Below are 225,060 nucleotides of genomic sequence, written 5' to 3' on the forward strand. Positions count from 1 at the left end.
AGCCTACGAAAGTTGTTCCGGCCTTGATGTACCGGCCTGTCGGGGTTCGAGCGCCACCCGTTATCCGATTTTGACATCCGTGGCCGTCGGTTTGAGGCAGTCCGAATGGCAAGATGCCGTAATCACACGAGGTCGCGACACTCGAAGACGCGTACGCGACCATTGGCAACGCCTATGGCAACTCCCTCATACGCCGGAGGATCCCGACCATGACCGCACGCTCCACGCGCTGTACGACCGCTGCCAAGACCCGCACGTCCCGTCTTGCCGCGGTCGCCGCCATCGCGGTCGCCGGCTCCATGCTGCTGACCGCCTGCGGCGACCAGACGGACAGCGCCACCAAGGAGGGCGGCACCGCCGCCAACTCCGCCCCGCTCTTCTCGAAGCTGCCCGCCGACATCCAGAAGTCCGGCGTCATCAAGGTCGGCACGGACGCCTCGTACGCCCCGATGGAGTTCACCGAGGGCGGCAAGATCGTCGGCGTCGACCCCGACATCGCCGCGGCCCTCGGCAAGCAGCTCGGCGTGAAGTTCGAGTTCGTCTCCGGCACCTTCGACGGCCTGATCACCTCCCTGGAGACCGGCCGCCAGGACATCGTCATGTCCTCCATGACGGACAACAAGAAGCGCCAGGAGGGCCTGGACGACAACGGGAAGAAGATCGGCAAGGGCGTCGACTTCGTCGACTACTTCTCCTCCGGCGTCTCCCTGCTGGTCAAGAAGGGCAACCCGCAGGGCGTCGACTCCCTCGACGACCTGTGCGGCAAGACCGTCGCCGTCCAGCGCGGCACGATCTACGAGGACACCTTCAAGGCCCAGGCCACGAAGTGCGGCTCGAACAAGCTCACGATCCAGGCGTTCGACACCGACGCCGAGGCCCAGACCCGCGTGAAGGCCGGCGGTGCGGTCGCCGACCTGAACGACTACCCGGTCGCCGCCTACATCGCGAAGACCTCCGGCGGCGGCAACGACTTCGAGGTCGTCGGCAACCAGACGGACGTCGGCCTCATGGGCATCGCCGTCTCCAAGGACAAGACCCAGCTGCGCGACGCCGTCAAGGAGGCGCTCGACGCGATCATCAAGGACGGCACCTACGCCGAGGCCCTGAAGAAGTGGGACGTCGAGGGCAGCGCGGTCAAGTCGGCCACCATCAACGCCGGCAAGTGATCTGCCCCCTCCCCCCACGCACCACTGAAGGGCAGTCGTCATGACTGACAAGATCAGCAAGGACCCGGCCGCCGCCCCGGCCGGGCCCGGCCCCTCGGGCACCCCCTACGAGGCGATCAAGGCCATCCCCGTCCGCCACTACGGCCGCTGGGTCAGCGGCGTCCTCGTGGTCGCCCTCCTCGGCTGGCTCGTCTACGCCTTCTCCCAGGGCAACATCATGTGGGCGACGGTCTGGGACAAGCTGTTCGACCCGTCGATCCTCTCCGGCCTCTGGAAGACGGTCCTCATCAGCGTCTCGGCGATGGCCCTGGGCCTCGTCCTCGGCATCGTCTTCGCCGTGATGCGGCTGTCGAAGAACCCGGTCACCGGAGCCGTCTCCTGGCTCTACATCTGGTTCTTCCGCGGGACCCCGGTCTACGTCCAGCTCCTGGTCTGGTTCAACCTGGCCCTGATCTTCGAGTACATCGACCTCGGACCGATCTACAAGGACGAGACCTCCCAGGTCCTCACCCCGTTCATGGTCGCCCTGCTGGGCCTCGGCCTGAACGAGGGCGCCTACATGGCGGAGATCGTCCGCGCCGGCATCCAGTCGGTCGACGAGGGCCAGACCGAGGCGGCGCACGCCCTCGGCATGTCCCAGACGAAGACGATGCGGCGGATCGTGCTGCCCCAGGCGATGCGCGTGATCGTGCCGCCGACGGGCAACGAGTTCATCAACATGCTGAAGACCTCGTCGCTGGTCTCGGCCGTGCAGTACACCGAGCTGCTCCGCGCCTCCTCGAACATCGGCTCCACGGCCGGTGCCGTGATGGAGATGCTGTTCGTGGCCTCCATCTGGTACCTGGCGCTGACCAGCGTCTTCAGCGTCGGCCAGTACTACCTGGAGCGCCGCTTCGCCCGCGGTTCGACCCGCAACCTGCCGCCCACCCCGTGGCAGCGGGTCAAGACGAACATGACGACGTTCAAGCGTTCCCCGGAGGCAACGGCATGACCGGCGAGCTCATGGTCAAGGCGGAGGGCGTCCACAAGTCCTACGGTGCCGCCCACATCCTCCGGGGCATCGACCTGGAGGTCCGCAGCGGAGAGGTGTTCTGCCTGGTCGGCCCGTCCGGCTCCGGCAAGTCCACCTTTCTGCGCTGCATCAACCACCTGGAGCGGATCGACGGCGGCCGGCTCTCGGTCGACGGCCAGCTGGTGGGCTACCGCCAGAAGGGCGACAAGCTCTACGAGCTGAAGGACAGCGAGGTCGCGGCCCAGCGCCGGGACATCGGCATGGTCTTCCAGCGGTTCAACCTGTTCCCCCACATGACGGCCCTGGCCAACGTGATGGAGGCACCCGTCCAGGTGAAGGGCGAGTCCAAGGCCGTCGCCCGCGAGCGGGCCGAGCGCCTGCTCGACCGGGTCGGCCTCGGCGACAAGATGGGCAACTACCCGTCCCAGCTCTCCGGCGGCCAGCAGCAGCGCGTCGCCATCGCCCGCGCGCTGGCGATGGAGCCCAAGCTGATGCTCTTCGACGAGCCCACCTCGGCGCTCGACCCGGAGCTCGTCGGCGACGTCCTCGACGTCATGCGGGACCTGGCCGAGTCGGGCATGACGATGATCGTCGTCACCCACGAGATGGGCTTCGCCCGGGAGGTCGGCGACTCGCTGGTCTTCATGGACGGCGGCGTGGTGGTCGAGTCCGGCCACCCGCGGGACGTCCTGACGAACCCGCAGCACGACCGGACGAAGGCGTTCCTGTCCAAGGTGCTGTGACGGTGCCGTGAGGCGTGCGGAAGGGGCGGTACGGGCGTGAGCCCGTACCGCCCCTTCCGTGTGTCCGGCGGCCTACTTCACGGCGAGCAGCAGGGTGTCCGAGGGCGAGCACCAGACCGGGCGGGCCTCGCCGAAGCCGGCCGCGCGGAGGGTGTCGGCGTGCCAGCCGACCGGGGGCATGTCGCCGTCGGCGTGCTCGCCGTAGATCTCGAAGCGGCGGGCGGTGGGCTCGGCGAGGACCGGGTCCTGCGCGGCGAGCGCCCACCATTCGGCCCAGTCGAGGACCCCGGCGGCCTTCTCCTCGTCCATCCGGGCGTGCCGCTGGGCCCGCTCGGCGGCGTTGATCCGCGGGGTGGCCGGGTCGATCATGTGGTCGGCGTTCATGAAGACGCCGCCGTCCCTGACGAGCCCGGCGACCTGCCCGTAGAGGGCGGCCAGGGGCTCGCTGTGGAGCCAGTGGAGGGCGGTGGCGGTCAGGACGGCGTCGTACGTGTCGTACGGCAGCTCCTTCGTCCACTCCGGGTCCTTGAGGTCGGCCGTCACGAAGGTGACCCGCCCGTCGCCGCCGAAGGTGCCGCGGGCGATGGCGAGCAGCGCGGGGTCGAGGTCGACGCCGGTGGAGACCGCGTCCGGGAACCTCCTGAGGAGCCTGTCCGTGATACTTCCGGTACCGCAGGCGAGGTCGAGGACGCGGGGCTCCGGCCCCACCAGCGCCCCGACCATGTCGAGCATCACGCGGAACCGCTCCTCGCGGTCCGGCATGTACCACTCCTGCTGACGGTCCCAGCTCCGCTGCCAGTCCGCCCAGTCGGTGCCGCCCATGTCCGTATCCTCCGTCGTCGAAGCCACAGAAATCCCGCGAACGTAATACCCTCGAAGGGGAAACACCGGTTACCCCCTCGACGCCGACCCTAGCCCGCCACCGTAAGGACTACAAGTGGAACTGGCCTCTTACTCGGATTACGCCGTGCGTCTCGTCAACACCGAGGAACCGGCCCGCGGCAGGGACGGTCTCACCTCCGTCGAGGTGGTCAAGGAACTCTTCGGCGCGGCCTCCCAGATGGCCCGCCGGGTCACCGAGGCCGACCTCACCCGCTTCCGCACGATCCGGGCCCGGCTGAGGGCGGTCTTCACGGCGGCGGACGAGGGCGACCACACCGGTGCGGTGGACCTGCTGAACTCGCTCCTCCTGGAGTTCCCCGTCAGCCCGCAGATCTCCGGCCACGACACCCTCGACGAGGAGGGCCGGCCCCGCTGGCACATGCACCTCGCCGACCACTCGTCCAACGCCACCGCGGGCTACGCCGCCATCTCCGCGATGGGCCTCGCCTTCCACCTCACCGAGTTCGGCGCCGACCGGCTGGGCCTCTGCCAGGCCCCGCCCTGCCGCAACGCCTACCTGGACACCTCCACCAACCGCTCCCGCCGCTACTGCTCCGACCGCTGCGCCACCCGCGCCAACGTGGCCGCCTACCGCGCCCGCAAGCGCCTGGAGGCCGAGCGCCCCGACCGGACCGGCCGCACCGCGGAGAACAGCCAGGAGAGCACCACGGCCGCCGACCGCTGACGCCCCGGCGTCACCGGCCGGTACCGCAGCCGTACCCGTCCGAGCACCAGTTCGGGCGGTACGGCTCCGAAGACCCGGCTGTCCCCCTCGGCCGCCGGATTGTCCCCGAGCACCCACCAGCCGGCGTCCCGTCGCTCGACCAGCCGCTTCACGACGAGCAGATCCTGCTGGAGCGGATGGCGCAGCACAACCACGTCACCGACCCTCACGCGCGCCCCGTACCGCACGAACAGCCGGTCCCCGTGCAGCAGCGTGGGCACCATCGACACCCCCGTCACCTCGGCGATCCCGAACGGCGCCGCGGCCGCCGCGGTAGCCTCCCGCTCCACTCCTGCTCCCCTCGTCGACTCGTACACGAGTCTCGGTCGAACCCCGGACTTTTGACCTAAGCCCCAGGGGGCGCTCGCGAAAACGCCCTTCTCACCGAGTAATCTCCCACCTGAGAAGACGATCACGAGGAAGGACGGCTCAATGCTCTCCCGCCTGTTTGCCCCCAAGGTCAAGGTCAGCGCTCACTGCGACCTCCCCTGCGGCGTGTACGACCCGGCCCAGGCCCGCATCGAGGCCGAGTCCGTCAAGGCTGTCCAGGAGAAGTACCAGGCGAACGAGGACCCGCACTTCCGGGCCCGCGCCACGGTCATCAAGGAGCAGCGCGCGGAGCTCGCCAAGCACCACGTCTCGGTCCTGTGGAGCGACTACTTCAAGGCTCCGCACTTCGAGAAGTACCCCGAGCTCAACCAGCTGGTCAACGACACCCTGAAGGCCCTCTCGGCCGCCAAGGCGTCCACCGACCCGAAGACCGGCGAGAAGGCCCTGGAGCTCATCGCCGAGATCGACCGCATCTTCTGGGAGACGAAGAAGGCCTGACCTTCCGCGTTCCCTGCCGAAGGGCCCCCGTCGCCGTGCGCGGCGGGGGCCCTTCGGCGTGCCCGGGGGCTCAGGGCGGGGTCAGGCAGGGGGCCGCCGTGCCGCCGGCGTGGAGCCAGGCGCGGTAGGGGGGCGAGCGGTGGGCGGCTTCGCGGTAGGCGTCGCAGAGGGCGGCGTGGAGGGGGTCCAGGGGGGTGTCGGGGCGGGCGTAGAGGAGGAGGCGGACGGCGAGGGGGTCACCGCGCAGGGGGCGGACGGCGAGGTCCTCGCGGGGGACCGAGGTCGGCTGGCAGGGGGCGACGGCCTCGCCGAGGGCGATCAGCGAGGCGGCGGTGTGGTAGTCGCCGTGGAGGAGCGGGGGGTCGATGCCGGCGGCCGCGAGGACGCGGCGCAGGCCGTCCCATTCCCCGTCCACGTTCGGATCCACCATCCAGTGGTCGCCGGCCAGGTCCGCGAGGTCCACCACGGGGTGCGCGGCGGCCGGGTGGGCGGGGGCGAGGGAGACGAACTGGGGCTCGCGGGCGACGAGGACGCGGCGGTCGAGGCCGTCGGGCACCTGGAGGGGGCTGCCCTCGACCTCGTGGACGAAGGCCACGTCGAGACGGCCCGCCGCCACCTCCCGCAGCAGGGCGTGGGCGGAGACGTCGACGCGCAGGCCCACGTGCGCGTCCGGGAAGCGGGCGCGGAGCCGCCGCAGCCAGCCCGGCAGCGCCCGGCTGGCGGTGGAGCCGACGCGGAGCTCGGGGCCCTCGGCGCGGGCCGCCTCCGCGCGGGTCTCGGTGACGAGCGCGGCCATGGCGTCGACGAGGGGGCGGGCGCGGCTGAGGACGGAGCGGCCGAAGGGGGTGGGGCGGCAGCCGGTGCGGCCCCGGGAGAAGAGTTCGGCGCCGAGCGCGTTCTCGATGCGGCGCAGCTGGGTGGTCAGGGAGGGCTGGCTCATGCCCAGTTGCCGCGCGGCCTTGTGCAGGCTGCCGGTGTCCGCGATGGCGCAGAGCGCGCGCAGGTGTCTCACCTCCAGCTCCATGCCTCCGAGCGTAGGGCGGGGTTCCGCTCCCGCACCAGACGACCGGATCGCCTCAACTCCCCTGAAAACGCTGCCGTTTGAGATGCCGGTCGCGAGGTGATGCGTTCGCGCTATCGGGGGTTGGCATCCTTCCCCCGGCTCCCTCCGGCCCCGAGACTCACTCCCGACCCCGATCAGGAGGAGCCCCCCACCATGCGACACCCCAAGGTCCTCACCCGCACCCTGACCGCCGCCCTCGGCCTCGGTCTCGCCGTCTCGCTCGGTGCCGCCGTCCCGGCCGCCGCCGCGCCCGACGCCGCCCCCGCCACCAAGGCGTGGGCCGGATACGCCGGTTCCGCCGAGGAGGCGAAGGCGAACCAGGCGTTCTTCGACGCCGTCATGCGGTCGGTGGCCCAGAAGCGCGCCGCGAACCCGAGCGCCGCGGCGGCCGTGACCGTCGTCTACAGCGCGGCCAACGCGCCCAGTTTCCGCACCCAGATCGCCCGTTCCACGCAGATATGGAACAGCTCGGTGGTCAACGTGCGGCTCGTCGAGGGCAGCAACCCGGACTTCCGCTACTACGAGGGGAACGACTCCCGGGGCTCGTACGCGAGCACCGACGGGCACGGCAGCGGCTACATCTTCCTCGACTACCGGCAGAACCAGCAGTACAACTCCACCCGCGTGACGGCCCACGAGACCGGGCACGTGCTCGGGCTCCCGGACCACTACAGCGGTCCGTGCAGCGAGCTGATGTCGGGCGGCGGCCCCGGCACGTCCTGCCAGAACGCGACTCCGAACAGCCAGGAGCGTGCCCGCGTCGACCAGTTGTGGCGCTACGGGCTCGCTTCCGCCTTCAAGAACTGACCGGCCCGCCGGGCCGGGACGACGGACGGCGGCGGCGCCCCTCCCCCCGGGGCGCCGCCGTCACGCGGCCGGCAGGAGCCTGCGGCCGAAGTCGGCACCCTCGGGGAGCTGGCCGCGCAGCCGGGCCAGTGCCCCCTCGAAGTCTCCGCCGGCGACGATCGCCTCGAAGGCGGTGCCGCCGTAATGCAGGGTCAGGCTGAGGTCGGCGCGCTCGCCGAGGGTGAGCAGGCAGCTGAGCGTCGCCTGTTGGGAGGTTCCGTCGGTGACGACGGGGAGCGGCAGGTCCCACTCCAGGACGCAGCCGGTGAGGGGTTCCCCGCCCTCGGCGGCGGTGAGCGCGGCGAAGCTCGCGCCCGTGTACTCGATTCCCCTGACGCGGGCGGTGACGTGCCGCCCGTCGGCCGTGATGACGAGGGCTTCCGCACCACGGCGGTCCCGGTACCAACCGGTCCAGACTTCTGTCGACTCCGATGACATGCGCGGACTGTAGCGGTATGACCGGCTCCGGCGCGCGGCCGGTCACCCTGTGGCCGGACTTCTCCCGTTCTCGCCGTTCTTGCCGGTGACCTGCGTGGTAGTGGTTCCGCCACGTTCGGTGTCCGGCACTCCCCGGCCCGGCGGTTCCCGGTCCGGCGCTTCGCGGTCCGACGCCTCCCGGTCCGGCGGTTCGTACAGCGGACAGGCGGGGTTGCGGCAGGGCTGGACCTCCCACTCGGGAACCCAGGCCCCGAGGACCTTGTGCCGGGCGGCGATCGTGGCGCGGGGGCGTCCGCAGGCCGGGCACGGCGGCGCGGCCAGCGGGTCCCTCAGCGTGCGGGGCTCCTCGTCACCCATGCCTCCAGGGTAGGCCGCCCCGCGGCGGGCCGCCCGCTACCGCTTCCTGGTGTACGTGCGTACCAGCACGCCGTTGCCGAAGGCGCGGACGGCCCCCAGTTCGAAGTCCCGGGGCGCGAAGCCGGCGCCGAACATCGGCATGCCGGAGCCGTACACCTGCGGATAGGTCTTGATGATCAGCTCGTCGATCTCGTCGATGAGTTCGCCCGCGACGGTGGAGCCGCCGCAGAGCCAGACGTCGAGGCCGTCCTCCTCCGCCTTGAGCTTCCGGATCCGGCCGACGAGGTCGTCGGCGATCAGCTCGACGTTGGGGTCGGGCGACTCGGTGAGCGAGCGGGTGGCGACGTACTCGCGGAGGTGGGCGTACGGGCTGGTGACGCCGACGTCCAGGCCGATGCGGTACGAACCGAGGCCCTGGACCACCGTGTCGAAACGGCGGTTCGGGGTGTCGGGTGCGATGCCGACGACCGGCCGCGCGGGGGCGGCGACGGTCTCGGGGTACTCGGTCGTGAGGAACTCCAGGAACTCGCCCGTGACGTAGGAGTACGTGGAGGTGGCGTCGCCCTCGGGGTCGCCGATGAAGCCGTCGATGGTGCAGGCGACGAAGTAGGTGAGCTTGCGCAAACCGGGTCCTGTCTTCTCTCGGGGCACGGCCGCGAGCGCGACCACGACAGACATAGTGCTTCATCTGTAGTGGTCACGCAAGCCCCGAGACCGGCGTCCTCCCGTCAGCTGTCAGCTGTCAGCGGGTCCTCCGGGTCACGAACTCCGCGAGGGCCAGCAGGTCCCCGGCCGCCGAGAGGTCCGGGACCGCCCGCGCCAGGTGCTCGACGGCGCGGCCCATCCGGTCGGCCGCCTGGACCTGCGCCCAGTCCCGGCCGCCCGCCCGCTCCACGGCGTCGGCCGCGGCCCGCACCCCCCGCTCGTCCAGGACCGGACGGGAGTACAGCTCGGCCAGCTCCTCCCCGGCGGCGGTGCCGGAGGCGAGGGCCGCGACGACGGGCAGCGACTTCTTGCGCGCGACCAGGTCGGCGCCGGCCGGCTTGCCGGTGTGCTCCGGGTCGCCCCAGATGCCGATGAGGTCGTCGATCAGCTGGAAGGCGAGTCCGGCCTCGCGGCCGAAGGAGTCGAGCGCCGCGACCTCCTCCTCCCCCGCGCCCGCGTAGAGCGCACCGAGGGCGCAGGAACAGCCCAGCAGGGCACCGGTCTTGCCGATGGCCATGGCGACGCACTCGTCGAGGGAGACCTCGCGGGGGCCGCGGGTCTCGAAGGCGCAGTCCGCCTGCTGGCCCGCGCAGAGCTCGATGACGCAGGCGGCGAGGCGCGCGGTGGCCGCGGCGGAGGCCGGGTGCGGGTCCTCGGCGAGCACTCGGAGCGCCAGCGCGTTCATGGCGTCGCCGGCCATGAGGGCGTCGGGAATGCCGAAGACGGTCCAGGCGGTGGGCCGGTGACGGCGGGTCGGGTCCTGGTCGACGATGTCGTCGTGGAGCAGGGTGAAGTTGTGGGCCAGCTCCACGGCCGCGGCCGCCTTCACCGCCTGCGCCTCCGCGGCGCCCAGGGCCCGGGCGGCGGCCAGCACCAGGGCCGGCCGGATCGCCTTGCCGGCCGGGCCGGTGGCGGGGGTCCCGTCGGCGTCCTCCCAGCCGAAGTGGTACATCGCCACGCGCCGTATCGAGCCCGGGAGGGTCTCGACGGTGGAGCGGATCTGGGGGTCGACGGCGGTCCTCGTGCGGTCGAGGAGCGCCACGGCCCCCGGCCCGTCGGTGACCGGGTCCGCGCTCGTCAGGGTCACGTCTTCTTCATCCTTCTTCACGGCTGGTCGCGTCCACGGCTGGTCGCGCTTCACGGGCGGTCGTGCTTTCCCCGCCGGTCCGGCGCGCGCCGGTCCCGCTCTCACGGGCGGTCGCGCCGCACGGCCGGTCCGGCGCGCGGCGGCCGGGCGGGCCGGGGGTGGGGCCCCGGCCCGCCCGGGGCTCAGCGCCGGCGGCTGATCTCGACGCTCTCCAGGACGCCGAGCGCGTCGGGCACGAGGACCGCCGCGGAGTAGCAGGTCGTGACCAGGTAGGAGACGATCGCCTGCTCGCCGATCCCCGTGAAGCGGACGGAGAGGCCGGGCTCCACCTCGTCGGGCAGGCCCGTCCGGTGCAGGCCGATGACGCCCTGGTCGGACCCGCCGGTGCGCATGCAGACGATCGAGCTGGTGCCCGCGGCAGTCACCTGACGCTGGACGCGGCGGGCGGGCGGCTCGGCGGAGACCTCCTCGTCCTCGCACCCGCGCAGGGCCGGGAGTTCGCCGAGCTCGGCGGGGATGACGGCGACCCGTTCGCCGGTCTGGACGAAGGTGACGCGGCCGTCGCCCACGGCGTGGCCGAGCCGCCGGTCGACCCGGTAGGCACCGCCCTTCGCCTCGACCCGGGGCAGCGTCCGCAGCAGCCGGCGGGAGGAGATCTCCTGCACCTGCGGGGCCGACCTGGTGGTCGAGGCGAGGTTCCGCGCGGCAGCGGTGCCGAGACTCCGCCGCGGAGCCCGCTCCGCGAGGACCTCGTCGCCGACCGAACCAACGGACATGGAACTCCCTCTCGTACGTCTGGCGTGCGGAAGGAAGCCTTTCAGCACGGAACGTGCCCGCGCCATTACACAATCGGGTGGGACTGTTCGGTGATCTCCGGGGCATGTCGGCCGTTTTCCCTCCGGACGGTGGAGCGCGGGACCCGGCCGGATTGTCCGGATCGGCTCGCACACCGTCCGAACGGATGGCAGCGGAAGAGCGGAGTCCGGTACTCCGGAAGTTCGGTACGCCGGAGGTCCGGCACTCCGGGGCCCGGTGCTCCGGGGCCGGGCCTCCCTCTGGAAGGAGCACGCCATGGCGGTTCCGCTGTCCGCGAGCAGGATCCTCTCCGCACTGCGCGGCGAGGGACTGACGGTCGTCGAGGTCGGCGACTGGACCACTCACAACAGGAATCACAAGGGTCCCTGGGGCCCGGTGCACGGGGTGATGATCCATCACACCGTCACCCGGGGCACCGCACACACCGTCCGCATCTGCCGGGACGGCTACGAGGGGCTGCCGGGCCCGCTCTGTCACGGCGTCATCGCCAAGGACGGGACGGTCCACCTGGTCGGCCACGGCCGCGCCAACCACGCCGGGCTCGGCGACGACGAGGTGCTGCGCGCCGTGATCGCCGAGCACAGCCTGCCGCCGGACGACGAGGCCACCACCGACGGCAACCGGCACTTCTACGGCTTCGAGTGCGAGAACCTCGGCGACGGGAAGGACCCCTGGCCCAAGGTCCAGCTGGAGGCCATCGCGAAGGCGTCCGCGGCGCTCTGCCGGGCGCACGGCTGGACCCACCGCTCGGTGATCGGGCACCGGGAGTGGCAGCCGGGGAAGGTCGACCCGCGCGGCTTCACCATGGCCTCGATGCGCGAGCGGATCGCCGACCTGCTCCGCTGAGAGCCGGGGCACGCGCGCGTGCACGAGGAGAACGGGCCGGGCACGCGCGCGTACCCACGGGACGGCGGGGGCCGGTTCGAGGCCGTACGCGGGAGCCGGGCGGCACGCCCGGGACGGCGGCCCCGCCGCCCCGTGCACGCGCGCGTGCGGGGAACGGACCGGCCCCCCGGGCACGCGCGCGTGCCGTCCCCGGCGGCCGGGAGAATGGGCGGGTGGACACGTACGACCCCTCCGCCCTGCGGCCCCGGCTCCCCTCGCCCCTGGAGGCGGTGGCGGACGAGCGCTTCGCCCGGCGCGGGCTGACGCTGCTGCTCAAGCGGGACGACCTCATCCACCCCGACCTGCCGGGCAACAAGTGGCGCAAGCTCGCCCTCAACCTGCGCGCCGCCGCCGGGCGGCCGGTGCTGACCTTCGGGGGCGCGTACTCCAACCACCTGCGGGCCACCGCCGCCGCGGGCCGGCTGCTCGGCTTCCCCACGATCGGGATCGTGCGCGGCGACGAGCTGGCCGGCCGGCCCCTGAACCCCTCGCTGGCGCGGTGCGCCGCGGACGGGATGCGGCTGGAGTTCGCGACCCGCTCCGCGTACCGGGCGAAGCACGAGCCGGAGGTGCTCGCGGGCTTCCTGGAGCGGGCCCCGGAGGGGACGTACGTGGTGCCCGAGGGCGGCAGCAACGCGCTCGCGGCCCAGGGGTGCGCGGCGCTCGGCGGCGAGCTGTCCGGCCGGGCCGACGTGGCCGCGGTGGCCTGCGGCACGGGCGGCACCCTGGCGGGCCTCGCGGCCGGTTTCGACGGCCGGACCCTGGGGGTGCCGGTCCTGCGGGGCGGTTTCCTCGGCGGCGAGGTGCGGGCCCTCCAGGAGGCCGCCTTCGGCGGTCCGCGCGGCGACTGGCGGCTGGACGAGCGCTTCCACTGCGGCGGTTACGGCCGGACGACCCCGGAGCTCGACGCGTTCGCACAGGACTTCGAGGCGCGGCATGGACTCGCCATCGAGCGGTTGTATGTCGCCAAAATGCTCCTCGCACTGGTGTCCCTCGCCGAGGAGGGCGCCTTCCCGTCCGGGACCCGGATCGCGGCGGTGGTCACCGGGGCCCGCGATCAGTCGGTCTCCTCGCGGTAGGCGGCGGCCTCCTCCAGGTCGAGGCGGCGCAGGAGGGTGCGCATCATCTCGTCGTCGATCCGGCGCTCGTCGCGGAGCCGGACGAAGACCTCCCGCTCGGCCTCGATCATCTCCCGGGAGAGCCGCCGGTAGGTGTCGTCCGCGGTCTCCCCGGTGAGCTCGTTGACCGCGCCGAGCCGCTCCCAGACGCTGTTGCGGCGGCGCTCCAGGACCGTGCGGAGGCGGTCGGCGAGGGGGCCGGGCAGGGCGTTGCGCTCGTCGGCGAGGAGCGCGTCGAGGCGGGCCTCCGCGGCCCTGGACGCCTCGTTCTGGGCCTGCGCCTCGGCCAGGGTCTCCTGGTGGCGGTCGCGGCCGGGGAGCTTCAGGGCGCGGATCAGCGGGGGCAGGGTGAGGCCCTGGACGACGAGGGTGGCGATGACGGTGGTGAAGGTGAGGAAGAGGACCAGGTTGCGGGCGGGGAACTCGACGCCGTCGGTGACGACGGGGATGGAGAAGGCGATGGCGAGGGAGACCACGCCGCGCATGCCGGCCCAGCCGACGACCACGGGCGCCTTCCAGTCGACGCCCGGCTCGCGCTCCCGGACCCCGGCGGAGAGCCAGCGGGGCAGGAAGGTCGCCGGGAAGACCCAGACGAAGCGGACCACGACGACGAAGACGAAGACCCCGAAGGCGTACCAGAGCGCCTCCCCGACGCCGTAGGGGCCGAGCCCCTGGACGACGTAGGGCAGCTGGAGGCCGATGAGGGCGAAGACGGCGGACTCCAGGACGAAGGCGACCATCTTCCACACCGCCTCCTCCTGGAGGCGGGTGGCGAAGTCGACCTTCCACGCCTTGTGCCCGAGGAAGAGGCCGACCACGACGACGGCGAGCACCCCGGAGGCGTGGACCTCCTCGGCCGCCGCGTAGGCGACGAAGGGGATCAGCAGGGAGAGGGTGTTCTGGAGCAGGGGTTCGGTGAGGCGGGTCCGCAGCCAGTGGATGGGGACCATGAGGACCAGGCCGACGCCGATGCCGCCGACCGCGGCGAGCGCGAACTCGCCGAGGCCGCCGGCCCAGCTGACGGCCTCGCCGACGGCGGCGGCGAGGGCCACCTTGTAGGCGGTGATCGCGGTGGCGTCGTTCACCAGGGACTCGCCCTGGAGGATCGTGGTGATCCGGTGCGGCAGGCCGAGGCGGCGGGCGATGGCGGTGGCGGCCACCGCGTCCGGCGGGGCGACCACCGCGCCGAGGACGAGGGCGGCGGTCAGCGGCAGGTCGGGCACGAGGACGTAGGCGAGCCAGCCGACGGCCACGGTGGCGAAGAGGACGTACCCGACGGAGAGCAGCGCCACCGGCCGGATGTTGGCCCGCAGGTCCAGGTAGGAGGACTCGACGGCGGCCGTGTAGAGGAGCGGCGGCAGCACGATGTGCGGGTCGAGGGTGTAGTCGGGGACGCCGGGGACGTACGAGGCGACCAGGCCGACCGCGACGAGGAGGAGCGGGGCCGGTACGGGGGTCCGGCGGGCGAATCCCGCCACCGCCGCGCTCGCCGCCACCAGTGCCACCAGCCGGAGTGCGTCCATGCCGTCCCTCGCCGTCCCGTCTCTCCGTCGTGCGTCTCGTCCGTCCGGTCCGGGCGGTCCGCCCCGTACCCTGGCCATCATGATCGAGTGCCCGCACGTAGCAGAAATGCCGCGCCCCGAGCCGGCCCCGCTCCACGAGACCTGTCCCGAGTGCCTGGCGGACGGGACGAACCCGGTGCAGCTGCGGCTCTGCCTGACCTGCGGGCACGTGGGCTGCTGCGACTCCTCGCAGGGGCGGCACGCGACCGGGCACTTCGGGGCGACCGGGCATCCGGTGATGCGGACCTTCGAGCCGGGCGAGGCGTGGCGCTGGTGCTTCGTGGACGAGGCCCTGGTCTGAGACCGCTCCCCCGGTCCGGAGCGGTCGGAGCGGTCGGACGGGGCCGGAGCGGTTCGACGCGGTCCGGAGCGGTCGGACGGGTCCCGTGCGGTTCGACCGGTCCGGCTCGGGCCGGTGCGGTTCGACGGGTGGCCCGTTGGGTACGTCACCCCTCCTGCCGGTCGCCGTTTTCGGTCACCGCGCACCCCTGGCCACCGTCCGCACCCCTGGGCCTACCATGAGTGACGGGGGGCGGCAGGGGGCCGGTCGCCCGCGGCGACACGGCAGGATGGATCGCGATAGCGTCACGGCGGACCGCGCAGCCCCTGCGCGACCGCCAGGTCCGGGGGCCTTCCCCCCGGGCCCCGAACGAGCTTGTGCCACCTTGGAGGTGAGGGTGTCCCAGATCGCAGGCGAGCCCGGGACCCAGGACTTCGTGGAAGTCCGGCTGCCCGCTGCGGGTGCCTATCTGTCCGTGCTGCGTACGGCCACGGCCGGTCTCGCGGCGCGCTTGGACTTCACCCTCGACGAGATCGAGGACTTGCGGATCGCGGTGGACGAGGCCTGCGCGATCCTGCTCCAGCAGGCGGTGCCCGGCTCGGTCCTGAGCTGCGTCTTCCGGCTGGTGGACGACTCCCTCGACGTGACCGTGTCCGCGCCGACCACGGACGGCCGGGCGCCCGAGCGGGACACCTTCGCCTGGACGGTGCTGTCGGCGCTGGCCGGGAAGGTGGAGTCCACGGTCGCGGAGGACAACACGGTGTCGATCAGCCTGTACAAACAGCGCGGCGCGGGGCCAGGCCCGGCGTGAGGAGCGGGGACGCGACGGCCGGCATCCCTGGGCAGCAGGCACGGCCGCATGAGGTCGCTACGGAGCAGCAGGCGGACCAGATGAGCGAGCACGAGCAGCAGCACGACGAGGCTCCCCCCGGGCCGGCTCCGGCCGCCGGGGCCGAGGCCGCGCCCCTCGCCGACGGGGCTGCGGACGAGGCCGGGCCGGCGGCCGGCGAAGCCCCCGGCGACGGGGAAGCGGACGGCGGGGACGAGGACGGCGGGGACGACGGCGCCGTCGAAGGCGTCGCCCACGGACGTCACCCGCAGGACCGCAGCGGCGCCCGCGCGCTCTTCGTGGAACTGCGGTCGCTGCCGGAGGGCTCCCCGGAGAAGGCCGAGCTGCGCAACCGGCTGGTGCGGATGCACCTGCCGCTGGTCGAGCACCTGGCGCGGCGCTTCCGCAACCGCGGCGAGCCGCTGGACGACCTGACACAGGTGGCGACGATCGGCCTGATCAAGTCGGTGGACCGGTTCGACCCGGAGCGGGGCGTGGAGTTCTCCACGTACGCGACGCCGACGGTGGTCGGCGAGATCAAGCGGCACTTCCGCGACAAGGGCTGGGCGGTGCGGGTGCCGCGCCGGCTCCAGGAGCTGCGGCTGTCGCTGACCACGGCGACGGCGGAGCTGTCGCAGCAGCACGGCCGGTCGCCGACCGTGCACGAGCTGGCCGAGCGCCTGGGGATCTCCGAGGAGGAGGTCCTGGAGGGGCTGGAGTCGGCGAACGCCTACTCGACGCTCTCCCTGGACGTGCCGGACACGGACGACGAGTCGCCGGCCGTGGCGGACACGCTGGGCGCGGAGGACGAGGCCCTGGAGGGGGTCGAGTACCGGGAGTCGCTCAAGCCGCTCCTGGAGGGCCTGCCGCCCCGGGAGAAGCGGATCCTGCTGCTGCGCTTCTTCGGGAACATGACCCAGTCGCAGATCGCGCAGGAGGTCGGCATCTCGCAGATGCACGTCTCCCGGCTGCTGGCCAGGACCCTGGCGTCGCTCCGGGAGAAGCTCCTGGTGGAGGAGTAGGGGCGGGGGCTACGGGGCGTCCTGGCCGGGACGCCGGATGCCGAGCGCCTCGGTCGTGGCCGGGTTCACCAGGAGGACGAGCCCGGTCACGGCCAGGACGGCGAGGACGATCCCGGCGGGGATCACCCCGTCGGTCTGGAGCATCTGCCAGGCCACCGGCAGGGCGAGGATCTGGGTGATGACGGCGGGGCCGCGGCTCCAGGACCGCATCCGCCACAGGCCGCGGGCGGCGGCCAGCGGAATCAGCCCGAGCGCGATCACGGTCACCGCGCCCGTCGCCCCGCTCGTGAGGTCCCCGCCGTCGCCGGTGAGCGCGCGCACCAGCATGTAGACGCCGCCGGCGAGGAGCCCGAGGGCCTCGACGAGGGCCACGCCCGCGGCGGCGGCCAGGCGGGCGGGGCGGGGGGTCTGCTCCGTACTGCTCATGCAGGGCAGCGTAACGGGACCGCCCGGCGGGCCGGGTCCGGACCCCGCGCCGTCCCGGCCGCCCCGGCCGCCCCGGACCCCGCGCCGTCGCGGCCGGGGCGGGACCGGAGTCGTCCCGCCGCCCCGGACCCGCGCCGTCCCGGCCACCCCGGGACCCGGGTCGCCGCCCGCTCCCCCGGGGCCCGGCCCCCGGCGCTCCGTCCGGTCCCCGGGACCGGGCCGCGGGAGGTGTCCGGGTATCGGGCGGGAGTGGGATCGGTACCGCCGGGTAGGTACGCTGGCGGTCATGCGCGCACTTCTCGTGGTCAACCCGGCAGCCACCACCACCAGTGCCCGCACCCGGGACGTGCTGATCCACGCGCTGGCGAGCGAGATGAAGCTGGAGGCCGTCAGCACCGAGTACCGCGGGCACGCCCGGGACCTCGGCAGGCGGGCCGCGGAGTCCGGGGAGATCGACCTGGTCGTGGCCCTCGGCGGCGACGGCACGGTGAACGAGGTCGTGAACGGGCTGCTGCACGACGGGCCCGACCCGGACCGGCTGCCGGGCCTCGCGGTGGTGCCCGGCGGTTCGACCAACGTCTTCGCCCGCGCGCTGGGACTGCCGAACGACGCCGTGGAGGCGACCGGCGCCCTGCTGGACGCGCTGCGCGAGCAGCGGACCCGGACGGTGAGCCTCGGGCTCGCCTCGGGGACGCCGGGCACCCCGGACGAGGAGGTGCCGGCCCGCTGGTTCACCTTCTGCGCCGGTCTCGGCTTCGACGCCGGCGTGGTCGGCCGGGTCGAACAGCAGCGCGAGCGCGGCAAGCGGTCCACGCACGCCCTCTATCTGCGCCAGGTGCTCCGCCAGTTCCTGGAGGAGCCGCACCGCCGGCACGGGACGATCACCCTGGAGCGGCCCGGCGCCGAGCCGGTGGAGGACCTGGTCCTCTCCATAATCTGCAACACCTCCCCCTGGACCTACCTGGGCAATCGCCCGGTGTACGCGTCCCCGGAGGCGTCCTTCGAGACCGCTCTCGACGTGCTCGGACTGAGCCGGCTCTCCACTCCGGCGGTGGCCCGGTACGCCACCCAGCTGCTCACTTCGAGCCCCGAGAAGGGGCCTCGCGGCAAGCACGCGGTGACCCTGCACGATCTCACCGACTTCACCTTGCATTCGAAGGTTCCCCTCCCCCTCCAGATGGACGGAGACCACCTCGGGCTGCGTACGAGCGTGACGTTCACAGGCGTACGCCGTGCACTGCGTGTGATTGTGTGAGTGGAAGGGCCCAAAGTCCTTGCACTCGAACGTTTAGGCGCGCATCCACCCCTTAGAAGTACGGCTGTGACCTAGCCGACACCGAGGAATCAAAAAAAACTTTCCAGAAGGGGTTGTATCCGCTGCCGAGGTTTGCGAGTCTCTTCTTGGCGATCGGGACGGCCCGCAAGACCGGCCTCCACTGAGAGCCAGAACCCCTCCTCAAACCAAGGACCACACCGGTTCATCCGGCAGTCGGCCCTTCACTTGTTGAGGGATTCGTGAAAGCGTTCACATTCACAAGCAACTTGCACGTAATAACCAAGAGAGGTAGCAGCCATGGACTGGCGTCACAACGCCGTTTGTCGTGAGGAAGACCCCGAGCTGTTCTTCCCCATCGGCAACACCGGTCCTGCGCTGCTGCAGATCGAGGAAGCCAAGGCCGTCTGCCGCCGCTGCCCCGTCATGGAGCAGTGCCTGCAGTGGGCGCTCGAGTCCGGCCAGGACTCCGGCGTCTGGGGTGGCCTCAGCGAGGACGAGCGCCGCGCAATGAAGCGCCGCGCCGCCCGCAACCGGGCGCGCAACGCCAGCGCCTGAGCCACCTGCACAGCCTGAGGCACGCGGCGCGTACACCGTGTACGCATTCACCGCCCCCCCCGAGCCGCAGCGCGCAGCAGTAAAAAGCAGTACCCCACAGCATTCGAGCCCCGGACCGGATTTACCTCGGTCCGGGGCTCGCTGCTGTGCGTGACGGCCGCGTCGCGCCGCGCGCGACGGCCGACGCCCGTGCCGTACGGGCTACTTCTGCGGGCGCACCGGGATGTCCAGGACCACCTTCGTACCGCCCTCGCCGGCCGGCCGCATGTCGAAGGTGCCGCCCAACTCCCCCTCCACCAGGGTCCGTACGATCTGGAGGCCGAGGTTGCCCGCCTTCTGCGGGTCGAAGTCCTCGGGCAGGCCCCGGCCGTCGTCCCGCACGGTGATGAGCAGCCGGGCGTCGGGGCGGGGTTCGCCGCGGACCGCGCTCACCTCCACCGTGCCGTGCTCGCCGGGGGCGAAGGCGTGCTCCAGGGCGTTCTGCAGGATCTCGGTGAGGACCATGGAGAGCGGGGTGGCGACCTCCGCGTCCAGGATGCCGAAGCGGCCGTTGCGCCGGCAGGTGACCTTGCCCGGGGAGATCTCGGCCACCATCGCGATGACCCGGTCCGCGATCTCGTCGAACTCCACCCGCTCGTCCAGGTTCTGGGACAGCGTCTCGTGGACGATGGCGATCGAACCGACGCGCCGGACCGCCTCGTTGAGCGCCTCCCGGCCCCGCACCGAGTCCATCCGGCGGGACTGGAGGCGCAACAGGGCAGCCACCGTCTGGAGGTTGTTCTTCACCCGGTGGTGGATCTCCCGGATGGTGGCGTCCTTGGTGATCAACTCGCGCTCGCGGCGGCGCAGTTCGGTGACGTCCCGGAGGAGGACCAGGGAACCGATGCGGGTGCCCTTGGGCTTGAGCGGGATGGAGCGCAGCTGGATCACGCCGCCGCTGCCCTCCACCTCGAAGTTCCGGGGGGCGTAGCCGGAGGCCAGCTTGACCAGGGCCTCGTCGACGGGACCCCGGGAGGGGGCCAGGTCGGCGGTGATCTGCCCGAGGTGCTGGCCGACCAGGTCGGCGGCGAGACCGAGCCGGTGGTAGGCGGAGAGGGCGTTGGGCGAGGCGTACTGGACGACCCCGTCGGCGTCCAGGCGGACCAGCCCGTCGCCCGCGCGCGGCAGGGAGTCCATGTCGGACTGCTCGCCGGGGTAGGGGAAGGTGCCGGCCGCGATCATCTGGGCCAGGTCCGAGGCCGACTGGAGGTAGGTGAGCTCCAGCCGGGAGGGGGTGCGGACGGTCAGCAGGTTGGTGTTCCTGGCGATCACGCCCAGGACCCGGCCCTCGCGGCGGACCGGGATGGACTCGACCCGGACCGGGACCTCCTCGCGCCACTCCGGGTCGCCCTCGCGGACGATCCGGCCCTCGTCGAGGGCGGCGTCCAGGAGCGGGCGGCGGCCGCGCGGGACCAGGTGGCCGACCATGTCGTCCTGATAGGAGGTGGGGCCGGTGTTGGGCCGCATCTGGGCCACGGAGACGTACCGCGTGCCGTCGAGGGTGGGGACCCACAGCACGAGGTCGGCGAAGGAGAGGTCGGAGAGCAACTGCCACTCCGACACCAGCAGGTGCAGCCACTCCAGGTCGGAGTCGCTCAGGGCGGTGTGCTGGCGGACGAGGTCGTTCATGGAGGGCACGGTGCGAGCGTACCCGTGGAATTAACGGCCGGTGAACCTGGATCTCCGGGGCCGCGTGTTGGAGGATGGGCCCGGAAACACCGCGTTCAGGTGGATGGACAGACAAGAATGGTCTAGCCCACAATGAATCCAGAACTCCACACAGCCTCCATCCTCCCCGCACAGGAGGATGGACGAGGTACCCGGCGCTCTCTGCCCTGACTGCGCCGAGACCTCCCTTCACGGCCGAGGGACCGCACACCCCCGGCCGGGCACACCCGGGCTGCGGTGCCGGGCGGGTTGAGGGTCCCGCCGGGCGCCGCGGCCCGCGGTCTTCTCCGGGGCGCGCCACCCGCCCCCCTCCTTCGCACGGACTCTCAGGCGGGCGGCCAGGCCAGCATCGCCGACTCCGCCACCGCCGCGAGCTCCTCCTCCGTCGCCCCGTCGCGGGCCTGCTGGGACATGCCCTGGAGCACGGCCCCGCTCAGGCGCGCGAGGGTGCGCGGGTCGGCGTCCCCGGGGAGCGCGCCGGCGTCGACGTCCCGGCGGATGCGGTCCTCGATGGCGGCCAGATTGGCGTTGCGCCGGGCCCGCAGGGCCTCCTCGACCTCGGGGGTGGAGCAGTTGGTCGCCGCGGAGATCACCAGACAGCCGCGGGGGTGACCGGGCGCGGTGTAGTGGACGGCCGCCTCGCGGAGCATCCGCGCGACACCGGCGCGGGCCGTCGGCTCCTCCTCGAAGGCGCGGGTCCCGAAGGCCCCGTGCGAGAGCACGTACTCCGCCACGACCTCCTCGAAGAGCGTCCGCTTGTCGCCGAAGGCGGCATAGAGGCTCGGCGCGCTGATGCCCATCGCCCGGGTCAGGTCGGAGACCGAGGTCGTCTCGTACCCGTGCTCCCAGAAGGCCATCGTGGCCCGCTCCAGCGCCGTCGGCCGGTCGAAGGAACGCGGTCGGCCGCGCTGTCCTGTCGTCATGACGCCAATTCTATAGCGGCCGCTAAAGAAGGTGGTACGGTTCTTTCTGTAACGACCACTAGGGAATGGGGGGCGTCGCCATGGGCGTGCTCACGGGCAGGACGGCACTGGTCACGGGCGGGAGCCGGGGCATCGGACGGGGGATCGCCGAGCGGCTGGGCCGGGACGGGGCGCGGGTCGCCGTGCACTACGGGACGAACGAGGCGGCGGCGAAGGAGACGGTCGCCGCGATCGAGGCCGCCGGCGGGGAGGCCTTCGCGCTGGGGCAGGAGCTGGGCGTGCCGGGCGACGCCGAGGCCCTGTGGGCCGCCTTCGACGCCCACGCGGACGGCCTGGACATCCTGGTGAACAACGCGGGGATCGGCGCGTCGAGCCCCTTCGCGACGATCACCGAGGAGGAGTTCGGGCGGGTCTTCGCGGTGAACACGAAGGCGCCCTTCTTCCTCGCCCGGCTGGGGGCGGAGCGGCTGCGGGACGGGGGCCGGATCGTCAACGTGTCGACGGGGCTGAGCAGGAGCGCGCTGATGCCGGACCTGCTCGCCTACTCGATGTCGAAGGCGGCCCTGGACGTCCTGACCCGCGACCTGGCGAAGCTGCTGGGCCCGCGCGCGATCACGGTCAACTCGGTGGCGCCCGGGGTCGTGGCCACGGACAACACGGCCTGGCTGGACGGCGACGAGGAGGCCCGCGCGCGGGCGGCGGCGTACTCGGCGCTGGGCGGGATCGGGAGCACGGCCGAGATAGCCGACGTGGTGGCCTTCCTGGCCTCCGACGACGCGCGCTGGGTGACGGGGGCCTGGATCGACGCCACGGGGGGTTCGATGACCTGAGGGGCCGAGAGGGCGAGGAGGTCGGGGGGCTGAGGAGGTTGGGGGGGACGAGGAGGTTGGGGGACCTCAGGAGACCGGGCCCGAGGAGATCACGGGGGCACCGAGAGGGGCGGGCCCGGACCCGGCGGGTGAGCCCGACGGGTGGGCCCGGACCCGGCGGGTGGGCGGGACCCGATCGGCGGTCGCCGGGTGGGGTCCGAGTGGCTGGGGGGTGGCGTGCGGCCGACGATGGAGGGGCCGGAAAGTGCGGGCCGTCCGGGGTGCGGAACAGCATGAGGGGACGGGCTTCCCTCTGCTAGATTTGGACTTTGATTGGTCTATACCACATGGCCCCTCCCCAGCCCCTCACCAGATCGGCAGGCACAGCGTGGAAGTTGTCATCGTCAAGGACGCCAAGGCCGGCGGCGAGCTCATCGCGGACGGCATCGCCGACCTCCTGCGCCGCAAGCCCGACGCGCTGCTCGGCGTGGCCACGGGCTCGACCCCGATCCCGATCTACGACGCCCTGACCGCCCGGGTCCGGGCCGGCTCCGTCGACGCCTCGCGGGCCCGCATCGCCCAGCTGGACGAGTACGTCGGCCTGCCCGCCGGGCACCCGGAGTCGTACCGCTCGACCGTCCTGCGCCAGGTCGTGGAGCCGCTGGGCCTCACCGAGGACCACTTCATGGGCCCCGACGGCTCCGCCGAGGACGTCCAGGCGGCCTGCGAGGCGTACGACAAGGCGCTCGCCGAGGCCGGCGGCGTGGACCTCCAGATCCTCGGCATCGGCACCGACGGGCACATCGGCTTCAACGAGCCGTGCTCCTCGCTCGCCTCCCGCACCCGGATCAAGACGCTCACCGAGCAGACCCGGGTGGACAACGCGCGCTTCTTCGACGACGACATCGAGCAGGTGCCGCACCACGTCATCACCCAGGGCATCGGCACCATCCTGGAGGCCCGCCACCTGGTGCTGCTCGCCACCGGGGAGGGCAAGGCCGAGGCCGTCGCGCAGACCGTCGAGGGCCCCGTCGCGGCACTCGTGCCGGCCTCCGCGCTCCAGCTCCACCCGCACGCCACCGTGGTCGTGGACGAGGCCGCCGCCTCCAAGCTGAAGCTCGCGGACTACTTCCGCCACACCTACGCCGCCAAGCCGGCCTGGCAGGGCATCTGATCCCGGGGTCCTCCCCGGATCTCCCGGACCCGGGGAGGCCCCGGATCGCCCTCCGGCGCACGGAAGGGGCCCGGCACCTGTTCAGGTGCCGGGCCCCTTCGCGTACGGGTGTCCGTCAGGCGCCGGTGCCGACCACGGCCTCGGCCGCGGCACGGCCGCAGACCCGGGCCGCGCCGTGCGTGGCGATGTGCAGGGCGCCGCGCGGCTCCGCCTCGTTGAGGCCCATCTCGACGACGACGGTGTCCGGGCGGGCGGCCACCAGGCCGTCCAGCGCGGCCGTCATCCACGGGTGGCGGTGGAGGTCGCGGACGACCGCGACGATCCGCCGCTCCCCCGCCGCCGCGAGCACCGAGTCGACGGTGCCCTCCGCGTCGAAGGAGCCCGACTCCGTGCCCGGAAGCAGCCGGTCCAGCTCGGCGGCGACGCCCCACGGGGTCTCGTCGCCGACGGCGAAGTTGGCCACCGGGGTGAAGGAGGCGACGAACGGCGCGCTCGACACGGGGACGTAGAGCCCGTCCCCCTTGGTGATCCGCAGGGCCCGGCGGGCCGCCACGAGTCCGATGTCGGCACCGGGCGCGGTCCCCTCCTGCACTGCCGCGCCCGGCACCGACCCAGCCCCCCTCGCCCGGTGCGCCTGGGTCCAGGCCGCCAGGGCGCGCACGCGCGCCGCGGCGTCGGCCAGCCGCTCCTCGGGCAGTTCACCGGTCCGTACCGCGTCGACCAGCGCGTCGCGCAGGCGCAGTACGGTGCCCTCGTCGCACAGCCCGCCGCCGACGCAGATGGCGTCGGCGCCCGCCGCGATCGCGAGGACGGATCCGCGCTCGATGCCGTAGGTCGCCGCGACGGCCTGCATCTCCATGCCGTCGGTGACGATCAGCCCGTCGAAGCCCAGCTCCTGGCGCAGCAGACCGGTGAGGATCTGCGGGCTCAGGGTGGCCGGACGGTGGGCGTCGAGCGCGGAGAGCAGGATATGCGCGCTCATGACCGCTTTGGTACCCGCGGCGATGGCCGCGCGGAAAGGCACCAGCTCACGGGCGTGCAGTGTGGCGAGGTCCACATCGATCCGGGGCAGCGCGTCGTGCGAGTCGACGTTGGTGTCGCCGTGCCCGGGGAAGTGCTTGGTGCAGGCCGCGACCCCGACGGCCTGGAGGCCGTCGACGTACGCCACGGTGTGCCGGGCGACCAGGTCCGGGTCCGGTCCGAAGGAGCGGACGCCGATGACGGGGTTCTCGGCGTTGGAGTTCACGTCGGCCGAGGGGGCCCAGTTGAGGTCGATGCCGCAGGCGACGAGCCGGCGGCCGAGCTCGCGGGCGACGGCCCGGGTCAGCTCGACGTCGTCGACCCGGCCCAGGGCGTAGTTGCCCGGGAAGGACGAGCCCTCGTTGACCTCCAGGCGGGTCACGTCGCCGCCCTCCTCGTCGATGGCGACGAGGACGTCGTCGCGCTCGGCGCGGAGCTGGGCGGTGAGGCGGGCGAGCTGCTCGGGTCCGGCGACGTTGCGGCCGAAGAGGCCGACGGACGACAGGCCCTCGCCGATCCGGCGGAGCAGCCAGTCGGGGGCGGTGGTGCCCTCGAAGCCGGGCTGGAGCACCGTGAGCGCGTCGCGGGTCAGGGTGTCCGAGCCGTGTACGAGTGTGGTCATGGCGCCGTTATCCCTTCACCGCGCCGGCGGTCATGCCGCCGACGGCCTTGCGCTGGAGGAAGAGGAAGACGATGAGCACCGGGAGGGCGAAGAGCGTGGAGGCGGCCATGGTGGCGCCCCAGTCGTCGCCGAACGCGGTCTGGAACTGGGTGAGCCAGAGCGTGAGGGTCTGGTTCGTCTTGTCCTTGTTGAGCACGAGGACCATCGCGAACTCGTTCCAGGCCGTGATGAAGCCGAAGAGCGAGGTGGACATCAGGCCCGGGGCGAGCAGCGGGAAGATGACCTTGCGGAAGGCCTGGCCGCGGGTGCAGCCGTCGATCTGGGCGGCCTCCTCCAGCTCGACCGGGACGGCGGCGATGAAGCCGCGCAGGGTCCAGATGGTGAAGGGCAGGACCATCACGAAGTAGATCGCGGTGAGCAGCGGGATGCTGTTCAGCATGTCGTTGTCACGGGCGATCATGTACATCGCGATGACCATGACCTCCCAGGGGGCCATCTGCGCCATCATCACGATGAGGACGATGCCCTTGCGGCCCTTGAACTTCATGCGGGCGATCGCGAAGCTCGCGGCGAGCGCGACGAGCAGGGCCAGCAGGACGGCACCGACGGTGACGACGAGGCTGTTGGTGACGTACGTCCAGAACAGGTCGACCCCGGTGGCCGTCGAGTAGTTCTCGAAGGTCGGCGTGAAGAGGAAGACCGGGTCCTTGGAGAGGATCTCGCTCTGCGGCTTCAGCGAGGACGAGAACATCCAGTAGACCGGGAAGACGAAGATCACGGCCAGGACGAGCGCGGTGGCGTTCTTCGCCACGGCGCCGACGGTCAGCGGCTTGCGGGTGCGCAGCTTCTGCGGGGCCAGGGCCGGGGCGGCCGGCGCCTTGGGGCTGGGGGTGGTGGTGCTCACTGCTCGTCCTCCTGCTTCAGGATCAGGCGGAAGTAGAAGGACATGGCCACGAGGAGCATCACGATCGTGAGGATCGAGATGGCCGCCGCGACGCCGTAGTGCTGCTGGCTCATGCCTTCGATGTACGCGAAGACGGGAAGGGTCTCGGTGGTCCGGTCGGGGCCGCCGGCGTTCATGGCGTAGACCTGGGTGAACGCCTTGAAGACCCAGATCACCTCCAGGAAGGTGGTGATCATGAAGAAGGGCTTCAGGTTCGGGAAGACGACCGCCCAGAAGGTCCGCCAGCCGCTCGCGCCGTCCATGCGGGCCGCCTCGTACAGCTCGGTGCCCACGGTGGTGAGGCCGGCGTACATGTTGAGGGCGACGAAGGGGACGGAGCCCCACACGACCAGGACCGTGATGATCACGAAGGTGGAGAAGCCGGTCTCGAACCAGTTGTGCTGTTCGTAGCCGGAGAAGCCGAGCGTGCGCATCAGCCAGTTGACGACGCCGAACTGCTCGTCGAAGAGCCACTGGAAGACGGTGACGGAGGCGACGATCGGCATGGCCCAGGCGAAGGCGAGGGCCAGGGAGAGCACCAGCCGCATCTTCTTGCCGAGGCGGTTGAGGAGGAGGCCGATGCCGGTGCCGATCGCCATGATCAGCGCCACGTTGGCGGCGGTGAAGGCGACCGAGCGGACGACGACGGTCCAGAACTCGGAGTTCCCCAGCAGCTCCGTGTAGTTGTCGAAGCCGACCCAGGGGGTCTCGCGGCGGATCAGTTCACGCCGGTTGACCGACTGGAAGGAGAGGATCAGATTGCTGATCAGCGGGTAGAGCAGCAGCACCGCCATGGACAGCAGGGCGGGCGTGACGAGCAGGTACGGCAGCAGCCCGCCGGGCAGCGAACGTCTGCCGCGCGAGGGCTGAAGGGCTTCCTTCGCGCCGGAAGGGGGTGGCGGAGTCTGCGACTTCCCTGCCGCCCTCCCGGGCGCGTCCTGGGAACCGGCGGTCGCCGTCCCCTGGGAGTCCACGGTCATGGTCTTCTTCCTCGCGGTTCTGGGGCTCCCGCGCCCACCGGGGCGCGGCCCGGGGGAGCGGGCCGCAATCACTGCAACGCCCAGGTGGCGCGGCCGGGGGAAGCCGGCCACGCCACCGGGGTGGGATTACTGCTGGTTGATGCGCTCGGCGATGACCTTGTCGGCCTCTTCGCCGGCCTTCTGCGGGTCCTCGCCCTTCAGGACCTTGGTCATGTAGCCCTTGATCGGGTTGGGCTCGGTCTCGACGTTGGCCCAGCCGCCCGTGATGGGGGTGATGCGACCGACCTCGGCGACCTTGACCATGGCCTCCGCGAAGGAGCCGGCCTCCGGCTGGACCTGCGCGGACGGGTCGACGGGGATGATGCCGCCCTTGTTCGCGGTGCCGTACGACTCCAGCTGCTTCTTGTTGGTGACGAAGGCCAGCCACTCCTTCGCGAGCTCCTGGTTCTTGGAGCGCTCGGAGACGGCGAGGTTCGAGCCGCCGAAGAAGACGGAGCCCGGCTTGTCGGCCGTCTTGCCCGGGATCGGGAAGTAGCCGAGGTCGGCCTTCTTGCCGGCCTTCTCGATGGCGGCGATCGCGCCGCCGGCCTCCCAGCCGAGACCGATCCAGGACGAGACGCCGCCCTTGGGCACGACGTCGACGGACTGCTGCGGGGTGGCCTCGTCCTTGTCCTTCGGAGCGGTCGAGAAGGACTGCAGCTCCTTGTAGAAGTTCATGGCGGCGGCGGCCTGCGGGGTGGCCAGGCCACCCTTCCACTTGTCGCCGTCCTTGACGGCGAGCTCGCCGCCCTCGTCCCACAGGAAGCCGGCGAGGACGTACCAGCTCTGGCCCGGGAGGTAGATGGGCTGCGACTTGGCGTCGGAGGCCTTGAGCTTCTTCAGGCCGTCGATCCACTCGTCGCGGGTCTTCGGCGGGGTGACGCCGGCCTTCTTGAAGGCGGCCTTGTCGTAGATCACGACGCGGCTGGCGGCCCACCACGGGGCGGCGTAGAGCTTGCCGTCCAGCTCGGCGGAGGGCAGCATGCCCTTGCTCCAGTTGGCGTAGCCCAGCTTGTCCTTGTCGGCGGTGAGGTCCGCGAGGCCGCCGGTGACGGCGTAGCCCGTGGTCTGGGTGTTGCCGAGCTCCAGGACGTCCGGCGGGGTGTCCTCGGAGAGGGCGGTGGTGACCTTGGTCTGGATGTCGGTCCACTGCTGGACCTCGACCTTGACCTTGGTGCCGGGGTGGGCGGCCTCGAACTCCTTGTTGACGCCGTCGATCCACTCCTTGGGAGCGGAGCCGTCCATCACCCAGACGGTCAGCGACTTGTCGCCGCCCCCCTTGGTCTCGTCCTTCTTGTCACCGCTGTCGGAACCGCCACACGCAGCGATAGAGACCATCATGCCCGCGACGCCGATCGCCGCGATGAGCTTGCGCTTCACGCCACCCTCCTCAGGGATGCCTGCAACCCCTGCCCACCGCGCGAAGACATACGTCAGGTAGTGCTCGTGGGGCTGGGACCTGGCCTTAAGTGGTTTAGACCAGTAACCGGAGCTTGGCCTAGACCTTTGGGGGTGTCAAGGGTGTATAAGAAGGGCAGTCGGGTCCGTTATCGGACCGACACCTGAGGGAGGCCGACGACCCGTGACCGGTCCGTGCCACCATGTGAGCCGCGACAGACGGAGGAGCCGGTGACGGCAGCAGCACAGTCGGGAAGGCAGGCCATGGCGACGGAGGCGGGCAGCACGGAGACAGAGGGCGGAGTGGCGACCCGTACCGCGCGCGTCCCGAAGTACTACCGGCTGAAAAGGCACCTCCTCGACATGACGGAGACCCTTCCCCCCGGTACCCCGGTGCCGCCGGAGCGGACGCTCGCGGCCGAGTTCGACACCTCGCGCACCACCGTGCGCCAGGCGCTCCAGGAGCTGGTCGTCGAGGGCCGGCTGGAGCGCATCCAGGGCAAGGGCACCTTCGTGGCGAAGCCCAAGGTCTCGCAGTCCCTGCAGCTCACCTCGTACACCGAGGACATGCGCGCCCAGGGCCTCGAACCCACCTCGCAGCTCCTGGACATCGGCTACGTGACCGCCGACGACACCCTCGCCGGACTGCTCGACATCTCCGCCGGCGGACGGGTGCTGCGCATCGAGCGCCTCCGGCTGGCGAACGGCGAGCCGATGGCGATCGAGACCACCCACCTTTCGGCCAAGCGCTTCCCCGCGCTGCGCCGTTCGCTGGTCAAGTACACCTCGCTCTACACCGCCCTGGCGGAGGTCTACGACGTGCACCTCGCCGAGGCCGAGGAGACCATCGAGACCTCGCTGGCGACCCCCCGCGAGGCCGGACTGCTCGGCACCGACGTCGGCCTGCCGATGCTGATGCTCTCCCGTCACTCGCTGGACGCCCAGGGCGAACCGGTGGAGTGGGTGCGCTCGGTCTACCGCGGCGACCGCTACAAGTTCGTCGCCCGACTCCAGCGTCCCAACGGCTGAAAATCGCTCTGAACCACCGCCCCGGCACATCCGTGTGATGTGTCGGGGCACTTCATTTCCCGGGGCTCCGGCAGACGCCGAGACCCTCCCGATACACGTCCGTTATTCGGACCGGGGTTACAACAGGCGGTGCTGTCCCCTAAATTTCCTCGGCATTAACAGGTGAACAGCGAGGGGACTTTCTCACCATGTCAGAAGCCACAACCGGGAAACAACCGGTCATCACACCGGTCAGGATCGTCATCGCGCTCTGTCTGGTCGCACCTTTCGTCGCGATGCTCTGGGTCGGCTCCTATGCGAAGACCGAGCCCCTTCTCGCCGGAATTCCCTTCTTCTACTGGTACCAGATGCTCTGGGTGCTGGTCTCCACCGCGCTCACCGTCGTCGCCTACAAGCTCTGGCAGCGCGACCAGCGCGCCCGCCACACCCGGAACGGCGGTGAGGGACGATGAAGGACGTCAACGTCGTCGCGCTCTGCGTCTTCGTCTTCTTCTTCCTCGCCGTCACGGTCATGGGATTCCTCGCCGCGAAATGGCGGCGGGCGGAGAATGAGAACAGCCTCGACGAATGGGGCCTGGGCGGCCGCTCGTTCGGCACCTGGGTCACCTGGTTCCTGCTCGGCGGCGACCTCTACACGGCGTACACCTTCGTCGCCGTCCCCGCCGCCATCTACGCGGCGGGCGCGGCCGGTTTCTTCGCCGTGCCGTACACGATCCTGGTCTACCCGCTGATCTTCACCTTCCTGCCGCGCCTGTGGTCCGTCTCGCACAAGCACGGGTACGTGACCACCTCCGACTTCGTCCGCGGCCGCTTCGGCTCCAAGGGCCTCTCCCTCGCGGTCGCGGTCACCGGCATCCTCGCCACGATGCCGTACATCGCGCTCCAACTCGTCGGCATCCAGGCCGTCCTGGACGTGATGGGCGTCGGCGGCGGCGAGAACACCCACTGGTTCGTCAAGGACCTGCCGCTGCTCATCGCCTTCGGCGTCCTCGCGGCGTACACGTACTCCTCCGGCCTGCGCGCGCCCGCGCTCATCGCCTTCGTCAAGGACACCCTGATCTACCTCGTCATCGCGGTGGCGATCATCTACATCCCGATCAAGCTGGGCGGCTTCGACGCGATCTTCGACGCGGCGAACGACAAGTTCACCGCCAACAAGACGGGCGGGCTCGTGCCGGTCGAGGCCGGCCAGTGGACCTACGCCACGCTCGCGCTCGGCTCGGCCCTCGCGCTCTTCATGTACCCGCACTCGATCACGGCGACCCTGTCGTCCAAGAGCCGCGAGGTCATCCGCCGCAACACCACGATCCTGCCGCTCTACTCGCTGATGCTGGGCCTGCTCGCGCTGCTCGGCTTCATGGCGATCGCCGCCGGGATCAAGGTCGAGAACGGCCAGCTCGCCATCCCGCAGCTCTTCGAGGACATGTTCCCCGACTGGTTCGCGGGCGTCGCCTTCGCCGCCATCGGCATCGGCGCCCTCGTCCCGGCCGCGATCATGTCGATCGCCGCGGCCAACCTCTTCACCCGCAACATCTACAAGGACTTCATCAAGCCCGACGCCACCCCCGCCCAGGAGACCAAGGTCTCCAAGCTGGTGTCCCTCCTGGTGAAGGTCGGCGCCCTCGTCTTCGTCCTCACCATGGACAAGACGGTCGCCATCAACTTCCAGCTCCTCGGCGGCATCTGGATCCTCCAGACCTTCCCGGCGCTGGTCGGCGGCCTCTTCACCCGCTGGTTCCACCGCTGGGCGCTGCTCGCCGGCTGGGCCGTCGGCATGGCGTACGGCACGATCGCCGCGTACAACGTGTCGACGCCGAAGCAGAAGCACTTCGGCGGCTCCTCCGCCGAGATCCCCGGCATCGGCGAGATCGGCTACATCGGCCTCACCGCCTTCCTGCTCAACGTCCTGGTCACCGTGGTCCTCACCTTCGTCCTCAAGGCCGTCAAGGCCCCCGAGGGCGTCGACGAGACCTCGCCCTCGGACTACACGGCCGACGCCGGCGACCCCGGGGTCAGCACCGAACTGCCCAAGGTCGGCGCCGGCACCCACTGAGCCGTCCCGCACCCTCCCGCAGGCCGCCCGCCTCCCAGGCCGGGCGGCCTGCCGCGTTCCCGCCCCACCGAAAGGACCCCATGCGACCGCGGAACACTCCCCCGCGCCTGCTCCTGTTCGCCGCCGGCCTGGCGGCGCTCGCCGGCTGCGGCACCGTGACGGCCGCCGACCCGCCGCCCGCCGCTCCCCCGGCCTCCGTCTCCTCGGCCTCCGCCGCTCCGGCCGTCGACCGCGCGGACCTGGAGGCCCGCGCCCGGTACGCCCAGACCCGCCTCGAGCACGTCTACGTCACCGGGGCCGAGGGCTACACGCCGGCGCCCCGGTCCGCCGGGGTCGTCGGCGACGACGGCTTCCAGGTCACGTACGTGGACGGGAAGGGCGGCGAGGTCACGCTCAGCACCGAGCGCCGGCCGTTCCCCGCAGAGGAGTGCGTGGCCGGGCCCCCGGACGGCGACGGCTGCGAGGCCGAGGGCGGCGGCTGGTACCGCAGGTCCGGCGACCGGCACGCCTACCTGCGCAACGAGAACGGGCTGCGCGTGGAGGTCGCCGCCCCGCTCACCGTCCCCCGCGACCTGCTGAGACGGGCCGCCGCCGGGGCCCACCGGGCCGACGACGCCGAGCTCGACGCCGTCCTGCCCCGGGCCACCGCCCCGGCCGGACCGGTGGAGCGCGGCGACCTGCCGCCCGTCGGCGACGGGGCGCCCGACAACTCGGTGGGCACCGGCGGCTGAGCGCGGCAGACTGCCGGGCATGGACTTCACGATCAGGGCCGTACGGCCCGAGGAGCACGAGGAGGTGGGCGAACTCACCGCCCGTGCCTACCTCGACGACGGACACCTCACCTTCGGGGAGGACGACCCCTACCTGCCGGTGATGAAGGACGTCGCCCGGCGGGCCGTCGAGGCGGAGGTGCTGGTCGCCGCGGACGCCGAGGGGGCGCTGCTCGGCGCGGTCACCTTCACGCCCGGCGGCGGGGAGTGGGCGGACATCGCCGGCGCCGGCGAGGCCGAGTTCCGGCTCCTCGCCGTGGCGCGCGCGGCGCGCGGCAGGGGCGTCGGGGAGGCGCTGGTCCGGGCCTGCGTCGACCGGGCGCGTACCCTCGACGGCTGCGTCCGGGTGGTGCTGTCCACCCAGGACCGGATGACGTCCGCGCACCGGATCTACCGGCGCCTGGGCTTCGTCCGGGTCCCCGAGCGGGACTGGAGCCCGGTGCCCGGCCTGTCGCCCCTGTGGGCGTTCTCCCTGGACGTCTGAGGCCCGGGACGCCCGAGCCCCGGACCTCTCTGCCTGGCGTCCGGACCTGGACGCCCGGCCCGGACATCCGAACGACAGGACACAACATGTGGGGGGTGCCGCGAGCGGCGCCCCCCACATGTATGCTCGTCCTCGCTGTCGTCACAGGGGAATCCGGTGCGAATCCGGAACTGTCCCGCAACGGTGTACTTCGTGCGCTTTCGCACGGGGTGAGTCCGAGGACCTGCCGACGGTGCGCCCGGTCCGTCCGTTCCGGGTGCCGACGACGTCCGGGCCTCGCGGAATGGGCCGGTGGACGCGGGCGCTCCCGTGCGTGCGGAGCCCGCTCGCCCCTCCCCCCGCCGTGGCCCCGGGCCGAGCGAGGGAGAGCCCCCACGTGACCATCGCGCCTGCGGGTCCGTCAGTTGCCGAGGCCGCCGCGATCGAGAGCGACGGCCCCGGGACCGTACTGCTGCGGACCCTGACCGACCTCACCGCCGACCTCACCGACACCGACCCCGGCCGGGTCGCCGCCGCCGCGCTGCGCGGCCGGCACGCCGGTTCGGACGAGGCGGAGCTGCGCGAACTGGCCACCGAGGCCGCCGCCGGACTCATCTCCGAGGACCCCGCCTACTCCCGGCTCGCCGCCCGGCTCCTCACCCTCACGATCGCCGAGGAGGCGGCCTCGCAGGGCGCCGTCTCCTTCTCCTCCTCGGTCGCCACCGGCCACCGCGAGGGCCTGATCGCCGACCGCACCGCCGCCTTCGCCGCCCTCCACGCGGAGCGCCTGGACGTGCTGGTCGACCCGGCCGCCGACGACCGCTTCGGCTACTTCGGCCTGCGGACCCTGTACTCGCGCTACCTGCTGCGCCACCCGATCACCCGCAAGGTGATCGAGACCCCGCAGCACTTCATGCTCCGGGTCGCCTCCGGCCTCGCCGAGGACGACTCCGCCCGCGCACTCGACGAGGTCGCGGCGCTGTACGGCCTGATGAGCCGCCTGGACTACCTGCCGTCCTCGCCCACGCTCTTCAACTCCGGCACCCGCCACCCGCAGATGTCCTCCTGCTACCTCCTGGACTCCCCGCAGGACGAGCTGGACTCGATCTACGACCGCTACCACCAGGTCGCGCGCCTGTCGAAGCACGCGGGCGGCATCGGCCTGTCGTACTCCCGGATCCGCTCGCGCGGTTCGCTGATCCGCGGCACCAACGGCCACTCCAATGGCATCGTGCCCTTCCTGAAGACGCTGGACGCCTCGGTCGCCGCCGTGAACCAGGGCGGCCGCCGCAAGGGCGCCGCCGCCGTCTACCTGGAGACCTGGCACGCGGACGTCGAGGAGTTCCTGGAGCTCCGCGACAACACCGGCGAGGACGCCCGCCGCACCCACAACCTGAACCTCGCCCACTGGATCCCGGACGAGTTCATGCGCCGGGTGAACGCGGACGCCGAGTGGTCGCTCTTCTCCCCCGCCGACGTGCCCGAGCTGGTCGACCTGTGGGGCGAGGAGTTCGACGCCGCCTACCGCGCCGCCGAGGCGAAGGGCCTGGCCCGCCGCACGATGCCGGCCCGCGACCTGTACGGCCGCATGATGCGGACCCTGGCGCAGACCGGCAACGGCTGGATGACCTTCAAGGACGCCTCCAACCGCACGGCCAACCAGACCGCCGAGCCCGGCACGGTCGTCCACTCCTCCAACCTGTGCACCGAGATCATCGAGGTCACCGACGACGGCGAGACGGCCGTCTGCAACCTCGGCTCGGTCAACCTCGGCGCGTTCGTCGCCGACGGCGACATCGACTGGGAGCGCCTCGACGCGACCGTCCGGACCGCCGTCACCTTCCTCGACCGGGTCGTCGACATCAACTTCTACCCGACCGAGCAGGCCGGGAACTCCAACGCGAAGTGGCGCCCGGTGGGCCTGGGCGCGATGGGCCTCCAGGACGTCTTCTTCAAGCTGCGGCTGCCCTTCGACTCCGCGGAGGCCCGCGCGCTGTCCACCCGGATCGCCGAGCGGATCATGCTCGCCGCGTACGAGGCGTCCGCCGACCTCGCCGAGCGCAGCGGACCGCTGCCGGCGTGGGAGAAGACCCGTACCGCCCGGGGCGTGCTGCACCCCGACCACTACGACGTGGAGCTGAACTGGCCGGAGCGCTGGGCGGCGCTGCGCGAGCGGATCGCCGCGGTCGGCATGCGCAACTCCCTGCTGCTCGCCATCGCGCCGACGGCGACGATCGCCTCGATCGCCGGCGTGTACGAGTGCATCGAGCCGCAGGTCTCCAACCTCTTCAAGCGCGAGACGCTGTCCGGCGAGTTCCTCCAGGTCAACTCGTACCTGGTGGCGGAGCTCAAGGAGCTCGGCGTGTGGGACGCGCAGACCCGCGAGGCGCTGCGCGAGGCCAACGGCTCGGTGCAGGGCTTCTCCTGGGTGCCGGACGAGGTCCGGGCGCTGTACCGGACGGCGTGGGAGATCCCGCAGCGCGGCCTCATCGACATGGCCGCCGCCCGCACCCCCTTCCTGGACCAGGCGCAGTCGCTGAACCTGTTCCTGGAGACGCCGACCATCGGCAAGCTGTCGTCGATGTACGCGTACGCCTGGAAGCAGGGCCTGAAGACGACGTACTACCTGCGCTCCCGCCCGGCGACGAGGATCGCCCGCGCGGCGTCCGCGTCCGCCGCCGCCCCCCTCCCCGTCCAGCAGGCCGCCGACCCCGACGCGGTCGCCTGCTCCCTGGAAAACCCCGAGTCCTGCGAGGCCTGCCAGTGATGAGCACCACCGAGAACAAGAACCTCCTGGACCCGGGCTTCGAGCTCACCCTCCGGCCGATGCGCTACCCGGACTTCTACGAGCGCTACCGGGACGCCATCAAGAACACCTGGACCGTGGAGGAGGTCGACCTCCACTCGGACGTCGCCGACCTCGCCAAGCTCACCCCGGGCGAGCAGCACATGATCGGCCGGCTGGTCGCGTTCTTCGCCACGGGCGACTCGATCGTGGCGAACAACCTGGTCCTGACGCTGTACAAGCACATCAACTCCCCGGAGGCGCGCCTGTACCTGTCGCGCCAGCTCTTCGAGGAGGCCGTGCACGTCCAGTTCTACCTGACGCTCCTGGACACCTACCTGCCCGACCCGGACGACCGGGCGGCGGCCTTCGCGGCGGTCGAGAACATCCCGTCCATCCGCGAGAAGGCGCAGTTCTGCTTCCGCTGGATGGACTCGGTCGAGAAGATCGACCGCCTGGAGACGCAGGCGGACCGCCGCCGCTTCCTGCTCAACCTGATCTGCTTCGCCGCCTGCATCGAGGGCCTGTTCTTCTACGGCGCCTTCGCCTACGTGTACTGGTTCCGCTCCCGCGGCCTGCTGCACGGCCTGGCGACCGGCACCAACTGGGTCTTCCGCGACGAGACCATGCACATGAACTTCGCCTTCGAGGTCGTGGACACGGTCCGCAAGGAGGAGCCGGAGCTCTTCGACGACGAGCTGCGCGAGCAGGTCACGGCCATGCTGAAGGAGGCCGTCGAGGCCGAGCTCCAGTTCGGCCGCGACCTGTGCGGCGACGGCCTGCCCGGCATGAACACCGAGTCCATGCGCGAGTACCTCCAGTGCGTCGCCGACCAGCGCCTCGTCCGCCTCGGCTTCGCCCCGGTCTACGGCTCCGAGAACCCCTTCGCCTTCATGGAGCTCCAGGGCGTCCAGGAACTCACCAACTTCTTCGAGCGCCGCCCCTCCGCCTACCAGGTGGCGGTCGAGGGCACGGTCGACCTGGACGAGGACTTCTAGCCCGTACGGACACGGCGAAGGGCCCCGCGCTCGTGGAGTGCGGGGCCCTTCGGCGTGCGTGCGGGGCGCGTCAGTCGTTCGCGACGACGGGGTAGCGCGGGGTGCCCTCCTCCATCTGGCGCAGGGCGTCCTTGCGGTCGCGCTTGGAGAGCTTGTCGATGTAGAGGAAGCCGTAGAGGTGGTCCGTCTCGTGCTGGAGGCAGCGGGCGAAGTAGCCGGTGCCGCGGACCTTGATGGGGTTGCCGAGGAGGTCCTGGCCGTGGACCTCGGCGAAGTCCGGGCGGGCCAGCTCCGCGTAGGCGGTGGGGACCGAGAGGCAGCCCTCGTTGGAGTCGTCGAGGTGACGGCGGTCGGCCGGGAGCTCCTGGAGGACCGGGTTGACCACGTGGCCGGTGTGGCGGACGCCCTCGTCGTCGGGGCAGTCGTAGACGAAGACCTTCAGGCCGACGCCGATCTGGTTGGCGGCGAGGCCGACGCCCTCGGCGGTCTTCTGGCTGGCGAACATGTCGTCGACCAGGGCGGCCAGCTCGGGGCCGAACTCGGTGACGTCCGCGCACTCGTGGTGCAGCACCGGGTTGCCGACGACCGTGATGGGGCGGGAGGTGCCCCGCTCGCGGTGGGCGAGCTCGCGCGCCTCGCACTCCTCGGTGTCCACGATGTAGCCGTCGTCGTCCACGGCGTATCCCGTGAAGATCTGCTCGCCCGTCTCCTGCTGCGCCATGTGCCGCCGCGCCTTCCTGAAAACCCGATTCCGTCGGGAGACAGCCTACGGGGCGCGGGCGGAACGCTCAGCAGACCTCTTCGAGATCCCGCCACTCCCGGCTGTCCGGACTGTCGGCGACCCAGCCGTCGAGCAGGCCGCGCACCAGGTTCGCCGGGGCGGCGATCCCGCACTCGCGCTCGGGGACCCACAGCTCGCCGGGCGAGCGGTGGCCGAGCGGGCCGGGGTGTCCGGGCTCGCTGTGGTCGTGCGGGTCGACGTGGTCGCCCTCGCCCTCGGCACTGGGCATGGTCGACTCCGAGCAGGCCCGGCACAGGAGCCGTACCGACGAGGACCAGTCCTCGGCGGCGAAGCCCGCCTCCGCGGCGAGCTGCTCCAGCGCGTCCCGGTCGGCCTCGGTGGCGGCCTCCAGGAGGACGACCCAGGTGGGGACGGGCGAGGGGGCCCACAGCTCGATCTCGTCGAAGACCGGGTAGGAGGGTCCGGCGGAGGTGGTGCGCTCGCCGTTCGGGACGCCGTCGTGGAGGACGACCTCGCCCCAGCGGCGCCCGGAGGAGGGCAGCGGGACGGAGAGGACCTCGATGCGTGCCGGGTCGAGCCGGCGGCCCCACACGACCTCGGCCTCTCCCTCCGGGGAGAGCCGGACGGCGGCGCTGCCCAGCTCCATGCCGGCGGGCTCTCCGGTGGCCGAGGAGGCTCCGGGCACCTTCAGGCCGTACGCCTGCCAGGCGCGGCGGGCCAGCGGCCAGTCCTGGAGGGCGGTGGCGGCGATGCCGACGTTCCACCAGTCGGGGGCGCCGGTCTCCTTGTCGAGCAGGGCCACGGCCCGCAGTCCGGCGGCCCGCGCCTGCTCCCAGTCGTGCCGGAACTTGTGCAGCAGCGCCAGGTTGAACCAGGACTCGGAGAGCCAGGGCTCCAGATCCGCCGCTCTGGTGAGCAGCGCGCCCGCGTCCTCGTACCGGCCGTCGCCGATCAGCGTGAACGCGCGGTCGGTGGCCTGCCGCCACGAGGCGGAGGGCCGATGCCGTACCTTCCCGAAGATCCTCACGATTCCCGCCTGCCGGTCGCTTCACCCTCTTGTTCGCATCCAACCATGCCGGGTCGGACGCGCGCTCATTACCCATCGGTTACCCCGTGGGGACGGAGGTCATCCCCGGCCGTCCGCCGCGGGCCAGGACCCTGGCCAGACAGGCGACGACCTCCGGATGGTAGTCGCGGGCGGTGCCGAGCCGGAGCCGTTCCAGGGCCTCCAGGGCGGTGGCCGCGCCCTCCCCCGCGAGGTCGTCGTAGGCGTTCACGGCGCGGACGATGCGGGCCGGCACCGGCTGCTCGCGGTACGGGTCGGCCTGCCGCTCGACCACCAGGGCGACGGCCGCGGGGACGCCGGTCATCCGCACCACCTCGCCGCCGAGGAGGGCGATCCGGCGCTGCTCCTCGGCGGGGAGGAGGGCGGTGGCCCCGCCGGCGACGGGGTCGACGAGGGAGAGCTGGCCGATGTCGTGCATGAGGGCGGCGTACTCCAGGACGGTCAGGTCGGCGCCGCCGAGGCCGAGCTCGCGGCCGACGGCGGCGGAGAGGTCCGCGACCCGGCGGGCGTGGCCGGGCGGGGTGCAGCCGGCGATCTCGGTCGCCCGCGCGAGGGAGGCGATGGTCTGCCGGTTGACGGTGCGGACGGCGGTGTAGCGGCGGAAGGAGACCTGGGTGAGCAGCAGCGGCACGGCGAGGACGGGCAGCGCCCACAGTCCGGCGGCGGCGACGCCGAGGGCCATGACGACGCCGGTGGCGCAGACGGCGGAGCCGATGCCGAGGAGGGCCCGCAGTTCGTCGCGCAGGAGGGGGCCGTACGGGTAGGCGGTGCGGGCGTGGAGCAGCAGGGCGGCGAGGACGGCGTCGCACAGGCCGGTCAGGACGAGGACGAGCAGCAGGAAGAGGGCATAGGGCAGGCCGGGGTCGAGGTGTCCGGCGACGGCGCCGGAGTTGTAGAGCGGCTGGAAGCAGAGGGCTGCGAAGGCGACGGTGAGGATCCGGCGGGCGAGGTGGTCGCGGTCGGGGCCCCGGCCGCGGGCGATGTGGGGCACGATCCCGGCGAGCCCGCCGGCGACGGTGACGGCGAGGATCTGGAGGACGCCGTGGGTGGTGGCGGTTCCGGCGGCGTTGCCGAGGAGGGCGTAGGCGAGGGCTCCGGCGGCGGCGAGCGGGGCGGGTTCGCGCTCGCCGGGGTGGGCGCCCCAGCGGGCGAGCTCGCCGAGGGCGACGAGGGTGCCGAAGGCGAGGGCGTTGCCGGGCTCGGCGACCCCCTGCCAGAGGGTGCCGGCGAGGCCGGCGAGGCCGAGGAGGAGGGCGGTGGCGTGGACGGCGCCGACGGTGGCCACCCCCGGTCTCATGCGGGCTCCTGGAGGTTCATGCGGGTTCCCCGGTCTTGGCGGGCTCGGCGGTCTCGGCGGGTCCGGTGGTCCCGGCGGCGCCCGGGCCGGGTGCGCGGGGGGCGGGGACCTGGGTGCCGGGTTCGTCGGCGGTGACGGCGGTCTGCCAGCCGTACCGGTCGAGGGCGCGGGCGAGCGCGCCGACCATCCGCGGGTCGAACTGGCTGCCCGCGCACCGCTCCAGTTCGGCCAGGGCGGTGGCGACGGGCCGGGCGCGGCTGTAGGAGCGGGTGGAGGTCATGGCGTCGAAGGCGTCGGCGACGGCGACGACCCGGGCGCACTCGGGGATCTGCTCGCCGCGCAGCCCGTAGGGGTAGCCGCTGCCGTCGATCCGCTCGTGGTGGTGGAGGACGGCGTCGCGGGCCTCGCCGAGGAAGCCGATGCCCCGGACCATCTCGTGGCCGTACTCGGGGTGGAGCTCGATGATCCGGCGCTCCTCGGGGGTGAGCGGTCCGTCCTTGCGCAGGACGCGGGTGGGGACGCCGAGCTTGCCGACGTCGTGGAGGATGCCGGCGAAGCGGACGACGTCGAGGCGGTCGTCGGCCATGCCGAGTTCACGGGCGATCAGGACGGAGGCGCGGCCGACGCGTTCGCTGTGGCCGCGGGTGTAGCTGTCCTTGATGTCGACGGCCTGGACGAGGGCGCGGATGGTGGCCTGGTGGGCGGCGCGCTCGCGGTGGTACTGGGCGAAGACCCAGCAGGAGACGTACATGGGCAGCAGGACGAGGAGGGCGGCCGCGGGGCCGTACGGGCTGCGCCAGAGGACGCCCATCATGAGGCCGGCGAGGCCGTGGACGAGGTGCGGGGCGAGGGCGCGGCCGAGGAGACCGCGCCAGGCGGTGCGGAGCGGGAGCCCCTCGGCGGTGGCGCGGATGCCGCCGTCGAGGGCGGTGAGGATCAGGCAGAAGACGAGGGCGGCGGCGAGGGCGGGCAGCAGCGCGCGGGGGAAGTCGGGGCCGTCGAGGGCGGCGGGGGCGTGCAGGGCGCCGGCGGTGTGGGCGGCGGTCCAGGCGGCGAGCGCGGTGGCGGCGGCGCGCCAGGCGCGGCGCCAGTGGACGGGGGGTTCCCCGACGCGGGCGAGGAGGCCGCCGGGGAGGGCGGTGAGGGCGGCGGCGGCCGGGGGCAGCAGCAGGGCGGCGGCGAGGAGCACGGGGAAGAAGGAGCCGGTGCCCAGGGGGACGGAGCCGCCGAGGGCGCGGCCGAGGAGGCGGCAGCGGGCGGGCAGCTCGCAGAGCGCGTACAGGGCGGCGAGGAGGCCGGCGGTCGCCCAGGGGGTGGGCGACGGGGGGAGGAGCGCGGGCAGGGCGCACGCTCCGGCGCCGAGGGCGGCGCAGACGATGTACGCGCGGGCCGTTCGCGGAAGGGGCTTCACGACCGTCACGCGGTCACGCTAGCGAGGACGGCGGCCGCGGGAGGCGGTCCGCCGTCGGTTCCCACCATCGGGTGATACAAGCTGACGGGCGCGCGGGGGACGCCTCGCACACCCGTCCGGGCTACTCCTGGGCGGCGGGGGCCTGGGTCTCCGGGGAGACCGCGGGCTCCTGCTCGGGCACCAGGTGCCCGGCGCGGATCAGGTCGATCCGGCCCATGACCTTGGCGCGCAGGTCGGTGGGGACGTCGTCACTGCCGCAGCAGCGCTTGACGAGCTTCTTCACCGCCTGCTCCAGGCCGTACTTCTCCAGGCACGGGGAGCACTCCTCGAAGTGCACCTCGAACTTGGTGCACTCGCCGTCGGGCATCTCTCTGTCGAGGAACTCGTAGAGATGGTCCAGGACTTCCGAGCAATCCGTCTCGTGCGGGTCTCCGCAGCTCATGAGTCCGCGCCTTTCAGATCCTTGGACGACTCTCCCGCGCCGGCGGGGACGAGGCCGCGCTCGCGGGCGTAGTCCTCGAGCATGCCGCGGAGCTGGCGGCGGCCCCGGTGCAGCCGGGACATCACCGTACCGATGGGGGTCCCCATGATGTCGGCGATCTCCTTGTAGGCAAAGCCCTCGACGTCGGCGAGGTAGACCGCGATGCGGAACTCCTCGGGGATCGCCTGGAGCGCGGCCTTCACGTCCGAGTCGGGGAGGTGGTCGAGCGCCTGCGACTCGGCGGAGCGCAGACCGGTCGACATGTGCGACTCGGCGCGGGCGAGCTGCCAGTCCTCGATCTCCTCGGCGGCGCTGCGCTGGGGCTCGCGCTGCTTCTTGCGGTACGAGTTGATGAAGGTGTTGGTGAGGATGCGGTACAGCCACGCCTTGAGGTTGGTGCCCTCGCGGAACTGGTGGAAGGAGCCGTACGCCTTCGCGTAGGTCTCCTGCACCAGGTCCTCGGCGTCCGCGGGGTTGCGCGTCATCCGCAGCGCGGCCGAGTACATCTGGTCGAGGAAGCCGAGGGCGTCCCGCTCGAAGCGCGCGTTGCGCTCCTCGGTCGTCTCCTCGGGGCCGTCATCGGTCCCTGTGTCGGTCCCAGTGACCGGACCCACCTCCTCCAGCGCGGTGACGGATCCGGGGCCGGACCCGCTCGTCTCGGAGGATAGACGAGGAACGGCTCCACCCGCCGCCCGAATCGGAGCGGCCTTGGGGGCGGGCAGCACGGTCCAGTCCAGCTCCGCGGACCTGACCCGCTCCGGGCAGATGGTCGAACCCATGGGGCGGACTCCCTCTCTCGCTTCACTCACCGACGCTCTCCACAACAGCGGCCCCCGCCTCCGCATTCCCGGCTCCCCGGTGGGGTTCAGCGCAGGGCGGCGAGCCATCCGGCGACGGCCCCGACGATCCGGCCGACCGCCTCGTCCCGGCCGACCGGGGCGCGCTTGGGCAGGGCGAAGCCGTGGTCGCCGTACGGGATCGCGGCGAGCTCGTACGGCCCCTCCGGAAACTCCCCGGGCTTCCCGAAGGGGTCGTTGTCGCCCTGGACGACGAGCGTGGGCAGGCCGGTGGCGAGGAGTTCGTCCGCACGGGAGCGCTCCGGCCTCCCCGGCGGGTGGAGGGGGAAGGCCAGCGCGAGGACGGCGGCGGCGCCGAGCTCCGCGCCGGTCCGGCAGGCGACCCGGGCGCCGGCGCTGCGGCCGCCCGCGACCACCGGGAGGCCCTGGGCGGCGAGGGCGGGCCAGAGGCCGCGCCAGCCGGTGTCGAGGGTCTTCGGCGCGGGGGCGAGCTTCTTCCCCGCGACCCGCCAGGGCTGCTCCACCAGGGCGACGGTCGTGCCGAGGGCGGGCAGGGCGGCGGCGAGCGCGGCCAGGTCGCGGGCCTCGATCCCGCCGCCGGCGCCGTGGCCGAGGGCGAGGACGCGGCGGGGCTCCGGGGCGGGGTGCCAGGTGATGCGCGCCTCACCGGCGTCGGTGGGCACGGTCTCGGTCTTCGTCACGTCCCCATCCTGCCGTCCGGGCCCGCCCCCGCCCGGCACCGGATCAGAACAGCGTGCCGACCTCGGGGCCGGACAACTCGGCCAGCAGCTCGGGGCCGTTGTTGCGGACGTTGCTGACGGCGGTGGCGACCGGGTAGGCCCGCATCAGGCCCTCCGGCGGCGGCGCGAGCAGGGCGCGCAGCTCGTCGACGCCGGTGGTCTCCGGGTCGAGCCAGGCGTCCCAGCGGTCCTCGGTGAGCATCAGCGGCATCCGGGGGTGGATCTCGGCGAGCGTGCCGGGCCCCTCGGCGGGCGCCACCCCGAGCGGTCCGGTCTCCGCCTCGGTGGTGATCACCGAGCAGGTCGTCCACCAGGCGTTCGGGTGCTCGGGCGGCAGGGTGGGGTCGCGCCAGAACTCGTAGAGGCCGGCCATGGCGAAGACCGAGCCGTCCGCCGGGGTCACGAAGTACGGCTGCTTGCGGGGCCGCTTCTTCTTCCCCTCGACCTCCAGGTCGCGCTCGGCCGCGCCGGTCACCCACTCGTAATAGCCGTCGGCGGGCAGGATGCAGCGGCGGGACCGGAAGGCGCGCTTGAAGGAGGGCTTCTCGTGCAGGGTCTCGGACCGGGCGTTGATCATCCGGGCCGCGCCCTCCGGCGTCTTCGACCAGGAGGGCACCAGGCCCCACCGCAGGGTCCGCAGCTGGCGAACCGGCCGGGGCGTCTCCGCGTCCTTCACAGGGCGTTCGAGGACCGCGTGGACCTGTTTGGTGGGGGCCACGTTCCAGTCCTGGTCCAGGGTCTCCTCCGGCTCCCACTTCTCGACTCCGAAGATCTCCACGAGCTCCTCGGCGGGCCGGCTCGCCGCAAAACGTCCGCACATACGTGCCACACTGCCACGATTCCCGGCCCCGAGAGGAGCGAACCGGAGGATGGACCTCTTCAGCCCGCAGGACGCGCCCGCCACCTGGCTGGTCGTCGCCACCGGCGTGGCGGCCCTCGCGGTCACCGTGCCCCGCCGCGTCTGGCTGCTCGCCCGCAACGCGATCACCATCGCCCACGAGGGCGGCCACGGCCTGGTCGCGCTCGCCGCCGGCCGCCGCCTGGAGGCGATCCGGCTGCACTCCGACACCAGCGGCCTCACCGTCACCCGGGGCCGCCCGACCGGCCTCGGCGTCGTCCTCACCCTGGCCGCCGGCTACACGGCGGCCCCGCTGCTCGGCCTCGGCGGGGCGGCGCTGCTCGGCGCGGGCCGGGTCACCCTCCTGCTGTGGTCGGCGACCGCGCTGCTCCTCGCGATGCTGGTGATGGTCCGCAACGCGTACGGGATCCTCACCGTCGTCCTCACCGGCGCGCTCTTCGTCCTGGTCTCCTGGCTGACCGGCCCGGAGGTCCAGGCGGTCTTCGCGTACGCGGTGGTGTGGTTCCTGCTCCTCGGCGGGGTCCGGCCGCCCTTCGAGCTCCAGTCGAAGCGGCGCCGCGGGGGCGCCCCCGACTCGGACGCGGACCAGCTCTCCCGGCTCACCCACGTGCCCGCCGGGGTGTGGCTGGCCTTCTTCCACACGGTGTCCCTCTCCTGCCTGATCGGCGGCGCCACCTGGCTCCTCGCCCTGTGACGCCCCCGTACAGTGAGGGCATGACCGCAGCTTCCCCCGCGCACCCCGATCCGTCGCACCCCGCCGCCCCCGCCGGCCCGGACCTCTGGCCCGCCCCGTACGCGGGCGGTCCCGTCGACGCGACCGTGACCGTGCCGGGCTCGAAGTCGGTCACCAACCGCGCCCTCGTGCTCGCCGCGCTCGCCGCCGAGCCGGGCTGGGTGCGCCGCCCGCTCCGCTCCCGCGACACCCTCCTGATGGCCGAGGGCCTGCGCACCCTGGGGGTGCGGATCGAGGAGGGCGTGGGCCCCGACGGCACCGGCGAGGCATGGCGGATCCTCCCCGCCCCGCTGCGCGGCCCGGCCGCGGTCGACGTGGGCAACGCCGGCACGGTCATGCGCTTCCTGCCGCCCGTCGCGGCCCTCGCCGACGGCCCGGTCCGCTTCGACGGCGACCCCCGCTCCCACGAGCGCCCGCTGCACGGCGTGATCGACGCGCTGCGCGCGCTCGGCGCCCGGATCGACGACGAGGGCCGCGGCGCCCTCCCGATGACCGTGCACGGCGCGGGCGGCCTGGACGGCGGGGTCGTCGAGATCGACGCCTCCTCGTCCTCCCAGTTCGTCAGCGCCCTGCTGCTCTCCGGCGCCCGCTTCAACCAGGGCGTCGAGGTCCGGCACGTCGGCGGCCGGCTGCCCTCGATGCCGCACATCCGGATGACCGTGGACATGCTCCGCGCGGTGGGCGCGAAGGTGGACGAGCCGGAGCACGGCGGCGAGCCGGACGTCTGGCGGGTGGCCCCCTCGGCGCTGCGCGGCCGGGACCTGGTGATCGAGCCGGACCTGTCGAACGCCCAGCCGTTCCTGGCGGCGGCGCTGGTCACCGGCGGCCGGGTGACGGTCCCCGACTGGCCGGCCCGCACCACCCAGCCGGGTGACGAGCTGCGCCGGATCTTCACCGAGATGGGCGGCGTCTGCGAGCTCACGGACGCGGGGCTCACCTTCACCGGCACCGGCCGGATCCACGGCATCGACGTGGACCTGGGCGAGGTCGGCGAGCTGACCCCCGGCATCGCGGCGGTCGCCGCCCTCGCCGACTCCCCCTCCACCCTGCGCGGGGTGGCGCACCTGCGGCTCCACGAGACCGACCGGCTGGCCGCGCTCACCCGGGAGATCAACGGCCTGGGCGGCGATGTCACCGAGACCGGGGACGGCCTCCACATCCGCCCGCGCCCGCTGACCGGCGGCGTCTTCCGCACGTACCACGACCACCGGATGGCGACCGCGGGCGCGATCATCGGCCTCGCCGTGAAGGGCGTGGAGATCGAGGACGTGGCGACGACGGCCAAGACCTTGCCGGACTTCCCGGGGATGTGGACCGAAATGCTCGGAGCCTGAACCATGCGGCACTACGGCAAGCGCACCGACGAGGACGACATCCGCCAGCGGCCCAACCGCAAGGGCACCCGGCCGCGGACCTCCATCCGCCCCAAGCACGAGGACGCCGTCGAGGGCATGGTCCTCACCGTGGACCGGGGCCGGCTCACCTGTCTGGTCGAGGACCGGCCCGTGCTCGCGATGAAGGCCCGCGAGCTGGGCCGCAAGGCGGCCGTGGTCGGCGACCGGGTCTCCCTGGTGGGCGACCTGTCCGGCGAGAAGGACACCCTGGCCCGGATCGTGCGGATCGGGGAGCGGAGCTCGGTGCTGCGCCGCACGGCCGACGACGACGACCCGTACGAGCGGGTGGTCGTGGCCAACGCCGACCAGCTCGCCATCGTCACCGCGCTCGCCGATCCCGAGCCGCGCCCCCGGCTGATCGACCGCTGTCTGGTGGCGGCGTACGACGGCGGCCTGGAGCCCTTCCTGGTGCTGACCAAGTCGGACCTGGCGCCGCCGGACAAGCTGCTGGAGCTCTACGGCGACCTGGACATCCCGTACGTGGTGGTGAACCGCGAGGAGCTGTACGACGGCGGGGCGGCGGCGCGGGTGCGGGAGCACCTGGGCGGCCGGGTGACGGCCTTCGTCGGCCATTCCGGCGTCGGCAAGACGACGCTGGTGAACGCGCTGGTGCCGCAGGACAAGCGCCGGATCACCGGGCACGTGAACGCGGTGACGGGACGCGGCCGGCACACCACCACCTCGGCGCTCGCGCTGCCGCTGGACGAGGTGGACGGCTGGGTCATCGACACGCCCGGCGTGCGCTCCTTCGGGCTGCACCACGTCGATCCGTCCCGGGTCATCCACGCCTTCCCCGACCTGGAGCCGGGCACGGAGAACTGCCCGCGCGGGTGCAGCCACGACGAGCCGGACTGCGCCCTGGACGCCTGGGTGGCGGAGGGCCACGCCGATCCCGCGCGGCTGTTCTCGCTGCGGCGCCTGCTCTCCACCCGGGAGCGCCGCGAGGGCGACTGACGCCGGGCCGGGCGTCCGCGCGGGGCCGGGGTGGCCGCGCCGGACCGGGGTGTCCACGCCGGGCCCGGGTGTTTACGCACGTCCCCATGCCGGTAAGGACATAACCGCACAAGTGCGGATGATCCGACCGGGTGGGAGGCGGGAACGATGGCGTGGCTGCTGGTGGTGGTCGCCGGATTCCTGGAGACGGGTTTCGCGGTCTGCCTGAAGCTCTCGCACGGGTTCACCCGGCTGTGGCCGACGATCGCCTTCGCCTGCTTCGCCCTGGGCAGCTTCGGCCTGCTCACGCTGGCCCTGAAGAAGCTCGACGTCGGGCCGGCGTACGCGGTGTGGACGGGGATCGGGGCGGCCGGCACCGCGATCTACGGCATGGTGTTCCTCGGCGACCTGGTCTCCACGCTCAAGATCGTCTCGATCAGCCTGGTCATCGTGGGGGTCATCGGCCTCCAGCTGTCCGGCTCCGCGCACTGACCCTCCGGGGGCAGGGCCGGGGCGACCACGTGGCTGAGGGCGAGCCGCAGGGCCAGCTCGCAGCCGGCCGCCCACCGCTCCCCCGCGCAGCGCGCGGTCGTCGCGAGCAGTTCCCCCGGGGCCGGCGGCCCGCCGTCGGCCCGCCGCTGCGCCGGTACGGGCGCGAGCGGGGCGCCAGGCCGGACCGGGCGGGGCCGGGGCAGGCCCTCGGTCCAGGCGCCGGTGAGCAGCGAGCGGAGTATCGGCCGGTCGCCGGCCCGGGCCACGGTCCACTCGGCGACGGCGGCCAGGGTGCGGGCGTTCGGTCCGGGCCCTGCGAGCAGCCGGCGGACCCCTTCGAGGTAGGCGTCGGCCTCGTGGCGGACGAGGGCGCGGGCCAGGCCCTCCTTGCTGCCGAACTCGTTGTAGAGGGTCTGCCGGGAGACCCGGGCGGCGGCGGCGAGGTCGGCCATCCGGACGGCGGACCAGGGGTGGCGGGACAGGGCGGCGAGCGCGGCGTCGAGGAGGGCCTCGCGGGCGGTCGGCATGGGCGCCTCCGGGCCGGACGGTGGCCCCCCAGCGTCGGCAGCGCGCGGGGAGGCTGTCAAGGGGCGGGCGCGGGTCGCGGGCGCCGCCGGTGGACGGCCCGCCGGTTGTCCCCGCGTGCGGCGCTAGAGTGCCGGACATGGCCGATTACCACGATGACCTGCGTCTCGCCCATGCCCTCGCGGACACCGCCGACGCGGCCACGATGGCCCGCTTCCGGGCACTGGACCTGAAGGTCGAGACGAAGCCCGACATGACCCCGGTGAGCGAGGCGGACCGGGCCGCCGAGGAGCTGATCCGCGCGGGGCTCCAGAAGGAGCGGCCCGGGGACGCGATCCTGGGCGAGGAGTACGGCGTGGAGGGCTCGGGCCCGCGCCGCTGGGTGGTCGACCCGATCGACGGCACCAAGAACTACGTGCGCGGGGTCCCCGTGTGGGCGACCCTGATCGCGCTGATGGAGGAGGGCGAGGACGGCTTCCGGCCGGTGGTCGGCGTGGTGTCCGCACCGGCGCTCGGCCGCCGCTGGTGGGCGGCGGAGGGCCTGGGCGCCTTCACCGGCACCGGCCCGGAGTCCGGGACCCGGATCGGCGTCTCCCGGGTGTCCTCGCTGGCCGACGCCTCCTTCGCGTACTCCTCGCTGAGCGGCTGGGAGGAGCGGGGGAAGCTGGACGCGTTCCTGGACCTCACGCGCGCGTGCTGGCGGACCCGGGCGTACGGCGACTTCTGGCCGTACATGATGGTCGCCGAGGGGACGGTGGACCTGTGCGCCGAGCCGGAGCTGTCGCTGTGGGACATGGCGGCGGTGGCGGTCGTGGTGCAGGAGGCCGGCGGCTCGTACACCGGTCTCGACGGGCGGCCCGGCCCGCACGGCGGGAACGCGGCGGCCTCCAACGGGCTGCTGCACGAGGAGATGCTGGGGTACCTGGGGCACGCGGGGACGCCCGGCGCCTGAGCGCGCCCCCGTCCGCCCCTCAAGGCGCCTCGCGCGCCCCCTTGTCGGCCTTCTCCCCCGGTGCAACTCTGAGAGCCCCCCACTTGTGAATTTGTGAACCGTCCTGCGGGGCGGTTCGCCGAGGAGGTGGCTCCTTCCATGCTCGTCCGCGACGCCATGAGCACGGTGGTCCTCACCGTCGGCCCCGCCCACACCCTCCGCCAGGCCGCCCGGCTGATGTCCGTCCGCCGGGTCGGCGCTGCCGTCGTCCTCGACGGCGACTCCGGAATCGGCATCATCACCGAGCGTGACATCCTCAACTCCCTGGGCCGGGGCGAGGACCCGGACCACGAGCCGGCCGGCGCCCACACCACCCACGAGGTCGTCTTCGCCGCGCCCGGCTGGACCCTGGCGGAGGCGGCGGAGGCGATGACCAGGGGCGGTTTCCGCCACCTCGTCGTCCTCGACGACCTCGGCCCGGTCGGCATGGTCTCGGTCCGCGACATCATCCGCTGCTGGCTCCCGGTCCACGGCGCGGGCGCCGCCGCGGCCTCCCGCACGGCCGCCGACGCGGCGGACTGACCGGAAAGTGGCCGGTATCCCACTGGCCGGAAGACCGGTCCGCCCGGTTTCCGCCCGCTGTTACCCTGGCCTTCATGAGCGACCTGTTGGAACGTCTGCGCGGCCGCGGCTGGCGGATGACCGCCCAGCGCCGTGTCGTCGCCGAGGTCCTCGACGGCGACCACGTGCACCTCACCGCCGACGAGGTCCACGCCCGTGCCGTCGAGCGCCTGCCCGAGATCTCCCGCGCGACCGTCTACAACACGCTGGGCGAGATGGTCACGCTCGGCGAGGTCATCGAGGTCGCCACGGACGGCCGCGCCAAGCGGTACGACCCCAATGCCCACCGGCCGCACCAGCACCTGGTCTGCGCCGGCTGCGGCGCGATCCGGGACGTCCACCCGGCGGGCGACCCGCTGAAGGACCTGCCGGCCGCGGAGCGCTTCGGCTTCACGATCTCGAACGTCGAGGTCACGTACCGGGGCCTCTGCCCGAACTGCGCGACGGCCTAGCCGGAAAAACGAAGGGCGCTCCCTCGGGGGCGCCCTTTTCCGCGCATCCGTGGCGTCTCGCCCGGGAACGCCGAAGGCCCGGACCGTCTGGGACGGTCCGGGCCTTCGGGCTACTGAGTAGCGGGGACAGGATTTGAACCTGCGACCTCTGGGTTATGAGCCCAGCGAGCTACCGAGCTGCTCCACCCCGCGTCGTTGAACCCAACCTTACGGGACTGGTGCGACAGGAGCAAATCGACTTTACGCTCCCGCTCCGCGAGCCCCCCGGCCTCCGGCCATGGGCCCGGTGGCCTACGCCGTGAGCTCTTCGCGGAGCGCCTCGCTGAGCCGGGCCGCCCGCTCGGCGACCTCGGCCGGTCCGAGCTCCACCGCGCGGGCGCACCAGCTCCGGCCCTCGGCGAGCTCGCCCCGGCGGGCGGCGAGCAGCGCGAGGCGGAGCGCGGCACGGCCGTGGCCGGCCCTGGCGGCCCGGGTCCACCAGAGGGCGGCCTCGCGCTCGCTGCCCTCGCGGGCGAGCAGCAGCCCCAGGTTGAAGGCGCCGTTGCGGCTGCCGGCCTCGGCGGCCTCCCGGTACCAGCGGGCGGCCTCGGCGAGGTCGCCGCGCCCGGCGGCGAGCATGCCGACGCGGACCTGGGCACGCCGGTGGCCCTGCTCCGCGGCCCGCTCGTACCACTCCTCGCACTCGGTCTTCTGGTCCACGGGCGCGCCGAGGACCACCGGGCCGGGCTCGGGGCGGCGGGCGTCGAGGACGGTGGCGAGCCGGAAGGCGGCCTCGGCGCTGCCGCCGCCCGCCGCGCAGCGCAGGTGCCGCTCGGCGGTCTGCTCGTCGCCGTCGCGCAGGGCGGCGATGCCGACCTGGAGGGCGGCCTCGGTGTGTCCGGCGGCGGCGGCCCGCTCGTACCAGGCGAGCGCGGCGCGGTCGTCGTCGCGGCCCGCGTGGATGATGCCCAGGTTGAAGGCGGCGTCGACGGAGCCCGCCTCGGCGGCCTTGGAGAACCACGGCTCGGCGCCGCCCGCGTCCCCGGCCTGGAGGAGCAGCACGGCGAGCGCGTTGGCGGCCTCGCGGTGGCCCGCGTAGGCGGCGCGCCGGTACCACTGCTCGGCCTGCGGGAGGCGGTCCTGGGCGGCGCAGAGCAGGCCCAGGTTGTACGCGCCGTTGACGTCGCCCGCGTCCATGGCGGCGCGGTACCAGCGCTCGGCGGTCTGCTGCTCGCCGCGGGCGGCGTGCAGGGCGCCCAGCGCGTTGGCGGCGTTGCCGTCGCCGTCCTGGGCGGCGCGGAGCCACCAGACGGCGGCGCTCTCCTCGTCCCCGGCGTCGCGCAGCAGGAAGCCGAGCGCGCAGGCGGCCTTCGCCTCGCCCTCCTTGGCGGAGCTGAGGTACCAGCGGCCGGCCTCCTTCAGCTCGCCGCGCTGCTCCAGGATCGCCCCGAGGTGCAGCGCGGCCCGGCGGTGCCCCCGGGCGGCGGCCTGCCGGAACCACTGCTCGGCCTCCCCGAGCAGCCGGGCGGCGGCGCCCTCCGCCGCCCGGGGCGGCCCGGTCTCGGGGCGCGGGGCGACGGCGGGCGCGCGCTCGCCGCCGCGGAGGGTGTCGGCGGCGCGGAGGCGGCCCGCCGTGTCGTACGCGTGGCCGGCGCGGCCCGCGGCGGCGGCGGGGCCGTAGGCGTGCGGGCCCCGCAGGGGCTCGGTGGCGCGCCGCTCCAGGGCCAGGGCGAGGCGGTAGGCGGCCTCGCGGTGGCCCTGCTCGGCGGCGGCCCGCAGCCAGCGCTCGGCACCGACGTCGCTGCGGTGTTCGAGGAGTTCGGCGAGGGCGTAGGCGCCCAGCGCGTGGCCCTGCTCGGCGGCCTGGCGGAGCCAGTACTCGGCGGCGGGCTCGTCGCCGCGCTCGCGGTGGTGGCGGCCCAGCGCGTGCGCGGCCGGCGCGGAGCCCGCGACGGCGGCGACCCGCCACCAGCCGGCGGCCTCGTCGGGGTAGCCGCGCTGGTGGAGCAGGACGCCCAGGTTGTTGGCGGCGGCGCGGTCGCCCTCGGCGGTGGCGGCGCGCAGGAAGGGCTCGGCCCCCTCGAGGTCGCCGCGGCGCAGCAGCAGGGCGCCGAGGGCGCTCATGGCGTCGGTGTCACCGCGCTCGGCGGCCCTCCGGTGGCGGCCTTCGGTCTCGGCCTCGGTCTCGGCCTCGGTCTCCGGTCCGGCGTCCGGTTCGGTCCTGGCGGTGGTGTCGGCGAAGGCATCGACGGCCGTCACTGCCTCGATGATCTCGTCCGCGGCATTTCTGGCGTGCCGCTGCACAAACCGCCCTGTCTCCAACAGAGTTGCCCTGTCCCCCATAAATACCATCGTCGCACCACCCGCAACCCGCGCACACCCGGTATACCGCAGCCGGTGAGGTCACCTCAGCGTTTTGTCGACATGCCCACAGAGAGACAAGTCAAACACGTTCCGCCTCAACTCGCCCCTTCCGTACCGCTCTTCGGTGCCCCTCGTCACCCCGACACGCGACGAGGGCCCGGATCCTTATGGATCCGAGCCCTCGTTTCAGTAGCGGGGACAGGATTTGAACCTGCGACCTCTGGGTTATGAGCCCAGCGAGCTACCGAGCTGCTCCACCCCGCGTCGGTGAAGTCACACTATCACGACGCGGGGTGAAGCTCGCAGGTCAGCTGCCCTCGGCCGGCTTCTCCGCACCGCCCGTGCCGGACGGCTGGATCTTGGCGCCCGCCTCGGCGGCCCGTTCCAGGGCGGCCTGGAGGTCCTCCTGGGCCTTGCCGTAGGCCGTCCAGTCGCCCTTCGCCAGAGCGGCCTCGCCCGCGTCGTACGCCTTCTGGGCGTCGGCGATGGCCTGCTTCAGCGCCGCGTCCGCCGAGGCCGGCGGCTGCGGGGTGGTCGGCGGCTGCTCGGTGCCCGGGGGCGTGGTCGGCGGCGTGGTGGCCTCCACCCCGAAGACCGCGTTGAGGGCCTCCGTGAGGGTGTTCTCGAACACCGTGGTGTCCTTGGTGGTGTCGCCGTCCGGCTGGTCGGCGTCCACGTACGACACCGCGACCTTCTTCAGGAGCGGGTAGAGCGCGTTCCGTCCCTGGGCGTAGACCGGCTCCACATAGAGGAACCCGCCGTCGAGCGGCACGGTGAGCAGGTTGCCGTACTGGATGTCCGAGTCGGCGCCCTTCATGTCGCGGACGAAGGTGGCCACGTCGGGCAGGCCGTTCAGCTTGCTCTGCACCTGCGCCGGTCCCGGCACGTCCTCGGTGACCCGCAGCAGTCTCAGCCGGCCGTAGTCCTTGCTGGTGGCGTCGGCGTCGACCGCCATGAAGCCGCCCAGGTTGGGCCGCCCGTTCGGGGTGAACGTCGTGGTCAGCGAGAAGCGCTGGTCCGCGTCCCCGGGCATCTTCATGCTCAGGTAGTACGGCGGCACCGCCACGTTCTCCTTGGTGGTCGGGTCGTCCGGCACCTGCCAGGCGTCCGAGCCGCTGTAGAACTGGGCCGGGTCGGTGACGTGGTAGCGGGTCAGCAGCTCGCGCTGGACCTTGAACATGTCCTGCGGGTAGCGCAGGTGCTCCAGGAGGTCGCCCTTGATGTCGGCCTTGGGCTTCACCGTGTCAGGGAAGGCCTTCATCCAGGTCTTCAGGACCGGGTCCTCGGTGTCCCACTGGTAGAGGGTGACCGTGCCGTCGTAGGCGTCGACGGTGGCCTTCACCGAGTTGCGGATGTAGTTGACCTGGTTCTGCTGGGCGACGACCGCCCGCTGCTGGTTGCCGACGGTCAGCGAGTCGGCCGTGGTGTCGCCGAGCGTGGTCCGCGAGGCGTACGGGTAGCCGTTGCTGGTCGTGTAGGCGTCGACGATCCACTTGATCTTGCCCTCGACGACCGCCGGGTAGGCGTCGCCGTCGATGGTCAGCCAGGGGGCGACGGCCTCGACGCGCTGCTTGGGCGTGCGGTTGTACAGGATCCGCGAGCCGTCGCCGATGGCTCCGGAGTAGAGGATCTGCGGCTCGCTGAAGGCCACCGCGTAGGCCGCGCGGTTGAAGGCGTTCTCCAGGCTGACGCCGCTGTTGCCGCCGTAGCTGGTGGTCTTCTCGCCGTTCTCCTCGTAGTCCAGCTCCTTCTGGGGGCCGCCCACGATCGAGTACTGGTCGGTCTTCTCGCCGTAGTAGATCCGCTGCTGGTACTCGCCGAGGTCACCGGTGGTCGGCAGGCCCGACTCGGTGAAGACCGGGGAGCCGTTGGCGTCGGTCTGGGTGCCGCGGGCCATGATGGCGCCGTAGCCGTGGGTGTAGGTGAAGTGGTCGTTGATCCAGTTCCGCTTCGGGATGCCGCGGATGTTCAGCTCGCGCAGGCCGATGACGACGTCCTGGCCCTCGTAGCGGTCCACGTCGAGCGTCGTCGGGAACTGGTAGTACTTCCGCTTCTGCTCCAGCTGCTGGAAGGTCGGCGAGACGATGTTCGGGTCGAGGACGCGGTAGCTGGCCGCCGAGTCGGCGTCCGTGCGCAGCTTGTCCTTGGCCTTGACCGTCGACTTGCCCGAGTAGTTCTCCAGCTTGGTCTCGTCGATCGCGTACGCCCTGCGGGTCGCGTCGATGTTCTTCTGGATGTACGGGGCTTCCTTGGCCTGCTCGTTCGGCTGGACCTGGAACTTCTGCACGATCGCCGGGTACAGGCCGCCGATCAGCACGGCGGAGAGCACCATCAGGCCGAAGCCGATGACGGGCAGCTGCCAGGTGCGGCGCCACAGCGTGGCGAAGAAGAGCACGGCGCAGATGACGGCGATGCAGAAGAGGATCGTCTTCGCCGGCAGGTAGGCGTTGGCGTCGACGTACCTCAGGCCCGTCCAGTTGCCGGTGGCCTTGAAGTCGCTGGACTTCACCGCGAGGCCGTACCGGTCGAGCCAGTACGCCACGGCCTTGAGGGTGACGAAGACGCCGAGGAGCACCGAGAGGTGGCCGGTGGCGGCGGCCGTGGCGCGGGCACCGGGGCTGGTGACCCGCAGTCCGCCGTACAGGTAGTGCGTGATCGCCGCGGCGATCAGGGAGAGCACCACGGCGGCGAAGCCGAAGGCCAGCAGGAAGCGGTACCAGGGCAGGTCGAAGGCGTAGAACGAGACGTCCTTGCCGAACTGGGAGTCCTTCTCGCCGAAGGACACCCCGTTGACCCACATGAGCCAGGTGCGCCACTGGCCGGAGGCGGAGGCGCCGGCGATCAGGCCCACCAGGGCGGTGACCGCGAGCAGCACCCACTTCTTGAAGGGGGCGACGCCCATCCGGTAGCGGTCGAGGCTCTGCTGCTCCATCGACATCGCGCTCAGCGGCGGCCGCAGCCGGTACGCCAGCCAGATGTTGAGGCCGACGGTGAGCGCCATCAGCAGGCCGAAGACGGCGAAGAGGCCGATCTTGGTCCACAGGGTGGTGGTGAACACGGACGAGTAGTGGACCGAGCGGTACCAGAGCCAGTCCGTCCAGAACCCCGCGAACATCACGAACGCCATGGCCAGGACGGCCAGCACGCCCAGTGTCATGAGCAGGGTGCGGGCCCGCCGGGACGGCCGGCCGACTCTGATCCTTGGCCCGGACGGGCCTCCGCCACGGTCCGGCATCTGGAAAGCCAACGTGCGCCCCTCGGTGTTGATGCGTCGGAATGCGGGCCCCGTGATCGTAGGACCCACAGATGCAACTTACCGACGCTTTACCTAGTTCCCGTCTCGGGGGGAAGAGGAGGCAGGATATTGCCCATGTCCAACCTTTCCCCCTCGGGCCCGCCGATGGCCTCCAGTCCCCTCACCCGCGCGGTGCTCGAGATCGACGAGTACGCCTCGGGTCTCGGCTGGGACCGGCCCGCCCGTCTCTTCGCCCTGGTCGACACCGCGCGGCTGCGCGCCCAGGCGCCCTCGCTGAAGCTCGGCCAGGACGCCACCGCCTACACCCCCATCGAGCAGGAGGAGATCCCCAAGGGCAAGCCGCTCGACGAGTTCCTCGGCACCATCGCCTGGCCGGAGGGGGTGGCGGGCTGCGCCCTGACGGTGGAGCGGCTGATGCTGCCGCCGTCGGCGGAGGCCCAGGTCCCCAAGGACCTGAGCGGCGCCAAGCTGAACAAGTGGGTGGCCGCGCACCCGGACCGCCAGGAGGTCCGGATGACGGTGGCCGTGCTGCGGAACGGCACCCGGGAGGCGGCGATCCGGCTGCGCGAGAAGGACTCGCCGACCGAGGTCCTGACCGGCCCGGACCTGGTGCCGGGCCTCGCCGAGGCGCTCGCGGCCACCTTCGAGGGCTGAGCGGTACGGGTACGGGACCCCCGCGCGGGGTCCCGTACCGGGGCTCGGCGCAGGGGTCCGTACCCGGGGCCCGGCGCGGGAGACCGCACGGGGGCCCAACCCTTCGCCCCGCTCCTCGTTCGGCCCTTCGTTCAGTCCTTCGAGCAGCTCGGCAGGTTCGCGGTGTCGCCCTTGCGGAGCTTCTCCAGCGACTTCTTCGCATCGTCGATGGTGTCGACCTTGATCAGGGTGAGGCCGTCGGGCGTGTCGCCGGCCGCGGCGGCGCAGTTCTCGGCGGGGGTGAGGAAGTACTCGGCGCCCGCGCTCCGCGCGCCGACCAGCTTCATCCGGATGCCGCCGATCGGGCCGACCTTGCCCTCGTCGTCGATGGTGCCGGTGCCCGCGACGAACTTCCCGCCGGTCAGGCTCTCCGGGGTCAGCTTGTCGACGATCCCGAGCGCGAACATCAGACCGGCGCTGGGGCCGCCGACGTCGGCCAGCTTGATGTCGATGGTGAACGGGAAGACGTGGTCGGTGCCGGCCTGGATGCCGACGATCGCCCGGTCGCCCTCCTCGGACTTCACGGTGGTGAGGGAGACCTTCCGGGTGGCGGTGGGCTCCTTGTGCGCCTTCTCGGCGGCCACGGCCTCCGCGGCCGGGACGATGGTGAACTCCACCTTGTCGCCCGGCTTCCGCTTGGTCACCTGCGCGGCGACGTCGGCCGGCTTGGTGACCGGCTTCCCGTCGACGGCCTTGATCACGTCACCGGCGTGGAGGGTGCCCTCCGCCGGGGAGTCCTTCACCACGGAGGCGACGACGACCCGGGTGGTGAAGGGGATGCCGAGCTCGTCGAGGGCGGCGACCTTGGCGCTCTCCTGCGACTGGCTGAACTCCTCCGCGTTCTCCTGGCTCGACTCCTCCTCCGTCTTCCCGTCGGGGTAGAGGGTGTCGTGCGGGACCACCACGTTGTCGTGCGCCAGCCAGCCGTAGACCGCCTCGACGGCGTTCATCTTGTAGTCCGCGCTGGTGACCCTGACCGTGGTCATGTTGAGGTGGCCGTCGGTCGGGTAGGTCTTGCGGCCGGAGATCTGGAGGACCGGCTCGCCGCGGGCCTCGCCGAGCGTGTTGACCGTGGGCCCGGGGCTCATCTCCGCGTACGGCACCGGGATCAGGACGCCCGCGATCAGCAGGCAGATCAGGACCAGGGTGGAGGCGAGCATCGTCGCGGTGCGGCGTGGCATGGAACGACAGTACGGGACTCGCCTGTGCGCGCACTCCCGGGGCGGTCCGTCCGGGACGGCGCCGGAGGACCGTCAGGACTCGGCGGGGGCGGCCTCGTGCACGGGGCGGAACGGAGCGGAATCGGGGGCGGCGGGGTGGGCGCGCTCCATGGCGTCCCGGAAGCGGGCGTAGCCGGCGAGTTCGGCCACGTCACCTATGGTCTTGTTCCTCTGGACCCAGCTTCCCCATATCGCCGCTCCGACGACTGCGAAAAGCGGAATCAGCAACCAGGCCAGCGCTGCCATCCCGACCTCCCATCCCCAGTGAGTTGACCAGCAGATTATTCATCTGTGTCAACAACGCTCGGCCCTGGGGGCCGGTTACGCAAATCGGGCGTTCGGCTACGCCGTGTCGGCGCGCCCCCTTGCCACTCCCCCGAGGGGGCTCAGCAGGCCCCGACCCACTCCTCGGTGCCGTCCGAGAAGGTCTGGTGCTTCCAGATGGGGACCTCGTGCTTGAGGTCGTCGATCAGCATGCGGCACGCCTCGAATGCCTCGCCGCGGTGGGGGCAGGAGACGGCGACGACGACCGCGATGTCGCCGACGGAGAGGTCGCCCACGCGGTGGACCGCCGCCAGGGCGCGGACCGGATGGTTCGCCACGACCTTCTCGGCGACCCGGCGCAGCTCGGCCTCGGCGCTCGGGTGGCAGGAGTAGCCCAGCGCGTCGACGTCGGCGCCGCCGTCGTGGTTGCGCACGGTGCCGACGAACAGGGTCGTGCCGCCCGCGGCGTCGTCGCCGACGGCCCGGAAGACCTCGTCCACCGAGAGCGGGGTGTCGCGGATCGCGAGCAGCTTGATCGGGTCGTCCGCGGCCTGCTCACCGGGGTGGTCGTGCGTGGTGGTCATGCGGTCCATGGTGCCGCACGCCTCCGACATCCCGGAATAGCGTTTTCGACCGGCGGACCGGGACCCCCCGTAGGAGGGTCCTACAGTCCGCGCCGCTTCCGCATCTGGCGCACCAGGGCCGCAGTGCCCAGGAGGGCCACCGTGGCGCCCGCCGCGCCCGCCGCCGTGGCGTCCTTGCGGCCCAGCCGGCGGCCCGCGACCGTGTGCCGGCCCTGGACCTCCTCCAGGAGCGCCGCCAGGACCTCCTCGTTGGTCCACTTCGGCCGCCAGCCCGCGTCGTGGAGACGGCCGACGCTGACCACCCACGGGTGCATGGTGTAGGCGAGGTCGCCGGCCGGGGACGGGGTGAGGCCGATCCGGTGCAGCCGCGCGGCGGCGCCGAGCGCCACCGCCGAGGGCAGCTCCATGCGGCGGATCCCCGACAGCTCCTCGACCTCGTCCTGCTCCAGCCAGCCCTCGCAGCCGACCGCGAACTCGCCGTCGACCTTCTCCAGGGCCGCGTACTCCAGGGCGCTGACCAGGTCCTCCACGTGGCAGAACTGCCAGGTGGGGCGGGATCCGGCGACGACGAGCAGCCGGGGCGACTCGAAGTAGCGGGTGAGCGCGGTGTCCGTGCCGCCGACGAGGACGGCGGGGCGGACCACGGTCACGTTGAGGCCGGGGTGGGCGCGGGAGCCGCGGCGGCCGAGCCGCTCGACCTCCAGGAGGTCGCCGACGCCGGTGGCCTCGGCGGTGGCGCGCAGCTCGGCGTCCTCGGAGAGCGGGATGTCGTTGTCGGGCAGGGCGCCGTAGACCATGGTCGAGGTGCACAGGACGACCCGGCGGACGCCGGCCGCCGCTGCGGCGGTGAGGACCGTCTGCGTGCCGCGGACGTTGTAGGCCGTCCGGGCGGCGGGGTCGGTCTCCAGGTCGAGGTCGACGGCGAGGTGCACGACGACGTCGGCACCGCGCAGCTTCTCCGCGATGGCCGGATCGCGCACGTCGAGGACGTGCCAGGTCGCCTCGGCCACCTCGCCCCGCCGCTCGTCGATGGCGATGACCTGCCGGACCTCCTCCGAATCGGCGAGATGCCTGGTCAGCAGGGCTCCGATGCCCGTGGCGGCGCCGGTGACCGCGACGACGGGACCGCGCGCGGCGGACCGGGTTGAGTGGTTTCGCGCTCCGCGAACCTGCGGATCTGGGGAACTCACCGACCGACTCCAGTGGTTGTCTTCAGTGCGTACGGGGATGACGCGTACGTACCAGGTGGCGTCCATCCTGCCGCAGGGCACGGCCCGGCGGAGACATGAGCCCATATCCGACCAGGATGTCTACGCTGGTGTTGTGCAGCGGGCAGTCGCCGCCGGCAGAGGCCGGCGGCCCTAGGAGCCGAGGAAACCTGTGAGTGACACCCCATTCGGATTCGGCCTTCCGCCGGAGGAGCCGGAGGACGGCGACGAAGGCAAGAAGAAGGACCCCGCCGGAGGTGGCCAGGGGTCCGGCGGCCAGGGCGGCGGCAACCCGTTCGGGGCGAACCCGTTCGGCTTCGGCATCCCGGGCATGGGCGGCCAGGGCGGCGCGGACAACCCGTTCGCCGCGATGTTCGGGTCGATGAACCCGACGGACCTGGGTGCGGCCTTCCAGCAGCTCGGGCAGATGCTCAGCTACGAGGGCGGTCCCGTGAACTGGGACATGGCCAAGCAGATCGCCCGCCAGGTGGTCGCCCAGGGCACCGCCGACGGCGTCAAGGACGCCAGCGTGGGCCCGGCCGAGAAGTCCGCGGTCGAGGAGGCCGTCCGCCTCGCCGACCTGTGGCTGGACCAGGCCACCTCGCTGCCCTCCGGGGCGAACGCGGCGGTGGCGTGGAGCCGCGCCGAGTGGGTCGAGGCGACCCTCCCCGCGTGGAAGGAGCTCGTGGACCCGGTCGCCGAGCGGGTCGGCACGGCCATGGGCGACGTGCTGCCGCAGGAGATGCAGGCCATGGCGGGCCCGCTGATCGGCATGATGCGGTCGATGGGCGGCGCCATGTTCGGCCAGCAGATCGGGCAGGCCATCGGCGCGCTCGCGGGCGAGGTCGTCGGCTCGACCGACGTCGGCCTGCCGCTCGGCCCGGCCTCCCGGGCCGCGCTGCTCCCGCTGAACGTGGAGTCCTTCGGCAAGGACCTGAGCGTGCCCTCCGACGAGGTGCGGCTCTACCTGGCCCTGCGCGAGGCCGCCCACCAGCGCCTCTTCGCGCACGTGCCGTGGCTGCGGGCGCACCTCTTCGGCGCGGTCGAGTCCTACGCGCGCGGGATCAAGGTCGACACCTCGAAGCTGGAGGAGGCCGTCTCCCAGCTCGACCCGACCCACCCGGAGCAGCTCCAGGAGGCGCTCCAGTCCGGCATGTTCCAGCCGCAGGACACGCCCGCGCAGAAGGCGGCCCTGGCCCGGCTGGAGACGGCGCTCGCGCTGGTCGAGGGCTGGGTCGACGCGGTGGTCCACGAGGCCGCCAAGTCCCGGCTGACCTCGGCGGACGCGCTCCGCGAGACGCTGCGGCGGCGCCGGGCCACCGGCGGTCCCGCCGAGCAGACCTTCGCCACCCTGATCGGCCTGGAGCTCCGGCCGCGCCGGCTGCGGGACGCCTCCCGGCTGTGGGCCTCGCTCACCGACGCCCGGGGCGTCGACGGCCGCGACGCGCTGTGGGAGCACCCCGACATGCTGCCGACGGCGACCGACCTGGACGACCCGGACGGCTTCGTCCACCGCGAGCAGATGGACTTCTCCGAGCTGGACAAGATGCTCGGCGAGGCGGCGGAGGGCCGGAAGGACCAGGACGAGGACGGTTCCCAGGAGTGAGCCTGCACGACGACGCGGTCCTCGTCCTGAAGGGGTACGAGGGCCAGCCGGAGCTGCGCGAGCTCTATCTGGACCACCTGGCGACGCATCCGGACGGCATGTACAAGCCCTGCGGGGCGGGCCACCTCACCAGCAGCGCGCTGGTGGTCGACCCCTCGCGCGGGCGGGTGCTGCTCACCCTGCACAAGAAGCTCGGCATGTGGCTCCAGATGGGTGGCCACTGCGAGGAGGGCGATCCGACGGTCGAGGCGGCGGCGCTGCGCGAGGCCGCGGAGGAGTCGGGCATCGCGGGGCTGACGCTGCTGCCCGGTGGTCCGGTGCGGCTGGACCGGCACCCGATCCCGGCGCCCTGCCACTGGCACCTCGACGTGCAGTACGCGGCGCTGGCCCCGGCGGACGGGGTGGCACGGATCAGCGAGGAGTCGCTGGACCTGCGGTGGTTCGCGTACGACGAGGTGGCCGCGGTCGCGGACGCCTCGGTGGTGCGGCTGGTGGAGGGCACGCTGGCCCGCCTGTGAGCGGACGTGGAGAGGGCCCCGGTCTCCCGGGGCCCTCTCCACGTGTCCGTGCCGGTCGGTTCCGGGCGTCGTCCCGGGCCGGTCAGTTCCAGGCGTTGTTCTGGTTCTGGCCGTGGGCGCCGTGCTGGCCGACGCCGTACTGGGCGGCGACGCCCTGGCCGATCGCCGCGTGCTGCGGCGGCAGGACCTCGCTGGGCTGGACGAGGGCGAAGCCCTGGCCGAGGAAGCTGAGCTCCCAGCCCTCGCCGGTGTTGCCCCGGCGGCTGCGGACGCTGGTGTTGTGCGTCTGGGCCTGCATCTGGACCCGCAGCGAGGTGGACCAGGCGACGATCGCGTCCGCGTCGGCGCTCACGTACTTGTCCGGGGTGACCTGGAGCATCAGCGGCTGGCCGGAGGTCATGAGGGCGACCTTGCCGCGGCCGGTGATGTTGAGCTGGTACTTGCCGGTGCCGGAGACGCCGTACTGGCTGTCGACGGCGATGACCTCGGTGTGGAGGCTGGTGTCCAGCGCGAGCACGTAGGAGCTGTCCACGGTGAGGCCCTCCTGCTCGACCTCCACGACGTGGACGTACTGGGCGAGGTTGGCGAAGTAGACCGTGCCCTGACCGGAGCAGCGCATCAGGTCGAGGCCCTCGCCGGTGCGGGCGCGGGCGCGGCGCTGGTTGGCGCTCTGGTACTCGCCGTCGAAGTCGACGAGGCCCTGGTAGGCGACCATGGCGCCCTTGCGGGCCAGGACGTCGTCGTGGCCGGTGAGGCTGACTCGCAGGAGCTGCGGGTTCTGGACGACGTACCGCTCCTGGCTCTGCTGTTCCGCGTGGTTGAAAAGCGGGCTCTGCATGCTGTTCTCGCTCCCCTTCAGCCCCGGACCCGCAGGCGGTCGCTGCTGTCCTCGCTGGGCTGTACGACGACGATGCCCTGGCCCGAGAAGGCCATCTGGTATGCCTCGCCGCTGCCCCGCCCAATGAGGGAGGACGCCTTGAAGCTGCGCTTGCCCTTGACCTTGAGCGCCGGCGACCAGGCGACGAGCGCGTCGGGGTCGACGTACGTCTCGTCCTCGCCGCGGCCGCAGTCGACGACGACCGGGGTGCCGCGCGAGGTGAGCGCGACCCAGCCGGTACCGGCGATCTGCACGTTGAACAGGCCCTGTCCGGCGAACTTGGCGAGGCCCTTGACCCGCTCGACGCCCCACTGGAGGTGGGCGTCGAAGGCGAGGAGGTTGGTGCCGTTGACGGAGATGGCGTCGTTCTGGAGGTTGATCACGACGACGTCGGCGCCGTAGTCGGCGAGGTAGAGCAGTCCGTCGCCGGCGCACTTCATGATCGGCGCGCCTTCGCCGGTGGCCCACTCCTTGGCGACCTGGCGGACGGCCGGCGGGTTGGGCTCGTAGCTGACGAAGCCCTCGTAGGCGACCATCGAGCCGGCCCGGGCGTAGAGGTCCTGGCCGGTGGCCATGGCGACCTTGAGCATGGTGCGGCCGTGGTTCTCCATGCGGGCCGCGATGGGGGTCGGGGCATAGCCCGCGAGCTGCTGGTTCATGGTGTCGGGCTCCCTCAGACCTCGTACGGCTGGACGACGATGAAGTTGCCGGGGGCGCCCCGGAACTGGAGGTTCACGGTCTCCCCGCTGTGGCCGGGGTAGGCGTTGCGCCGGAGCCGGACCTGGCTGGAGAGGATGACCTGCGAGGCCGCGGACCAGGCGACGACCGCGTTGCAGTCGGCGAAGGTCGTGGGGGTGACGGGCAGGACCACGGGGACGCCGTTGGTCTTGACGATCACGGTGCCGCTGCCCTGGAACTGCATGGTGAACAGGGCGCCGCCGGGGATGCCGTGGCCCTCGATGCGGCGGACCTCGTACTGGAGGGTCTCGTCGAAGGCGAGCACGTTCTCCGCGGAGACGCAGATGGCGTCGCCCTGGAGCTCGATCGGGTGCAGATGGGCGCCGTTCTCCGCGAGGAAGACCTGGCCTCGGCCGGTGCAGCGCATCAGCTGCATCTCCTGGCCGGTGGCGTTGCCGACGATCCGGCCGGCGAAGCCCGCGCCCTTGTAGGAGAAGTCGACCTTGCCCTGGTACATGACCATGGAGCCCTGGCGGGCGAGGACGGGGGTGCCGCCCATGGCCAGGTCGACCCGCATGAGCTGCTGGTTCTGCGGGGTCCAGCGGGCGCCGGTGGCGGTCTCCTTGAAGGGGGCGAGCGCGGCGGCGAGTCCGGCGCCGGCCGCGGGCGCGCCCTGGGGGACGCCCTGCGGGGGCATGCCCTGGGGCGGCATGCCGGGCTGCTGGCCGTAGGGCGCCGGCTGGCCGTAGCCGGGCTGCTGGCCGTACGGGGCCTGCGGCGGCTGGCCGTACGGGGCTCCGTGGGGTGGGGTCTGGCCGGGGATCTGACCGCCGTAGGAGGGCTGCGGGGGCTGGCCGTACGGACCGGGGGCGCCCGGGACGGGGGGCGGGGGCGGCACCGGGGCGGGGGCGAGCGGAGCGACCATGGTGGGCTGGCTGTGCACCGGCTGCGGGGCGGGCGGCGGGGTGGGCGGCTGGGCGCCGTAGCCGGGCTGCGGGGTGCCGTAGCCGGGGGGCGGGGCGGGCGCCGGGACGGCGGGCGCGCCGAAGGCCGGGGGCGCGGCGGCCTGGGCGGGGGCGCCGAAGCCGGGGGCGGCCTGCTGGGGGGCGGCGGGCGGCTGGGCGGCCGGCTCCTCCTCCAGGACCTCTCCGCCGAAGTTCCGCAGCAGCGCTTCCAGGCCGCCGTCGAAGCCCTGGCCGACGGCGGCGAAGCGCCACACGTCCTTGAGGTAGAAGTCGCCGAGCATGACCGCGCGCTCGGTGGAGAACTCCGAGCCGGTGAAGGCGTAGCGGGCGACCTCCTCGCCGCCCGCGACGATCCGGATCCAGCCGGGGCCGACCTGCGACATCTGGCCGTCGCCGTCGATGGTGGCGGTGAAGGACAGCTTGTGGATCTGCGGGGGGATCCGGTCGAGGGTGACCCGGAAGGACTCGGTGTCCCCGGCCTGGGCCCCCAGCAGCTGGATGGACTCCTCGGGCGACTTCGGCTGGTTGAAGAAGACGAAGTACCGGTCGTCGGAGAGCCGCTCGTCGGCGTCGAGGCCGAAGCAGCTGATGTCGAAGGTGAGCCCGGGAGCCGCGATCTGCACGCCCACGTACAGATCGGTGCCCGCGGTCAGATCACTGATCTTGGCCTTGTGGCCTCGTTGGAATTCCCTGGCCATGCGTAACGACCGTCCCCCATCCCGATGGCGAATGACTCGCGTCAGGCTAACCGCTGGGAACGACATTGAGACAGGGCGGGACGGTTCCGGTACGGAATCGGGAAAACCCGTCTCAGGCGGCGGGACCGCCGTCCGGCGGGTGCGGGAGACGGGCCGCGGCGACCACTCCTTCGAGGTATCCGCGGGCCCGCTCGGTGCGCGGGTACGCCTCCAAGAGGCGCCAGAACGCGGGTCCGTGGCCGGGGACGAGGAGGTGGGCGAGCTCGTGCAGGAGGACGTAGTCGACCACGTATTCGGGCATGCCCTGGAGTCGGTGGGAGAGCCGGATGGAGCCCTCGGCGGGGGTGCAGGAGCCCCATCGGCTGTTCTGGTTCGTGACCCATCGCACGGAATCGGGCCGGGCGCGGCCGTCGAGGTACTGGGCGGAGAGGCGGCCGGCCCGTTCGGCCAGCTCGGCGTCGCCGCGGGTGGCGCGGCGCTCCTTGTCCTTCTCCTTGGCGGCGAGCTTCTCCAGCATCACGCCGACCCAGCGGCGCTCCTCGGCCTCGGACATCCGGGCCGGGATGAGCACGATCGTGCGGTCCCCCTCGCGGTACGCGGAGACGGATCGGGTGCGGCGGGCGCTCCTGCGGATCTCGACTGGCACGGCTCGACGGTACCGGGCGCGTCCGACGAAAACCGCTTCGTATGACCTATATGACTTTCGAGCGGCCCTGTGGACAACTTTCCGCACGGTTCCGCGCCGGCGGGCAGCCTGTTCCCGAGAGCACGGAGAGATCGCGGAGAGCACGGGAATCGCGGGGATCGCGGGAAGGCGGGCGGGATGCATCCGATGGTGAAGCCGGCGCTGCGGCGGGCGTGGCGGAGTCTGACGTGCGTGCAGTACGGGGTGACGCCGGCGCACGCGGTGGTGCTGGATCCGGTGGACGCGGCGACGGGACGGCTGCTCGGGCTGCTGGACGGGACGCGCGGCACCGCGCTGCTGCGCGAGGAGGCGGCGGCGCTGGGGCTTCCGGAGGGACGGCTCGACGCGCTCCTCGACCGGCTCGCGGCGGCGGGACTGCTCGTGGCGGCCGGGGCCGGAAGGCCGGGGCGGGCGGGCCCCGCGGCGGGGGCGGTGGACACGGCACTGGATCCGCTGCGGGCGGACCTGGCCGCGCTGTCGGTGGTGTGCCCGGAGCCGGACCGGGCGCTGCGGACGCTGGCGGCCCGCCGGGAGCGGCGGGTGCGGGTGCGGGGCGCCGGGCGGGTGGGCACGACGGTGGCGGCGCTGCTCGCGGCGGCGGGCGTGGGCGGGGTGGAGGTGGTGGACGGGGGCCGGGTCGAGCCGTGGGAGACGGCGCCGGGCGGGCTGCCCGCCGAGTCGGTCGGCGAGCGGCGGGTGACGGCGGCGCGGCGGCTCGTGGGGCGCTGGGCGCGCGGGCCGGTGGCGGCGCGGCGGGCGGGCCGCCGGACGGGCCCGGGTGACGGGGACGGCGGTGCGGCGGCGTCGCTCGTGGTGGTGGCGCCCCGGGACGGCCTGGGGGTGCTGGTGCCGGACCCGGTGGCGGCGGAGCCGTGGATGGCGGCGGGGACGCCCCACCTGTACGCGGGGGTGCTGGAGGCGACGGGGTGGGTGGGGCCCCTGGTGCTGCCGGGCGGGACGGCGTGCGCCCGCTGTCTCCAGGAGGAGGCGACGGACCGGGACCCGGCGTGGCCGCGGCTGCTCGCGCAGTGGCGTTCGGGGGCGCCGCACCCGCTGCCGGCCTGTGACGTGACGCTGGCGGCGGCGGTGGCGGGGCTCGCCGCCGCGCACGCGCTGGCCTTCCTGGACGGGGAGCTTCCGGCCTCCACGGGGACCCGCTGGGAGGTGACGGCCCCGTCGCTGGGGTGGCGGTCCGAGCGGACGACACCGCACCCGGCCTGTCCCTGCGGGGCCGCGCGCGGCAGGGTGGGGGTGGGCGCCTCGACAGCGGGGGAGGCGCCCACCACGAGGGCGGGGCACGGACCCGCCCGGCACGGCAGTCTGGGAATTGGAGGGGCGCATGTCTGATCTTCCCCGGAAGGCGGTCACCCGGACCGCCAAGTTGGCCGCGTTGCCGCTGGGCTTCGCGGGGCGCGCGACCTGGGGTCTGGGCAAGCGGATCGGGGGCAAGTCGGCCGAGTTCGTCGCCCGGGAGCTCCAGGAGCGCACGGCGGAGCAGCTGTTCCGGGTGCTCGGCGAACTCAAGGGCGGGGCCATGAAGTTCGGCCAGGCGCTGTCCGTCTTCGAGTCGGCGCTGCCGGAGGAGGTCGCCGGGCCCTACCGGGCGGCGCTGACGAAGCTTCAGGAGGCGGCGCCGCCGATGCCGGTGCGGACGGTGCACGCGGTGCTGGCGGAGCGGCTCGGGGAGGCGTGGCGGGAGCTGTTCCTGGAGTTCGAGGACAAGCCGGCGGCGGCCGCGTCGATCGGGCAGGTGCACCGGGCGGTCTGGCACGACGGGCGCGAGGTCGCGGTGAAGGTGCAGTACCCGGGCGCCGGGGAGGCCCTGCTGTCGGACCTGGCGCAGCTGGGCCGGTTCGCCCGGCTCCTCGGGCCGCTGGTGCCGGGGATCGAGGTGAAGCCGCTCCTCACGGAGCTGCGGGAGCGGGTGGCGGAGGAGCTGGACTACGCGCTGGAGGCGCGGTCCCAGCGGGAGCACGCGGAGGTCTTCGCGGACGACCCGGACGTGGTGGTGCCGGCGGTGGTGCACCAGGCGGAGCAGGTGCTGGTGACCGAGTGGCTGGAGGGGATCCCGCTCGCGGAGGTGATCGCGGAGGGCGCCCCGGAGGAGCGGGACCGGGCCGGGCAGCTCCTCGCCCGGTTCCTCTTCTCCGGCCCGGCGCGGACGGGGCTGCTGCACGCCGATCCGCATCCGGGGAACTTCCGGCTGCTGCCGGCCGCCGGGTCGGACGATCCGGCGGGGTGGCGGCTGGGCGTGCTCGACTTCGGCACGGTGGACCGGCTGCCGGGCGGGCTGCCGGAGACGATCGGGACCTGTCTGCGGATGGCGCTGGCCGGGGAGGCGGAGCCGGTGTACGCGCTGCTGCGGGCGGAGGGCTTCGTGAAGGAGTCGGTGGCGCTCGATCCGGACGAGGTCCTGGAGTACCTGCGGCCGATCATCGAGCCGGCCGGGGAGGAGTCCTTCGTCTTCACCCGGGGCTGGATGCGGACGCAGGCGGCCCGGATCGCCGACCCCCGCTCCCCGGCGCACCAGCTGGGTCGGCAGCTGAACCTGCCGCCGTCGTACCTGCTGATCCACCGGGTGACGCTGTCCACGATCGGCGTGCTCTGTCAGCTGGACGCGCGGGTCCGGCTGCGGGACGAGCTGGCGGCCTGGCTGCCCGGGTTCGCCGCGGCGGACTGAGGGCGGTCACCACCAGGAGGAGTCGAGGCGGCCCTCGATGGCCCGGATGTTGGCGCGGGCGCACTCCTCGCAGAAGTACTCGCGGCGGCCGTTCTCGACGGAGCAGGTCCAGGTGATGGGGAGGGTGTCGGCGGTCCTGCCGCAGCGTGCGCAGGCCACGGCTCCCTCCGCGGCGCGGGGCTCGTTCATCCTCGTGACGATAGCCCGGCGGGGCCGCCGCGGCGGGGCAACGCACCGCGGGGGCCGGTCCGTTCGGACCGGCCCCCGCGGGGACGCCCGGTGGGGCGTCAGTTCATGACGGCCATGGCGAGGGCGCGGCGGGCGCGCAGCGAGACGCGCTCGGCGCGGCGCTGCATGCGCCGGGCGGCGATCAGGCGCACGGCCTGACGTTCCGCCTCGGCCTCGCGCTGTCGCTCGTGCATATGGGCACGGGCCAGGGCTTCTGGGATGAGTTGCATGTCACGGGTCCTGTTCTGACGCAGCGCGGGGGCGCCGGCGGTGGAGAGTTCGGGGTGGGCGGAGCGGATGGGCTCGGTGGCGGGCGTGGTCATCGGGGCCTGCTTCTGGGGATCGTGCGTGAGGGGGTGGTCGATCGTTCCGGTACGCCTGGGGGCCTTGTGGGGTGCCTCCCAGGTGCGGGCGGTCATGCCGCGACCGGGTTCTTGCGCGGACGGCCGCGGGGCCGCTTGCGGGCGACGACGACACCCTGGACGAAGAGCTCTCCGCCCCAGACGCCCCAGGGCTCACGGCGCTCCTTGGCGCCGGCGAGACAGGCCGCGACCAGCGGGCAGGTCTTGCAGAGGGACTTGGCGTACTCCACGTCGGCCGGGGACTCGGCGAAGAAGACCTCCGGGTCGTAGGCACGGCAGGGGACGGGGACGCCGAGGTTCTCGATGGCGTCGTCGAGCGCGGTGAGCGATGTCAGGGGGGTCAAGGCGGGGTCCTCCGTGAGACCGGGCAGGGGGAGCGTTTCGGAAGGCGGTACGGACGGGGCGTGCGCTTCGAGTTGCACGGGTTTGTTTCCTCGTCTGGTCGTTCCGGCCGGTGGGCCGGGTCTTCGGCTGGTACCGGGTTGTCTTGTCCCGAGGCCCCTTCGCTCCGTCCTCCCCGTTCGGGGACAAACAGAAGGGCCGCGGATCCCGGGTGGGGTTCCGCGGCCCTGAAGGCGCCTGCCTGATCGGATCAGGCTGGATCACTCCAGGGTTCGAGCCCACGGAAGGCCCACATCGTGTGGTGCTGCGTCATCGTCTGCTGCTTGCCGGCACCGGCCGCCGCAAAGCCATAGGCCGTGAATCCGGCCTTGGTCTCTTCAGCCACCCGTGCCTTGGTCGGTCGCTCGTTGCGCTCGACGACGGCCGTGCCGCGACCGGACAGGCCGGCGACGGGCAGACCGATGACGGGCAGACCGGCGACAGGCAGACCAGTGCCAAGGAGCGCAAAGGCGGAGAGGCCGAGCGAGCAGGTGGAGACGGCCGAGCGATCGGTCATTTTGGCGGTGCTGATGGCGGTGCTGACGTTGATGTTGCTGATCACTGGAATCGCCTCCTCTCGGCGTCTCGGAGAGCACGGGTGCGAGCCGGGCCCTCGATGTTTATTTGGACAAGTACAGCACGAGACAGGGCTTCAGAGAAGCCGCTGTTGCGTGGTTAAGAACCTATGGGGCTTGACGGGGCGGGCGCAAACTATTTTTCCCACGAGTTTCGTTCAGTCGTCCTCGGCACCCGCCACACCCTCCTCACCTGCACAGATGGCGAGGACATCGGCCCCGAAGCGGTCGAGCTTGCGGGCGCCGACCCCGGCGATCATGGCGAGCTCGCCGGCGGAGGCGGGGACGCGCTCGGCGATGGCCATGAGCGTCTTCTCGGTGAAGACGCAATAGGCGGGCTGGCCGAGGGCGCGGGCCCGCTCCGCGCGCCAGGCGTGCAGGCGCTCGTACAGGCCCTCGTCCATGTCGGAGGGGCAGTCCTCGCAGCGGAGCAGCTTCATCGCGCCGGCCTCGGTGAGGGTGGTGCCGCAGACCCGGCAGCGGACGAGGCCGCGGGAGCCCCGGCGGCGGGTGCCGGCGAGGGGTCCGGCGCCACCCCGCTCGACGCCGCCGCCCGGGGCGCCGTGGCCGCCGGCGCGGCTGCCGGAGCCGGGGCGGAGGCCCTTGAGGAAGCGGCTGGGGACGCGGTGGGCGCGGCCGCCCGGGGAGCGGGAGAGCGCCCAGGAGAGCGTGAGGTGGACGCGGGCGCGGGTGACGCCCACGTAGAGCAGGCGGCGCTCCTCCTCGATCTGCTCGTCCGTCTTGGCGTAGGTGATCGGCAGCATGCCGTCGGTGAGGCCGACCAGGAAGACGGCGTCCCACTCCAGGCCCTTGGCGGCGTGCAGGGAGGCGAGGGTGACGCCCTGGACGGTGGGGGCGTGCTGAGCGGCGGCCCGCTCGTCCAGTTCGGCGACCAGGTCGGAGAGGGTGGCGCCAGGGCGGGCGGCGGCGAAGTCGTCGGCGAGCCGGGCGAGCGCGGCGAGCGACTCCCAGCGGTCGCGGACCGCGCCGGAGCCGGCCGGCGGCACGCTGGACCAGCCCTGGCCGGAAAGCACCGCCCGAACCTGGGCGGGGAGGTCGTCGGCGCCGTCGAGGAGCGAGTCGTTCGCCCCGAAGCGGGCGGCGCCGCGCAGGGCCGCGCCCGCCTCCCTCACCTCCTGGCGCTCGAAGAAGCGCTCGGCGCCGCGCAGCTGGTAGGGGACGCCGGCGTCGGCGAGGGCCTGCTCGTAGACCTCCGACTGGGCGTTGATCCGGTAGAGGACGGCGATCTCGCCGGCCGGGACGCCGGCGGCGATCAGGTCGCGGACCCGGCGGGCGGTGCCCTCGGCCTCGGCGGGCTCGTCGCCGTACTCGGCGTAGACCGGCTCGGGGCCGGTCCCGCGCTGCGAGATCAGCTCCAGGCGGTGGTCGGCGGCCCGGCCGGACGCCTGGTTCAGCAGGCCGTTGGCGAGGTGGACGACCTGGGGGGTGGAGCGGTAGTCGCGGACCAGCTTGACCACGGTCGCGTGCGGGTGGCGGGTGCGGAAGTCGAGCAGGTGGTCGGGGGTGGCGCCGGTGAAGGAGTAGATCGTCTGGCTGGCGTCGCCGACCACGCAGAGGCTGTCCCGCTCGCCCAGCCACAGCTCCAGAAGGCGCTGCTGGAGCGGGGAGACGTCCTGGTACTCGTCGACGACGAAGTGCTGGTACTGGCGGCGGATCTGGTCGGCGATGTCGGGCCGGTCCTGGAGGATGCCGACGGTGAGCAGCAGCACGTCCTCGAAGTCGATGACCGAGCGCTCGCCCTTGAGCTGCTCGTACATCGCGTAGAGCTGGCCGATCTCGGCCGGGTCCCGGGGGGCGTCGCGCCGGGAGCGGGCGACGGCCGCCGGGTAGTCGGCGGGGACGGTCTGGGTGACCTTGGCCCATTCGATCTCCGCGGTGACGTCCCGCAGCTCGTTGCGGTCGAGCCGGACGCGGCAGCGGGCCGCGGCCTCGGCGACGAGCTGGGCCTTGCGCTCGACGAGCCGGGGCAGCGGGCCACCGATCGCTTTCGGCCAGAAGAACTGGAGCTGTCGGAGCGCCGCCGAGTGGAAGGTGCGGGCCTGCACCCCGCCGGCGCCGAGCTGGCGGAGCCGGCCGCGCATCTCGCCCGCGGCGCGGTTGGTGAAGGTGACGGCGAGCACGCTCGCGGGCGGCAGCACGCCCGCCCGCACCCCGTAGGCGATCCGGTGGGTGATCGCCCGCGTCTTGCCCGTGCCGGCGCCGGCGAGGACGCACACCGGGCCGTGCAGGGCGAGGGCGACCTCGCGCTGCTCCGGGTCGAGCCCGTCGAGCACCGCGTCCGCGGTCTCGGGGACCTGTGGGAAGAGGGGGGAGTGCGTTGCTGCTGTCACTCCGCCATGCTGCCAGGTCGGGCGGGACCGGTGCGGCCCGTCGTCCACAGGCCGGGGGTCGTGGTCGTACCGTCGCATGATCGTCCCGGCCCGGCGTGACCGTTCCTCCGGAAGGGAGCGGCGCACGTCACCCGGAGTGCGGGAATGGGGCGGCCGGTGGCGTACGTTCTCCCTTCGGCACCGATCCCCGAACCAAGAGGAGCGCCTGGCGATGCAGGGCACCGTGACGATGTACAGCACCGAGTGGTGCGGCTACTGCCGCCGGCTCAAGGGCCAGATGGACCGCGAGGGCATCGCCTACACCGAGGTCAACATCGAGCTGGACCCCGCGTCCGCCGCTTTCGTGGAGCAGGCCAACGGCGGCAACCAGACCGTCCCGACCGTCCTGGTGGTCTCCCCCGCCGGCACCGAGTCGGTCATGACGAACCCGAGCCTCGCCCAGGTCAAGCAGGCCCTCACCGCCTGACCCGTGCCCCGCGAAGGGCCCCCGGCCGCACCGGCCGGGGGCCCTTTGTCAGTGGCGGACGCTGGCGTCGAGCGCATGGACACGGACGATCCGCAGGACGTGGGGGCGGCCTTCTGGGCCCAGGTCCACGGCTTCACCGTCGTGGAGGGGCCGGCGCCGCCGGACACCCCGCTCGGCCGGGTGCAGGCGTTCGCCGCCGCGCACGGCGGGGAGGCGGTGACCGAGGAGCACGTGAGAGCCGCGATCGAAGGGCGGCCGCTGCCCGCGCCCGGAAGCGGGGCCGGAAACTGACCCGGGGCCGGGGACGGCGCGACCCCGCCGCCCTCGGCGGGCTGACGGGGTCGGGCGGGTCCGGGCGGTCCGGGGGCGGTCAGACGACGTCGCCGGGCTTCGGCAGCGGCTTGCCGTACCAGAGCTCGATCAGGCGCGAGGCGATCGAGATGCCGTACGGGGGCAGCACCTCGCCCGAGGCGAAGCCGGCCTCCAGGTCCTCGCGGGAGAACCAGCGGGCCTCGTGGATCTCCTCGCCGTCCACCTCGATGTCCGGGGAGGTGGCCCGCGCCATGAAGCCGAGCATCAGGCTGGACGGGAAGGGCCACGGCTGGCTGGCCACGTACTCGACCTCGCCGATGGTGACGCCCGCCTCCTCGAAGACCTCCCGCACCACCGCCTGCTCTATCGACTCGCCCGGCTCCACGAAGCCGGCCAGCGTCGAGAAGCGGCCCTCCGGCCAGTGCACCTGGCGGCCGAGCAGCGCCCGGTCCTGGTCGTCCGTGACCAGCATGATCACCGCCGGGTCGGTGCGCGGGTAGTGCTCGGCGCCGCAGGTCGGGCAGCGGCGGACGTGCCCGGCGGCGGCGATCACCGTGCGGTCGCCGCAGCGGGAGCAGAAGCGGTGCAGGCGCTGCCAGTTCTCCAGGGCGACCGCGTGGGTCATCAGGCCCGCGTCGCGGGCCGAGAGGAGCAGACCGGCCTCGCGCAGGCCCGCCGGGCGCGCCGACTGGTCCATGCGGCCGGGCAGCGAGTCCTTCTGGAGGGCGAAGTACGACACCCCGTCGGCGTCGGTGCCGAGGAAGTAGCGGTGGGTCTCGGTCATCGGCGCCTCGAACGCCGGGGTCATGACCAGCTCGGTGCCGCCGTCGGGACGGTCGTCGATCAGCACCTGGCCGCCCGAGACCACGAAGACGCGGGTGCTCGGGTGGCTCCAGGCGGCCGCCAGCCATGCCTCGTCGAGACGGTGGTGGGCGGCGCGGTCGATCCCGCTCGGGGCGGTGAGCGAGATCGGGTGGTCCGCGAACGAGTTGTTCAAGGTGCTCACAGGTGCTTCCAACTCCCCCGGTTCGGTGTCAGTGGGTACGGCGGGCGGCCCGGCGTCAGCGCGTGCCGGCCCGCAGGGCGGTCGGCAGGTCGCCCCAGAGGTACGCGGTCGTCTCCACGCCCTTCATGAGGAGGTCGAGCTCGACCTTCTCGTTCGGGGCGTGCCAGCCGTCGGACGGGACCGAGATGCCCAGGAAGAGCACGGGCGCGTCCAGGACGTCCTGGAGGTCGGCGGCCGGTCCCGAGCCGCCCTCGCGCGTGTAGCGGACGGTGGCGCCGTCGAAGGCCCGGCTCATCGCACCGGCCACCGCCGTGAGGGCCGGGTGGCCGAGCGGGGTGAGGCAGGGGCGGGTCGGGGCGCCGAAGACGACCTCGTACCGGATCCCGGCGGGCACGAGTCCGGCCAGCCACTCCCGTACGGCCTTCTCGACGCGGTCCGGGTCCTGGCCCGCGACCAGCCGGAAGGACAGCTTGAGGTGGGCGGAGGCGGGCACGATCGTCTTGCCGCCGGGGCCCTGGTAGCCGCCGCCGATGCCGTTGACCTCGGCGGTCGGGCGGGCCCAGACCCGCTCCAGGGTGGAGTGGCCGGCCTCGCCGAGGGTGCCGTGGGACTTCGCGGTGCGCAGCCACGCCGCCTCGTCGAAGGGCAGCTCGGCGACGAGCCGCCGCTCGGCCTCGGTGAGTTCGGTCACCCCGTCGTAGAAGCCGGGGATCGCGACCCGCTCGTCGGCGTCGTGGAGGGCGCCGACGATCCGGCCGGCGACGGTGGCCGGGTTGGGCACGGCGCCGCCGAAGGAGCCGGAGTGGATGTCCTGGTCGGGGCCGTACAGGTCGATCTCGCAGTCGGCGACGCCGCGCATGCCGGTGCAGACGGTCGGGGTCGTCTCGGACCACATGCCGGTGTCGGAGACGATCACGGCGTCGGCGGCGAGCCGGCCGGCGTGCTCCTCGACGAGCGCGCGGAAGTGCGGCGAACCCGACTCCTCCTCGCCCTCCACCAGCAGCTTCAGGTTGACGGCGGGGGCCGTGCGGCCGGTCGCGGCGAGGTGCGCGCGGACGCCGAGGGTGTGGAAGAACACCTGGCCCTTGTCGTCGGCCGCTCCGCGCGCGTACATCCGTCCGTCGACCACGGTCGGCTCGAAGGGGTCGGTGTGCCAGCCGTCCTCGCGGGCCGCGGGCTGCACGTCGTGGTGGCCGTAGACCAGGACCGTCGGGGCGTCCGGGTCGCCGGACGGCCACTCGGCGAAGACCGCCGGGGCACCCGCCGTCTCCCAGACCTCGACCGCGGGGAAGCCGGTGCCGCGCAGGGCGCCGGCGAGCCACTCGGCGCTGCGCCGCACGTCGCCGGCCCGCTCCGGCTGCGCCGAGACGGACGGGATGCGCAGCCATTCGGCGAGGTCGCCGAGGAAGGCGGCACGGTGCCGCTCGATGAAGGCGCGTACGGGCTGGACGACGCTGTCCGGGGTCTCGCTCATGCTCCCGAGCCTATCCGGCGCCGGAGGGTGCCCCGCCCAGCAGGATCGCCTCCAGCTCCGCGCGGCCGGGCAGCCGGGCCGGACGGGCCACCTCGCCGGTCCGCACGTACACGAACGCGGCGGCCACCTCGCCCGGGTCCAGGCCGTGCTGCTCGGCCCAGGCGAGCCGGTACAGCGCGAGCTGGAGGGGGTCGGCGGTGCGGTGGTGGCTGGTCTTCCAGTCGACGATCTCGTACGCGCCGGACTCCGGGTCCCGGTAGACGGCGTCGATCCGGCCCCGGACCACCCGGCCCGCGAGGGTGAGGTGGACGGGGACCTCCACGCGGTACGGGGTGCGGCGGGCGTACGGGGTGCGGGCGAACGCCTCCTTGAGGGCCTCCAGGTCCCGCTCGTCGACGATCTCCGGCTCGCCCGCGAAGTCCTCGCCGCCGGGCAGCTCGTCCGGGCCGAGGAACGGCAGCGGCAGCTCCTCGAAGCGGGACTCCACCCAGGCGTGGAACCGGGTGCCGCGGCGGGCGGCGCGCTGCGGCGGCTTCGGCATGGGCCTGGCCAGCTCCTGCGCGAAGCCGTCCGGGTCCTCGGCGAGGCGTATCACCTGCGAGGCGGACAGGTACGCGGGCAGGACGACGTCCCGCGTGGTGGCGCGGGAGCGGCGCAGCTCGGCGGTGAGGGCGGCGAGGTCGCGGTCCCAGGAGGCGAGGGTGCGGAGCTCCTCCGGGGTGAGTTCGTGCGCCCTGGGGTGCGGGATCGCCTCCGGGACCCCGGCCGCGGGGTCGTCCGGCAGCCAGAGGCCGTCGGGGTCCGGGGCGGGGGGCTCCGCCGGGGCGGGGACCCGCAGCCGGGCCCGCACGGCGTCGGCCGCGCGCCTGCGCCACGCCAGTGCCTCCTCGTCCAGCGGCAGGGGCCAGGGGAGGTCGCCGGCGGACTCGGCGAGGAGCGGGTTCTCCTCGTCCGGTTCCGGTGCGGCGGCCCAGTGCTCGATGTCGCCGTGGCCCTTCGCGCAGTGGTCGTACAGGGCGCCCATGAAGTCGGAGGGGCCGCGGGGCTTCTTCTGGGAGGGGCCCCACCAGTGGGCGGAGGCGAGGAGGAGGGTGCGGGGGCGGGTGAAGGTGACGTAGCCGAGGCGGAGCTCCTCGGTGTGCTGGTGGTCCTTCATGGCGGCCTTGAAGGCCGACAGGGACTTGGCGTCCCAGGTGTCGAGGTCGGGGAGGGTGGCGGCGTCGCCGCGCAGGGCGTGCGGGAGGACCTGCGGCTGGGAGGTCCAGGACTCGCGCGCGCGGGCGGAGGGGAACTGGCCGGCGACCAGGCCGGGGACGGCGACGACGTCCCACTCCAGTCCCTTGGACTTGTGCGCGGTGAGGACCTTCACCGTGTTCTCGCCGCCCGGCAGGGCGTTGTCGAGGCCCTTCTCGAACTGGACGGCGGTGCGCAGGAAGCCGAGGAAGGCGAGGAGGCTCGCCTCCCCGTCGAGGGAGGCGAAGCCGGCGGCGACGTCCAGGAAGTTGCCGAGGGTCTCGCGGCGGCGGGCGGCGAGGGCGTGCGGGGAGGCCGACAGCTCGACCTCCAGGCCGGTGGCGGTCAGGACCCGGTGCAGGACGTCCATGAGGGGGTCGGCGAGGGAGGCGCGCAGGGAGCGGAGCTCGGCGGCGAGGTGGGCGAAGCGGACCCGGGCCTCGGCGGAGAAGGGCAGCCCGTCGTCGGGGTGCCCGCCGGCGTCGAGGAAGGTGTCGAGGGCGTCGGCGAGGGAGGTCACCTCGGCGGGGTCGACGCCCTCGACGGCGGCGGCGAGCCGCTGCGCGGGGTCGGGGTCGGCGTCGCCCCGGTGGACGAGGAGGCGGGCGCGGCGGCCGAGGAGTGCCAGGTCGCGGGCGCCGATGCGCCAGCGGGGGCCGGTGAGGAGGCGGACCAGGGAGGCGTTGGCCCCGGGGTCCTGGAGCACCTCGCAGACGGCGACGAGGTCGGCGACCTCGGGGAGGTGCAGCAGGCCGGAGAGGCCGACGACCTCGACGGGGACGTCCCGGGCGACGAGGGCGGCGTGGATCGCGGGGAAGTCGCCCGCGGTGCGGCACAGGATCGCCATGGAGCCGGGCTCGCGGCCGGTGCGGACGAGGTGGGCGAGGGAGTCGGCGAGCCAGTCGATCTCCTCGGTGTGGGTGGGCAGGAGCGCGATCCGGACGGTGCCGTCGGCCTCGGCCCCGGGGGCCGGGCGCAGCGCCTCCACGCCCGCGTGCATCGCGCGCAGGGGGGTGGCGAGGCCGTTGGCGAGGTCGAGGAGACGGCCGCCGCTGCGCCGGTTCTCGGAGAGGGAGTGGCGGCTCGCGGGGGTGCCGTCGGCGTGCGGGAAGTGCTCGGGGAAGTCGTCCAGGTTGGCCACGGAGGCGCCGCGCCAGCCGTAGATGGCCTGGCAGGGGTCGCCGACGGCGGTGACGGGGTGGCCGGTGCCCTGGCCGAAGAGCCCGGAGAGGAGCAGCCGCTGGGCGACGGAGGTGTCCTGGTACTCGTCGAGGAGGACGACCCGGAACTCGTCGCGGAGGATCGCGCCGACCTCGGGGCGGGTGGTGGCGAGCCGGGCGGAGAGCGCGATCTGGTCGCCGAAGTCGAGGAGGTCGCGGGAGCGCTTGGCGGCCCGGTAGAGGGTGACGAGTCCGGTGAGCTCGCGGCGGGCGGCGGTCGTCTCGGGGAGCTTGCGCAGGTCCTCGTTGGTGAGTTTCGCGCCGGCGAGGTCGGTGAGGAGCGCGGCGTCGTGCGCGAGGAGGTCGGCGGGCTCGACGAGGTGCTCGGCCAGCTCGGCGTCGAGGGCGAGGAGGTTCTCCACGAGGGCCGGGAAGGACTTGGTGAGGGCCGGGTAAGGGCCGGGGGCCTCGCGCAGCACGCGCGCGGCGAGCTGGAAGCGGGTGGCGTCGGCGAGGAGCCGGGAGGTCGGTTCGAGGCCGATGCGCAGGCCGTGGTCGGTGAGGAGCTGCCCGGCGAAGGCGTGGTACGTGGAGATGCGGGGCTCGCCCGGGGGATCGTCCGGATCCACCGGGTCGGGGTCGGTGACGCCCGCGCGGACGAGGGCGGTGCGGACGCGCTCGGCGAGCTCCCCGGCGGCCTTGTTGGTGAAGGTGAGGCCGAGGACCTGCTCGGGGGCGACCTGGCCGGTGCCGACCAGCCACACCACCCGGGCCGCCATCACCGTGGTCTTGCCGGAGCCGGCTCCGGCCACGATGACCTGCGGGGCGGGCGGCGCGGTGATGCAGGCCGTCTGCTCCGGGGTGAAGGGGATGCCGAGGAGCTCCTTGAGCTGCTCGGGGTCGGTGAGGCGCGCGGTCACCTTCAAGAGGCTAGCCGGACGGTCGGACATTCCCGTCCGGTGCGCCCGGGGGCCGCGCTCCTCAGACGGGGGAGCCCGGGTCGAGGCGGGACAGGTCGACGGTCTCGCCGGCGGGCGGGGCGGTGACCTTCACCGGGCGGTCGAAGTCGGAGAGGGTCATGGTGCCGGGTTCGTCGCCGCCGGTCCTGACGACCTCGCGGACGTACGGCTCGCCCTCCTGGGCGACGGAGACGGTGGTGGTCTCGTCGCCGTCCTTCTCGACGAGGGTCGCCACGGGGGTGCCGTCGACCTCGGCGTCGGGGCCGCGGGTGAGTCCCGCGCGGTCGGACCCGTCCTTGCCGAGGCCGTCGAGGAGGGAGTCGAGGTCGCAGACCTCGCTGAGGTCGCCGCTGCCGGCCTGGCCGGGGGCGATCTTGAGCCAGCGGCCCTGGATCAGCTCGATGACGGGGGCGATCCGGGACTCGGGGACGCCCTGGGAGGTCATGGAGGTCCGCCAGAACGCCTCGTCGCCCTTCATGTAGGTGATGCCGTCGAGGCGGCGGAGTTCGGCGGTGCCGTCGTCGATGCCGACGCGGCCCTTGCAGGAGCCCCGGTCGTCGACGGAGAAGTCCACGTCGAGCCGCTGCCCGTCGGCGACGACCCGGCCGGTCATGCGGAGGGAGTCCGCGGAACGGGTGGCGTCGACGGCCTTGTCGGCGATCCGGTCGGGGGCGAGCCCGTCGAAGGGATCCGGGGACGGGGCCGGGGCGGCGGCCCGGGCGGGGGTCTGCGGCGCCGTCGCCCAGGCCGCCGCGGGGGCGGGCCCCGCGACGGCGACGGCGGCGCAGACGACGGCCGCGGCGCGGAGCCGGGGACGGCGGGGGTGGCCGGACGGGTACCTCATAGGAGCCTCCTCGCCCCCCGGACCCTTTCCCCAGGGTCGCCCCGCGCGCGCGTGGCCGCTACTCGGTGCGGAGCGTCAGCCCTTGAGGGCTTCCTTCATGAGCTGCTCCATGTCCATGACCTGGTCGGCCGGCGGGGCGGTGACGGTGACCGGCTTGTCGTAGTCGCTCAGGGTGACGGTGCCCGGGTCGTCGCCGCCGGTGGTCACCACCCGGAGGACGTACGGCTTGGCGGAGTCGCGGGCCACGTACAGCGTGGTGTCGCCCTTCTTGGCGTCCTTGCCGGTGAGGACGACGGCCGGGGTGCCGTCCACGTCGGCGTCGGCGCCGCGGGTGAGACCGGTGGTCTTGGTCTCCTTCTCCATGTCCGCGAAGATCACCTTCAGGTCGCAGAACGTGTCGGAGTCGTCGGCCCCGGCGGCCTCGGCGGGGGACTTCATCCAGCGGCCCTGGAGCAGCTTGCCGAAGTCGGGGCCCTCCGAGGCGGCGTCCTCGCCACCGGTGGACGAGGTCCAGAAGGCGTCGTCGCCCTTGATGTAGAGGTCGCCGCCGGTGCCGACCATCTCGGCCTTGCCCTCGCCGGTCGTGGACATGGTGCCCTGACAGGAGCCCTTGGAGTCGACGGTGACGTCGACGGTGGTCTCCTTGCCGTCCTCCTTGCCCGCGCCCTTCATGTGGACGGAGGTGGCGGCCTTGGTGGTGTCGAGGGACTTCTTGGCGATGTCGTCCGCCGAGAGGCCCGCGAAGGGGTCGGCCGGCTTGTCGTCGCCCTTGCCGCAGCCCGTGAGGGCGAGGGTGGCGGTCAGGCAGATCGTCGCCGCGGCCCAGAGCTTCCGGTTGGCCCTCATGCACGTACTCCTCAAGCGTGTTCGAACGCGAATGTTCACAGGTTTTCTTCACGGGGACCTTATGTGGTGCCCCGCACGCACCGGCCCACCGGGGTGGACAAAGGATGTACAAACGGAAATGTGAGTCCGGTCACCCGGTGCTCAGTCGACGACCTGGCGGCCCTCGGGGCGGGCGCTGCACGCGGCGCGGAAGGAGCAGGTCTCGCAGTGCCGGCCGGTGGTCGGCGCGAAGCGCTCGTCGAGGACCCGGCCGGCGGCCGTGGCGAGCAGGTCGCCGATCCACTCCCCTTCCAGGGGCTGCTGGGCCTGCACCTTGGGCAGGGCGTCGCCGCCCTCCTTCTTGGGGGCGGCCTGGCGCAGCTGGACGAGTTCGGCGCCGCCGGGTTCGGGGCGGTCGCCGTCGAGGACGCCGTCGAGGGCGCCCTCGCGGACGGCGAGCTGGTAGACGGCGAGCTGCGGGTGGTGGGCGACCTCGTCCCGGGTGGGGGCGGCCTTGCCGGTCTTGAAGTCGACGACGTACGCCCGGCCCTGCTCGTCGGTCTCCACGCGGTCCATGGAGCCGCGGATGCGGACCTGGTACTCCCCCGCCTCCAGGGTGACGTCGAAGCCGTGCTCGGAGGCGGCGGGGGTGCGGCCGCCGCGGTCCATGACGTGCCAGCGCAGGAAGCGTTCGAGCGCCACGCGCGCGTGGCCCTTCTCCTGTTCGGACTTCCAGGGGGCGTCGAAGGCGAGGGCGTCCCACACGGTGTCCAGCCGGGCCATGAGGACGTCCAGGTCGGCGGGGGTGCGGCCGGAGGCGACCTCGTCGGCGAGGACGTGGACGACGTTGCCGAAGCCCTGGGCGGCGGAGGCCGGTTCGGCGGCCTTCACCTCGCGGCCGAGGAACCACTGGAGGGAGCAGGTGGCGGCCAGGTTCTCCAGGGCGCTCGGGGAGAGCGCCACGGGCCGGTCCCGGTCGCGCAGCGGCACGGCGGAGCGGGTGGGTTCGTGCAGGCCCCACCAGCGGTCCGGGTGGGCGGCCGGGACCATGGGCTGACCGTCCTCGTCGGTGAGGGCGGCCAGTTCGGCGAGGCGGTGGGCGGCGGCGTCCCGGAGCGCGGGCGAGGCGGCCGGGTCGACGGTGGTGGCGCGCAGCTCGGCGACGAGCGCGGAGACGGCGAGCGGGCGGCGGGGGCGGCCGGGCACGTCCTTCGGTTCGGTGCCCAGCTCGGTGAGGAAGCGGGAGGGCTGGTCGCCGTCCTCGGCGGGGGCCTTCACGGCGGTGACGACGAGCCGTTCGCGGGCGCGGGTGGCCGCCACGTAGAAGAGGCGGCGCTCCTCGGCGAGGAGGGCGCCCGGGGTGAGCGGTTCGGCGAGGCCGTCGCGGCCGATCCGGTCGGCTTCGAGGAGGGAGCCGCGGCGGCGCAGGTCCGGCCACACTCCCTCCTGGAGGCCCGCGACGACGACGAGGTCCCACTCCAGGCCCTTGGAGCGGTGGGCCGTCATCAGGCGGACGGAGTCCGGGCGGGTGTGCCGGCGGGTGAGGGTGTCGGCGGCGATGTCCTGGGCGTCGAGCTCTTCGAGGAAGTTGAGCACGCCCCGGCCGCCGAGCCGTTCCTCGGCGCGGGCCGCGGTCTCGAAGAGGGCGCAGACGGCGTCGAGGTCGCGGTCGGCGTTGCGGCCGGCGGGGCCGCCTCGGAGGGCGGCGCGCTCCAGGCGGGCGGGCCAGGGGGTGCCGCTCCACAGCACCCACAGGGCCTCCTCGGCGGTGCCGCCGTCGGCGAGCAGCCGCCGGGCCTCCTGGAGGAGCTTGCCGAGCCGCTGGGCGCCGCGGGCGTGGCCGGGGTCGTGGGCGGCGAGGCGTTCGGGCTCGGCGAGGGCGCGGGCGAGGAGGATGTCGGAGGGCGGCGGGAGCCGGTCGCCCGCGGCGCGCCGCTCGTCGCGGAGGGCGCGGCCGAGCCTCCTCAGGTCGGCGGGGTCGATGCCGGCGAGGGGGGAGGCGAGGAGTTCGAGCGCGGTTTCCGTGGGGAGCCAGGTGGGCTCCTCCGGTGCGGGACCCGCGGGTGCGGGTTCGTCCGGGGCGGGGGCGGGCTCGTCCGGGGCGGGGGCGGGGGCGGCCGCGGGCTCGGAGGACGGTGCGGCGCTGTGGTCGGCCACGGGCTCGGAGGACGGCGCGGGCTCGGAGGACGGCGCGGCGTCGTGGTCGGTCGCGGACTCGGGGGCCTGTGCGGCGTCGTGGTCGGTCGCGTCCCTCCGTTCCGCCCCCGCCGTCGGCAGGGCGGCTCCCGCCACCGCGCGGAGGGCCAGCAGGAGGGGGGCCACGGCCGGTTCGTGGCGGAGGGGGGTGTCGGCGGCGTCGGTCTCGACGGGGACGCCGGCCGAGGTGAGGGCGCGGCGGAGGGAGGGGAGGGCGGCGGCGGCGCGGGTGAGGACGGCCATCGACTGCCAGGGGACGCCGTCCTCCAGGTGGGCGCGGCGCAGCAGGTCGGCGATGTTCTCGGCCTCGGCGGAGGCGGTCGGGTAGGTGTACGCCTCGGCCCGGCCGCCGTCCCGTACCGGCGTCAGTTCGCGGTGGGCGCGGACCTTCTCGGCGGGCAGCCGGGTCATCGGCATCCGGCGGGTGAGCTGCCGGGTGGCGGCGAGGAGGTCCGCGCCGGAGCGGCGGGAGGTGCCGAGGACGCGGACGGGGGCCCCTCCGAAGGCGGCGGGGAAGTCGAGGATGCCGTTGACGTCGGCGCCGCGGAAGGCGTAGATCGACTGGTCGGGGTCGCCGAGGGCGACGACCGTGTTCCGGCCGCCGCCGGTGAGCGCGGTGAGCAGCCGGACCTGGGCGGGGTCGGTGTCCTGGTACTCGTCGACGTAGACGGCGTCGTACGCGGGCAGGGTGGTCCGCTCGGCGAGCAGGACCGCCCGGTGGACCAGTTCGGTGTAGTCGAGGACGCCCTGGAGGTCGAGGACGTCGAGGTACTCGGCGAGGAAGCCGGCGGCGGCCTTCCAGTCGGGGCGGCCGACGCGTTCGGCGAAGCGGCGCAGTTCGTCGGGGCCGAGGCCGAGCTCGCGGGAGCGGGCGAGGACGGCGCGGACCTCGTCGGCGAAGCCGCGGGTGGTGAGGCAGGCACGGAGTTCGTCGGGCCAGCGGACGCCCGCGAGGTCGCCCCGTTCGAGGTCGATCTGGCCGGCGAGGAGCTCGCGGACGGCGAGGTCCTGCTCGGGGCCGGAGAGCAGCCGGAGGGGTTCGGCGAAGAGCTCGGCGTCCTGGTGGGCGCGGACGAGGGCGTAGCAGTACGAGTGGAAGGTGGTGGCCTGGGGCGGGCGGCGGCCGCCGAGCCGGGTGGCCATCCGGTCGCGGAGTTCGACGGCGGCCTTGCGGCTGAAGGTGAGGACGAGGATCCGCTCGGGGTCGGCGCCCCGCTCCATGCGGGCGGCGACGGCCTCCACCAGCGTCGTCGTCTTGCCGGTGCCGGGTCCGGCGAGGACGAGGAGCGGTCCCCGGTCGTGCTCAACCACCGCCCGCTGCGCTGCGTCCAGCTGAGGGGGATCCACCGGGGCCGGGGCCGTGCGCACCAGCCGGTACGCGCCGGGGGTCCGCTGCCGGCCCGCTCCCGGGTACGGCTGTCCCTGGTGCGGCGGCGTCGGCCGGGTGGTGGAGGAGGAACTCACGTGGTGGGCCGGTCCTGGTCGGTGGTGACGTGGTGCGGGTGGCGCCGGTGACGGCGGCGCGCGGAGCGGTACGGGCCCCGGCACGCGCGCGGGCACACGGCAGCGCGCGGTCCCGGGTCCGTACCGCTCCGCGCGCCGTCGCCGGACCGGTCGCGCCCGCCGACGTTACGCGAAACCGGGCCGCCGCGGGGCCCGGTCTCCCGGACCGGACGGCCCCGGCACCCCGCCCCACCGGGCCCGCGGGGGCCCGTGTGAGATCCCGCACGCCCGCCTCCGGAGCCGTGCCGTCCGGGACCTGGCTCCCGGACGCCGGACCCTCAGGCGTCGGGCCCCGCGCGGTCCGGCTCACCCGGGGCGGTCCCGTCCGGGGCGGTCCCGTCCCAGCGGGCCCGGCGCATGTCGATCCTCGGGAGGTGGTCCCCGGCGGACGGGCCGCGTTCGCGCAGGGGGGTGCCCTCGGCGCGGTAGTGGCCGAGGGCCCGCAGCTCGTGGCCGGGCAGCAGGGTGCCGTCGGAGCGGACGACGCGCCACCACGGGGCGGCCCCGCCGTAGAGCGCCATCACGCGGCCGACCTGGCGGGGGCCGCCCTCGCCGAGCCACTCGGCGACGTCGCCGTACGTCATCACGCGGCCCGGCGGAATGCCGTCGGCGACGTCGAGCACCGCCTCCGCGTAGGGGGGCAGCTCCCCCTCCTGGGCGGAGTCGTCCGCTCCGCCCGCTGCGGTCTGCCCCATGGGTCCCTCCCGGCTCGTCCGTCACATCCTGCCTCACCGCACCGACATGGCCCTGATGCCTCCGCGGGGCGGTTCTTCGTGCCACCATCGTGCGGGCGGTGACTGGTGATACGAGATCGACAGCGGCAGACGCAAGCAGAAGTACGCGCAGAGACGGACATGGTGATGGGTCAGGACACACAGCCTCCGGGTGAGGCTCGGCCCGACGTGCCCGAGCGGGTCTCCGGCGACGAACCGCTGCTCGCGGCCCGTGTCCACCGGCCCTCCGACCTGATGCGCCTGCTCGCCGGGGTGCTCGCCATCGCCGTCGTCCTCGCCATCGCCGCCTTCGCCCACGGCACCACCTCCGGCCTGGAGCAGGACATCAACAAGGGGGCGGTCGGCGCCCCCGACGTCTTCGTCAAGATCGCCGGGCTCGTCTCGTCGATCGCGATCCTGGTGCTGCCGGTGGCGTTCGCCATCGAGCGGCTGGTGAAACGGGACGGGCTGCGGATCGCCGACGGCGTGCTCGCGGCCGTCCTCGCGCACGGCGTCACCCTCGCGATCGACCTGTGGGTGGCGAAGGCCGCCCCGGACACCATCCAGGACGCGCTGACCCAGCCGGCGAGCGGCGGCGGGCTGACGGACCCGGTGCACAACTACCTCGCGCCGGTGATCGCGTACATGACGGCCGTGGGGATGGCCCGCAGACCGCGCTGGCGGTTCTCGCTGTGGCTGGTGCTGCTGCTCGACGCCTTCACCATGCTGGTGGCCGGCTACACCACCGCCTTCTCGATCATCCTCACCGTGCTGATCGGCTGGACGGTGGCGTACGGCACGCTGTACGCGGTCGGCTCGCCGAACGTCCGGCCGACCGGCCAGACCCTCCTCGCCGGACTGCGCCGGGTCGGCTTCCGGCCGGTGACGGCGCTGCGCGCGGAGGAGATGCCGGAGACCGCGGAGAGCGGGGACCGGGGCCGCCGGTACCTCGTGACGCTGGAGGAGGGCGCGCCGCTGGACGTGACGGTCGTGGACCGGGAGCAGCAGGCGCACGGCTTCTTCTACCGGCTGTGGCGGCGGATCACCCTGCGGACGGTGACCACCCGCCGCTCGATCGTCTCGCTGCGGCAAGCCCTGGAGCAGGAGGCGCTGCTCGCGTACGCGGCGATCGCGGCGGGGGCGAACGCGCCGAAGCTGATCGCCACCTCGGAGCTGGGGCCGGACGCGGTGATGCTCGTGTACGAGCACATCGGCGGGCGGAGCCTGGACTCGCTGGACGACGACGAGGTCACCGACGAGCTGGTGCGCAGCGCGTGGCGACAGGTGCGGGCGCTCCAGTCGCGGCGGATCGCGCACCGCAGGCTGTCGGGGGACGCGATCCTGGTGGATCGTTCCGGCAGGGTGTTCCTGACGGATCTGCGGGGCGGCGAGATCGCGGCGGGCGATCTGGTGCTGCGGATGGACATCGCCCAGTTCCTGACCACCCTGGGCCTGCGGGTCGGGGCGGAGCGGGCGGTGGCGGCGGCCGTGGAGGTGCTGGGTCCGGACGCGGTGGCGGACTGTCTGCCGCTGCTCCAGCCGATCGCGCTGAGCCGGTCGACCCGTGCCACCCTGCGCAGGCTGGCGCGGGAGCGTTCGCAGCGGGAGCGGGAGGCGGTCCTCGCGGCCTCCGAGGCGGCGAAGCGGGAGCGGGAGCGGGCCAAGGCCGCGGCGCACGCGGGGCTGCCGGCGGCCGGGGCCGACCCGAAGGCCGAGAAGGCCGAGAAGAAGGCCGACAAGAAGGCGGAGAAGCGGGCGCTCGACGAGGCCCTGGACGAGGCCCGCGAGGAGGACCTGCTCGCGCAGATCCGCCGGCAGGTGCTGCTGATCCGGCCGCAGGCCCCGGTGGAGCCGGTGCGGCTGGAGAGGATCAAGCCGCGGACGCTGATCTCGATGATCGCGGGTGCGGTCGCCGCGTACTTCCTGCTGTCGCAGATCGCCCGGACGCCGCTGTCCACGATCGGCGAGGCGGACTGGCGGTGGGTGGCGGCGGCGGTGTTCTTCTCCTCGTTCAGCTACGTGGCGGCGGCGATGAGCCTGCTCGGCTTCGTGCCGGAGCGGGTCGGGTTCTGGCGGACGGTGGTGGCGCAGGTCGCCGGTTCGTTCGTGAAGATCGTCGCCCCGGCGGCGGTCGGCGGCGTCGCGCTCAACACCCGCTTCCTCCAGCGCGCGGGCGTGCGCCCGGGGCTCGCGGTGGCGAGCGTCGGCGCCTCGCAGCTCTTCGGGCTGGGGGCGCACATCCTGCTGCTGCTCTCCTTCGGCTATCTGACGGGCACCGAGAAGTCGCAGTCGTTCACCCCGTCGAGGACGGTCATCGCGGGTCTGCTGACGGTCGCGGTGCTGGTGCTCGTGGTGACGGCGATCCCGTTCATGCGGAAGTTCGTCTCGACCCGGCTGCGGTCGCTCTTCGCGGGCGTGGTGCCGCGCATGCTGGACGTGCTCCAGCGGCCGATGAAGCTGGTGACGGGCATCGGCGGGATGCTGCTGCTGACCGGTGCGTTCGTCCTCTGCCTGGACGCGTCGATCCGGGCCTTCGGGCACGGGAACGTGTCGATCAGCTACGCGAGCGTGGCCGTGGTCTTCCTCGCGGGCAACGCCCTGGGCTCGGCGGCGCCGACGCCCGGCGGCGTCGGCGCGGTCGAGGGCGCGCTCACCCTCGGCCTGGTCACGGTGGGCCTGCCCTTCGAGGTCGCCACCCCGGCGGTCCTCCTCTACCGGCTGCTGACCCTGTGGCTGCCGGTCCTGCCGGGCTGGATCTGCTTCAACTGGCTGACGAAGCGGGAGGCGCTGTAGCCCGCGCCCTCCGGCCGCGTCCTCCGGCTCACCCGTGGAGGGCGACGAGGAAGCCGAGCAGCAGCACCGAGCAGCCGACCTCGGCGGCGCCCACCACCGCCACCTTCAGGCCCCGGCCGGGCAGGACGGCGGCGCGGGCGAGGTAGCAAGCAGAGGGGACGGCCAGCCAGGGGTCCAGCAGGGCCGCCGCGACCAGCGCCGCCGCGTGGTGGGCGACCGAGCCCCTGCGGTACGCCTCCGACCGCCGCTCGCGGATCATCGTCTTCACGTACGGGACGGTGCCGGCGAAGTACAGCAGGCAGGCGAGCGCGGGGGCGAGCCCCTCGGCGAGCGTGCCGCCGCCCGCCCGGTGGGCGACGAGCAGCATCCCGCAGGCGGGGACGACGGCGGCGAGGCCGTTGACGAGGGCCCGCTCCCGGTTGCGGCGGGCGTGGAGGACGTTCACCGCGAGGAAGGGCGCCATGAGGGCCGCGGCGACGAGCAGCCACGGGGCCGCGGCCAGGAGCGGCAGGCCGAGGGCGAGCGCGGCGGTGGCGAAGGCCAGGGCGGGGCGGTGGTGCCGTGCGGCGGCCCGGGGGTTGCGGGAGGCGCGTCGGAGCCGTACCCACTGCTCGGCGTGGCCGCCTGCGTCGCCTCGGGCCTGCGGGCGGCGGAGACGGTGGCGGGAGCGGGAGCGGTGACGATGCCGGGGCGGACGCCGGGGGCGGGGACGATGCCGGGAGCGGCGCAGGCGTCGGGGCCGGGGCCGCGGGGCCGCTGACCGCGTCGGCCGGACACCCGCTTGGGGGTGCGTCCCGCGCGGGGACGGGGCGGGCGGCGGAGCATGAGGGCATGCCGATCTCCGCCGCCCAGCGCGCCGCCGCCCTCACCGCCTCCGCCGTCCTGCTCCTGGCCGGCTGCTCGGACGACTCCGGCGACGGGACCCCGGCGGCCGCCCGCCCCACCGGCACCGGCGGCCTGTCGGCGCTGACGGAGCAGAGCCTCGAATGGGCCGCCTGCCCGCCGCCGTCCGCGGCGGAGGGCGGCGGCGACGCCCCCACCCCGCTGCCCGGCGGCGCGGCCTGGCAGTGCGCCTTCCTCAGGACGCCGCTGGACTGGTCGTGGCCCGAGGGCGAGACGATCGAGCTGGCGCTGATCCGGGCGCGGGCGAAGGACACGCCCCGGCGGATCGGTTCGCTGGTCTTCAACTTCGGCGGTCCCGGCGGCTCCGGCGTCACCGGCCTGCCGGGCTTCGCCCAGGACTACGAGTCCCTGCGCTCCCGCTACGACCTGGTCTCCTTCGACCCGCGCGGCGTCGGCCGCAGCGAGCCCGTGGAGTGCGCCACCGACAAGGAGCTGGACGCCTACTACGCGCTGGACTTCACCCCGGACGACCAGGCCGAGGAGCGGACGCTGTCCGACGCGCAGAAGAGGTACGCGGCGGGCTGCGAGAAGGACGCCGGCGAGGTCCTGCCGCACGTCGGCACGGAGAACGCGGCCCGGGACATGGACCTGCTGCGCCAGGTCCTCGGCGACGACAAGCTGCACTACTTCGGCATCTCGTACGGCACCGAGCTCGGCGGCGTCTACGCCCACCTCTTCCCGGAGCGGGTGGGCCGGGCCGTCTTCGACGCCGTCGTCGACCCGGACGCGGGCGTCGAGGAGGGCGCCCTCGGCCAGGCGAAGGGCTTCCAGCTGGCGCTGGACAACTTCGCCCAGGACTGCGTGGACCGGGGCGACGAGTGCGCGCTGCCGGGCTCGACGGTCGCCGAGGTCGAGAAGGGCGTGACCGACCTCCTGGCCCGGCTCGACGAGGAGCCGATCGCCGGCATCGGCAGCCGGAAGCTCACGCAGACCCAGGCCACCAACGGCATCGCCCAGTCGCTGTACTCGAAGGACTTCTGGCCCTATCTGGAGCAGGGCCTGGAGGCCGCGGACGGCGGCGACGGCGCGCTGCTGCTGGCCCTGTCCGACTCCATGAACGGGCGCGGCGAGAACGGCAGCTACAGCAACATCCAGGCCGCCAACGCCGCCATCAACTGCGTCGACTTCCAGGAGCGCTACACCCTCGGCCAGGCGAAGGAGCGGCTGCCCGGGTTCCGCGAGGCGTCCCCGGTCTTCGGCGACTTCATGGGCTGGGCCCTGTCGAGCTGTTCGCAGTGGCCAGTGCCGGGCCTGTGGGAGCACCCGGACGTGTCGGCGCCCGGCTCGGCGCCGATCCTGGTGGTCGGCAACACCGGCGACCCGGCGACCCCGTACGAGGGCGCCCGCGCGATGGTGAAGGCGCTGGGCGACGGCGTCGGCGTGGAGCTGACGTACGAGGGCGAGGGCCACGGCGCGTACAACGGCGGCAGCGGCTGCGTGAAGAAGGCCGTCGACGGCTACCTCCTGGAGGGGAAGGTGCCCGCCTCCGGGACCGTCTGCAAGTGACGGCCGCCCACGCGTGACGGCCGTCCGCACGCGACAGCCGTCTGCGAGGAGCGGAGGGCGGGGCGCGGGACGGCCGGAGGGCCCCGGACCGTCACCCGGTCCGGGGCCCTCCGCGCGCCGTCGCGCCGCCGTTCCTAGTAGACCGGCTTCTCGGGCTCGATCTGGTGGACCCAGCCGATGACGCCGCCGCCGACGTGCACGGCGTCCGCGAAGCCCGCGGACTTGAGCACGGCGAGGACCTCCGCGCTGCGGACACCCGTCTTGCAGTGCAGGACGATCTTCTTGTCCTGCGGCAGGTCCTGGAGGGCGTTGCCCATCAGGAACTCGTTCTTCGGGATCAGACGGGCACCGGGGATCGAGACGATCTCGTACTCGTTGACCTCGCGGACGTCGATGATGTCGATGTTCTCGCCCTCGTCGATCCACTCCTTGAGCTGCTTCGGAGTGATCGTGGAGCCGAGCGCCGCCTCCTGGGCCTCCTCGGACACGACGCCGCAGAAGGCCTCGTAGTCGATGAGCTCGGTGACGGTCGGGTTCTCGCCGCAGACCGCGCAGTTCGGGTCCTTGCGGACCTTCACCTGGCGGTACTGCATCTCCAGGGCGTCGTAGATCATCAGGCGGCCGACCAGCGGCTCGCCGATGCCGGCGAGGAGCTTGATGGCCTCGTTGACCTGGATGGAGCCGATGGACGCGCAGAGCACGCCCAGGACGCCGCCCTCGGCGCAGGAGGGGACCATGCCCGGCGGCGGGGGCTCCGGGTAGAGGCAGCGGTAGCAGGGACCGTGCTCGGACCAGAAGACGGAGGCCTGGCCGTCGAAGCGGTAGATCGAGCCCCACACGTACGGCTTGTTCAGCAGCACGCAGGCGTCGTTCACCAGGTAGCGGGTGGCGAAGTTGTCGGTGCCGTCGACGATCAGGTCGTACTGGCTGAAGATGTCCATCACGTTGTCGGCTTCCAGCCGCTCCTCGTGAAGGACCACGTTCACGTACGGGTTGATGCCGAGCACGCTGTCGCGCGCCGACTCCGCCTTGGACCGGCCGATGTCGGCCTGGCTGTGGATGATCTGGCGCTGGAGGTTCGACTCGTCGACCTCGTCGAACTCCACGATGCCGAGCGTGCCGACACCGGCCGCGGCCAGGTACATGAGGGCCGGCGAGCCGAGGCCGCCGGCGCCCACGGCGAGCACCTTGGCGTTCTTGAGCCGCTTCTGCCCGTCCATGCCCACGTCGGGGATGATCAGGTGGCGGGAGTACCTGCGGACCTCGTCTACGGTGAGCTCGGCAGCCGGCTCGACCAGGGGTGGCAGCGACACGGGGACTCCGTTGGTCGGTATGTCAGTACGGTTGTTCTCCCCGTAACACTGCCACGCCCCTCCTCATTCCGAGACACCCGGTCCGATACGCGAGACGATTTCGTCCCAGTAGCCGGGCAGCGAGTGAAATGCGCTGTTTCGTCCCCCGGGTCCGCCGAGACCGCCTGGGCCGCCGAGGCCGCCGGGCCTTCCGGGTCCCCCGGAGGGCACGAGCCCCCCGGCCGCCCCCGTCCCTCCCGGGCGGTCGGTGAAGAAGATGGTGCCCGCGCCCTGCCAGCGGGCGATCCGCAGCGCCTCGTCGAGGTGGGTGCGCGGCACCCCGTGGACGAAGTGCGCGAACTTCCCCTCCGGGTGGTCCGCCGTCCACTCGGCCACCTGCGACCAGCGGTAGTCCGCCCAGGCGCCGGAGAAGGTCACGAGCTGGTCCGCCGCCTCCGCGTAGCCGGGGTGCGGATGGCTGCCCTGGCCCAGGACGAGGTGGGAGTCGCCGCCGAGGAGCGCCGACAGGGTCGCCGTGGTCCTCCTCACTCCGGGCAGGTCCGTCCGGTCCGTGGGACAGCGGTCCAGGTAGAAGCCGCCGACCCGGTACCAGTCGACGAAGCGCTGGGCCTGCGACACCAGCTCGCCGAAGGGCCGCGAGCCGTGGGCCAGGTCCAGGTGCCCGAGGACCCGCACGCCCGCGTGGCGCAGCCTCCCGGCGGCCTCCAGGCAGTGCGGGTCGGGGCGGCTGCCGGGGCCGTCGGAGACGTTGAGCACCGCCCAGTGGACGGGGGTGCCGGGCCGGGCCAGTTCGGCCCACTCGACCGGGGCGAGCAGCGGGTGGGCGTAGCCCGGGGCGCCCACGCCGAGCGCCCGGACCGTGCCGGCGGCGGTCAGATGCGACACGCCGCCTCCATCCAGATGTCGGCGAGCGACTCCTCCAGGTTGATCCGGGGGCGCCAGCCGAGCCGGTCCCGGGCGGTGCGCACGTCGGCCTGCTGCCAGGGCCCGCAGCCGTCGGGGTACGGGAAGGGGGCGGAGGCCAGCTGTTCGGCGATGGTCGCCTCGGTGCGCGGGGCGCCGATGACGGGCCGCTGCGGCATGCCGTGCGGGGCGTCGACCTCGTGGAGGTTGCCCGCGTAGCCGGCGACCCTGGCGAGGACGGCGGCGGCGTCGCGGAGCCGGACGGCCCGTCCCGTACCGATGTTGACGACGCCCTGGGCGGCGGACAGGGAGGCGGCGTGGACGGCGCGGGCCACGTCCCGGACGTCCACGAAGTCCCGCTGCACGCCGAGGCCGCTGAGCTTGAGTTCGCCGTCGCCGGCCTGCATGGCGCGGCGCATCGCCTCGGCGAGCCGGCCGAGCGGGGAGCCGGCCGGGGTGCCGGGGCCGACCGGCGAGAAGACCCGCAGGACGACGGCGTCGAGGCCGGAGCCGAGGACGAGTTCGGTGGCGGCGAGCTTGGAGACCCCGTACGGGCCGCCGGGGCGCGGCACCGCGTCCTCGGCGGTGGAGGAGCCGGGCTGGCTGGGCCCGTACTCGGAGGCGCAGCCGACCTGGACGAGCCGGGCGCCGCAGCCGCTGCGGCGCAGGGCCTCGCAGACGGTGGCGACGGCGACGGTGTTGTGCCGGGTCAGCTCGCGGGCGCCGCCGCGGGTGGCGCCCGCGCAGTTGACGACCACGCCGGGGTGGACGGCGTCCAGGAAGCGGGTGAGCGCTCCGGGGCTGCCGGTGGCGAGGTCGAAGCGGACGTCGGCGTCGTCGCCGCGGCCGAGGGCCGTGAGGTGGACCGCCGGGTCGGCGAGCAGCCGGTCGGCGACGAAGCGGCCGATGAAGCCGTTGGCTCCGAGCAGTAGCACCCTCATCGTGCGGCCCCTTCGTGCCGACCGGCCGGTGCTGGGGAGTGAGGGGTCATGGTCTTCGTTCTCCTTGGGGTGATGAGTCGGGGGCCGGGCGCCCGCGGCGTCGGCTCCGCGGGAACACCGGGGTCAGGGGGTGGTGTGGGCCGAGGCCCGGGTGAGGACGGTGGTGGCGTGGGCCAGCAGGCCGAGCGCGGCGGCTCCGCAGGCGAGCGCGGGGAGGGCGCCCGGGCCCCAGGCGGCGACAGCGGTCCGCACGGGGACGGCGAGCGCGTCGAAGCCGGGGAGGGGGAGCCGGGCGGCCAGCACGCTCGCGACGCCGAGGACTTCGGCGGCGCAGGCGGCGGCGAGGGCGGCGGCTGCCGTCCCGGGGTGTCCGTGGACGGCGAGCAGCCGGGCGAGGAGGAGCAGGGAGCCGAGGGCGAGCGGTCCGGCGGCGGGGCCGGTGGGCGCGAGCAGCACGGCGAGGGCGGCGAGGTGGAGGAGGACGGCGGCGAGCAGCCACGCGCGCGCGCCGGCGGCGAAGTCGGCGAGGCCGCGGCCGGTGGCGATCCGGCGGCGGGCCCGGTCGGCGAAGAGGCGGGCGCACCAGGCGGCGGGCACGACGGCGAGCGCCAGCCCGAGGAGCGGGCCGGGGGTCAGCTCCCAGCCGTCGTCGGGGCCGCCGACGAGCACCTGTGCCAGGAACCCGTCGCCCGCGACGGCGTACGCGAGGAGCCACAGGGTCCAGAGCCGGGCTGCGGGCGCGGCGGCCTCGGCGCGCAGCGGGCCGCGCCGGACGGCGAGGACGAGCGCGGCGGCGAGGCCGAGCGCCCCCGCGGTCCCGGCGGCGAGCAGGGCGGCGCCGTGGAGGTGCGCGAGGGCGGGCACCAGCAGGGCCGCGGCGGCACCGGGGGCGAGCGCGGCGAGCACCCACGGGGCGCGGGGCTCCGGGGCCTCCTCGGCGGGGGCGGCCTCCTGGTGCCGGCGGGGCACGCGCGCGTACAGCTCCTCGGCGAGGGAGAAGACGTCGCGGTGCCGGTGGCGGGCGGCGGTCCGGTCGGTGAACCCCAGCGCTTCGAGCCCGGCGGCGATCTCCAGCGGGTCGACGGCGCGGGCGCACAGCTCCCGGTGCCGGTGCATGAGCACCTTGACGGGGTCCCCGCCGCGCCGCCCCTTCCCGGCGGGGGCCTCGGCGACGGCCTCGACGACGGGCTCGGGCGGGGCACCCCAGGCGATCCCGGGACCGGGGGCCACGGGGCCGCCGGGGTCTCCGGCCTCTCTGGAGAGCGGGGCGGGCGTGGGTACGGGGGCAGGCTCGGGTACGGGGGCGGGTTCGGGTGCGGAGTCGAGCGCGGACTCCGCCGGACCGGGCTCGTGCCCGGCCTCCGGAGCGGCCCCGGCCCCGGGCTCGTCCCCGGAGGCTCCGTCGCCGTCCACCGGTCCGTCGCCGTCCGCCGATTCTTCGCCGTCCGCCGATTCCTCCCCGTCCGCCGGCCCGTCCTCGGGCGCGGCTTCCGGTCCGGCGGCGGCCCGGGGCCGGGCGGGCGGGGTCGGGCGGGGCGGGCCGAAGGCGGAGAGGAGGTCGTCGAGGGCGGTCGCCCCGGCGGGGAACGGTTCCGGGCCGGGGCGGGGGTCGGCGTGGAGGTCGAGGGTGGGGAGCGGGCTCGCGGGCCCCGGGGCTATGGCGGGGGGTGCGGGTTCCGTGTCCGCCGCGGGGGCGCCGAGGAGGGCCTCGGAGCGGGCGTCCCAGGCTCCGGGGCTCGTCGGGGCGGCGGGGCCGCGCATGGGGGTGCCTCCTTCAGGCATCGGGGGCTCCTGTGCCCGCGGGGACGGCCTTCGGCGTCCAGCTGCCGGGGAGGTGGGCCTCGGCGGGGTGGGCGAAGGGCACGTCGGAACCGCCGCGGTGGCGTGCGGGCGCGTGGGAGAGGAGCTCCAGATAGATGCCGCGGAACGCGGCGAGGTTCTGGTCGACGGTGAAGAGTTCGAGCGCGCGGGCGCGGGCGGCGGCGCCGAGCCGGTGGCGGCGGCCGGGGTCGCGCAGCAGCGCGAGGCAGGCGTCGGCGAGCGCGCGGGGGTTGCGCGGGGGGACGACGAGTCCGGTGCCGCCGATGATCTCGACGACCGCGCCGACGTCGGTGGAGACGGTGGCGCGGGCGCAGAACATGGCCTCGACGAGGCTGGCGGGGAAGCCCTCGACGGTGCTGGAGAGGACGACGACGGCGGCGGAGGCGTAGACGTCCTCCAGGGTGGGGGCCTCGGGGCCGCCGAGCTCCTCGAAGGAGACGGGGTTCTCTCCGACGGCGTGGGCGCCCGTGGCCTCGTCGGGGAAGAGCTGGGCGGCGAGCGCGGCGCACTGCGCGAGGTAGGCGCAGGGGTCTCCGTCCCCGCCGGGCCCGGCCGGCTCGGCGGGGACGGAGACGATCCGCAGCCGGGTGCCGGGCTGCCGGGCGCGGAGGTCGGCGAAGGCGTGGAGGAGGGCGACGAGGTCCTTGGCGGGCTCGACCCGGCCGATCCACACGAGGGTGCCGGGCTCGCCGCTCTCCTCGTCCTCGCCGACCTCGGCGAAGCGCTCGGCGGGCATGCCGGGGTGGACGGTGCGGACCCGGTCGCGGCCGGCGCCGAGCCGTTCCTGCCAGCGGCGGGCGTGGGCGTTGCCCGGGGTGAGGAGGTCGGCGGCGCGGTACGTCTCCCCCGCGAGGCGGCCGTGGAGGGCGGCGAGCAGGGTGCGCAGGGCGGTGGAGCGGCCGTCGGCGCCGGGCCCGGCGAGGTAGTGGGAGCGCAGGCCGACGCCGTACTCGGTGACGAGGAGCGGGGTGCCGAAGAAGCGTTTGGCCAGGAGGCCGGGGAGGGCGACGGGGCCTCCGGCGGTGGCGTGGCAGAGGTCGGCGGCGCCGAGCGCGGTCTCGTCGTACCAGTCGAGGGAGAGGGGGCGCAGGGCCCGCTCCAGGTGGTCGGCGAAGGCGAGGAGGTCGCGGAGTCCGGCCGCGGCGGCGGCCCGGCGGGCGCGGGGGGCGCGGCAGGCGTCCTCCAGGAGGCGGACGGCCTCGTCGGAGCGGAGCGCGCCGGGCAGTCCGCCGCGGTCGCGGGCGAGGTCGGCGAGGGCGCCGAGGCCGGTGGCGAAGGCGTGCGCGGGGTCGTCCCCGGCGGCCGGTCCGGGGGCGTGCCCGGGGGCGTCCTCGGCGGTGAGGCCGGTGGCGAGGGCGTGGAAGGCCTCGGCGAAGCGGCGGCGGTCGCGGCGGCCGTGCGCGCGGCGGGCGGCGCGGGGGTGCGGTCCGGCGGTCGGGGCGCCCTCGCCGGCGGCGGGGACGGGCCGGACGTGGGGCGGCAGCGGGGCCGCGGGGAGGGGGCCGCCCACGGCGTACAGGTCGAAGTCGTGGGGCGCGAGGCCGTGGACGAGCCGCTGCCACCAGGCGCCGGTGTCACCGGAGGCGCACGGGGTACCACCCTCCGTGATCAGTCCGATCCGCACGCGCACCCACCCCCGGTCCTCTTCGACGGCGCCCACCGGTCCCGTCGGTGGCGCGCGCTGGTCTCCCTGGCGGGTCTCCCGTCCCGGGAATCCCGCAGCGGGAAGAACGTAAGCGCAGGGACCGGTGGCGCGACGGACGGTTGTCCGTCGCACCACCGGAAGGGGTGAATGCACGTAACTTTCGCCGTCCGGTCGCGTTCGGTCGCGCTACGCGTCGGGCGGGTGACGGAAGGTCAGGTTCCGGCGGGTTCGGGGTGGCGGGCGCGGTGGGCGCGGCGGTCCTCGGCGAGGGCCGGGTCGAGGGCGGGGACGGCGGCGAGGAGCCGCCGGGTGTAGGGGTCGCGGGGGGCGTCGTAGACCTGTGCCGCGTCGCCCTGTTCGACGATCCGGCCGGCCCGCATGACGGCGACGCGGTCGCTGACCCGGCGGACGACGGCGAGGTCGTGGGCGATGAAGACGAGGCCGAGGCCGAGTTCGGCCTGGAGGTCGGTGAGCAGGGCGGTGACCTGGGCCTGGGTGGTGACGTCGAGGGCGGAGACGGGTTCGTCGCAGACGATGACACGGGGTTCGGCGGCGAGGGCGCGGGCGATGCCGACGCGCTGGCGCTGGCCGCCGCTGAACTCGTGCGGGTAGGCGTCGTACCGGTCGGGGTCGAGGCCGACCCGGTCGAGGAGGTCGCGGACGCGGGCGCGGACCCGCGCCTCGCTCCCGCCCGGGGGGACGAAGTCGGCGACGGAGGCGCCGATGGTGCGGCGGGGGTTGAGGGAGGAGGCGGGGTCCTGGAAGACGAGCTGGAGTTCGCGCCGGAAGGGCCGCAGTCCCCGTTCGTCCAGACGGCCGATCTCGGTGCCCCGGTAGCGGAGTTCGCCGCCGGTGGGGTCGAGGAGGCGGACGAGCATCCGGCCGAGGGTGGTCTTGCCGCTGCCGGACTCGCCGACGAGGCCGAGGGTCTCGCCCGCGCGGAGGGTGAGGGAGGCGTCCTCGACGGCGGTCACGGCGCTCCTGCCGCGTCCGAACTCCCGCCGCAGACCGGTCGCTTCGAGGAGCAGCTCGCCCTTCGCCGGGGCGGCGGGGGTGCGGGCCGGTCCGTCGAGGCGGGGCACGGCGTCGAGCAGCCGCCGGGTGTACGGGGCGGCGGGGGCGGTCAGGACGCGGGCGACGGGGCCGCGTTCGACCTCGCGGCCGCCGCGCATGACGAGGACCTCGTCGGCGCTCTCGGCGGCGACGCCGACGTCGTGGGTGACGAGGAGGAGGGCGGTGCCGGTCTCGTGGCGGAGCTCGTGGAGGAGGTCGAGGATCTGGGCCTGGACGGTGACGTCGAGGGCGGTGGTGGGTTCGTCGGCGACGATCAGCCGGGGGTCGCAGGCGAGGGCCATGGCGAGCAGGGCCCGCTGGCGCATGCCGCCGCTGAACTCGTGCGGGCGGGAGCGGGCCCGGCGGGCCGCGTCGGGGATGCCGACGCGGCCGAGGACCTCGACGGCGCGGGCGCGGGCGGCCCGGCGGGAGACCGGGTGGTGGAGCCGGTGGACGCCGGCGATCTGCTCGCCGATGGCGAGGTGGGGGTCGAGGGCGGAGAGCGGGTCCTGGAAGACCATGGCGGCGGTGCCGCCGCGCAGCCCGCGCAGGGCGGCGGGCGGGGCGGTGGCGGGGTCGGTGCCGTCGACGAGGACGGTGCCGGTGACGCGGGCGCCGGTGCCCCGGTGGAGGCCGAGGAGGGCGGCGGCGACGGTGGACTTGCCGCTGCCGGACTCGCCGACGAGGGCGAGGGACCGGCCGGCGCCGAGGGTGAGGGAGAGCCGGTCCACGGCCCGTACGGTGCCGTCGGCGGCGTCGAACTCGACGGTGAGGTCCCGCACGTCGACGAGCGGGCGGTCGGCGGTCGGGGTCACTTCAGGACCACCCTTCGGTCGGCGGCGGCGTGCAGCAGGTCGGCGAGGACCCCGGCGAGGACGACGAAGAGGCCCATGACGAGGGTGACGCCGACGACCACGGGCAGGTCGACCCGGCGGACGCCCTCGATGAGGGTGCGGCCGAGGCCGGGGATGCCGAAGAGCGACTCGGTGAGGACGGCGCCGCCGAACATGGAGCCGAGGTCGACGGCGCTGATGGCGATGACGGGCGGGACGGCGCCGCGCAGCGCGTGCCGGGTGACGAGGGTCCGCTCGGCGACGCCGTAGGCGCGGAAGGTGCGGATGTGGTCCTCGGCGAGCGTCTCCAGGACGGAACTACGGGTGAGGCGGGCGTACTTGGCGGATTCGAAGAGGCCGAGGGCGGTCCAGGGCAGCAGCATGTTCCAGGCCCACTGCTCGGGGTCCTCGCCGAGCGGCACGTACGAGGGGAAGGGCAGCCACTGGAGCTGGGCGCAGACGGCCATGAGGAGGAGCAGGCCGAGGATGAAGACGGGGGTGCCGGTGCCGGCGAGGGTGAGGACGGTGAGGATCCGCTCGGTGGGGCCGCCGCGGCGGAGCGCGGAGAGCAGACCGGTGCCGACGCCGACGAGGAGCCAGACGACGAGGGCGCCCAGTGCGAGGGAGGCGGTGGCGGGGAGCCGTTCCAGGATGAGGGCGGTGACCTGCTGGTCGGTCTGGTAGGAGAGCCCGAGGCAGGGCGCGTCGCAGTGGACGAGTCCGGTGCCGGTGGAGTAGTCGCGGCCCGCGAAGATGCCCTGGAGGAAGTGCAGGTACTGGCTGAACACCCCTTCCTCCAGGCCGAGTCGGGTGCGGACCTGGGCGATCTGCGCCGGGTTGCAGCGTTCGCCGCAGGCCAGCTTCGCGGGGTCGCCGGGGACGACGTAGAAGAGCGCGTACACGAGGACGGAGAGCGCGAGGAGGACGAGGGCGGCGCCGGCGAGGCGGCGCAGCAGGTAGGTGGTCATCGGCCGGTCTCCTTGGCGGTGCCGACGCGCAGCCGGCTCGCCTCGCGCGGGTCGAGGGCGGTGCGGACCGCGTCGCCGAGGACGGTGGAGGCGAGCACGGTGACGAAGAGGAAGCCGGAGGGCAGCAGCACGTAGGCGGGGTCGGCGCGGAACCAGGTCTGGGCCGTGGAGAGCATCTGCCCCCAGGAGGGGGTGGGCGGGGTGACGCCCACGCCGAGGAAGGAGAGGGACGCCTCGACGACGATGTTGGCGGGGACGAGGATCGCCGCGTAGGTGAGGACGGGGGCGGCGAGCGCCGGGAGGAGTTCGCGGCGGGCGGTGCGCCGGCGGCCGTGCCCGGCGAGCCGGGCGGCGGCGACGAAGTCGAGGTTCTTCAGGGCGAGGGTCTGGGCGCGGACGATCCGGGAGGTGCCGGCCCAGCCGAGCAGGCCGATGACGAGGACCAGCAGCAGGGGGCGGGGGAAGCCGCGGGGGACGACGGCGGTCAGCGCGATGGCGAGGACGAGCATCGGCAGGGCGACGAGGACGTCGGTGGCGCGGCCGAGGAGTCCGTCGACCCAGCGGCTGCCGAGGCCGGCGGCGAGGCCGACGAGCAGGCCGATGAGGATCTGGAGGGCGGTGGCGCCGACGGCGACGAGGAGCGAGATCCGGGCGCCGTACAGCAGGCGGGTGAAGAGGTCGCGGCCGGTGCCGGGTTCGACGCCGAGCCAGTGGTCGGCGCTCGCGCCGCCGAAGGGGCCGTACGGGACGCCGCCGCGGGCGGAGTCGACGAGGTCGTCGTGGTAGGCGTACGGGTCCTGGCCGGTGAGGGCGGCGATCAGCGGCGCGGCGGCGGCGAGGAGGACGAGGAGGAGCAGGACGGCGGCGGAGGCGAGGGCGGCCGGGCGGGTGCGGAGCCGTCGCCACACCTGCCGGGCGGTGCCCGTGGCGGGGAGGTCCGCCACGGGCACCGGTGCGTCGGTCACGAGGGTCACTTGACGGCGACCTGGGAGATGTCGAGGACGCCGGTCCAGTCGCTGATGACGACGTTCTTGACGGACTTGCCGACGAGCCGCTTGTAGACGGGGTGGAAGAGGGGAACGTCGAGGGCCTGCGCGCCGATCTTCTTGTCGAGGGCGCCCCAGCGGGGGGCGGCGGCCTTGAGGTCGGTCAGCTTGCTGATCTCGTCGATCTCCTTGTTGACCGCCGGGTCGTCCAGCTGGGCGTGGTTGTAGTTGGAGCCGTCGGTGACGATCTGGCGGCCGTCGAAGATGGGGGCGAGGAAGGCGCTGCCGGCGGGCCAGTCGGCGCCCCAGCGGGAGAGGAAGAAGCCGGGGGCGTCCTTGACGCTCCAGCGCTTCTCGTTGAAGGAGTTGGGCTCCTGGCCGTCGAGTTCGACGGTGATGCCGGCCTTGGCGAGGGCCTCCTGGACGGCGGTGGCGATCTCGGGGCTGGTGGCGCGGTTCTGGGCGGTGGAGTGGAGCAGGGTGACCTTCAGGCCGTCGGGGAAGCCGGCCTCCTTCAGGAGCTGCTTCGCCTTGGCCGGGTCGCCGGTCTTCCCGGCGGGGAAGTGGTCGTAGGGCTCGTACCCGAAGGCCTTCTTCTCGGGGAGGAAGGTGGTGGCGGGCTCGGCGAGGGCGGAGCCGCCGGCGGCGTTGACGACGCTGGTGCGGTTGATCGCGTACGAGATCGCCTGCCGGACCTTCGGGTTGTCGAAGGGCTTCACCTTGGGGTTGAAGGCGAGGTAGTTGGTGAAGCCGAAGCGGCCGGTGCCGACGCGGGCGGCGAGCTCCTGGTCGCTGCCGAGCTGGGCGAGTTCGGCGGGGCCGAGGTTGGTGTCGGTGGTGACGGCGGCGGCGTCGGCGCCGGCGGAGGTGGCGAGCCGCTGGTTGATGACGGCCTCGTCGAGGCCGGAGCGGACGTCGATCCGGTCCGGGTACGCCTTGCGCTCGGGGTCGGTCTTCGGGTCCCAGTGCTCGTTGCGCTCCAGGACGAGCCGTTCGCCGTCGTTCTCGTTCGCCACGACCTTGTACGGCCCCGAGGAGACCGGGTGCTCCTCGTACTTCGCTCCGGTGTCCTTGGCCTTGGGGACGGGGGCGAACTGGGTCTGGGTGGCGACGAAGGGGAACTCGCCCTCGGGCTTGCGCAGTTTGAAGACGATGGTCCTCGGGTCGGGGGTGACGATGGAGGCGAGGCCCTTCGGGTCCTTGTAGGAGCCCTGGTAGGTGTCGCCGCCGACGAGCCAGTCGCGCAGGTAGGGGGCGCCGCCGGAGAGTTCGGCGGCGAAGGAGCGCTCGATGCCGTACTTGACGTCGGCGCTGGTGATCGGGGTGCCGTCCTCGTACTTCAGCCCCTCCTTGAGGGTGTACGTCCACTCGGTGGCGTCCTTGTTGGGGCGTCCGGTGTCGGTGGCGAGGTCGGGGACGACCTCGGTGCCGGCGGCGCCGGCCTCGCGGTTGCGCGTGGTGAGGGTGCGGAAGACGAGCGAGGGGACGTTGCCGCCGCCGGAGGTGTAGAGGCGGGCGGGGTCGAAGTCGCTCTGGGCCTCGGCGTTGAGGACGGTGAGGGTGCCGCCCTTCCGGGGCTCCGCGCCGGCGGCCGTACCGGAGCCGGCCTTGTCGCCCGCCTCCTGGGGTCCGGCGCAGGCGGCGACGCCCGTGGTCAGGACGAGACCGGTGGCGGCCACGGCCAGGCGGCGCGAAAGAGCGGACGAAGGACGCATGGGAAAGGGACCTCTCGCGTGGAATGCGGTGATGGGGAAAGGGAATTCCGCGGGCGCGAGGAGAAAAGGGGGAACGGCGCGCCTGCGGGAATGCGGGCACGGCCGGGAGGAAAAGGGAAATCACTGGCGCGCGCCCGGGGGAAGGGTCCCGGGCGGAAAGGCGCCGGGAAGCGTCAGCGACAGAGGATGTCGGCGACCGAATGTCCGGTCACGCCGAAGAGCGCCAGCTCAAGGGCGGCGCGATCGGAGGCGGCGTGACGGTGCGACATGCCGAGAAATATCTACGAACGCCTGAACGATGTCAACGAGACGTCCGCATTCCTGAGACGCTTGTCTCGGAATGCGGACACTTCGTTTCAACTCCCCGGATGCACCCAGGGGTTGGGGCGGCAGGTGATTCCGTCGATGTTCAGGGACTTCGTCTGCTGCTGCATGACCGGTGCCAGGGCGCCCGGCGTGCGGCAGGACACGTGGTTGTGGCCGAGCCGGTGTCCGACCTCGTGGTTGATGAGCATCTGCCGGTAGGCGTGCATGGCCTTCGGGCCGAAGGTCTCCGAACCCTGCGCCCAGCGGAAGGCGTTGATCATCACGCGCTCGGTGGAGGCGGAGTCGCAGGAGACGTTGTCGACGGTGGTGTCGAGGCCGGACTTGGCGCACCACTTGGCCGTGATGCCGGGACTGGCGAGGGTGACGACGAAGTCGGCCTCGCCGCTGGAGATCCGCTCGAAGGTCATGGCGCCCTCGCCGGCCCAGCTGCGCTTGTCGTTGAGGGTCTGCTGGACGGCCCGCGCGAAAAGCGCGGCGTCGAGGCCGATCCCCTTCTCGACGTCGACCCGGTAGCGGTGCTTCTGTCCGCGGCCGGGCGCCCGGTCCGTGCCGGGCACGGTCTCGAACTCGCCGGACCCGGTCAGCTTCGGGTCGATCGGGAACTGACGGGTCATCAACTGCTCGTACGTGGGCGCCGGGGGACGCGTCGCGGGCGGCGGGCTCGACGGGGCGGCCCGCTCGACGGAGCGGGAGGCGGAGGCGTCCTCCGAGGCCCGCTCGGCGGGCTGCTGGGCGGCGCGGACGGCCGGCACGCCCTCCTCGCGGTCGGCGACCTGCCCGGCGACGACGATCGCGAGACAGGTGGTGACGGCGGCGGCGGCGATCCCGGTGAGCGCCTTCCCCTTGCCGCTCCGCCCGGCACCGTCCTCGCCTCCGTCCGTGATTGGGGCGGGCGCGGGCGCGGCGGGGGGCGCGGGGGTCCCGGCGGCCGGAGCCCGGCGCGGCCCGGGGACGACGGGGAGGGTGCCGGTGGCGGGCCCGTACCGCTCGGGCCCCGGCCGCCCCGCCTCCTCGTGCACCGGATGCCCGCCCCGCACCGGAACCCCGTGCGCGGGCGTGTGCGGCACCCCGTGGGCGGGCGTGTCGTACGCCGGAGGACGCGGAGACCCCGGAGGCCCCTGGGCCCCCGGAGGGCCTGGAGGACGGTGACCGGGAGCGCCGTACGCCGGCGTCCCGTGGGCGGGCGTCCCCTGTCCGTGGAAGGTGCCCTGCCCCCGGGTGGTGCCGCGCTCCCCCGGGCCCTCGGGGGCCCGGCGGCGGCGCCCCGTGCCCGCCTGCTCGTCGGCCTGCGGCGCGCGGGCGGCCCCGGCCGGCGGCGTGCGCCCGGCTCCGGCCTGCGGCGCGCGTCCGCCGTCGGCCGCCGGTGTGCGCCCGGTGTCGGTCACCGAGGGCGCGGGCCCCTTGCGGCTATGTCGTCCCACCCCGGGCTCAGCTCCCGTCGTGCCGTGCGTCGTGGTCCGCGATCAGCTCCCGCGCGGCCGTGGCGACCGTCTCGGGGTACTCCATCATCGCGACGTGCCCGGCGTCGGGCAGGCTCAGCAGTCGCGAGCCCCGGAAGGCGGCGGCGGCCCGGCGGGCCATCCGGTACGAGACGAGCCGGTCGCGGCCGCCGTAGACCAGCAGCGTCGGCGCGAGCACCCGCTCCGCCTGCCGCCACAGGCCGTGCTGGCCGCCGAGCGTGTAGGCGTCGACGATGCCGCGCGAGGAGCGGGCCATCGCGTCCCAGAAGTAGGGGAGTTCCAGACGCCGCTCCATCTCCTCGACGGCGTGCCGCAGGCCCTCGTCGGTGACCTGGCCGGGGTCCCCGTAACAGAGGGAGAGGACGCCGCGGACGCGCTGCTCGGGCGTCCAGTCCCGGGAGAGGCGGGCGAAGAGCCCGGCGACGCCCGGCACCGCGAGCAGCGCGGTCGGCCAGGCGGTGCGCTGGGCGCGCAGCTCGGGCAGGGCCGGCGAGACCAGGGTCAGGGTGCGGACCAGATCGGGCCGGACGGCGGCGACGCGGGTGGCGACGGCACCGCCCATCGAGTTGCCGAAGAGGTGGACGGGGCCGCGGCCCGCCGCGTCGAGCAGCCGGATGACGGCCCGGGCGTGGCCGGTGACCGAGTAGTTGCCGTCGTCGGGCGGCGGGGAGTCGCCGAAGCCCGGCAGGTCGACGGCCTCCCCGTCGACGACGTCCGCGAGGAGCGGCATCAGGGCGGACCAGTTCTGCGAGGAACCGCCGAGGCCGTGGACGTACAGCGCGGGCGGCAGCCCGGGGGCGTCGCCGGGCCGGGCGCGCACGGTGAGGGTGAGCCCGGGGAGGGCGACGGAGCGGAGCTCCTCGCCGTCGGCGACCCGGACGGCGCGCGGCCGCGGCGCCGTCGGAGCGGCGTCGGCGGACCGGGTTTCCGGCAGCTCGGTCGAGGACATGGCCGCAATATTACGAGACGATCACGCGCGCTCGTGTGTGGGTGCGGTCACAAGGTCCTTGCCCCGCCCGGCCCGCGCCCCCGACGGCGGCGGCTCGGGTGCGGGCGGACCCGGCTGCTCCTAGTCTCGGAGGAGGAGGACATCGCCGCGGGCGGCCGTCCGCGCGGGAGGGCACGGGAAGGAAGCGCATGACTGTCGATCCGTCCGAGCCGGACACGTTCCCCGAGGAGGAGGGCGCCGTGCTCGACGAGGAAGTCCCGGAGGCCGACGCGGCCGAGCAGCACGCCGAGCTGCGGCCCGGGGAGGACGAACCGCTCGACGAGCTCGACCGCGAGGGGGCCGACGAGGGCGACGTGTCCGAACAGGCCCGCGTCGTCACCCTCGACGAGGACGACTACCGCTGATTTGTTCGGTTTAATCTTGAATAGCCTGTCGACCCCGGCGTCCGGTCCGTGAAATTCTGCGTTCGCACCGCGCACACCCGGGTTACCCAAAAGTACGATGGCGGCGCGGCGCGACAGCGCACATGGATCGAATTCTTGGGAGGCCGCGTGAGCGCCATCGAGCAGACAGAGGCAGTACGCCCTCGCGGTACGCGGCTGCCCCGCCGGGCCCGGCGGAACCAGCTGCTCGGCGCGGCCCAGGAGGTCTTCGTCGCCCAGGGCTACCACTCCGCCGCCATGGACGACATCGCCGAGCGGGCCGGCGTCAGCAAGCCGGTGCTCTACCAGCACTTCCCCGGCAAGCTGGAGCTCTACCTGGCCCTGCTCGACCAGCACTGCGAGTCCCTGCTCCAGTCGGTCCGCACGGCCCTCGCCTCCACCTCGGACAACAAGCTCCGGGTCGCGGCCACCATGGACGCGTACTTCGCCTACGTCGAGGACGAGGGCGGCGCCTTCCGGCTCGTCTTCGAGTCCGACCTCACCAACGAGCCGGCCGTGCGCGAGCGCGTCGACCGGGTGAGCCTCCAGTGCGCCGAGGCGATCTCCGAGGTCATCGCCGAGGACACCGGCCTGTCCCAGGACGAGTCGATGCTGCTCGCGGTGGGCCTCGGCGGCGTCTCGCAGGTCGTGGCCCGCTACTGGCTGTCCAGCGAGTCCCCGATCCCCCGCGACACGGCGGTCTCCCTGCTGACCTCGCTCGCCTGGCGCGGCATCGCCGGCTTCCCCCTCCACGGGGTCGAGGGCCAGCTGAGCGCCGAGGGTCACTGACCCCTCGCTGTTCTGTTCCCCGTTCCTGTTCGCTCCTGGCGTGCTCCGGCTGGGCCGTGCGCGTCCCCTCACCGGGCTAATGTGTGCAGCGTACGGCGCGGGTTCATCGCGCAACGCTGACCGTTCGGAGGGACATAGCCGTGGAGGTCAAGATCGGCGTGCAGCACGCGCCCCGGGAGATCGTTCTGGAGAGCGGGCAGTCCGCCGAGGACGTGGAGCGCGCCGTCGCCGACGCGCTGTCCGGCAAGGCGCCGCTGCTCAGCCTTGAGGACGAGAAGGGCCGCCGGGTCCTCGTCCCGTCGGACAAGATCGCGTACGTGGAGCTCGGCGAGACCGCGGTGCGCCGGGTGGGCTTCGGCACGCTCTGAGCCCCGGCTCCGCCCAGGAGGCCCGGAAGGACACCCGTCCTTCCGGGCCTCCTCGCGTACGGCACCGGGTCCTCCGCCGGTGCGCGCCGGGCCCCGGCCCTTCCGCCGGCACGTCTCCGGGGCCGGTACGTCCCCGGGGCTCCCGCCCGCACGCCCCGCGCCTCCCGGGCCTTCCACCCGCACACCCCCGGGGGCTCCGCCCGTAGGTCACCCGGGGCTCCGCCCGTACGTCCCGGGCCCCGCTCGCGTACGCCCTCCGGGTCTCTTCCCTCGGCGTCTCGCGCGGGCGTGCGGGCCGGGCCCGGGGCGGTGGGGAGCGGGGGGAGGGGCGGGGCCGCGGGGGCGGGGGGAGGGTTGCGTTCCGGCGGGCCGGGGTAGAGGGGGCTTGACCGCACCAGCCGCCCCGCACCCCCCGCGAGGTGATCCACCGTGTTCCTGGAAGCCCTCGGCTCCGCCCTGCTCGGGCTCGCCCTGGCCTGGGCCGCCCTGCACCGGCTGTCCGACCGCCTCCCCGCCCGGAGGACCGTCCTGCTCACCGGTGCGCTCGGCGCCGTCTTCGGTGCGCTCGTCACCCACGGGGCGCTGGGCCCCGGCCACTTCCTCGCCACCCTCGTCGGCGCCGTCGCCGTCGCGGCGGTGCTGCTCTCGCTCCTGGTGCGCCCGGCCGCCCGCAGGCTGCGCCGATCATCCCCCGCCACGTACTGAGCGCGGACGGCCGGGTGGCCCGGGACCTCCGAAGGTCCCGGGCCACCCGGCCGTCGTACGGGGAAGGGCGCTCAGGCCGCGAGGCCCAGCGCCGCCATCCGCTTGGTGTGCGCCTCGGTGATCCGGGAGAACATCCGGCCCACCTCCGCCAGGTCGAAGCCGTCCGCGAGCCCGCCGACGAGCATCGTGGAGAGCGCGTCCCGCTCCGCCACCACCCGCTGGGCCTGCGACAGCGCCTCGCCCATCAGCCGGCGGGCCCACAGCGCGAGCCGGCCGCCGACGCGCGGATCGGCGTCGATCGCCGCCCGGACCTTCTCCACGGCGAAGTTGCCGTGGCCCGTGTCGTCGAGGACCGCGAGCACCAGCGCGCGGGTGTCCGAGTCCAGGCGGGCCGCGACCTCGCGGTAGAAGTCGCTGGCGATCGAGTCGCCCACGTACGCCTTGACCAGGCCCTCCAGCCAGTCCGACGGGGCGGTCTGGCGGTGGAAGTCGTCGAGCGCCTTCGCGAAGGGCTCCATCGCGGCGGTCGGCTCGGCGTCCACCGCGGTCAGCCGGTCCCGCAGCCGCTCGAAGTGGTGGAACTCCGCGGAGGCCATCTTCGCCAGCTCCGCCTTGTCCTCCAGAGACGGCGCGAGCTTGGCGTCCTCGGCGAGCCGCTCGAAGGCCGCCAGCTCGCCGTAGGCGAGGGCGCCGAGCAGGTCGATCACGGCGGCGCGGTACTGCGGCTCCGCCGAGGCCGTGGCCCAGTCCTCGGCGGCGATGCCGGTGGTCGGGGCGTCGGCGTCGGTCCCACCGGCGGGCGTGGCGTTGTCAGGCGTCTCCATGCAGGGCACAATAGCCCGCCCTCCGGGACCCCGAAGGGCCCGGCCGGTCGGTGTGACCGTGCCCTCATCGTCATTTCCCCCGACACACATGCGCGATTCCGGGGTACAGTGATATTGCGCCTGCCGAGTATGCGGACATGCTTTCGCACGTTCGGACGTATCCGGTGGGCCGACGCATGAATGAGGATGCCCGGTCGGTGGCCCGATCGGCTCCGGCCCGACAGCCCTTCCGGCGCCTGCCGAAGGGTCCCTCAAGCGGTACGACGCTCGAGCGACGGCAGTGGTCCCGTGCCACCCGGCGGTGATCTTCCCCAGGATCCCGCGGGAAGAGCCCGGCACGAATGAGACCCCCTTCGTTCGCCTCGCGCCGCGTCTCACAGAAGAGGCAGCACCCTGACTACGTTCCGAGAGCTCGGAATCCTTCCCGAGACCGCCGAGGCGCTCGAAGCCGTCGGCATCGTCAACCCCTTCCCCATCCAGGAGATGACCCTCCCGGTCGCCCTCACCGGCACCGACGTCATCGGCCAGGCCAAGACCGGCACGGGCAAGACCCTCGGCTTCGGCCTGCCGATCCTGGAGCGGGTCACCGTCCCCGTCGACGTCGAGGCCGGCCGCGCGAAGCCCGAGCAGCTGACCGAGGCGCCGCAGGCCCTCGTCGTCGTGCCGACCCGCGAGCTGTGCCAGCAGGTCACCAACGACCTCCTGACCGCCGGCAAGGTGCGCAACGTCCGCGTCCTCGCCATCTACGGCGGCCGGGCCTACGAGCCGCAGGTCGAGGCGCTCCAGAAGGGCGTCGACGTCGTCGTCGGCACCCCCGGTCGCCTGCTCGACCTGGCCGGCCAGCGCAAGCTCGACCTGTCGCACATCAAGACCCTCGTCCTCGACGAGGCCGACGAGATGCTCGACCTGGGCTTCCTGCCCGACGTCGAGAAGATCATCAACATGCTTCCGGCGAAGCGCCAGACCATGCTGTTCTCGGCCACCATGCCGGGCGCGGTCATCGGCCTGGCCCGCCGCTACATGTCGCAGCCCACGCACATCCGCGCGACCTCGCCGGACGACGAGGGCGTGACCCACGCCAACATCACGCAGCACGTCTACCGCGCGCACAACATGGACAAGCCGGAGATGGTCGCGCGGATCCTCCAGGCCCGCGGCCGCGGCCTCGCGATGATCTTCTGCCGTACGAAGCGGACGGCCGCCGACATCGCCGAGCAGCTCCAGCGGCGCGGCTTCGCCTCCGGCGCGGTCCACGGCGACCTCGGCCAGGGCGCCCGCGAGCAGGCGCTGCGCGCCTTCCGCAACGGCAAGGTGGACGTCCTCGTCTGCACCGACGTCGCCGCGCGCGGCATCGACGTCGAGGGCGTCACCCACGTCATCAACTACCAGACGCCCGAGGACGAGAAGACGTACCTGCACCGCACCGGCCGCACCGGCCGCGCGGGCAACACCGGTACGGCGATCACCCTGGTCGACTGGGACGACATCCCGCGCTGGCAGCTCATCAACAAGGCGCTGGAGCTGAACTTCTCCGACCCGGTGGAGACCTACTCCAGCTCGCCGCACCTCTACACCGACCTCGACATCCCCGAGGGCACCAAGGGCATCCTGCCGCGCTCCGAGCGGACCCGCGCGGGTCTCGCCGCGGAGGAGCTGGAGGACCTGGGCGAGCCGGGCGGCCGTCGTGGCCGCGGCGGCCGCGCCGAGGCCCCCGCCGCCGAGGAGCGTCCGGCCCGCACCCGCACCCCGCGCCAGCGCCGCCGCACCCGTAGTGGTGCGGAGTCCGAGGCGCCGGAGACGGCCGTCGCGCGGACCACCGCCGCGCCGGAGGCCGCCGAGGCCCCGGAGGCCGTGGAGGGCCCGCGCCGTCCGCGCCGCCGCCGCACCCGCGGCACCGGCCCGACCGGCGGCATCCCGGTCGCCGGCGTCGCCCCGGTGACCCCGGCCGCCGAACAGCCCGCCGCCGAGCCCGCCCCGGCCGCGGCCGAAGCCCCCGCCGCGACCGAGGCCCCGGCCCCGGTCGCCGCACCCGCTCCCGCCGCCGCCCCCGCCGAGGAGACGGCCCCGCGCCGCCGCCGTGGCCGCGGTGGCCGTACGGAGCCCGAGGCCGCCGTCGCCGAGACGGTGAAGGCCCCGGTCGTCGAGGCCGCCGCGCCCGCCGAGGCCCCGGCTCCGGCCGCCGCCCCCGCCGAGGAGACGGCTCCGCGCCGCCGCCGTGGCCGTGGCGGTCGTACGGAGGCCGCCCAGGCGCCCGCCGCCGCTCCCGCGCCCGCTCCGGCCGCCGCGCCGCGCAAGCGCCGGGTCCGTCCGCGCGCCGAGGAGACGGTGTTCTTCCAGACCGTGGAGACCGCCGCCGCCGAGCTGGCCGCCGCGCGCCGGCAGCCCGCCCAGGTCCCGGCCCAGCAGGCCGAGCCCGCCAGGACCGCCCCGGCCCAGACCGCTCCGGCCCAGACCGCTCCGGCCCAGGCCGCCCCGGTCCAGGCCGAGCCCGTCAAGGCCGCCCCGGTCCAGGCCGAGCCCGTCAAGGCCGCTCCGGTCCAGGCCCAGGCCGCCGTTCCGGCGCAGACCTCGGCCGCGCCGCCGCGTGCCCGCCGTCGGGCGACCCGTCCCGCCACCTCTCCGGGTGCCGTGGTGGAGGCCGCTCCGGCCGTCGCCGAGGTCCCCGCGGCCCCGGTCGCCGAGGAGCCGGCGGGCCGTCCGCGCCGCCGCGCGGTCCGCAGGGCGTCCAGCCCGGTCACCAGCACCGGCGGGGCCGTCCTCGTGATCCCGTCCCCGGTCGCCGAGGCCCCCGCGGCCCCGGTCGAGGAGGCTCCGGCCGCCGAGACCCCGGCCGAGGAGGCCCCGAAGGCTCCCCGCAAGCGCGCCGCCGCCAAGAAGACGGCGCCCGCCGCCGAGGCCCCCGCCGCCACCGAGGAGGCCCCGAAGGCCCCGCGCAAGCGGATCGCCAGGAAGGCCGCCGCCACGGAGACCGCGGAAGCCGCGGAGACCGTGGCGACCCCCGCCGAGGAGGCCCCCAAGGCCCCCCGCAAGCGCGCCGCCGCCAAGAAGACGGCCCCGGCCGCCGCCGAGGCCCCCGCCGCCACCGAGGAGGCCCCGAAGGCCCCGCGCAAGCGGGTCGCCAAGAAGGCCGCCGCCACGGAGACCGCGGAAGCCGCGGAGACCGTGGCGACCCCCGCCGAGGAGGCCCCCAAGGCCCCCCGCAAGCGGGCCGCCGCCAAGAAGACGGCCGCCGCCACGGCGCCGGACGCGTCGGAGCCGCAGAAGGCGACGACGACCCGCCGGCGCACGGTGAAGAAGGCCGCCGAGGCCCCGGCCGCGGAGGAGGCCCCCAAGGCCCCCCGCAAGCGCGCCGCGAAGAAGGCCGCCCCCGCGCAGCCGGAGGCGTAACCGCACCACGACGACGGCCCGGACCCCGCCTGGGGTCCGGGCCGTCGTCGTCCCCGGAGAAGGGCGGCCGCCCTCCGGTTACAGTCCTTTCATGAGCAAGCCGCGCTCCCTGACCCTGCCGCCCCGCACCCGGGCCCGCCGCCTGGAGACCGTGCGCGGCGGGTTCGCCGTGCTGGACGCCGCCCCCGAGGGCGAGCGGCGCGGCACCGTCCTGATGCTGCCCGGCTACACCGGCAGCAAGGAGGACTTCCTGGCGCTGCTCGGCCCGCTGAGCGGGGCCGGTTACCGGGCCGTCGCCGTCGACGGGCGCGGGCAGAACGAGTCGTACGGCCCCCGGGGCCGCGCCGCCTACCGCCGCCGGGCGCTCGCCCTGGACGCGGTGGCCCAGGCGATGGCGCTGGGCGACGGCCCCGTGCACCTGCTCGGGCACTCCTTCGGCGGGATCGTGGCCCGCTCGGCCGCTGTGCTCTCCCCGCGCGCCTTCCGCTCGCTGACGCTGCTCTCCTCGGGACCCGGCCGGGTCGCCCGCCCGCAGCGGATCCGGATCCGGGCGCTGCGGGCCGGGCACGCGTTCCTCGCGAAGGAGCGGGTGTGGCGGACCACCCGGTGGCTGGACAGCCGCGGCGAGGAGCCCGACGAGACGGTCGACTCCCCCGAGCTGCTGGGCTTCCTGCGCCGCCGGTGGATGCTGACGAAGGTCGCCCAGCTGTCCGGCGCGGGCCGGCTGCTGCTGCGCGACGCCGACGGCCAGGCCGAGCTGGCCGGCCTGCCGCTGCCGGTGCACCTGGCGTACGGCTCCGGCGAGATGGTCTGGCCGCCGGCCGAGCTGGCGGCGGTCGCCGCCCGGACCGGCGCGCACCACACGGTGCTGGAGGGGGCGGGCCACTCCCCCAACGTCTCGCACCCGCGCGAGCTGGCCGAGCGCCTGACCGCCTTCTGGGAGCGGGTGGACACGGCGGGCCGGAGCGGGGACCTCCTGGCGGCCGACGAGGTCAGTACTGCGCCCTGAGGTGCTGCCAGAAGCCGTCGCGCAGGGCCCTGCGCAGGGCTCCGTGGCCGCGCAGGGAGCGGCTGAGCCTGGTCTCGGCCTCGACCAGGAGGTCCTGGTCGACCGCGGCGGGCAGATAGGGGTCGCCGGGCAGGAGCTCGGCGAGCCGGTCCCGGCCGCGCTCGCCGAGCCAGGTGGCGGCGATCTGGGCGCCGACGAAGCGGACCTCGTCGCGCGAGGGCGGCGGCTCGGACTCGTTGTCGTACATCGTGACCGGGCGGCGGGTGACGTACGGCCGGCAGAAGTCCAGGTCGAAGGTGCGCTGGCTGTCGACCTCCCAGAGGAGGGCCTCGGCCTGGTTGGGTCCTTCGGCGGCCTCGATGCCCCAGAGGTGGACGCGGGCGCCGTAGCCCTGGGCGGCCTCGACGGCGGAGACCAGGTCCTCGTCGCCGCCGATGAGGGCGGCGTCGCTGATGGCCCGGTGGCGGGCCAGGGACTCCAGGTCGGAGCGGATGAGGGAGTCGACGCCCTTCTGCTGGTTGTTGGCGTTGAGGTTGCCGAGGCGGACCTTGACGTCGGGGAGCTCGGCGATGGTCTGCTGCTCGGGGGTGTGGATGCGGCGGCGGGCGCCGTCGTACCAGTAGACGCGCAGCAGCCGGCTGTCGGCGAAGATCGTCCGGGCCGTGTCGATGAGGGCGTCGATCAGGCCCTCGGCGTCGAGGTCGAAGTTGCGGCGGTCCTCGGTGCCCGCGACCAGCAACCCGGCCGAAGCATGGACGTAACCCGCGTCGACGAAGATGGCATGGGTGGACGGGGTCTTGGCGACCTCGGCCAGCATCCGCCGCAGGAGCTCGTTGGTGCGTTCCAGGCGGGCGTCCAGCGCGCCGAGGGCGCGCAGGGTGTCGTCGGCGGGCGGTGGTGCGGTCGCGGAGTGCGTGGCGTCGTTCATCGGCCCTCATTGTCCGCCCCGCGGGGACGGGTCGCCACACCCCCCACCTGCAAGTAGTTAGCCGTTCGAAAATTTTCTTTAGCGTAGGGAATGTTCTGGGCGGCCGAACCGTTGGACACATACGTACACCAAGTTCTCCGTATGTCCTTATGGAGGATCAACTCGGACGAAGGGAGAAGCCATGCGCTTCGAAATCCTGCGACTCGACGACGTCGACGGCACGCCCGTCGACTCGACCGTCGTGGACGCCGCCTCCGTCAACCGGATCGTGCAGCAGGCCGCCGCGATCGGCCAGCGCATCTGGATCCGACCCGCAGAGACCTCCGCCTCGTAACGGGGCGGGTCCACCCACGCACCGCGCCCCCGCGCGGACTCCGCTCGACGGAATCCGCACGGGGGCGCAGTGGTGTCCGGGGCCCCGGGAGGGTCAGCTCCCCCTGATGACCTGGGTGACGCCGTTGATGATCTGCTGCACGGCGATGGCGGAGAGCATCATGCCGGCGAGCCGGGTCACCAGCACGACGCCGCCGTCCTTGATGACGCGGATGATCCCGAGCGAGAAGCGCATGGCCAGCCAGAGCACGACGTGCATGGCGGCGATGGCGGTCCAGACGGAGACCTGCGCGGTGACGCTGTCGGCGTGCTGGACGGCGAGGATGACCGAGACGATCGCGCCGGGCCCGGCGAGCAGCGGCATGCCGAGGGGGACGAGGGCGACGTTGACGTCCTTGGTCTGCTTCGGCTCGTCGGTCTTGCCGGTGAGCAGGTCGAGCGCGATGAGCAGCAGCAGGAGACCGCCCGCGATCATCAGGGCGGGCACGGAGACGTGCAGGTAGTCCAGGATCTGCTGGCCGAGGATGCCGAAGACGGTGATGACGCCGAAGGCGACGGCGACGGCCTGCCAGGCCATCCGGCGCTGGACCTTGGCCGGGCGGCCGGAGGTCAGCGCGAGGAAGATCGGCGTGATGCCGGGCGGGTCCATGATCACGAAGAGGGTGAGGAACAGCGAGCCGAAGACGGCGAGGTCGAACACGGTGGGGTGCCTTGCAGGTGAGGACGGAGGGTGGGGTGCGGAGCCGGACCGGAATCGAAGATTCCGGTACCGGGGCAGGGGTGTCCCGCCACCGCGCGACGGGCGCGCGGGGGCTCGGAGCGGTACGGACGCGGGAACGGGCCGGGCAGCGCGTCGCCCCGCCGCCGCACGACGGCGGGGAGGACGGACCGGCCCCCGGGAGTGCCGGGCCGCGCCTTCCGGAACGGGCCGGGCTCGCGGCGTCCGGTGCCGAGTCCGGCCCGATCCGGAAGGAACGGCCTAGGCGCGGACTCCGCCGGCGCCGGGGACGGGGAAGGCCCCGGTGGCACGGCGGGTGATCTCGCCGTAGATCTCGGGGTCGGTGGTGTACTCGCCGAGCCGGCAGGTCTTGCGGCTGCCGTGGTAGTCGCTGGAGCCGGTGACCAGCAGGCCCAGCTCCTTCGCCAGGCCGCGCAGCCGCGCGCGGGTGGGCTCGTCGTGGTCCATGTGGTCGACCTCGATGCCGTCGAGCCCGGCCTCGGCGAGGGCGGCGATCGCGGACTCGGGCACGACCTCGCCGCGCTTGACGGCGGCGGGGTGGGCGAAGACGGTGACCCCGCCCGCGGCCTTGACCAGCCGGACCGCGTCCACCGGGTCCAGCTCGTGCTTCTCGACGTGGGCGCGGCCGCCGTCGGCGATCCACTCGGCGGTGAAGGCGCCGGAGACGTCCGGGACGACGCCCAGCTCGACCAGCGCCTCGGCGACGTGCGGGCGGCCCACGGAGCCGTCGCCGGCGATCCGCGCGACCTGCTCCCAGGTGACGGGGACGCCGAGCAGCTGGAGCTTGGCGACCATGGCCCGGGCCCGCGGCACCCGGTCGTCGCGGACCAGCTCGCGCTCGGCGAGCAGGGCGGGCTCCTCGGGGTCGAAGAGGTAGGCCAGCATGTGCAGGCCGATGCCGTCGAGGCGGCAGGAGAGCTCGGCGCCGGGGACGACGGTCAGCCCCTCGGGCGCGGCGGCGATCGCCTCGGCGTGCCCGCGGGTGGTGTCGTGGTCGGTGAGCGCGACGACGCCGAGTCCGGCCGCGGCGGCGTTCCGCACCAGCTCGGCGGGGGTGTCCGTGCCGTCGGAGGCCGTGGAGTGGCTGTGCAGGTCGATGCGCACGACGCGGTTCTCCAAGGGCTCGGCGCGGAGGGGTGACGCTTCAGCATAACGGGCGATCAGCCCGTAGTTGTACGGATCCGACCAAGGCGTCGCCCATTACGCCGCCGGGGGCGACGCGCCGTCAGCCGAGCAGGCGCGGGGTGAGCGCCCCGCAGGGCAGCAGGTCGACCTCGGCGCCCGCGTCGCGCAGGTCGGTGAGGACGAGCTCGTCGTACATCAGCAGCCCGGACTGCTCGGGCCAGACGATCGCCCACAGCCACAGCCCGCGGGCCTCGCCGGCGAAGACGGCCCGGTCGTGGGGGGTGCCGGTGACGTGCCAGAGCGGGGTGGGGCGGCCGGCCGCGAGGACCTTGGCCTGCGGCGGCTTGTCGATGGCCATGCCGGAACCCGGGTCGGGCCCGTCGACACCGGCGTACCGGGCACCGAGACCGACGCCCAGCTCCTCCGCGACGAGCAGCAGCTCGCCGATGCCGCCGAGCGGCCCGGGGCCGGAACAGGCGACGGCGGTCGCGCGGCCGCCGCTGCGGTCGTCACCGGCGTAGGCGACCCCGGTGAAGAGCCAGCCGACGGGGAGCGGCCAGGGCATCCACACCGGCACCTGGGACCGGTGGACGACGACCCCGAGGGCCTCGACGCTGGGCGGGACCACCGGCTGGAGCGGATGCACGGGCCCGTGGACGTCGCACTGCCAGGAGTCGGCGAAGAGGCCGGGCGCCCTGACCCGCCCACCGCACTTCGGACAACTGGGTTCGCCCCTCATAGGGCTCAACGGTCCTACCGCTTCCGCCTCCCGTCAAGGACGACCGCCTTCGATCACCCGTCCGGCCCGCGCACGGCCACCCGGACGCGGGACCGACTCCCGCCCCCAAGATAGATGTAACTTGCACTCATTAGCTTGGCTAACTTATTGTGTGCCTACAGCAGGCATCATCACGACGAGGAGCCGCCCCATGGGACAGCGCACGGAAGACCCCCTCGAAACGGCCGAGACCCCCGGCGGCGGGATCCTGCGCCAGCCCCCCGCCGTCTGGGCCACCGCCGGCGCGTCCGTCGTGGCCTTCATGGGCATCGGGCTCGTCGACCCGATCCTGCCCTCCATCGCCCGGGGCCTGGACGCCACCAAGAGCCAGGTCTCCCTGCTCTTCACCTCGTACTTCCTCATCACCGCCGTCGCGATGCTGGTCACCGGCTTCGTCTCCAGCCGGATCGGCGGCAGGCGCACCCTCCTGGCCGGCCTCGCCCTGGTCGTCGTCTTCGCCGCGCTCGCCGGCACCTCGGACTCCGTCGGCCAACTGGTCGGCTTCCGGGCCGGCTGGGGCCTCGGCAACGCGCTCTTCGTCTCCACCTCGCTCGCCGTGATCGTCGGCGCGGCGGCCGGGGGCAGCGCGGCCGCGATCCTGCTGTACGAGTCGGCGCTCGGCCTCGGCATGGCCTGCGGACCACTGCTCGGCGCCGTCCTCGGCGACGCCAGCTGGCGCTACCCCTTCTTCGGCACCGCCGCGCTCATGGCCGCCGGCTTCCTCTGCATCGCGGTCTTCCTGAAGGAACAGCCCACGCCCGCCCGGAAGACCTCGCTGCTCGACCCGCTCAAGGCACTCGGGCACGGCGGACTCGCCTCCGCCGCCGCGGCCGCGTTCTTCTACAACTACGCGTTCTTCACGGTGCTGGCCTTCACGCCGTTCGTGCTGGACATGACGCCGTACCGGTCGGGCGCCGTCTTCTTCGCCTGGGGCGTGCTGCTCGCCGTCTTCTCGGTGCTCGTCGCACCCCGCCTCCAGCGCCGCCTCGGCTCGCTGACGGTGCTGGCCGGCTCGCTGGTGCTGCTCGCCGCCGACGTGCTCGTCCTCGGCTACGGGAACCACACCACGGCCGTCGTCTGCACCGTCCTGTCCGGCGCCTTCATCGGCGTCAACAACACCGTCTTCACCGAACTGGCGCTCGGTGTCTCGGACGCCCCGCGGCCGGTGGCCAGCGCGGGCTACAACTTCGTCCGCTGGTTCGCGGCGGCCGCCGCCCCCTACCTCGCGCCGAAGATCGAGGAGTGGAGCGACGCCCGCGTGCCGTTCGTCGTCGCGGCCCTCGCCGCCGTCGCCGGCGCCGGGATCGTCGTCCTCCGCCGCTCCGCCCTCGTCCACCGGGCGCAGGAGGAAGCGCCCCGACACGCCGCCGAGGACGGCGTCACCGTCTTCGCGAACTGACCGGAGGGGCGGGACCTCAGTCCAGGGCCACGGACCCGCGCAGCGGATCGCGCAGGTCCGTGCCCTTCGCCAGCCAGCGCTCCTCCAGGGCCTGCGCGCCGTGGACGCGCTTCCAGGCGGCCTCGTTGGGGGTCATGGGGAGGAGCGGCAGGAAGCGGACCGGGTCCATCGGCTCGTCGAGCTCCAGGTCCTCCACCAGGCCGCCGGGCTCGGCGACGAGGACCGAGGTGAAGGGGGCGCCGGGCCACAGCGGCCCGCCGACGTCCAGCGAGGCGCCGGCGGCGACGACCACGCCCTCCACCTGCGGGGTCGCCGCCAGCACCGCCAGCGGGCGGAGCACCTTGTCGGTGTCGGCGCGGCCCGGCCGGACGGTCAGGACCAGCTCGGCGCGCGGGCCCTTCACGGGGTCCGCGAGGACGGCGTTCGGGTCGGCCATCGGCGCGCCCGACATGCCGAGCGTGGCGTAGCGCACGAGCCCCGCCTCCGCGTCGACGAAGCGGAGCACCTCGATGCGGTCGGCACCGAGGAAGGTCACCGCGGCCCGCGCGTCCGGTTCGCCCAGGGCCGTGCGGAGCCGGGCCTCGACCAGTGCAAGAACTTCTCCCATGTCGCGAGCATAGATCGCGTATGGAACGGGCAAAGTAAGGGATTGACCCTCGGTCGGCTGATAGTGTTGGCCACTGGTCGGGTGTCCCGACCGTGCGTCACACGTCATCCCTCACGGGGGACCGGCCGGAGGAGGTGGGACTGCGATGGACCGAAGTCGGTCGGGCAGTACCAGCCGCTCTTCCGCCGCACCGCACCGTTCGAGCCCGGTGCGTTCCTCCCTCCGGTGACCCCGGGTCCCTGAACCGCGGACCCCCTTCTCCGGCATCGCGTACGACGGAAGAGCACCTTTCCTCTTTGCCTGTCTGTTTGCGACCGCCGTCGCCGCGTTCCCGCGGTGCCGCCCGCTTTGTGGACGACGTCTCCTTCCCGTCCCCATTCCGGGTTGCGCCACCCTCGCCGACGGCCCGTCCGTGAAGGAGCACGCCCATGTCGATGATCCGTGACCTGCGCGCCGCCGTGCGGCCCAGCCTGCGCAAGACCCCGACGACGTACACCAACTACGACCCGACGCGCGACCACTCGGCCTCCAGCGCCATCGTCGACTGCGCCGTCTACCGCGACGGGCGCCGGGTGGACGACCGGGCGTGCCTGACGCCGCGCGGCGCCATGTCCCAGGTGCGGGAGTCCGGCGGCTTCGCCTGGATCGGGCTGCACGAGCCGACCGAGGCCGAATTCGCGGGCATCGCGGCCGAGTTCGGGCTGCACCCGCTCGCCGTGGAGGACGCCGTCCACGCCCACCAGCGGCCCAAGCTGGAGCGGTACGACGACACCCTCTTCACCGTCTTCAAGACGATCCACTACGTGGAGCACGCCGAACTCACCGCCACCAGCGAGGTGGTGGAGACCGGCGAGCTGATGTGCTTCACCGGCCCCGACTTCGTCATCACCGTCCGGCACGGCGGGCAGGGCTCGCTGCGCAACCTCCGGCACCGCCTCCAGGGCGAGCCCGAACTCCTCACGAAGGGGCCCTCGGCGGTCCTGCACGCCCTCGCCGACCACGTCGTCGACGGCTACATCGCGGTCGCCGACGCGGTCGAACTCGACATCGACCAGCTGGAGATCGACGTCTTCTCGCCGGCCGCGAAGGGCTCCACGCGCGGCACCGACACCGGCCGGATCTACCAGCTCAAGCGCGAGGTGCTGGAGTTCAAGCGGGCCGTCACCCCGCTGCTGCGGCCGATGCAGCTGCTGAGCGAGCGGCCGATGCGGCTGGTCGACCCGGACATCCAGAAGTACTTCCGGGACGTCGCCGACCACCTCGCCCGGGTGCAGGAGCAGGTCGTCGGCTTCGACGAGCTGCTGAACTCGATCCTCCAGGCCAACCTCGCGCAGGCGACCGTCGCGCAGAACGAGGACATGCGCAAGATCACCTCGTGGGCGGCGATCGTCGCCGTCCCCACGGCGGTCTGCGGGGTGTACGGCATGAACTTCGAGCACATGCCGGAGCTGCACTGGAAGTACGGCTACCCGATGGTGCTCGGCGCCATCGCCGTCGTCTGCTTCACCATCCACCGCACGCTGAAGCGCAACGGCTGGCTGTGACGGCCTGCCGCTAGGCTGCGGGCCATGACTGAAGAGCTGTTCCTCGTCGAGGAGGCCACCAAGAAGTCCGGCCTCGTCTGGGTCCGGGGCACCGGGCCCGCCCGGGCGCTCTGGCACGTCTGGCACGACGGCGCCGCCCACGTGGTCGGCGACGGCCCCGGCGAGCAGCCGCTGCCCGGTCTCGCCGACGGCTCCACCGCCGAGGTCACCGTCCGCAGCAAGGACAAGGGCGGCCGGATCGTCTCCTGGACGGCCGCCGTGCGCGAGCTGGCCCCGGGCGGCGAGGAGTGGGCCGCGGCCGTCGCCGAGCTGAAGGGCAAGCGGCTCAACGCGCCCGACGGCGAGGCGATGCCCGAGCGCTGGGCGCGCGAGTGCCGCGTCCTGCGGCTCGACCCGCGCGCCGCCACCACCGACCTCCCGGACGGCTCGCTCGCCGCCGTCCCCCTGCCCTCCCCCGCCACCACCCGCGACCCGGCCCCGCCCGCCCTCCCGAGGCTGCTGTTCGGCCGGAAGCGGAAGCGCTAGCCCTCGGCGCCGGCGCTCCGTGCCGGCCCTCGGTGTCACTCCTCGGGCAGTCCTTCCGGGGCCGTGCCGAAGGGGCTGTCGACGGCGTAGCGCCAGTGGCCGTCGGGGCCGCGGCGGACCACGTCGGCGGCGGTGCCCCCGACGCGTACCGGACCGCCGCCGGGGGCGGTGCCCTCGATCAGCCAGTCGACGAGGAGCAGGGCCAGGTCGCCGGTGGCGTACACGTGGCGCGGCCGGACCTCGATCGGCAGGCCCAGCGCCTGGAGCCGCGCGTTGGCGGCGTGCAGCGCGGGGCCGGTGAGCGGGGCGCCGCCGGGGCCCGCGGCCAGGAGCGCGCCCTCCTCGTAGAGTTCGGCGAGGGCCGCGGGGTCGCCGCCGTTGAAGCGGGCCGCCAGGGCGGCGGGTACGTCCTCGGGCCGGGTCGGCAGGGGGTGCGGGGTTCCGGGCATGGGGGACGGACGTCCTTCCGTACGGGGAGAATCGGACCCCCGACACGCTAGGAGGCGGTCTCGTGACTCACCGAACGGTTGGCGGCGGGCCGGGGCTCCCCGCCGGCGATCCCCGCGCCCTCGTCGACGCGCCCTCCCCCGACTGCCCGGTGGAGATCGCCCTCGCGGCCCTGCGCGGTCGCTGGACCACGCTGGTCGTGCGCGAGCTGCTGGGCGGCGAGCGCGGCTACGGCGAGCTGCGGGCGGCGCTGCCGAAGCTCTCCGACAAGGTGCTGTCCGAGCGGCTCGCGCAGCTCGCCGGGGCGGGGGTCGTGGTCCGCGAGCGGCGCCCCGGCTGGCCGCCGACCGTGCGGTACGCGCTGACGCCGCGCGGCCGGGAGCTCGGGCCGGTGCTCCAGGCGCTGTGGGACTGGGGCGCGGCGGCCGACTGAGTCCCGGTCAGGTGCGGGGCAGCTGACGGCCGTAGTCGAGGGTCTGGTCGCGGTTCGGTTCGGCGAGGGGGAAGTCCTTGTCCCAGTCGGAGAGGACGACCAGGCCGGCGCCGCCGCCGCGGGCGAAGCGGAGGGGGTAGGGGGAGCCCTCCAGGGCCACGTCGAGGGTGCCGCCCTCGCCGTCCTGGCCGCCCTTCACCTTGACCGTGCGGACGCCGCCGATCTGGTCGCGGTCGCCCTTGACGACGTCGCCGTGGAGTCCGATGAGGCCGCCGAGGAGCTGGTCCATCTCGGTGAAGCCGCGGAGCTGCTTGTACGAGGGGTCGTCGCGCGGCACCTTCACGTACATGTCGTCCAGCTTGTCGGCGGCCTCGGCGTCGGCCTCGTCGGGCTTGCCACCCTTGTCGTCGTGGGTCCAGAAGCCCGCGTCGGCCTTCAGGTAGAGCGCGTCGCCGACCCGCAGCAGTTCGAAGGTGCTGTTCTTCGTGGACACCGAGCCGGTTGCGCCGTCCTGCTGGAGCCGCATGTCGAGCTTGTAGGTGCCGCCCTTGCTGACCAGGGTGCCGGCCAGGCGCACCGCGCGGGCCGTGTCCGCCGCCGAGCGGGCCTTCTGCTCGATCTCCGGCGCCGACAGCTTCCCGACGCCGTTCGTCCCCTCGTCGGGGTCGGGTCCGCCGCAGGCGGTGAGCCCCACCGTCAGTCCCGCGCAGAGGACCAGCGGGACGGCCGCCCTGCGGAAGCGGGACGCGGGCGCGGCGGAGGGCCGTGCCGTCGGGATACGCGATGACGGGGTGCGGACGGTCACCTGCGCTGCCTCTCGTTCTTCGGTGGGGGAACGGCCCCGGCCGCGTGCGGCGGGCGAGGGGCCTCCGGGGTCGGCCGGGGGACGGCCGGTGCCGGTGGGGGGGGCGGCAAGACCGCAGCGTACCCGGGCCGGCGGGGCGGGCCCGCAGGCAGCCGGACGGCGGCGCTGCCGGAGCGGTCCGGATCACCACCGGCTAGCCTGAGGCGTGCGGGTCCCGGCAGGGGCCCGCGCAGGCCGCGGAGTCCCGCAGGGGCGGCGCGGGACCCGGATCGTGCGGCACCGAGGAGGCGCGAGGCATGGCGGCAGGCGCCCCCCGGATCTTCGTCTCCCACCTGGCCGGCACGGCCGTCTTCGACCCCGTGGGCGATCAGGTGGGCCGGGTCAGCGACCTGGTGGCGATGCTCCGCGTCGGCCGGCGGCCGCCCCGGCTGCTCGGCATGGTCGTGGAGGTGCTGAGCCGGCGGCGGGTGTTCGTGCCGATGACCCGGATCACCGGCGTGGAGTCCGGGCAGGTCATCACGACCGGTGTGGTCAACATGCGGCGGTTCGAGCAGCGGCCGACCGAGCGTCTGGTCCTCGGCGAGCTCCTCGACCGGCGGGTGACGCTGGTGGAGACCGGCGAGGAGGTCACCGTCCTCGACATCGCGATCCAGCAGCTGCCGGCCCGCCGGGACTGGGAGATCGACAAGGTCTTCGTCCGCCGGGGCAAGGGCGGGGCGCTGCGGCGCAAGGGCGAGACGCTGACGGTGGAGTGGTCGGCGGTCACCGGCTTCTCCCTGGAGGAGCACGGGCAGGGCGCCGAGAGCCTGGTCGCGACCTTCGAGAAGCTCCGTCCCGCCGACCTGGCCAACGCGCTCCACCACCTCTCCCCCAAGCGGCGCGCCGAGGTGGCCGTCGCCCTCGACGACGACCGGCTCGCCGACGTCCTGGAGGAGCTGCCCGAGGACGACCAGGTGGAGATCCTCGGCAAGCTGAAGGAGGAGCGGGCGGCCGACGTGCTGGAGGCGATGGACCCGGACGACGCGGCCGACCTCCTCAACGAGCTGCCGGAGGACGAGAAGGAACGGTTGCTCACGCTGATGCGGCCGGACGACGCGGCCGACGTGCGGCGGCTGATGTCGTACGAGGAGCGGACGGCGGGCGGTCTGATGACCACCGAGCCGATCGTGCTGCGCCCGGACGCCACCGTGGCCGACGCGCTCGCCCGGGTGCGGCAGCAGGACCTGTCGCCGGCGCTCGCCGCGCAGGTGTACGTGTGCCGGCCGCCGGACGAGACGCCGACCGGCAAGTACCTGGGCACGGTCCACTTCCAGCGGCTGTTGCGGGACCCGCCGTTCACCCTGGTCAGCTCGCTCGTCGACAGCGATCTGCCGCCGCTCGGCCCGGACACCCCGCTGCCCGCCGTGACCAGCTACTTCGCGGCGTACAACCTGGTGGCGGCGCCGGTCGTGGACGAGAGCGGTTCGCTGCTGGGCGCGGTGACCGTCGACGACGTGCTGGACCACCTGCTGCCGGACGACTGGCGGGAGACGGAGTTCCACGAGGAGGGGGTGCGCGGTGGCTGAGCGGTCGCAGGAACGGGAGCGGGACCGGGAGCGGCCGGTGCCCCGGATCCGGCTCGACCTGCCGAGCGAGCGGCGGTACCGGCTGCTGCCGGAGTACGACCCCGAGGCCTTCGGGCGGCTCTCGGAGCGGATCGCCCGCTTCCTGGGGACCGGCCGGTTCCTGGTGTGGATGACCCTGACGGTCGTCGTCTGGATCGGGTGGAACGTCTTCGCCCCGGCGTCGCTGCGGTTCGACGAGTACCCCTTCATCTTCCTCACGCTCGCGCTGTCGCTCCAGGCCTCGTACGCGGCCCCGCTGATCCTGCTCGCGCAGAACCGGCAGGACGACCGGGACCGGGTCAACCTGGAGCAGGACCGCAAGCAGAACGAGCGCTCGATCGCCGACACGGAATACCTGACCCGGGAGATCGCGGCGCTCCGGATGGGCCTGGGCGAGGTCGCCACCCGCGACTGGATCCGCTCCGAACTCCAGGACCTCGTGAAGGAACTGGAGGAGCGGGGGCGGGAGCGCGGCCTATTCCCGCCGGACGGCGAGCGGCGGAGTGACGTACCCGACCGTTGACGGCCCTTTCATGGCGGGGTGGTCGTCCCCGTACCATCAGAGCTATGGCTACGGAAGACGCGGTGCTCGAAGCACTGGCGACGGTGAACGACCCCGAGATCAATCGTCCGATCACTGAGCTCGGCATGGTCAAGTCGGTGGAGATCGGACCGGACGGCGCGGTCGCCGTGACGGTCTACCTGACGGTCTCCGGCTGCCCGATGCGCGACACCATCACGGAACGCGTCACCGAGGCCGTCTCCCGCGTCGAGGGCGTCACGGGCGTCGAGGTGACGCTGGACGTGATGAGCGACGAGCAGCGCAAGGAGCTGGCGGCGGCGCTGCGCGGCACCACCGCCGAGCGGGAGGTGCCCTTCGCGAAGCCGGGTTCGCTGACCCGGGTGTACGCGGTGGCCTCCGGCAAGGGCGGCGTCGGCAAGTCCTCGGTGACGGTGAACCTGGCGGCGGCGATGGCCGCCGACGGTCTGAAGGTCGGCGTCGTCGACGCGGACATCTACGGCCACAGCGTGCCGCGGATGCTGGGCGCGGACGGGCGTCCGACCCAGGTCGAGAACATGATCATGCCGCCGTCGGCGAACGGCGTGAAGGTCATCTCCATCGGCATGTTCACCCCGGGCAACGCGCCGGTGGTGTGGCGCGGCCCGATGCTGCACCGCGCGCTCCAGCAGTTCCTGGCGGACGTGTACTGGGGCGACCTGGACGTCCTGCTGCTCGACCTGCCGCCGGGCACCGGCGACATCGCGATCTCCGTCGCACAGCTGGTGCCGAACGCGGAGATCCTCGTCGTGACGACCCCGCAGCAGGCGGCGGCCGAGGTCGCCGAGCGGGCCGGTTCGATCGCCGTGCAGACCCACCAGAAGATCGTCGGCGTGGTGGAGAACATGGCGGGCCTGCCGTGTCCGCACTGCGACGAGATGGTGGACGTCTTCGGCACCGGCGGCGGCCAGAAGGTCGCGGACGGCCTGTCCCGCACCACGGGCACGACCGTCCCGGTCCTCGGCTCCATCCCGATCGACGTCCGGCTCCGCGAGGGCGGCGACGACGGCCGTCCGGTCGTCCTGTCGAACCCGGACTCCCCGGCGGGCGCCGCCCTGCGCGCCATCGCCGGAAAGCTCGGCGGCCGCCAGCGCGGCCTCTCGGGCCTGAGCCTGGGCATCACCCCGCGCAACAAGTTCTGAGCGCTCGCGCGTACGGGAGGGGGCGCCCCGCAGCCTGCGGGGCGCCCCCTCCCGTACGTGCCGCCGGTCGGCGCGTGCCGTCAGGCGTACGGCCCGAGGTCCTTGATCTGCGCGAAGCCGAGCCCGTACGCGCTCATGCCCCGCCCGTACGCCCCGATGTGGGCGTCCCCGGCCGATCCGGCCAGCACCCAGCCGAACTCGGACTCGCGGTAGTGGAAGCGCACCGGGACGCCGTCGACCGGCAGGGACAGCGAGGTCCAGGCGGGGCCTTCGAGGTCGTCGGCGAGCTCGAAGGCCGTCTCGGTCTGCTGGTCGAGCCAGTGGTCGCGCAGCCCGTGGTCGAGCGTGGCGGGCCAGGTGTGGGCGAGCAGTCCGGAGCCGGCCAGCCAGGCGGCGGAGGAGACGGTGGTGGCGTCGAGGACGCCGGTGCCGTCGCCGGTGCGCCGCACGGGGTTCGCGGCGACCGTCACCACGACGGCGAAGCGCTCCTTCTCCGTGCCCGCGACCTCGGACTTTATCGACGGCTCGTCACCGTGGCCCACCGAGCCGTGCTGGACGGTGCCGTCCGCCGCCGTGCCGATCTGCATCAGCCGGCGGGGGCCGGTGAACGCCTCGTCCAGCCCGTACCAGGCGAAGGGTGCGCGCAGAAAGCCCTCGGCTTCCACCCGACTCGTCGTCTTCATCTCGGCCGCCTCCTCGTTCCGTCAACTCAAGGAGGATAGCGACCGGGCGGTGACGCGCCGTGGCAGCCCGTGCCGTCGGGTCGCGTCGTCAGGTCGCGTCGGAGTCGTACGGCGGCCGCTCGGGGGCGGCGGGCCCGTCCTTCTTCTTGAGGAGGTCGGGGGTGGAGCCGTTGACCGCGGCGGGGGCGGCGGGCGCGGCGGCGGGGGCGGTCTCCCGGCCGTGGACGGCGTCGGCGACCTCGTTGATCTCCTTGCGGAGGTCGAAGCTGGAGCGCAGTTCCTTGAGGTCGCCGAGGTCCTCGTTGCTGTCGAGCTGCTTGCGGATGAAGGTCTTCGGGTTCAGGTCCTCGAACTCGAAGTCCTTGAACTCCGGCCCCAGCTCGGTGCGGATGTCCTGCTTCGCGCTGTCGGAGAACTCGCGGATCTTCCGGATGAAACGGGAGACGTCCTGCACGACCTTCGGCAGCTTGTCCGGCCCGAAGACGAGCACGGCGAGGACGACGAGCGTCACCAGCTCGAGTGCGCCTATGTCGTTGAACACCTGCTAGCTCCTCTTCACGCCGGTCGTGCGCGGCCCGCTCCACGGTACCCGCCCGGACTGCCGGACGGGTACCTCGCGATGTCCGTCACATGTCGTTCGCACGCCCCGGGAGTGTCTCAGCCGCCCTGCGCCGAGCCGAGCGTGAGGGTCCGGGTCAGTTCCCTGCCGTCCCGGGTGAGGGTGAGGGCGAGGGCGTCGCCGGGCCGGTGGGCGCGGATCTTCACGATCAGCTCCTCGCCGTTGTGCACCCGCTGGCCGTCGACCTTGGTGATGACGTCGCCGGGGCGCAGCCCGGCCTTGGCGGCGGGGCCGTCGGGGGTGACGGCGGGGGTGCCGTCCTTGCCCTTGTCGCCGACGCGGGCGCCGTCGCCGGTGAACTGCATGTCGAGGCTGACGCCGATGACGGGGTGGGTGGCCTTGCCGGTGTTGATGAGCTCCTCGGCGACCCGCTTGCCCTGGTTGATCGGGATGGCGAAGCCGAGGCCGATGGAGCCGGCCTGGCCGCCCCCGCCGCCCTCCCCGTCCCCGGAGCCGCCGGCGGCGCGGATGGCGCTGTTGATGCCGATGACGCGGCCCTTGCCGTCGAGGAGGGGGCCGCCGGAGTTGCCGGGGTTGATGGGGGCATCGGTCTGGAGGGCGTCGACGTAGCTGATGTCGCTGCCGTCGCCCTTCTCGCCGCCCGCGGTGATCGGGCGCTCCTTGGCGCTGATGATGCCGGAGGTGACCGTGTTGGAGAGGTCGAAGGGGGCGCCGATGGCGACGACGGGGTCGCCGACGCGGACGGCGTCGGAGTTGCCGAGCGGGAGCGGCTTGAGGCCGGTGACGCGGGTGACCTGGACGACGGCGAGGTCGTAGCCGGCGTCCTTGCCGATGAGCTTGGCGGAGGCGGTCTCGCCGCTGGAGAAGGTGACGGTGATGTCGCCGGAGGAGGAGGCCGCGTCGACGACGTGGTTGTTGGTGAGGATGTGGCCGCGGTTGTCGAGGACGAAGCCGGTGCCGGTGCCGGCCGAGCCGCCGCCGCTGACGTGCAGGGTGACGACGCCGGGCAGGGCGCGGGCGGCGATGCCGGCGACGCTGTCGGGCGCGCGGTCGGTGGTGCCGGCGTCGGTCTGGGGCAGCTCGACGGCGCCGGCGATGCCGCCGTTGCGCTCGACGTAGGCGCCGACGCCGCCGCCGATGACGCCGGTGAGCAGCGCGAAGGCGAGGGCCCCGACGAGGGCGAGGCCGCGCCGGGACTTCTTCCGGGCGGGCGGGGGTACGGCTCCGGGGCCGGCGCCCCAGGGGTCGTACTGGCCCCAGGCGGGCGGCACGGGTCCCTGCGGGGGCGGCACGGCCCCCTGCGGCGGCACGGCGGCCTGCGGCGCGGGAACGGGCTGGGGGGCCGTCACGGGCTGCGGGACCGGCGCGGGGTGCGGGGCCGTCACGGCCGGCGGGGCCGGGGCGGACGCGGCGGGGTGCTGGACCGGCGGCGCGGGCGCCCACGGGCCGGGCTCGCCGTAGGGCGGCGTCCGGTACTCGTCGGGCTCGTGCAGCGGCTGCGGGCGGGCGGCGACGGGCTCCGGTGCCGGCTCGGGCTCGGGCTGCGGCTCGGCGGCCCGCTCCGGCGCGGCCTCGGGGGCGGGCGCGGGAGTGGGCTCGGGCGGGGCCGGGGATCCGGGCGCGGGGGCCGCGTCCTTCGTCATGTCGACCTTGGGGGCGGCGCCCGGTGCCTGGAGGGGGAAGTCGTCCTCCTCCGCCGGGGGCGGCGTGGGTATCCGCGCCGCCTCCGGGGGCGTCGAAGGCCGGCTCCACCAGTTCGGCTTCCCGTCGTCCATGCTCTCCCCGCAACCGCTGACCCGTGGGCGCCCCGGTGTTCGGGCGCCCTGAGCGAGGATTCAACCAGGTCGGAGGTCAGCGGTGGGAGCCCGGCGGGGCACCGGGCGAGCTGGGGGCCGGACTGGGCACCGGGCCGAGGGCCGGCTGGAGGGCGGGGGCCGCCGGGCGTATGAAGGGCGGGAGGGCGAAGAAGGGCTGCGCCTGCGCCGCCCGGAAGCGGACCGCGGTGGCCTGGACGGCGTCCGGGAGGGCGGTGCCGGGGGTGAGCGGACCGGCGGCCACGGACTGGGCGCCGGTGGAGCGCTCGGAGCGGTCCGACCGGCCGGTGGCCTGGGCGGCGGAACCGGGACCCGCGGAGGCGGTCCCCGCGCGCGCCGGGGTGATCGCGCTGCCGGCGCCCTGGCCGCCGCGGGCGGCGGTGGCGAGGGACCCCTCGACGGGCACGGTGCCGCCGAGGGCGATGGCAGCGAAGGAGACCGCCCCGGCGGCGGCCACGGCGAAGCGCCGGCCGCGTCCGGACGGGGCGACGGCGTGGACCCGGAAGCCGGTGCCGGTCTCGGGCGCGGCGGGGGTGACGGTGGCGGTGGCGAAGCCGTCGCTCTTCACGCCGCCGGATTCGAGCAGCTGTTCCAGCGGGGAGCGCCCGGGGTCCCCGGGACCGCCGGGAAGGCCCTGGAGGCGGGCGAGGAAGCCCTCGGAGGGCTGCGGGGCGCCGCTGGACGCGAAGACGTTCTTCAGGGCGCGCTGCGCGTCGGCCTCGGCCTTGCAGCGGGCGCAGGTGGCGAGGTGGGCGAGGACCCGCTCGCGGGTGTCGTGGCCGAGTTCGCCGTCGACGAGCGCGGCGAGCCGGTCCCCGAGGTGCTGTTCCGCGGGGGTCGGGGACGGAGGACGGGTTCCGCTCACGCTGTCCCGGCCTCCCATCCGACGGTGGCCAGGGACCGCTCGGCGCGGGCCTCGGGCGACCGGTGCTTGAGGGCCTTGCGCAGGTGGGAGCGGCCGCGGTGGATGCGGCTGCGGACGGTGCCGAGCTTCACGCCGAGGGTGGCGGCGATCTCCTCGTACGACAGCCCCTCGATGTCGCACAGGACGACGGCGGCGCGGAACTCGGGCGCCAGGGTGTCGAGGGCCTGCTGGACGTCGGCGTCGAAGTGGGTGTCGTTGAACACCTGCTGGGGGGAGGGCTCACGGCTGGGCAGCCGCTCGGCGGCGTCGTCGGCGAGCGCGTCGAAGCGGATGCGCTGCTTGCGGCGGACCATGTCGAGGAAGAGGTTGGTCGTGATGCGGTGCAGCCAGCCCTCGAAGGTGCCGGGGGTGTACGTCGACAGCGAGCGGAAGACGCGGACGAAGACCTCCTGGGTGAGGTCCTCGGCGTCGTGCTGATTGCCGGTCAGCCGGTAGGCGAGGCGGTAGACGCGACCACTGTGCGTGCTGACGATCTCCTCCCAGGTGGGCGGAGTCCACGCCTGTGATTCCGCATCCGATGCGAAGGTCGCGGTGGTGGGTGCGGCGGCAGTGCGGGTCTTGTCAGCGGTGTCGGTCACGGATTTCGGCTCACCCGCCGACCTGAGAAGACGCCTGAGCGCTCCTCCCCGATCCACAGGCGCAGCCGCACCTCCCCTATCGGCTCTGGTGGTGTCCAGTGGAGCCCCTACCATAGCCACCTCGCCCGTTAGCTCCGGATAAGAATCTTTACGCGCATTTGGATCGGGGTCGTCCGCCGGTCCTCGTACGCGTCCTTCCCCTGGTGAACGCCCGGTCCCATCTGCGGGTTCCCGGTGACAGCGGATACAGTCACCGTTGCGCCAACTAAGGGGACAGGAGAGGGCCATTACCGCCAACCGGCAGACGGACCGGGCGTTCGCCGACGCCTTTGTCGCCGAGGACGAAGCTCTGCGCTGGGCCCGCGCCCGGGCCCACGAGGCAGGGCTGCCCTCGGTGTCGCCGGGCACGGGTGCGGCGCTGCGTCTGCTGGCGGCGTCGGCGGACGCCAAGGCGGTGGCCGAGATCGGTACGGGCACGGGCGTGTCGGGGATCTACCTGCTGCTCGGGATGCGCCCGGACGGCACCCTGACCACGGTGGACGTGCAGCCGGAGCACCAGCAGTTCGCGAAGGCGGCGTTCCGGGCGGCGGGCTTCGCGGGCAACCGGGCGCGGTTCATCCCGGGCCGGGCGCTGGACGTGCTGCCGCGGCTCGCGGACGGCGGGTACGACCTCGTCTTCTGCGACGGGGACCGCGGGGAGTACCCGGACTATCTCGCTGAATCGTTGCGCCTGCTCCGACCTGGGGGTCTGGTGTGCTTCGAGGGCGTCTTCGCGGACGGCCGCACGGTGGACTCCGGTGCCCAGCCGGCCGAGGTGCAGCGGGTCCGCGAGCTGCTGCGCACGGTCCGGGAGAGCTCCCAGCTGCTGCCGACCCTGCTGCCCGTGGGCGACGGCCTGCTGTGCGCGGTGCGGCGGGGCTGAGCCCCCGTCGGGCGGTCCGGCGCGGCCGGGTCCCGCCGGGCCGGCCCCCGCAGGCCCCGGACACACCGCTGCCCCGGACGGCGGGGCCGTACCGGGGCAGCGTGCAGGAGAACGGGGAGGGTCAGCCGACGACCTTCTTCAGGGCATCACCGAGCGCCTCGGCCTCGTCCGGGGTCAGCTCGACCACGAGCCGACCGCCGCCTTCGAGCGGAACGCGCATGACGATGCCCCGCCCCTCCTTGGTCACCTCGAGCGGGCCGTCACCCGTCCGCGGCTTCATGGCCGCCATGCTCGTTCCCCTTCCTGAAACCAGCTCATCGTCAGCCGGGCAGCTCCGTAGGGCGGAGCACGCCTCACCGGCTTCGAACACATTGCTTCCAGGTCATTATCCCGCATCGCAGGACCCGATGACCAACATCGATCCGCATCGCTTGTGCAACGCGCTCCCGCAAAAGCACACATTTCGGCGTCCGGCCTGCGATACTTCGCCGCCGCGGGTCCCCTCCCCACCCCGGATTCTTTGACGCAGCTCACATGGGCGGTACGGGTGATCTCCGTCATGCTGGGCGGGATCAGCACGCGCGAGACGCACGAGACGAAGGGGTCCCGATGGCCGACACGGTCCTGTACGAGGTGAGCGACGGGCTCGCCACCATCACCCTCAACCGGCCCGAGGCGATGAACGCGCTGAACGTCGCCGCGAAGGTGGCGCTGCGGGACGCCGCCGAGGCGGCCGCGGCCGATCCGGCGGTCCGGGCGGTGCTGCTGACGGCGGCGGGCGACCGGGCGTTCTGCGTGGGCCAGGACCTGAAGGAGCACGTCGGGCTGCTCCTCCAGGACCAGGAGGAGGGCACCAGCGCGACCATGAACACGGTCCGGGACCACTACAACCCGATCGTCCGCGCGCTCGCCGGCATGAGGAAGCCCGTGATCGCGGCGGTGAACGGCGTGGCCGCAGGCGCCGGTTTCGGCTTCGCGCTCGCCGCCGACTACCGGATCGCCGCCGACACGGCCACCTTCAACACGTCCTTCGCGGGCGTCGCCCTCACCGCCGACTCCGGCGTCTCCTGGACGCTCCCCCGGCTGATCGGCCCGAGCCGCGCCTCGGACCTGCTGCTCTTCCCCCGCTCGATCGGCGCCCAGGAGGCGTACGAGCTGGGGGTGGTGAACCGCGTGGTGCCGGCCGCCGAGCTGGCCGGGGAGGCGGGACGGCTGGCCCGGAAGCTCGCGGAGGGCCCCACGGTCGCCTACGCGGCCCTCAAGGCGTCCGTCGCCTACGGCGCCGACCACTCCCTCGACGAGGCCCTCGACAAGGAGGACGAGCTCCAGACCCTCGCCGGCGCCTCGGAGGACCACGGCATCGCGGTCCGCGCCTTCCTCGCCAAGGAGAAGCCGAAGTACCTGGGCCGCTGAGGCCCTTCCGGGGCGGGGGCTTCTAGCGTCCGCCCCGGGCCGCGCAGTCCGTCAGGTGGTCGTCGACCAGGCCGCACGCCTGCATGAGGGCGTAGGCCGTCGTGGGGCCGACGAAGCGGATGCCGCGCTTCTTCAGGGCCTTGGCCAGGGCCTTCGACTCGTCGGTGGCGGCCGGGACGTCCGCGAGGGTGCGGGGCGCGGGGCGGGCCTCCGGGTCGGGGGCGTACGACCAGATCAGCTCGTCCAGTTCGCCCGGGGACCAGTCGGCGAGCAGCCGGGCGTTGGCGAGGGTGGCGTCGACCTTGGCGCGGTTGCGGATGATGCCCTCGTCGGCGAGGAGCCGCTCGCGGTCCGGCTCGCCGAAGCGGGCGACGGCCGCGATGTCGAAGCCCGCGAAGGCGCGGCGGAAGCCCTCCCGCCGGCGCAGGATGGTGATCCAGGAAAGGCCCGACTGGAAGGCCTCCAGGCAGAGCCGTTCGAAGAGGGCGTCGTCACCGTGGACCGGGCGGCCCCACTCCTCGTCGTGGTAGGCCGTGTAGTCCTCGGTGGACAGGCCCCACGGGCAGCGGAGCCGTCCGTCGGGGCCGGGGAGCGCGCTGCCGGTCACCGCTCGCCATCCTCCGCCGGGAGCTCGCCGGACGGGCCGCCCGCGAGGGCCGCCTCCAGCTCCGCGATCCGGGAGTCGCGCTCGGCGAGCTCGGCGGCGAGCCGGTCCAGGACGTCGTCGACGTCCTCCATGCGGTAGCCGCGCGCGGCGACCGGCAGCCGCAGCGCCTCGATGTCGGCGCGGTCCACGGGCCGGCTCAGCGGCAGCGGGTCCACCAGCCGCTCGGGCGCCGCCTCGGGCAGCACCTCGCTGTCGCCGCCGCCGACCACGGCGAGGGTCACGGCCGCGACGACCACGACCATCGTGATGAGCAGGAACCAGAACACCAGCGCGCCTCTCCCCGGAGTGGAAAACGTCCCGTGCCGATCGTGCCACGTGTCACCGGCGGTTAGGGTCACAGGCGACGCAGGTGGGCGGCGACGAGGGAGGACATAAGGGATGCTGCGCTTGGGACGGCGTGAATTCGGGCCGCACGAGCCGGTGATCATGGCGATCGTGAACCGGACTCCGGACTCCTTCTACGACCAGGGCGCGACCTTCCGCGACGAGCCGGCGCTCGCCCGGGTCGAGCAGGCGGTGGCCGAGGGCGCGGCGATCGTCGACATCGGCGGGGTGAAGGCGGGGCCCGGCGAGGAGGTCACGGCCGAGGAGGAGGCCCGCCGCACGGTCGGCTTCGTCGCGGAGGTCCGCCGCCGCCACCCGGACGTGGTGATCAGCGTGGACACCTGGCGGGCGGACGTCGGCGAGGCGGTCTGCGAGGCCGGCGCGGACGTGCTGAACGACGCGTGGGGCGGGGTCGACCCGCGGCTGGCGGAGGTCGCCGCCAAGTACGGCGCGGGGCTCGTGTGCACCCACGCGGGCGGCGCCGAGCCGCGCACCCGGCCGCACCGGGTGGAGTACGAGGACGTGATGGCCGACGTCCTGCGGGTGACCGTGGGGCTGGCCGAGCGGGCGGTCGCGCTGGGTGCGCGGCGCGACGGGATCATGATCGATCCGGGCCACGACTTCGGGAAGAACACCCGCCACAGCCTGGAGGCGACCCGCCGCCTCGGCGAGATGGCGGAGACCGGCTGGCCGGTGCTGGTCTCGCTGTCCAACAAGGACTTCGTCGGCGAGACCCTGGACCGCCCGGTGAAGGAGCGGGTGCTCGGCACCCTGGCGACGACCGCCGTGTCGGCCTGGCTCGGCGCGCAGGTCTACCGCGTGCACGAGGTCGCGGAGACGAAGCAGGTCCTCGACATGGTCGCGTCGATCGCGGGCCACCGCCCGCCGGCGGCGACCCGCCGCGGCCTGGCCTAGGCCGGACCGGGCGGGACCTGAGCCGGGCCAGGCCGACCCCCGGGCCAAGCCGGACCAGACCCGAACCGGACCCCGGCCCCACCCGGGCCGAGCCGGACCGGATCCGAGCCGGACCGCACCGGGCCGAACCGGGTCAAGCCGAATCGGACCGGGCCAGGCCGGGCCGCCCCGAACCCGGCCGGGCCCCCGAACCCGGCCGGCCCCCGACCCGGTCGCCCTCTCCCCCACCTCCCCCCACCTCCCCCTTTCCCCGCACCGCCCCGGTTCCCGTACCCGACGGGACCCGGGGCGGTTTCGTGTGCGCGGGGGCGGTGACGGAACGGGTTCCGTCACGACCCTTCCCGTAACCATGTGACGTGTGAAATTGTACGTGCGCTCCCAGAGTCCTGACGGAGCACCGTCAATCAATCCCCCACTGCGCGGCCCTTCCCCGCGGCCGCGCGAGGCCAGGAGGCCCAGGTGAAAACCGCCCGAATACCGGGACTGCCCCATCGCGCGAGGCTCTTGACCGCCGCCGTGACGTCCTGTCTGGTCCTCGGCGTGCTCGCCCCGCTGAGCCAGGCGGCCGCGGCGCCCGCACCCGCGCCCGCACCCGCTCCGGCCGCCGCGGCCCCCGCGCCGCAGCCCGCCAGCGTCACCGACCCGAAGGCACTGGAGACCCTGGAGGCCGACCGGGCCGCCGGGCGGGTGCCCGCCGCAGGGCGGCCGCCGGTCCTCGCCGCCCAGCGGCCCGTCGCCGAGAAGGCCGGCGCCTCCCGGTCCCTGACCGCCGCCGCCTGCGACGTCTCCGCCTTCACCGGCCGCACCGGCAGCGCCCTGGTCCAGCAGATCAAGACCTCCGACACGAGCTGCGTCAACAGCCTCTTCCTGCTGACCGGCGCCGACGCCCGGGGCGCCTTCCGCGAGGCCCAGATGGTGACCGTCGCCGACGCGCTGCGCGCCGACAGCGCCGCGTACCCCGGCGACAACAGCACCTCCGCCTACCAGCTGGTGCTCTTCCTCCGCGCCGGCTACTACGTCCAGTGGTACAACGCCTCGGACGTCGGCACCTACGGCCCGGCCCTGACCACCTCGATCCGGGGCGCCCTCGACGGCTTCTTCGGCAGCCCGCGCTCCCGCGACGTCACCGCCGCCAACGCGGGCATCCTCGGCGAGACCGTCACCCTGATCGACAGCGCCCAGGAGAACACCCGCTACCTCCCGGTCGTCAAGCGCCTCCTGACCGACTACGACGCCGCCCGCTACAACGCCGTCGCCGGCATGACCGCGGCCGTCAACAACGTCAACACCGTCCTCTTCCGCGGCCACCAGACCCCCGGCTTCGTCGCCGCCGTCGAGGCCGACCCGAGCATCCTCGACACGCTGGCCTCCTTCGCCGCCCGCAACAAGGCGCTCCTCGGCGGCGACCACGGCTACCTGCCGTACAACACCGCCCGCGAGCTCGGCCGCTTCCTCCAGCACGCGAGCCTGCGGAGCGGGCTCCAGCCGCGGCTGCGCGGGCTCGTCGACCAGAGCGCCCCGAGCGGGACCACCGCGTACCTCTTCGCCGCGGTCTCCGAGATGGTCGACGCCTACGACCCCACCCGCGCCGCCGACTACGGCACCGCCGACGCCGCCGCCCGGCTGCGCGCCGGGATCCTCGTCACCGGCCACGCGTGCAGCCCGTCCATCCGGATCCTGGCCCAGCAGGTGACCGCCGCGAACCTGACCGCCGCCTGCGACAGCCTCCTCGGGCAGGACGCGTACTTCCACTCCGTCGCCCGCGACCCGGGCCCCGTCGCCGACGACCACAACACCACCATCGAGGTCGTCGTCTTCGACAAGCGCTTCGACTACCAGGTCTTCGCCGCCGCGATCTACGGCATCAACACCGACAACGGCGGCATGTACCTGGAGGGGAACCCGGCCGTGCCGGGCAACCTGCCCCGCTTCCTCGCCTACGAGGACGCCCGCGTGCTGCCCGACTTCCAGGTGTGGAACCTGAACCACGAGTACACGCACTACCTCGACGGCCGCTACGACATGTACGGCGACTTCTACGCCGGCGTCTCCACCCCCACCATCTGGTGGATCGAGGGCTTCGCCGAGTACGTCTCCTACTCCTACCGGAACCTGACCTACGACGCGGCGGTCGCGGCCGCCGGACTGCACACGTACAAGCTGAGCACCCTCTTCGACACCACCTACGAGAACACGAACACCGAGCGCACCTACCGCTGGGGCTACCTCGCCGTGCGCTACATGCTGGAGAAGCACCGCGGCGACCTGGACGCCGTCCTCGCCGCGTACCGGAAGGGCGACTGGAACGGCGCCCGCACCCTCCTGAAGACCACCATCGGCACCCGCTACGACGCGGACTTCGACGCCTGGCTGACCGCCTGCGCCGCCGGGGCCTGCGCCACCGTCCCGCAGCCCGGCAACCAGGCCCCCACGGCCTCCTTCGACGCGGCCGTCAGCGGCCTGACCGCCTCCTTCACCGACACCTCCCGCGACGGCGACGGCACCGTCGTGAGCCGCGCCTGGGACTTCGGCGACGGCGCCACGTCGACCGCCGCGAACCCGGCCAGGACCTACGCCGCGGCCGGCACCTACACCGTGCGGCTCACCGTCACCGACGACAAGGGCGCCACGGCCACCACCACCCGCACCGTCTCCGTCGCGGCCCTGCCCGCGTGCACCGACCCCGACGTCCGCCGGCTCGACCGGAACTGCGTCCGCGGCGGCGTGGCGGCGACCACCGGGAACTACGCCTACCACTACCTCTGGGTGCCCGCCGGGACCCCGCGGCTCACGGTCACCACGACCGGCGCGAACGGCGACGCCGACCTGTACTACAACGCCTCCTCCTGGGCCACCACGAGCGCCTGGACCGCCCGCTCGCTCCGGACCGGCAGCGCCGAGACCCTGACCGTGGACAACCCGCCCGCCGGGTGGGTCTACGTCAGCCTGCACGCCAAGGAGGGCTTCACGGGGGCGACCGTCTCCGTCCAGTACTGAGCCCCGCCCCCGAGGACGGCGGTGCGGGCTCCGGATCCCGGAGCCCGCACCGTCCGGCCGGGAGGACGCCGCCTAGCGGGAGACCTCCTTGGTGACGAGCGCCACCGCCTCCTCCACGTCGTCCGTGACGTGGAAGAGGAGGAGGTCCTGCTCGGACGCCTTGCCTCCGGCGACGACCGTGTCCTTCAGCCAGTCGACGAGGCCCTTCCAGTACGCGCTGCCGAAGAGCACGATCGGGAAGCGGGTCACCTTGCGGGTCTGGACCAGGGTCAGCGCCTCGAAGAGCTCGTCGAGGGTGCCGAGGCCGCCGGGCAGGACCACGAAGCCCTGCGCGTACTTCACGAACATCGTCTTGCGGACGAAGAAGTAGCGGAAGTTCACGCCGATGTCGACGTGCTGGTTGAGCCCCTGCTCGAAGGGGAGCTCGATGCCGAGGCCGACCGAGACGCCCTTCGCCTCCCGGGCGCCCTTGTTGGCCGCCTCCATGGCGCCCGGGCCGCCGCCCGTGATCACCGCGAAGCCCGCCTCGACCAGCGCCCTGCCGATCCGCACGCCCGCCTCGTACTCGGGCGAGTCCGGCTTCGTGCGGGCCGAGCCGAAGACGCTGATCGCGCTCGGCAGTTCGGCCAGCGCGCCGAAGCCCTCCACGAACTCGGACTGGATGCGCATCACCCGCCAGGGGTCGGTGTGCACCCACTCCGAGTCGCCCTCGGTGTCGAGCAGCCGCTGGTCCGTGGTGCCGGGCTGGACCTGGTCCCTCCGCCTCAGCACCGGTCCGAGGCGCTGCTCCTCCGGCTTCGCCACTCCCTCGGGAATGCCCATGGCCTGCTCCCTCCGCCGTTCCACGATCTTTGCTGTCGGGCCAGCGTAGGACCACAGAGGTGACGAAACGCGAAATTACGGGAGACGGGCGGTCAGCCAGTCGCGGAGCCGTGCCTCGCAGTGGTGGATCCGGTCCACGTGCACGTGCTCGTCCCGCTTGTGCGCGTAGATCGGGTCGCCGGGGCCGTAGTTGACCGCGGGCACGCCGAGCGCGCTGAAACGGGAGACGTCGGTCCAGCCGAACTTGGGCATCGCGGTGCCGCCGACGGCCTTCATGAACGCCTCGGCCGCCGGGTGGGAGAGGCCGGGCAGCGCGCCGGGGCTCTCGTCGTCCACGACGAACTCGGCGACGTCGCAGTCGGCGAAGACCTCGCGGACGTGCGCCAGCGCCTCGGCCGGGGAGCGGTCGGGGGCGTAGCGGTAGTTGACCGTGACCGCGCAGGCGTCGGGGATGACGTTGGTGGCGACGCCGCCCTCGATCGCGACCGCGTTGAGGCCCTCGTGGTACTCCAGGCCGTCGATGACCGGCTTGCGCGGCTCGTAGGCGGCGAGCCGGGCGAGGATCGGGGCGGCGGTGTGGATGGCGTTGGAGCCCATCCAGGAGCGGGCGGAGTGGGCGCGCTCGCCGGCCGTGCGCAGGATGACGCGGAGCGTGCCCTGGCAGCCGCCCTCGACCTGGCCGTCGGAGGGCTCCAGGAGGACGGCGAAGTCGCCCTCCAGCCACTCGGGGTGGGCGGCGGCGATCTTCCCGAGGCCGTTGAGGTCGGCGGCGACCTCCTCGTTGTCGTAGAAGACGAAGGTGAGGTCGCGGTTGGGCTCGGGCACGGTCGCGGCGATCCGGAGCTGGACGGCGACGCCGGACTTCATGTCGGAGGTGCCGCAGCCCCACAGGACGCCGTCCTCGTCGAGCCGGGAGGGCACGTTGTCGGCGATCGGCACGGTGTCGATGTGGCCGGCGAGGACGACCCGCTCGGCGCGGCCGAGGTCCGTCCGGGCGACGACGTTGTTGCCGTAGCGGTCGACGGTGAGGTGGGGCAGGGCCCGCAGGGCCCGCTCGACGGCGTCGGCGAGCGGCTTCTCGGTCCCGCTGACGGACGCGAAGTCGACGAGGGCGGCGGTGAGGGCGGCCCCGTCCCGGGTGAGGTCGAGCGGGGTCTCCTGAGCAGTCTCCTGCGGGGTGATGTCAGCCATATGCCGACCCTAACCCGGCCTCCAGTACGGTGGGCCCCGTGTCCGACTCCACCCGCCCCGCCCGTCGCGGCCGTCTCGCCCGTTCGGCCGCCGGTCTCGCCGTCCTGTGCGCCCTCGCGTCGTACATCGCCGTCCATCAGGTGACCGGCAGCAAGGGCGCTCCCCGGTGCGCCGTGGGCGGCGGGGACCAGCGGTACGAGTTCACCCCCGACCAGGCGTCGAACGCGGCGACGATCGCGGCGGTGGGCTCGGCCCGGGGACTGCCGGAGCGGGCCGTGACGATCGCGCTGGCGACCGCGCTCCAGGAGTCGGCGCTGCGGAACATCGAGCACGGCGACCGGGACTCGCTCGGCCTCTTCCAGCAGCGGCCGTCGATGGGCTGGGGCACGCCGGAGCAGATCATGGACCCGGTGTACGCGGCGGAGAAGTTCTACGAGGGCCTGGAGAAGGTCCCGGGCTATTCGCGGATGCCGCTGACGGTGGCGGCGCAGAAGGTCCAGAAGAGCGGCTTCCCGCAGGCGTACGCCAAGCACGAGCCGGACGCGGCGCTGCTGTCGGCCGCGCTCACCGGCCGGACGCCGGCCGGACTGACGTGCACGGCGGACGTGCGGGAGGGCCGCCCCGGCGACCCCGCCGTCGTCCGTGCGGAGCTGGTGCGGGCCTTCGGCGACGCGGCGGCCCCCACCTCCGTCTCCGGCGGCGCCAGCGCGGGCCGCTCGGCCGCCGAGCCGGCCGTGCTCGTGGTGCCCGCCGGGGACACGGAGCGGCGCGGCTGGGAGCTGGCCCAGTGGGCGGTGGCCCGGGCGGACACGCTGCGGGTCGCGGAGGTCGCGTACGGGGGGAAGGTCTGGCGCGCGGACGACTCGGGCGGCGGCTGGGAGGACGCCTCCGCCGGGCAGGACACCTCCTCGGTGCGGCTCCGGCTCGCCCGTTGAGGTCTTCGGCCGAGCCCTGACGGCGCCTGCCGCCGCGTCCCGACGGCGTCTCCCCGAGCCCTGACGGCGCCCGCCGTCCGGGCCCCGGCGGTGTCTCGACCTCCTCCCGCCCGCCCCCCAGGGGCCTCACGGGCGCTTTTCGCGCGCCCTCGGAGAGGTGGACTGGCGTGCGAGGGGGTCGCCCGGAGCGGGGGAACGGCCGGGGCGGGAGCCCGCTCGCGCGCCGGGGCGCGCGCGGGGCTCGGGACGCTTGGGGCGCAAGGGGAGTGACGGTTCGGCAGACCGCTCCGGGAGGCGTCGTTCGTCCGCTTTCCTCCCCACCCGACAATACGACGCATTGCCCACCCTTTACCTTCGGCGCCCGCAACCTCCCCCGCCCCCGGCTCGGTTGTGCAGCCCGCAAAGGCAAGAAGCGCCACCACCGTTTCCCCGTCGAAGGAGCACCATGTCCCTCCCCCTGACCCGTCGGATCGCCCGTGCCGCCCTGATCGTCGCGGCCGGCGCAGCCCCCGTGGTGGTCGGTGCGGCCGGTTCCGCGAGCGCCCTGGACAGCCTCGCGCCGACCGGCGCACTCGGCGGCCTGACCGCGCTCGACGCCGCCGACGCGGGCAGTGCCGTCGACGGTGCCGCGCAGACCACCACCAAGGTCGCCGGGGCGACCGGCGGCGAGGCCGTGGGCACCGCCGTCCCGGCCGCCGGCAAGGCCGTGGGCGCGGCCGGCAAGACGGCCACCCCGGCCGCCCAGAAGATCGCGGGCGAGACCGCGGGCGGCGCGGGCAGCGCCCTGGGCCAGACGGCCGGCGCGGCGGCCGAGAGCGCCGGCAACACCCCGGCGGGCGGCGCCCTGGGCGGCACCCCGGCGGGCTCGATGCTCGGCGGCCTGCCGATCGGCTGACCCCCGGCAGGTACGCGGAAGGGCCCCCGGAAACCCGGGGGCCCTTCCGCACGTGCGGGGGCGGTCAGTCGCCGAGGCGCTTGACCGCCGCCTCGACGCGCTCGTCCGTCGCCGTGAAGGCCACCCGCACGAAGCGGGCACCCGCCTCGCCGTAGAAGTCGCCCGGGGCCACCAGGACGCCCTTCTCCGCCAGGTACGCCACCGTGTCCCAGCAGGGCTCGTCGCGGGTCGCCCACAGGTAGAGGCTCGCCTCGGAGTGCTCGATGCGGAAGCCGTGGGCCTCCAGGGCCGCCTTCAGGGCGGCGCGCCGGGCCGCGTACCGCTCGCGCTGCTCGGCGACGTGCGCGTCGTCGCCGAGGGCGGCCACGGTGGCGGCCTGGACCGGCGCCGCGGTCATCATGCCGCCGTGCTTGCGGATCTGGAGCAGCTCGCCGAGGACGGCCGCGTCACCGGCGACGAACGCCGCGCGGTAGCCCGCCAGGTTGGAGCGCTTGGAGAGCGAGTGGACGGCGACGATCCCCTCGTACGAGCCGCCGCAGACGTCCGGGTGCAGGACCGACACCGGGTCGGCCTCCCAGCCCAGTTCGAGGTAGCACTCGTCGGAGAAGACGAGGACGCCGTGCTCGCGGGCCCAGGCCACGATCCGGGTCAGCTCCTCCTTCGGCAGGACCCGGCCCGTGGGGTTCGACGGGGAGTTGAGCCACAGCAGCTTCAGGCCGGCCGGGTCGAGCTCGGTCGGGTCGTCGTAGACGACCGCCTCCGCGCCACAGAGCCGCGCGCCGACCTCGTACGTCGGGTAGGCGAGCCGCGGGTAGGCCACCTTGTCGCCGGCGCCGAGGCCCAGCTGGGTCGGCAGCCAGGCGACGAGTTCCTTGGAGCCGACCACGGGCAGCACGTTCTCGTGGGCGAAGCCGGTCGCGCCGAGGCGCCGCCCGCACCAGTCGGTGAGCGCGTCGCGCAGCGCCGGCGTGCCCCAGACCGTCGGATAGCCCGGCGAGTCCGCCGCGGCCACCAGGGCCTCCTGGATCAGCGCGGGAACCGGGTCGACCGGCGTGCCGACCGACAGGTCCACGATCCCGTCCGGGTGCGCCAGGGCCGTCTTCTTGTACGGCTCCAGCTTGTCCCAGGGGAAGACGGGCAGGCGCGAAGAGACTGCGCTCACGGGTGGCTCTCACTTCCTCGGTACGTACGTGATGCGCGTCGGTCCCGCACGGCGGTGGGGCCGTGCGGGACCGAGAGCGGGTGCAACGAAAGATCAGCCGTTCTGCGGCGGCAGGGCGGCGATGAAGGGGTGGTCGCGGTCGATCTCACCGAGCTTGGAAGCGCCACCGGGCGAACCCAGGTCGTCGAAGAACTCGACGTTCGCCTTGTAGTAGTCCTTCCACTCCTCCGGGGTGTCGTCCTCGTAGAAGATCGCCTCGACCGGACACACCGGCTCGCAGGCTCCACAGTCGACGCACTCGTCCGGGTGGATGTAGAGAGATCGCTTGCCCTCGTAGATGCAGTCGACGGGGCACTCCTCGATGCAAGCCTTGTCCTTGACGTCGACACAAGGCTGCGCGATGACGTAGGTCACGCTGTCGTTCCTCCTCGGTAGGGCTGGTCTGCGCGGGAGCGCGGTGTCGTCGATGCCCGCACCTAGTATCTCCGTTCTTGGGGGCGATCCGAACAGGAGGGGCGGAGAAGCTGTGGAATTCACCGGCGGAGAACGGCTTGAGACGCGTATTACCAGCGCTGACGTGGGAAAACGTGTCTCCGTTCGGTATGTGACGGACTCCGCCGCGGCGGGTGGGCGATTCACCGACGCGGTCGGGGTGCTCACATCCTGGGACGGGGGTGTGGTCACGATCACACGAAAGAGCGGCGAGACCGTCCGGATCGCGGAACTCCGCCTGGTGGCGGGCAAGGTCGTCCCCCCGGCCCCCGCCCGCCGCAGGGGCCCCGCGGCCACCTTCCCGGAGCTCTCCCGGGCCGCCGCGCGCGCGTGGCAGCCGGTGGAGAGCGAGGCGCTCGGAGAGTGGACCCTGCGGGCCGCCGGCGGATTCACCCGCCGGGCCAACTCGGTGCTCCCCGCGGGCGATCCGGGGCTGCCCGTCGCCGAGGCCCTGGAGATGGCGCGGGAGTGGTACGCGGACCGGAAGCTGCCCGCGTACGTGCAGACCGCCACCGGCGCCGAGGGCACCCAGGAACTGCTCTGCGCGGAGCTCGAACGGCTCGGCTGGCGGCCCGAGGTCACCGCCGAGCTGCGGATCGCCGCGCTCGCGCCGCTCGCCGACCGGGAGCCCGGCCCGGTGGAGGTCCGGCTCTCGCGGGACCCCGACGAGCCGTGGATGCGGCGCTACCAGCGCTTCGCCGGCGAGGGCCCGGCCGTGCGGCACGTCCTCACCGCCGGGCCGAGCGTGTGGTTCGCGTCCGTGGCGGGCACGGGAGAGGTGCCGGCGGCCATCGGCCGCTGCGTCGTCGACGGCCGCTGGGCCGGTTTCATGGCGGTGGAGGTCGACCCCGCGCAGCGGCGCCGGGGCCTCGCCACCGCCGTCATGACCGCCCTCGCCCGGCGGGCCCTCGACGAGGGCGCGTCGGCGGCCTGGCTCCAGGTCGAGTCGGACAACGACGGCGCGCGGGCCATGTACGAGCGGATGGGCTTCGCGGTGCACCATCACTACCAGCACTACCGGCAGGCGGAGGCGTGAGCGAGGCGTGAGCGCGGAGGACCCCCTGAAACGACCGTCCGACGAGCCGCCCGACCGGCGGCGGGAGTTCGCGGAGGAGGCGCGGGCCGAGCGGCCCGACCTCGCCCGGCTCTGTCTGCTCGTCTGTGCCGTGGCCGATCCCTCCGTCACCGAGCACGACCTGGTCGAGGCCGAGGTCGAACTCGACCGGCTCGCCGGGCTCGTCCCGTACGGCACCCGTTTCACCGGCGCCTGGAAGGCCGAGCTGACCGCGCTCCTGAGCGGCCGCGAGGGCTTCGTGGGCGTCCCCGCGGACTACCAGCGCCTGGAGTCCTCCCTCCTCCACGAGGTGCTGCGCAGGCGCCGGGGGCTGCCGATCCTGCTGTCCGTGGTGTGGCTGGAGGTCGCCCGCCGGGCCGGCGCCCCCGTCTACGGGCTCGGCCTGCCCGGCCACTTCGTCGTCGGCTTCGGCGACCCGGCCGACCTCGACCTCGCCGACCCCTTCGCGGGCGGCCGTCCGATGACCGCCGAGGACGCCGAACTGCTGGTGGCGAGCGCGACCGGCGAGGCCCTGGACCGCTCGATGCTGCGGCCCGCCGAACCGGGCGCGATCGTGCTGCGGATCCTCGGCAACATCCGGGCCTGGGCGGCGGCCCGGCCCGAACGCTCCGACGTGGCCCTGTGGGCGGTCGACCTGGCCCTGCTGCTCCCCTCCCACCCGGCCCGCCTCCGCTACGAGCGGGCCGAACTCCTGGTCCGGCGCGGCGACTTCCTCACCGGCGCGGCGGAGATGGAGGCGTACGCCCGGATCATGGACGCGGTGGACCCGGAGTCCGCCGCCACCATCCGCCGGCAGGCCCGGGCGGCGCGGGCCCTGCTCAACTAGGCGGTGCCTCCCGGAGCGCGCCCGGCAGGGAGCGGATCATCGCCATCAGACGGGCGTGGGTGGCGGCGTCGGCGGCGGCGAGCAGGCCGCGGGCGCCGGGCTCGCCCGCCGGGGTGCCGTCGAGGCCGGTGACGACGCAGCCGGCGGCCCGGCACAGGGCGATCCCGGCGGCGAAGTGGACGCTGCCGGAGAGGTCGCCGCCGTCGGTGACGTACGCGGCCCGCTTCCCCGCCGCGACCCAGGCGAGGGCGAGCGTCGTGGACACCACGCGCGGCCGGAACCCGGCGACGAAGTCCGGGTGGGCGAGCAGCTCGACGGCGCGGAAGCCGGGGGCGCCGGGGAACGGCGGGTCGAGGTTCACGTCGACGAGGCCGGTGGCGGCGGTGGGGGCCAGCGGCGCGCCGTCCTCGCCCCACGCGGTCGTCCCGTCGGTGCGGTACACCTCGCCGGTCTCGCCCGCGAACGGGTCGGCCACGGCCGCCGCCCCGCCGGGCAGGGCCACGTTGACGGCGACGAGCTTGTTCCCGACGGCGTAGTTCAGGGTGCCGCAGAGGGGGTCGACGAGCCACCGGCGACGGGCCCCGTCCGCGCCCTGCTCGCCGCCCTCCTCGCCGAGGACGGCGTCGTCGGGGCGGGCCGCGCGCAGCACGTCGAGGACGGCCCGCTCGGCGGCCAGGTCGGCGGCGGTGGCGAAGTCGCCCGCGCCCTTGTCGACCCGGTCGAGGTCCTGTCCGTACAGGCCGCGCACGACCTCGGCGCCGGCCCGGGCGGCGGCCGCCGCGGCCTCGGCGTCGGAGAGCTCCTGGATGATCATGGGGGCGAGGGTACGCGGAGGGCTCAGCCCGCGACGATCACGGCGGAGAGGGCGAGGGCGCCGGGGAGGGCCTGGGCGTAGAGGATGCGCCGGTTGGCGGTGGCGGCTCCGTAGAGGCCGGCGACGACCACGCACGACAGGAAGAAGACCCGCACCCGGAAGCCGAAGGGGTCGCCGGCGATCAGCCCCCAGACGAGCCCGGCGGCCAGGAAGCCGTTGTAGAGCCCCTGGTTGGCCGCCATGGCGGCGGTCTCGCGGGCGAGGCGGGCGTCGAACCCGGAGAACCGGCGCCCGGTCTCCTTCTCCCACAGGAACATCTCCATCACGAGGATGTAGGCGTGGAGGAGCGCGATGAGGGCGACGAGGATGTCGGCGGTCAGCGGCATGGGCCCATTGTGGGCGGCGGGACGGCGACGGGGGCGGTACGACGCGGACGGGGGCACGGCGCGGGCCGCGGCGGCACGGACGGGAACGGTGCGGGCCGGGGCGGCACGGACGGGAACGGTGCGGGCCGGGGGCGGCGCGGGCCGGGGCCGTACGGGCCGGGTCGGGCGTACGGGTCGGCCCCCGGGCTCGGGGAGCTCGGGGGCCGGCGCGGGGGGGCTCGGGGCGGCGGGGGTCAGCCGTTGCCTTCGAGGTCGATCGTGGCGGTGCGCTCCGCCTTGCTCTTGCCGCGCAGGGCGTCGCGCATGACGAAGGCGACCTCGTCGGCGGAGACCTCGTGCTTGCTGCCGTCGCCCTTGGTCACCATGACGCCCTTGAAGGTGTTCTCCATGAGGCGGGTGATCGCCTCCTTGTCGTAGACCTCCACCAGGTGGCCGTCGACGGCCTTCATGGAGAGGATCTGCGGCAGCGAGCGGGCCGGGCCGAAGTCGATGGCCTTGCCGCCCGCCCGGACGGTGATCCGGCCGGACATGGCGGGCTCGGCGAACTCCTTCATCGCCCGGTCCAGTTCGGCCTTGGTGACCGTGGGGTTGCGGACGCTGACCGGGAGTTCGACGACCTTGGTCACGCCGGTCTCGACCTGGGCGCGGAAGGCGTCCTTGACGGAGATCATCGAGCGCTGGACGTCGAGGCCCTTGCCGGGCTTGCCCTCGACGGCGGTGACCTTGTTCGGGGCGAAGAGGATCGTCGCCTCGGTCGCCGAGGAGGAGCTGCCCGCGAGGTCCCGCAGGGCGACGGCGAGCTTCTCGTCGTCGACCGGGAAGACCGGCTTGGCGACGCGCTCCCCGCCGAAGAGGGAGCCGATCACCGAGACGGGGTTGTAGTCGCTGCCCGCGGCTCCCCGGACGGTCTCCTGGCTGTCCAGGGCGAGTCCGGCCTTGTCGGGGGCGAGTTGGACCTTGCGGCCGCCCACGGAGAGCTGGAGCGGGGTCGCGGCACGCTTGCCGAGGCTCGCCTCCAGCTTGTTGACGGCCTCCTCCTTGGTGCCGCCGCCGATGTCGACGCCGAGGACGGTGGTGCCCTTGGGGACGTCGGAGTGGTTGAGGAGGAGTCCGGCGCAGTAGGCGACGCCGACGAGGCCGACGACGCCGACGGCGGCGAGGACCAGCTTGGAGCGGCCCTTCTTGGCCGGGGCGGGCGCGGGCTTCGGGGCGGGCTTCGCCGCGGGGGCGGGCGCGGGCCTGGGGGCCTGCTCCTGGCGGCCGGGGCGGGGCTCCGCCGCCGGGCCTCCGGCGCGCGGCCCGGGACCGGGCCGGCCGGCGGCCGGGGGCACGACCGGGATGCCGCTCGTGAGCGTGTCGCCGGACACCTGGCCGCCGGGGCCGCCGGCGCCCGGACGGCCCTGGGCGGGCGCGGGGGCGGGCTGCTGGGGCGTCAGGACGGCGGTGTCGTCGGACATCCGGGGCGCGCCGCCGGGCCCGTACGGACCGGGGCCGCCGGGCGCGGCCGGGGCGCCCGCGGCCGGGCCGGTGGGGCGCCGGGGCATGGCGGGGCGCCGGGGCGCGCCGCCGCCGAGGTCGGCGATGCCGCTGGCCGGGCCCGTGGTCGGACCGGTGGGCTGGCCGTCGTACCGGGGGGTGCCCTGGGCGGGCGTCCCGTCGTACGCCGGGGTGCCGCCGGCGGGGGTCCCGTCGTACAGGGGGGTGCCGCCGGCCGGGGTCCCCTCGTACGCCGGGGCGTCGCCGGGGCGGGGGCCGTCGTAGAGGGGGACTCCGGCGGCGGGGGTGCCGTCGTAGCCGGGGAGGGTGCCGGTGTCGTACAGCGGGTTGCTGACGGGGTGGCTGGAGGGCGCGGAGCCGACCGTGGGCACGCCGGCGGTCGCGGAGCCCGCGAAGCCGGTGCCGGGCGTCTGCGGGCCGCCGAGGGCCTTCGGGGCGGGCGCGGGGGCCGCGGGGGCGCCGGGGCCCGCCGCGGGCGCGGCGGGGGCCTGGGGGGCCGCCGGGGCGCCGTTCTTGCGCGGCGCGAACCAGTCGCTGGTCTCCTTGGCCCTGGGGGCCTCGGCGGCGGCCTGCGGCGGCTCGGGCGCGACCGGCGCGGGGGCCGGTTCGGGCGCGGGCTCGGGGGCCGGCGCGGGCCTCTCCGGCTCGGGCGCGACCGGCGCGGCGGTCTCGTCGGCCGCTCCTGCGACGGGCTTGCGGACCACGACCGGCGGGATCGGCCGCGAACCCGGAATGTTGATGCGGATCCGGGTCGTCAGGGTGGTCTCGGTCTTCGGCTCCTCCGGCGGCGCGGGCGCGGCGGGGGCCTCGTCCGGCGCGTCCTGCGCCGGATGGAGCGAGGGGTACTGGCGGGATCCGTACGGCTGGGTTCCCGACGGGTAGGCGGCCCCGCCGCGCCCCTGGGGGCTGGGGGACGAGCTGTCGGTCTCTCGACCAGTTTCACGACTCAAAGCAGGATCTCCCGGTTGGCTCCGCCGCCCGCTCTTGCTGATGCTCGTACTGTCCCGGGCGGTTCGGCGGCGCGCACCACCATACTGTCCGGCGCCGCCGGTTATCCGCCCGGTGGGAACTCCGGCCGCTCACGGGGGATACGCGGCGCGGCCTGCGGAGTGTTCTAGGAGGAGCCCTGCGGGAGCCTGCTGACGGTGGTGCAGATCACAGCGGCCCCCATGCCGCCGAAGAGGAAGAGCAGCTCGCCGATGCCGCCGCCGAAGAGTCCGTCGCCCTCGGGGCGGCCGAGGCTCAGCACGATGACGGCGACGAGCCAGCCGCCGGCGGGGGCGGCGAGGCCGAGCTGGTTGCCGGTGGCGCGCATGCCGCCGTAGAAGAGGGCGGCGGTGGCGAGGAGGGCGAGGAGCAGGCCGAGGGGGAACCAGGCGGCCTGGACGAGGGCGCCCGCGGTGCCCACGAGGGCGCCGAGGACGAGGAGTCCGGCGTAGAGGGCGTACCGGACGGCGGGGGCGGGCGCGGACGCGGGTGCGGTGCTCATCGGGCGGTCGCCCCGCCTTCCGCGGCGAGCCCGGCGGATCCGGCGGATTCATCCGATCTGCCGGATGCGGCGGATTCGGTGGATTCGGTGGATTCCAGGGAGAGTCCGGCGAAGAGGTCGGTCTCGCGCTCGCCCGCCGGGGCGCCGGAGGTGCCGTGGACGAGTTCGTAGTACTCGGTGGTGAAGAGGGGCTGGCCGAGGTCGTTGGAGAGGGCGAACCAGGGGCCGTCGACGGCTACCTGGGTGGCGTGGGCGGCCATGGCGGCGCTCTTGCGGGCCGCGTACGAGCCCGCGTCGGCGAGGTCGCCGCCGTCGATCTCGGCGGTGATCCGGTCCTCGGCGACGACGCCGGGCACGTCCTCGACGGCGGCGTCCTCCGGGAAGGCAGAGCCCTCGGCGGCGAGGCGGGCGAAACCGGCCTCGGCGACGGGCCGGGGCACCCGGTTCCAGTAGATCTTGGCGATGGCGTGGGCGGGGCCGAGGTCGGGGCGGTGGCCGGGGTCGGCGGCGAGCTCGGCGGCGCGCATGGCGACGCGGTGGGCCTGGATGTGGTCCGGGTGGCCGTAGCCGCCGTCGGGGTCGTAGGTGACGAGGACCTGCGGGCGGACCTCGCGGACGATCGCGACGAGCGGTGCGGCGGCGGTGTCGACGTCGGTGTTCCAGAAGGCGTTCTCGCGCTCGTTCTGGGGGACGCCCATCATGCCGGAGTCGCGGAACCGGCCCTCGCCGCCGAGGAAGCGGTGGTCGGTGACGCCGAGGGCGGCCATGGCGTCGGCGAGCTCTCCCACGCGGTGGGGGCCCAGCCGGTCCTCGCGGTCGGGGGCCAGATGGGCGAGGCCGGGCGGGATGACCTCGCCCTCCTCGCCCAGGGTGCAGGTGACCAGGGTGACAAGGGCGCCTTCGGCCGCGTACCGGGCCATGGTGGCGCCGTTGTTGATCGACTCGTCGTCGGGGTGCGCGTGCACGAGGAGCAGACGACGGGCGGGGAGATCGGTCATGGCCCCACCCTACGAGGCGGGGCCGCCGGCAACCGCCCGGGTCAGAACTTGAGTCCGGCGATCATGCTCGACACGTTGGTGGTGAGGGTGGAGATGGAGTCCGCGAGGGAGGAGCTGGCGAGGTAGAAGCCGAGGAGCGCGCAGATCGCCGCGTGCCCGGCCTTGAGTCCGGACTTCCGGATCAGCAGGAAGACGACGATCGCCAGCAGCACCACCGCAGAGATGGAGAGCGAGGTTGTCACAGTGGTTCACCTCCACCTTCGGTCGGATGGTTCGGTCACGGGGTCGGGCGGTTGTTCCAGCGGCGCGGTCCCCGGGCACGTGCCCGCGGTCCGCACGCCGGTGCATACCCACGAAGGGGTACCCACCAAGCGCTACGGATCATAACTATCCGTACCCGCGCATTGATCGGCGTACAGGCGCGCGAGGGGCGCGCACAGCGCTACTTTCAGCCTTATGACCATGCCTCAGGAGTACGCGTCCGCCCCTTCCGAGGGGCTTTCCTTCCCCCGACTCCACGCCAGGACCCAGCGGTTCGGGCTGGGCGTCCCGCGCGGTTTCACGGTCTCGCCCGACGGCGAGCGGATCGTCTTCGTGCGCTCCGGTTCGGGCACGGACCGGACGCACCGGCTGTGGGTGCTGGACCTGCCGGCGGACGGCGGCGAGCCGGCGGAGCGGGTCGTCGCGGAGCCGTCCGCGCTGCTCGCGGGGGCGGAGGAGGAGTTGTCGCCCGAGGAGCGGGCCCGGCGGGAGCGCAGCCGGGAGGGTTCCTCGGGGATCGTGGGCTACGCGGTGGACGCGTCGGTGGAGCTGGCGGCGTTCGCCCTGTCCGGACGGCTGTTCACGGTCGGTCTCAAAGCCGGAGGGGCGGCCGGGAAGGGCGGGGAGGCGCGGGAGCTGCCGGTGCCGGGGCCGGTGCTCGACCCGCGCCCCTCGCCGGACGGACGATGGGTGGCGTATGTGACGGACGGCACACTCCGGGTGGTCGGAGCGGACGGTTCCGGAGACGTGGAACTGGCGGTTCCGGAGGACCCGGACACCTCCTACGGATTGGCCGAATTCATCGCCTCCGAGGAGATGGGCCGGGACCGCGGATTCTGGTGGTCGCCCGCCTCGGACCGGCTCCTGGTGGCCCGCGCGGACGACCGCGCGGTGCGCCGCTGGTTCATCGCGGACCCGGCGCACCCGGACCGGGAGCCGCAGCGGGTGGCGTACCCGGCGGCGGGCACCCCCGACGCGGAGGTGCGGCTCTTCCTGTACGGGATCGACGGGACCCGCACCGAGGTGGTGTGGGACCGCGGGCGGTTCCCCTACCTCGCCCGCGCGCACTGGTCGGGGGCGGACGCGCCGCTGCTGTTCGTGCAGGCCAGGGACCAGCGGAGCGGGCTGGTGCTCGCGGTGGACCCGGAGACGGGCGCGACGGCGGCCGTGCGGACCGAGGAGGACCCGGCCTGGGTGGAGCTGCTGCCGGGGGTGCCGTGCTGGTCCCCGGACGGGCGGCTCGTGCGGATCGGCGACGAGAACGGGGCGCGGGCGCTGACCGTCGGCGACGAGCGGCTGACGGACGCGGCGCTGCACGTGCGGGCGGTCCTCGACGCGGGCCCGGACGACATCCTGGTGTCCGCGTCGGCGGGCGCGGCGGCGGCGGACCCGGAGACCGGCGAGACGCACGTCTACCGGGTGTCGGCGCGGGGCGCGGAGCGGGTCTCGGAGGGCGCGGGCTGGCACGGGGCGGTGCGCTCGGGCGCGGTGACCGTGCTCGTGTCCTCGCGGCCGGGGACGCCGGGCCCGGTGGCGCGGGTGCTGCGGGACGGGCGGGAGGTGGCGGTGGTGGCCTCGTACGCGGCCGAACCGCCGCTGCGGGCGCGGCCGGTGTTCACCGAGGCGGGTGAGCGGCGGATCCCCTGCGCGGTGCTGCTGCCGTCCTGGTACGAGGAGGGGCACGGGCCGCTGCCGGTGCTGATGGATCCGTACGGCGGCCCGCACGGGCCCCGGGTGGTCGCGGCGCACAACGCGCACCTGACCTCGCAGTGGTTCGCCGAGCAGGGCTTCGCGGTGGTGGTGGCGGACGGCCGGGGGACCCCGTGGCGATCCCCCGCGTGGGAGAAGGCGGTGCTGCGGGACTTCTCGGTGGCGCTGGAGGACCAGGTGGCGGCGGTCCGGGCGCTCGCGGAGCGGTTCCCGCTGGACCTGTCGCGGGTGGCGGTGCGGGGCTGGTCGTTCGGCGGCTATCTGGCGGGCCTCGCGGTGCTGCGGCGGCCGGACGTCTTCCACGCGGCGGTGGTGGGGGCGCCGGTGACGGACTGGCGGCTGTACGACACCCACTACACCGAGCGGTACCTGGGCACGCCGGAGGCGGATCCGGAGGTGTACGCGGCGCAGTCGCTGCTCACCGACGACGGCCTGTCGGCGCCCGCGGAGCCGGCCCGGCCGATGATGGTCGTGCACGGGCTCGCGGATGACAACGTGGTCGTGGCGCACGCGCTGCGGCTGTCGTCGGCGCTGCTCGCGGCGGGCCGCCCGCACGAGGTGCTGCCGCTGTCGGGGGTGACGCACATGACCCCGCAGGAGCAGGTGGCGGAGAACCTGCTGCTGCTCCAGGTCGACTTCCTGAAGCGGTCGCTGGGCGGCTTCCCGGGTCACCAGCCGGGCGGGCGCGGATAGGGCGGGGCCGGGGCCGCCGCCGGGGACCGGAGGGCGGGCGCGGGGTCGGGGGCGCCGCGTCCGGCCAGCAGGAGGAGGACGGCGGCCCCGGCGAGCACCCCGTAGAGGGTGGTGGCGAGGGCGGGGAGGTCCAGCTCCGGGGCCACGACGTACCGGACGTCGGGGTGGAGGTGGAGGCGGGCGAGGCGGGCGGCCTCGGCGAGGCCGGTGCCGAGGAGGAGACCGCCGGCGAGGAGGCCGAGGGGGCGGGTGTGGCGGGCCGCGGCGAAGGCGGAGGCGGCGGCGGTCAGGTGGAGGCCGGTGAGGACGAGGGCGAGCCAGCCGGGCGGCACGCCGAGGGCGGCGCCGGGGACGGACCGGCCGCCGGTGAAGCGGTCGACGGCGAAGCGGGGGGCGAGTTCGGCCGCCCAGCGGAGCTCCCAGGCCAGCAGGACGAGGCCGGCGACGGCGAGCAGGGCGCCCGCGGCGGCGGCCTGCCCGGGGCGCGGCCGGGTGGGGGTGCGCTCGCCGGGCCCCGCGGGCGGGCGGCGGCCGGCGAGCGCGGTGGTGAGGAGGCCCGCGGCGAGGGCGAGTTCGAGCAGAGCGGTGACGAGCGGCCCGGTGCCGTGGGTCCACAGGCCGGGGAGCCGTACGGCGAGGGTGACGGCACCGGTGGCGGCGAGCGCGCCCGCGGCGTGCCGGGAGCGGAGGGCGGCGACGACGGTGCCGGTGGCGGCGAGGCAGAGGAGCGGGTCGAGCAGGGTGGTGGCCGCCCGGACGCGGCCGGTCCCGAAGCGGCTGCCGGTCCAGGACCAGAACAGCTCCGCCGGCGAGCCGAGGGCCGCGAGGTCGCACAGGACCCAGGTGAAGGGGACGAGGGCGAGCCCGGCGGCGAGCGCGGCCCCGAGGAGGCGCGCCGGTCGTGTCAGAGTCACGGGGCCGATACTCACGGTCAGGCGCGGCCGAAACAAGCGGTTCCGCCGTACCGCCGGGGCGGAGGTGACGGAGTAACGGCCGGCGGGGCCCCGAGGGGGCTCCGCCGGCCGACGGCACCCGCACGGCCGCACGCACAGCAGGATCCGGTATCCGGATATCGGATCCGAGTCCCGGGGGTTGCCGGGGCGTTACAGCGTCTTCGGCCCTCCGGGCTCCTCGGGCCGCCCCTCGCCCGCCCCGCCCGCCCCGTCGCTCCCGTCCCCGCCCGCTCCGCCGGCCCCGCGGCCTTCCGCCGCCGCCTCGTCGGCCTCGGCGATCGCCACCGCCTCCTCCTCGGCCCCCTCCTCGGAGGCCGCCTCGCGGGCCGCCTCCACCGGGGCCGGGCCGTCCTCCAGGGGCGCCGCGTGGGCCAGCGAGTCCTCCGGCGGGACGACCTGCTTCTCCTCCGCGAAGTGGCAGGCGGAGTCGTGCCTGGCGGGGCTGTCGGTGAGCCGGAAGACGGCCGGGACGGCGAGCAGCGGGACCTCCAGGGCGCACCGCTCCTGCGCCTTCCAGCAGCGGGTGCGGAAGCGGCAGCCGGAGGGCACGTTGGCCGGGGAGGGCACGTCGCCGGTGAGGATGATCCGCTCGCGGTGGGCGCGGGCCTCGGGGTCCGGCACGGGCACGGCGGAGAGCAGCGCCTGGGTGTAGGGGTGGGTGGGGTGGTCGTAGATCTGGGCGTCGGTGCCGATCTCCACGATCCGGCCGAGGTACATGACGCCGACCCGGTCCGAGATGTGCCGGACGATCGAGAGGTCGTGGGCGATGAAGACGTACGACAGGGCGAACTCGGACTGGAGCCGGTCGAGCAGGTTGACCACCTGCGCCTGGACGGAGACGTCGAGGGCGGAGACCGGCTCGTCGGCCACGATGATCTCGGGCTGGAGCGCGAGGCCGCGGGCGATGCCGATGCGCTGGCGCTGGCCGCCGGAGAACTGGTGCGGGTAGCGGTTGATGTACTCGGGGTTGAGGCCGACGACGTCGAGGAGGTCCTGGACCTTGCGGCGCCGGTCGCCCTTGGGCGCGACCTCGGGGTGGATCTCGTACGGCTCGCCGATGATGTCGCCGACCGTCATGCGGGGGTTGAGCGAGGTGTACGGGTCCTGGAAGACCATCTGGATGTTGCGGCGGACGGCCTTCAGGGCGCGCGGGGAGAGCTTGGTGAGGTCCTCGCCCTTGTACTTGATCGAGCCGGAGGTCGGCTTCTCCAGGTTGACCAGCATCTTCGCGACGGTCGACTTGCCGCAGCCGGACTCGCCGACGATGCCGAGGGTCTCGCCGGAGGCGAGGTCGAAGTCGACGCCGTCGACCGCCTTGACCGCGCCGACCTGCTTCTTGAAGAGGATGCCCTGGGTCAGCGGGTAGTGCTTGTGCAGGTCCCGGACCTCGAGAATCGCCTCAGCCATGGAGGCACTCCTTCCAGAAGTGGCAGGCGCTGGCACGCGGGACGGGCGACTCGGTGACCTCGTACAGCGGGGGCACGTCGGTGCGGCAGACGTCCTGGGCCATCGGGCAGCGCGGGTTGAAGGCGCAGCCGGGCGGGATGGCGAGCAGGTTGGGCGGCAGGCCCTTGATCGCGTACAGCTCCTGGCCCTTCTGGTCCAGGCGCGGGATCGAGTCGAGCAGGCCCCGGGTGTAGGGGTGGGCGGGCGCCTTGTAGATCTCGTGGACGGGGGCCTGTTCGACGATCCGGCCGGCGTACATCACGGCGATCTTGTCCGCGACGTCGGCGACGACGCCGAGGTCGTGGGTGATGAGGATCAGGCCCATGTTGTACTCGCGCTGGAGCTCGGCGAGCAGGTCCATGACCTGGGCCTGGACGGTGACGTCGAGGGCGGTGGTGGGCTCGTCGGCGATGATCAGCTCGGGTTCGAGGGCGAGCGCCATGGCGATCATGATGCGCTGGCGCATGCCGCCGGAGAACTGGTGGGGGTACTGGCCGACGCGTTCCCTGGCGGCGGGGATGCGGACCCGGTCCATCAGCTCGACGGCCTTGGCCCGGGCGTCCTTCTTGCTCATGCCCTTGTGGACGATGAACATCTCGCCGAGCTGTTCGCCGACGCTGAGGACGGGGTTGAGCGAGGACAGGGCGTCCTGGAAGATCATCGCCATCTTGGCGCCGCGGACCTTCCTGCGCTCCTCCTCCTTGAGCTTCAGCAGGTCCTGTCCCTTGAAGAGGATCTCCCCCTTCGGGATCTTCCCCGGCGGCATGTCGAGGATGCCCATGACGGCCTGGGCGGTGACGGACTTGCCGGAGCCGGACTCGCCGAGGACGGCGAGGGTCTCGCCGGCCTCGACCGAGTAGTTGACTCCGTTGACCGCCTTGGCCACCCCGTCGCGGGTGTGGAACTCCACGTGCAGGTCGCGCACTTCGAGCAGCATGGGTCCCTACCTCAGCTTCGGGTCGAGGGCGTCGCGGACGGCGTCGCCGAGCATGATGAAGGCGAGCACCGTGATCGCGAGCGCGCCGGCCGGCCAGAGCAGCATGTGCGGGGCGTTGCGGACGTACTGCGAGGCCGAGGAGATGTCGATGCCCCAGGAGACGGTGGGCGGCTTGAGGCCGACGCCGAGGTACGAGAGCGTCGCCTCCAGGGCGATGTACGTGCCGAGCGCGATGGTGGCGACGACGATGACGGGCGCGAGGGCGTTGGGCGTGATGTGCCTCAGCAGCATCCGGGAGTTGGAGGCGCCGAGGGCGCGGGCCGCCTGGACGTAGTCGTTCTGTTTCGCGGTGATCACCGAGCCGCGGGCGATGCGGGAGATCTGCGGCCAGCCGAGCAGCACCATGAAGCCGATGACGGGCCAGACGGTGGAGCTGGTGACGACGGAGAGCAGCACCAGGCCGCCGAGGACGACGGGGATGGCGAAGAAGACGTCGGTGATCCGGGAGAGGACGCCGTCCCAGGCGCCGCCGAAGAAGCCGGCGAGGCCGCCGAGGACGGAGCCGAGGACGGCGACGCCGAGGGTGGCGAGGACGCCGACGGTGAGCGAGGTGCGGGCGCCGTAGACGGTGCGGGTGTAGACGTCGCAGCCCTGGCCGTTGAAGCCGAAGGGGTGGCCGGGCTGGGAGCCCTCCTGGGCCTTGGCCAGGTCGCAGTCGAGGGGGTCCCCGGAGGCGATCAGGGAGGGCCAGATGGAGATGACGACGAGGAAGAGGATGACGAGCCCGGAGATGATGAAGACCGGGTTGCGCCGCAGGTCGCGCCAGGCGTCGGACCAGAGGGAGCGGGCCTTCTTGTCGGGTCCGGTGCCCTGGGGGCCGCCGGGGGTCTTCTCCAGGGTCTCGGCCTCGGACAGGGCGAGGTCGGTCGCGCCCCCGGCGCCGGTGGCGGCGATGGCTCGGCCCTCTTCGTAGGGCTCGATCGGCTCAGGCATAGCGAATCCTCGGGTCCAGGACGGCGTACAGGAGGTCCACCAGGAGGTTGGCCAGCAGGAAGATCAGGACGAGGATCGTCACGAAGCCCACGACGGTCTGGGTGCTCTGCCGGACGATGCCGTTGTAGAGCTGGAGGCCGACGCCGTGGATGTTGAAGATCCGTTCGGTGACGATGGCGCCGCCCATGAGGGCGCCGATGTCGGCGCCGATGAAGGTGACCACCGGGATGAGGCTGTTGCGCAGCAGGTGGCGGCTGATGACCCGGCGGCGCGGGAGGCCCTTGGCGACGGCGGTGCGGACGTAGTCGGCCCGCTTGTTCTCGGCGATCGAGGTGCGGGTGAGCCGGGTGACGTACGCGAGGGAGACCGAGGCGAGGACGAGGCCGGGGACGATCAGCTCGCTGAAGGGCGCCTCGGGCGAGACGGCCGGCTTGATCCAGCCCCACTTGACGCCGAGGAGCAGCTGGACGAGCAGACCGGTGACGAAGGTGGGGACGGAGAGGACCACCAGGGTCAGCAGCAGGACGGTGGTGTCGACGGGGCGGCCGCGCTTGAGGCCGGTGACGACGCCGAGGCTGATGCCGATGACGATCTCGAAGAGGATGGCGACGATGGTGAGCCGCAGGGTGACCGGGAAGGACTGGGCCATCAGCTCGGTGACGGGCTGCCCGTTGAAGGCGGTGCCGAAGTCGCCGGTGAAGACGTTGCCCATGTAGGTCAGGTATTGCTGCCAGACCGGCTTGTCTAGACCGAACTCCTTCCTCAGCTGGGCGGCGGTCGCCGGGTCGCAGGCGCGGTCGCCGCACAGTCCGGCGATGGGGTCGCCCATCACGTTCACCATCAGGAAGATCAACAGCGTGGCGCCGAAGAAGACCGGGATCATCTGCAGCAGCCGCCGGATCACGTATCGACCCATGGGGGGCTCCGGGGGTTGGCTCCGGGGAAGAGCGGGGGAAGGCGTACGGCCCGGCGCGGGAGGTCCGCGGGCCGGGCCGTACGGCGCCGATCTGCTACGGCCTGCCGGGACGCGTCCGGCGGGGGCCGCCGGACGGGCCCCGGGCGGTCACTTGACCTTGATCTCGTTGTAGACCGGGACGCTGAACGGGTTAAGGGTGACGTTCTCGACCCGCTCGGAGTAGCCGGCGCTGCCGTTCTGGTACCAGAGCGGGATGGCGCCCATGTCGTCGCGGAGGACTTCCTCGGCCTGCTGGAAGAGGCCGACGGCCTTCTTGATGTCGGTCTCGGCGTTGGCCTGGTTCACCAGCTTGTCGAAGTCGGCGCTGGTGTACTTGCCGTCGTTGGACGAGGCGCCGGTGTAGTACAGCGGCTGGAGGAAGTTCTGGATCAGCGGGTAGTCCATCTGCCAGCCGGCCCGGAAGGGTCCGTCGAGCTTCTGGGTGGTGACCTGGTTGCGGTAGTCGGCGAAGGTGCCGACGGGGTTGCCGACGCACGCCTTGTTGTCGCCGAGGGCGCGGTTGATGGAGTTGCAGACGGCGTCCACCCACTCCTTGTGGGAGCCGGTGTCGGCGTTGTACGAGATCTTCATCGTGCCGCCGGGGATGCCGCCGCCCTCGGCGACGAGCTTCTTGGCCTGGGCGGCGTCGTACTTGCAGAAGTCGCCGCAGACGTCCTTGAAGCCGCCCTCCTCGCCGAGGACGGGGGAGGTCCAGTCGACGGCCGGGGTGCGGGTCTTCTGGAAGATCGTCTCGGTGATCTGGTTCCGGTCGATGGCCATCGACAGGCCCTGGCGGAGCTTCTCCTGGCCGGGCTTGTTCCAGTCCGGGTCGTAGAACGGGATGGAGAGGGTCTGGATGATGCCGGCCGGGGTGTTGATGTAGCGGTCGCCGAGGTCGGCGGAGACGTTCTTCAGCTGGGAGGCGGGCACGTCGTCGACGAGGTCGAGGTTGCCGGCGGTCAGGTCGGTGTACGCGGTGTTGTTGTCCGTGTAGACCTTGAGGGTGATGCCGCCGTTCTGCGCCTTGTCCTCGCCGGGGTAGTCGTCCCAGCGCTTGAGCTGCATCTGGGAGCCCTTGGCGTACGAGTCGATGGTGTACGGGCCGTTGCCGACGGGCTTGGCCAGCCAGCCGGCGTGGTCGTCGAAGAACGCCTTCGGGAGCGGGGCGAAGGCCGCGTAGCCGAGGGTGTCGGGGAAGGTCGAGAACTTCTGGGTGAGCTTCACCGTGAAGGTCTGCGGGCCGGTGACCTTGAGGCCGGACAGGGTGTCGGCGGTGGCCTCGCCCTTGTCGGGGTGGACCTTGTCGTAGCCCTCGATGTAGCCGAAGAAGTAGGCGTTCTTCTGGTTGTTCTTCAGGGCGGCGCCGTAGTTCCAGGCGTCGACGAAGGACTGGGCGGTGACCTTCTCGCCGTTGGAGAAGGTCCAGCCGTCCTTGACGGTGATGGTGAAGTTGGTGGAGTCGGTGGTCTCGATCTTCTCGGCGAGCATGTCCTTGGCCTCGCCGGTCTTCGGGTCGTACTCCTTGAGACCGCGGAAGATCATCGAGAGGACCTTGCCGCCCTGGACCTCGTTGGTGTTCGCCGGCTCCAGCGGGTTCTGCGGGTCTCCCCAGGAGGAGCTCACGATGCCGTCGGCCCCTCCGCCGCCGCCGCTGTCGTCACCGCCGCCGCAGCCGGTCGCCGCGAGGGCGACGGCGGTGGCCAGTGCGGCCCACTTGGCGTGCGTGGCTCCGCGCATGGAGTGCCTCCCGATTGTCCTGAGCGTGACTTAGGGCCCAATATCACCCGATATTGACGCTGGTGCACTTTTACGGCACCCGAGTGAGGGCAGGAGGACGTACGGGGACACGGAAAGGGCCCCTCGCACCCGGCGGGGGTGCGAGGGGCCCTGGTCCTTCGGGCCGTCACGGTCGGTCAGCCCGCGTGGACGACGTCCCGCTCCTCGGCGAAGTGGCACGCCGACTCGTGGGCGGCGAGGGTGTCCTGGCCGCGGAAGCGCTCCGGGATCGCCAGGACGGGCTGCTCCGTGGAGCACTTGTCCTGGGCCTTCCAGCAGCGGGTGCGGAAGCGGCAGCCCGACGGCGGGTTCGCCGGCGAGGGCACGTCGCCCGTGAGGATGATGCGGTCGCGGTTGGCCCGCGCCGTCGGGTCCGGCACCGGCACGGCGGAGAGCAGCGCCTGGGTGTACGGGTGCGTGGGGTGCTCGTAGATCTCCTCGTCCGTACCGATCTCGGCGAGCTTGCCGAGGTACATGACGCCCACGCGGTCCGAGATGTGCCGGACGATCGACAGGTCGTGCGCGATGAAGATGTAGGACAGGTTGAACTCGTCCTGGAGCTTCTCCATCAGGTTGATGACCTGCGCCTGGACGGAGACGTCCAGGGCCGAGACCGGCTCGTCGCAGATGATGATCTCCGGGTTGAGCGCGAGGCCGCGGGCGATGCCGATGCGCTGGCGCTGGCCGCCGGAGAACTGGTGCGGGTACCGGTTGATGTACTCCGGGTTCAGACCGACGACGTCGAGGAGCTCCTGCACCTTGCGGCGCCGGTCGCCCTTCGGGGCCACCTCGGGGTGGATGTCGAAGGTCTCGCCGATGATGTCGCCGACCGTCATGCGCGGGTTCAGCGAGGTGTACGGGTCCTGGAACACCATCTGGATGTTGCGGCGGACGGCCTTCAGGGCGCGGCCGGACAGCTTGGTGATGTCCTGGCCCTTGTAGAAGACCTCGCCGGCGGTGGCCCGCTCCAGGTTCATCAGGAGCTTGGCGACCGTGGACTTGCCGCAGCCGGACTCGCCCACGATGCCGAGGGTCTCGCCCTGGTAGAGGTCGAAGGAGACCCCGTCCACGGCCTTGACCGCGCCGACCTGCTTCTTGAAGAGGATGCCCTGCGTCAGCGGGAAGTGCTTCTGCAGGTTGCGCACCTGGAGGATCGGCTCCCCCCGCTGGACGGGGACGTCCAGGGCGGCGGCCACGGCCTCGTCGTTCTTGCTGAGGTCAGCCATGGATCGTCTCCTTCCAGAAGTGGCAGGCGCTCTTGCGGCCCGGCAGATCCGCGCCGTCCTGCTCGGTGACCGGCACCAGGGCCGGGATCTCCGTACGGCAGAGGTCGGTGGCCTTGGGGCAGCGCGGGTTGAAGGCGCAGCCGCTGGGCACCTTGAGCAGGTTGGGCGGCAGACCCTTGATCGCGTACAGCTCCTGGCCCTTCTGGTCCAGGCGCGGGATCGAGTCGAGCAGACCCCGGGTGTACGGGTGGGCCGGGCGCGCGTACAGCTCGTGGACGGGCGCCTGCTCGACGATCCGGCCGGCGTACATCACGGCGATCTTGTCCGCGACGTCGGCGACGACGCCGAGGTCGTGGGTGATGAGGATCAGGCCCATGTTGTACTCGCGCTGGAGCTCCGCGAGCAGGTCCATGACCTGGGCCTGGACCGTCACGTCGAGGGCCGTGGTCGGCTCGTCGGCGATGATCAGGTCGGGCTCCAGGGCGAGCGCCATCGCGATCATGATGCGCTGGCGCATGCCGCCGGAGAACTGGTGGGGGTAGTCGCTGACCCGCGCCTTGGCGGCGGGGATCTTGACCTTGTCCATCAGCTCGATGGCCTTGACCTTGGCGTCCTTCTTGGACATGCCGTGGTGGACCCGGAACATCTCGCCGAGCTGGTAGCCGACGGAGAGGACGGGGTTCAGCGAGGAGAGCGCGTCCTGGAAGATCATCGCGATCTTGCGGCCGCGGATCTTCCGGCGCTCCTCGTCGGACATCTTGAGCATGTCCTCGCCGCGGAACAGGATCTCCCCCTGGGGGATCTTGCCGGGCGGCATGTCGAGGATGCCCATGATGGCCTGGGCGGTGACGGACTTGCCGGAGCCGGACTCGCCGAGGACGGCGAGGGTCTCGCCGGCGTCGACCGAGTAGTTGACTCCGTTGACCGCCTTGGCCACTCCGTCGCGGGTGTGGAACTCGACGTGCAGGTCCTTGACTTCGAGCAGCGGACCGTTGTGGTCGCTGTTCTCTCGCGGCGCCGGGACGGTCGCGGTCTTGTCGATGGTGCTCATCGTTGTTACGCCCTCCTCAGCGCAGCTTGGGGTCGAGGGCGTTGCGAACGGCTTCGCCGAGCATGATGAACGCCAGGACGGTGATGCTCAGCATGATCGACGGCCAGAGCAGGACGTGCGGGGCCACGCGGATCTGCGCGACGCCGGCGGAGATGTCCACGCCCCACGAGACGGTCGGGGCGGCGAGGCCGAGGCCGAGGTAGGACAGCGTCGCCTCGGCGGAGATGTAACCGCCGAGCGCGATCGTCGCGACGACGATCACGGGGGCCATGGCGTTCGGCAGGATGTGCCGGAAGAGGATCCGGGTGGTGCCGGCGCCGAGGGCCTTCGCCGCGTGGACGTAGTCGGCCTGCTTGATCGTGATCACCGCACCGCGCATGACGCGGGTGATCTGGGTCCAGCCCAGGAAGGCGAGGGCGAAGACGACGACCCAGACGGTGCGCTCGACGAAGGCCTGGAGGACGACCATCGCGCCGAGCAGGAAGGGGATGCCGAAGAAGACGTCGGTGATCCGGGAGAGGACCGCGTCGATCATCCCGCCGAAGTAGCCCGAGATCATGCCCATGATGCCGCCGACGACGGTGACGATCGCGGTGACCGCGATGCCGACCGTGACCGAGGCGCTGGTGCCGTGGATCAGACGGGCGTAGACGGAACGGCCCTGCTGGTCGTAGCCGAGCCACTCCGGCGAACCGACCTTGCTCAGCTCGGGCTTGCCCAGGAAGTGGTTGACCAGGTCACCGGCGGTCGGGGACGCGCTGGTGAAGAGGGTCGGCCACGCCGAGATGAGGAGCAGCAGCGCGATCAGCACCGTCGACACGATGAAGTACGGGTTGCGGCGCAGGTCGGCCCAGGCGTCGCCCCAGAGACTGCGGGCCTTCTCCGGCTTCTCCACCGGCGCGGACGGGTCCACCGAGGGGGTGGCGACCGCGTCCGGGGCGGCGGTGGCGGTCTTGGTCACGTCAGGCATACCGGATCCTCGGGTCCAGGACCGCGTACAGCAGGTCGATGAGCAGGCTGGTGACGAGGTAGACGATCACCAGGATGGTGACCAGGCCGACCAGGGTGGAGCCTTCACGACGGGAGATCGACTCGGCGATCACACCGCCGACACCCTTGATGTTGAAGATCGACTCGGTGACGATCGCGCCGCCCATCAGGGCGCCGATGTCGGTGCCGAGGAAGGTGATCACGGGGATCATCGAGTTGCGCATCAGGTGCACGCCGATGACCCGGCGGCGCGGCAGGCCCTTGGCGACGGCCGTGCGCATGTAGTCGGCGCGCAGGTTCTCCGCCATGGACGTACGCGTCAGACGCGCCACGTACGCGAGGGAGAGGCAGCCGAGCACGATGGCCGGAGCGAGCAGCTCGCCCCACTGCGGTTCGGTGCTGACGTTCGGCTGGATCCAGCCCAGGTTGAACGCGAAGACCATCTTGATGATGAAGCCGAGGACGAAGACCGGGATCGAGATGATCAGCAGCGTGAAGATCAGGATCGCGTTGTCCGCGAGCCGGCCGGCGCGCAGGCCGCCGATGACACCGAGGGTGATGCCGAAGACCAGCTCGATGGCGAACGCCAGGGTGGCCAGCTGGAGGGTGATGGGGAACGCGTCGCCCAGCACGTCGGTGACCGGCAGACCGTTGCGGATCTGGGTACCGAAGTCCAGGTGCAGGAGCATGTCCCGCATATAGAAGAAGTACTGCTGCCAAAGCGGCTTGTCGAGACCGAGCTCATGGCGCTTCGCGGCGAGCGTCGCCGGATCGGCGCCCTTGTCGCCGAACATGGCCAGCACGGGGTCGCCGGGCAGGCTGTGCACCATGAGGAAGATCAGCAGGGTGGTCCCGAGGAAAACCGGGATCATCTGGAGCAGTCGTCGTACGACATAACGCCCCATCATGCCTCCGTTGAGATGTGACGGCAGCCCACGGGCCCTCCCCCGCCGTCGTGCCTTTGGGTACGGGCACGGCGGTTTTCGAGGAAGGGCCCCCCGGCCACCACGTAAGCGCCGGGCGGGAGTCGAGGGTTCACGACCCCCGCCACGGCTTGCGGACTACGCTGGGCGGTTTACTTGAAGACCTCGACGCCGGTCAGGATCGGGTCGCCGTCCTGGCCGTACTTGACGCCGGTGACCTTCTCCGAGTAGCCCGCGTTGACCTTGTAGTACCAGAGCGGGATGGAGGGCATGGTCTTGACCAGCTCCTTCTCCACGGCCTGGTACTTCTTCACCGACTCCTCCAGGGAGGGGGCGGAGTCGGCCTCGAGGATCATCTTGTCGAGATCCTTGTTGACGAAGCCGCCCTGGTTGCCCGCCGCGGTGCTCAGGAACAGGTCCTTGAGGAAGTTGGCGTTCACCGGGTAGTCCAGCGACCAGGCGGAGCGGTACAGGGACTTGACCTGCTTCGTCTTGCGAGCGGTCAGGTCGGCCTGGAAGTCCGTCTTGCTGTCGCCGACGCACTCGACGCCGGTGGCCTGGGTGATGCTGTTGCAGACAGCGTCGACCCACTCCTTGTGACCGCCATCCGCGTTGAACTGGATGGAGATCTTGTTGTTCGGGACGCCACCACCCTGCTTGATGAGGTCCTTGGCCTTGGCCGGGTCGAACTTGGTGACGTCGCCCGCGGCGTTCTCCTGGAAGCCGAGGATGCCCTCGGGGACCCAGCCGGTGGCCGGCTTGCGGGTGCCCTGGAGAACCGTCTTGGTGATCGTCGCGCGGTCGATCGCCATCGAGAGGCCCTGGATGACGCGGACGTCGACCGGCTTCGGCTTGGCCCACTGGTCGGCGTAGAACGCGACACCGATGGACTGGATGGCGGCGTGGTCGGCGTCGACCGCGCGGTCACCGAGGTCCGTGTGGTAGACCGGGAGGTCCTTCGGACCGATCTGACGGATGATGTCGAGGTTGCCCGACTTCAGGTCCTCGTAGGCGGTCTCGAGGGTGGTGTAGTTCTTGAAGACCACACCGCCGTTCTTCGCCTTGTTCGGGCCCTTGTAGCCGTCGAAGCGGACGACCTCGATCTTCTTCTTGTGGTCCCAGCTCTTGAACTTGTAGGGACCGTTGCCCACGGGCGCCTCGGCGGCGGCCTTCGGGTTCTTGTAGAAGGACTCCGGGAGCGGCGCGAACGGCGTGTACGCGAGCTTGTGACCGAAGTACGGGACCGGCTGGGTCAGCTCGATGGTGAAGGTCGTGTCGTCGACGATCTTCAGGCCGGCCAGGGTCTCGGCGGTGGGCTTGGCGCCCTCGGCCTCCGGGTGGACCTTGTCGTAGCCGACGATGTCGGAGAACCACGAGGAGAGGCCCATGGCGTTCTTGACGTTGGCGTTCCAGTTCCACGCGTCCACGAAGGACTTGGAGGTCACCGGGGTGCCGTCGTGGAAGGTCCAGCCGGCCTTGAGCTTGACGGTCCACTTCTTCGAGTCGCTCGTGGTGAGCGACTCGGCGTTGATCATCTCCAGCGAGCCGTCGGGCTTGTAGCCGACGAGCTGCGAGAAGACGGCCTTCATCACGCCGGCGCCGTTCGACTCCATCGTGTCGCCGGTGTAGAGCAGCTTCTCCGGCTCACCCAGGTCGGTGGTGAAGATGCCGTTCGGGTCGACCTGACCCTTGGCCTTCGAGCCCTCGTTGCCGTCACCCCCGCCACAGGCGGTCGCAGCCAGGGCGACGATGATCGCGCCCGTTACCCACTTGGCGCTCTTGGCACCGCGCATGGGTTCCTCCTCATGAGTCCACTTTGTCACTACAAGAGAGGCACTCCGAGTTTCGCCGACACCCCTGACGGCTTTGGACTCAAGTGCCCCGAGTGTGCTCGTGAGTCGGCACTCCCCACAGTGCGTGACCCATTGACCCGAGCTCAATGGAGCCAACTATTAGGCACGTCCGGGCCGTAAACCACACTTAAGCGGTCTCGTTTTGACAACATCACCAAGGCCCTGGATACCGAAATCCGGACAAAGTGAGTGCAGACAGACACCCCCGAAACGGACTGTTAATACACGTTCCGGAGAGTGATGCCCGCTATCCGGACACTTGGTCGCTGTATTCGACTTGACGGGGGACCGGACGGAGACCCTCCTCCGGCCCGCACCTCATACCACAGGCCCGGGAGGTCCGGCACCCCTCGCGGGAGGCCCGGCCCTCGGTCAACGGCCCTCCGGAGCCACGAGTTCCCCCATGATCCGGCACCGGAGTAGTACCCCCGTGTCACCGGTGTATCCACGCGGAAAAACCCGACGGGGCCCCGGTGTTGTCACCGGGGCCCCGTCGGGCCGGCGGGGCTCCCCTTCAGGAGCCCCGGCCTCAGGCGTTCTTGGCGCGCGAGGCGGAGCGGGCGCGCTCCTTCTGGTCCAGGACGACCTTGCGGATGCGGACGGCCTCCGGGGTCACCTCGACGCACTCGTCGTCGCGGCAGAACTCCAGGGACTGCTCCAGGGAGAGCTTGCGCGGCGGGACGATCGCCTCGAACGAGTCGGCCGACGAGGACCGCATGTTCGTGAGCTTCTTCTCCTTGGTGATGTTCACGTCCATGTCGTCGGAACGCGAGTTCTCGCCGACGATCATGCCCTCGTACACCTCGGTGCCGGGGTCGGTGAACAGGACGCCGCGCTCCTGGAGGTTGGTCATCGCGAAGGCGGTGACCGCGCCGGCGCGGTCGGCGACCAGGGAGCCGTTGTTGCGGGTCTGGAGCGGGCCGAACCACGGCTCGTGGCCCTCGTGGATCGAGTGGGCGATGCCGGTGCCGCGGGTCTGGGTCAGGAACTCCGTGCGGAAGCCGATCAGGCCGCGGGACGGGACGACGAACTCCATGCGGACCCAGCCGGAGCCGTGGTTCGACATGTTGTCCATGCGGCCCTTGCGGACGCCCATGAGCTGGGTGACGGCGCCCATGTGCTCCTCGGGCACGTCGACCGTGAGGCGCTCGACGGGCTCGTGGATCTTGCCGTCGACCTCCTTGGTGACGACCTGGGGCTTGCCGATGGTGAGCTCGAAGCCCTCGCGGCGCATCTGCTCGACCAGGATGGCGAGCGCGAGCTCGCCGCGGCCCTGGACCTCCCAGGCGTCGGGGCGCTCGGTCTCCAGGACGCGGAGCGAGACGTTGCCGACGAGCTCGCGGTCCAGGCGGTCCTTCACCTGGCGGGCGGTGACCTTGCGGTCCTTGACCGCGGCCTTGGCGTCCGCGCCCTTGCCGGTGCCGCCGCGGCCGACGAGCGGCGAGGTGTTGGTGCCGATGGTCATGGAGATGGCCGGCTGGTCGACCGTGATCAGCGGGAGCGCGATCGGGTTCTCCGGGTCGGCCAGGGTCTCGCCGATCATGATGTCGGGGATGCCGGCGACGGCGCAGATGTCACCGGGGCCCGCGACCTCGGCGGGCTTGCGGGTGAGCGCCTCGGTCATCATCAGCTCGGTGATGCGGACGTTGGAGATCGTGCCGTCCCGCTTGATCCACGCGACCGTCTGGCCCTTGCGCAGCTCGCCCTGCTCGACGCGGAGCAGCGCGATGCGGCCGAGGAAGTTGTCGGCGTCCAGGTTGGTGACGTGGGCCTGGAGCGGGGCCTCCTCGTCGTACGACGGGGCCGGGACGTGCTCCAGGATCGTGGAGAAGAAGGGCTCCAGGTTCTCGGAGTCCTGCGGGACCGTGCCGTCCTCCGGCTTGGTCAGCGAGGCGATGCCGTCGCGGCCGCAGGCGTAGACGATCGGGAACTCGATCTGGTCCTCGTCGGCGTCCAGGTCCAGGAAGAGGTCGTAGGTCTCGTTGACGACCTCGTCGATCCGGGAGTCCGGGCGGTCCGTCTTGTTGATGCAGAGGATGACGGGCTTGCGCTGCTGGAGGGCCTTGCGCAGCACGAAGCGGGTCTGCGGGAGCGGACCCTCGGAGGCGTCCACCAGCAGGACGACGGCGTCGACCATCGACAGACCGCGCTCGACCTCGCCACCGAAGTCGGCGTGGCCGGGGGTGTCGATGATGTTGATCGTGATCGGGGCCCCGCCGTCCTTGGGGTGGTACTTCACCGCCGTGTTCTTGGCGAGGATCGTGATGCCCTTCTCACGCTCCAGGTCGTTCGAGTCCATCATGCGGTCGTCGAGCTGCTGGTGGGCGGCGAAGGCACCGGCCTGCTTGAGCATGGCGTCGACGATGGTCGTCTTGCCGTGGTCGACGTGGGCGACGATGGCGACGTTACGGATGTCGTGGCGCGTGGGCATGGGTGGCTTGCGCTTCTCTCGGATCGTGGGAATCGGCGTCAGTTCCTCTTACGCCCGCCGGGCGGACGCGCCACGGCTATGTCCCATGGTACGGGGCCGCCGTGCAAGGGGCTTCCCCGGAGGGATCCGAGAGGGTCTACTGGGAGGTTCGGCGGTGCTTCCAGGGTGTGGGGAAGATCATGCGGACCGGGTCAAGGGGCCGACGCGATCCTGCCCGCCGGGGTCACCGGCGGGCAAGGAACTTGAGCTGGTTCTGAGGTTGTGACCTGTGGTTTCAGCGGTTCGAACCGCTACCCTTGGTCGTTTCGCTCTTCTTGAAACCGATGTCCTGGTACCGGGGGGCGGCGAAGCCCCAGGCCCCGGCGTTGACCACGTCCTTCCGGGCCGCGACCAGCTGGGGGCGCTGGTAGAGCGGGAGGGAGCCGGCGGCGGCCCAGATGCGGGCGTCGGCCTGCCGGATCAGATCGCCCGCCTCCTCCTCGTCGAGGGTGCCGGCCGCCTGGTCGAAGAGCTGGTCGATGCGGTCCGTGCCGACGCGCGAGTAGTTCTGCTCGACCAGCAGGGAGCCGTCGGAGGCGGGCTCGGGCTTGGCGAAGATCGGCCGGGCGTCGGTGGCGGGGAAGGCCGAGGCGGGCCAGGAGTAGAGGGCCAGGTCGTAGTCGCCGGAGGCCACGTGGTCCTTGAAGAAGCTCTCGTCGGAGACCTTGGTGACCTCGGTGCGGATGCCGACCGCGTCGAGCATCCGGACGATCCGGTCGCCGACCGCCCGCAGCGTCTCCGAGCCGGGGCCCGAGGGCAGGACGAAGCGGAGGCTGAGGGGCTTGCCGTCCTTGCCGAGGGCCTGGGAGGCGGCGGGGACGGCGGCCGGGGCGGCGCTGCCCATCGGGGCGTAGGCCCCGGCGACGCCCTTGTCCGGCTTGGCGTTGCCGGGCCCGGCCGCGGCGCGGGCGCCGGTGTCGAGGGCCTCGGCGCGGGCGAGGAGGGCGGCGCTCTCGCGGGCGGCGGCGGGGGCCGGGGCGAGGACGCGGGTGCCGCTCTCGGGGCCGCCGGGGCCGATCCGGGGGGCGGCCCGGAGCTCGCCGGGCTTGTCGTCGCCGACGATGTAGAGGCCGTCGTCGGAGGCGGTGTCCTCGGCGCCCTCGGCCTTCTTCTTGGCGTCGGTCTCCTTCTTCTTGGCGTCGGTCTCCTTCTTCTCCGCCCGCTCGGCGCCCGCTCCGGTGCCGGCGGGCTTCTGCTGGGCGCCGCCCGGGACCCAGCCGGCGTCGGCGAGGAGGGCGCGGGCCTCCTTGGTGTCCTGGCCGCCGAGGGCGTCGCTGCTGTCGGCGTAGGCGGCCTGGCCGGCCAGGGCGAGGTGGCTGCCGGGGGGCTCGGCGGGCAGGCCGAGCGGCTTCAGGACGGATTCGGCGAGTTCCCTGCGGTCGATGGCGCGGGCGACCGCGCGCCGGACCCGTTCGTCGGCGAGCGGGCCGGACTCGCCGTTGAGGGAGAGCTGGGTGTAGGCGGGTTCGAGCGACTTGCGGACGACGTAGCCGGAGAGGGTGTCCTGGGCCCGGGCGTAGCGGGCGGCGGCGGCCTTGTTCTCGGCGCGGGCGGCGCGGACCTCGGCGGCGAGCTCCTCGTCCTCGCCGTGGGCGAGCGCCCAGGACTTGAGGGCCTTGCCGGGGGTGACGGCGGAGCCGGGGCCGTGCAGCCGGGCGGCCTGGGCCCCGGCGCGGCCGGCGCCGGCGTCCTTGAGGGCGAGGGCGATCCGGTCGGCGGTGGCGCGGTCGACCTCGGCCAGGTCGAGCGTGCCGGCGGCGAGGGCGGCCTCCCGGTCGGTGCGGGGGACGGCGCGCAGGACGAGGCTGTCGAGCTTGGCGGGGCTGCCCCACCAGCGGGGGTTGCGGACGAGGGTGAGGCTGCCGTCCTTCCGGTCCGTCTTCCCCAGCAGGAACGGTCCTGCGGTGGACTTGAGCGTGGTGCGCGCACCGTCGTTGAAGGCGTTCGGGGAGCCCATCACCTCCTTCGGGTAGAGGGGGGTGAAGAGGGAGCGCCAGTCGGCGTAGGGCTTGGCGAAGGTGACCCGCACCTCCAGGTCGTTCCGGCCCTTCTCGATCTTCTCGATCCGCTCGTAGCCGGCGTTCCTGGCCGTCCAGTAGGCGGTGTCGCGGCCGCTGAGGGCCCGCCACTGGGCGACGAAGTCGGCGGCGCCGATCTCGCGGCCGTCGCTCCACACGGCCTGCTGGTTGAGCTTGTAGAGGACGACCTGGCGGGGCTCGGTCCCGACGACCTCGGCGCTCTCCAGGTAGTCGGGGTTGAGCCGGGGACGCCCGCGCTCGTCCAGGGTGTACAGCGCGGGCAGGACGGCGCCCGTGACCCGGCCGGTGGCCGCGTCGGCGTCGGCCTGGAAGGCGTTGAGGGTGGTGGGGAGGGAGTCCACCGCCCACCGCAGGGTGCCGCCGTCGCCGACGAGGCCGCGCGCGGTGGGCGCGTTGTCCTGGGCGGCGGCGGGGGCGGCGTCGTCGCCGTCGCCGGAGCTGCACCCCGCGAGGACGGTGACGGCGAGGACCGCGCTGGTGAGGGTGGCCACGGAGCGGAGGGTCCGGGAGCGGGGGCTCCCGGACGGACCGGACCATGTCCTGCCCCGGGGGGCGCCGACCTGGGACATGACTTTTACCCCTTCGTCCGGTTTTATGCCATTTGGAGATGATCACATCGCTTGCTCATCCCACTGAACGGCACCCGCCGGAGCCGCCCGCCGCCGACACGGCGACGGGCCGGGCAAACCCACCCGGGCGGCCCAACGGCCCGCCCGGGTCAGCCGGAGCGGGCCCAGCCCGCGCGGTAGGCGGCCCAGTCCCCCGGCTCCTCCGCGAAGTCCACGTAGAGGGCGACGCCGAAGCGCTCGCGGCCCGGGTCGGTGCGGCCGAGGCCCAGGCGGACGCCCCGGACGCCGGCGGCGACGGTCTCGGCGCTCTCGTGGTGGCCGAGGTCGTCCTCGTGGAAGAAGGGCAGCCCCATGAGGAGGTCGGTGCCCTCCGGGGTGACCTCCAGGGCGAGCGCGGTCTGCTGGGCGACGTAGCCGCCGTACGAACTCTCCAGCGGCATCCAGGTGTCGTACGACATCACGGCGATCTGGTCGACGCGGCGGGCCACCTCGCCGAAGTACTCCTGCGACCACCACTTGCCCTGGTCCGAGACGAGGCGGAGCACCGAGTGGGCGCCCGGCAGCGGGTCGATCTGGTGGGCGGCGACGGAGAGCAGCGCCATGCGGGAGCGGGTGAGCCGCCCCAGGTCGTCCAGGAGCGTCAGGTAGTCCGCGTCGCCGGACCGGAGGGGCTCCAGGTCGAAGTGGACGCCGGCGAAGCCCGCGTCGAGGACCTGGCGGGCGGAGGCCGTGACGGCCGCGCGGGAGGCGGCGTCGGAGAGCCGCAGTCCGGTCGGGCCGTCGTTCGCGAGGACGTCGCCGAGCCACGCCTGGACCCGGACGCCGGGCAGTTCGCGGCGGACGCCGTCGACCAGCCACCGCGCGCGCGGATGACGGGCGGCGGGCAGGGTCCCGTCGTGTTCGAGCGGGCCCGCGTGCACGTACAGGTCCTTGACGCCGGTGCCCCGCAGCCGCTCGGCGAGGGCCTTCAGGTCGGCGTCCTTCTTCCTGCCGTCGACCCACGCGTGCCCGATCCAGTACGCGTCCCTGCCCCGGGTGCGGGCGTCGTCGCGGAGGTCTCCGGCGTAGCTGACCCGCAGGGCGAGCGCGCCGAGGAGCGGCGGCACGACGAGCAGCAGCACCAGCCCCAGGACCCACCAGCGCCCCTTGCGCCAGGCCCTTCCCAGTCGTCCGGCCACACCAGCCCCCTGCGTCCCAGTCGAGATCAGTTCTGGTGGAGACGCCCGGGCCCGCCGGTCGGTTTCCGCGGCGCCCGCCCGGTCGCGGGGGCACAGAGCAGTACATAACCTCCTTTTTGTGACCCGAACAGCCACCCGAGTCCTGCTCGCGGTGCTGGTGGCGGCGTGGTGGCTGGTCGTGCCCGCCGCGGCCGGCGTCCGCGCCGACGACCCCGTCGTCCTCCCCTCCGAGGGGCAGATCCTGGACCGGGTGGGCGCCCTGCGCGACCGGCGGCCCGAGGTCGCCGAGGCCCTCGACCGGCTCTACGAGGAGCAGCGCACCCAGCTCTTCGTGGTCTACGTGCGGGACTTCTCGGGCCGCTCCGGCCAGGACTGGGCGGACGCGACCGCCGAACGGAACGGGCTCGGCCGGGACGACGTGCTGCTCGCCGTCGCCACCCACGACCGGCGGTACGGCTACTCCGCCGATCCCGGCGCGCGCCTCTCCCAGGAGCAGCTCGACGAGGTGGCCAGGACCGCGATCGAGCCCGCGCTGCGGCAGAGCGACTGGGCGGGCGCCGCGATCGGCGCGGCGGACGGCTACGCCGCCGTCCTCTCCGGCCGGCCCGTCCCCGCCCCGGCCGTCACCCCCGGCCCCGTCGACCCGGGCGGCTCCGGCGGCTCCTCCGCGACGGACCTGGTCCTCCCGGTCGCGCTCGTCGGCGGCGCCGGAGCGGTGGCGGCGTACGCCTACACCCGCCGGCGCCGGCGGGCCGCGACCCGCACCACGCCCGGCGGGCAGGGCTGGGGGCGGCCCGCGCCGCCCTCCCCGGAGGAACTGGACGGCGAGGCCCGGCGGGCGCTGGTCGCCACCGACGACGCCGTCCGCACCAGCCGGGAGGAACTGGGCTTCGCCACCGCCCAGTTCGGCGAGGAGGCCGCCCGGCCCTTCGAGGAGGCGGTGGACTTCGCCGAGGAGCAGCTGACCGCCTCCTTCCGGCTGCGGCAGAAGCTCGACGACTCCCTCCCCGAGGACGAGGCCACCCGGCGCTCGATGCTGGAGGAGATCCTGCGCCGCTGCGCGGAGGCGAACGCCCGGCTGGACGCGGAGGCCGCGGACTTCGACCGGCTGCGGGCCCTGGAGCGGACCGCGCCCGAGGCGCTGGCCGCGGTCGAGGCGGCCTTCCGCGAGCAGACCGGGCGGGTCGGCGGAGCCGAGGCGGCGCTCGCGACGATGCGCGAGCGGTACGCCGAGTCCGCCGTCGCCCCGGTCGCCGGTGACGTCGAGCAGGCCAAGGACCGGCTGGTCTTCGCCACCGCCCGCGTCGGCGCGGCCCGGCAGGCGGTCGGCGACGGCGACAGCGGCTCCGCGGCCGTCCACGTGCGGGCCGCCGAGGGCGCGGTCGACCAGGCGGCCCGGCTGGTCGAGGCGGTGGACCGGCGGGCGCGGGAGCTCGCCGAGGCGGCCGGCCGGCTGCCGGGCGCGCTCGCCGAGACCGACGCCGATCTGGCCGAGGCCCGCGGGCTCCTCGACGGGACCGCCCGGGGCGTGTCGACGGCCGGGCTGCGCGGCCGGATCGCCCGCGCGGAGGCGGTCGCGGCGGAGGTGCGGCGGGCGGTGGAGGCCGGGCGGTACGACCCGCTGGACGCGCTGCGCCGGATCGAGGAGGCGGACGCGGCGCTCGACGGCGACCTGGCGGGGGCGCGGGAGCGCGAGTCGGGCGACCGGCGGGCCCGCGGGCTCCTGGAGCAGGCGCTGCTGACGGCCCGTGCGGAGCTGGGCGCGGCCACGGACTACGTGGGGACGCACCGGGGCGCGGTGGGCAGCGAGGCCAGGACCCGGCTCGCGGAGGCGCGGCGGCGGCTGGAGAAGGCGCGGGCGCTGGAGGCCGGCGATCCGCAGGCGGCGCTGGAGGAGGCCCGGCGGGCCGACGGGCTCGCACGGCGCGCACAGGAGCTCGCGGAGCAGGACGTGCGCCGGTACGGGAACCCGAACGGCCTGGGCGGGGTGACGGGGGTGGGGGGAAGCGGTGGCGGCGGGCTCGGCGGGGCCGTGCTCGGCGGCATCATCCTCGGCGGACTGTTCGGCGGGGGGCGCGGCGGAGGGGGCGGGCACGGGGGCGGTTTCGGGGGCGGGGGCTCCGGCGGCGGCCCCGGCAGCTTCGGCGGCGGCGGCACGCGCGGCCGGCGGGGCGGCGGAGGCCGCTTCTGAGTTCCGCGTCCGCGCGGTCCCACCTCGTACGACCCTTCAAGGAGCAGCGATGAGCAAGCAGACCGTCCTCGGCCGGGTGACCCAGCTGGCGAAGGCGAACATCCACGCCCTGCTGGACCAGGCGGAGGATCCGCAGAAGATGCTGGACCAGCTGATCCGCGACTACTCGGCGAACATCGCGGAGGCGGAGGAGGCGGTGGCCACGACCATCGGCAACCTGCGGCTGATGGAGCAGGACCACGCGGAGGACGTGGCGGCGGCGGCCGAGTGGGGCGGCAAGGCCCTCGCCGCCAGCCGGAAGGCGGACGAGCTGCGGGGCGGCGGGCGGACGGAGGAGGCGGACCGCTTCGACAACCTCGCCAAGGTGGCGCTCGGCCGGCAGCTCCAGTCGGAGAAGGAGGCGCGGACCGCCGAGCCGGCCATCGCCGCGCAGACGGAGGTCGTGCGGAAGCTGACCTCGGGCCTCGACCGGATGAGGGCGAAGCTGGGCGAGCTGCGGGCCAAGCGGGACGAGCTGGTCGCCCGCGCGAAGTCGGCGCAGGCGCAGAACACTATGATGGACGCGGTGAAGAACGTCGACGTGCTCGACCCGACGAGCGAGCTGAGCCGCTTCGAGGACAAGGTGCGCCGGGAGGAGGCGCGGGCGCTGGGCAAGCAGGAACTGGCCGCGTCCTCGCTGGACGCCCAGTTCGAGCAGCTGGACGCGCTCGGCGACGAGGACGAGATCGCGGCCCGGCTGGCCGCGCTCAAGGCGGCCTGACGGTCCCGGTTCAGAACATGCTGAGGAGCTGGTCCACGGTGGGTTCCGCCGTGGGCCCGCCGTCGGGCAGGGGGAGTTCGAACCAGACGGTCTTGCCGCGCGGGGTGCGGCGCGCGCCCCAGGACGCGGAGAGCAGTCCGACGAGCTGGAGGCCGCGGCCGCCCTCGTCGGTGTCCTTGGCCCGGCGCCTGCGCGGCTGGACCAGGCCGGCGTCCCAGACCTCGCAGACGAGGGTGCGGTCGCGCAGCAGCCGGAGCCGTATCTCCCCCTCGCCGTAGCGGAGGGCGTTGGTGACGAGTTCGCTGACGAGGAGTTCGACGGTGTCGACGAGCGCTCCGAGGTCCCAGGCCGTGAGCTGGGCGCGGGCGAGCTCCCGGGCCCGGCCGACCGAGCGGGGCTCCCGGGGCAGCAGCCAGTCCCCCACGGCCTCGGCGGGCAGGCCCTGGATGCGGGCCATCAGGAGGGCGATGTCGTCCTCGCCGTGGCCGGTGTCGAGGGTGCCGAGGACCCGGTCGCAGACCTCCTCCAGGGGGCGGGCCCGGTCGGCGAGGGCCCGCCGGAAGGCGCTGAGGCCCTCTTCGAGGGGGTGGTCGCGGGATTCGACCAGGCCGTCGGTGTAGAGGGCGAGGAGGGAGCCCTCCGGGAGTTCGACCTCGACCTCCTCGAAGGGTTCGCCGCCGACGCCCAGCGGCATGCCGGGCGGCACGTCGAGGAGCACGGCCTCCTGGCCGGGCTCCACGAGGACGGGCGGGAGGTGGCCGGCGCTGGCGAAGGCGCAGCGCCGGGTGACCGGGTCGTAGACGGCGTAGACGCAGGTGGCGAGGTAGACCTCGGCGAGTTCGGGGCCGCGGTTCTTGTTCGCGCGGGACTGCTGGGCTCCGATGGGGGCGCCGAGGCCGCGGGCGATCTCGTCGAGGTGGGAGAGGACCTCGGCGGGTTCGAGGTCGAGCTGGGCGAGGGTGCGGACGGCGGTGCGGAGTTCGCCCATGGCGACGGCGGCGCGCAGGCCGCGGCCCATGACGTCGCCGATGACGAGGGCGGTGCGGTGGCCGGGGAGTTCGATGACGTCGAACCAGTCGCCGCCGACCTCGGTGGCGTCGGTGCCGGGGAGGTAGCGGCAGGCGATGTCGAGTCCGGCGGCCTCGGGGTCGCCGGGCGGGAGGAGGCTGCGCTGGAGGATGAGGGCCCGCTCGTGCTCGCGCCGGTAGAGGCGGGCGTTGTCGATGCAGACGGCGGCGCGGGCGGCGAGTTCGACGGCGAGGGCCCGGTCGCGGTCGCCGAAGGGCTCGCTGCCCTTGGCGCGGGAGAACTGCACGAGGCCGACGACGGTGTCGTGGGCGGTCATCGGGACGGCGAGGGTGGAGTGGACGAGGTCGCCCTCGCCGCCGGGCACGGTCCGGACCCGGCCGGTGCGCAGGGCTCCGGCGCCGGGCGAGTGGAAGGGGTAGCGGTGGACGGCGCCGACCTCGATGGGGACGGGTCCGCCGCCGTCGCCGGCCGGTCCGTGGCCCTCGTCGGTCCTGAGCGGGGTGTCGGAGACGGCGCTGGCGAAGGCGACCCGGCGCAGTTCGGCGCTGCCCGCGCCGTAGCCGACGTCGTGGGAGCTGCCCCAGCGGCCGGGCGGGGCCTCGTCGCCGGTGAGGAGGGACTGGTAGAGGTCGACGGAGGCGAGGTCGCAGAAGCCGGGGACGGCGACGTCGAGGAGTTCGCGGGCGGTGGCCTCCAGGTCGAGGGAGTTCCCTATCCGGGCTCCGGCCTCGTTGAGGAGGGCGAGGTTGCGGCGGGCGCTGGCGGCCTCGCGGGCCGCGCTCTGCCGGCGGGTGACGTCGACGCCGAGTCCCGCGACGCCGATCGGGCGGCCGGAGCCGCTGTGCACCCGGTAGAGGTTGACGGACCAGTGGCGGCGGACCCGGGCGCCGGGGGCGGCGCCGGTGATGAGGAGGTCGGTGACGGGTTCGCCGGTCTCCAGGACGCGGCGCAGGGCCTCGGTCATCCGGTCGGCCTCGGGCTTGGCGAGGTAGTCGTGGACGCGGCGGCCGTGGTGGTCGTCGGCGGCGCCGCCGAAGACGGCGGCGAAGCGCTGGTTGGCGCGCTTGACGGTGAGGTCGGTGCCGAAGAGGAGGAAACCGAAGGGGGATTGGCCGAAAATCGCCTGGGAGGCGGCGAGGTCGGTCTCGATCCGCCGCAGCGCCCGGACGTCGACGACCAGACAGAGCGCGGCCCGCTCGCCGGTGCCGGTCTCGCTCGGCATCACGTACAGCTCGGCGAGGCCGTGGGCCCCGCCCTGTCCCGGGGAGCCGGGGGCGGCGGGGATGCGGAACGGGACGAGGCCGGTCCACTCGCGTCCGTCGAGGACCTCCTTGACCCGCCGGTGGCCGTGATCGCGCAGCTCGGGGGGCATGAACGCCTCGACGGGGTCCCTCCCCCTGATGTGCCGGGCGGGGATCCCGAAGAGGTCCGCGGCGCGGTTGCTCCACTGGTCGACGCGCCCGTCGGGCCCGAGGGAGAAGGAGGCGACCCGGATGTGGTCGTAGAGCGAGCCGGGCGGGCTGCTCTGCCACACGACGCCGCTCGTCGTCTCGGATATCTCGCTCACGCGACCGTCCCCTCCAGCTCACCGCACCGGACCGGCCATGCCCGCAGTATTCAGCACGGCGGGCCCCGGCGGCACGACGTCCACGATCACAGGGTGGTCTCGGTCGGCTCGGTACCCGCTCCGGTGATCGTCGTCCCACTCTCTTTACTCACCAGGGAGAGCCAGCTCGAACCATACGGTTTTTCCCGTGCTGCCCTGCCGGGTCCCCCAGCGGCGTGCGGAACAGGCCACCAGGCTCAGCCCGCGGCCGCCCTCGTCGTCGGGGCCGGCGGGCCGCTCGGTGGGGGGATCCGGAAGCGGATCGGAGACCTCCACGAGGAGCGCCGAGTGCCGGGGCGGGTCGGTGGCGCCGCCCTCGGCCCGTAGGATCCGCACCCCGATGGGCCCCGAGGCGTACCGCAGGGAGTTGGTGACCAGCTCGCTGACCAGCAGGACGGCCATGTCACCGACGGCCGGGTCGACCTTCCAGGAGCGGAGCGTCTCGCGGACGGCGTGCCGGGCGGTGCGCACGGCGTCGGCCTCCGCCGGGAAGTTCCACTCGGCGCGGTCGCCGTCGGTGTCGATCACGCGCGATCACTTCCCCAACCGTGGCTCAGCAGGAAGAGGATTGCCCTCTCCCGAGGGACCAAAGGGGACATACCCGTAATTCGGTACGAAATATCCCTCCAGGGGGGCGGTGCGGGCGCACGGTGGCACGGACGGCGTAGGAAGTCAGCCGAGCGCTCCGCCGAAGGGCGCACCGAAGAGCCTGCGCGCCGCCTCCGCGACCGCGGGGCGGTCCTGGTCGAGCCAGTCCACGGCGTCCAGTTCGCCGGGGGCGAGCCAGCGCAGCTCGTCGTGGTCCTCCAGCGGGAGGGGGTCGCCGGAGAGCAGCCGGGCGCTCCACACCCGCAGGACGTAACCGGGCTTGAGGGGCCATTCGCCGGGGATCCGCTCGCCGGGCTCGGCCTCGACGCCGAGCTCCTCGCGCAGTTCGCGGACGAGGGCGTCCTCGGGGCGCTCGCCGGGCTCGACCTTGCCGCCGGGGAGCTCCCAGCGGCCGGCGAGGTCGGCGGGGGCGCTGCGGCGGGCCGCGAGCAGCCGGCCCCGGTCGAGGAGGGCGGCCGCGACGACGACCACGGCACCGGTCCCGTGGTCGGGTCCGGTGCCGTGGCCGGGTCCGGCGCCGTGGTGGGCGGTGCCGTGAGGGGTGGTGCTGTCGGTCATGCCCGCGAGGGTAGCCGGGGTCGGTCGGGCCCCGGTCCCGCCGCGGCCCCCGTCAGGGGGTGGTCGCGACGCGCTCGACCCAGTAGAGCTGCTTGTGGCCGCGGGCGTCGAGCGTGTCCGCGATCCGCTGCGCCTCGGCCTGGGTCGCGTACCGGCCCACCCGGTAGCGGTTGCCGTTGTCGTCCTGCCGTATCACGAGCCACGGTTGGACGGCGCCGCTGTCGGTCATCAGGCTTCTCCTTCCGCCGGGCCGGGCCTCACCTGAGATCTCCGGGAAACCGCAATCCGCATATGCCCGAGCCTACGCCTGACCTTCACACAGCGGATACGGGTTTTCACCAACAGATACGGATCGGCCGGGAACCGACGGAAGGAGGCCGAAGGTCACATGCCGGGCACCGCCCCGGGGACGGTCGGCACCGGCAGGAGGACGGGTCCGGCCGCGCGGGCGGGGTCCTTGCGGCAGGCGTCGCCGCAGTCGGCGTCGAGCGAGCAGCACAGCGAGCAGACGGGGCCGGAGCGGACGGGGCAGTCGGCGATGTCGGGGAGTTCGTAGGCCGTCTCGCACTCGGCGCAGGTGTGGGTGGCCCGCTCGTCGGCGGGCGCGGCGCCGGGACCGTTCACGGTGTTGGGGCGGGCGAGGTAGTAGCGGCCCTTCGTGGCCCAGGCGATCAGCGGGCACAGCACCAGGGCGAGTCCGGCGGCGATGAAGGTGGAGAACGCCTCGGCGTAGGCGCCGAAGAGGCCGAAGAAGGCGAGGATCGAGACGGTGGAGGCGACGACCATGGCGCCGAAGCCGGCCGGGTTCACCGCGTACAGGTAGGCCCGCTTGAACTCGATGTACGGCGGGGACCAGCCGGCCCGCTTGTTGATGACGAGGTCGGCGGCGACGGCGGTGATCCAGGCGATGCCGACGTTGGAGTAGAAGCCGAGCAGCTTGCCCAGCGCGGCGAACATGTTCATCTCCATCAGCGTCAGCGCGATGGCGAGGTTGAGGAAGATGTACCAGACCCGGCCGGGGTGCCGGTGGGTCATGCGGGAGAAGAAGTTCGACCAGGACAGCGAGCCGCTGTAGGCGTTGGTGACGTTGATCTTGATCTGGGAGACGATCACGAAGAGGGCGGCGGCGGGCAGCGCGAGGCCGCCGAGCCAGGGCTTCAGCGCCTCGATCTGTGGGGCGATCGGCTCCAGGGCGTGGGTCTTGCCGACCGCCTCCAGGGCGACGAAGGCGAGGAAGGCGCCGCCGAGCTGCTTGGCCGCGCCGATGATCACCCAGCCGGGGCCCGCGGCGAGCACGGCCAGGTTCCAGCGGCGCCGGTTCGCCTCGGTCTTCGCCGGCATGAAGCGCAGGTAGTCGGCCTGCTCGCCGATCTGGGCGATGAGGGAGAGCGCCACGCCGGTGCCGAGCCCGAAGCCGATCCAGTCGAAGCCGGAGCCGGCGCCCTCGGTGCCGCCGAAGGAGGCGAAGGCGCCCCAGGCGTCCGGCGCCTCGAAGGCGAGGACCAGGAACGGCAGGACCACGCCGACGATCCATACGGGCTGGGTCCACGCCTGCACCTTGGCGAGCGCGCCCATCCCGCGGAAGACGATCGGGATGACGATGAGGGTGGTGACGAGGTAGCCGAGCTCGACCGGGAGGCCGACGGCCTGGTGCATGGCCTGGGCCATGATCGAGCCTTCGAGCGCGAAGAAGATGAAGGTGAAGGAGGCGTAGATGAGCGAGGTGAGGGTGGAGCCGAAGTAGCCGAAGCCGGCGCCCCGGGTGATGAGGTCCATGTCCAGGCCGTACTTCGCGCAGGCGCGGGCGATGGGGATGCCGGTGAGGAAGATGATCGTGGCGGCGGTGAGGATCGAGGCGAATCCGCTGGTGAAGCCGTAGGCGAAGACGATCGAGGCGCCGATGGCGAAGTCGGCGAGGTAGGCGATGCCGCCGAGGGCGGTGCCCGCGACGGTGCCGGGCGACCAGCGCCGGAAGGAGTGCGGGGCGTAGCGCAGCGAGTAGTCCTCGCGGCTCTCGTCCGCGGCGAGCTTCGCGTAGCTGCGGCGGGGGCGGCCGGCGGGCGGCGCGCCCCCCGCCGACGGGTCCCGGTCCGGCGGGTCCTGGGCCGGCGGCCTCGGGACCTCGGGGTCCGAGGTGGGGGTGGTGACGGTCTCCGCCATGGGGGCTCCTGTCGTCCGGCCTGGTCGCGGGTACGGGGCAGGAAGGTAGGAGCCGCTCGTGACGGGGCTTCGCCGTCCGGCGTTGCCGGGCGGTAACACCGCCTGACGCCCCGTTAACTCCTGGTCACGGGTGCCGGACGGCCCTCTCCGGTCAGCGGACCGGGAGGTGGTACGAGAGGCGGTAGCGGTCGGCGGGGACGACGATGTCGGCGGTCTCCACGGCCAGGCCCGAGGCGTAGAAGGTGCGCTCGACGGCCATGACCACGTGGCCGGGCACGCCGCCGAGGACGAGCAGTTCCTCCGCGAGGCCGGGGCGGGCGCCGACCTCCTCCACCACGTTGTCCACGACGACGTCGATGGCGGCCATCCGCTCGACCACGCCGCAGCCGCCGAGCGGGCCCTCCTCGGGCAGCATCACGGGGGTGCGGCCGGTGACGGCGAGCGGCTCCCAGGAGGTGGCGACCATCATGGCCTCGCCGCCGTCCCGGTAGACGTACCGGGTGCGCATCACGCGGTCGCCGGGCTCGATGCCCAGCCGGGCGGCGATCTCCTCGCCCGCCTCCTCCTGCTCGCTGTGCGCGTCCCAGGTGCCGCGCGCGCCCTCGGCGGCCTGTTCCTGGCGGAAGGGGGTGGCGCCGGAGACCGGGCGGTAGCCGGAGCGGGCGACGCGGCGGGGCACCGGCCGCTCCCGCACGTACGTGCCCGAGCCCGAGCGGCCCTCGACGAGCCCCTCGGCCATGAGCACCTTGCGGGCCTCCAGGGCGACGGTGTCCGAGACGCCGTATTCCTCGCGGATGCGTGCCTGCGAGGGGAGACGGGTATGCGGAGGGAGCGAGCCGTTCGCGATCTTCTCCCGCAGATCGCTCGCCACACGCAGATAGGCGGGCTGCTCACCGAACGTCACTGGACACTCCCCTCAGGTTGACGGACAGCTACAGCGTGACAACCGATTGTCGCCATCCGCAAGCATGGGCCAGAGTTTCACCCGAAGTGATGAAGACAGCCGGCATCGCACGACCCCTTGACCCGCATTGGTCTGGACCAATACCTTCCTGCCTGCGCACCGCCCTCGCACGCTCCATCCCGCCTCGCACAGGAACGAGCCCATGCGTCCCAGAGCCCTGACCAAGCCGGTCCTCGTCACCGCCGCCGCGGCCGCCCTCGGCCTCCTCGCCACCCTGGCCCCGGCCGCCGACGCCCATCCGCGCCCCGACCACCGTCCGCCCGCCGCCGGGCACGCCCTCAAGCGGGTCGGCTACTTCACCCAATGGGGCATCTACGGAAGGAACTTCCAGGTCAAGGACCTGGAGACGAGCGGCACCGCGGCCAAGCTCAGCCACATCAACTACGCCTTCGGCATCGTCGACAAGGCCGGCAAGTGCGTCATCGGCCCCGTCCCGGGCTCCGACCCCTGGGCCGACTACGTCCGCCCGGTCGACGCGGCGAACTCCGTGGACGGCACCGCCGACACCGCCGAACAGCCGCTGGCCGGCAACTTCAACCAGCTGCGCGAGCTGAAGGCGAAGCACCCGGACCTCAAGGTCATGATCTCGCTGGGCGGCTGGAGCGGTTCGGCGTACTTCTCCGACGCCGTGCGCACCCCCGCCTCCCGCAAGGCCCTGGTCTCCTCCTGCATCGACCTCTACGTCAAGGGCAACCTGCCCCAGGACGGCGCCCGGGGCGGCGCCGGCGCGGCCGCCGGGCTCTTCGACGGCATCGACCTCGACTGGGAGTGGCCCGGCTCCGAGGGCAACGAGGGCAACGTCATCCGGCCCGAGGACAAGGTCAACTTCACCGCGCTGGTACGGGAGTTCCGCACCCAGCTCGACGCGTACGGCCGCTCGCTGCCGAAGCGGAAGCACTACGAGCTGAGCGCGTACGTGCCCACCGCCCCCGCCAAGATCGACGCGGGCTTCGAAGTCGCCAAGATCATGCGGGACTTCGACTTCGTGAACCTCCAGGGCTACGACTTCCACGTCTCCGGCGAGAAGACCACCGCCCAGCAGTCCGCGCTCTTCGCCAAGAACGACTGGAGCGTCGAGGGGACCGTCAGGTCCTGGCTGCGGCGCGGCGCCCCGGCCCACAAGCTCGTGGTCGGCATGCCGTTCTACGGCCAGGGCTGGACCGGCGTGACCGGCGGCGGCGACGGCCTCGGCCGGCCCGCCGCGGGCCCCGCCCCCGCGACCTGGGCGCCCGGCTCCGAGGACTACAAGAACCTCAAGAAGCTCGCGGAGTCGGGGACGTACACGCTCCACCGCGGGCCGCGGAACGGCCACGCCTGGCTCTTCGACGGCACCACCCTGTGGACCTACGACGACCCGACCGTGCTGAGCACCAAGGCGAACTGGGTCCGCACCCACGGCCTCGCCGGCGCGATGGTCTGGTCGCTGGACGGCGACACCGCCGACGGCGAGCTGATCGGCGCCATCGACCGCGGCCTCACCCGCCGCTGACCCCCCGCTCCCCGGGAGCCGCCCCGCCGGGCGCTCCCGGGGCCGCGGACCGGACGCCGCCCCACGGCGCGCCGCGGGCGGGAACGGCGGCTGGTCACGGGCCGCCGTTCCCGCCGGGTGCCGGTCCGCACCCCACGGGGCCGGGTCTCTCGCGCGGAGACCCGGCCCCGTTCCCGTGTCCCTCGCCGGGCGGCCCGGTCAGGCCGCGCCGTGCTCGCCCTCGGGCACCGGGGGCTTGCTGGTGAGGCCCAGGGCGCCGCGGACGCCGGCGCCCTCGTCCAGGAGCTCCCAGGCGGGGTCGTACTCGGCCCAGAAGGCGTCCGCGTCGGAGGCGGCGGCCAGCTTCGCCCACTGCTTCGACGCCACGTCGAGGGAGGCCGCGTACGCCTCCACCTGCTTGCGGGCGGACGCCTCCCAGGTCCGGGCGCGCAGCCCGGTGCGCGCCGCGTCGATCGCGGTGCGCACGTCGGCGGCCCAGGCGCGGTTGTCCTCCAGGGCGTCCTCCGGGTCGTCCTCCGGCTCCTCGTGGGCGGCGTCCTCGATGGGGTTCACCAGGGTGAGGAAGGCCAGCTGGCCGGGGGTGAGGGTGGTCCGGTCGGAGCGCAGCGAACCCTCGGTGGGGTCCTCGCCGCCGAGGGCGCAGACGATGTGGTGGTCGCCCCCGCGCCACGACTGGCGGTCCGGGAAGTAGTACAGGCTCCAGGAGCCGGACCCCAGCGACCAGGTGTCCAGCGCGTAGGAGGTCGCCATGGTGTCGCAGCGGTCCTCGCCGAGCCGCTTGAGCTCCTCCTCGCCGGGCCAGCGGTCGAAGCCGGTGACCTCGAAGCGGCCGGTGACCTCGCCGTCGTGGGACTTCTCGCAGTCGACGACCCGCACGCCGGTGGTGTAACCGCCCTCCTCGGTGTCGTCGAGGAAGCACTCGCCGGTCCGCAGCTCCATCGGCGGCCGCGCGGAGGCGGCTTCCCGCATGCCGTCCCTGAACCCCCGCACCGCTTCCTGGAACTGACCGGTGATCAGTCCTGTGAGGACCAGCAGCGTGCTGACCGAGGAGAGCACGATGCCGGCGATCGCGAGCCCCTTGCCGCCCTGCTGCCGCTTCTTGATCTGCGGCAGCGCGAAGAGCCCCAGGACCAGCCCCAGCGGCGGCAGGCAGCAGACGATGCCGCTGACGAGGGACCCGATGGCGAGCCCGTTGGTCCCGGGCCGCGGCGCCCCGTAGGGCCCGTAGGGCCCCGGCACCCCCGCGTAGGGCATCCCCGGCGAGGTGTACGGACCCGGGGCCGCGTACGGACCGGAGGACGGGTGCGCGGCGGGCCCGGCCGGCGGGGACGGGGGCTGCGGGGTCGGCTGGGACGGCCCGGACGAGGGCGTCGGCTCCACGGGTACGGTGCTCCTGTCGGGGCAGGGGGACGAACAGACGATCGGGCGCGCATCGTACGCGGTCCGGTGAAGGGGGCGGTCATGCGGGGCACGGACCCGGCCGGAGGCACGAGGACCACCCGGACCCCTTCGGTCCCGGCCGCGACCGTCCGGGCGGTGAACCGGCTCGCCGTCCGGTGGGCCGCCGCGCTCCCCCCGGCTCCGGGAAACACCGTCTTCTCCGCCGCCGGCGTCTGGCCCCTCCTCGCCTTCCTGGCGGACGGGGCGACGGGGCGGGCCCGGGACGAACTCGCGGAGGCGCTGGGCGTGCGCGCCGACGAGGCGGCGGGGGCCGGGCGCGGGCTGCTCGCGGCGCTGCGGGCGATCCGGGGTTCAAAGGCCGCGCTCGGCGTGTGGACGCGGAGGGAGCTGGAGCTGCGGCCGGAGTGGCGGGCCGGGATCCCGGACGGCTCGCTCGGCCGGTTCGGGGCGGACCCGGAAGCGGACGCCCGTGGCTTCGACGCCTGGGCGGCCCGGCACACGAACGGCCTGATCGACGGGATGCCGGTGGAGGTCCTGCCCGACACCCTGCTCCTCCTCGCCGTGGCGCAGGGGCTGCGGACCCGGTGGATCCGGCCCTTCAGGGAGATGCCGCTCACGACCGGGGCGGGGCCCTGGGCGGGGCGGGAGCTCGCCGGGCTGTTCCGGCGGACCGCGCTGCTCGACCGGGTGGGGGTGGCGGAGACCGGTGCGGGACCGCTGACCGTGCTGAAGGTGCTCGGGGCGGACGGGGTGGACGTGCACCTGCTGGCGGGCGCGGAGGGCGCGGGGCGGAGCGCGGTGCTGGCGGCGGGCGTCGAGGTGCTCTCGGGTGCGCGGAGGGTCGTGCCGGGCGGGCTGCTGCCGCCGGGCGAGCCGGGGCCGGCCCTGCGGGTGGAGTCCGTACGGAGCACGGACCGCGAGCCGCAGCTGGACGTGGAGACGGTGGCGTTCGACGTGCGGGGCACGCACGGGCTGCTCGCGCTGCCCGGGGTGTTCGGGCTGTCCGCCGCGGCCGACCCCGCCGCCCGCCCCCTGGCGGGGATCGTCGGGGACGCCCCGCTGGCGGTGCAGGGCGCCCGGCACGAAGCGGTGGCCCGCTTCCACGCGCAGGGCTTCGAGGCGGCGTCCCTCACGATGCTCGCGGTGGGCGGCGGCCTGCCTCGCGAGCCCTACCGGGTCCGCCGGGTGACCTTCGGGCCGGACCGGCCCTTCGGCTTCCTCGCCGTGCACCGCGCCTCGCGGCTGGTGCTGTCGGCGGGCTGGGTCGAGGAGCCGGAGGAGTGTGCCGGGCCGGGCGGGGACACGGGCCGGGAGTGAGACGGCGGAGGGGCGGCCACCGTGCGGCGGCCGCCCCCTTTCACCGGGCTCGGGTCAGAACTGGAGGGCCCAGGAGTCGATCTTGCCGGTGTCGGCGCTGGCGTTGTCGGTGACGCGGAGCTTCCAGGTGCCGTTGGCGGTCTCCGAGGAGGCGTTCACGGTGTAGGTGGTGTTGATGTTGTCGGCGCTGCCGCCGGTGCCGAACGCCTTCAGCGTGTACGCCGAGCCGTCGGGGGCGATCAGCTGGACCTGGAGGTCGCCGATGTAGGTGTGGACGATGTTCACCGGGACCTGGAGGGCGGCGGGGGCGCTGCCGGTGACGCCGCTGACGGTGACCGGGGACTCGACGGTCGCGTTGTCGGCGATGGCGAAGTCGGCGGTGTTCTCGAACTTCGGGCCGGTGGGCGGGGTGGTGGTGCCGCCGCCGACGAGGAGCAGCCTGTTCGGGGAGCCGGTGCCGGGGCTGGTGACGACGTTCGGCGTGGCGGCGGTGGTGAGGGCCGTGGAGACCTGGGCCGGGGTGGCGGTCGGGTTGCTCCCGAGCCAGACGGCGGCGGCGCCGGCCACGTGCGGGGTGGCCATGGAGGTGCCGGAGATGGTGTTGGTGGCGGTGTCGCTGCTGTTCCAGGACGAGGTGATGGAGGAGCCCGGGGCGAAGATGTCCAGGACGCTGCCGTAGTTGGAGAAGCTGGAGCGGGCGTCGGTGCTGGTCGTGGAGCCGACCGTGATCGCCTCGGTGACCCGCGCCGGGGAGTAGTTGGAGGCGTTGGAGCTGTCGTTGCCGGCCGCGACCGCGTAGGTGATGCCGGCCGCGATGGAGTTGCGGACGGCCTGGTCGAGGACGGTGTCGACGCCGCCGCCGAGGCTCATGTTGGCGACGGCCGGCTTGACGGCGTTCCGCGTCACCCAGTCGATGCCCGCCACGACCTGGTCGGTGGTGCCGGAGCCGCTGTTGTCGAGGACGCGGACGCCGACGATCTTCGCCTTCTTGGCGACGCCGTAGGAGGTGCCCGCGACCGTGCCGGCGACGTGGGTGCCGTGGCCGTGGCCGTCCTGGGCGGTGTTGTCGTTGTCGATGGCGTCGTAGCCGTTGGAGGCGCGGCCGCCGAAGTCGCTGTGGCTGATGCGGACGCCGGTGTCGATGATGTACGCGGTGACGCCCTGGCCCGCGCCGTCCGGGTAGGTGTAGCTCTGGTTCAGCGGGAGGGCCTTCTGGTCGATCCGGTCGAGGCCCCAGGACGGCGGGGAGGGCTGGGTGCCGTCGATGGTGAAGACCCGGTTCTGGACCACGGACTTCACGGCGGGGTCGGCGGCGAGCTTCTTCGCCTGCGCCTCGGAGAGCTCGATCGCGTAGCCGTTGACCGCCGAGGTGTACGTGCGCTTGATCTTGGCGCCGAACCTGCCGGGGACGGCGCGGCCCTCGGCGGTCCCGGCCCGGGCGGAGTCGTCGAGGGTGACGATGTAGCTGCCCGGGATGGTGCCTTCGGCCCCGGCGTTCTCGATGACGCCCTCCGGGGCGGCCGGTGCGGCGGCGGCGGGGAGGGCGGAGAGCGAGCCGAGGGCGAGCGCCGTGACGGCTATGGCCGCGGCGGCGGAGACGCGGCGGCGCGATGCGCGCATGGCAGACATGTGAGGTGTCCTCCTGGTGGGGGTGCTCCCGTGGGGCGGAGCCCGAATGACCTTCACTCACGACAGGTACATGACAAGAGCACGTGCGGTCCGACGCGGAACCCCTCGGCTCCCGCCCGCCCTGCCGTCGACCGAAAGATTGGCCGATCCATAGGAATCCCACAAGAGGACCTGCACACCAGGCAGTTGCCCGGAGGAGGAGCCGTACGGCCGCCGGGACCGCGCCCGCGGCTCCCCCGCGCCGCCCCCACCTGCGGCGGCCCGTCCGGGACGGCGGCCCGGGACCCCCGCCCCGACCCCTTTACGCCGGCTTTGAATTCACATGGGCTTCACATGACCTCACGGTGAACGGGCCCGTCCCCGATCCCCCGGGAGACGGGCCCGCTCTTCACGCCGTGCCGCACGTTGCCGCCCCACACGGCTCCGGATCAGAACTCGTCGGCGCCGTTGCGGAGTTCGGGGGTCCAGTAGCCGGTCTTCGCGACCGTCTCGTCGACGGCGATGCCGCCGGCCGGGGCGGTGACCACGACGCTGCCCTCGGCCGGGCCGTCGGCGGCGAAGAGGTTCACGTTGAACTCCTTCACGACCTTGTTGTCCTCGTGGACGCCGCCGTTGGAGATCCGCACGTTGGCGTACGCGGGCGCGCCCGGCTCCAGGACCACGGGGGCGGCCGGCTTGCTCGCGGCGACCGGCGGGATGTCCTTGGCCGTCTGGATCTCGCCGAAGGCGATCAGCGGGTGGCCGAGGAGGCGGCAGGCGCTGCCGGAGGTGTTGGTGGCGGTCAGGACGATGTGCTCGGTGGGCACCTCGTCGGCCTTCGCCGCGGTGATCTTCACGTCGCCGTAGGCGCAGACGGGGGCCTTCGAGTCGCCGGAGCCGGCACCGGCCTTGGAGCCGGAACCGGAGCCCGAGCTCGCGTCCGCGCCGGAGCCCGAACCCGAGCCGGAGCCCTGCGCGGCGGCCTGGTCGGCGGCCGGCGTCGCGTCCGAGCCGCCGGTGCCGCCGCCCGTGCCGCTGCCCGTGGCGCCGCCCGCCGTGGCGGCGTCGCCCGCGGCCGGGGTGGTGTCCGTGTTCTGCGGGGCGGCGGCCTGCTGCGGGGCCTTCGCGCTGCCGGCGTCCTTCGCCCCGGTGTCGTCGCCCCCGCAGGCCGTCAGGCCCAGGGAGGCCGCGGCGACGGCGGCGACGAGGAGGGCGGTCCTGGTGGTGCGGTGTGACGTACGCATGTCGGTGTTTCCCCCGTGAAGCGTGAAGCGGTCGGTTGTTGCCGACTTCAGACTCCGCTCCGGCACTGCCGTCCCGCTTGCGTATCGCTAACGCCCCGCCGCGAGCCGCGCGAGGCGCTCCGTGGCCCGCGCCGTACCCTCCGTGAAACCGGCCGCCTCGGAGTCGGCGGCGGCCCGTTCGAGCTGGTGGGCGGCCTCTTCGAGGCGGCCGATGCCGGCCAGCGCCTCGCCCCGCACGATCCGCAGCTGGGCCTGGACGACGACGGCGTCGGGGGCGACGAGTTCCCCGGCGCGAAGGACGTGCGCCAGGGCCTCCTCGTACTCCCCCGCGCCCAGGCAGTGCGCGGCCAGGTGCTGGAGGGCCAGCACCTGCGTGGACGGGTGCCCGACGCGGTCGGCGAGCGTGACGGCCTCCTCCATCAGCGCGCGGGCCCGGACGCACTCGCCGGTGGCGTCGAGGACGGCCGCGTGGTTGACGACGGCGATGGCCTCGCTGATCGGATCGCCGGCCCGGGCGGCGAGGCCCGGCGCCCGCTCCAGGTGGACCAGCGCCTCCTCGTGCCGCCCCTCCTGGTGCAGGATCCAGCCGAGCAGCGCCCGCGTGCGGGACTCCGCGTCGGGGTCGCCGACCGCCTCGGCGGCGGCGAGCCCGGCCTCCAGGAGCGGCGTCCAGCCGTCCTGGAGCCGCATGAGCATCAGCGGCCAGGCGACGAGGGCGAGCCGCCAGGCCCGGTCGGGCAGCCCGAGGGCGGTGGCCGCCGCGACGGCCCCCTCCAGGGCGGGGCGCTCGGCCACGTACCAGTCGAGCGCGGCCGTACGGCTCTCGAACTCGGGGACCGCGGCGGGCCGGCGCACGTCGGCGGGGAGCGCGTAGCAGGGCTGCGAGCCGGGTTCGGCGGCGGCGTCGGCGGCGAGGCCCGTGTACAGGTAGTGGTCGAGGAGCCTGCGCAGCCCCTCGGGGTCGGCCTGCCGGGCGAGGCCGCGGGCGTAGAGGCGTACGAGGTCGTGCGGGGTCCAGCGGCCGGGCACGGCCTCGGTGAGGAGGTGGGCGGCGGCGAGCCGTTCCAGGTCGGCGGCGGCCCGCCCGGGAGTGGTGCCGGTGAGCGCGGCGGCGGCGAAGTGGTCGAGGTCGGAGCCGGTGTGCAGGCCGAGCGCGCGGAAGGCGCGGGCGGCGGAGTCGGGCAGCTGCTGCACGGTGAGGCGCAGGGCGGCGGAGACGCCGACGTCCTCCACGTCGAGGAGGGCCAGCCTGCCCTGTTCGTCGGCGAGTTCGCCGACCATCGAGTCCAGGGAGCGGGCGGGCCGTTCGGCGAGCCGGGCGGCCGTCACCCGCAGCGCGAGCGGCAGTCCGTCGCAGAGTCCGGCGAGCCGGGCCGCGGCGTCCGGTTCGGCGGCGATCCGGTCCCCGCCGAGCACGCTGGCGAGGAGTTCCGTCGCGGCGGCCCTCGGGAGCTGGGCGAGCGGCACCGGCCGGGCCGCGTCGGAGGCGATCAGGCCGCCGAGCCGGTCCCGGCTGGTCACCACGGTCACGCAGTGGTCGCCGCCGGGCAGCAGCGGCCTGACCTGCTCCGAGGAGCGGGCGTTGTCGAGGACGACGAGGATCCGGCGACCCGCGGTGAGGCTGCGGAAGAGCGCCCCGCGGCCCACGGCCGTCTCCGGCACCCGCTGCTGCGGCACGCCGAGCGCGAGCAGGAACTCGCGCAGGACGACCCCGGCCTCGGGCGGCGGGGTGTCGCTGAAGCCGCGCAGGTCGGCGAAGAGCCGCCCGTCGGGGAAGTCGTCCGCGCGCCGGTGCGCCCAGTGCACGGCGAACGCCGTCTTGCCGACCCCGGCGGGGCCGGTGACCAGGCAGACGGGTCCCTCGCCGCCGGCCGCCCGGTCCAGCAGCTCCGCCTCGGCGGCCCGGCCGGTGAAGCCGCGCGGCGCCCTGGGCAGCAGTTCGGGGACGGCGAGGACCTCGGGCGCCGCGGCCGGCGCCGCCGGCTCGGGCACCGGCGCGGGCCCGGCGGTGCCCTGGTCGCGCAGCAGCGCGGCGTACGTCTCGCTCAGCGCCCCGCCCGGGTCCACGCCCAGCTCCTCGGCGAGCAGCCGGCGGGTGCGGTGGTACCAGTCGAGGGCGTCCGACCGGCGGCCGGCCCGGGCCAGGGCCGTCATCAGCGCGGCGGCCAGGGACTCGCGCAGCGGGTGCGCGACGGCCTCGGTCCGCAGGACGGCCGCGGCCCGGCCGTGCTCGCCCAGCTTCCCGTACGCCTCCGCCAGCGCCTCCACCGAGGAGAGCCGCAGCTCCTCCAGGGCGGTGGCGGCGGCCTCCAGCGGGCCGCTGGGCACGGTGCCGGTGAGCGCGGGCCCCTGCCAGTACGACAGCGCCTCGCGCAGCATCCGTACGCTGTCGGCGGCGTGCCGCTGGGTGGCGGCGAGGCCCACCAGCTCCTCGAAGCGGTGCGCGTCGACCAGCGATTCGGGCATCCGCAGCAGGTACGCCGACCCCTGGGTGGTCAGCTCGACGCCGTACGCCTCGGCGCCGTGCTCGGCGAGCAGCGCCCGCAGCCGCGAGACGTGCCCCTGGAGCACGGTCTTGGCGTGCGTCGGCGGCTCGTCCTCCCACAGCGCGTCCATCAGCCCGGTCACGTTGACCGCCGTGTTGGGACGCAGCAGCAGCGCGGCCAGCAGGCTGGTCCGCTTGGCGGGCCCGAGGGCCACGTCGCCCGTCTCCGTCACGACGGCGACGGATCCGAGCAGCCGGAACTCCACCCGTACCTCCGCGTTCCTGTGTCCCCCAGCTGGCCCCGGCAGCAGAGAATACGCGGCTCCCGGCGCCTCACCTGCATCGTTCCGGCTCCTCGGCGCGGATGCGGCGCGTATCACGTGCGCACGGGGCCGAAACCGCCGCTCCCGCGACCGCCGGGGCGTCACCGCGCGGGCAACCGGCCGCCATCGAAGGGGCATCGGCGCGGGCGATGGCGGAGTCATAACGGTTCGAAGGGGCCGCTCCCTAATTTTCTCGTCACCGGCCGAGAACGACCGGATCGAACAGGCGGGACAGGGCGGGCCACCAGGCCGGCCCCGGGGCCGCCGGTGACCCGAAGGAACCGAACGTGCGCAGAATCGCGCTTCCCGCAGTGGCGGCACTGTCGCTGGCCCTGCTGCTCCCGCAGTCGGCCGTCGCGGAGGACGTGCCGCTCCCGGCCCCCGCGCTGGAGACCGGCGAGACCCAGCTGATCGGCCCCGGCATGTACCAGTCGGCCGACGACACCTTCCAGATCTCCGAGAACGACGTGGTGTACGGCCTGATGAGCCGCACCCACACGGTGGACGGCAGCGGGGCGGGCGTCGCCCAGGCCCAGGACGCCCCGAACACCCGCGCCGACCTCGGCGTCTTCGGCCCGAGCTGGGAGGCCGAGTTCGTCGGCGGCCAGCTGAACCGCAAGCTGGTCACCGGCTCCGGCGCGATCACCACCACCGACCTCGACACCGCCGAGTCGGTCCGCTACGCCTTCACCGAGTCGGTGGCCGGCGCCAACGGCGGCAGCATCAACACCTACAAGGCGGCCGACGGCTCCACGCTGGTGGAGAACGTGCAGTGGGACGACCTCGCCGGCGTCATGAAGACGACGATCACCGAGACGCTCAACGTCGACCTCACCCAGGCCGCCGCCGCCGACGACGACGTGCCGGTGGACGCCACCGGCAACCCGATCCCGGCCGCCTCCCTCAAGCCGTCCTACACCTGGAAGCAGGTCGGCGGCAGCGGCGACACCTGGCGGGTCACCGGCGTCGGCAACAGCGCCTACAAGCAGACGACGGTCGCCTACGACAGCGTCGGCCGCGTCTCCACCGTCAAGGATCCGGCCCGCGCCGACGTCCCCGCCCAGACGGTCAAGGTCAACTACGCGACCGCCACCACCGCCTCCGGCCAGACCCTCGGCGACGTCGCCGGCCAGGTCAAGGACATCACCGTCACCGTCGGCCAGACCGTGTCGACCCTGGCCCGCTACTCGTACGACGGCTCCGGCCTGCTCCGCAAGGTCGTCGACCCGGCGTCCGGCGGCCAGCTCAACACCTACAGCTACGACGCCACGGACCGCGTCGTCGCCGCCACCGCCGAGGACGGCGCGGCCTGGCAGCTCACCTACTCCGGTGACGCGGCCGCCCCGCAGTCGGTGGAGACCACCGGCATCCGCCCGGACGCCGGCAGCGCCGTCCAGGGCGCCCCCAGCCTGGCGCAGGGCGAGGGCGTCGCCCCGCCGGCCGAGGACTTCGCCGGCGGCGAGATCACCTCCGCGCAGGCGTACCCGAGCTACTGCTCCCGTCCCGAGACGTGGATGTGGTACCAGTACAGCGGCTGCGCGACCAAGGTCGCCCACTACGGCTGGCGCAACCCGAGCTGGAAGAAGACCCCGACCGGCGCCTGGGTGATGGGCGTCTACAAGGACCACTGCACCAGCTCCGCCGACAAGCCCGGCGGCTGGGACTTCCGCACCGCCTGTGACTCGCACGACTACGGCTACGGCACCATCGGCAACAGCTACAAGGGCTACCGCTACTACCTGGACCGCAACAAGGGCATCGCCACCGACGTCGCGTTCTACAACATGCTGTACTACAACACCTGCCCCGCGTACTTCTGGAAGAGCGCCTGCCGCTCCACCGCGTACTCGTACTACCTCGGGGTCTTCTACGGCGGCCGTCCGAAGAACGGCGCCGACGCCACCTGACGGGCGGCACCATCGCCGGGGAACCGGGCAGTCGGACGACCGAAGCCACTGCCCGGCCCCCCGCCGGGAGCCTGAACACACGGCTCCCCGGCCCCCCTTGAACTTGACGCCCTGAACTCGCGGGCTTCGTCAGCGAGTTGCCCCCTCCCCCCTGCCTCTCCCTCCCCCCCTCTTTTTGCCGCCGCGGCACCGCCCGCCCGGTGCCTACCCCCCTGGAGCATGTCGTGAAGAGATCTGCTGTGGCCGTCGCGATGGCCTCGGGCCTGCTGCTCGGCGCCCTGCCGGCGGGGCTGGTCCCCCTGGTCGGCACGGCCTCCGCGGCGGCCGCCGACGGGGTCCCGGTGGATCCGGCGCTGGAGACCGGCACCCAGGGAGGCGGCACGGTCCGGGTCAACGTGGTGACCCAGACCCGCTCCGACGTGGCGGGAGCCGCCTCGGCGGGCGAGACCGAAGTGGCGTACGAGCGGCTGCCGATGGTCACCCTCACCGTGGACCGGGCGGGCCTCACGGCCCTCCGCGCCAACCCGGACGTGGTCAGCGTGACGGAGGACGTCCCGGTCCCCCCGATGCTGGACGAGACGACGGTCAGGATCGGCGCCGACAAGGCGTTCGCGGCCGGCGCCACCGGGGCGGGCAGCACGGTCGCGGTGATCGACACCGGCGTCGCGAAGAACCACCCCTTCCTCGGCGGACGGGTGACGGCCGAGGCCTGCTTCTCGGTGAACGACGAGAGCTACGGCGCCACCAGCCTCTGCCCCAACGGCGAGGCCACCCAGGAGGGCGCGGGCAGCGCCGACGCCGACACCGGCAGCTGCGCCGAACTGGGCGCGGCCTGCTCGCACGGCACCCACGTGGCCGGCATAGCCGCCGGCAACGGGACCGGACTGAGCGGCGCCCCCAAGCGCGGCGTGGCCCCCGGCGCGAACATCGTGGCGATGCAGGTGTTCTCCCGCTTCGACTCCGACGACTACTGCGGCGCGGGCAACAGCCCCTGCGTACTGAGCTTCACCAGCTCGCAGATCAAGGCGCTGGAGAAGGTGTACGCGCTCAAGCAGGCCGGCACCGACATCGTCGCGGCCAACATGTCGCTGGGCGCCGGACGCTGGACCACGTCCTGCGACACCGACCCCCGCAAGTCCGTCATCGACAGCCTGTACTCGGTGGGCGTGGCGACGGTGGTCGCGGCCGGCAACAACGGGTACGGCGACGCCGTCAACGCCCCCGGCTGCGTCCCCTCGGCGGTGACGGTCGGCGCGACGACCGACGACGACCAGGTGGCCTCCTTCAGCAACCGCGGCCCGCTGCTGGACGTGATGGCCCCCGGCACGGCCGTGGTGTCCTCGGTCCCCGGCGGCGCCTACGCGGCGAAGAGCGGCACCTCGATGGCGGCCCCGCACGTGGCGGGCGCCCTGGCGGTGCTGCGCCAGAAGTACCCGGCGGAGAGCCTCGCGAACCTGGTGGCGAAGCTGACCGGCACCGGCACCCCGATCACGTACACCGGCGCCGTCACCCCGCGGATCGACCTCGGCGGCGCCGTCACCGGCACCACCGTCCCCGAGCCCGCGCCGGCCGCCCGGCCGCGCCCCTCCCAGGTCTTCGACGACACCGACCGGACCATCCCGGACCCGGGCACCCTGGAGGCCCCGCTGACCGTCACCGGCGTGCCCGGCAACGCCCCCAAGGCGCTCCGCGTCGAGCTGGAGGGCCGCCACGACTGGCGCGGCGACCTCAAGATCGACCTGGTGGCCCCCGACGGCCGGCTGTACCGCCTGAAGTCCACCTCCGCGACCGAGACGGGCGGCGCGCTCGGCGCCTTCACCGTCGACGCCTCCGCCTCCCCCGCCTCCGGCACCTGGAAGCTCCAGATCACGGACGCCTCCGCCGGCGGGAAGGGCACCCTCCTCGGCTGGTCGCTGAACTTCCCCACGCCCTTCGCCATGACGGGCAACCTCAGCGTCCCGGACGGCGGTTCGGTCACCTCCGGCCTCACGGTCGACGGCATCGGCGGCAAGGCCCCGGCCGCCCTCCAGGTCGCCGTCGACGTCACCCACGAGTGGCGCGGTGACGTCCGGATCGACCTCCTCTCCCCGGACGGCCGCACCTACCCGCTGCGTTCGACCTCCACCGCCGAGACCGAGAACGGCGGCGTGCTCCGCGAGACCTACCGGGTCGACGCCTCCGCCTCCCCGGCGGACGGCACGTGGACGCTGAAGGTCTCCGACCCGTACACCGGCTCCGTCGGCACCCTCAACGCCTGGTCGATGACCTTCCCCGCGTACGAGGTGCAGACCCCGCACGCGGTCCCCGACCCGGGCACCATCGAGGTCCCCGTCACCGTCGCCGGCATCGCGGGCAACGCCCCGAAGAACCTCCAGGTGCACCTGCACGCCACCCACACCTGGCGCGGTGACCTCGACGTCCACCTGGTCGCCCCCGACGGCAAGGTGTACCTGGTCAAGGAGTCCGTGGAGAACGAGGGCAACGGCGTGATCCAGCAGACCTACACGGTGGACGCCTCCGCCTCCCCGGCGAGCGGGGTCTGGAAGCTCCGGGTCGAGGACATCTCGGCCGGCTCCAGCGGGACGCTCGACCACTGGACCCTGAAGTTCTGACCGCTCCCCCGGCGCGGCCCCCGGTTCCCCCACCGGGGGCCGCGCCCTTTTGCGCAGGTGGGAGGGGGTGAGGAAGGAAGGCGATAACCGGAAGGGGTGGGCGATGCCGGGAGGGATAACGGACCGATAAGAAGTCGAAGTCCCTCCCTCCTAACGTCTGTGGATGTCAGAACGAACCGCCCGGGGAACGGACCGGCAGGGCGCCGGAGGCCGGGGGCGGGTGATCGAGAGATCGAAAGGACGTGGGGGACATGCGCAACGGACACCTGGTCAAGACGGTGAAGACGGTCAAGTCGGCCGTGGCGGTCGCGGCGTTCATCGCCGGCGCCGTGCTGACGACCGGTACCGCACTGGCCGCCGAGGCCCCGGCGACGGCGACGACCGCCGCGGCCGGCGGGACCACGGTGGTCGTGCAGACCGAGCCCTGGGACTGACGCCCGGCGATCGGAAGACGTGACACCAGGGGGACGAACGCCTGGGCCGGGCACCAGGAAACCGGGCCCAGGAAGACCGGGCTCCGGAGACTGCGCTCCGGAGCCCGGTCATGTCCGCGGCCGGTTCGGGCACGTCCGCAGCCGGTTCGCCCGCGGCCGGTTCGCTCACGCCTGAGGCAACTCCGCGACCGGTTCGGCCAGTTCGGTGCTTCCGTTCAACTGGGCCTGGAGCAGGTGCAGTCGGCCCAGCAGGACGGTGCTTCCGGTCTCCTCGGCCAGGTCGAGGGCCGCGTCGAGGTCCTCGCCGGCCCGGTCGGCGCGTCCGGCCCGCAGCCGGGCCTCGGCCAGCCCCAGCAGCACGTAGGCCATGCCCAGCCGGTCGCGCTTGGCGCGGACGATCCCGGCCGCCTCGGTCAGGGCCGCCTCCGCCTCCGGCAGCCGTCCGGCCGCCAGCAGGGCCCGGCCGAGCCGGTGGAATGCCTGGGCCGCGCCCCGGGTCGCGCCGAGGCCGCGGGCCAGCGCGACGGCCTCCCCGCCGAGGCGCACGGCCTCCTCGGGATCGCCGGCGTCCAGGGCGATCTGCGCGAGGTTGTTGAGGGCGTGGGCCTGCGCGGAGAGGTCCCCGGCGGCCCGGAGCGCGGGCAGCGCCCCGTCGAGGAGGACGCGGGCCCGGTCCGCGTCGCCGCGCTGCCGGACGGCGACGGCGAGCTTGCAGGCGTTCAGCGCGGCGCCGTAGACCTCGCCGCCGGCCCGCAGGACGCCGTCGGCCTCCTCCAGGAAGCGGATCGCGTTCTCGGACTCGCCCCGGTAGAGCAGGGAGGCGCCCAACTCGCCGAGCATCACGCCCTCGCCCTGCCGGTCGCCGGCGGCGCGGGAGGCCGCCAGGCCCTCCTCGCAGAGGCGGCGCCAGCCGTCGGTGTCGCTGCGGATCTCGCAGAAGCCGACGGTGGAGGCGGCCAGGTCCCAGGCGAGCGCGGCGAGCCCCAGCCGGGCGGACTGGGTGACGGCCGCCATCAGGCAGTGGCGTTCGGAGTCGAACCAGTCCAGCGGGCGGTCGAGGAGGTCGTCCAGGAGGTCCCGGTCGACGTGCGGGCGGGACGCCGGGCCGTGCACCACGGAGTGGTCGCCGCCGTACTCGCGGCGGTGGGCGGCCTCGGCGACGGTCAGCCAGCTGTGCAGCGCCCGGTCCCGGTCCGCCTCGGCGGCCGGGCGGTCGGGGTCCTCCTGGGCGCGTTCGCGCGCGTAGAGGCGGAGCAGGCGCTGGAAGCGGTAGCGGTACTGGCCGGTGGCGTCCGGCCCCGAGACCTCCAGGAGGTGGGCGTCGACGAGCTCGTCCAGGTACTGCTCGGCGGTCTCCACCGGACAGTCCAGGAGGGCGGCGACGGCCCAGGCCGGCACGTCGGGGACGTCCAGCAGGGAGAGCCGCTGGTAGACGGAGGCGAGGCGCGGCGACAGGCAGCCGTAGCTCAGCTCGAAGCTGGCCCGGACCCGGCTGCCGCCGAGGCTGAGCTCGTCCAGGCGGCGGTGCTCGTCGGCGAGCCGGTCGGCGAGGCGGCGCACGGTCCAGTGCGGGCGGGTGGCCAGCCGGGCGGCGGCGATGCAGAGGGCGAGCGGCAGCCCGTCGCAGAGTTCGGCCAGCCGGGTCGTCTGCGCGGGGGAGGCGACGGTGCGCCCGCCGGTGACGATCCGGTCGAGGAGGGCGGTGGACTCGGCCCCGTCCAGCACCCCGAGGGGCACCCGGACGGCGCCGTGCCGGAGCACCAGCTCCTCCATGGTCTCCCGGCTGGTGACGACCACGCAGCAGCCGCCGTTGGCCGGCAGCAGCGGGGCGACCTGCGCGAAGGAGGAGGCGTCGTCCAGGACGACGAGGACCTGACGTCCCCTCAGGAGCCTGCGGTAGAGCGAGATCCGGGACGCCTCGTCGTCGGGCAGCCGGTCGCCGGGCGCGCCGAGCGAGCGCAGCAGCCGGCCCAGGACCTCGCCGGGGGCGGCCGGGGCGGAGCCCAGGTCCACGTGGAGGCAGCCGTCCGGGAAGGCCGCGGCCACCCGGTGCGACCAGTGCACGGCCAGCGCGGTCTTGCCGATCCCGGCCACGCCGGTGACCAGGGCGACCCGGGGCGGCTCGCCGTCGCCGCGGCCGTCGAGGAGGGCGTCGAGGACCTCGGTCTCGGCGGTGCGGCCGGTGAAGGACGGGATGTTCGGCGGCAGGTCGGACGGCGCGGCGGGCCCGGCGGGCGACCCCGGCGGTGCGGCCGGGACCGGCGGGACGGGACGGCGGGCACCGTGCGCCGCGGGCGGGTTCCCGGCCTCCTCGGCCGCCACGGGCGCCGGGGTCACGTCACGTACGCCGTGCACGTCGCGTACGTCACGCGTGCCGGTCGCGGCGGGCGCCGTGGACACGAGGGGTGCGGCGGGTACCTCGCGTACGACGGGTGCGGCCGGTACGTCGCGTACGGGGTCGTGCACGGTCGGCGGGGCCGCGATGGCCGGGTCCTCGCGGAGGACCGCGTTGTGCAGCTCCCGCAGTGCGGTGCCGGGTTCGAGGCCCAGTTCGTCGATGCTCAGCTGGTGTCCGGCGCGGAAGGTCTCCAGGGCGTCGGCGCGGCAGCCGGAGCGGTACTGGGCGAGCATCAGCGAGTGCCGGGTGCGCTCCCGCAGCGGGTGTTCCCTGACCAGGGCGGCCAGTTCGGCGGTGAGCTCCTGGTGGCGGCCGAGGGCGAGGCGCAGCTCGGCGTGGCCGTCCAGCGCGTTCAGCCGCTGCTCCTCCAGCCAGCACGCCTCCTGCTCCAGCGCATAGCCGGTGAGCCCGTCCAGAGCGGGGCCCCGCCACAGGGCGAGGGCCCGGCGGTGGGCGTCGGCGGCCTCCGCCGTCCGGCCGGAACCGGCGAGGGCGGACGCCTGCCCGGTCAGCGCGAGGAAGTCGACGAGGTCGAAGCCGTGGTCCCCCGTGTCGAGCCGGTAGCCCGGGTGGGAGGTGACGATGACCTCGCCCTCGACACCGGCCTCCCGGAACAGCTTGCGCAACTGGGCGACGCAGATGGAGATCTGGGTCCGGGCGGTGGGCGGCGGCGAACCGTCCCAGACGGTCTCGGCCAGCTCGTCCACGGAGACCGTCCGGCCGTGCCGCAGCAGGAGCAGGGCCAGCACCGCGCGCTGGCGGGCGCCGCCGAGCCGGATCTCCCGGTCGTCACAGGTCAGTCTGAGCGTCCCGAGCAGACCGAAGCGCATCGATGACAACCCGGGCCCCCCTCCCTGAGAATTGTCATGATCATAATAGTTGGGGGCAGGGGTCCGACAGAGGGACAAAGCGAACTCCCCTCGCCCGGACGGGGAGCCGTGCGGAGGCCCGGACGGGGTCGGACGGAGGGCCGGACGAGGGGCCGGACGGGAGGCCCGGGCGGGATCGGACGGGGAGCCGGACGAGGGGTCCGGAGCGGCGATAAGCGGCCGATACCGGGAGGATGGGCCGCCCTCCTACGGTCGGTCCCATGACTTCCACGACGCCCTTCCTGGAGACAGCGCTGCTCGGCCCGGTCCGCATCAGGGACGCGTACGGCGTCACGCCAGAGGACACGTACGGCGTCACGTCAGGGAACACGTACGGCGTCACGCCAGGGGCCGCGTCCGGGAGAACCGGCGGGAAGGCCGAGAACGCACTCGGCGGGGCGAAGCCCCGTACGGTCCTCGCGGCCCTGCTGCTCGCCGAGGGACGGGTCGTCCCCGACAGCCGGCTGATCCGCGCCCTGTGGGGCGAGTGCCCGCCGGCCCGTGCCGTCGCCCAGCTGCACACCTACGCCTCCCGGCTGCGCGCCCCGCTCGGCGGGGCCGCCCGGCTGGAGCGGGTGGGCCGCGGCTACCGCCTGTCGGCCGTGGAGGGGCGGCTCGTCAGCGACCACCTGCTGTTCACGGAGCGCGCCGCGCTCGGCGGCGCGCTGCTGCGGCAGGGCGACGCGCGGCGGGCCGCCGCCGTCCTGCGCTCGGCGCTCGGCCTCTGGCAGGGCGAGGCGCTGGCCGACACCACCGAGCACCTGGCCCAGGAGGAACGCCCCTGGCTGGAAGAGGCCCGGCTGACGGCCCTGGAGGACCGGATCGAGGCGGAGCTCGCCACCGGCCTGCCGCACGGCCTGGTCGCCGAACTGACCGGTCTGGTGGCCCGGCACCCGCTGCGGGAGCGGTTCCGCTCCCTGCTGATGACCGCCCACTGCCGCGCGGGCCAGCCCGCGGCGGCGCTGCTCCAGTTCCACTCGGGCCGCGAACTGCTCGCCGACCGGCTGGGCGTCGACCCCGGCCCCCTGCTCACCCGCACCTTCCAGCAGGCCCTGTCAGGCGAACTCGCAGCCTGACGAACAGTTCTGACCCTCCCTCACCCGGAGATCAGGTCAAGCACGGCCGGCACGTCCGGCACGCCCACGGCGGGATCCTCCAGCGCCTCCAGGACCACGTCCACGGCCTCGTACGCCCACTCCGCCCGGTCCGCCCCGCCCGCGCGCCACAGCCAGAGGATGGCGGCCCCGGCGTAGCAGAGCGCGTAACGGGCGGCGAGCCGCTCGGCGACGGGCCCCTCGGGAAGTTCGGGGCGCTCGGCCAGTTCCCAGTGCAGCCAGTCGGCGGCCTCGGTGAGGCGCCCCGCACGGGAGGCCATGGGGCTCCCCGCCGTCTCCCGGCTCAGCGCGGGCAGGGACTGCACCAGCACGCACCCGCGCCCGTCGTCCACCCCGGCGTCCTTCCGCGTCCCCGCGGACCCCCCGGAGATCCCGGCCGCCGCGCAGAACAGGGCCCCGCCGTCGGTCCTCTCCCCCGCGAACCCGCGCACCAGCTGCGGAATCCGCCCCAGCAGAGCGGCCGGCGGCCCCTGGAGCACCGCGGAGGTCACCGCGGCCTGCCCGGGCAGCAGCCGCACGATGCCCATGGCGTAGTCGAGTACGACGTCCCGTGCTGTCTCCATGCTCGCTCCTCTCCCTGGGCCCCGCCGCGCGGGGGCGGAACACCAACGTGCCGGAGGCGCCTGCACGACTTCTGTATTTCCTCCGCACTCCCCGCTCCCCACTCCTCCCGCCCCTTCCCGCACCCCGCTCCTCCCGCCCGTCTCCGCACCCCACCCCGCCTCCGCGTCCCACTCCCTCTCCCCCCTTCCCCGTCCCCCACCACCCCGGGGCGGCGAGGGACGCACCTACGACCTGTACGCCCGCCCCCACCCCCCTGGCGAACGCAGCCGCCCCTTTCCGGCCACCCTCACTTCCCGATGACAACGTTTCCCTCCCCGCCACGGCCCTCGCGGGAAACACGAAGGGCCCGGCCCCGCCCGGCGCGGCAGGGGCGACCGGAGCATGGGCGACCGGAACAGGACCGTGCCGGAGCTCACCGCAGCGCCGACCGGCCGGTGGGCGCCAGCCGCAGCCGCTGCGGACCCCTGGCGAAACGCTCCGCGAGCACCGGCCGCACCTCGTCCCTCCAACGCCCGGATTCCCGAACGTCCTTCAGGTGCCGGTCGAGGTGCTCCTCGCCGGCGAAGCGCGCGAACCACACGAAGACCTCCTCGTGGAGGCGTACCGGCAGCGCGGGAAAGGTGTTCGGGGCGTGCTCCGACCGCAGGTGCGCCAGCGGCTCGCCACCGGTCTCGTCCAGCACGGGAAGCACGTGCCGCCGGAAGAAGTCGGCGAAGGCCGCGTCGAACGGCTCGCGCCCGTACCAGATCGTGGCGAGGACGACCGAACCGGGCGACGGCGCCGGTTCACCGGGAGCCGGCCGAGCGCCGACCCCCACGGCGAACCCGCCGTCCTCCGAGGCGGCCCGCAGGAGCAGCACGTCATCGGAGTCGACCATCGTCGCGTTCGCCGCCTCGCGGTGCTCGCGCCAGACCGGCCCCCCGTAGAACCCCTCCAGGGCCTCGGCCCGCCCCTCCATGCCGTCGAACCCACGGATCCAGACGAACCGATCGGGATCGTCCAGATCCCGGAACTGCCCCAGGATGCTCATGCCCTCGGCCTCCTGGGACTCGACGAACTCCCGGTCGAACAGCTCGATCAGCACGTCCCGCCGCCCCGGGCGCAACGTGTACTGCCGCAGCTCGAAAACGGAACACCGCGAAACGTCCACCGACCCCACTCCCGCCTCCCGCCGAAACAATTCCTGTTACAACAAACCCCGCACCAAGGACCGCCCACGGCCCCCGCGCCCTACTCCCTCAGCACGTCCCGAAGGACATCCGCGATCGTCACCGCCGCCAACTCCCGCCGCATGGCCTGCTCGACCCGCCCGTAGACCCCGCTCAAAGCGGGCCGGATGCCCCGGCCGACCGGACACTCCAGATTCGGCTCACTGTGATGCAGGGCGAACGGCGGCCGCCCGTCGACGGCGTCGTGCACCTCCAGCAAGCTGATCCCCTCCGGCGCCCGCGCCAGACTCCACCCCGCCCCCGCCCCGTGCCGAACCTCCACCAGCCCGGCCCGCCGCAGCTCACCGAGACTCCGCCTGATGACCACCGCATTGCTCTTCACACTGGCCGCGACCTGCTCCGAGGTGAGCACCCCCTCCCCCCGCCGATGCGCCAACGCCAACCAGGCCAGCGCATGCGCCGCAATGGTCAACCGACTGTTCGCCGCCATCACCCCTCCTAGTCGCAACAGCTTCTGTTACAACCACTTCCACCGTCAAGCACCCCACACACCCGCCACACCATCCCCCAAGCACGAACGGCCCGCCCCGCTTCCACGCGGGCCAGGCCGTTCACACACATCCGGTCACACGTTGAAGCGGAACTCCACCACGTCGCCGTCCTGCATGACGTACTCCTTGCCCTCCATGCGGGCCTTGCCGGCGGAGCGGGCTTCGGCCACGGAGCCGGTGGCGACGAGGTCGGCGAAGGAGATGACCTCGGCCTTGATGAAGCCCTTCTGGAAGTCGGTGTGGATGACACCGGCCGCCTCGGGGGCCGTGGCGCCCTTCTTGATGGTCCAGGCGCGGGATTCCTTCGGGCCGGCCGTCAGGTAGGTCTGGAGGCCGAGGGTGTCGAAGCCGACGCGGGCGAGGATGGCGAGGCCGGGCTCCTCGGCGCCGACGGACTCCAGGAGCTCCATGGCGTCCTCCTCGTCGAGCTCGGCGAGGTCCTGCTCCAGCTTGGCGTTGAGGAAGATCGCCTCGGCGGGGGCGACGAGGGCGCGCTGCTCGTCCTTGAAGGCGTCGTCCGTCAGCTCGTCCTCGTCGACGTTGAAGACGTAGAGGAAGGGCTTGGTGGTGAGGAGGTGGAGGTCGTGGAGGAGCTCCGCCTTCTCCGAGCCCTGGACGATGCCCTGGGAGAAGAGGGTGTCGCCCTTCTCCAGGATCGCCTGGGCCGCCTCGACGGCGGCGACCTTGGGAGCGGTGTCCTTCTTGATCCGCATCTCCTTCTGGAGGCGCGGGAGGACCTTCTCGATCGTCTGGAGGTCGGCGAGGATCAGCTCGGTGTTGATCGTCTCGATGTCGTCCTTCGGCGAGACCTTGCCGTCGACGTGCACGACGTTCTCGTCCTTGAAGGCGCGGATGACCTGGCAGATGGCGTCCGACTCGCGGATGTTCGCGAGGAACTTGTTGCCCAGGCCCTCGCCCTCGCTCGCGCCGCGCACGATGCCGGCGATGTCGACGAAGTCGACGGTGGCCGGGAGGATGCGCTGCGAGCCGAAGATCTCGGCGAGCTTCGTCAGGCGGGCGTCGGGGACGCCGACGACGCCGACGTTCGGCTCGATCGTGGCGAACGGGTAGTTGGCCGCCAGCACGTCGTTCTTGGTCAGGGCGTTGAACAGGGTCGACTTGCCGACATTCGGCAGGCCGACGATTCCGATCGTGAGCGACACGGTGGCGACTTCCCTAGATACGGATGAGGAGATGCGGACGATGGGTCGATCCCCCAGTTTACGGGGGGTCCGGCGCGGTCCCCACCGGCCGTCCGTCACGGGACCCGCCGCGGGACCCGGCGCGGAGTCCGTCACGGAGTCCGTGCGGGGTGCGCCTCGGGGGTCGGCAGCAGGGTCCGGCACGGGGGTCCGCCTCCCGGGCCGCCGCTTCCCGCCGTCTCCCGCCGCTTCCGGCCTGTTCCGGGCGGTCTCCGGGCGATCCGCTGCCGATCTCCGGCCGATCTGCGGGCCGAGGTCACTCGAAGGGCGTGTCCCGGGCCCGTCCCGCCGCCTCCCCGACCTACGTTGGTGAGGTGGAGCAGCACAGGACAAGTCAGCCGCAGGGCCGCCGCAGGCCGCAGGCCCCCCTCACGCCGCCCGGCGCGCTGGTGGAGGCGGAGGGGGGCGCGGCCGGGGCCGCCACCGTCTACCGGGTCGGGGCGCCGGCCGCCGCGCGGCGGCCGGCGCCTCCCGTGGTGCAGGCTCTGCGGCGGCTGCCCTCGCCCCGGCTCACCGGTCTGGGCGCAGGCCTCTTCGCGTCGGCGTCGATGCTGCTCGTCGGGTTCCTGGACTGGCTGCTCCTGGACGGTTCGCCGCTCGCCTTCGGGCTGCTGTTCCTGCCGGTGAGCGCGCTCACCGCGCTCTGGGTCCGCACCGCCGACCTGGTGACCGCCCCGATCGCCGTCCCGATCGCCTTCGCGGTCGGCGTGGTGCCGATCGCGGGCGGCAGCGGGGGCTTCGGCGGGCAGGCCATGGCCGTGGTCACCGCGCTCGCCGTGCACGCCGGGTGGCTGTACGGGGGCACGCTGGTCGCCGGCGTCGTCGCGAGCGTGCGGAAGGTCCGGGACGTGGGCCGCCGGCGCCGCCGCCCCGCCCCCGCCGGTCCCGCCGTCCCGGCCGGGGCCCGCAGGCCCGCCGGCGCGGGCCCCGGCGCCGCTCCCGGCCCCGGGCCGACCGGCCCCGCCCCCGCCCGCCGGGGCCCGAACCCCGTCCGGGGCCGCCGCCCGGCCCCGTAGAGCCGTATCCGCACGCGTACCGGCACCCGCACGCGTACCAGTGCCGGCGCCGGTACCCGTACCCGTACCCGTACAGGCATCGGCACCCGTGCGGGCCGGACCCCGTGCGCTACGCCTCCCGGCCCGCCTCCGACGCCGCCATCGCCGCGCCCACGATGCCCGCGTCGTTCCGCAGTTCCGCGGGGACGATCTCGGCGCGGATGCCCTCCAGGTAGGGGAGGAACTTGTCGGCCTTGCGGCTGACGCCCCCGCCGAGGATGAAGAGTTCCGGGGAGAAGAGCATCTCCACGTGGGCCAGGTACTTCCTCAGGCGCTTGGAGGCCCAGTGCTCCCAGGTCAGGTCCTCGTCCTCGCGGGCCTTGGAGGAGGCGCGCTTCTCGGCGTCGTGGCCCTTGAGCTCCAGGTGGCCCAGTTCCGTGTTGGGGACCAGGCGGCCGCCGGTGAAGACGGCGGAGCCGATGCCGGTGCCGAGGGTCAGCAGGATCACCGTGCCGGTGCGGCCGCGGCCCGCGCCGAAGGTCATCTCGGCGACGCCGGCCGCGTCGGCGTCGTTGAGGACGGTGACGGGGAGGCCGCCGGTGGCCGCGCCGATGAGGGCGCCCGCGTCGGTGTCGATCCAGGACGGGTCGACGTTGGCGGCGGTGCGGACCGTGGTGCCGGTGACGACGCCGGGGAAGGTGACGCCGATCGGGCCGGTCCAGCCGAAGTGCCCCACGACCTCCGCGACGCGGTCCGCGACGTCCTGCGGCGTCGCGGGCTGCGGGGTGAGGAGCTTGTACCGCTCCTCGGTGAGGGCGCCCCGCGCCAGGTCCACGGGGGCGCCCTTGATGCCCGAGCCGCCGATGTCCACTCCGAAGACGTTCATGGGATCAAGCTAACCGGCAGGGGCGGGTCCTACTCCTTGACGAGCTCGGCGGCCTCGGCGCGCAGGTCGCGGCGGAGCTCCTTGGGGAGCGAGAAGGTGAGGTGCTCGTCGGCGGTCTTGACCAGCTCCACGTCGGCGTAGCCGCGCTGCGCCAGCCACTCCAGGACCTCCTGGACCAGCACGTCGGGCACGGAGGCGCCGGAGGAGAGGCCGACCGAGGTCACGCCCTCCAGCCACGCCTCGTCGATCTCGCTGGCGAAGTCGACCAGGTACGCGGCGGGGACGCCGGCCTGCTTGGCGACCTCGACCATGCGGATCGAGTTGGAGGAGTTCTTGGAGCCGACGACGATGACGAGCTCGGCCTGGCCGGCCAGCTCCTTGATCGCGGTCTGGCGGTTCTGCGTGGCGTAGCAGATGTCGTCCGACGGCGGGGAGAGCAGCTGGGGGAACTTGTCCTTGAGCGCGTCGACCGTCTCCATCGTCTCGTCGACGGAGAGGGTGGTCTGGGAGAGCCAGACGACCTTGGAGGGGTCGCGGACCTCGACCTTGGCGACGTCCTCGGGGCCGTCGACGAGCTGGATGTGGTCGGGGGCCTCGCCGGAGGTGCCGATGACCTCCTCGTGGCCCTCGTGGCCGATGAGGAGGATGTCGAAGTCCTCGTTGGCGTAGCGGACGGCTTCCTTGTGGACCTTGGTGACCAGCGGGCAGGTCGCGTCGATCGTCGCGAGGCGGCCCCGGCGGGCCTCCTCGTGGACGGTCGGGGCGACGCCGTGCGCGGAGAACATCACGATGTTGCCCGGCGGGACCTCGGTGGCCTGGTCGACGAAGATCGCGCCCTTCCGCTCCAGGGTCTGGACGACGTACTTGTTGTGGACGATCTCGTGGCGGACGTAGACGGGGGCCCCGTACTGCTCCAGGGCCTTCTCCACGGCGATCACGGCACGGTCCACGCCCGCGCAGTAGCCGCGGGGAGCGGCGAGCAGGACACGCTTCGGGCGGTCTGCGGCGCTCGGGGTCGCGGGGGCGGACTCGGGCGTCGGCGCGGGCGTTGCAGTCATGCGTCCCATCGTAAGGCCGGGCCGGTGGGGGCTCGGAGCGCGTCGGTGAGCGGTTGGGGCGCGACCGTGTCCGAAACTGACGCCATGGCTGAGAACGCGCAGGTGGACGGGGAGACGGCGGGACCGTCGGACCACTCGGGGCTCCGGCGGACGCTCGGGTTCCGCGACCTGGTGGTGTACGGACTGCTGTTCATCGCGCCGATGGCGCCGGTCGGCGTCTTCGGCACGCTCGACGCGAAGTCGCACGGGGCGGTCGCACTGGTGTACGTCGTGGCGACGGTGGCTATGGCGTTCACGGCCTCCAGCTACGCGCAGATGGTGCGGGTCGCCCCACAGGCCGGTTCGGTCTTCGCGTACGCCCGCAAGGGGCTCGGCGAGGGGCCAGGCTTCGTCGCCGGCTGGATGGCGATGCTCGACTACCTGCTGATCCCGGCCGTCGCGTACCTCTTCGCGGGGATCGCGATGGAGGCGCTGGTGCCGGAGGTGCACCGGTGGGTGTGGACGGGCCTCGCGGTGGTGGTGACCACCCTGCTCAACCTGTGGGGGGTGCGGGCCGCGGCCCGGGTCGGCTTCGCCGTTCTCGCGCTGGAGGTCGTGGTGCTGCTCGTCTTCGTGGTGTCGGCGGCGGTGGTGCTCGTACGGGACGGGGCGACGCGCGACTGGTGGTCGCCGCTGACCGGCGACGGGACCTTCTCCCTCGCGGCGGTGGTCGGCGCGGTGTCGGTGGCGGTCCTGTCGTACCTCGGCTTCGACGCGATCGCCGCCTTCGCGGAGGAGGTCACCGGGGGCTCGGCGAAGGTGGCGCGGGCGCTGCTCTTCTGCCTGGTCCTGGCCGGTGCGCTGTTCGTCGCCCAGACCTGGCTGGTGGCGCTCCTCGAACCGGTCTCCTCCGCGGAGCTCGCGGCCGACCCGGGGAAGCAGGGCTCCGCCTTCTACGACGCCGTGGACGCCTCGGTCGGCGGCTGGCTGCACGACCTGGTCGCCGTGTCGAAGGCCATCGGCGCGGCCTTCGCGGCGCTGGCCGGGCAGGCGGCCGGCAGCCGGCTGCTCTTCGCGATGGGCCGCGAGGGGCGGCTGCCGCACGCGCTCGCGCGGACCGACTCGGGCGTGCCCCGGGTGGCGCTGCTGGTGTCGGCCACGGTGACGATGGTCGCCGCCGTGTGGGCGGCCCGCCGGGACGACGGCCTGGACCACCTGGTGTCGGTGGTGGACGTCGGCGCCCTGACGGCCTTCGTGCTGCTGCACGCGAGCGTGGTGGGCTGGTTCGCGGTCCGGCGCGCGGAGGGGCCCCCGCACTGGCTGCGGCACGTCGCCGTACCGGTGGTCGGCGCGGCGATCCTCGTCGCGGTGATCGTGGAGGCGTCGGTGGCGGCGCAGGTGGTGGGCGTGATCTGGCTGGGGGTGGGGCTGGTGGTCCTCGCGGTGCAGGGGGCGGGGCGGGGGCCGGTGAAGGGCTGAGGCCGGGGGAAGGCTGAGGCCGGGGGGGAGGGGTGAGGGCGGGGGAGGAAGGGGCGAGGCCGGGGGAGCAGGAGGGTTCGACCCCGGCGGGGCTGCAGCAGGGAAAACGGAAGGGAAGCGGGTACGGCGCGGGGGCTGCCGCAGGGAAAGCGGGGGCGAGGGGTCCGCCGGGAGCGGGGCCGTGTGCCGATGACGTTGTCGGAGGGCGCCGTTACGCTCGGTGCATGGCTCTGACTACGTCCGCCGAAGCGCCGCTGCCCGTCGGTGAGGTCTCCCGGATGATCGGGGGGTGGATCGACCGGCTGGGGGCCGTCTGGGTCGAGGGGCAGATCACCCAGCTCTCCCGGCGTCCCGGCGCCGGGGTCGTCTTCCTGACGTTGCGGGACCCCTCGCACGACGTCTCCATCGGGGTGACCTGCTACCGGCAGGTCTTCGACGCGGTGGCCGACGTCGTCTCCGAGGGCGCCCGGGTCGTCGTGCACGCCAAGCCGGAGTGGTACGCGCCGCGCGGGCAGCTCTCGCTGCGGGCGGCGGAGATCCGGCCGGTGGGGATCGGCGAGCTGCTCGCGCGCCTGGAGCAGCTGAAGCGGGGGCTGGCCGCCGAGGGGTTGTTCGCACCCGAGCGGAAGAAGCCGCTGCCGTTCCTGCCGGGGCTGATCGGCCTGGTCTGCGGCCGGGCCTCGGCCGCCGAGCGGGACGTCCTGGAGAACGCCCGGCGCAGATGGCCCGCCGTCCGCTTCGAGGTGCGGAACGTGCCGGTGCAAGGCGTGAAGGCGGTGCCGCAGGTGATCCAGGCGGTCCGGGAGCTGGACGCCCACGAGGACGTGGACGTGATCGTGGTCGCCCGGGGCGGCGGCAGCGTCGAGGACCTGCTGCCCTTCTCCGACGAGCAGCTGGTGCGGGCGGTGGCCGCGTGCCGGACGCCGGTGGTGTCCGCGATCGGGCACGAGCCGGACACCCCGCTGCTCGACCTGGTGGCCGACCTGCGGGCCTCCACCCCGACCGACGCGGCGAAGAAGGTCGTGCCGGACGTCGGCGAGGAGCTGGAGCGCGTGCGCGGGCTGCGCGACCGCGCGCTGCGGAGCGTCCGCGGGCTGCTGGACCGCGAGGAGCGGGGGCTCGCGCACGCGATGGCCCGGCCGGTGATGGAGGACCCGCAGCGGATGGTGGAGGTCCGCCGGGACGAGCTGGACGCGCTGCTGGCGCGCAGCCGGCGGGTCCTCGGGCACCTCCTGGACCGCGCCGAGTCGGAGCTGGCGCACACCCGGGCCCGGGTGCGGGCGCTCTCCCCCGCGGCCACGCTGGAGCGGGGGTACGCGGTGCTCCAGCGGACGGACGGGACGGTGGTCCGCGCCCCGGAGGAGGTCGCGGAGGGCGAGGAGCTGAGGGCCCGGGTGACCGGGGGCGAGTTCACGGTGCGCCGCACCGCGGACGACGAGAAGTGACCAGAACCGACGAGGACCCACGAGGACGCACGGGAGCCGTGGTCGTGGAGGACGGAGCAGACATGGCAGGCGGTACGGGTACGGAGACGACGGCCCCGCTCGGCTACGAGCAGGCCCGCGACGAACTGGTCGAGGTCGTCCGGCGCCTGGAGGCGGGCGGGACGACCCTGGAGGAGTCCCTGGCGCTCTGGGAGCGCGGGGAGGAGCTGGCGAAGGTCTGCCGCCGCTGGCTGGAGGGCGCCCGCGCCCGCCTCGACGCCTCCCTCGCGGCCGACGACGGCGAGGGCGGGGAGGGGGAGGAGGGGGAGGAGGGGGAAGGCTGAGACGGAGGGCTGGAGCTGAGGGCGGGGGCTGAGGGCTGGGGCTGAGGGCGCCGAGGGCAGGGCGAGTTCGGGGATCTCCCGGGGCCTCTCCAGGGCCTCTTCTCGCGACATCTTGGGGCCTCTCCGGGCCTCTTCTCGCGGCACCTTGGGACCTCTCCGGGGCCTCTCTCGCGACGTCTCGGGGTCTCTCGCGGACTCTCCATGCCTCTCGGGGCTTGAGGAACGACCGAGGCCGGATGGAGAACTGGCTCCGGGGGGGGCGACCGGGGCCCGCGGGGCGGCTTGGGCTCGGAAAGCGGCCGGGGTCCGAGGGGTGGACGGGGGCTGGGTGCCGCGGCGGGGATCGCCTAGACTGGCCGAAGTGAAGCGGATCACTATCCGGATCGGATAGTTGAATTTTCACCAATCATCGGCGTACTGTCGAGACACGGCCCGGAGCCCCACCGGGAAGTCCCCTTGCAGTCCGGAAGGTACGCAGCATGTCCCTCGTTCTCGACCCCGCCGCCCAGGACCTCCTCTTCCGCGAGGCCCGCACCGCCAACACGTTCACCGACGAGCCGGTGACCGACGAGCAGGTCCAGGCGATCTACGACCTGGTGAAGTACGGCCCCACCGCCTTCAACCAGACCCCGCTGCGCATCACCCTGGTCCGCTCCCCCGAGGCCCGCGAGCGCCTGGTCAAGCACATGGCCGAGGGCAACGCCGCCAAGACCGCCGCCGCGCCGCTGGTCGCGATCCTCTCCGCCGACAACGAGTTCCACGAGGAGCTCCCGGCCCTGCTCCCGCACTTCCCGCAGGCCAAGGACCTCTTCTTCGCCGAGCGTCCGGTCCGCGAGGGTTCCGCGCTGCTGAACGCCGCCCTCCAGGCCGCGTACTTCATCGTGGGCGTCCGCGCCGCCGGTCTGGCCGCCGGCCCGATGACCGGCCTGGACTTCGCCGGTGTCCAGAAGGAGTTCCTGGACGCCGACCACACCCCGCTGATGGTGATCAACATCGGCAAGCCGGGCGAGGACGCCTGGTTCCCGCGCTCCCCGCGTCTGGCCTACGAGGACGTCGTCACGACCGTCTGAGTCCGCCCCGCGCGCACGACGAAGCCCCCGGTGCCGGGCACCGGGGGCTTCGTCGCGTCCCGTACGCGTACGTCAGGCCGACTGCTGCGACCGGAGCGCGCCCGCCATCTCCGCGAGCCGCTCGAAGGAGGCCGTGCCGGCGACGACCGTGGTCGCCCCGCCCTCCGTCCGCACCAGGGCGTCGTACTTCGGGCCCTCCCAGCGCTGCCACACCTGCCCGGCGACCGTCTGCGTCTTCCCGGTGTCCTTGGCCTGGTGCGTGACCTTGGGCACGAACTTCCCGGGCTCGGTCGTCGCCTGGTTCACCGACACGTACTGCGTGTCCGGGGAGAGGAAGCCGAGCTGCCAGGCATTGCCCTGCTCGCGCTTGTACGAGACGACCGTCGCCTTCCAGTCGTCGCCGAGGCCCTCGGGCGCCAGCACCGGGTACGGCGCCGCGCGCTGGGCCGTGACCAGTTCGACCCGGTAGTCCTTGGCCTTCACCGGCTCCGCGTCCTCGTCGTGCGGGATGAAGAGATACATGACCCCCGCGGCGACCATGATCACCCCGAGGGACTGGAACATCCCGCGTACCGTCTGCCTGCCTCGCTTAGCTGCCACGTCCCATATGGTCGCATCACGGTCCGGCGCTCATACGTGGGCCCCTCTGCTCAATTTGTCGACCTGGCGATAGAGTCGCAGCACCCTCTCTTTTCCGGCCGTCGTCGTACAGAAAGGTGCGCTCCGATGACCGAGCACCACCTCCCCCCCGAGCTGGAGGTCTCCCCCGAGGCCCCCGACCGCAACCTGGCCCTCGAACTGGTCCGGGTCACCGAGGCCGCCGCCATGGCCGCCGGCCGCTGGGTCGGCCGCGGCGACAAGATCGGCGCGGACGGCGCCGCCGTCAACGCGATGCGGACCCTCATCTCGACCGTCTCGATGAACGGCGTCGTCGTCATCGGCGAGGGCGAGAAGGACGAAGCGCCGATGCTCTTCAACGGCGAGCGGGTCGGCGACGGCACCGGCGCCGAGGTCGACATCGCCGTGGACCCCATCGACGGCACCACCCTGAACGCCAAGGGCATGCCGAACGCCATCGCCGTCCTCGCCGCCGCCGACCGCGGCGCCATGTTCGACCCGTCCGCGGTCTTCTACATGGACAAGCTGGTCACCGGCCCCGAGGCCGCCGACTTCGTCGACATCAACGCCCCCGTCTCGGTCAACATCCGCCGGGTCGCCAAGGCCAAGGGGATGAACGCCGAGGACGTCACCGTGGTCATCCTGGACCGCCCCCGCCACGAGGGCATGGTCAGGGAGATCCGCGAGACCGGCGCCCGCATCAAGTTCATCTCCGACGGCGACGTGGCCGGCTCGATCATGGCCGCCCGCGAGGGCACCGGCGTCGACCTGCTCATGGGCATCGGCGGCACGCCCGAGGGCATCATCTCGGCCTGCGCCATCAAGTGCCTCGGGGGCGTCATCCAGGGCAAGCTGTGGCCGAAGGACGACGCCGAGCGCCAGAAGGCCCTCGACGCGGGCCACGACCTGGACCGGGTGCTCACCACCACCGACCTGGTCAGCGGCGACAACGTGTTCTTCGTCGCCACCGGCATCACCGACGGCGAGCTGCTGCGCGGCGTGCGCTACCGCTCCGAGACCGCGACCACCCAGTCGCTGGTCATGCGCTCGAAGTCCGGCACGATCCGCCAGATCGACTCCACCCACCGGCTCGCGAAGCTGCGCGCCTACAGCAAGATCGACTTCGACCGGGCGAACTGACGTCCGGCCGGCGACGGCAGGTACGAAGAGGGGCGCCCCCATGTGCGGTGGGGGCGCCCCTTCCCGTACGGGACCGGAGTGGGCGGTCCGTCAGCCGGCCTGGGCGATCCGCTCGGCGGCGGCCGTCTTGCGCAGCTCCACCTCGCGGCGGCGGCGCCGGGCGAGCACCACGCGGCGCTCGGCGGCGGTGAGGCCGCCCCACACGCCGTACGGCTCCGGCTGGAGCAGCGCGTGCTCGCGGCAGTCGACCATCACGGGACAGCGCGCGCAGACCCGCTTGGCGGCCTCCTCCCGGGCGAGCCGGGCGGCGGTCGGCTCCTTCGAGGGGGCGAAGAAGAGCCCCGCCTCGTCACGGCGGCACACCGCCTCCGCGTGCCAGGGGCCGTCCTCGTCCTCCCGCACGGGAGCACGCTGGGGCGGCACGGCGGCTACCGGAAGGGGCTGATGCGGCAGTTGCAGCACGGTCTACTCCTGACGACGGCTTCGCGAGCGAGCAGCGATGCAGCAGCCCTACCCGCTGTGCGCGCGCCTATGCACCGCGTGCGCCTCCCATCCGGAGTGCGGAGCCCCGGTGACGCATTCCGGTCAACTCCTGGCCGATACCCGGCGGGACGGAGCGGACGACGGGGACGGGAGGACAGGGGGACCGGAGGACCGGGGACTGAAAGGCGGGGGGCGAAAGGGCAGGAGGGCAGGAGGCCGGGGCGGGCGCGGGTCAGTGGCCGAGGTGCTTGCGGACCTTGCTCTGGAGGTCGGCCACCCACTTGCCGCGCTTCGGTCTCGCCTCCACGCTCCCGAGCAGCGCGTAGCCGTTGACGACCACCAGCGGGGCCTGCGGGTCGATCCCCTCCAGGGTGGTGACCTCGAAGCTCCCGAGGATGCCGACGCCGCTGCCGCGCAGGCTGATGTTCTCCGGGACGCGAACCTCCACGCTTCCGAAGATCGAGGTGGCGTTGATGGTGGTCAGCGGCTGGGCGAAGATCGCCTCGGTCAGGTCGATCTCGATGCTGCCGAAGACCGCGAAGGCGTTGGTGCGGCGGGCCACCCGCCAGCGGCCCTTGCGGGTGGTGCTGGAGAAGACCGCGACCAGCTGGTCCGCGTTCCCCTCCGCGTCCTCCGGGCCGTACGCCGCGGGGACCGGCTCGGACCGGGTCCCGGACGCCGGCCCGGCGGACGGCAGGTCCCGCACGATCGGCTCCAGCTCGCCCACGGTCTTCGCCCGGTAGACCGCCTCCACCCGCTCCGCGTGCTCCTCCGCGTCCAGCCGGCCCTGCGCCAGCGCCTCGGCCAGGACGTCCGCGGTCCGGTCCCGGTCCGCGTCGGAGGCCCGGAGCCCGCCCTGCGGATCCAGGGGGGCGGGCGGCGCCGGAGGGACGGGCGCGGCGGGCGCGGCCGGAGGGGCCGGCGCGGCGGGCGGGGCGGGCGGAGACGGCGGGGCGGGAGCGGGCGGCTGCGCGGGGTCGGGCTGCTTTTCGAGGTCCACGCACCCAGCCTAGACACGCCCCGCAGACCGCCACCAGGTGTCCGAACCCCCATCTCTCCCCTAGGGGATCCGGCCGGGCCCCGGGACGAAACGGCCGGACGGGCGGGAGGGGTGACGGCCGTGACGGGTGATCAGGAACGGTACGCGCGGGAGTCCGACGCCTTCGAAGGGCTCGCGCTGAGCCGCCTCGACGAGGTCCGGCGGGCCCCGCGGCCCGCCGGGGACGGCCCCCCCGCCGGACGGCGTCACCCCCAGGACGGCGTGGGCCACCACGAGCGCCGCGACCGGAGCGCCCGGCGCGGGCCGGCCGGACGGGCGGCGAGGAGCGGACGTACGGGCTGACGGCGGCCTGCACCACCGGTGCCGACCGGCCGGTCGCGTACGAGGTGGGACCGAAGGGCGGCCGGGGGGACCTTCTCCGTGCCCTCGTCCATGGTCCCCGGCGGGGGCCGTCCCGACCGCCCCGGCGAGGACCACCGCGAAGCCGGGCGCCCCGGGCCGTCCGGCGGGGCGCGCCGTCCGGCGGGGCGGGCCGTCCGGCGAGGCGGGCCGTCCGGCGAGGCGACCGTGCCGCCGACCGCCTCGGCGGTGAGCGCCCCACCGGTCGTCACCGGCGTCCCGTACCGCCACGACACCGTCCACCGCGCGGTGGCCGTGCCCGCCGGGGCGAGGCGGCCGGCGGTCCCGGCGGGCGGGCCCGGCGAGGGCGGCCGGACCCGATGGTGGGCGTTCGCCCCGACCGGCGTCTCCGGTGAGGAGTCCGCCGTCGGCACGATCCACTGCTCCGACGGCCACCTCGACGGCTACGGCTGCGCCCCGGAGCGGCGTACGTACGCCGAGCCCGCCGCCGGCGTGCGGGAGCCGGCCGTGGAGGCCCGCCGCACGTCCCCGCCGCGGGCGAACCCGTGCGCGCCGACGGCGAGCGTCTCCTGACGCGAACGAGCCACGACGGCGCGGCCCCGGCCCTGGTGAGCCTTACCTCACAGGATCGGGGCCGCGCCCGCGGCCTACCCTGGACGGTGCGCCCGCCAACGGAGGCGGCGCGCAGCTGTCTGCCGAGTGAGGAATGGCCGCCGTCATGCCCGAGTTTGCGTACTCCGATCTGCTCCCCCTGGGAGAGGACACCACGCCCTACCGCCTGGTGACCTCCGAGGGCGTCTCCACCTTCGAGGCCGACGGCCGTACGTTCCTCAAGGTCGAGCCGGAGGCGCTGCGCCGGCTCGCCGCCGAGGCCATCCACGACATCCAGCACTACCTGCGCCCGGCGCACCTGGCCCAGCTGCGGAAGATCATCGACGACCCGGAGGCGTCGGGCAACGACAAGTTCGTCGCGCTCGACCTGCTCAAGAACGCGAACATCGCCGCCGCCGGCGTGCTCCCCATGTGCCAGGACACCGGCACGGCGATCGTCATGGGCAAGCGCGGGCAGAACGTGCTGACCTCCGGCCGCGACGAGGAGGCCCTGTCGAAGGGCGTCTACGACGCGTACACCAAGCTGAACCTGCGCTACTCGCAGATGGCCCCGGTGACCATGTGGGAGGAGAAGAACACCGGCTCGAACCTGCCCGCGCAGATCGAGCTGTACGCGACCGACGGCGGCGCGTACAAGTTCCTCTTCATGGCCAAGGGCGGCGGCTCCGCCAACAAGTCCTTCCTCTACCAGGAGACGAAGGCCGTCCTCAACGAGGCGTCCATGATGAAGTTCCTGGAGGAGAAGATCCGCTCGCTCGGCACGGCCGCCTGCCCGCCGTACCACCTGGCGATCGTCGTCGGCGGCACGAGCGCCGAGTTCGCGCTGAAGACCGCGAAGTACGCCTCCGCGCACTACCTGGACGAGCTGCCCACCGAGGGCGACGCCGCGACCGGCCACGGCTTCCGCGACAAGGAGCTGGAGGAGAAGGTCTTCGAGCTGACGCAGAAGATCGGCATCGGCGCGCAGTTCGGCGGCAAGTACTTCTGCCACGACGTGCGCGTGGTCCGCCTCCCCCGCCACGGCGCCTCGCTGCCCGTCGCGATCGCCGTGTCCTGCTCGGCCGACCGCCAGGCCGTCGCGAAGATCACCGCCGAGGGCGTCTTCCTGGAGCAGCTGGAGACCGACCCGGCGCGCTTCCTGCCGGAGACCGAGGACTCCCACCTGGACGCCGGCGACGTCGTGGAGATCGACCTGAACCGGCCGATGTCCGAGGTCCTCGCCGAGCTGACCAAGTACCCGGTGAAGACCCGCCTCTCGCTGACCGGCCCGCTGGTCGTCGCCCGTGACATCGCGCACGCCAAGATCAAGGCGCGGCTCGACGCGGGCGAGGACATGCCGCAGTACATGAAGGACCACCCGGTCTACTACGCGGGCCCGGCGAAGACCCCCGAGGGGTACGCCTCCGGTTCCTTCGGCCCGACCACGGCCGGCCGCATGGACAGCTACGTCGAGCAGTTCCAGGCGGCGGGCGGCTCGATGGTCATGCTCGCCAAGGGCAACCGCTCGCAGCAGGTCACCGACGCCTGTGGCACGCACGGCGGCTTCTACCTGGGCTCCATCGGCGGCCCGGCGGCGCGCCTCGCGCAGGACTGCATCAAGAAGATCGAGGTCCTGGACAACGAGGAGGACGGCATGGAGGCCGTCTGGAAGATCGAGGTCGAGGACTTCCCGGCCTTCGTCGTCGTCGACGACAAGGGCAACGACTTCTTCCAGAACCCCGCGCCCGAGCCGACCTTCACGCACATCCCGGTGCGGCAGGGCTCCCAGCTGTCGTAACCCGCGGTGGCGGTTCGCCCGCCCACGGTCTCCCGCCCCCCGGTCCCCCGCGGACCGGGGGGCGGTGTCGTCCTCCGCTCCGAAAGTCGCTACCGACCGGTAGCCAGCAGGACATCTACTGGCCAGTATGGGTCGCGAGCATGTCAACCACTGATCAGCACGCGCAGCACTGAGACGGTCGACCACTCGGGAGCCCCCATGCCCTCCGCCAAGTCCGCAGCCACCGCCACCGGTCTCCTCGGCCTCACCGGCCTCCTCCTCGTCGGGCCCGCGCCCGCCGCCTCGGCGGCCGATCCGGACACCCACCTCACGTCGGCCGCCGCAATCGAGGGCGTCGACTACACGACCTGGCGCCGGGACGTCGCCGCCGTGATCGCCGAGGCCCGCCCGTACGTCGAGCGGCGCGCCGAGGAGGCCGGCACGGAGAAGCAGGCCCTCGTCCTCGACATCGACAACAGCTCCCTGGAGACGGACTTCCACCCGTTCTGGGAGCTGCCGACCCCGGCCATTCCGGAGGTCCGCGCGCTGGTCCGGGACGCGCACGCGCGCGGGGTGAAGGTCTTCTTCGTCACCGCCCGGCCCGGGATCGTCCACTCCCTCACCGAGTGGAACCTGAAGCAGGTCGGCTACCCGGTGGACGGACTGTACGTGCGCTCGCTCCCCGACCTGTTCGCCGAGGTCAGCGCGTACAAGACGGCGAAGCGCGCCGAGATCGAGGCCAAGGGCTACACGATCGTCGCGAACATCGGGAACAACACGACCGACGTCGTCGGCGGTCACGCCGAGCGCGCCTTCAAGCTGCCGGACTACGGCAAGCTGTCCTGACCCCGTCCGTCAGCGGCCGATGTGGAACTCCATCCGGGAGTAGTCCCCGTCCGGGGTGGAGCGGATCCAGCCGCGGGCGTCCTTGAAGTCGCCGGTGCCGCCGGTGACCGCGATGTCGAACGCGGCCGGGGCCTCGTCCGAGGGGTCGACGGAGAGCAGGTTCTGGGCGGTGAGCTGGCCGCCCGGGCCGCCGTTCAGGACGAAGGTGCCGACGCAGAGGACGTCCATCGGGTCGCCGGCGCGCACCACGGTGCAGGTGACGCCGTCCCGGCCGATCGTCTCGCCGCCCTTGGTGCGGGAGAGGTCGTCGGCGAAGGCGAAGGAGTCGCCGACCTCGGGCCGCGCGCCGGGGCTCCCGCTGTCGTCCGACGGGACCTCCTTGGCGTAGAGGGTGAACTCGAGTCCGTCGGCGGCGGGCGCGGCGGCCGCGGGCGCGGCGGCGGCGAAGGTGACGGCGGCCACCGTCGCGGCGCCGAGGGCGCCGATCCTCCTGAAGCTCCGGTTCATGGACTGCCTCCCTGGCGGGGTGCGGGTCTCCCCCACGGGTCGTCCCCCTCCGGGCCGTCTCCCCGGGCCGTCCTCACATTGTGCTGCCGCCGTCCGGGGGGCGCACACCGTCAGGAATGATGGGGTCATGCCAGTCAGAGCCCCCTTTCTCCGTACCGCCCTGCTCGCGGCGGCCCTCCTGACCGCCTGCGGTACGACCCCGGAGCCGGCCGCGACGCCCTCCGCGGCCCCGTCCGGGAAGGCCGCCGGGAAATCCGCCGGGAAGCCCTCCGCGGAGCCCTCCCGGGAGGCGGCCGTGAAGGCCGCGGGACTGCTCGGCGGCCCCGGCACCGCGTGCGCGCTCCCCGTCTCCTTCTCCCTCGCGGAGGGCTGGGAGGCGGACGCGGTCGAGAAGCCGGAGGACCCCGCACTCGCGTCGCTGGTGACGCAGGGCCCGGCCACGGTCCTGTGCGAGGCGAAGTCGGAGGGCACCCCGGACATCGCCTTCCTGCGGGTGTGGACGGCGCCGAAGGGCTCCGCCCGGTCCGTCCTGAAGGCCTTCGTCGAGGCCGACGAGTCCAAGGGGATCGTCCTCACGGACGTGAAGGCGGGCGCGGTGCCCGCCGTGGAGGCCCGCTACTCGGTGTACAGCAAGCTCACCGAGGAATGGCGGCAGACGCGTTCCTTCGCGGTGCGGACCGACGGGGGCGCGGTCGTCGTCGTGGGCCTCGCGGGCCTCGACTCCGGGGAGGACGCGGTGACCGCCGCGTACGAACTGGCCAGGTCGACGCTGAGACTCCCGTGAAAGAGCCGTGGCCCCCGCCCCGCACCGGACGGGGGGCCACGGCGTTCTCGGGCCCGCGGGCCGGGCCGCGCCTTCCGGACCGGGCCGGGCTCGCGGCGCCCGACTCGGAGGACACGGCCTAGGCGAACTTCTGGTTCGCGGAGCCGTTGCAGGTCTGGAGCCGGACGGGCTCCTTCGCGGCGCCCTGCGTCAGGCAGAGGCCGGTCGCGGCGGCGGGCCGGATCGTGGCGCCGTCGCGGACGAACTTCTGGTTGGCGGCGCCGGAGCAGTTCCACACGATGAGCGCCTTGCCGGTCTGGTAGGCGGCGCCGGGCACGTCCAGGCAACGGTCCTGGGTGAGTTCGGTGTGGAGGGTCTGCCGGGCGGAGTCGTACCACCAGCCCTGGTTGCGGCCGCCGTGGCAGTCCCAGCCGAGGACGGCGGTGCCGTTGGCGGACTCGGAGGCGTTCACGTCGAGGCAGTTGCCGGTCGCGGCGTTCCTCAGCGGCTTGTACGCGTCGTCCCAGGCGAGCGGGAAGAGCGTCGGCGTGCCGGAGGAGTTGACGTCGGCGCAGCTCGCCTCGCGCAGGCCCGAGGCGTAGAGCTGGGTCAGGCAGGAGGCGAAGGCGGCGTGGCCGCTCCTGTTCGGGTGGAAGGACTGGCGGGTGGTGTTCTCGTCGATGCCGCCGGGCTTGGAGAGGTCGATGAACAGGCCCCGGGCCCAGGTGTCCTCCATGCAGACCTCGTGGCCGTGGAAGAGCCGCGAGTTGTCGAGGTAGACGGCTCCGGTGGAGGCGGCGACCTCGCGCATGCCGCGCTCGAACGCGGGGACGGCGACGTTCCGGCCCCACTTGGTGTCGGAGTCGTAGCCCATGCCGCCGCAGCTCAGCTTGCCCGGGAAGTTCGGGTTGTCGTGGAAGTCGGGGCCGATGGGGCTGGGGTAGCCCATGACGACGAGCTTGTAGTCGCCGTCGGCGTACCCGGCGTCGCGCATGACGGTCTTCAGGTCGCGGACGGTCTGCTCGACCTTGGGCACGAGGGCGTCGACGCGGGCCTGCCAGCCGGGGGCGTACTTGGGCTCGCAGGTGCCCTGGCTGAGGACGTAGCGGGTGACGCAGTCGGTCATGACGGGGCCGAACTGGAGGTCGTCGTTGGCGCCGGCGACCAGGAGGACCATCTTGATGCGGGTGTTGCGGGCCTTGACGGCGAGGTTGTCGCTCTGGACCAGTTCGTCGGCGTACTGCTTGCCGCCGCCGATCCGGATGTTGCCGGTGTAGGCGCCGGAGCAGGACACGTTGAAGGTGAGGTCGGCGGCGATCCCGGTGCGGTGGATGGCCGCGTCGGGCGAGCGGTGGCACCAGTTGGTGGGGCCGTTGGTGGGGGACTCGTAGCTGCCGACGCCCTCGCCGGAGATCTCGCTGTCGCCGAGCGAGATCAGGCCGGTCTTCCGCTGGGCGAGGGGGCGTTCCTCGGGGCTGCCGTAGATCCTGGTGGCCTCGGCGGCGCGGATCGCCTCCAGCTCGGGGGAGAGCGGTACGGAGGCGACGGCGGCCCTCGTACCGGTGTCGGCCGCTCCGGCCGGGGCGGCGGCGGTCATGGTGCCGAGGGCGGCGGCCGCCGCGGCGACGGCGGCGATGGGCCACCGGAGTCTGTACCTGGTGCGCGTCACTGCGCCTCCTGGAAGTGGGGTTACCCACGGTTTTTACTGGTCGGTACACGCCTTGGGAATACATCGAACAAGACAAGTGCTCAACTTTTTCGGGAGGTCGACCAAGATGAGCGACGAAGACGGCTACCGGATCGAACACGACTCCATGGGCGAGGTGCGGGTCCCCGCGCACGCCAAGTGGCGGGCGCAGACCCAGCGGGCGGTGGAGAACTTCCCGGTCTCCGGGCAGCGCCTGGAGCGCGCCCACATCGAGGCCCTCGCCCGGATCAAGGCCGCCGCGGCGAAGGTCAACGCCGGGCTCGGCGTGATCGACCGGGACCGGGCGGAGGCCATCGCCGCCGCCGCCGAGGAGGTCGCGGAGGGCCGCTGGGACGACCAGTTCCCGGTGGACGTCTTCCAGACCGGCTCCGGCACCTCGTCCAACATGAACGCCAACGAGGTCCTGGCCACCCTGGCCGGGGAGCGGCTCCCGGCCGACCGGGCCGTCCACCCCAACGACCACGTCAACGCCTCGCAGTCGTCCAACGACGTCTTCCCCTCCTCCATCCACATCGCCGCGACCGCCGCCGTCACCCACGACCTGATCCCCGCGCTCGGTCACCTGGCCGCCGCCCTGGAGCGAAAATCGGCCGAATTCGCGACGGTGGTGAAGTCGGGTCGTACACACCTGATGGACGCCACCCCGGTCACCCTGGGCCAGGAGTTCGGCGGCTACGCGGCCCAGGTCCGGTACGGGATCGAGCGGCTGCGCGCCTCCCTCCCCCGGCTCGCCGAACTCCCCCTCGGCGGCACCGCGGTGGGCACCGGCATCAACACCCCGCCCGGCTTCCCGGCCGCCGTCGTCGCCGAGCTCGCCCGCGCCACCGGCCTGCCCTTCACCGAGGCCCGCGACCACTTCGAGGCCCAGGGCGCCCGGGACGGCCTGGTGGAGACCTCCGGCCAGCTCCGGACCGTCGCCGTCTCCCTCACCAAGATCGCCAACGATCTGCGCTGGATGGCCAGCGGCCCCCGCACCGGTCTGGCCGAGATCAACCTCCCCGACCTCCAGCCCGGCTCCTCGATCATGCCCGGCAAGGTCAACCCGGTGGTCCCCGAGGCGGTCCTCATGGTCGCCGCCCAGGTCACCGGCAACGACACCACCGTCGCCGTGGCCGGCGCCGCCGGGAACTTCGAGCTCAACGTGATGCTCCCGGTGATGGCGAAGAACCTCCTGGAGTCCGTACGGCTCCTGGCCAACGCCTCCCGGCTGCTCGCCGACCGCACCGTCGACGGCATCACCGCCAACGCCGAGCGCGCCCGCGAGTACGCCGAGTCCTCCCCCTCCGTCGTCACCCCCCTCAACCGGTACATCGGCTACGAGGAGGCCGCCAAGGTCGCCAAGAGGTCCCTGGCCGAGCGGAAGACCATCCGCGAGGTCGTCCTGGAGTCCGGCTACGTGGACCGCGGCGACCTCACCCTCGAACAGCTCGACGAGGCCCTCGACGTCCTGCGCATGACCCGGCCGTGACCCGCGGACGGCGGCCGCGTGAAGCGCGGCCGTCCCCCGCGTGACTCAAGCGTGACGCGTACCGCAGCGCGGGTGGGAGCGCGCCCCTAAGATCTGCGCATGACAGGATCGGACGGATCGGGCGACATCCAGCACTGGGCGCCGGGGGAGCACATCCTCTGGCGCTACCGCGGCATCGGCACCGAAGAGGTGCACATCTGCCGGCCCGTGACCGTGGTCCACGACACGCCCGACCTGCTCGCCGTCTGGATGGCGCCCGGCACCGAATGCGTCCGGCCGGTGCTCGCCGACGGCACCTCCGTCCACGACGAACCGCTCGCCACCCGCTACACCGCGCCCCGCACCACCGAGCGCGCCCGCTGGACCGGCAGCGGGGTGCTCAAGCTCGCCCGGCCCGACGACCCCTGGTCTGTCTGGCTGTTCTGGGAGCGCGGCTGGCGCTTCCGCAGCTGGTACGTGAACCTGGAGGAGCCCCGCCGCCGCTGGGCCGGCGGCGTGGACTCCGAGGACCACTTCCTCGACATCTCCGTCTACCCCGACCGCAGCTGGCTGTGGCGGGACGAGGACGAGTTCGCCCAGGCCCAGCGGGCCGGGCTGATGAGCGCCGAGCGGGCCGGTCTGGTGCGGGCCGCGGGCGCCGCGGCGGTGCGGCTGGTCGAGGAGTGGGGGGCGCCCTTCCGGGACGGCTGGGAGACCTGGCGGCCCGACCCGGCCTGGACCGTTCCCGTGCTGCCGGGCGACTGGGATCGCACCCCGGCGCACACGGCGCCATGAGACCCTTGATACGCCCCCGGGGTCGAAACGTAGGATCGTCCTCCGCACGGCCGACACCGGGCGAACTCGACGTCACCGACCGATCGCAGCACAGCAACTGACCACACGTCACCGCACGTCATCGTCGAAGGGGAGATCAGTGCCGGAGCTGTGCCCGGGTGGCGTGCCCCCCGCCCATGCCGTCGGCCGCGGATCCTCCGTGTCCGCCGCACCGACCGCCTCCCGGGGGTTTATCCCCGCCGAAGGCGCGGCATCGGCGAGAAGAGCGAGTGCATCGCACCACCGGCCCGGACGGACGGAATCCCACGCGTGACGGAGCATCCCACCTCCCACGAAGGCCGGCGGCCGCTGGCCGACCGGCCCCAGGAACAGGCGCGCCCTCGCCAGGAGGCCGCGCCCGCCGGGCTGCCCTCCGACATCCCCGCGCAGCCCACGGCCCCCGCGGCGGCCCCGCCCTCGGACGGCCCGCCCGGTCCCGCGGTCGCCGTCGCCGTCTCCCCCAAGCCCCCGGCCGGGGAGGCGGGCCCGGCGCAGACCGGGCGGCGCGAGGGCGACCGGCTGCGGTTCGTCGGCGCCGCGACCCGGCGGATCGCCCGCGGCCTCGACCTGGACGAGATCGTCCTCGGCCTGTGCCGGGCCACCGTGCCCGCCTTCTCCGACGAGATCCTGGTCTACCTGCGCGATCCGCTGCCGGTGGGCGACGAGCGGCCGGTGGCGCCCTTCGTGCTGCGGCTGCGCCGGACGGACCGGCTGCGGTTAACTCCCGACCTGGAGGGCGACGAGCTCGTCCTCGTGGCCGACCCCGACCCGACCCCGGCCGCCGAGCTGTGCGAGGTGGCCCCCGGCAGCGCCCTGTCCGAGGTGCTCCGCGGGGTCCGGCCGGTCTTCGGCGACTCCGCCGCCGCCCGGACCGCGCTCGGCGAGCTCCTCGGCGCCGAGCACCCGCTCCCCCGCGGCCTGCGGGCGATACTGGCCCCGCTGCGCGGCCGCCGCCGGGTGATCGGCGCCGCCGTCCTGCTGCGCCGCCCCGAGCAGCCCGCCTTCGAGCCGGACGACCTGCTCGTCGCCGCCCAGCTGGCCACCCACACCGCGCTCGGCATCGACAAGGCGGTGCTGTACGGCCGGGAGGCGTACATCGCCGACGAGCTCCAGCGCACGATGCTGCCGGACTCGCTGCCGCAGCCGACCGGCGTCAAGCTGGCCTCGCGCTACCTGCCGGCGGCCGAGACGGCCCGGGTGGGCGGCGACTGGTACGACGCGATCCCGCTGCCCGGCAGCCGGGTCGCCCTCGTCGTCGGCGACGTCATGGGCCACTCGATGACCTCCGCCGCGATCATGGGCCAGCTGCGCACCACCGCGCAGACCCTGGCCGGGCTCGACCTGCCGCCGCAGGAGGTGCTGCACCACCTCGACGAGCAGGCCCAGCGGCTCGGCGAGAACCGGATGGCGACCTGCATGTACGCGGTCTACGACCCGGTCTCGCACCGGATCACGGTCGCCAACGCCGGTCATCCGCCGCCGATACTGCTCCACCTGGACGGGCG

205 protein-coding genes, 2 tRNA genes, 1 pseudogene and 1 riboswitch (1 of these 209 cut by a window edge) are annotated in these 225,060 nt (G+C 73.6%); of the genes and pseudogenes, 83 read left to right on the top strand and 125 right to left on the bottom strand.

Translation table 11 applies throughout. The features are described from left to right. The first annotated feature begins 209 nt into the window (after positions 1-209). From IE326_RS05870 to IE326_RS05880, 3 genes are read left to right on the top strand one after another with little or no spacing between them, the layout of a single operon-like run. Positions 210-1,166: an ABC transporter substrate-binding protein gene (locus IE326_RS05870; protein ID WP_150231622.1), complete on the top strand. Its 957-nt coding sequence runs from the start codon at positions 210-212 to the stop codon at positions 1,164-1,166. Between the two features lie 40 nt (positions 1,167-1,206). After that, complete coding sequence (locus IE326_RS05875) at positions 1,207-2,157, top strand: amino acid ABC transporter permease (protein WP_150231620.1); 951 nt, start codon at positions 1,207-1,209, stop codon at positions 2,155-2,157. Continuing rightward, positions 2,154-2,921, top strand: coding sequence for an amino acid ABC transporter ATP-binding protein (locus tag IE326_RS05880; protein WP_150231618.1), 768 nt, complete (start codon positions 2,154-2,156; stop codon positions 2,919-2,921). Before IE326_RS05875 ends, IE326_RS05880 begins: the two co-directional genes overlap by 4 nt. Positions 2,922-2,993: 72 nt before the next feature. Here the strand turns inward: IE326_RS05880 and IE326_RS05885 are convergent, their stop codons facing one another. Then, positions 2,994-3,743 (bottom strand): class I SAM-dependent methyltransferase, encoded by a 750-nt coding sequence (locus IE326_RS05885; protein WP_150231617.1) that lies wholly within the window; start codon positions 3,741-3,743, stop codon positions 2,994-2,996. 115 nt (positions 3,744-3,858) lie between these two features. Here IE326_RS05885 and IE326_RS05890 point away from each other — a divergent pair, with 115 nt between their 5' ends. Then, positions 3,859-4,488, top strand: coding sequence for a CGNR zinc finger domain-containing protein (locus IE326_RS05890; protein ID WP_150231615.1), 630 nt, complete (start codon positions 3,859-3,861; stop codon positions 4,486-4,488). On the opposite strand, the gene sodX is transcribed toward IE326_RS05890, so the two are convergent. Next, positions 4,392-4,817 carry a nickel-type superoxide dismutase maturation protease gene (gene sodX, locus IE326_RS05895; RefSeq protein WP_229915214.1) on the bottom strand — a complete coding sequence of 142 codons (426 nt, stop codon included), beginning with the start codon at positions 4,815-4,817 and terminating at the stop codon, positions 4,392-4,394. The two genes, IE326_RS05890 and sodX, sit on opposite strands and share 97 nt — an antisense overlap. Before the next feature lie 142 nt (positions 4,818-4,959). On the opposite strand from sodX, the gene sodN reads away from it, so the two are divergent. Continuing rightward, on the top strand, positions 4,960-5,355 hold the full coding sequence (gene sodN, locus IE326_RS05900) for a superoxide dismutase, Ni (RefSeq protein WP_030207400.1): 396 nt from the start codon (positions 4,960-4,962) through the stop codon (positions 5,353-5,355). A gap of 70 nt (positions 5,356-5,425) precedes the next feature. Here sodN and IE326_RS05905 read toward each other — a convergent pair whose 3' ends face one another. Then, positions 5,426-6,379, bottom strand: coding sequence for a LysR family transcriptional regulator (locus tag IE326_RS05905; protein ID WP_190040987.1), 954 nt, complete (start codon positions 6,377-6,379; stop codon positions 5,426-5,428). Between the two features lie 192 nt (positions 6,380-6,571). Here IE326_RS05905 and snpA point away from each other — a divergent pair, with 192 nt between their 5' ends. After that, the gene (gene snpA / locus IE326_RS05910; protein WP_190040988.1) at positions 6,572-7,225 is read left to right on the top strand and encodes a snapalysin; all 654 of its coding nucleotides are present in this window, start codon (positions 6,572-6,574) and stop codon (positions 7,223-7,225) included. Between the two features lie 60 nt (positions 7,226-7,285). On the opposite strand, the gene IE326_RS05915 is transcribed toward snpA, so the two are convergent. The 6 genes and pseudogenes from IE326_RS05915 to IE326_RS42015 form a co-directional block, all read right to left on the bottom strand. Next, positions 7,286-7,702 carry a DUF6304 family protein gene (locus IE326_RS05915; protein ID WP_190040989.1) on the bottom strand — a complete coding sequence of 139 codons (417 nt, stop codon included), beginning with the start codon at positions 7,700-7,702 and terminating at the stop codon, positions 7,286-7,288. A 42-nt stretch (positions 7,703-7,744) separates the two neighbouring features. After that, entirely contained in the window at positions 7,745-8,059 is a 315-nt protein-coding gene (locus tag IE326_RS05920; protein ID WP_190040990.1) for a hypothetical protein, read from the bottom strand. 36 nt (positions 8,060-8,095) lie between these two features. Further along, positions 8,096-8,683, bottom strand: a complete 588-nt coding sequence (locus IE326_RS05925) for a dihydrofolate reductase family protein (RefSeq protein ID WP_190040991.1) — start codon at positions 8,681-8,683, stop codon at positions 8,096-8,098. A gap of 118 nt (positions 8,684-8,801) precedes the next feature. After that, positions 8,802-9,851 carry a family 2 encapsulin nanocompartment cargo protein polyprenyl transferase gene (locus IE326_RS05930; RefSeq protein ID WP_190040992.1) on the bottom strand — a complete coding sequence of 350 codons (1,050 nt, stop codon included), beginning with the start codon at positions 9,849-9,851 and terminating at the stop codon, positions 8,802-8,804. A gap of 182 nt (positions 9,852-10,033) precedes the next feature. Next, positions 10,034-10,243, bottom strand: coding sequence for a hypothetical protein (locus IE326_RS42010; RefSeq protein ID WP_444545375.1), 210 nt, complete (start codon positions 10,241-10,243; stop codon positions 10,034-10,036). A 33-nt stretch (positions 10,244-10,276) separates the two neighbouring features. After that, a pseudogene (locus IE326_RS42015) lies at positions 10,277-10,627 on the bottom strand (Crp/Fnr family transcriptional regulator); the annotation flags it as partial. A gap of 295 nt (positions 10,628-10,922) precedes the next feature. Here IE326_RS42015 and IE326_RS05940 point away from each other — a divergent pair. After that, positions 10,923-11,513, top strand: a complete 591-nt coding sequence (locus IE326_RS05940) for an N-acetylmuramoyl-L-alanine amidase (RefSeq protein ID WP_190040994.1) — start codon at positions 10,923-10,925, stop codon at positions 11,511-11,513. A gap of 212 nt (positions 11,514-11,725) precedes the next feature. Continuing rightward, on the top strand, positions 11,726-12,631 hold the full coding sequence (locus tag IE326_RS05945; RefSeq protein ID WP_190040995.1) for a 1-aminocyclopropane-1-carboxylate deaminase/D-cysteine desulfhydrase: 906 nt from the start codon (positions 11,726-11,728) through the stop codon (positions 12,629-12,631). Here IE326_RS05945 and IE326_RS05950 read toward each other — a convergent pair. Further along, a complete protein-coding gene (locus tag IE326_RS05950) occupies positions 12,610-14,193 on the bottom strand; it encodes a Na+/H+ antiporter (RefSeq protein WP_190040996.1) in 1,584 nt (527 codons plus the stop codon). The two genes, IE326_RS05945 and IE326_RS05950, sit on opposite strands and share 22 nt — an antisense overlap. Before the next feature lie 79 nt (positions 14,194-14,272). On the opposite strand from IE326_RS05950, the gene IE326_RS05955 reads away from it, so the two are divergent. The 3 genes from IE326_RS05955 to IE326_RS05965 all read left to right on the top strand — a co-directional run bounded on the left by IE326_RS05955 (position 14,273) and on the right by IE326_RS05965 (position 16,363). Beyond that, entirely contained in the window at positions 14,273-14,533 is a 261-nt protein-coding gene (locus IE326_RS05955; protein WP_150231591.1) for a UBP-type zinc finger domain-containing protein, read from the top strand. Between the two features lie 376 nt (positions 14,534-14,909). After that, positions 14,910-15,323 carry an ATP-binding protein gene (locus IE326_RS05960; RefSeq protein ID WP_150231590.1) on the top strand — a complete coding sequence of 138 codons (414 nt, stop codon included), beginning with the start codon at positions 14,910-14,912 and terminating at the stop codon, positions 15,321-15,323. Positions 15,324-15,403: 80 nt separating this feature from the next. Beyond that, a complete protein-coding gene (locus IE326_RS05965) occupies positions 15,404-16,363 on the top strand; it encodes an RNA polymerase sigma factor SigF (protein WP_373310163.1) in 960 nt (319 codons plus the stop codon). Positions 16,364-16,372: 9 nt separating this feature from the next. On the opposite strand, the gene IE326_RS05970 is transcribed toward IE326_RS05965, so the two are convergent. Next, a complete protein-coding gene (locus tag IE326_RS05970; protein WP_150231588.1) occupies positions 16,373-16,789 on the bottom strand; it encodes a hypothetical protein in 417 nt (138 codons plus the stop codon). Between the two features lie 286 nt (positions 16,790-17,075). Between IE326_RS05970 and IE326_RS05975 the strand changes: the two genes are divergently transcribed. Together IE326_RS05975 and IE326_RS05980 are read left to right on the top strand one after the other, a co-directional pair. Next, positions 17,076-18,044: a diacylglycerol/lipid kinase family protein gene (locus IE326_RS05975; RefSeq protein WP_150231586.1), complete on the top strand. Its 969-nt coding sequence runs from the start codon at positions 17,076-17,078 to the stop codon at positions 18,042-18,044. A gap of 318 nt (positions 18,045-18,362) precedes the next feature. After that, complete coding sequence (locus IE326_RS05980; protein WP_003953983.1) at positions 18,363-18,620, top strand: WhiB family transcriptional regulator; 258 nt, start codon at positions 18,363-18,365, stop codon at positions 18,618-18,620. 201 nt (positions 18,621-18,821) lie between these two features. On the opposite strand, the gene IE326_RS05985 is transcribed toward IE326_RS05980, so the two are convergent. Together IE326_RS05985 and IE326_RS05990 are read right to left on the bottom strand one after the other, a co-directional pair. Next, positions 18,822-20,288 carry a sensor histidine kinase gene (locus IE326_RS05985; RefSeq protein WP_150233105.1) on the bottom strand — a complete coding sequence of 489 codons (1,467 nt, stop codon included), beginning with the start codon at positions 20,286-20,288 and terminating at the stop codon, positions 18,822-18,824. Positions 20,289-20,653: 365 nt separating this feature from the next. Then, entirely contained in the window at positions 20,654-21,250 is a 597-nt protein-coding gene (locus IE326_RS05990; protein ID WP_190040997.1) for a TetR/AcrR family transcriptional regulator, read from the bottom strand. Between the two features lie 80 nt (positions 21,251-21,330). Here IE326_RS05990 and IE326_RS05995 point away from each other — a divergent pair, with 80 nt between their 5' ends. Continuing rightward, positions 21,331-22,080 carry an SDR family oxidoreductase gene (locus IE326_RS05995; RefSeq protein WP_190040998.1) on the top strand — a complete coding sequence of 250 codons (750 nt, stop codon included), beginning with the start codon at positions 21,331-21,333 and terminating at the stop codon, positions 22,078-22,080. A gap of 367 nt (positions 22,081-22,447) precedes the next feature. Further along, positions 22,448-23,233: a glucosamine-6-phosphate deaminase gene (nagB, locus tag IE326_RS06000; protein WP_150231579.1), complete on the top strand. Its 786-nt coding sequence runs from the start codon at positions 22,448-22,450 to the stop codon at positions 23,231-23,233. Positions 23,234-23,348: 115 nt separating this feature from the next. On the opposite strand, the gene IE326_RS06005 is transcribed toward nagB, so the two are convergent. The 4 genes from IE326_RS06005 to IE326_RS06020 form a co-directional block, all read right to left on the bottom strand. After that, positions 23,349-24,875, bottom strand: coding sequence for a glycoside hydrolase family 3 protein (locus IE326_RS06005; RefSeq protein WP_150231577.1), 1,527 nt, complete (start codon positions 24,873-24,875; stop codon positions 23,349-23,351). Between the two features lie 7 nt (positions 24,876-24,882). Next, the gene (locus IE326_RS06010; protein WP_150233103.1) at positions 24,883-25,719 is read right to left on the bottom strand and encodes a carbohydrate ABC transporter permease; all 837 of its coding nucleotides are present in this window, start codon (positions 25,717-25,719) and stop codon (positions 24,883-24,885) included. 56 nt (positions 25,720-25,775) lie between these two features. Next, on the bottom strand, positions 25,776-26,798 hold the full coding sequence (locus tag IE326_RS06015) for a carbohydrate ABC transporter permease (RefSeq protein ID WP_150231575.1): 1,023 nt from the start codon (positions 26,796-26,798) through the stop codon (positions 25,776-25,778). A 126-nt stretch (positions 26,799-26,924) separates the two neighbouring features. After that, complete coding sequence (locus tag IE326_RS06020; protein ID WP_150231573.1) at positions 26,925-28,217, bottom strand: extracellular solute-binding protein; 1,293 nt, start codon at positions 28,215-28,217, stop codon at positions 26,925-26,927. Between the two features lie 282 nt (positions 28,218-28,499). Between IE326_RS06020 and IE326_RS06025 the strand changes: the two genes are divergently transcribed. The 7 genes from IE326_RS06025 (at position 28,500) to IE326_RS06055 (ending at position 36,333) form a co-directional block, all read left to right on the top strand. Further along, positions 28,500-29,264 (top strand): GntR family transcriptional regulator, encoded by a 765-nt coding sequence (locus tag IE326_RS06025; protein ID WP_030758335.1) that lies wholly within the window; start codon positions 28,500-28,502, stop codon positions 29,262-29,264. Between the two features lie 188 nt (positions 29,265-29,452). Then, positions 29,453-29,716 carry a DUF3311 domain-containing protein gene (locus tag IE326_RS06030; RefSeq protein ID WP_150231571.1) on the top strand — a complete coding sequence of 88 codons (264 nt, stop codon included), beginning with the start codon at positions 29,453-29,455 and terminating at the stop codon, positions 29,714-29,716. Then, on the top strand, positions 29,713-31,317 hold the full coding sequence (gene mctP / locus IE326_RS06035) for a monocarboxylate uptake permease MctP (RefSeq protein WP_190040999.1): 1,605 nt from the start codon (positions 29,713-29,715) through the stop codon (positions 31,315-31,317). Before IE326_RS06030 ends, mctP begins: the two co-directional genes overlap by 4 nt. An 80-nt stretch (positions 31,318-31,397) precedes the next feature. After that, positions 31,398-32,048 carry a hypothetical protein gene (locus tag IE326_RS06040; RefSeq protein WP_190041000.1) on the top strand — a complete coding sequence of 217 codons (651 nt, stop codon included), beginning with the start codon at positions 31,398-31,400 and terminating at the stop codon, positions 32,046-32,048. A 19-nt stretch (positions 32,049-32,067) separates the two neighbouring features. Then, positions 32,068-32,571, top strand: coding sequence for a GNAT family N-acetyltransferase (locus IE326_RS06045; protein ID WP_190041001.1), 504 nt, complete (start codon positions 32,068-32,070; stop codon positions 32,569-32,571). Positions 32,572-32,687: 116 nt separating this feature from the next. Next, a riboswitch (cobalamin riboswitch) is annotated at positions 32,688-32,816 on the top strand. Between the two features lie 131 nt (positions 32,817-32,947). Then, positions 32,948-35,317 (top strand): ribonucleoside-diphosphate reductase subunit alpha, encoded by a 2,370-nt coding sequence (locus IE326_RS06050; protein WP_190041002.1) that lies wholly within the window; start codon positions 32,948-32,950, stop codon positions 35,315-35,317. Next, positions 35,317-36,333: a ribonucleotide-diphosphate reductase subunit beta gene (locus tag IE326_RS06055; protein ID WP_150231562.1), complete on the top strand. Its 1,017-nt coding sequence runs from the start codon at positions 35,317-35,319 to the stop codon at positions 36,331-36,333. The genes IE326_RS06050 and IE326_RS06055 overlap by 1 nt, the downstream gene beginning before the upstream one ends. A 70-nt stretch (positions 36,334-36,403) precedes the next feature. Here the strand turns inward: IE326_RS06055 and def are convergent, their stop codons facing one another. The 8 genes from def to IE326_RS06095 all read right to left on the bottom strand — a co-directional run bounded on the left by def (position 36,404) and on the right by IE326_RS06095 (position 43,687). After that, positions 36,404-37,054 carry a peptide deformylase gene (gene def, locus IE326_RS06060; protein ID WP_150231560.1) on the bottom strand — a complete coding sequence of 217 codons (651 nt, stop codon included), beginning with the start codon at positions 37,052-37,054 and terminating at the stop codon, positions 36,404-36,406. Between the two features lie 67 nt (positions 37,055-37,121). Continuing rightward, entirely contained in the window at positions 37,122-38,102 is a 981-nt protein-coding gene (locus IE326_RS06065) for a tetratricopeptide repeat protein (RefSeq protein WP_150231558.1), read from the bottom strand. A 79-nt stretch (positions 38,103-38,181) separates the two neighbouring features. Beyond that, positions 38,182-39,438 carry an HD-GYP domain-containing protein gene (locus tag IE326_RS06070; protein WP_190041003.1) on the bottom strand — a complete coding sequence of 419 codons (1,257 nt, stop codon included), beginning with the start codon at positions 39,436-39,438 and terminating at the stop codon, positions 38,182-38,184. Positions 39,439-39,454: 16 nt separating this feature from the next. Then, positions 39,455-40,849, bottom strand: coding sequence for an HD-GYP domain-containing protein (locus IE326_RS06075; protein WP_190042160.1), 1,395 nt, complete (start codon positions 40,847-40,849; stop codon positions 39,455-39,457). A gap of 121 nt (positions 40,850-40,970) precedes the next feature. Beyond that, the gene (gene rsrA / locus IE326_RS06080) at positions 40,971-41,291 is read right to left on the bottom strand and encodes a mycothiol system anti-sigma-R factor (protein WP_190041004.1); all 321 of its coding nucleotides are present in this window, start codon (positions 41,289-41,291) and stop codon (positions 40,971-40,973) included. Continuing rightward, a complete protein-coding gene (locus IE326_RS06085; protein WP_030758313.1) occupies positions 41,288-41,944 on the bottom strand; it encodes a sigma-70 family RNA polymerase sigma factor in 657 nt (218 codons plus the stop codon). Before IE326_RS06085 ends, rsrA begins: the two co-directional genes overlap by 4 nt. 251 nt (positions 41,945-42,195) lie before the next feature. After that, positions 42,196-42,828, bottom strand: coding sequence for an alpha/beta hydrolase family protein (locus IE326_RS06090; RefSeq protein WP_150231552.1), 633 nt, complete (start codon positions 42,826-42,828; stop codon positions 42,196-42,198). A 43-nt stretch (positions 42,829-42,871) separates the two neighbouring features. Next, positions 42,872-43,687 (bottom strand): SOS response-associated peptidase, encoded by an 816-nt coding sequence (locus tag IE326_RS06095; RefSeq protein WP_190041005.1) that lies wholly within the window; start codon positions 43,685-43,687, stop codon positions 42,872-42,874. A 49-nt stretch (positions 43,688-43,736) separates the two neighbouring features. On the opposite strand from IE326_RS06095, the gene IE326_RS06100 reads away from it, so the two are divergent. From IE326_RS06100 to IE326_RS06115, 4 genes are all read left to right on the top strand, one after another. After that, the gene (locus IE326_RS06100; protein WP_150231549.1) at positions 43,737-44,420 is read left to right on the top strand and encodes a M50 family metallopeptidase; all 684 of its coding nucleotides are present in this window, start codon (positions 43,737-43,739) and stop codon (positions 44,418-44,420) included. Positions 44,421-44,440: 20 nt separating this feature from the next. Beyond that, entirely contained in the window at positions 44,441-45,793 is a 1,353-nt protein-coding gene (gene aroA, locus IE326_RS06105) for a 3-phosphoshikimate 1-carboxyvinyltransferase (RefSeq protein WP_150231547.1), read from the top strand. A gap of 3 nt (positions 45,794-45,796) precedes the next feature. Next, positions 45,797-46,807 (top strand): ribosome small subunit-dependent GTPase A, encoded by a 1,011-nt coding sequence (gene rsgA, locus IE326_RS06110; protein WP_150231545.1) that lies wholly within the window; start codon positions 45,797-45,799, stop codon positions 46,805-46,807. A 147-nt stretch (positions 46,808-46,954) separates the two neighbouring features. Then, on the top strand, positions 46,955-47,278 hold the full coding sequence (locus tag IE326_RS06115; RefSeq protein ID WP_030758301.1) for a DMT family transporter: 324 nt from the start codon (positions 46,955-46,957) through the stop codon (positions 47,276-47,278). On the opposite strand, the gene IE326_RS06120 is transcribed toward IE326_RS06115, so the two are convergent. Next, entirely contained in the window at positions 47,170-47,805 is a 636-nt protein-coding gene (locus tag IE326_RS06120; RefSeq protein WP_190041006.1) for a TetR/AcrR family transcriptional regulator, read from the bottom strand. The two genes, IE326_RS06115 and IE326_RS06120, sit on opposite strands and share 109 nt — an antisense overlap. Before the next feature lie 137 nt (positions 47,806-47,942). Between IE326_RS06120 and hisN the strand changes: the two genes are divergently transcribed. The 3 genes from hisN (at position 47,943) to IE326_RS06135 (ending at position 49,807) form a co-directional block, all read left to right on the top strand. Next, positions 47,943-48,755: a histidinol-phosphatase gene (gene hisN, locus IE326_RS06125; protein WP_150231541.1), complete on the top strand. Its 813-nt coding sequence runs from the start codon at positions 47,943-47,945 to the stop codon at positions 48,753-48,755. Positions 48,756-48,893: 138 nt separating this feature from the next. After that, complete coding sequence (locus tag IE326_RS06130) at positions 48,894-49,316, top strand: CBS domain-containing protein (protein ID WP_190041007.1); 423 nt, start codon at positions 48,894-48,896, stop codon at positions 49,314-49,316. 74 nt (positions 49,317-49,390) lie between these two features. Continuing rightward, positions 49,391-49,807, top strand: a complete 417-nt coding sequence (locus tag IE326_RS06135) for a Fur family transcriptional regulator (RefSeq protein ID WP_150231536.1) — start codon at positions 49,391-49,393, stop codon at positions 49,805-49,807. 118 nt (positions 49,808-49,925) lie between these two features. On the opposite strand, the gene IE326_RS06140 is transcribed toward IE326_RS06135, so the two are convergent. The 4 genes from IE326_RS06140 to IE326_RS06155 all read right to left on the bottom strand — a co-directional run bounded on the left by IE326_RS06140 (position 49,926) and on the right by IE326_RS06155 (position 55,385). Continuing rightward, a tRNA-Met gene (locus IE326_RS06140) sits at positions 49,926-49,999 on the bottom strand. Positions 50,000-50,098: 99 nt separating this feature from the next. Continuing rightward, positions 50,099-52,138, bottom strand: a complete 2,040-nt coding sequence (locus IE326_RS06145) for a tetratricopeptide repeat protein (protein WP_190041008.1) — start codon at positions 52,136-52,138, stop codon at positions 50,099-50,101. A gap of 202 nt (positions 52,139-52,340) precedes the next feature. Further along, positions 52,341-52,414 (bottom strand) — tRNA-Met (locus IE326_RS06150). Between the two features lie 43 nt (positions 52,415-52,457). Next, a complete protein-coding gene (locus IE326_RS06155) occupies positions 52,458-55,385 on the bottom strand; it encodes a UPF0182 family membrane protein (RefSeq protein ID WP_150231532.1) in 2,928 nt (975 codons plus the stop codon). Between the two features lie 135 nt (positions 55,386-55,520). Here IE326_RS06155 and IE326_RS06160 point away from each other — a divergent pair, with 135 nt between their 5' ends. Beyond that, positions 55,521-56,060 (top strand): PPA1309 family protein, encoded by a 540-nt coding sequence (locus IE326_RS06160; RefSeq protein ID WP_150231530.1) that lies wholly within the window; start codon positions 55,521-55,523, stop codon positions 56,058-56,060. 131 nt (positions 56,061-56,191) lie between these two features. On the opposite strand, the gene IE326_RS06165 is transcribed toward IE326_RS06160, so the two are convergent. The 4 genes from IE326_RS06165 to IE326_RS06175 all read right to left on the bottom strand — a co-directional run bounded on the left by IE326_RS06165 (position 56,192) and on the right by IE326_RS06175 (position 59,357). After that, positions 56,192-57,280, bottom strand: a complete 1,089-nt coding sequence (locus IE326_RS06165; RefSeq protein WP_190041009.1) for a YlbL family protein — start codon at positions 57,278-57,280, stop codon at positions 56,192-56,194. 72 nt (positions 57,281-57,352) lie between these two features. After that, complete coding sequence (locus IE326_RS40525) at positions 57,353-57,565, bottom strand: hypothetical protein (RefSeq protein WP_150231527.1); 213 nt, start codon at positions 57,563-57,565, stop codon at positions 57,353-57,355. A 140-nt stretch (positions 57,566-57,705) separates the two neighbouring features. Beyond that, the gene (locus tag IE326_RS06170; protein ID WP_150231525.1) at positions 57,706-58,167 is read right to left on the bottom strand and encodes a molybdenum cofactor biosynthesis protein MoaE; all 462 of its coding nucleotides are present in this window, start codon (positions 58,165-58,167) and stop codon (positions 57,706-57,708) included. A gap of 80 nt (positions 58,168-58,247) precedes the next feature. Next, complete coding sequence (locus IE326_RS06175; protein ID WP_150231523.1) at positions 58,248-59,357, bottom strand: SDR family oxidoreductase; 1,110 nt, start codon at positions 59,355-59,357, stop codon at positions 58,248-58,250. Between the two features lie 190 nt (positions 59,358-59,547). Here IE326_RS06175 and IE326_RS06180 point away from each other — a divergent pair, with 190 nt between their 5' ends. Both IE326_RS06180 and IE326_RS06185 read left to right on the top strand, forming a co-directional pair. After that, positions 59,548-60,981 carry a zinc-dependent metalloprotease gene (locus tag IE326_RS06180; protein WP_150231521.1) on the top strand — a complete coding sequence of 478 codons (1,434 nt, stop codon included), beginning with the start codon at positions 59,548-59,550 and terminating at the stop codon, positions 60,979-60,981. Beyond that, a complete protein-coding gene (locus tag IE326_RS06185; protein WP_150231519.1) occupies positions 60,978-61,499 on the top strand; it encodes an NUDIX hydrolase in 522 nt (173 codons plus the stop codon). The genes IE326_RS06180 and IE326_RS06185 overlap by 4 nt, the downstream gene beginning before the upstream one ends. Before the next feature lie 82 nt (positions 61,500-61,581). Here IE326_RS06185 and IE326_RS06190 read toward each other — a convergent pair whose 3' ends face one another. From IE326_RS06190 to IE326_RS06205, 4 genes are all read right to left on the bottom strand, one after another. Next, positions 61,582-62,337, bottom strand: coding sequence for an AIM24 family protein (locus IE326_RS06190; protein WP_150231517.1), 756 nt, complete (start codon positions 62,335-62,337; stop codon positions 61,582-61,584). Positions 62,338-62,354: 17 nt separating this feature from the next. After that, entirely contained in the window at positions 62,355-63,035 is a 681-nt protein-coding gene (locus IE326_RS06195; protein ID WP_150231515.1) for an AIM24 family protein, read from the bottom strand. A 14-nt stretch (positions 63,036-63,049) separates the two neighbouring features. Beyond that, positions 63,050-64,717, bottom strand: a complete 1,668-nt coding sequence (locus IE326_RS06200) for a TerD family protein (RefSeq protein WP_190041010.1) — start codon at positions 64,715-64,717, stop codon at positions 63,050-63,052. Positions 64,718-64,829: 112 nt separating this feature from the next. Beyond that, positions 64,830-65,450 (bottom strand): M48 metallopeptidase family protein, encoded by a 621-nt coding sequence (locus tag IE326_RS06205; protein ID WP_190041011.1) that lies wholly within the window; start codon positions 65,448-65,450, stop codon positions 64,830-64,832. Between the two features lie 90 nt (positions 65,451-65,540). Between IE326_RS06205 and IE326_RS06210 the strand changes: the two genes are divergently transcribed. Next, complete coding sequence (locus IE326_RS06210; protein ID WP_190041012.1) at positions 65,541-66,749, top strand: TOMM precursor leader peptide-binding protein; 1,209 nt, start codon at positions 65,541-65,543, stop codon at positions 66,747-66,749. Continuing rightward, entirely contained in the window at positions 66,742-68,082 is a 1,341-nt protein-coding gene (locus IE326_RS06215; RefSeq protein ID WP_150231507.1) for an ABC1 kinase family protein, read from the top strand. Before IE326_RS06210 ends, IE326_RS06215 begins: the two co-directional genes overlap by 8 nt. 6 nt (positions 68,083-68,088) lie before the next feature. On the opposite strand, the gene IE326_RS06220 is transcribed toward IE326_RS06215, so the two are convergent. From IE326_RS06220 to IE326_RS06240, 5 genes are all read right to left on the bottom strand, one after another. Continuing rightward, the gene (locus tag IE326_RS06220) at positions 68,089-68,271 is read right to left on the bottom strand and encodes a hypothetical protein (protein WP_030762153.1); all 183 of its coding nucleotides are present in this window, start codon (positions 68,269-68,271) and stop codon (positions 68,089-68,091) included. Between the two features lie 98 nt (positions 68,272-68,369). After that, positions 68,370-68,729 carry a putative WhiB-interacting protein gene (locus IE326_RS06225; RefSeq protein WP_150231505.1) on the bottom strand — a complete coding sequence of 120 codons (360 nt, stop codon included), beginning with the start codon at positions 68,727-68,729 and terminating at the stop codon, positions 68,370-68,372. Next, positions 68,726-69,094 (bottom strand): WhiB family transcriptional regulator, encoded by a 369-nt coding sequence (locus IE326_RS06230; RefSeq protein WP_150231504.1) that lies wholly within the window; start codon positions 69,092-69,094, stop codon positions 68,726-68,728. Before IE326_RS06230 ends, IE326_RS06225 begins: the two co-directional genes overlap by 4 nt. 170 nt (positions 69,095-69,264) lie before the next feature. Next, positions 69,265-69,612, bottom strand: a complete 348-nt coding sequence (locus IE326_RS06235; RefSeq protein WP_190042161.1) for a hypothetical protein — start codon at positions 69,610-69,612, stop codon at positions 69,265-69,267. 174 nt (positions 69,613-69,786) lie between these two features. Continuing rightward, complete coding sequence (locus IE326_RS06240; protein WP_229915216.1) at positions 69,787-71,979, bottom strand: ATP-dependent DNA helicase UvrD2; 2,193 nt, start codon at positions 71,977-71,979, stop codon at positions 69,787-69,789. Between the two features lie 211 nt (positions 71,980-72,190). Between IE326_RS06240 and IE326_RS06245 the strand changes: the two genes are divergently transcribed. Further along, a complete protein-coding gene (locus tag IE326_RS06245; RefSeq protein ID WP_150231499.1) occupies positions 72,191-72,445 on the top strand; it encodes a glutaredoxin domain-containing protein in 255 nt (84 codons plus the stop codon). 75 nt (positions 72,446-72,520) lie between these two features. After that, the gene (locus tag IE326_RS06250; protein ID WP_190041014.1) at positions 72,521-72,736 is read left to right on the top strand and encodes a hypothetical protein; all 216 of its coding nucleotides are present in this window, start codon (positions 72,521-72,523) and stop codon (positions 72,734-72,736) included. Between the two features lie 79 nt (positions 72,737-72,815). Here IE326_RS06250 and nudC read toward each other — a convergent pair whose 3' ends face one another. The 7 genes from nudC to IE326_RS06285 all read right to left on the bottom strand — a co-directional run bounded on the left by nudC (position 72,816) and on the right by IE326_RS06285 (position 84,652). Continuing rightward, entirely contained in the window at positions 72,816-73,763 is a 948-nt protein-coding gene (gene nudC, locus IE326_RS06255; RefSeq protein ID WP_150231494.1) for an NAD(+) diphosphatase, read from the bottom strand. 55 nt (positions 73,764-73,818) lie between these two features. Continuing rightward, positions 73,819-75,237 (bottom strand): dipeptidase, encoded by a 1,419-nt coding sequence (locus IE326_RS06260; RefSeq protein ID WP_150231492.1) that lies wholly within the window; start codon positions 75,235-75,237, stop codon positions 73,819-73,821. A gap of 10 nt (positions 75,238-75,247) precedes the next feature. Beyond that, positions 75,248-78,550, bottom strand: a complete 3,303-nt coding sequence (locus IE326_RS06265) for an ATP-dependent helicase (protein WP_190041015.1) — start codon at positions 78,548-78,550, stop codon at positions 75,248-75,250. A 61-nt stretch (positions 78,551-78,611) separates the two neighbouring features. Next, a complete protein-coding gene (locus IE326_RS06270; RefSeq protein WP_190041016.1) occupies positions 78,612-79,433 on the bottom strand; it encodes a hypothetical protein in 822 nt (273 codons plus the stop codon). A gap of 75 nt (positions 79,434-79,508) precedes the next feature. Then, positions 79,509-80,279 (bottom strand): LolA-like protein, encoded by a 771-nt coding sequence (locus IE326_RS06275; protein WP_150231487.1) that lies wholly within the window; start codon positions 80,277-80,279, stop codon positions 79,509-79,511. Positions 80,280-80,420: 141 nt separating this feature from the next. Continuing rightward, positions 80,421-83,918, bottom strand: a complete 3,498-nt coding sequence (locus tag IE326_RS06280) for an ATP-dependent helicase (RefSeq protein ID WP_190041017.1) — start codon at positions 83,916-83,918, stop codon at positions 80,421-80,423. Between the two features lie 317 nt (positions 83,919-84,235). Continuing rightward, positions 84,236-84,652 (bottom strand): MGMT family protein, encoded by a 417-nt coding sequence (locus IE326_RS06285; protein WP_150231483.1) that lies wholly within the window; start codon positions 84,650-84,652, stop codon positions 84,236-84,238. A 159-nt stretch (positions 84,653-84,811) separates the two neighbouring features. Between IE326_RS06285 and IE326_RS06290 the strand changes: the two genes are divergently transcribed. Beyond that, complete coding sequence (locus tag IE326_RS06290; RefSeq protein ID WP_150231481.1) at positions 84,812-87,463, top strand: lysylphosphatidylglycerol synthase transmembrane domain-containing protein; 2,652 nt, start codon at positions 84,812-84,814, stop codon at positions 87,461-87,463. 28 nt (positions 87,464-87,491) lie between these two features. Here IE326_RS06290 and IE326_RS06295 read toward each other — a convergent pair whose 3' ends face one another. Continuing rightward, positions 87,492-88,193: a YwiC-like family protein gene (locus IE326_RS06295; RefSeq protein WP_190042162.1), complete on the bottom strand. Its 702-nt coding sequence runs from the start codon at positions 88,191-88,193 to the stop codon at positions 87,492-87,494. A gap of 101 nt (positions 88,194-88,294) precedes the next feature. Between IE326_RS06295 and IE326_RS06300 the strand changes: the two genes are divergently transcribed. Then, positions 88,295-89,872 (top strand): alpha/beta hydrolase, encoded by a 1,578-nt coding sequence (locus IE326_RS06300; RefSeq protein WP_190041018.1) that lies wholly within the window; start codon positions 88,295-88,297, stop codon positions 89,870-89,872. Between the two features lie 134 nt (positions 89,873-90,006). Here IE326_RS06300 and moeZ read toward each other — a convergent pair whose 3' ends face one another. The 12 genes from moeZ to IE326_RS06355 all read right to left on the bottom strand — a co-directional run bounded on the left by moeZ (position 90,007) and on the right by IE326_RS06355 (position 104,786). After that, positions 90,007-91,185, bottom strand: coding sequence for an adenylyltransferase/sulfurtransferase MoeZ (moeZ, locus tag IE326_RS06305; RefSeq protein WP_150231474.1), 1,179 nt, complete (start codon positions 91,183-91,185; stop codon positions 90,007-90,009). 63 nt (positions 91,186-91,248) lie between these two features. Next, a complete protein-coding gene (locus tag IE326_RS06310; RefSeq protein ID WP_190041019.1) occupies positions 91,249-92,070 on the bottom strand; it encodes a spherulation-specific family 4 protein in 822 nt (273 codons plus the stop codon). Continuing rightward, positions 92,058-93,029, bottom strand: coding sequence for an NAD-dependent epimerase/dehydratase family protein (locus IE326_RS06315; protein WP_150231471.1), 972 nt, complete (start codon positions 93,027-93,029; stop codon positions 92,058-92,060). The genes IE326_RS06310 and IE326_RS06315 overlap by 13 nt, the downstream gene beginning before the upstream one ends. Positions 93,030-93,152: 123 nt before the next feature. Further along, on the bottom strand, positions 93,153-94,811 hold the full coding sequence (locus IE326_RS40530; protein WP_308440300.1) for a hypothetical protein: 1,659 nt from the start codon (positions 94,809-94,811) through the stop codon (positions 93,153-93,155). Next, positions 94,804-96,474, bottom strand: coding sequence for a glycosyltransferase (locus IE326_RS06325; RefSeq protein ID WP_190041020.1), 1,671 nt, complete (start codon positions 96,472-96,474; stop codon positions 94,804-94,806). The genes IE326_RS40530 and IE326_RS06325 overlap by 8 nt, the downstream gene beginning before the upstream one ends. Before the next feature lie 233 nt (positions 96,475-96,707). After that, a complete protein-coding gene (locus IE326_RS06330; RefSeq protein ID WP_190041021.1) occupies positions 96,708-98,363 on the bottom strand; it encodes a dipeptide ABC transporter ATP-binding protein in 1,656 nt (551 codons plus the stop codon). Then, positions 98,360-99,349 (bottom strand): ABC transporter permease, encoded by a 990-nt coding sequence (locus tag IE326_RS06335; protein ID WP_150231465.1) that lies wholly within the window; start codon positions 99,347-99,349, stop codon positions 98,360-98,362. Before IE326_RS06335 ends, IE326_RS06330 begins: the two co-directional genes overlap by 4 nt. Continuing rightward, positions 99,346-100,323 (bottom strand): ABC transporter permease, encoded by a 978-nt coding sequence (locus tag IE326_RS06340; protein ID WP_190041022.1) that lies wholly within the window; start codon positions 100,321-100,323, stop codon positions 99,346-99,348. The genes IE326_RS06335 and IE326_RS06340 overlap by 4 nt, the downstream gene beginning before the upstream one ends. Beyond that, complete coding sequence (locus IE326_RS06345; RefSeq protein ID WP_190041023.1) at positions 100,320-102,050, bottom strand: ABC transporter substrate-binding protein; 1,731 nt, start codon at positions 102,048-102,050, stop codon at positions 100,320-100,322. Before IE326_RS06345 ends, IE326_RS06340 begins: the two co-directional genes overlap by 4 nt. Before the next feature lie 173 nt (positions 102,051-102,223). Further along, positions 102,224-102,319 (bottom strand): Ms4533A family Cys-rich leader peptide, encoded by a 96-nt coding sequence (locus IE326_RS41820; RefSeq protein ID WP_337776972.1) that lies wholly within the window; start codon positions 102,317-102,319, stop codon positions 102,224-102,226. A gap of 87 nt (positions 102,320-102,406) precedes the next feature. After that, positions 102,407-103,762, bottom strand: a complete 1,356-nt coding sequence (locus IE326_RS06350; RefSeq protein ID WP_229915218.1) for a DUF3152 domain-containing protein — start codon at positions 103,760-103,762, stop codon at positions 102,407-102,409. 43 nt (positions 103,763-103,805) lie between these two features. Further along, the gene (locus IE326_RS06355) at positions 103,806-104,786 is read right to left on the bottom strand and encodes an alpha/beta fold hydrolase (protein WP_150231458.1); all 981 of its coding nucleotides are present in this window, start codon (positions 104,784-104,786) and stop codon (positions 103,806-103,808) included. Between the two features lie 188 nt (positions 104,787-104,974). On the opposite strand from IE326_RS06355, the gene IE326_RS06360 reads away from it, so the two are divergent. The 4 genes from IE326_RS06360 to IE326_RS06375 all read left to right on the top strand — a co-directional run bounded on the left by IE326_RS06360 (position 104,975) and on the right by IE326_RS06375 (position 107,070). After that, positions 104,975-105,190 (top strand): Rv3202a family protein, encoded by a 216-nt coding sequence (locus tag IE326_RS06360; RefSeq protein WP_150231457.1) that lies wholly within the window; start codon positions 104,975-104,977, stop codon positions 105,188-105,190. Between the two features lie 147 nt (positions 105,191-105,337). After that, the gene (locus tag IE326_RS06365) at positions 105,338-105,997 is read left to right on the top strand and encodes a TetR/AcrR family transcriptional regulator (RefSeq protein ID WP_150231455.1); all 660 of its coding nucleotides are present in this window, start codon (positions 105,338-105,340) and stop codon (positions 105,995-105,997) included. A gap of 140 nt (positions 105,998-106,137) precedes the next feature. Then, positions 106,138-106,365 (top strand): DUF3107 domain-containing protein, encoded by a 228-nt coding sequence (locus IE326_RS06370; protein ID WP_030747376.1) that lies wholly within the window; start codon positions 106,138-106,140, stop codon positions 106,363-106,365. A 429-nt stretch (positions 106,366-106,794) separates the two neighbouring features. Next, positions 106,795-107,070 (top strand): hypothetical protein, encoded by a 276-nt coding sequence (locus IE326_RS06375; RefSeq protein WP_190041025.1) that lies wholly within the window; start codon positions 106,795-106,797, stop codon positions 107,068-107,070. 71 nt (positions 107,071-107,141) lie between these two features. Here IE326_RS06375 and IE326_RS06380 read toward each other — a convergent pair whose 3' ends face one another. Next, positions 107,142-107,894, bottom strand: coding sequence for a ferritin-like fold-containing protein (locus IE326_RS06380; protein ID WP_150231451.1), 753 nt, complete (start codon positions 107,892-107,894; stop codon positions 107,142-107,144). Between the two features lie 483 nt (positions 107,895-108,377). Between IE326_RS06380 and IE326_RS06385 the strand changes: the two genes are divergently transcribed. Both IE326_RS06385 and IE326_RS06390 read left to right on the top strand, forming a co-directional pair. Further along, complete coding sequence (locus IE326_RS06385) at positions 108,378-111,281, top strand: DEAD/DEAH box helicase (RefSeq protein ID WP_229915219.1); 2,904 nt, start codon at positions 108,378-108,380, stop codon at positions 111,279-111,281. A gap of 91 nt (positions 111,282-111,372) precedes the next feature. Next, positions 111,373-112,290, top strand: a complete 918-nt coding sequence (locus IE326_RS06390) for an alpha/beta fold hydrolase (protein ID WP_190041026.1) — start codon at positions 111,373-111,375, stop codon at positions 112,288-112,290. On the opposite strand, the gene IE326_RS06395 is transcribed toward IE326_RS06390, so the two are convergent. Next, positions 112,274-113,218 (bottom strand): NYN domain-containing protein, encoded by a 945-nt coding sequence (locus IE326_RS06395; protein WP_190041027.1) that lies wholly within the window; start codon positions 113,216-113,218, stop codon positions 112,274-112,276. The genes IE326_RS06390 and IE326_RS06395 overlap by 17 nt on opposite strands. 181 nt (positions 113,219-113,399) lie before the next feature. Here IE326_RS06395 and IE326_RS06400 point away from each other — a divergent pair, with 181 nt between their 5' ends. Further along, positions 113,400-113,552, top strand: coding sequence for a DUF8834 family protein (locus IE326_RS06400; RefSeq protein ID WP_106978848.1), 153 nt, complete (start codon positions 113,400-113,402; stop codon positions 113,550-113,552). 93 nt (positions 113,553-113,645) lie between these two features. On the opposite strand, the gene IE326_RS06405 is transcribed toward IE326_RS06400, so the two are convergent. The 3 genes from IE326_RS06405 to IE326_RS06415 all read right to left on the bottom strand — a co-directional run bounded on the left by IE326_RS06405 (position 113,646) and on the right by IE326_RS06415 (position 116,154). Beyond that, positions 113,646-114,251, bottom strand: a complete 606-nt coding sequence (locus tag IE326_RS06405) for a MarC family protein (RefSeq protein WP_030747358.1) — start codon at positions 114,249-114,251, stop codon at positions 113,646-113,648. Positions 114,252-114,530: 279 nt separating this feature from the next. Next, the gene (locus IE326_RS06410; RefSeq protein WP_190041028.1) at positions 114,531-115,394 is read right to left on the bottom strand and encodes a PHP domain-containing protein; all 864 of its coding nucleotides are present in this window, start codon (positions 115,392-115,394) and stop codon (positions 114,531-114,533) included. A gap of 121 nt (positions 115,395-115,515) precedes the next feature. Then, positions 115,516-116,154: a DUF6758 family protein gene (locus IE326_RS06415; RefSeq protein ID WP_150231443.1), complete on the bottom strand. Its 639-nt coding sequence runs from the start codon at positions 116,152-116,154 to the stop codon at positions 115,516-115,518. 190 nt (positions 116,155-116,344) lie between these two features. On the opposite strand from IE326_RS06415, the gene IE326_RS06420 reads away from it, so the two are divergent. Continuing rightward, the gene (locus tag IE326_RS06420; protein ID WP_190041029.1) at positions 116,345-117,592 is read left to right on the top strand and encodes an MFS transporter; all 1,248 of its coding nucleotides are present in this window, start codon (positions 116,345-116,347) and stop codon (positions 117,590-117,592) included. 16 nt (positions 117,593-117,608) lie between these two features. Here the strand turns inward: IE326_RS06420 and IE326_RS06425 are convergent, their stop codons facing one another. Next, the gene (locus IE326_RS06425; RefSeq protein ID WP_150231438.1) at positions 117,609-118,199 is read right to left on the bottom strand and encodes a suppressor of fused domain protein; all 591 of its coding nucleotides are present in this window, start codon (positions 118,197-118,199) and stop codon (positions 117,609-117,611) included. Between the two features lie 428 nt (positions 118,200-118,627). On the opposite strand from IE326_RS06425, the gene IE326_RS06430 reads away from it, so the two are divergent. Beyond that, positions 118,628-119,743 carry a magnesium and cobalt transport protein CorA gene (locus tag IE326_RS06430; protein WP_190041030.1) on the top strand — a complete coding sequence of 372 codons (1,116 nt, stop codon included), beginning with the start codon at positions 118,628-118,630 and terminating at the stop codon, positions 119,741-119,743. 24 nt (positions 119,744-119,767) lie between these two features. Next, complete coding sequence (locus IE326_RS06435) at positions 119,768-120,268, top strand: hypothetical protein (protein ID WP_150231434.1); 501 nt, start codon at positions 119,768-119,770, stop codon at positions 120,266-120,268. 35 nt (positions 120,269-120,303) lie between these two features. Here the strand turns inward: IE326_RS06435 and IE326_RS06440 are convergent, their stop codons facing one another. Continuing rightward, positions 120,304-120,717, bottom strand: coding sequence for a YybH family protein (locus tag IE326_RS06440; RefSeq protein WP_150231431.1), 414 nt, complete (start codon positions 120,715-120,717; stop codon positions 120,304-120,306). A gap of 62 nt (positions 120,718-120,779) precedes the next feature. Here IE326_RS06440 and IE326_RS06445 point away from each other — a divergent pair, with 62 nt between their 5' ends. Next, entirely contained in the window at positions 120,780-121,148 is a 369-nt protein-coding gene (locus tag IE326_RS06445; protein WP_150231429.1) for a winged helix-turn-helix transcriptional regulator, read from the top strand. A 7-nt stretch (positions 121,149-121,155) separates the two neighbouring features. Here IE326_RS06445 and IE326_RS06450 read toward each other — a convergent pair whose 3' ends face one another. Then, positions 121,156-121,953, bottom strand: coding sequence for a hypothetical protein (locus tag IE326_RS06450; RefSeq protein ID WP_229915220.1), 798 nt, complete (start codon positions 121,951-121,953; stop codon positions 121,156-121,158). 296 nt (positions 121,954-122,249) lie between these two features. On the opposite strand from IE326_RS06450, the gene IE326_RS06455 reads away from it, so the two are divergent. From IE326_RS06455 to IE326_RS06465, 3 genes are read left to right on the top strand one after another with little or no spacing between them, the layout of a single operon-like run. Beyond that, the gene (locus IE326_RS06455) at positions 122,250-123,518 is read left to right on the top strand and encodes a magnesium transporter MgtE N-terminal domain-containing protein (RefSeq protein WP_150231428.1); all 1,269 of its coding nucleotides are present in this window, start codon (positions 122,250-122,252) and stop codon (positions 123,516-123,518) included. Next, positions 123,511-124,080 (top strand): DUF1003 domain-containing protein, encoded by a 570-nt coding sequence (locus tag IE326_RS06460; protein ID WP_150231426.1) that lies wholly within the window; start codon positions 123,511-123,513, stop codon positions 124,078-124,080. The genes IE326_RS06455 and IE326_RS06460 overlap by 8 nt, the downstream gene beginning before the upstream one ends. A gap of 44 nt (positions 124,081-124,124) precedes the next feature. Further along, positions 124,125-125,258 (top strand): Mrp/NBP35 family ATP-binding protein, encoded by a 1,134-nt coding sequence (locus IE326_RS06465; RefSeq protein ID WP_150231424.1) that lies wholly within the window; start codon positions 124,125-124,127, stop codon positions 125,256-125,258. A gap of 80 nt (positions 125,259-125,338) precedes the next feature. On the opposite strand, the gene IE326_RS06470 is transcribed toward IE326_RS06465, so the two are convergent. From IE326_RS06470 to sigE, 5 genes are all read right to left on the bottom strand, one after another. Next, complete coding sequence (locus IE326_RS06470; protein ID WP_150231422.1) at positions 125,339-125,941, bottom strand: hypothetical protein; 603 nt, start codon at positions 125,939-125,941, stop codon at positions 125,339-125,341. Between the two features lie 88 nt (positions 125,942-126,029). Next, positions 126,030-126,482, bottom strand: a complete 453-nt coding sequence (locus tag IE326_RS06475; protein WP_150231420.1) for a sec-independent translocase — start codon at positions 126,480-126,482, stop codon at positions 126,030-126,032. A gap of 116 nt (positions 126,483-126,598) precedes the next feature. Further along, complete coding sequence (locus tag IE326_RS06480; RefSeq protein WP_190041031.1) at positions 126,599-128,296, bottom strand: trypsin-like peptidase domain-containing protein; 1,698 nt, start codon at positions 128,294-128,296, stop codon at positions 126,599-126,601. A gap of 76 nt (positions 128,297-128,372) precedes the next feature. Then, positions 128,373-129,200: a zf-HC2 domain-containing protein gene (locus IE326_RS06485; RefSeq protein ID WP_190041032.1), complete on the bottom strand. Its 828-nt coding sequence runs from the start codon at positions 129,198-129,200 to the stop codon at positions 128,373-128,375. After that, the gene (sigE, locus tag IE326_RS06490) at positions 129,197-129,952 is read right to left on the bottom strand and encodes an RNA polymerase sigma factor SigE (protein WP_150231414.1); all 756 of its coding nucleotides are present in this window, start codon (positions 129,950-129,952) and stop codon (positions 129,197-129,199) included. The genes IE326_RS06485 and sigE overlap by 4 nt, the downstream gene beginning before the upstream one ends. A gap of 142 nt (positions 129,953-130,094) precedes the next feature. Here sigE and IE326_RS06495 point away from each other — a divergent pair, with 142 nt between their 5' ends. Continuing rightward, positions 130,095-130,760 (top strand): O-methyltransferase, encoded by a 666-nt coding sequence (locus IE326_RS06495; protein WP_030747311.1) that lies wholly within the window; start codon positions 130,095-130,097, stop codon positions 130,758-130,760. 121 nt (positions 130,761-130,881) lie between these two features. Here the strand turns inward: IE326_RS06495 and IE326_RS06500 are convergent, their stop codons facing one another. Continuing rightward, a complete protein-coding gene (locus IE326_RS06500) occupies positions 130,882-131,049 on the bottom strand; it encodes a DUF3117 domain-containing protein (RefSeq protein WP_009997451.1) in 168 nt (55 codons plus the stop codon). 320 nt (positions 131,050-131,369) lie between these two features. Here IE326_RS06500 and chcB point away from each other — a divergent pair, with 320 nt between their 5' ends. Then, positions 131,370-132,173, top strand: coding sequence for a 2-cyclohexenylcarbonyl CoA isomerase (gene chcB / locus IE326_RS06505; protein ID WP_150231412.1), 804 nt, complete (start codon positions 131,370-131,372; stop codon positions 132,171-132,173). A gap of 22 nt (positions 132,174-132,195) precedes the next feature. Here chcB and IE326_RS06510 read toward each other — a convergent pair whose 3' ends face one another. Together IE326_RS06510 and IE326_RS06515 are read right to left on the bottom strand one after the other, a co-directional pair. Then, on the bottom strand, positions 132,196-132,780 hold the full coding sequence (locus tag IE326_RS06510) for a DNA-3-methyladenine glycosylase I (RefSeq protein WP_190041033.1): 585 nt from the start codon (positions 132,778-132,780) through the stop codon (positions 132,196-132,198). Then, entirely contained in the window at positions 132,777-133,106 is a 330-nt protein-coding gene (locus IE326_RS06515) for a DivIVA domain-containing protein (RefSeq protein ID WP_150231408.1), read from the bottom strand. The genes IE326_RS06510 and IE326_RS06515 overlap by 4 nt, the downstream gene beginning before the upstream one ends. 112 nt (positions 133,107-133,218) lie before the next feature. Here IE326_RS06515 and folP point away from each other — a divergent pair, with 112 nt between their 5' ends. Both folP and IE326_RS06525 read left to right on the top strand, forming a co-directional pair. Continuing rightward, positions 133,219-134,079, top strand: a complete 861-nt coding sequence (gene folP / locus IE326_RS06520; protein ID WP_030747299.1) for a dihydropteroate synthase — start codon at positions 133,219-133,221, stop codon at positions 134,077-134,079. A 516-nt stretch (positions 134,080-134,595) separates the two neighbouring features. Further along, positions 134,596-137,076, top strand: a complete 2,481-nt coding sequence (locus tag IE326_RS06525; RefSeq protein WP_229915221.1) for a collagenase — start codon at positions 134,596-134,598, stop codon at positions 137,074-137,076. A 72-nt stretch (positions 137,077-137,148) separates the two neighbouring features. On the opposite strand, the gene IE326_RS06530 is transcribed toward IE326_RS06525, so the two are convergent. Together IE326_RS06530 and dapE are read right to left on the bottom strand one after the other, a co-directional pair. Further along, positions 137,149-137,898, bottom strand: coding sequence for an LOG family protein (locus tag IE326_RS06530; protein WP_150231404.1), 750 nt, complete (start codon positions 137,896-137,898; stop codon positions 137,149-137,151). A 75-nt stretch (positions 137,899-137,973) separates the two neighbouring features. After that, positions 137,974-139,089 (bottom strand): succinyl-diaminopimelate desuccinylase, encoded by a 1,116-nt coding sequence (dapE, locus tag IE326_RS06535; protein ID WP_150231402.1) that lies wholly within the window; start codon positions 139,087-139,089, stop codon positions 137,974-137,976. A gap of 38 nt (positions 139,090-139,127) precedes the next feature. Here dapE and IE326_RS06540 point away from each other — a divergent pair, with 38 nt between their 5' ends. Further along, positions 139,128-140,024, top strand: a complete 897-nt coding sequence (locus IE326_RS06540) for a VldE C-terminal domain-containing protein (RefSeq protein WP_444545372.1) — start codon at positions 139,128-139,130, stop codon at positions 140,022-140,024. A 445-nt stretch (positions 140,025-140,469) separates the two neighbouring features. Further along, positions 140,470-140,919, top strand: coding sequence for an ATP-binding protein (locus IE326_RS06545; RefSeq protein WP_150231397.1), 450 nt, complete (start codon positions 140,470-140,472; stop codon positions 140,917-140,919). 64 nt (positions 140,920-140,983) lie between these two features. Here IE326_RS06545 and IE326_RS06550 read toward each other — a convergent pair whose 3' ends face one another. Beyond that, the gene (locus IE326_RS06550) at positions 140,984-142,081 is read right to left on the bottom strand and encodes a bifunctional succinyldiaminopimelate transaminase/glutamate-prephenate aminotransferase (RefSeq protein WP_150231395.1); all 1,098 of its coding nucleotides are present in this window, start codon (positions 142,079-142,081) and stop codon (positions 140,984-140,986) included. Positions 142,082-142,174: 93 nt separating this feature from the next. Next, positions 142,175-142,495: a ferredoxin gene (gene fdxA, locus IE326_RS06555; protein WP_030747280.1), complete on the bottom strand. Its 321-nt coding sequence runs from the start codon at positions 142,493-142,495 to the stop codon at positions 142,175-142,177. 112 nt (positions 142,496-142,607) lie between these two features. Between fdxA and IE326_RS06560 the strand changes: the two genes are divergently transcribed. After that, positions 142,608-143,609: a GNAT family N-acetyltransferase gene (locus tag IE326_RS06560; protein WP_190041035.1), complete on the top strand. Its 1,002-nt coding sequence runs from the start codon at positions 142,608-142,610 to the stop codon at positions 143,607-143,609. 7 nt (positions 143,610-143,616) lie between these two features. Then, on the top strand, positions 143,617-144,474 hold the full coding sequence (locus tag IE326_RS06565; RefSeq protein ID WP_190041036.1) for a transglutaminase family protein: 858 nt from the start codon (positions 143,617-143,619) through the stop codon (positions 144,472-144,474). On the opposite strand, the gene IE326_RS06570 is transcribed toward IE326_RS06565, so the two are convergent. The 6 genes from IE326_RS06570 to IE326_RS06595 all read right to left on the bottom strand — a co-directional run bounded on the left by IE326_RS06570 (position 144,467) and on the right by IE326_RS06595 (position 149,900). Next, complete coding sequence (locus IE326_RS06570; protein ID WP_190041037.1) at positions 144,467-145,288, bottom strand: inositol monophosphatase family protein; 822 nt, start codon at positions 145,286-145,288, stop codon at positions 144,467-144,469. The genes IE326_RS06565 and IE326_RS06570 overlap by 8 nt on opposite strands. A gap of 23 nt (positions 145,289-145,311) precedes the next feature. Further along, positions 145,312-145,674, bottom strand: coding sequence for a DUF1304 domain-containing protein (locus tag IE326_RS06575; RefSeq protein ID WP_150231389.1), 363 nt, complete (start codon positions 145,672-145,674; stop codon positions 145,312-145,314). A 233-nt stretch (positions 145,675-145,907) separates the two neighbouring features. Further along, the gene (locus IE326_RS06580) at positions 145,908-148,121 is read right to left on the bottom strand and encodes a peptidoglycan binding domain-containing protein (RefSeq protein WP_190041038.1); all 2,214 of its coding nucleotides are present in this window, start codon (positions 148,119-148,121) and stop codon (positions 145,908-145,910) included. 164 nt (positions 148,122-148,285) lie between these two features. Continuing rightward, complete coding sequence (locus IE326_RS06585; RefSeq protein ID WP_150231388.1) at positions 148,286-148,660, bottom strand: DUF6113 family protein; 375 nt, start codon at positions 148,658-148,660, stop codon at positions 148,286-148,288. Continuing rightward, on the bottom strand, positions 148,657-149,658 hold the full coding sequence (mshB, locus tag IE326_RS06590; protein ID WP_190041039.1) for an N-acetyl-1-D-myo-inositol-2-amino-2-deoxy-alpha-D-glucopyranoside deacetylase: 1,002 nt from the start codon (positions 149,656-149,658) through the stop codon (positions 148,657-148,659). The genes IE326_RS06585 and mshB overlap by 4 nt, the downstream gene beginning before the upstream one ends. Positions 149,659-149,699: 41 nt before the next feature. Continuing rightward, on the bottom strand, positions 149,700-149,900 hold the full coding sequence (locus tag IE326_RS06595) for a hypothetical protein (protein WP_030747260.1): 201 nt from the start codon (positions 149,898-149,900) through the stop codon (positions 149,700-149,702). A gap of 214 nt (positions 149,901-150,114) precedes the next feature. On the opposite strand from IE326_RS06595, the gene IE326_RS06600 reads away from it, so the two are divergent. After that, the gene (locus IE326_RS06600) at positions 150,115-152,322 is read left to right on the top strand and encodes a S9 family peptidase (RefSeq protein WP_190041040.1); all 2,208 of its coding nucleotides are present in this window, start codon (positions 150,115-150,117) and stop codon (positions 152,320-152,322) included. On the opposite strand, the gene IE326_RS06605 is transcribed toward IE326_RS06600, so the two are convergent. From IE326_RS06605 to IE326_RS06670, 14 genes are all read right to left on the bottom strand, one after another. Then, positions 152,298-153,236: a hypothetical protein gene (locus IE326_RS06605; RefSeq protein WP_190041041.1), complete on the bottom strand. Its 939-nt coding sequence runs from the start codon at positions 153,234-153,236 to the stop codon at positions 152,298-152,300. The two genes, IE326_RS06600 and IE326_RS06605, sit on opposite strands and share 25 nt — an antisense overlap. Positions 153,237-153,425: 189 nt before the next feature. Further along, positions 153,426-154,682 carry an ABC transporter ATP-binding protein gene (locus IE326_RS06610; RefSeq protein WP_190041042.1) on the bottom strand — a complete coding sequence of 419 codons (1,257 nt, stop codon included), beginning with the start codon at positions 154,680-154,682 and terminating at the stop codon, positions 153,426-153,428. Then, complete coding sequence (locus tag IE326_RS06615; protein ID WP_150231380.1) at positions 154,675-155,658, bottom strand: ABC transporter ATP-binding protein; 984 nt, start codon at positions 155,656-155,658, stop codon at positions 154,675-154,677. Before IE326_RS06615 ends, IE326_RS06610 begins: the two co-directional genes overlap by 8 nt. Before the next feature lie 6 nt (positions 155,659-155,664). Next, complete coding sequence (locus IE326_RS06620) at positions 155,665-156,651, bottom strand: ABC transporter permease (protein WP_150231378.1); 987 nt, start codon at positions 156,649-156,651, stop codon at positions 155,665-155,667. Further along, on the bottom strand, positions 156,644-157,567 hold the full coding sequence (locus IE326_RS06625; RefSeq protein WP_150231376.1) for an ABC transporter permease: 924 nt from the start codon (positions 157,565-157,567) through the stop codon (positions 156,644-156,646). Before IE326_RS06625 ends, IE326_RS06620 begins: the two co-directional genes overlap by 8 nt. 147 nt (positions 157,568-157,714) lie before the next feature. Next, positions 157,715-159,343 (bottom strand): peptide ABC transporter substrate-binding protein, encoded by a 1,629-nt coding sequence (locus IE326_RS06630; RefSeq protein ID WP_190041043.1) that lies wholly within the window; start codon positions 159,341-159,343, stop codon positions 157,715-157,717. A 176-nt stretch (positions 159,344-159,519) separates the two neighbouring features. After that, positions 159,520-160,608 (bottom strand): ABC transporter ATP-binding protein, encoded by a 1,089-nt coding sequence (locus IE326_RS06635; protein WP_030747241.1) that lies wholly within the window; start codon positions 160,606-160,608, stop codon positions 159,520-159,522. Beyond that, positions 160,601-161,659 carry an ABC transporter ATP-binding protein gene (locus IE326_RS06640; RefSeq protein ID WP_150231372.1) on the bottom strand — a complete coding sequence of 353 codons (1,059 nt, stop codon included), beginning with the start codon at positions 161,657-161,659 and terminating at the stop codon, positions 160,601-160,603. Before IE326_RS06640 ends, IE326_RS06635 begins: the two co-directional genes overlap by 8 nt. Positions 161,660-161,675: 16 nt before the next feature. Beyond that, positions 161,676-162,629 (bottom strand): ABC transporter permease, encoded by a 954-nt coding sequence (locus tag IE326_RS06645; protein WP_150231370.1) that lies wholly within the window; start codon positions 162,627-162,629, stop codon positions 161,676-161,678. Further along, the gene (locus tag IE326_RS06650; RefSeq protein WP_170313926.1) at positions 162,622-163,554 is read right to left on the bottom strand and encodes an ABC transporter permease; all 933 of its coding nucleotides are present in this window, start codon (positions 163,552-163,554) and stop codon (positions 162,622-162,624) included. The genes IE326_RS06645 and IE326_RS06650 overlap by 8 nt, the downstream gene beginning before the upstream one ends. Positions 163,555-163,724: 170 nt before the next feature. Next, positions 163,725-165,365 carry a peptide ABC transporter substrate-binding protein gene (locus IE326_RS06655; protein WP_150231366.1) on the bottom strand — a complete coding sequence of 547 codons (1,641 nt, stop codon included), beginning with the start codon at positions 165,363-165,365 and terminating at the stop codon, positions 163,725-163,727. A gap of 589 nt (positions 165,366-165,954) precedes the next feature. Further along, positions 165,955-167,856, bottom strand: coding sequence for a translational GTPase TypA (gene typA, locus IE326_RS06660; protein WP_150231364.1), 1,902 nt, complete (start codon positions 167,854-167,856; stop codon positions 165,955-165,957). 274 nt (positions 167,857-168,130) lie between these two features. Continuing rightward, entirely contained in the window at positions 168,131-170,503 is a 2,373-nt protein-coding gene (locus tag IE326_RS06665) for an ABC transporter family substrate-binding protein (protein WP_190041044.1), read from the bottom strand. A gap of 149 nt (positions 170,504-170,652) precedes the next feature. Next, the gene (locus IE326_RS06670) at positions 170,653-171,711 is read right to left on the bottom strand and encodes a glycoside hydrolase family 18 protein (protein WP_373310224.1); all 1,059 of its coding nucleotides are present in this window, start codon (positions 171,709-171,711) and stop codon (positions 170,653-170,655) included. Between the two features lie 88 nt (positions 171,712-171,799). On the opposite strand from IE326_RS06670, the gene IE326_RS06675 reads away from it, so the two are divergent. Both IE326_RS06675 and IE326_RS06680 read left to right on the top strand, forming a co-directional pair. Then, positions 171,800-173,872, top strand: a complete 2,073-nt coding sequence (locus IE326_RS06675; RefSeq protein ID WP_190041045.1) for a TPM domain-containing protein — start codon at positions 171,800-171,802, stop codon at positions 173,870-173,872. A gap of 49 nt (positions 173,873-173,921) precedes the next feature. Next, the gene (locus tag IE326_RS06680; RefSeq protein WP_150231356.1) at positions 173,922-174,632 is read left to right on the top strand and encodes a PspA/IM30 family protein; all 711 of its coding nucleotides are present in this window, start codon (positions 173,922-173,924) and stop codon (positions 174,630-174,632) included. Between the two features lie 10 nt (positions 174,633-174,642). Here the strand turns inward: IE326_RS06680 and IE326_RS06685 are convergent, their stop codons facing one another. The 6 genes from IE326_RS06685 to IE326_RS06710 all read right to left on the bottom strand — a co-directional run bounded on the left by IE326_RS06685 (position 174,643) and on the right by IE326_RS06710 (position 181,498). Beyond that, entirely contained in the window at positions 174,643-177,228 is a 2,586-nt protein-coding gene (locus tag IE326_RS06685) for a SpoIIE family protein phosphatase (RefSeq protein ID WP_190041046.1), read from the bottom strand. A gap of 144 nt (positions 177,229-177,372) precedes the next feature. After that, positions 177,373-177,795, bottom strand: a complete 423-nt coding sequence (locus tag IE326_RS06690; protein WP_150231351.1) for an ATP-binding protein — start codon at positions 177,793-177,795, stop codon at positions 177,373-177,375. 144 nt (positions 177,796-177,939) lie between these two features. Further along, positions 177,940-178,434: a (deoxy)nucleoside triphosphate pyrophosphohydrolase gene (locus tag IE326_RS06695; protein ID WP_190041047.1), complete on the bottom strand. Its 495-nt coding sequence runs from the start codon at positions 178,432-178,434 to the stop codon at positions 177,940-177,942. Between the two features lie 52 nt (positions 178,435-178,486). Further along, the gene (locus tag IE326_RS06700; protein ID WP_150231347.1) at positions 178,487-178,663 is read right to left on the bottom strand and encodes an SPOR domain-containing protein; all 177 of its coding nucleotides are present in this window, start codon (positions 178,661-178,663) and stop codon (positions 178,487-178,489) included. Positions 178,664-178,818: 155 nt separating this feature from the next. After that, positions 178,819-180,594 (bottom strand): purine-cytosine permease family protein, encoded by a 1,776-nt coding sequence (locus tag IE326_RS06705; protein ID WP_190041048.1) that lies wholly within the window; start codon positions 180,592-180,594, stop codon positions 178,819-178,821. A 151-nt stretch (positions 180,595-180,745) separates the two neighbouring features. Continuing rightward, positions 180,746-181,498: a GntR family transcriptional regulator gene (locus IE326_RS06710; RefSeq protein WP_190041049.1), complete on the bottom strand. Its 753-nt coding sequence runs from the start codon at positions 181,496-181,498 to the stop codon at positions 180,746-180,748. A 202-nt stretch (positions 181,499-181,700) separates the two neighbouring features. Here IE326_RS06710 and IE326_RS06715 point away from each other — a divergent pair, with 202 nt between their 5' ends. Then, positions 181,701-183,047 carry a glycoside hydrolase family 18 protein gene (locus IE326_RS06715; RefSeq protein ID WP_190041050.1) on the top strand — a complete coding sequence of 449 codons (1,347 nt, stop codon included), beginning with the start codon at positions 181,701-181,703 and terminating at the stop codon, positions 183,045-183,047. Positions 183,048-183,245: 198 nt separating this feature from the next. Here the strand turns inward: IE326_RS06715 and IE326_RS06720 are convergent, their stop codons facing one another. Then, positions 183,246-184,427 (bottom strand): DUF4190 domain-containing protein, encoded by a 1,182-nt coding sequence (locus IE326_RS06720; RefSeq protein ID WP_190041051.1) that lies wholly within the window; start codon positions 184,425-184,427, stop codon positions 183,246-183,248. Between the two features lie 81 nt (positions 184,428-184,508). Between IE326_RS06720 and IE326_RS06725 the strand changes: the two genes are divergently transcribed. Beyond that, positions 184,509-185,765, top strand: coding sequence for a serpin family protein (locus tag IE326_RS06725; protein WP_190041052.1), 1,257 nt, complete (start codon positions 184,509-184,511; stop codon positions 185,763-185,765). A gap of 54 nt (positions 185,766-185,819) precedes the next feature. On the opposite strand, the gene IE326_RS06730 is transcribed toward IE326_RS06725, so the two are convergent. The 3 genes from IE326_RS06730 to IE326_RS06740 form a co-directional block, all read right to left on the bottom strand. Then, entirely contained in the window at positions 185,820-187,394 is a 1,575-nt protein-coding gene (locus IE326_RS06730; protein ID WP_150231336.1) for a S8 family peptidase, read from the bottom strand. A gap of 428 nt (positions 187,395-187,822) precedes the next feature. Beyond that, a complete protein-coding gene (locus tag IE326_RS06735) occupies positions 187,823-188,617 on the bottom strand; it encodes a DUF4232 domain-containing protein (RefSeq protein ID WP_190041053.1) in 795 nt (264 codons plus the stop codon). A gap of 87 nt (positions 188,618-188,704) precedes the next feature. Then, positions 188,705-191,368, bottom strand: coding sequence for an AfsR/SARP family transcriptional regulator (locus IE326_RS06740; protein ID WP_190041054.1), 2,664 nt, complete (start codon positions 191,366-191,368; stop codon positions 188,705-188,707). A 344-nt stretch (positions 191,369-191,712) separates the two neighbouring features. Here IE326_RS06740 and IE326_RS06745 point away from each other — a divergent pair, with 344 nt between their 5' ends. The 3 genes from IE326_RS06745 to IE326_RS06755 all read left to right on the top strand — a co-directional run bounded on the left by IE326_RS06745 (position 191,713) and on the right by IE326_RS06755 (position 196,378). Further along, entirely contained in the window at positions 191,713-193,332 is a 1,620-nt protein-coding gene (locus IE326_RS06745; RefSeq protein ID WP_229915223.1) for a phospholipase A2, read from the top strand. Between the two features lie 224 nt (positions 193,333-193,556). Then, a complete protein-coding gene (locus IE326_RS41410; protein WP_268982952.1) occupies positions 193,557-195,944 on the top strand; it encodes a proprotein convertase P-domain-containing protein in 2,388 nt (795 codons plus the stop codon). Between the two features lie 251 nt (positions 195,945-196,195). Then, on the top strand, positions 196,196-196,378 hold the full coding sequence (locus IE326_RS06755; protein WP_150231330.1) for a hypothetical protein: 183 nt from the start codon (positions 196,196-196,198) through the stop codon (positions 196,376-196,378). A gap of 165 nt (positions 196,379-196,543) precedes the next feature. Here IE326_RS06755 and IE326_RS06760 read toward each other — a convergent pair whose 3' ends face one another. Then, positions 196,544-199,606: an AfsR/SARP family transcriptional regulator gene (locus IE326_RS06760; RefSeq protein WP_229915423.1), complete on the bottom strand. Its 3,063-nt coding sequence runs from the start codon at positions 199,604-199,606 to the stop codon at positions 196,544-196,546. Positions 199,607-199,866: 260 nt separating this feature from the next. Between IE326_RS06760 and IE326_RS06765 the strand changes: the two genes are divergently transcribed. Beyond that, entirely contained in the window at positions 199,867-200,721 is an 855-nt protein-coding gene (locus IE326_RS06765; protein WP_190041056.1) for an AfsR/SARP family transcriptional regulator, read from the top strand. A gap of 20 nt (positions 200,722-200,741) precedes the next feature. Here the strand turns inward: IE326_RS06765 and IE326_RS06770 are convergent, their stop codons facing one another. The 4 genes from IE326_RS06770 to ychF all read right to left on the bottom strand — a co-directional run bounded on the left by IE326_RS06770 (position 200,742) and on the right by ychF (position 204,207). Beyond that, the gene (locus IE326_RS06770) at positions 200,742-201,323 is read right to left on the bottom strand and encodes a hypothetical protein (RefSeq protein ID WP_190041057.1); all 582 of its coding nucleotides are present in this window, start codon (positions 201,321-201,323) and stop codon (positions 200,742-200,744) included. Positions 201,324-201,736: 413 nt separating this feature from the next. After that, a complete protein-coding gene (locus IE326_RS06775; RefSeq protein WP_268982953.1) occupies positions 201,737-202,483 on the bottom strand; it encodes an NIPSNAP family protein in 747 nt (248 codons plus the stop codon). Between the two features lie 71 nt (positions 202,484-202,554). Beyond that, positions 202,555-202,983: an Rrf2 family transcriptional regulator gene (locus tag IE326_RS06780; protein ID WP_150231319.1), complete on the bottom strand. Its 429-nt coding sequence runs from the start codon at positions 202,981-202,983 to the stop codon at positions 202,555-202,557. Between the two features lie 135 nt (positions 202,984-203,118). Beyond that, positions 203,119-204,207, bottom strand: a complete 1,089-nt coding sequence (gene ychF, locus IE326_RS06785; protein WP_150231306.1) for a redox-regulated ATPase YchF — start codon at positions 204,205-204,207, stop codon at positions 203,119-203,121. A 512-nt stretch (positions 204,208-204,719) separates the two neighbouring features. Between ychF and IE326_RS06790 the strand changes: the two genes are divergently transcribed. Further along, positions 204,720-205,262: a DUF6542 domain-containing protein gene (locus IE326_RS06790; protein WP_190042169.1), complete on the top strand. Its 543-nt coding sequence runs from the start codon at positions 204,720-204,722 to the stop codon at positions 205,260-205,262. Positions 205,263-205,371: 109 nt separating this feature from the next. Here the strand turns inward: IE326_RS06790 and ppgK are convergent, their stop codons facing one another. Together ppgK and IE326_RS06800 are read right to left on the bottom strand one after the other, a co-directional pair. After that, entirely contained in the window at positions 205,372-206,127 is a 756-nt protein-coding gene (gene ppgK, locus IE326_RS06795) for a polyphosphate--glucose phosphotransferase (protein ID WP_190041059.1), read from the bottom strand. A gap of 29 nt (positions 206,128-206,156) precedes the next feature. Next, positions 206,157-207,194 (bottom strand): 4-hydroxy-3-methylbut-2-enyl diphosphate reductase, encoded by a 1,038-nt coding sequence (locus IE326_RS06800; RefSeq protein WP_373310167.1) that lies wholly within the window; start codon positions 207,192-207,194, stop codon positions 206,157-206,159. Positions 207,195-207,269: 75 nt separating this feature from the next. On the opposite strand from IE326_RS06800, the gene IE326_RS06805 reads away from it, so the two are divergent. From IE326_RS06805 to IE326_RS06820, 4 genes are all read left to right on the top strand, one after another. After that, a complete protein-coding gene (locus tag IE326_RS06805; protein WP_150231300.1) occupies positions 207,270-208,643 on the top strand; it encodes an APC family permease in 1,374 nt (457 codons plus the stop codon). A gap of 224 nt (positions 208,644-208,867) precedes the next feature. Beyond that, positions 208,868-210,088, top strand: a complete 1,221-nt coding sequence (xseA, locus tag IE326_RS06810; RefSeq protein ID WP_150231298.1) for an exodeoxyribonuclease VII large subunit — start codon at positions 208,868-208,870, stop codon at positions 210,086-210,088. Between the two features lie 62 nt (positions 210,089-210,150). Further along, the gene (locus IE326_RS06815; RefSeq protein WP_190041060.1) at positions 210,151-210,411 is read left to right on the top strand and encodes an exodeoxyribonuclease VII small subunit; all 261 of its coding nucleotides are present in this window, start codon (positions 210,151-210,153) and stop codon (positions 210,409-210,411) included. Positions 210,412-210,890: 479 nt separating this feature from the next. Then, the gene (locus IE326_RS06820) at positions 210,891-211,481 is read left to right on the top strand and encodes a malonic semialdehyde reductase (RefSeq protein ID WP_150231293.1); all 591 of its coding nucleotides are present in this window, start codon (positions 210,891-210,893) and stop codon (positions 211,479-211,481) included. A 72-nt stretch (positions 211,482-211,553) separates the two neighbouring features. Here the strand turns inward: IE326_RS06820 and IE326_RS06825 are convergent, their stop codons facing one another. After that, on the bottom strand, positions 211,554-212,081 hold the full coding sequence (locus IE326_RS06825; RefSeq protein WP_150231291.1) for a DUF4245 domain-containing protein: 528 nt from the start codon (positions 212,079-212,081) through the stop codon (positions 211,554-211,556). Positions 212,082-212,207: 126 nt separating this feature from the next. Between IE326_RS06825 and glpX the strand changes: the two genes are divergently transcribed. Then, positions 212,208-213,239, top strand: coding sequence for a class II fructose-bisphosphatase (gene glpX, locus IE326_RS06830; RefSeq protein WP_150231289.1), 1,032 nt, complete (start codon positions 212,208-212,210; stop codon positions 213,237-213,239). 90 nt (positions 213,240-213,329) lie between these two features. Here glpX and IE326_RS06835 read toward each other — a convergent pair whose 3' ends face one another. Together IE326_RS06835 and IE326_RS06840 are read right to left on the bottom strand one after the other, a co-directional pair. Next, on the bottom strand, positions 213,330-213,701 hold the full coding sequence (locus IE326_RS06835) for a WhiB family transcriptional regulator (protein ID WP_150231287.1): 372 nt from the start codon (positions 213,699-213,701) through the stop codon (positions 213,330-213,332). Positions 213,702-213,954: 253 nt separating this feature from the next. Then, entirely contained in the window at positions 213,955-214,722 is a 768-nt protein-coding gene (locus IE326_RS06840; RefSeq protein WP_190041061.1) for a DUF1707 SHOCT-like domain-containing protein, read from the bottom strand. A gap of 120 nt (positions 214,723-214,842) precedes the next feature. On the opposite strand from IE326_RS06840, the gene IE326_RS06845 reads away from it, so the two are divergent. The 4 genes from IE326_RS06845 (at position 214,843) to IE326_RS06860 (ending at position 218,296) form a co-directional block, all read left to right on the top strand. Beyond that, positions 214,843-215,064 (top strand): hypothetical protein, encoded by a 222-nt coding sequence (locus tag IE326_RS06845; RefSeq protein ID WP_190041062.1) that lies wholly within the window; start codon positions 214,843-214,845, stop codon positions 215,062-215,064. Between the two features lie 78 nt (positions 215,065-215,142). Continuing rightward, positions 215,143-215,655: a hypothetical protein gene (locus IE326_RS06850; RefSeq protein ID WP_190041063.1), complete on the top strand. Its 513-nt coding sequence runs from the start codon at positions 215,143-215,145 to the stop codon at positions 215,653-215,655. 145 nt (positions 215,656-215,800) lie between these two features. After that, on the top strand, positions 215,801-217,471 hold the full coding sequence (locus IE326_RS06855) for a fumarate hydratase (RefSeq protein ID WP_150231282.1): 1,671 nt from the start codon (positions 215,801-215,803) through the stop codon (positions 217,469-217,471). Between the two features lie 198 nt (positions 217,472-217,669). After that, positions 217,670-218,296, top strand: a complete 627-nt coding sequence (locus tag IE326_RS06860; protein ID WP_190041064.1) for an HAD family acid phosphatase — start codon at positions 217,670-217,672, stop codon at positions 218,294-218,296. A 9-nt stretch (positions 218,297-218,305) separates the two neighbouring features. On the opposite strand, the gene IE326_RS06865 is transcribed toward IE326_RS06860, so the two are convergent. After that, the gene (locus tag IE326_RS06865) at positions 218,306-218,803 is read right to left on the bottom strand and encodes a hypothetical protein (protein WP_190041065.1); all 498 of its coding nucleotides are present in this window, start codon (positions 218,801-218,803) and stop codon (positions 218,306-218,308) included. Between the two features lie 127 nt (positions 218,804-218,930). On the opposite strand from IE326_RS06865, the gene IE326_RS06870 reads away from it, so the two are divergent. Continuing rightward, entirely contained in the window at positions 218,931-219,587 is a 657-nt protein-coding gene (locus IE326_RS06870) for a lipoprotein (RefSeq protein WP_190041066.1), read from the top strand. A gap of 118 nt (positions 219,588-219,705) precedes the next feature. Here IE326_RS06870 and IE326_RS06875 read toward each other — a convergent pair whose 3' ends face one another. Next, on the bottom strand, positions 219,706-221,235 hold the full coding sequence (locus IE326_RS06875) for a ricin-type beta-trefoil lectin domain protein (RefSeq protein WP_150231273.1): 1,530 nt from the start codon (positions 221,233-221,235) through the stop codon (positions 219,706-219,708). Positions 221,236-221,341: 106 nt separating this feature from the next. Between IE326_RS06875 and IE326_RS06880 the strand changes: the two genes are divergently transcribed. From IE326_RS06880 to IE326_RS06890, 3 genes are all read left to right on the top strand, one after another. Next, the gene (locus tag IE326_RS06880; protein WP_190041067.1) at positions 221,342-222,742 is read left to right on the top strand and encodes a class II fumarate hydratase; all 1,401 of its coding nucleotides are present in this window, start codon (positions 221,342-221,344) and stop codon (positions 222,740-222,742) included. 99 nt (positions 222,743-222,841) lie between these two features. Further along, positions 222,842-223,516 carry a cytidylyl-2-hydroxypropylphosphonate hydrolase gene (fomD, locus tag IE326_RS06885; protein WP_190041068.1) on the top strand — a complete coding sequence of 225 codons (675 nt, stop codon included), beginning with the start codon at positions 222,842-222,844 and terminating at the stop codon, positions 223,514-223,516. Between the two features lie 309 nt (positions 223,517-223,825). Beyond that, a protein-coding gene (locus IE326_RS06890; RefSeq protein ID WP_190041069.1) for a SpoIIE family protein phosphatase crosses the window boundary here: on the top strand, positions 223,826-225,060 show its 5' portion. It continues 688 nt past the right edge of the window; the window shows 1,235 of its 1,923 coding nt (coding positions 1-1,235); it begins with the start codon at positions 223,826-223,828; its stop codon lies off the right edge, out of view.

It is taken from the genome of Streptomyces filamentosus, assembly GCF_014654895.1.
In the GTDB taxonomy this organism is placed as follows: Bacteria; Actinomycetota; Actinomycetes; order Streptomycetales; family Streptomycetaceae; genus Streptomyces; species Streptomyces filamentosus.

What these genes read in the sequence shown, in the direction of transcription:
- IE326_RS05870 (WP_150231622.1), top strand. Translation starts at nt 210, where the DNA reads ATGACCGCACGCTCCACGCGCTGTACGACCGCTGCCAAGACCCGCACG.
- IE326_RS05875 (WP_150231620.1), top strand. Translation starts at nt 1,207, where the DNA reads ATGACTGACAAGATCAGCAAGGACCCGGCCGCCGCCCCGGCCGGGCCC.
- IE326_RS05880 (WP_150231618.1), top strand. Translation starts at nt 2,154, where the DNA reads ATGACCGGCGAGCTCATGGTCAAGGCGGAGGGCGTCCACAAGTCCTAC.
- IE326_RS05885 (WP_150231617.1), bottom strand. Translation starts at nt 3,743, where the DNA reads ATGGGCGGCACCGACTGGGCGGACTGGCAGCGGAGCTGGGACCGTCAG.
- sodN (WP_030207400.1), top strand. Translation starts at nt 4,960, where the DNA reads ATGCTCTCCCGCCTGTTTGCCCCCAAGGTCAAGGTCAGCGCTCACTGC.
- IE326_RS05905 (WP_190040987.1), bottom strand. Translation starts at nt 6,379, where the DNA reads ATGGAGCTGGAGGTGAGACACCTGCGCGCGCTCTGCGCCATCGCGGAC.
- snpA (WP_190040988.1), top strand. Translation starts at nt 6,572, where the DNA reads ATGCGACACCCCAAGGTCCTCACCCGCACCCTGACCGCCGCCCTCGGC.
- IE326_RS05915 (WP_190040989.1), bottom strand. Translation starts at nt 7,702, where the DNA reads ATGTCATCGGAGTCGACAGAAGTCTGGACCGGTTGGTACCGGGACCGC.
- IE326_RS05920 (WP_190040990.1), bottom strand. Translation starts at nt 8,059, where the DNA reads ATGGGTGACGAGGAGCCCCGCACGCTGAGGGACCCGCTGGCCGCGCCG.
- IE326_RS42010 (WP_444545375.1), bottom strand. Translation starts at nt 10,243, where the DNA reads ATGCGCACCGGCGGGTCCGACCAGGGCGTCATCGGCCTGCACCGGACG.
- IE326_RS05940 (WP_190040994.1), top strand. Translation starts at nt 10,923, where the DNA reads ATGGCGGTTCCGCTGTCCGCGAGCAGGATCCTCTCCGCACTGCGCGGC.
- IE326_RS05950 (WP_190040996.1), bottom strand. Translation starts at nt 14,193, where the DNA reads ATGGACGCACTCCGGCTGGTGGCACTGGTGGCGGCGAGCGCGGCGGTG.
- IE326_RS05955 (WP_150231591.1), top strand. Translation starts at nt 14,273, where the DNA reads ATGATCGAGTGCCCGCACGTAGCAGAAATGCCGCGCCCCGAGCCGGCC.
- IE326_RS05965 (WP_373310163.1), top strand. Translation starts at nt 15,404, where the DNA reads ATGAGCGAGCACGAGCAGCAGCACGACGAGGCTCCCCCCGGGCCGGCT.
- IE326_RS05970 (WP_150231588.1), bottom strand. Translation starts at nt 16,789, where the DNA reads ATGAGCAGTACGGAGCAGACCCCCCGCCCCGCCCGCCTGGCCGCCGCC.
- IE326_RS05975 (WP_150231586.1), top strand. Translation starts at nt 17,076, where the DNA reads ATGCGCGCACTTCTCGTGGTCAACCCGGCAGCCACCACCACCAGTGCC.
- IE326_RS05980 (WP_003953983.1), top strand. Translation starts at nt 18,363, where the DNA reads ATGGACTGGCGTCACAACGCCGTTTGTCGTGAGGAAGACCCCGAGCTG.
- IE326_RS05985 (WP_150233105.1), bottom strand. Translation starts at nt 20,288, where the DNA reads ATGAACGACCTCGTCCGCCAGCACACCGCCCTGAGCGACTCCGACCTG.
- IE326_RS05990 (WP_190040997.1), bottom strand. Translation starts at nt 21,250, where the DNA reads ATGACGACAGGACAGCGCGGCCGACCGCGTTCCTTCGACCGGCCGACG.
- IE326_RS05995 (WP_190040998.1), top strand. Translation starts at nt 21,331, where the DNA reads ATGGGCGTGCTCACGGGCAGGACGGCACTGGTCACGGGCGGGAGCCGG.
- IE326_RS06005 (WP_150231577.1), bottom strand. Translation starts at nt 24,875, where the DNA reads ATGACCACACTCGTACACGGCTCGGACACCCTGACCCGCGACGCGCTC.
- IE326_RS06015 (WP_150231575.1), bottom strand. Translation starts at nt 26,798, where the DNA reads ATGACCGTGGACTCCCAGGGGACGGCGACCGCCGGTTCCCAGGACGCG.
- IE326_RS06025 (WP_030758335.1), top strand. Translation starts at nt 28,500, where the DNA reads ATGGCGACGGAGGCGGGCAGCACGGAGACAGAGGGCGGAGTGGCGACC.
- IE326_RS06030 (WP_150231571.1), top strand. Translation starts at nt 29,453, where the DNA reads ATGTCAGAAGCCACAACCGGGAAACAACCGGTCATCACACCGGTCAGG.
- mctP (WP_190040999.1), top strand. Translation starts at nt 29,713, where the DNA reads ATGAAGGACGTCAACGTCGTCGCGCTCTGCGTCTTCGTCTTCTTCTTC.
- IE326_RS06040 (WP_190041000.1), top strand. Translation starts at nt 31,398, where the DNA reads ATGCGACCGCGGAACACTCCCCCGCGCCTGCTCCTGTTCGCCGCCGGC.
- IE326_RS06045 (WP_190041001.1), top strand. Translation starts at nt 32,068, where the DNA reads ATGGACTTCACGATCAGGGCCGTACGGCCCGAGGAGCACGAGGAGGTG.
- IE326_RS06055 (WP_150231562.1), top strand. Translation starts at nt 35,317, where the DNA reads ATGAGCACCACCGAGAACAAGAACCTCCTGGACCCGGGCTTCGAGCTC.
- def (WP_150231560.1), bottom strand. Translation starts at nt 37,054, where the DNA reads ATGGCGCAGCAGGAGACGGGCGAGCAGATCTTCACGGGATACGCCGTG.
- IE326_RS06070 (WP_190041003.1), bottom strand. Translation starts at nt 39,438, where the DNA reads ATGAGACCGGGGGTGGCCACCGTCGGCGCCGTCCACGCCACCGCCCTC.
- rsrA (WP_190041004.1), bottom strand. Translation starts at nt 41,291, where the DNA reads ATGAGCTGCGGAGACCCGCACGAGACGGATTGCTCGGAAGTCCTGGAC.
- IE326_RS06095 (WP_190041005.1), bottom strand. Translation starts at nt 43,687, where the DNA reads ATGTGCGGACGTTTTGCGGCGAGCCGGCCCGCCGAGGAGCTCGTGGAG.
- IE326_RS06100 (WP_150231549.1), top strand. Translation starts at nt 43,737, where the DNA reads ATGGACCTCTTCAGCCCGCAGGACGCGCCCGCCACCTGGCTGGTCGTC.
- aroA (WP_150231547.1), top strand. Translation starts at nt 44,441, where the DNA reads ATGACCGCAGCTTCCCCCGCGCACCCCGATCCGTCGCACCCCGCCGCC.
- rsgA (WP_150231545.1), top strand. Translation starts at nt 45,797, where the DNA reads ATGCGGCACTACGGCAAGCGCACCGACGAGGACGACATCCGCCAGCGG.
- IE326_RS06115 (WP_030758301.1), top strand. Translation starts at nt 46,955, where the DNA reads ATGGCGTGGCTGCTGGTGGTGGTCGCCGGATTCCTGGAGACGGGTTTC.
- IE326_RS06120 (WP_190041006.1), bottom strand. Translation starts at nt 47,805, where the DNA reads ATGCCGACCGCCCGCGAGGCCCTCCTCGACGCCGCGCTCGCCGCCCTG.
- hisN (WP_150231541.1), top strand. Translation starts at nt 47,943, where the DNA reads ATGGCCGATTACCACGATGACCTGCGTCTCGCCCATGCCCTCGCGGAC.
- IE326_RS06130 (WP_190041007.1), top strand. Translation starts at nt 48,894, where the DNA reads ATGCTCGTCCGCGACGCCATGAGCACGGTGGTCCTCACCGTCGGCCCC.
- IE326_RS06135 (WP_150231536.1), top strand. Translation starts at nt 49,391, where the DNA reads ATGAGCGACCTGTTGGAACGTCTGCGCGGCCGCGGCTGGCGGATGACC.
- IE326_RS06145 (WP_190041008.1), bottom strand. Translation starts at nt 52,138, where the DNA reads ATGGTATTTATGGGGGACAGGGCAACTCTGTTGGAGACAGGGCGGTTT.
- IE326_RS06155 (WP_150231532.1), bottom strand. Translation starts at nt 55,385, where the DNA reads ATGCCGGACCGTGGCGGAGGCCCGTCCGGGCCAAGGATCAGAGTCGGC.
- IE326_RS06160 (WP_150231530.1), top strand. Translation starts at nt 55,521, where the DNA reads ATGTCCAACCTTTCCCCCTCGGGCCCGCCGATGGCCTCCAGTCCCCTC.
- IE326_RS06165 (WP_190041009.1), bottom strand. Translation starts at nt 57,280, where the DNA reads ATGCCACGCCGCACCGCGACGATGCTCGCCTCCACCCTGGTCCTGATC.
- IE326_RS40525 (WP_150231527.1), bottom strand. Translation starts at nt 57,565, where the DNA reads ATGGCAGCGCTGGCCTGGTTGCTGATTCCGCTTTTCGCAGTCGTCGGA.
- IE326_RS06170 (WP_150231525.1), bottom strand. Translation starts at nt 58,167, where the DNA reads ATGACCACCACGCACGACCACCCCGGTGAGCAGGCCGCGGACGACCCG.
- IE326_RS06190 (WP_150231517.1), bottom strand. Translation starts at nt 62,337, where the DNA reads ATGCAGAGCCCGCTTTTCAACCACGCGGAACAGCAGAGCCAGGAGCGG.
- IE326_RS06195 (WP_150231515.1), bottom strand. Translation starts at nt 63,035, where the DNA reads ATGAACCAGCAGCTCGCGGGCTATGCCCCGACCCCCATCGCGGCCCGC.
- IE326_RS06200 (WP_190041010.1), bottom strand. Translation starts at nt 64,717, where the DNA reads ATGGCCAGGGAATTCCAACGAGGCCACAAGGCCAAGATCAGTGATCTG.
- IE326_RS06210 (WP_190041012.1), top strand. Translation starts at nt 65,541, where the DNA reads ATGCATCCGATGGTGAAGCCGGCGCTGCGGCGGGCGTGGCGGAGTCTG.
- IE326_RS06215 (WP_150231507.1), top strand. Translation starts at nt 66,742, where the DNA reads ATGTCTGATCTTCCCCGGAAGGCGGTCACCCGGACCGCCAAGTTGGCC.
- IE326_RS06220 (WP_030762153.1), bottom strand. Translation starts at nt 68,271, where the DNA reads ATGAACGAGCCCCGCGCCGCGGAGGGAGCCGTGGCCTGCGCACGCTGC.
- IE326_RS06225 (WP_150231505.1), bottom strand. Translation starts at nt 68,729, where the DNA reads ATGACCGCCCGCACCTGGGAGGCACCCCACAAGGCCCCCAGGCGTACC.
- IE326_RS06245 (WP_150231499.1), top strand. Translation starts at nt 72,191, where the DNA reads ATGCAGGGCACCGTGACGATGTACAGCACCGAGTGGTGCGGCTACTGC.
- IE326_RS06250 (WP_190041014.1), top strand. Translation starts at nt 72,521, where the DNA reads ATGGACACGGACGATCCGCAGGACGTGGGGGCGGCCTTCTGGGCCCAG.
- IE326_RS06260 (WP_150231492.1), bottom strand. Translation starts at nt 75,237, where the DNA reads ATGAGCGAGACCCCGGACAGCGTCGTCCAGCCCGTACGCGCCTTCATC.
- IE326_RS06270 (WP_190041016.1), bottom strand. Translation starts at nt 79,433, where the DNA reads ATGAGGTACCCGTCCGGCCACCCCCGCCGTCCCCGGCTCCGCGCCGCG.
- IE326_RS06275 (WP_150231487.1), bottom strand. Translation starts at nt 80,279, where the DNA reads ATGAGGGCCAACCGGAAGCTCTGGGCCGCGGCGACGATCTGCCTGACC.
- IE326_RS06285 (WP_150231483.1), bottom strand. Translation starts at nt 84,652, where the DNA reads ATGGGGCAGACCGCAGCGGGCGGAGCGGACGACTCCGCCCAGGAGGGG.
- IE326_RS06290 (WP_150231481.1), top strand. Translation starts at nt 84,812, where the DNA reads ATGGTGATGGGTCAGGACACACAGCCTCCGGGTGAGGCTCGGCCCGAC.
- IE326_RS06300 (WP_190041018.1), top strand. Translation starts at nt 88,295, where the DNA reads ATGCCGATCTCCGCCGCCCAGCGCGCCGCCGCCCTCACCGCCTCCGCC.
- IE326_RS06315 (WP_150231471.1), bottom strand. Translation starts at nt 93,029, where the DNA reads ATGAGGGTGCTACTGCTCGGAGCCAACGGCTTCATCGGCCGCTTCGTC.
- IE326_RS40530 (WP_308440300.1), bottom strand. Translation starts at nt 94,811, where the DNA reads ATGCCTGAAGGAGGCACCCCCATGCGCGGCCCCGCCGCCCCGACGAGC.
- IE326_RS06335 (WP_150231465.1), bottom strand. Translation starts at nt 99,349, where the DNA reads ATGACCACCTACCTGCTGCGCCGCCTCGCCGGCGCCGCCCTCGTCCTC.
- IE326_RS06345 (WP_190041023.1), bottom strand. Translation starts at nt 102,050, where the DNA reads ATGCGTCCTTCGTCCGCTCTTTCGCGCCGCCTGGCCGTGGCCGCCACC.
- IE326_RS41820 (WP_337776972.1), bottom strand. Translation starts at nt 102,319, where the DNA reads ATGTCGCACCGTCACGCCGCCTCCGATCGCGCCGCCCTTGAGCTGGCG.
- IE326_RS06355 (WP_150231458.1), bottom strand. Translation starts at nt 104,786, where the DNA reads ATGTCCTCGACCGAGCTGCCGGAAACCCGGTCCGCCGACGCCGCTCCG.
- IE326_RS06360 (WP_150231457.1), top strand. Translation starts at nt 104,975, where the DNA reads ATGACTGTCGATCCGTCCGAGCCGGACACGTTCCCCGAGGAGGAGGGC.
- IE326_RS06380 (WP_150231451.1), bottom strand. Translation starts at nt 107,894, where the DNA reads ATGGAGACGCCTGACAACGCCACGCCCGCCGGTGGGACCGACGCCGAC.
- IE326_RS06385 (WP_229915219.1), top strand. Translation starts at nt 108,378, where the DNA reads ATGACCCTCCCGGTCGCCCTCACCGGCACCGACGTCATCGGCCAGGCC.
- IE326_RS06390 (WP_190041026.1), top strand. Translation starts at nt 111,373, where the DNA reads ATGAGCAAGCCGCGCTCCCTGACCCTGCCGCCCCGCACCCGGGCCCGC.
- IE326_RS06395 (WP_190041027.1), bottom strand. Translation starts at nt 113,218, where the DNA reads ATGAACGACGCCACGCACTCCGCGACCGCACCACCGCCCGCCGACGAC.
- IE326_RS06400 (WP_106978848.1), top strand. Translation starts at nt 113,400, where the DNA reads ATGCGCTTCGAAATCCTGCGACTCGACGACGTCGACGGCACGCCCGTC.
- IE326_RS06415 (WP_150231443.1), bottom strand. Translation starts at nt 116,154, where the DNA reads ATGAGGGGCGAACCCAGTTGTCCGAAGTGCGGTGGGCGGGTCAGGGCG.
- IE326_RS06420 (WP_190041029.1), top strand. Translation starts at nt 116,345, where the DNA reads ATGGGACAGCGCACGGAAGACCCCCTCGAAACGGCCGAGACCCCCGGC.
- IE326_RS06425 (WP_150231438.1), bottom strand. Translation starts at nt 118,199, where the DNA reads ATGGGAGAAGTTCTTGCACTGGTCGAGGCCCGGCTCCGCACGGCCCTG.
- IE326_RS06430 (WP_190041030.1), top strand. Translation starts at nt 118,628, where the DNA reads ATGTCGATGATCCGTGACCTGCGCGCCGCCGTGCGGCCCAGCCTGCGC.
- IE326_RS06435 (WP_150231434.1), top strand. Translation starts at nt 119,768, where the DNA reads ATGACTGAAGAGCTGTTCCTCGTCGAGGAGGCCACCAAGAAGTCCGGC.
- IE326_RS06440 (WP_150231431.1), bottom strand. Translation starts at nt 120,717, where the DNA reads ATGCCCGGAACCCCGCACCCCCTGCCGACCCGGCCCGAGGACGTACCC.
- IE326_RS06455 (WP_150231428.1), top strand. Translation starts at nt 122,250, where the DNA reads ATGGCGGCAGGCGCCCCCCGGATCTTCGTCTCCCACCTGGCCGGCACG.
- IE326_RS06465 (WP_150231424.1), top strand. Translation starts at nt 124,125, where the DNA reads ATGGCTACGGAAGACGCGGTGCTCGAAGCACTGGCGACGGTGAACGAC.
- IE326_RS06470 (WP_150231422.1), bottom strand. Translation starts at nt 125,941, where the DNA reads ATGAAGACGACGAGTCGGGTGGAAGCCGAGGGCTTTCTGCGCGCACCC.
- IE326_RS06480 (WP_190041031.1), bottom strand. Translation starts at nt 128,296, where the DNA reads ATGGACGACGGGAAGCCGAACTGGTGGAGCCGGCCTTCGACGCCCCCG.
- sigE (WP_150231414.1), bottom strand. Translation starts at nt 129,952, where the DNA reads ATGGTAGGGGCTCCACTGGACACCACCAGAGCCGATAGGGGAGGTGCG.
- IE326_RS06500 (WP_009997451.1), bottom strand. Translation starts at nt 131,049, where the DNA reads ATGGCGGCCATGAAGCCGCGGACGGGTGACGGCCCGCTCGAGGTGACC.
- chcB (WP_150231412.1), top strand. Translation starts at nt 131,370, where the DNA reads ATGGCCGACACGGTCCTGTACGAGGTGAGCGACGGGCTCGCCACCATC.
- folP (WP_030747299.1), top strand. Translation starts at nt 133,219, where the DNA reads ATGCTGCGCTTGGGACGGCGTGAATTCGGGCCGCACGAGCCGGTGATC.
- IE326_RS06530 (WP_150231404.1), bottom strand. Translation starts at nt 137,898, where the DNA reads ATGGGCATTCCCGAGGGAGTGGCGAAGCCGGAGGAGCAGCGCCTCGGA.
- dapE (WP_150231402.1), bottom strand. Translation starts at nt 139,089, where the DNA reads ATGGCTGACATCACCCCGCAGGAGACTGCTCAGGAGACCCCGCTCGAC.
- IE326_RS06545 (WP_150231397.1), top strand. Translation starts at nt 140,470, where the DNA reads ATGTCCCTCCCCCTGACCCGTCGGATCGCCCGTGCCGCCCTGATCGTC.
- IE326_RS06570 (WP_190041037.1), bottom strand. Translation starts at nt 145,288, where the DNA reads ATGATCATCCAGGAGCTCTCCGACGCCGAGGCCGCGGCGGCCGCCGCC.
- IE326_RS06575 (WP_150231389.1), bottom strand. Translation starts at nt 145,674, where the DNA reads ATGCCGCTGACCGCCGACATCCTCGTCGCCCTCATCGCGCTCCTCCAC.
- IE326_RS06585 (WP_150231388.1), bottom strand. Translation starts at nt 148,660, where the DNA reads ATGAGCACCGCACCCGCGTCCGCGCCCGCCCCCGCCGTCCGGTACGCC.
- mshB (WP_190041039.1), bottom strand. Translation starts at nt 149,658, where the DNA reads ATGACCGATCTCCCCGCCCGTCGTCTGCTCCTCGTGCACGCGCACCCC.
- IE326_RS06600 (WP_190041040.1), top strand. Translation starts at nt 150,115, where the DNA reads ATGACCATGCCTCAGGAGTACGCGTCCGCCCCTTCCGAGGGGCTTTCC.
- IE326_RS06610 (WP_190041042.1), bottom strand. Translation starts at nt 154,682, where the DNA reads ATGGCTGAGGCGATTCTCGAGGTCCGGGACCTGCACAAGCACTACCCG.
- IE326_RS06615 (WP_150231380.1), bottom strand. Translation starts at nt 155,658, where the DNA reads ATGCTGCTCGAAGTGCGCGACCTGCACGTGGAGTTCCACACCCGCGAC.
- IE326_RS06620 (WP_150231378.1), bottom strand. Translation starts at nt 156,651, where the DNA reads ATGCCTGAGCCGATCGAGCCCTACGAAGAGGGCCGAGCCATCGCCGCC.
- IE326_RS06625 (WP_150231376.1), bottom strand. Translation starts at nt 157,567, where the DNA reads ATGGGTCGATACGTGATCCGGCGGCTGCTGCAGATGATCCCGGTCTTC.
- IE326_RS06630 (WP_190041043.1), bottom strand. Translation starts at nt 159,343, where the DNA reads ATGCGCGGAGCCACGCACGCCAAGTGGGCCGCACTGGCCACCGCCGTC.
- IE326_RS06635 (WP_030747241.1), bottom strand. Translation starts at nt 160,608, where the DNA reads ATGGCTGACCTCAGCAAGAACGACGAGGCCGTGGCCGCCGCCCTGGAC.
- IE326_RS06640 (WP_150231372.1), bottom strand. Translation starts at nt 161,659, where the DNA reads ATGAGCACCATCGACAAGACCGCGACCGTCCCGGCGCCGCGAGAGAAC.
- IE326_RS06645 (WP_150231370.1), bottom strand. Translation starts at nt 162,629, where the DNA reads ATGCCTGACGTGACCAAGACCGCCACCGCCGCCCCGGACGCGGTCGCC.
- IE326_RS06650 (WP_170313926.1), bottom strand. Translation starts at nt 163,554, where the DNA reads ATGGGGCGTTATGTCGTACGACGACTGCTCCAGATGATCCCGGTTTTC.
- IE326_RS06655 (WP_150231366.1), bottom strand. Translation starts at nt 165,365, where the DNA reads ATGCGCGGTGCCAAGAGCGCCAAGTGGGTAACGGGCGCGATCATCGTC.
- typA (WP_150231364.1), bottom strand. Translation starts at nt 167,856, where the DNA reads ATGCCCACGCGCCACGACATCCGTAACGTCGCCATCGTCGCCCACGTC.
- IE326_RS06665 (WP_190041044.1), bottom strand. Translation starts at nt 170,503, where the DNA reads ATGTCCCAGGTCGGCGCCCCCCGGGGCAGGACATGGTCCGGTCCGTCC.
- IE326_RS06680 (WP_150231356.1), top strand. Translation starts at nt 173,922, where the DNA reads ATGAGCAAGCAGACCGTCCTCGGCCGGGTGACCCAGCTGGCGAAGGCG.
- IE326_RS06695 (WP_190041047.1), bottom strand. Translation starts at nt 178,434, where the DNA reads ATGACCGACAGCACCACCCCTCACGGCACCGCCCACCACGGCGCCGGA.
- IE326_RS06700 (WP_150231347.1), bottom strand. Translation starts at nt 178,663, where the DNA reads ATGACCGACAGCGGCGCCGTCCAACCGTGGCTCGTGATACGGCAGGAC.
- IE326_RS06705 (WP_190041048.1), bottom strand. Translation starts at nt 180,594, where the DNA reads ATGGCGGAGACCGTCACCACCCCCACCTCGGACCCCGAGGTCCCGAGG.
- IE326_RS06715 (WP_190041050.1), top strand. Translation starts at nt 181,701, where the DNA reads ATGCGTCCCAGAGCCCTGACCAAGCCGGTCCTCGTCACCGCCGCCGCG.
- IE326_RS06725 (WP_190041052.1), top strand. Translation starts at nt 184,509, where the DNA reads ATGCGGGGCACGGACCCGGCCGGAGGCACGAGGACCACCCGGACCCCT.
- IE326_RS06730 (WP_150231336.1), bottom strand. Translation starts at nt 187,394, where the DNA reads ATGTCTGCCATGCGCGCATCGCGCCGCCGCGTCTCCGCCGCCGCGGCC.
- IE326_RS06735 (WP_190041053.1), bottom strand. Translation starts at nt 188,617, where the DNA reads ATGCGTACGTCACACCGCACCACCAGGACCGCCCTCCTCGTCGCCGCC.
- IE326_RS06755 (WP_150231330.1), top strand. Translation starts at nt 196,196, where the DNA reads ATGCGCAACGGACACCTGGTCAAGACGGTGAAGACGGTCAAGTCGGCC.
- IE326_RS06760 (WP_229915423.1), bottom strand. Translation starts at nt 199,606, where the DNA reads ATGCGCTTCGGTCTGCTCGGGACGCTCAGACTGACCTGTGACGACCGG.
- IE326_RS06765 (WP_190041056.1), top strand. Translation starts at nt 199,867, where the DNA reads ATGACTTCCACGACGCCCTTCCTGGAGACAGCGCTGCTCGGCCCGGTC.
- IE326_RS06770 (WP_190041057.1), bottom strand. Translation starts at nt 201,323, where the DNA reads ATGGAGACAGCACGGGACGTCGTACTCGACTACGCCATGGGCATCGTG.
- IE326_RS06780 (WP_150231319.1), bottom strand. Translation starts at nt 202,983, where the DNA reads ATGGCGGCGAACAGTCGGTTGACCATTGCGGCGCATGCGCTGGCCTGG.
- ppgK (WP_190041059.1), bottom strand. Translation starts at nt 206,127, where the DNA reads ATGAACGTCTTCGGAGTGGACATCGGCGGCTCGGGCATCAAGGGCGCC.
- IE326_RS06800 (WP_373310167.1), bottom strand. Translation starts at nt 207,194, where the DNA reads ATGGGACGCATGACTGCAACGCCCGCGCCGACGCCCGAGTCCGCCCCC.
- IE326_RS06805 (WP_150231300.1), top strand. Translation starts at nt 207,270, where the DNA reads ATGGCTGAGAACGCGCAGGTGGACGGGGAGACGGCGGGACCGTCGGAC.
- xseA (WP_150231298.1), top strand. Translation starts at nt 208,868, where the DNA reads ATGGCTCTGACTACGTCCGCCGAAGCGCCGCTGCCCGTCGGTGAGGTC.
- IE326_RS06815 (WP_190041060.1), top strand. Translation starts at nt 210,151, where the DNA reads ATGGCAGGCGGTACGGGTACGGAGACGACGGCCCCGCTCGGCTACGAG.
- IE326_RS06820 (WP_150231293.1), top strand. Translation starts at nt 210,891, where the DNA reads ATGTCCCTCGTTCTCGACCCCGCCGCCCAGGACCTCCTCTTCCGCGAG.
- glpX (WP_150231289.1), top strand. Translation starts at nt 212,208, where the DNA reads ATGACCGAGCACCACCTCCCCCCCGAGCTGGAGGTCTCCCCCGAGGCC.
- IE326_RS06855 (WP_150231282.1), top strand. Translation starts at nt 215,801, where the DNA reads ATGCCCGAGTTTGCGTACTCCGATCTGCTCCCCCTGGGAGAGGACACC.
- IE326_RS06860 (WP_190041064.1), top strand. Translation starts at nt 217,670, where the DNA reads ATGCCCTCCGCCAAGTCCGCAGCCACCGCCACCGGTCTCCTCGGCCTC.
- IE326_RS06865 (WP_190041065.1), bottom strand. Translation starts at nt 218,803, where the DNA reads ATGAACCGGAGCTTCAGGAGGATCGGCGCCCTCGGCGCCGCGACGGTG.
- IE326_RS06870 (WP_190041066.1), top strand. Translation starts at nt 218,931, where the DNA reads ATGCCAGTCAGAGCCCCCTTTCTCCGTACCGCCCTGCTCGCGGCGGCC.
- IE326_RS06880 (WP_190041067.1), top strand. Translation starts at nt 221,342, where the DNA reads ATGAGCGACGAAGACGGCTACCGGATCGAACACGACTCCATGGGCGAG.
- fomD (WP_190041068.1), top strand. Translation starts at nt 222,842, where the DNA reads ATGACAGGATCGGACGGATCGGGCGACATCCAGCACTGGGCGCCGGGG.